Origin of the sequence: Pyxidicoccus sp. MSG2, assembly GCF_026626705.1 — a bacterium.
Lineage (GTDB): Bacteria > Myxococcota > Myxococcia > Myxococcales > Myxococcaceae > Myxococcus.
Genome location: NZ_JAPNKC010000001.1, coordinates 11,905,001 through 12,135,686 on the forward strand (window position 1 = coordinate 11,905,001; position 230,686 = coordinate 12,135,686).

A 230,686-nucleotide genomic window follows, 5' to 3' on the forward strand; every position below is an offset into this window, starting at 1 on the left:
GGCAATTGTTATCCCGGGACGCAGTCAGTGGGTGATAACGTCCATTGGCAAGAGGGGAATAACCCAGACCGACAGCTAAGGCCCCCAAATCTAGTCTAAGTGAACACTAGAAAGGATGTGGCAGGTCATTGACAACCAGGAGGTTGGCTTAGAAGCAGCCATCCTTTAAAGAAAGCGTAATAGCTCACTGGTCAAGACAGGCCGCGCCGAAAATGTAACGGGGCTCAAGACTAGTGCCGAAGCTTCGGGTCATGCGTAAAGCGCATGGCGGTAGGGGAGCGTCCCAGTTGCAGCGAAGGTCGACTGTAAAGGCGGCTGGAGCGACTGGGAGTGCTGATGCCGAAATGAGTAGCGATAAAGGGGGTGAGAAACCCCCTCGCCGTAAACCCAAGGTTTCCTGGGTCAAGTTAATCTTCCCAGGGTTAGCCGGAACCTAAGCCGAGGCCGAAAGGCGTAGGTGATGGAAAGCAGGTTAATATTCCTGCGCCATCTTGTGAGCGTTGAACTAAGGGAGGACGGAGAAAGCTAGGCGAGCTGACCGGTGGTTGTGTCAGTCTAAAGGCGTAGGGGTGTCGCGTACGATTAAAGGCGCGGCAGCTATCCCCGAGACCCCATGGCGCCCCGTAAGGGGTAAGTCGCTGATGCTCTGCTTCCAAGAAAAGTCCCGTAGGGAGCTCATAGGGTGTCCGTACCGCAAACCGACACAGGTGGGTGAGGAGAAAATCCTAAGGCGCTTGAGAGAACTCTCCTCCAAGGAACTAGGCAAATTTCCACCGTAACTTCGGAAGAAGGTGGGCCTCTGGTAGGTGTAGGCGTACAGCCGAAGCCGAGAGAGGTTGCAGAGAAATGGCGGTAGCGACTGTTTACCAAAAACACAGGACTCTGCGAAGGCGACAAGCCGACGTATAGGGTCTGACTCCTGCCCGGTGCTGGAAGGTTAAGGGGATTCGTCAGCCGCAAGGCGAAGCGATGATCCGAAGCCCCAGTAAACGGCGGCCGTAACTATAACGGTCCTAAGGTAGCGAAATTCCTTGTCGGGTAAGTTCCGACCTGCACGAATGGAGTAACGACTTCCGCGCTGTCTCGGAGAGGGACTCAGCGAAATTGAAATAGCTGTGCCGATGCAGTTTACCCGCAGCAAGACGGAAAGACCCCGTGAACCTTTACTATAACTTGACAGTGACACTAGGGATTGACTGTGTAGGATAGGTGGGAGCCTTTGAAGCCGGGCCGCTAGGTTCGGTGGAGGCAACGGTGAAATACCACCCTGTTGATTTCTGGTGTCTAACCATGTCCCGTCATCCGGGATTGGGACACTGTCTGGTGGGTAGTTTGACTGGGGCGGTCGCCTCCCAAAAAGTAACGGAGGCGCGCGATGGTTCCCTCAGCCCGATTGGAAACCGGGCGGCGAGTGCAATGGCATAAGGGAGCTTGACTGCGAGAGAGACATCTCGAGCAGGTGCGAAAGCAGGTCATAGTGATCCGGTGGTCCTGAATGGAAGGGCCATCGCTCAACGGATAAAAGGTACTCCGGGGATAACAGGCTTATCTCCCCCAAGAGTTCACATCGACGGGGAGGTTTGGCACCTCGATGTCGGCTCATCGCATCCTGGGGCTGGAGCAGGTCCCAAGGGTTTGGCTGTTCGCCAATTAAAGCGGTACGCGAGCTGGGTTCAAAACGTCGTGAGACAGTTTGGTCCCTATCTGCTGTGGGCGTAGGATACTTGAGAGGCTCTGACCTTAGTACGAGAGGACCGGGTTGGAGGCACCGCTGGTGTACCAGTTATCTCGCCAGAGGTATCGCTGGGTAGCCATGTGCCGATTGGATAACCGCTGAAAGCATCTAAGCGGGAAACCGACCTCAAGACCAGGTATCCCGGGCGCAAGCCCCTGAAGACCCGTCGAAGACTACGACGTTGATAGGCCGGGTGTGTAAGCGTGGTAACACGTTGAGCTAACCGGTACTAATGGGTCGAGCGGCTTACTTTCCCCGTTCTCTTCCATGCCTCCTTTTGGGGCGTAAGGGACTCGGGGCCAAGGCCGAGGCTCGAGTGCGAAAGCACTCGCCCGGAAGACGCTTCTAAATAGGCACGGCGAGACTTCTTCTCGCAGAGAATTGAAACTTACCCTTTGTATGCACTGTCGCTTGTTTTCCGGTGGCTATGTCGGAGGGGTCCCACCCGTTCCCATCCCGAACACGGAAGTTAAGCCCTCCAGAGCCGATGGTACTTCGCGGGAAACCGCGCGGGAGAGTAGGTCGCTGCCGGATTCTTTTTGAGAACCCCCGTTGCCCTCGTGGCAACGGGGGTTTTCTTTTTTTGGCGTGTCTGTCTTTCGTGGCGCCACTCGTTCGGTACCAGAAAGACCGGAAAAACCTCCAGGCATTGCGTGGCGCGGCTGTTAGTCTCCCTGCGTCATTGCTGGCCACGCGCCGGAGGTCTTCCATGCCGAAAGTGAAGCTGGGTGGCGGTCTCTCTTCCACACCGTCGATTTCGCGTTCGTCGAGCTCGCCGTCCGTGGGCGGCGCCGAGAAGCGGAAGCGGACCGACGACGTGGGGAGCTCCTCTCCGGCGAAGAAGCCGAAGACGGACGAGGTGCCCAAGGACAACACCACCGAGGCCCGGTTGAAGCGGAAGTTCGTTCGGGATCAGCGGCGACAGGAGTCCGGCAGCGCCGTGGCGTCCCAGAGCGGCACCAGCAGCTTCCGGACCGATGCCGGCAGCCTGATGAAGAAGAACCCGAAGAACGAGGCGAAGACCCAGCTCGACACGCCGTTCGGTCCGGTGAATGCGAGCAAGTTTCCGACTTCGGACCCGGCGTTCAAGATCACCAGCGAGAAGAAGCACTACGGGAAGCAGGCCGTGGGGCACAAGTACTCGGACCTGGTGTCGGGACTGCAGAAGAGCGGCGCCTCCGACAAGGAGATCGCCACGGACCTCCTGAATGCGCTCGAGGGCAAGAAGCCGCAGAAGCTCACCAGCGGGGAGGCGAAGAATGCCGCGGCGAAGCTCTCCGCCATCACCCACGTGTCCGAGCCTCAGCGCGTGCTTGGCTCCGACAAGGCCGCGCGCGGCGTGCTGCGCATGGTGCAGGACGGGAAAATCTCCCTGGACGACGCCTTCAAGGGCGACACGCCCACCTTCCCGATGGCGAAGAACCCGGACTACATGCGCCGCACGGTGAACTACGAGGACAAGAACTACCGGAAGGAGACTCCCAAGCCGACGCAGTTCGACAAGCTTGGCGGGTACATGTCCGACAGCAGTGACGACGAGGGCTGACGTCGCCCTGGCCTGAGCGGCACGGAGAGCCTCACGTTCGCCGACGCCAGGTCCGGCTGCGGCGACGGGAGGACTCCGGGCCTGCACCCGGCCCTCCTCGAGGCCGAGCTCCACGGCGTCAGTCGCGAAGCCTCGCCGCGAGCCGGGTGAAGCGCTTCTGGGTGTCGCCGTTGCGCACCGCGATGCCCAGCGCCTTCTTGCTTCCCACCAACACCACCAGCTTCTTCCCGCGAGTCACGGCGGTATAGAGCAGGTTGCGCTGCAGCAGCGTGAAGTGCTGTGTGTGCAGGGGCAGCACCACGCACGGGTACTCGCTGCCCTGCGACTTGTGCACGCTGGTGGCGTAGGCGAGGACCAGCTCGTCGACGTCCGCCCAGGCGTAGGCCACCGGACGCCCGTCGTAGCGCACCACCAGGGACTGCTCCTCCTTGTCGATGGCCTCCACGCGTCCGATGTCTCCGTTGAAGACGCCGAGCTCGTAGTTGTTGCGCACCTGCATGACCTTGTCGCCCACGCGGAAGGTCCGGTGGCCGCGGGTGAGCTCCTCCCCGGAAGGGTTCAGGTGCTCCTGCAGCGTGGCGTTGAGATTCGCGGTGCCAATGAGGCCCCGGTTCATCGGGACGAGCACCTGCACCTCGTCCACTGGATGCAGCCCGAAGCGGCGGGGAATGCGCTCCTTCACCAGCGTCTTCACCGTCTCGAGGATGGCCTCCGGCGCCTCCTTCTCCACGAAGTAGAAGTCGGCCAGCGCGTCCGCGGGTGGGACCTGGGGAAGCTCTCCCTGGTTGATGCGGTGGGCGTTGGTGATGATGAGGCTCGCCTGGGCCTGGCGGAAGATGTGCTTCAGGCGCACCACCGGCACGTGCCCGGAGGCGATGATGTCCTGGAGCACGCTGCCCGGCCCCACGCTCGGGAGCTGGTCCACGTCCCCCACGAGCAGCAGCTGGCAGTGGGGCGGCAGCGCCTTCAGGACGTTGAGCATCAGGACAGTGTCCACCATGGACACCTCGTCGAGCACCAGCACGTCGGCTTCGAGCGGGTTGTTGCGATCTCTCAGGAAGCCGTGGGTGCGCGGGTTGTATTCGAGCAGCCGGTGGATGGTCTCCGCCTCACGTCCAGTCGCCTCGCCCATCCGCTTGGCCGCGCGTCCGGTGGGCGCCGAGAGCAGGAGCTTGCGGCCCTTCTTCTCCAGGATGGAGAGGATGGCGTTGACCAGCGTCGTCTTCCCGGTGCCCGGGCCGCCGGTGATGACCAACACCTTGGCCACCATCGCCTGGCGCACCGCTTCTTTCTGCTCGGGGGCGAGCGACAGTCCGTGGCTGGCTTCGAACCAGGCAATCGCCCGCTCTACGTCCACTTCCAGGGGACGCGTGGGCCAGGCGGCGAGCGCCTTGAGGAGGTTCGCGACGCCGACCTCCGAGACGTGCAGCGCCTTCAGGTACACCGCCTCAACGGCGTCCTCGGGACGGGGGTGGGCGAGGGCGCTGGCCCCCTCCACGGCGAGGTACTCGGCGGCGGCGAGCCGGGTAATGGCCGCCTCCACGAGCTCGGGCGTTACCTCCAGCATCTCCACCGTGCGCGTGGTGAGCTTGTCGCGCGGCGCGTAGAGGTGGCCTTCCTCGGAGAACTCTCGGAGCACGTGCAGCACCCCGGCCTCGGCGCGCTTGGGCGAGTGGGTGGGGACTCCCAGCGACTGGGCGATGCGGTCCGCAGTGCGAAAGCCAATGCCATACACGTCGATGGCCAGCCGGTACGGGTTGTCCTGCACCACGGGAATCGCCTGGGCGCCGTACTGCTTGTAGACCTTCACCGCGAAGCTGGCCGGCACTTCGTGCGACTGGAGGAAGACCATCACCTGGCGGATGTCGCGCTGTTCAGCCCACGTCTCGACGAGGAGCTTGCGGCGCTTCTCTCCGAAGCCCTTCACCTCGGCCAGCCGCTCGGGCTTCGAGTCGATGATGTCCAGCGTCTCGAGGCCGAAGTGCGCCACCAGGCGCTTGGCCATGGCCGGGCCCACGCCCTTCACCAGGCCGCTGCCCAGGTACTTCTCGATGCCCACCAGCGTCGCGGGCTTCACCGTGCCGTAGGAGACGACTCGGAACTGCTCCCCGTACTTCCTGTCCTGCACCCACTCGCCGGTGAGGCGCAGGGACTCCCCCGGCTGGGCGCCCAGGAGGTTGCCCACCGCGGTGATGGGGTCCTTGCGGCCATGGACCACCACCCGGACCACGCTCCAGGCGGCCTCCTCGTTGGTGTAGGTGATGCGCTCGAGGCTCCCCTCCAGCACAGTGGTGGGGCGCGGCGGTGCGCCGAGCTCACGGGCCGCCGGGGCCCCGTCCCGGACGGAGGGCAGGGCGCCGCCCGCCACGTCAGCGGTGTAGACCGGAGGAGGACGGGAGGCGGACATGTGGCCCCTGAAAATAACAGGGCATCCGACCCCTGCCGATGCGGCAAACGTCATCCAGTGCCGCGCGTGGCTGCCTGCCCGCCTCTCGGGCTCGTCGCCTCAGGCGTGTGACTCCCACTCAGGTCCAGGTCGCTCGCCGTCTGCCGCCCGGAATGGGGGCCGTGCCTCAAGGAGGCGCTACGCCCGCCGCCCGCCTGTCAGGCACCAGGTGACGTGAGCGGGGAGGGCGGACTGCGCGGGAAGCGCCGCCTCACCCCGGCCCGGAGTTCGCGAGCTGCTGGAGGTAGGCACGGAACATGTCCGCCAGCGCACCGGCACGTGCCTCAACGTCCTGCTCGGTGCGGTCCTCCTCCGAGAGCCGCTTCCCCATGGTGCTGAGTGTCATCATGACCATGTCACCCGCGAGCACCCGCTTCTCGTCCGGTACCGTGGGGAGCACCTCGCGCATGAAGGCCTGCACGACGCGCGTACCGTACACGCGTGGCTCCCGCGCCTCGGGTTCCTCGCGATAGCGCGGCGCCGCTTCGTCGAGCGCCATCCGCACCCGGGCCTCCTCGCACTCGGACCGGATGAAGGCGTGTACGAACTCACGCAGTCGCTCTAGCGGAGGCTGCGCCGAGTCCTCAAGGATTCCGCGCAGCAGCTCACCGGTCTGCCGCCACTCGTCGGCTTGCAAGCGGAAGAGGATGGCCGCCTTGTTCGGGAAGTATTGATACAGCGACCCGATGCTGATTCCCGCCTTCTCCGCGACGCGAATGGTGGTGAAGCGGTCCGCGCCTTCACGCGCCAGAACCTGAACAGCGGCGGCGAGGATGTCGGCGACGAGCTGCTCGGAGCGGGCCTGCCGGGGCTTCTTTCGCGAGGAAATGCGTGGGGTTGGGCGGGCCGTCACGAGGTGCCTCGGGAACGCGAATAGGAAACACGAGCAATCAATCGTACTCCTCGGTGCGGCGCAAGGACGCGCCCTCCACCTGATTGGGATTGCTCAATGAATACACTTTCCACCGCACCCCTCGCCCCGCTGCTCCATCATCTGTTCACCCAGGCGGAACAGGCCTCGGGTGCGAGCATCCAGGTCTTCGCCCAGATGCCGGACGAGGAGCGAACCCGGCTGCGGTCGACCAGGACCGACTACCTGAAGTTCTACGCGATGCTGAAGGACGACGCGCTCGCCGTCTCCCGCGAGACGGGCACGCTGCTCTACATGCTGGCGCGCTCGTGCCGCGCACGGACCATCGTGGAGTTCGGCACCTCGTTCGGCATCTCCACGCTGCACCTGGCTGCGGCGCTCCGAGACAACGGCGGCGGCCGGCTGATTACGAGCGAGTTCGAGCCGTCGAAGGTCGCCCGCGCACGGGAGAACCTCGCGGCGGGAGGGCTCGCGGACCTCGTGGAGCTTCGCGAGGGCGACGCGCTCCAGACGCTCGCCTCGGGCCTGCCGGAGCAGGTCGACCTGTTGCTGCTCGACGGCGCCAAGGGCCTCTATCCGGACATCCTCGCGCTCGTCGAGGGCCGCCTGCGGCCGGGGGCGTGGGTTCTCGCCGACAATGCGGACTGGAGCCCGGAGTACCTGGAGCGCGTCCGCTCGCCCCGGCACGGCTATCTGTCGGTGCCGTTCGCGAGCGAGGTGGAGCTGTCGATGCGGCTCGGGTGAGCCGCGTCCGGCCGGGCGGAAGGGGCGCGGGCTGACAGGGGCAGAGTGTCAGCGCCGGGGCTTCTGCTGCCCCGCGTTCGTCGCCTCGGCGGTGAGGCACATCACGGAGTACAGGTTCATGGTGTAGACGCTGTTCTCCGGCTCCAGGTCCGCGGCCTTCTGGAACAGCGCGGTGGCGCGCTCGTAGTCGCGGTGATGGTTCAGGAGGATCAACCCCATTCGGTTGTAGAGCGGCGCGGGCTTGGGCAGCAGGCCGATGCTCCGGTCCAGCAGGTCCAACGCCTCCGCCATTCGCCCCTCCTTCTCCAGTTTGACGACGCGCTGGAGCACCTGCTCGCTGGAATCCTCGGCGCGAGGCAGGGCGGACGCGGTCGCCGTCCGCGCCGGAGGAGGACGCGCCGCCCCCGGCGTCACGGCCGGCATGGCTGCCGGAGCGCGCGTCGCCGAGGCCATCGGCGCCGTCGCCCGGGCCGGAGCTGGAGCCGGAGGCGCGGGCTTCGCTTCACCCAGCGGATCCGCCACCGGCGCCTGCGCGGACGCCAGCGTGCCCACCAGCTTCGTCACCCCGCGCTCCGACAGCGACTCGAAGATGGCGCGCAGCTCCAGCTCCGTCACCTGCGCGATGAGCGCCATCTCCTCCAACGACGTCCGCCCGTCCACGAACGACAGCAGGTACGCCTCGAACGGGCTGAGCGGTCGGTTCATGATGTCCATCCCGACCGCGATGACCGGCCGCACCGCCGGCCCCTTCGTGTTCGCCTGGGCCTGCGCCTGGAACGACACCACGCGCGTCGCCTCCTCCTGCGACGGCCGGGGCACACCGCGCACCCCCGTCTGCTCGGGCTTCGTGAGCAGCGCGCGCACCAGCGACACGTTGTCCCGGGGCGGCAGGTCGTCCACGCCGCGCACCAGCAGGAGCTCACAGCGCGCGCACTGGAAGTCTCCCGGCCGGCTCGACGCGCCACAGTGCGGACACGTCTGGTCGTCCGGCGGGTGCTCGAAGGCCTGCGCGTCCGCGTAGTAGTGCTTGCGGATGGCGGCCCGGATGGACCGGCGCACCGCGATGAACGGCAGCACCTGCGCCACGCCCACCGCCCTGGCGATCTCCTCCAGCGCTCGCTGCCGTTGCGGCTCCGCGATGGCCACGTAGAGCGTGTCCTGCGCGAGGCGCAGCGGCACGAAGTCGAAGCCCTCCGCCAGCCGCACCGGCACTCGCTCCAGCACCGCGGGCTCCACCTTGGCCTGCGCCAGCTTCTCCGTGGACACGAAGCGCGTCTTCAGCTCCTGCGCCAGCACGCGCAGCACCGGCGTCTCGTCCACGCCCAGCCGCACCAAGCACTCGCCCAGCTTCTGCCCCGTCTCCTGCTGCCGCGCGAGCGCCCGGGACAACAGCTCCGGCGTCAACACTCCATCCAGGACCAGCTGCTCACCAAGCTTGCGCGCCATGCCGTGATTCAAGGACGTCCCGGCCCACGCCGTCCACCGCCCACTCTCGAAAACGCCCGTTTCCCCTGTGGATTGCCGGGCTCTCAATGGCGAGGAGTACGGGACTCGAGCCCGTACTCCCACGGCACGACGCGCCTCACCCCGGCGTGAACCAGAGTACCGACAGCGGGGGCAGGGTGATCGCCGCGGAAGCCGGCTGACCGTCCCAACCCGTGGGCTCGGTGTGGATCTGCCCCATGTTCCCCTGATTCGAGCCGCCGTACTCGCCGGCGTCCGAGTTGAGGATCTCCACGTAGCTTCCGTGCAGCGGGAAGCCCACGCGGAAGCCCTCGTGCACCGTGGGGGACAGGTTGGCGATGCACACCACGTGGCGCCCCGGCTGGCGCGAGCGCCGCACGAAGGCCAGCACGTTCACCGCCGCCGAGTCCGGCTGCAGCCACTGGAAGCCCACCGGCTCACTGTCCGCGTCGTGCAGCGCGGGCAGTTCCTTGTAGAGCCGGTTCAGCGAGGCCATCAGCTTCATGATGCCCTCGTGCCCCGGGTCGTGCGTCAGGTGCCAGTCCAGGCTCTTGTCGTGGTTCCACTCCGCCGGCTGGCCGAACTCGCCGCCCATGAAGATCAGCTTCTTTCCGGGGTGCGCCCACATCCACGCGAAGAGCGCACGCAAGTTGGCGCGCTTCTGCCACGGGTCTCCCGGCATGCGCCCGTACAGGCTGCCCTTGCCGTGCACCACCTCGTCATGGCTCAGCGGGAGCATGAAGTGCTCGCTGAACGCATACAGCAGGCCGAAGGTGAGCTGGTTGTGGTGGTACTGCCGGTAGATGGGGTCCTTCGAGAAGTACGACAGCGTGTCGTGCATCCAGCCCATGTTCCACTTGAAGTGGAAGCCCAGGCCGCCCTCGCTCACCGGGTGGCTCACCTTGGGCCAGGCCGTGGACTCCTCCGCAATCACGACGACGCCCGGGTACTTGCGGCGCACCGTCTCGTTCAGCTCGCGCAGGAACTGGATGGCCTCTTCATTCTCGCGGCCCCCCCAGCGGTTGGGAATCCACTCGCCCTGCTTGCGGCTGTAGTCGAGGTAGAGCATGGACGCGACCGCGTCCACGCGCAGTCCGTCGATGTGGTACTCCTCGATCCAGAACAGCGCGTTGGCGATGAGGAAGTTGCGCACCTCGTTGCGGCCGAAGTTGAAGACCAGCGTGCCCCAGTCCGGCTGTGCGCCCTTGCGCGGGTCCGCGTGCTCGTACAGCGACGTCCCGTCGAACTGCCCCAGCGCATGCACGTCCCGCGGGAAGTGACCGGGCACCCAGTCCACCAGAACGCCGATGCCCTCCTGGTGCAGGTGGTCCACCAGGTAGCGGAAGTCATCCGGATGGCCGAAGCGCGCCGTGGGCGCGTAGTAGCCGCTCACCTGGTACCCCCAGGAGCCTCCGTAGGGGTGCTCCGACACGGGCAGCAGTTCCACGTGCGTGAAGCCCAGGTACTTCACGTACTCGGCCAGCGCAGGGGCCAGCTCGCGGTACGTCATGGGCCGGTCGCCGTCCTCCACCACGCGGCGCCAGCTGCCCAGGTGCACCTCGTAGACGCTCCAAGGCTGGTGCGTCACGTCCTGCTTCTGCTTGCGCGACTCGAGCCACTCCGCGTCCGCCCAGCGGTAGCGGTCCAGGTCGTGCACCACCGACGCGGTGGCCGGCGGCACCTCCGCCCGGAAGGCGAACGGGTCCGACTTCAGCACGCGCGTGCCCCCATGGCCGGGGCGAATCTCGAACTTGTAGCGCGCGCCGTCGCCCACCTCGGGGACGAACAGCTCCCAGATGCCCGACGCGCCCATGCGCCGCATGGCATGCAGCCGGCCGTCCCAGCCGTTGAAGTCACCCACCACCGACACACCGGCCGCCGTGGGCGCCCACACCGCGAAGGACACACCCCGCACTCCGTTGTGGTGGATGAGATGCGCGCCCATCTGCTCCCAGAGGCGCTCGTGCTTGCCCTCGCCCGCGTAGTACAGGTCCATCTCCCCCAGCGTGGGGAGGAAGCTGTAGGGATCTCTCAGCTTGAAGACCTTCTTGCCGGGGTACTCCACTTCCAGCAGGTAGGTGAAGGGCTGCTCCTTGCCATTCACGCGCGCCTCGAAGACGCCACCCATCCGGTGCGTCATCGCGATGCGGCCGCCCGTCTCGGGCACCACGTTGATGGCTACGGCGTCCGGCCGGAAGGCACGAATCACCACGCCGTCGCCATCCGGATGGATGCCCAGGATGGAGTGCGGCTCCGGGTGTCTCAGCTCGATGACACGCTGAAGCTCCGCGTCGACCTGGGCCTTGTCGGCTGGCTTCCTCACTTGGAATCCTCCATGCGCAAGAGGGCCTGGACGGGGATTCGCACCCAGTCCGGCCGGTTCTGCAGCTCATACCGTACTTCATAGAGGAGCTTTTCCAGCTCGAACGCCCGCAGCATCACGTCGAACGTGGCGTCGTCCGTCGGCAGGTACTTCGCCCCGCGCGTGGCCTTGCGGTAGCCCTCCAGGAAGGCCGCGCGGCTGGGACCCACACGGCCGCGCGGCTCGCCGCCCTCCAGCGCCACCGTGGCCTCCGCGTAGTCGAACGAGCGAATCATCCCCGCCACGTCGCGCAGCGCGCTGTACTTCTCCCGGCGTGCCGTGAAGCTCCGCGCGGGCTCGCCCTCGAAGTCGAAGATGAGCCACTGGTCCCTGGCCCGCAGCACCTGGCCCAGGTGCAGGTCCCCATGGATGCGAATCTTCTGCCCCGAGGGCGCCACGTGCGCCAGCCGCTTCGCGTACTCGATGAGCGAATCGCGCCGGCCCTCCAGGTCCGGGTTCAGCCGGGCCGCATCCGCCAGTGTCACGCCCAGCTCGCCCACGATGGAGGCGCTCCAGCGCTGCAGGTCCTCCTGGAGGAGCGGCTCGGGGGCGAAGGCCGGCTCGTCCGCGGAGGCCGAGGCGAAGGCATTGTGCAGCTCGCCCAGGCGCACACCCAGCTCGCGCATCTCCCCGAGGAAGCGCTCGCCCAGCGCCCGCTCCTGGCGCAGCCGGTCCAGCGTGTACTTCCACCCGTCTGTCGCGTCCGGCACGAAGCGGTGGGCCACCGCCACGGTGGCGCCCGCCGCGCCCTCCAGGTGCAGCGCCCCCAGCAGCGTGGGCGTGGCCCGGAAGGACGTCTTCGTGGCGAGGAAGCGGCCCACCTCGTGCTCCGGGCTCACTCCCGCCTCGAGCTTGCGGATGATCTTGAGGATGACCTGCTCGCCCAGCACGACGGAGGTGTTGCTCTGCTCCACCATCAGCCGACGCACCGTCAGCGGAGAGGGAAGGGCCATCAGCGTCTCGGGCCCGCCTATCCATTCCCCCACCAGTCGGCCGGAGGCGGAGCTGATACCGCCGCCCTCGCGCATGACCTTGAAGAGGGCGCGCAGGCACTCGTCGTCCTCGAGCGCGTCGCGCACGCCCTCCGCGGTGGGTTTCACCGGCAGCAGGTAGCGCTCCGGGCTGCCCAGCTCGTACACCACCTCCACCACGGCGAGGGTGAAGGAGCAGGGCCCGAGCTCCATGGCCGCGTGGTCCACCACGCTCACATGCTTGATGGGCCACGCCTTGCCGCTGAACCAGCGCTGGTGCTTGAGGTACTCCGGCAGCTTCGTCAGGTCGAGGGTCGTCACGGCAGGCTCCTCCCCGCGGACGGCTTGTCCAGCCGGAACCACAGGAACATGAAGGGACCGAGGGAGAGCTGGTAGGGCAGGGTGCTGATGCGGGGGAAGGGCGTCTCGCCGATGAGCTCCACCGGCACCTGCCCTTCGTACTCGCGCAGGTCCAGCACGGCCGGCTGCGCGAAGCGGGACAGGTTGCACACCACCATCACCGTCGTGCCCTCGTACTCGCGCACGAAGGACAGCACCTTGCGGTTCTCCGTCGGCAGGAAGCGCAGGGTGCCCAGCGCGAAGACGGGGTAGCGCTGGCGGATGCGAATCATCCGCTTCACCCAGTGCAGGAGGCTGGACTTCACGCGCTCCTGCGCCTCCACGTTGATGGACTGGTAGCCGTAGACCGCGTCGGCGATGACGGGGGCGTACAGGCGCGCGTAGTCCGCGCGGCTGAAGCCCGCGTTGCGGTCGCTCGTCCACTGCATGGGCGTGCGCACGCCGTTGCGGTCGCCGAGGTAGATGTTGTCGCCCATGCCTATCTCGTCCCCGTAGTACATGACGGGTGTGCCGGGCAGGGTGAAGAGCAGGCTGTGCATCAGCTCGATGCGCCGACGGCCGTTGTCCATCAGCGGGGCGAGACGGCGGCGGATGCCCAGGTTGATGCGCATCCGCGGGTCCGTGGCGTACTCCCGGTACATGTAGTCCCGGTCCTCGTCCGTCACCATCTCCAGCGTCAACTCGTCGTGGTTGCGCAGGAAGATGGCCCACTGGCAGTTGTTCGGGATGTCCGGCGTCTGCTGCATGATTTCCACGATGGGCGTCCGGTCCTCCTTGCGGATGCCCATGAAGAGGCGGGGCATCACCGGGAAGTGGAAGCCCATGTGGAACTCGTCGCCGTCGCCGAAGTAGACGCGCACGTCGGCGGGCCACTGGTTGGCCTCCGCGAGCAGCATCTTTCCCTGGTACTCGGAATCAATCGTCTTGCGCAGCTTCTTGAGGAAGGCGTGCGTCTCCGGGAGGTTCTCGCAGTTGGTGCCCTCGCGCTCAAAGAGGTAGGGCACGGCGTCGCAGCGGAACCCGTCCACGCCCATGTTCAGCCAGAAGCGCATGACGTCCAGCATGGCTTCCTGCACTTCGGGGTTGTCGTAGTTGAGGTCCGGCTGGTGGCTGAAGAAGCGGTGCCAGAAGTACTGCTTGGCCACCGGATCCCACGTCCAGTTGGAGCGCTCGGTGTCGACGAAGATGATGCGGGTGCCCTTGTAGATTTCGTCCGAGTCGCTCCAGACGTACCAGTCGCGCTTGGGGCTCTTCGGGTCGCTGCGCGCCTCCTGGAACCAGGGGTGCTGGTCGCTGGTGTGGTTGACGACCAGCTCGGTGATGAGACGGATGCCGCGCTTGTGGGCCTCGTCCACCAGCCGCTGGAAGTCCGCGAGCGTGCCGTAGTCCGGGTGGATGCCGTAGTAGTCCGCGATGTCGTAGCCGTCATCGCGGAGCGGCGAGGGGTAGTGCGGCAGCAGCCACAGGCAGTCCACGCCCAGATCTTGAAGGTACGGCAGCTTTTCAATCAGGCCCGGGATGTCCCCGTGGCCGTCGCCGTTGGAGTCGTGGAATGCGCGGAGGTGCAGCTCGTAGATGAGGGCCTTCTTGTACCAGAGGGGATCCAGTTCCATACGCCTCTCGGGTGTCACTCGTAGTAGTCGAACGCGTGCTCGGTGCGGCGGAAGCGGTACACGGCCCACACGGCCGCGGGTTGCTCGGGCGTGAGGCGTACCTGCACGTCAGGGCCCTGCCAGAGGGAGCGCTGGTCCGACATCAGCTCGTGCACCTGGTACGTCTCCTCCGGCTTCGCGCCCAGCCACTCCATGGGCACGTGCAGCAGCGCCTCCTGCGGCGTGTACGGGTCCAGGCTCACCGCCATGAGCACCGTGCTCAGCCCGTCCGGAGAGCGCTTGCCGTAGAAGAGGATGCGCTCGTTGTCCGACTCGAAGAACTCGAGCGTGTCGTAGTGGCGCAGCGCGAGCTGGGTGCTGCGCGCGGTGTTGAGGCGCGCAATCCAGTCCTTGATGTTGCCGGGCCGGTCCAGATCCCACGCGACGAGCTGGTACTTCTCCGAGTCGAGGTACTCCTCCTTGCCCGGCAGAGGCCGGCCCTCGCCCAGTTCGAAGCCGCAGTACATGCCCCACACGGAGGAGAGGGTGGCCGCCAGCGCCGCGCGGAGGCGGAAGGCGCCGGGCCCGGCGTTCTGCAGAATCTCCGGGAGGATGTCCGGCGTGTTGGGCCAGAAGTTGCCGCGGAAGTAGTCCGACACCGGCGGGTGCGTGAGCTCCTCCAGATACTCCTGGATCTCCTCCTTGAAGTTGCGCCAGGTGAAGTAGGTGTACGACTGGCCAAAGCCCACCTTGGCCAGGGCCTTCATCACCTTCGGACGGGTGAAGGCCTCGGCGAGGAAGATGACGTCCGGGTAGACGTCCTGGACGCGGCGGATGAGCCACTCCCAGAACTGGGTGGGCTTGGTGTGCGGGTTGTCCACGCGGAACGTCCGCACGCCCTGCTTCACCCAGTGGACGACGACGGATTCCAGCTCGGCCCAGAGCGCTTCACGGGCCGGCCCCATCCAGTCGAAGTTGACGATGTCCTCGTAGCGCTTGGGCGGGTTCTCCGCCGTCTTGATGGTGCCGTCCGGGCGTTTCTGGAACCACTCCGGATGCTCCTTCACGTACGGGTGGTCCGGCGAGCACTGGAAGGCGATGTCCAGCGCCACCTCGATGCCGTGCGCCTGGGCCGCGTCCACGAAGTGGCGGAAGTCCTCCAGCGTGCCGAGCTTCGGATGCACCGCCTTGTGGCCACCCTCCGTGGCGCCGATGGCCCAGGGGCTGCCCACGTCGTCCGGGCCCGCCTTGAGGCTGTTGTTCTTCCCCTTGCGCGCGGTGCGGCCAATGGGGTGGATGGGCGGCAGGTAGATGACGTCGAAGCCGAGGCGCTGGATGTACGGCAGCCACTCCTCGGCGTCCTTGAAGGTGCCGTGCGTCTTCCCGTCGCGCTTCGCGGAGCGGGGAAAGAACTCGTACCAGGCGCCGAAGCGCGCCTTCTCCCGGTCCGCGAACACCTCCAGCACCTTGTCGTAGCGCTTCGCCAGCGTGCGGTCCGGGTACGTGGAGGCGATGGTGGCCAGCTCGGGCGCGAGCGCCACGGCGATGAGCTCCGGCTCGGCGGGGCCGCGCAGGCGGGCGGCGGCCTCGGCCAGCACCCGCGCGTCGCCCTCGCTGGCGGGCCGGGCCCGGGCGGCGGCGGACTCCAGCAGCGCGGCGCCCTCCAGGAGCTCGCTCTTCACGTCCCGGCCGGCGTCCACCTTGCGCTTCAGCTCGGACGCCCAGGTGCGGAAGAGATCCGGCCAGGCTTCAATCGTGTATTGATAGCGGCCGTTGTGGGCGAGGGGGAAGTCGGCCTCCCAGAGGTCATTGCCCAGAAAGCGCATGGGCACCTCCTGCCAGTCCGTCACTTGTGACCTGGGCGTGACCTGTTTCCAGCGGACGACTGCGACGAGGACGTCGTGGCCCTCCTTGAAGACGTCGGCCTTGACGGTGAGGCGCTCTCCGGCGACGCGTTTGACGGCATGCCGGCCCGCGTCCAGCTCGGGTCGGACTCCCTCGATGAACACGCTTCCGATTCGTTCGGTCATAAAGGCTGTCGGCCCTTATAGGGCTGGGGTTCGGTCTGTCCGGGCGGCGTTTTCACGGGCAGCGTTGATGCAGGACGGCTTCCGCGCCGGCCGCGTTGGCTCGTCAACGTTAGGAACGGGATTGCCAGCCGCCCACCGTGTTACTTGAAGCTGGGATCCGCACCGCTGGTTGCGGTATCCGGGAACTACATGGCGCCTTCCCCTCCCACTGTCCCCCGAGCAAGCGACCCGGCGGCTGACAGGGCCCTCCTCCAGCAGGTGGCCCTGGGCAGCGGCGCGGCGATGCGGGAGGTGTACGCGCGCTGTAGCGCGAGGGCCTTCGCCGTCACGCTGCGGCTGCTGCCCTCCCGCGCCGACGCGGAGGAGGTGCTGCAGGAGACCTTCCTCGACGTGTGGAAGCGCGCGCGCGACTTCGACCCCGAGCGCGGCGGACTGGAGACGTGGGTGACGACCATCGCCCGGACGCGCGCCATCGACCGGCTGCGCTCCATGGGCACGGCGTCACGGGTGGCGGAGGGTGCCAGTCACCAGCCGCCTCCGGTGAGCGCTTCTCCGCCCGCGCCGGACGAGGCGAGCGCCCTGGGACAGAACCGCAAGCGGGTGCTGGCGGCGCTGAAGCAGCTCCCGGCCGAGCAGCGCGAGGTGGTGGAGCTTGCCTATTTCGAGGGGCTCTCCCAGCGCGAGATCGCCGAGCGCACCGGAGACCCGCTCGGCACCGTGAAGACGCGGGCGCGGCTGGCGCTGGAGAAGCTGGGCGACCTGCTCCGAGAGCTGGCGCCAGACGTGTAGGCTCCCGTCGCTCACCACGCCTGCATGCCCGGACCTCCGGCAGCCAGCGGGTCCATGACTACCCCTCGGTTTCTCAGCGGATAGAGTTGCAGCGCCCGGGGGCAACGTCACTCGGGTTGCAACTGTCATTTCCTTGACTGTCACTGGAAGTCTTCACGGTCCTATGGAAATACTGCGCCGCCGCCTTTCAGCGACGGCGGGAGTCGTCGGGGCATGCCAGCGAGCTCAATCGTGGTGGGGACGGACCTGGTTCAGGTCTCCGCGGTGGCGGCCTCGGTCCAGCGCTTCGGGCAACGTTACCTGGAGCGGCTGTTCACCCCGGACGAGTTGGCCTACTGCCTGCGTGACGCGCACGCCGCGCCGGAGCGCCTCGCGGCGCGCTTCGCGGCGAAGGAAGCCACCCTCAAGGTGCTGCGCGTCCACGAGGTCCCCGTGCCGTGGCGCACCATCGAGGTGGTGCGCGCGCCGGAGGGCTTCTGTGAATTGGCCTTGCACGCCGAGGCACGCAGCGTCGCGGACGCCCGGGGCCTCTTTGGTTTCTCCGTCAGTCTGACCCACGAGGCGGAGTACGCCTCCGCGGTCGTCATTGCCCAGCAATCACACTCAAAGCACGCCCATGATTGAAAACATCCGCAACATCCTCAAAGAGCACGCGCGCCTGTCGTCGGACATCTCCACCCTGTCGGACACGGCGGACCTGTACCAGGCCGGCATGACGTCCCACGCGAGCGTGAATGTCATGCTCGCGCTGGAGGCGAGCTTCGACGTGGAGTTCCCCGACCGCATGCTGAAGCGCACCGTCTTCCAGAGCGTCTCGGCCATCCGCGAGGCCGTCGAAGAACTCACGGCGGGAAAGTGAAGCCATGACCACCGCCGCGCCTCAGGGCGAGGGCTCCACGCCGGCCGCGAGCCCGCTGGAGACCGTCACACGCATTGCCTCGCAGGTGGCCCGCGTCCATGCGGACGCAGTGGACCGCGAGAGCCGCTTCCCCGTGGAGGCGATTGACGCGCTGAAGCGCGCGCGGATGCTCGGACTGCTCGTCCCCGCCACGCTCGGGGGGCCGGAGCTCGGGCTCGACCAGGTGGCCGCCATGTGCGAGGCCCTGGCCCAGCACTGTGCCTCCACCGCCATGGTCTTCGCCATGCACCACATCCAGGTGGCGTGCCTGGTGCGGCATGGCCTGACGTCTCCGCTGCTGCGCACCTACCTCACGGAGTTGAACGAGCGGCAGTTGCTCATCGCCTCCGTCACGTCCGAGGTGGGCGTGGGCGGGGAGATGCGCGCCAGCGTGACTTCCGTGGAGCAGCGTGACGGGCGCTTCAGCCTGGACAAGGACGCCACCACCATCTCCTACGGCGAGCACGCGGACGACCTGCTGGCCACCGCGCGCCGCTCGCCGGACGCGCCCCGCAACGACCAGTCCATGGTGCTGCTGCGCAAGGCGGACTTCACCCTGGAGCGCACCAGCAACTGGGACACGCTGGGCATGCGCGGCACGTGCAGCCCGGGCTTCAAGGTCCGCTCCACCGGCCCCGCCGAGCAGGTACTCCCCGTGCCCTTCGCGGACATCGCGAGCCAGACGATGGTTCCGGTGTCCCACGTCCTCTGGGGCGGCGTGTGGCTGGGCATTGCCGCCGGAGCGGTGAGCCGGGCGCGCGCCTTCGTGCGCCAGCAGGCCCGCGCCAAGCCGGGCACCGTGCCGCCCACCGCGTCGCGCCTCGCGGAGGTGCACAGCCTCCTGCAGACGATGCGCGCCAGCGTGCACGAGGTGTCCGCCGACGCCGGCCGCCGCATGGCCGCGGGAGACCCGGAGGCGCTGTCCTCCATCGGCTTCTCGCTGAAGATGAACAACCTGAAGGTGTCCGCCTCCACGCTCGTCGTGGACATCGTCCACCGCGCGCTGCTCATCTGCGGCATCCAGGGCTACAAGAACGACTCGCCATTCTCCCTTGGCCGGCACCTGCGCGACGCGCACTCCGCGGCGTTGATGATTGGCAACGACCGCATCCTCGCCACCAACGCGTCGCTGCTGCTGGTCCTCAAGGACGACTGACGGCCGCGTCTGATTGATTGCGCGCCCCGTCCGGCTTCGGGGCGCATGGCATCCCTTCGCTTTCCTCCGGAGACTCTTCCGTGACAGACATTTCAGCCCAGGACTTCCACGACGCGCTCGTCGCACACAAGCTCATCATCCCCGTCGGCGTGCCCGGCGCGTTCGGCCGCGGCCCCGTGTTCGAGGACGTGCTGCGCCGCTTCGGCGACCTCGTCAGCGAGGCCGCCAAGGGCGACGTCGCGGAGCACATGCTCTTTCCGCCCATCATCGACCGGCGCGTGTTCGAGAAGAGTGACTACCTCGAGTCCTTCCCCCAGCTCGCGGGCACCATCTTCAGCTTCAGCGGCAACGACGCGCAGCACCGGGAGATGATGAACTGCGTCCACGAGCACAAGCCGTGGGCGCAGTACCAGTCGATGACGGACGTGGTGCTCGCACCGGCGGCCTGCTACCCCATCTACCCGCAGCTCACCGGCACGCTGCCGGAGGACGGGCGGCTGGTGGACGTGCAGAACTGGGTGTTCCGCCATGAGCCCTCGCCCGAGCCCACGCGCATGCAGTCCTTCCGCATCCGGGAGATGGTGCGCGCCGGCCGGCCGGAGCAGGTGGCGGACTGGCGGGACATGTGGCTGGAGCGCGGGCTGACGCTGCTGCGTCGCCTGGGCCTGCCCGCCGAGCCGGAGACGGCGTCGGACCCGTTCTTCGGCCGCGGCGGCCGCATGCTCGCTGCGAACCAGCGGATGCAGAAGCTGAAGTTCGAGGTGGTGGTGCCGGTGCTGTCCGCCGCGAAGCCCACCGCCGTCTGCTCGTTCAACTACCACCAGGACCACTTCGGCCTGTTGTTCGACATCAAGACGGCGGACGGGCAGGTCGCCCACACCGCGTGCCTGGGCTTCGGCCTGGAGCGCGTCACCATGGCCCTGTTCCGCGTCCACGGCTACGTGACCGCCGAGTGGCCGGCCGAAGTCCGCAAGGTGCTCTGGCCATGAGCACCACCTCCGTCCTCGGGCTCGACCCCAGCGCCTACGTCAAGAACACCCTCCACGCCGAGGGCGCGGCGTGGGTGGAGAAGAACTGCTACGTCGACGTGTGGATTGAAGTGCTCCACGCGCAGAAGCTCAACCCGCTGCCGCTGCTGGCGTTCACCGTCGCGCTCGACTTCGTGGGCGACCAGTGGACGTTCTACAAGCCGTCACACGATGACCTGAACACGCTCTACGGCCTGGAGGTGCAGGAGCTGAACGTCTTCAAGCCCCTCGCCGAGCACGCCGTGACACACCTGTCCGCGGGGCGGCTGGTGCTCACCGAGGCGGATGCGTTCTTCCTTCCGGATACGGCGGGCACCGACTACGGCCGGCAGCACACGAAGACGACGATTGCGCTGGAGACGCTCGACGTGGAGGGCCGGAAGCTGGGTTACTTCCACAACACCGGCTACTACACGCTGGAGGGCGCGGACTTCGACGCCGTCTTCCGGAGCGCGGGGACGTGGGACCCGCACATCCTCCCGCTGTTCGCGGAGTGGGTGGGGTTGGAGCGGCTGGAGCGGCACTCCGAGGACGTGCTGCGCGAGCGCTCTCGCGCGCTGCTGGCCCGTTACCTGCGCCGCCGGCCCCTTGCGAATCCGTGCGGCCGCTTCGCGCGCCAGTTCGCCTCGGACCTGGACGGGCTGCGCTCGAAGGGCATCGACGCGTACCACATCTATGCCTTCGCCACGCTGCGGCAGCTCGGCTCCAACTTCGAGCTGGCGGCGGCGTACCTGCGCTGGCTGGATGGCGCGGCGAATGGCGAGCTGACTCGCGCGGGGGCGGAGCTGGAGTCCATCTCCTCGGCGGCGAAGACGCTCATCCTCAAGGGTGCGCGCTCGGTGGCGGCGAAGAAGCCCGCGGACTTCAGCGAGCTGCTGGGGACCATGGAGTCGGGCTGGCAGCGTGGCATGGACCTGCTCATGCAGGTCGTGGGCTGAAGGACTCCGGCGGAACGCCGGGGGAGAGGGGACATGGGGCGCATTCGCAACGTCAGCTCGCACCGGGTGACGCCGCTCGAGACGGGCTGGCAGGCCGTGGCCGTGGAACCCGGGGCGGTGGACCATCCGTCCCGCCTCGCGGAGCGGACGCTGGCGTGGCTGCCCGCGCTCGTTCCCGGCACCGCGGCGTCGCTGCTGCGCGCGGCCGGGCCGTTCGACATCGACCGGCCTCCGCCCCTGGACACCCGGGACTGGTGGTACCGCACCGACGTGGCGCTGCCTCCGGCCGAGGGCGGGGCCGTGTTCCTCCGCTTCGACGGCCTGGCCACGCTCGCGGAGGTGTGGCTGGACGATGAGCCCGTGCTGCGCTCGGACAACATGTTCCTCGCGCACACGGTGGACGTCACGCGGTGGGCCGGTGGGACTCGCAGGCTGGCCCTGCGGTTCCGCTCGCTCGCGGCGGCGCTGCAGGAGCGACGGGCGCGGCCACGCTGGAAGACGCGACTGGTGGATGCTCCGCACCTGCGCTGGTTCCGCACCACGCTGCTCGGACATATCCCCGGGTGGTGTCCTCCTGTTCCTCCCGTGGGGCCCTGGCGGCCCGTGAGCGTGGAGCACCACGTGGGGATCTCCGTCGAGCAGGCGGACCTGCGTGCTTCGGTGGTGGGCGAGGGGGGCTCCGTCACGGTGGACCTGCGCGTTCGGACTTGGAGCCCGGTGCGGGGGGCGACGGTGCGGGTGGGGGAGGGCAGTGCGGCGCTGGCCTGCGAGGCCGTGGGTGAGGGCGTGTGGCGCCTGCGCGGCGAGGCTCGACTGGGTTCCGTGGAGCGGTGGTGGCCGCACACGCATGGGGAGCCCCGGCTGTACCCCGTGCAGGTGGACGTGACGCTGGAGGGCGGTGCTTCGCTGTCGCTCGACGCGGGCCGCGTGGGCTTCCGCACGGTGGAGTTGTCCACGGCGGACGGAGGCTTCGCGCTGTCCGTCAACGGCGTGCCTGTCTTCTGCCGGGGCGCGTGCTGGACGCCGCTGGATGTGGTGTCGCTCGGCGGGACGGAGAAGGACTACGCGGAGGCTTTGGACCTGGCGCGCTCGGCGGGCATGAACATGCTCCGCGTGGGCGGGACGATGGTCTACGAGGACGACCGCTTCTACGAGGCGTGCGACGCCCGGGGCATCCTCGTATGGCAGGACTTCATGTTCGCCAACATGGACTACCCGGCCGAGGACGCGGCCTTCACCGCCAACGTGCGGCGCGAGGCCGAGCAGTTCCTGTCCCGCGTGCAGGGCAGTCCCTCGCTGACCGTGCTGTGTGGCAACAGCGAGGCCGAGCAGCAGGCGGCGATGATGGGCCTGGCCCCCGCCGTGTGGACCGGCCCGCTCTTCGAGAAGGTGCTGCCCGAGGCCGGCGCAGCGCTGCGCCCGGACGTGCCCTACTGGCGCTCGTCCCCGAGCGGCGGCGCGATGCCCTTCCATACGCGCACCGGGGTGACGCACTACTACGGCGTCGGCGCGTACCTGCGCCCGATGGAGGATGCGCGCCGCGCGGGCGTTCGCTTCGCTTCCGAGTGCCTGGCCTTCGCCAACGTGCCCGAGGACTCCACCATCGAGCGTACGCTGGCCGATGGCGAGGCTGCCGCGCACCACCCGAAGTGGAAGGCGCGCGTCCCGAGAGACCCTGGCGCGGGGTGGGACTTCGAGGACGTGCGCGACCACTACGTCGGCGTGCTGTTCGGAGTGGAGCCCGCGCGTCTGCGCTACTCGGACCTGGCGCGCTACCTGGCGCTCGGGCGCGTGACCTCCAGCGAGGTAATGCGCGCCACCCTGGCCGAGTTCCGGCGTCCCGGCTCCACCTGTCACGGTGCGCTCGTCTGGTTCTTCCGTGACTTGTGGCCCGGTGCGGGCTGGGGCGTGGTGGACTCGACGGGGCTTCCCAAGGCCGCGTACTACGGCTTGAAGCGCGCCTCGGGGAACGTCCTGCTCTCGCTGTCGGACGAGGGACTCGACGGGCTCGACCTGAACGTGACGAACGACTCGGGCTCGGCGCTGGATGCGGAGCTGGAGGTCGCCTTCTACCGGGACGGTGAGGTGGTGGTTGCTCGCGGCCGCGCGCCGGCCATTGTTCCGGCCCGGGGTTCCGTGCGGCTGTCCGCCGAGGCGATGGCGGGCCACTTCATGGACTCGACGTATGCGTACCGCTTCGGGCCGCCGGGACATGAACTGGCGGTGGCCTCGCTGTTCGAGCGGAGCTCGGGCCGCCTGTTGCAGCGCGCGTTCCACTTCGCGCACGCGGCCATGGCGGCGCGGCGCGGGGACGTGGGCCTGGAGGCGGTGGCCTTCCCGGGCGCGGATGGCAGCCACACCGTGCGCCTGCGCGCGAAGCGGTTCGTCCAGGCCGCCTCCTTCGAGACTCCCGGCCACGTGCCGGAGGACAACTACTTCCACCTGGCACCTGGCGACGAGCGAACCGTGGTGCTGCGGCCGCGTCCGTCCGCCCGTGCGTTCCGTGGCTTCGTCCACGCGCTGAACGCCGCCACACCGGTGCGCATCGAGCTGGCCCCCGCCGAGGCGGCCGGCCCCCGAGAGGGTTCTCAGTCATGAGCGTCAACGTCGCGCGGCAGGTGGTACCGGTGGTTCCGGAGGTCGGTGCCGCGGAGCCCGTCCTGCCCCAGGCCATCGCCTTCGGTCCCGAAGAGCGCCGCCTCTTCGGCTGGTATCACGCCCCGCGCGGGACTCCGCGCCGCATGGGTGTCGTGCTGTGCAACCCGCTGGGCTACGAGGCCATGCCGGCCCACCGCACGTATCGCCACCTGGCGGCACGGCTGGCCGAAGCGGGCTTCGCCGTGCTCCGGTTCGACTACGACGGCACGGGGGATTCGAGCGGCTACGACGACGAGCCGGGCCGCGTCGCCGCGTGGCTCGCGAGCATCGGTACCGCTATCGACGAGGTGAAGCGGCGCTCGGGGACGGCGCAGGTGTGCCTGTTCGGGCTGCGGCTGGGAGGACTCTTCGCGCTCACCACGGCCTCGGCTCGCGAAGACGTAGGCGCCTTGATGCTGTGGGCCACTCCGGCCACGGGCCGCGCGTACGTGCGCGAGCTGCGCGCCTTCCGGCAGATCAAGGAGAAGGACTCCGTCGGACCTCCGCGTGAGGCTCCGACGCCGGGTGAGGAGATTGCCGGCTACCTGCTGCTGCCCGAGACGGCGGATGGTTTGTCGGGCCTGCGTCCTCTGGAGACTCCGACGCGCGCGGTGCGGCAGGCGCTGCTCATCGGGCGTGATGACCTGCCCGGTGCGGAGGCGCAGATTTCGAAGCACCTCACGGCCTGTGGCGTGAGTGTGTCCGCTCCCACGGTTCCTGGTTACTCCGCCGCGATGCGGGACGCGGAGTTCACCGAGTTGCCGGAGGCCGCGCTCGGCACGCTGGTGGACTGGCTGCGCCGTGCGGATGATTCCTCCGAGGGGCCCGCGCTTGCCGGGAAGGCGACCTCCGCTGGCGCTGCCGCATCCGAGAGTGTCCTGGTCTGCCTGGCGCATGGTGGGGCACAGGTGCGGGAGCGGGCAGTGCGGTACGGGCGGGAAGGGCGGTTGTTCGGCATCGTCGCGGAGTCAGCTTCCGACGCGCCTTCGAGCGACCGGGTGGGTGTGCTGTTCGTCTCCGTGGGAGCCAATCACCGCACCGGGCCCAACCGGATGCACGTGACGCTGTCTCGCGAGCTGGCGTCTCGGGGCTTCGTGGCGATGCGGCTCGACATCGCTGGCGTCGGTGACAGCCCGGCCGCTCCGGGGGAGCGGGAGCACCCGCTCTACTCGAAGGCCTCCGTCCGCGACATCCAGGAGGCGATGGACTGGCTGGGCAACGCGTATGGGCTGCGGCGCTACGTGGTCGCCTCGCTGTGCTCCGGCGCCTTCCTCACGTTCCACGCGAGCGTCCAGGACGAGCGCGTCGCGGGACAGGTCCTCATCAACCCGCAGACGTTCGTCTGGCGGGCCGGTGACTCGCTCGTCATCAAGCAGCGTGAGCAGCGGCCCGCCTACGAGACGTCCTTCAAGTCCACGCGGTTCTACCGGACCGCCGTGCTCCGCAAGGAGACGTGGCGGCGGCTCCTGCGAGGGGAAATCCAGGTGCGGCGCATCGCCCGGGAGCTGCTCTCGCGGGCCGTGAAGCGCGCCCAGACGCTGCCGCTCCCAGGTCCGCTCCAGGGCGCCGAGCAGCGCGAACACCTGGCCGTCCGCCGCTCCTTCTCCGCGCTCGTGGACCGTGGCGTGCAGTCACTGCTCGTCTACAGCGCCAACGACGGCGGCCTGGACGTCATCGAGCGCTACCTGGGGCCTCGCGCGCGCAGGCTCGCGAACAAGCCCAACTTCCGCATGGAGATCGTGGACGGCCCCGACCACACCTTCACGCCGCTCTGGTCCCAGGCCTATCTGGGCACGCTCATCCTGGAGTTCGTCACCACGCACTTCGGCTGACGCTCACGAGCGCGGCGCCAGGGCGTGGTCGAAGAAGGCACCCACCCGGGAGAGGTACGCCTCTCCGCCCGCGTCAGCGTAGTGGCCGTGCCCCGCGCCCGGCACGAGCAGCAAGTCGCGGGGCTCGCCCGACAGCGCATGGAGCCGCTCCGCCATGGCGGGCGGCACGGCCCGGTCCGCCGTGCCGGCGATGAAGAGCACCGGCCTTGGCGACAGGCGGGGCACGAAGTCCTCGTTGTGAAGCTCATCCAGGGCCAGCCCCGCGTCCCGGTTGGCGGCGATGGCCGGCAGGTACGTAATCGGCCCCCACGCTCGGAACTCGTAGCGGAGCTGGTCCTCCAGGCGGGTGAACGCGCCGGCCAACGCCACGGCCGCGACGCGCTTGTCGTCCGCCGCCACGCGCGCCGCCACGGCACAGCCCATGGAGAAGCCGAAGACGCCAATGCGCGAGGCGTCCACCTCGGGTTGATGCGTGAGGAAGTCGAGCGCGCTCTCCAGCGCGGCCCGATGCTCGGCGCCCCAGGTGGGTGGCCCGCGGCTCTCTCCATGGCCCGGCATGTCGATGAGCAGCGCTCCATGTCCGCGCCGCGCCAGTTCCTCCGCTTCTCGCACCAGGTCGAGCCGCGTCGACGGTGAGCCGTGCACGAAGACGATGGCCGAGCCACGCGTGGGCGGTACGTACCAGCCACGGACCTCCAGCCCCTGTGGCGTCTTCAGGGTGACGTCGCGCAGTCGCAGGGCCCGCAGGGCTTCAGGCACCGGGGCGGACGAGGGAGCGGGGCGCAGCACGGCCGCCTGGTAGCGATACGTTCGGAAGGCCTTGAGCCCGAGGACTCCCGCCACCGCGAGCAGCACCACCCCGAGTCCCCACATGGACCTTCTCATTCGCATGAAGCCGTCCGTCGGCGTGATTGCCCGGTGACCATAGCCGTGGGCCCTCAAGGATTCCTTAAGGTCTTTCCACGAGAACCCTCCTCACGCCCGAAAGCCACGGGCGGAACTGAACCGGCACTCAGGAGGGCCAGGATGAACAACGACGCCAAGAAGAACCTCATTGCGGAGGTCGTGACACGCCGGAAGGTGCTGCGCGGCATGGGCATGGCGCTGGCGGCCCTGCCGCTCGCCCGGCTCGTCATGGCGTGCGGCGAGGGGACGGACGGACCGGAGGGCGACACCGGCACCGACGCGAGCACGGACACGACGGCCGACTCCGGCACGGGTGCCGACGCGGGCACCGGCTCCGCCGGGAATTGGGCCACCGGTGGAACCGCCGCGATGACGGCGGCCGCCTCGTATCCCGACCCGTTCTCCTCGGGCATCGGCACGGCGTGCACCCTCACGTGCGCGGCCACGCTGGGCCCCTGCTATGCGACCACTGTCGACCGCAAGGACATCAGCGAGGGCCATGACGGGCTGCCCGTGCGGCTCGCGCTCCTCGTGGTGGACGAGGCCTGCAAGCCGGTGCCGGGCGCCTCCGTCGACATCTGGCATGCCGCTCCCGAGGGGCTCTACTCGGGTGAGGATGCGAGCGACTTCTGCACCTCGGGGGATGCCACGGCGCGGGCCGCGCGGTGGTTCCGCGGCGTGCAGACGACGGATGCGAACGGCCGGGTGGACTTCGATACCTGCTTCCCCGGCTGGTACAGCAGCCGCACCATCCACATCCACTTCACCATCCGCGTCAACGGCAACGAGTACGTCACGTCGCAGCTCTTCTTCGAGGACTCCCTCGACGACGAGATCGTCAACACCCAGCCGCTCTACAATGCGCGCGGCGCACGGGACACGACCAACAGCGACGACACCGTCATCTCCGCGGACTCGGTGGCCGACTACGTGTTCCAGACCGAGCGCATGGCGGATGGCGCGATGCTGGCCTGGAAGACCCTGGTCATCCGCTCGTCGCTCGACACGGCGCAGTGCCAGGTGCCCGGTGGCAGCGGTGGACCGGGTGGCCCGGGCGGGGATGGCGGTATGGGCCCGCCCCCCGGCTGGGATGGCGGCATGCCGCCTCCGCCTCCCGGTGGAGGGTGAGCGGTGAGCACATCCGTCACTCGCGCCGCCGCGTGACTTGATTCCCGGGGGCGACGTGCGTACTGGCCGGAAGTGGAGTTCAACACCGGTCGCGCGCACGGCGCCCCGGCGCGAGTGAGGAGACACGGGTCATGGGGGAGCGCATCCTGCTCGTCGAGGACGACGCACAGCTCGGCGCGCAGATTGTCGAGCACCTGCGCGGCGCGGGCTTCGAGCCCACGTGGTGGCGGGAGGGCCGGCTGCTGACCCCCGAGGGCCTGCCCGAGGTGAGCCTCGTGGTGCTCGACCTGATGCTGCCCGGCACCTACGGCCTGGACATGCTCAAGGCCCTCCGGACCTTCTCCGAGGTGCCCGTCCTCATCCTGAGCGCGCGCAACGACACCCTCGACAAGGTGCGGGCGCTGAAGCTTGGCGCGGACGACTACATGACCAAGCCCTTCTGGCCGGAGGAGCTCATCGAGCGGGTGCGCGCGCGCCTTCGCCGGCCGTCGCTCCAGAAGGCGGACGCCGTCGTCGAGTTGGGGCCGCTGCGCGTGGACCTCCAGGCCCACGAGGTGTCCCTGCACGGGCAGCCCGTGGAGTTGACGCGCGTGGAGTTCGCGCTGCTCGCGGCGCTGGCCCGGCGTCCCCGCGAGGCGGTGACGCGTCAGTGGCTGGTGGAGCACGTGCTGGACCCGGAGCGCGAGGGCACCGAGCGGACGCTGGACGTCCACGTGTCGCGGCTGCGGCGGAAGTTGGGGGCGCAGCACGGGGTGGAAACGGTGTGGGGTGTGGGCTACCGGCTGGTTCCGGGGGATGGCACTTGAAGCTGCGACTGCGCCTGGCGCTGACGGTGGTGGCGGTGACGGTTCCCGTCGTCGCGGGACTGAGCCTGGCCCAGCGCTCGCTGCGGCTGCGGAGTCAGGAGGAGGTGCTCGAAGCCTCCACGCTCGCGCAGATGCAGGCGGGGGAGCGGGAGCGCTGCGAGGCCGCTCCCGGGTCGTGGACGGTGCGCAGGGGGCCGCCTCCGCGTGAGCCATCCCGGCCACCCGGTGGGCCCGAGGGAGGTGGGAGGGCTCCAGCGCGTGAGCCTCCTTCCGAGAATGGTCCGGGAGGGCCCTCCGGGCAGCGGCCTCGTCCGGACCTGGGTCCGCCCCCCGACTTCGGACCGGGGCGCTCCGGGCGGCCGCCGCCCGCCTTCGCTCACTTTCCCTATGACGACCGGTTTGTCTCCAGCAACCCGTCCGCCCCCATCATCTCCGAGGATGTCCAGCAGGCGGTCCGCTCGGGAGAGAGCGCGGTCGTCCGCCGCTCGACGCGAGAGGGGCGCGCCGTCCTGGAGGTGCTGCTGCGCATGCCCTGGGAGGGCGGGCCCTGTGCCTATGTCCTCGCGCGGCGTGTGGAAGGTCCGGGCGCACCGACCGAGGGCGTACCGCCCCCCGAAGTGCTGCTCGTGCCACTGCTCGCCGTCGTGGCCGTGGTGGTGGCGGTGGGGCCCGTCGTCCGGCGCGTCCGACAGCTCACCGGAGAGGTGCGGGCCTCCGCCGTCAGTCGCTACCAGCAGCCCGTCTCCGTGCGCGGCAACGACGAGGTCGCCGAACTGGCGCGGGCCTTCCAGGAGGCTCGCGCGGAAATCCAGAGCCAGTTGTCGCAGCAGGAGGCTCGCGAGCAGGCGCTGCGGGACTTTCTCGCCAACACCATGCACGACGTGATGACGCCGCTCACCGTGCTCCAGGGGCACCTGTCTACCCTTCAGCAGCGCACCGGGCGCGGAGAGACCTCGGAATCGACGGTGCTGGCATCCGCGATGGGGGAAGCCCACTACATCGCCTCGCTGGTGCACAACCTGGCGGCGGCCGCGCGGCTCGAGGCCGGGGCGCCGCAGGTCCAGCGCGCTCCGGTGGACCTGAACGCCGTCATCGCCCGCGTCATCGCTCGGCACCAGCCCATCGCGCGGCAGCGGCGCATCTCCCTGGAGAGCGGCGTGCCCGAGGCCCCCGTCTGGGTGAGTGGCGACGTCACACTCATCGAGCAGGCGGTGAGCAACGTCGTCTTCAACGGCATCCACCACGGCCACGAGGACGGGCACGTGGCGGTGGTGCTGGAGAGCCCGCGCCAGGGCCGCTTCCACCTGCGCGTCATCGACGACGGGCCGGGCATCCCCGAGGAGGAGCGCTCACGGTTGCTGGAGCGCAGCTTCCGGGGCAATGCCGCGCGGACACGGGGCCTCGAAGGGCAGGGGCTGGGCCTGCACATCACCCACCATGTCGCGCAGGTCCATGGGTGGACACTGTCACTGTTGCCATCGGAGTACGGCGGGCTGGAAGTGGGTTTGGAGGGCGAGGTATCGGGCGGGTAGTCTCGGCGGGATGCGCGGAGTCTTCCTCGTCGTGGCGTTGCTGTTCGTCGGGCCTTCGAACACCCAGGCCGCCGAGGAGGTTGACGCGCCCGCCCGGTACACCCAGGCCGACGAGGGCCAGGTTCGCATCTCGGGCATCACGGGTCGCAACCTGCAGCGGCGGAAGCACCTGCGCGGTCCCTGGACGCCCTACTTCGAGCAGACCATCACGGTGGACAACCGCCTGGACCTGGAGTTGCTCCGCGTGAAGCTCGATGTGGGCTACGAGCGGCCGGACTCGTCGGTGCGCTGGGTGCGGCGCGAAAGATCCTGGCTTCTGTTCAACGCGCGCGGGCCGACCCCGGTGACGCTCAACTACGACCCTCCCATGCCGGAACTCGAAGCGCATCCGACCGCGGTCCTGGTGAGCTACCGGCTGGCAGCGAGCGGCGCCAGGACTCCGGGCTTCACCCGCGCACTGTTCCTGCTGTCCAACTCCAAGGGGGCCGTGGACCTGGCCGTGGCGGCGGAAGAGCTCTCCGCGCTCGGTCCGGATGCGACGCTCCTCCGTGAGGAGGTGCGCAAGTGGGTGGCCGGTGGGCCGCTGGGGATTGCCGATGCCTTCGGCCAGGGCATCACCCCGCTGTACGCCCTGCGCCTGCTGGGCCGCGTGGGGACCGGTGAAGACGTCCCGCTGCTGCTCTCCGTGCTGAAGGCCGAGAAGGACTACGCGTGGTACCTGCCTTCGCTCGAGGAACTGCGCGCACGCCTTCCCGACCACCCGATGACGAACCTGTTCGCCTCGGGCGCGAAGCTGGAGCGCATCGTGGAGGACGCGGTTATGGACCTCCAGCCCGCGCTGGCCGTCCCTGCGCTCGTGGCCGTGGCGTACCAGGAGGGGCCCCACCGGAACGTGGCACGGGGCTTTTTGCGCAAGTGGAAACCAGAGGAGCTCGTGGACCTGCTGCGCGGTCCCGGCGCGGTGGACGCTCTGCGAGTGCTCTGCGCGAGCCGCGCTCCGGACGCGGTGCCGATCGTCTTGAGGCTGGGGGTGACGGGCGTGGACGGCGTGGACCTGAAGGCGTGCCTGTCCGCGATGCCGGAGAAGGAAACGAATGCCGCGCTGGTGGGAGCACTGGGTGAGGAGCTCGGGTCGCTGGAGGACACGGTGCTCTCCCTGCTGGCGGCCCGCGGTGGTGCGGTGCGGGCGCCGCTGCGGGCCCGGGCCTCGAAGCTGGAGTTGAAGGAGGCCGCCGCGGACTCGGGGGCGCTGGCGCGCGCCATCCATGCGCGGCTGCGCTCCGAGCGCGTGGGGGCCCTTCAGGAGACGTTGGACGCGGTGGACGGTGCGCTGAGCGAGCAGCAGTTCGACACGGCGCTGACCCTCCTGGAAAAGGCCGCGACGGATGCTCAAGGCCGCGAGCACCATGCGAAGCTGGCCGTGGCCCATGCACGGGTGGCGCAGGCGGCCGCAAGGGCACGCGACGTGGCAGGGGTGGACAAGGCGCTCGAACGCATCGCGGTGCCGGGAGCCGGTCGCGAGCATGAGGCCGGGCTGGAGCCGGAGCTGACGGAGGTGGCTCGGGCCCTCATGTCCCAGTGGAAGGACGGGCGTATGGACCGTCTGGACTCGCAGCTCGAGCGGGTCGAGGCGCGGGTGAAGGCCACGACCCGTCCCGAGCTTGCCCGTATCTACATGGATGCGATCGGAGACGGACGCGGGGGCTGGGAACGGGCGGTCTATGCGAAGCGGGCGCTCGCGCTGGATTCGAGCAACGTCGCCGCACGGCAGTACGTCGAGGAGTACGAGCGCGAAGAGGCCCGCGAGGAATGGCTCTGGTCCCTTGCCAAGACTGGCGGAGGGCTCCTGGCCGTGGGCCTGTTCATGTGGTTCATCGTCTCCAAGCTGAGCGCGGCAACGGCGTGAGGGCTCGGGAGGCCCGAGCCCTCTGGAGGCTGTATCAGCCCCCCGTCTGTCGGCTGGAGCGACGGCGGGACTGGATGGCGGTGAGGCCCATCCACATCCCGAGCAGCAGCAGCGGGGAACCGCCGCCGGTGCCTGCGCCGCAGCCACAGCCCGAGGCGGTCTCGTCGCCCGGCGCGTCGGGGGTTCCCGCGTCGGCGTTGCCGGATCCCGTGCCTGCGTCCGGAACCTGGGTGCCGGCGTCGTTGCCCGGCGTGCTGCCGGCGTCTTCGTTACCGGTGCCCGCATCGGTGTCACCCGGGCCGGCGTCCGTGTTACCGGGGCCGGCGTCGGTGTCACCCGTGCCGGCGTCCGTGTTGCTGCCGCCCGCATCCGGCGCCGAGCCCGCGTCCTCGTGACTGGAGCCCGCATCCGTGCCACCTGAGCCAGCGTCCGGTGCCGACCCCGCGTCCGTGTCGCCGCCACCCGCATCCGGTGCCGGTCCCGCATCCACGTCGCCGGGCCCCGCGTCGGACTCGCCGGTGCCACCGTCCGCGGACGACCCGGAATCGGGCGCGGAGCCGCCATCCTGGTCGCCCGGCCCCGCGTCCTGCGGCTCGGGAGCGCTCACGACCTGCACGACCACCGCCGAGGTGTTCGGCTCGAAGCGCGGGTCACCCGAGTACGCCGCAGTGATGCCGTGCTCCCCTGGGGTCAGCGTCGCGGTGGTGTGGCTTGCCGCGCCCTGCGCGTTGACAGGGACGGTCGCGAGCGCAGTCGTCCCATCCAGGAAGGTCATGCTCCCGCCCGGCGTGCCAGCCGCCGGCGGCGCCGCGCCCACCAGCGCGATGAAGGTCACTGCCTGGCCGCTGTCCGAGTGAAGCAGGGAAGAGCTCAGCGCGACCTGCGATGCGCCGCGCTTGACCGTGACGGAGGCCGCATTCGACATGCTTCCGCGGAAGACGCCGCCGCCCTCGTAGTTCGCGGCCACCGAGTACTCACCCGGCTCGGGGAGCGCCGTGCGGAGGCTGGCCCTGCCTGCCGCGTCGAGCGTCAGCAAGACCTCCAGCCCAGGCTCGTCCGCGTCGCTCGACTGGATCAAGACCTGTCCCGAGGGCGTCTGCTCCACCGCGGTCTCGGGCCGCACCTCCACCTGGATGTCCACCGGTTGCCCATAGACGCTGGTTGCCGGCGACACGGTGATGACCGTCTGCGTCTGCACGAAGGTGACGACCTGCGTGAACACGGCGGACGTGGCCGACTGGAACCCGTCGTCTCCCGAGTACGTCGCAGTCACCGCGTAGGTGCCCATGGGCAGGCCGCTCACGACGATGGAGGCCTCGCCCTGTGCGCTCAGCGCCGAGGTCCCCAGCTCCTGCGTGACGCCACCCGCGACGGCCTGGAAGCTGACGCTGCCCGACGGGGGACGCGGAGCAGGCCCGCTGTGCTGCACCACCGCGGTGAATGTGATGGGCAGTCCCACCGGACGCATCGCGCCGTCCGAGCCGAGGAAGACCTCGGTCGCCGCCCGGTTGACGGTGTGCGTGGCCTGGTCGGACGAGGGGATGAACGGCGACTGCGGCGAGAACAAGGCATGGAGCACATGCGCTCCCGCCCGCAGCGTCGAGATGGAGAAGGAGGCGTGCCCGGAGTCGTCCACCGGCGTGGAGCCCAGCACCGTGTCACCGCTCAGGAAGACGACATCACCCCTCGCGGGCCCCGTGTCCGGTGCCGCCCGCATCACGGTGGCCTCGAGCGTCACCTGCTCGCCGTAGGCAGTAGCGCTTCCCGGCGTGACGGTCAGTGTCGTCGTCGTCTGCTCCCCCGTCTCGAGGATGACGGGCACCGAGCGGCTGAAATTGTAGATGCCGTGGTAATCGGCGCTGAGGGCGGCCGTTCCACTGGGGAAGGTCGGGACAGTCAGCGTCGCCACGCCGCCCGGCCCCACGGACACGGTGTCCAGCTCTTCGCCCTCCACCCTGAACGTCACGAACCCCGTGGGAACGCCCACTCCCTCCGTCACCGTGACCCGGGCCGTGAGCGTCACGGGCTCGTCCAGGCGCGACGGATTCGGCGAGACGGTGAGCGTGGTGGCGGTCGGCGCGGCGACGTGGATCACGAGCACGTGGTTCCAGCTGAAGTACGTGAATTCGATCTCCTGGCCTGGCGCGGGCACGGTGATGGGGATGTTGGCCCCGTCGCGCTCACCGTTCAGGCCGTAGTTCTCCTCCCAGCTCTCGTGGTGGGCGATCTTCAGCTCGTAGGTGTTGGCGGGGAGGGACGGGATGCGCAGTGCCTGCTCGCCGTCCCCGTCGATGTCCTTCAGCCACGTGAGCATGCACGCCGGGTCCCAATCTCCGGGGCATCCCAGCTCGGACTGCAACGAGCCCGCGAGCACGGCGATGGGCGTGAGCGTGGAGTTGGTGACCCAGTGGGTGACCGGGTCGTAGTAGAACTTCACGCCGATGAAGTCCTCGGTGTGGCTGAAGAGGAGGTTGTCGCCATCGCGCCGGGCATTGGCTCCGTAGTTCTCCTCCCACGAGCCGTTGAGGGCGACCTTGAACTCCTGGGGACCTCCCGGGACGGTGTAGAGCCGGCGCCAGACGCCGTCCACCGCGTTGCGCTCCAGCGACGTGCTGCTGCAGGCCGGGTCCCAGTCTCCGGGACAGCCGAGCTCGGACTGGAAGGTGCCGACGATGGTGACCGACGTCGGCTCGGCCTGGGCATGGGCTCGCGCGCAGAGCAGGGTGAGCAGCACGGCGCATGCCCGGATGGACACCGGAGCGGTGAAACGGAATGGATGCATGGGGGACGACCCGGAACGCAAAGGGCGAAGGGCCGCACCTTAACGCGAACGCCATTTCATTCGCGGCGGGGCCCGGATGACCCGGGACCTCGGACGCGGAACGTCAGGAGAAGCGGGCCATGAACGCGGCGAGGAGGGGGCCTCCTGCGCGGGCCTCGGCGGGGGACTTCGGGCCACCCTCGGTGAGCCGGCCGAGGAGTTCCTCCAGCGCGGGCTTCATCGCATCGAAGGCGGCGGTGGCGTCGGCGGCGTTGTCGAAGAAGCGGTGGTGGAGCAGCCAGCCCGCCACGGAGCAGGTGAGGGCGTGGAAGGAGCGCGAGTCATCCACCTCGTAGGTGAGGCGCACCTGCCCGGCGAGGTCCTCGTCGCGGGCAATCGTGCCGCCCTGCGAGCCCGCCCACCCGAGCGAGCCTCCGTCTTCATACGGCTTCCACTCCGCGTCCACCGGTCCACCTCGCGCAAGGGCCTGGGGCGGCATCTTGCTCGAATCCACTTCATAAAACCCTCCGGCTCCGGGGGCGCTGATGGCTTCACCATGGACGTTCCAGGGACAGGCGGAGGGCAGCGCGGCCAAGGGGTACTGGGAGCGCGTGAATGAGCGGCGGGAGCGCGAGGTGCAGACGCTCGCAAGCCTCACCGGCTGGTCCCATGCGGCCATCCGCGAGCGGATGGGGAAGGATGCTCCGAAGGCCAATGAGCCGCGCTGGTGTGGAAGTGATGGGGTTGCACGCCGCGCGGGTGCTCCCCAGGTTTGTCACAGGTTCCCCTGGCTGACGACGTACCGGAGGGGGGCAGGCCCTTCGTGACGCAGTCCTCACCGCGACCGGCCTGGTCGAGTCGAGACGTGGGGTGCGCGTCATGCCAGCCGAACCGTCCAGCACTCTTCACGACAGCGAAGTTCCCGAACGCGAGGCTGAGAGGGACGGGGAACCGGGCAGGGGACCGGTGTGGGGACGCCTGTCTCCCCTGGCGCTGGGCGTGGTCGCAGGGAACCTGCTTGGTGGTGCGCTGTCGTTCGGATACCTCGCGCTCAGGGGCAAGGGAGCACGGGCCGGTGGTGAGCCGCGACGTAACGAGGGCAGGAGGGGACGAGCGCCCGCCGGTTCGCGGCGCGTCGACTCCGCCGCCGTCTCGCGACGGGGAAAGGGCGGCGCCAGGGCACACCGGTCCGCAACGGAGAGCGCCGCACAGTCACGACTCATCGGTAGCCGAGACGGTCGGAAGCGCTCGCTCATCCTCGTGGGTGGCGGCATGCGCGTCGCGTGGCAGGCCGGCGCGATTCGGGCCCTCACGGACGCAGGCGTCGTCTTCCAGCACGCGGATGGCACGTCGAGCGGCATCCTCAACCTGGCCATGCTGCTCGCCGGCCAGTCGCCCCAGGAAATCTGCCATCGGTGGCGGACGCTCGCCGTGAAGGACTTCCTCACCTTCGCCGCGCCCCGGAAGCCGGTGGACCTGCTCGACGTGGAGGCCCTGGGAGATGCCGGCGCGCTCGTGCAGCGCGTCCTGCCCCACCTGGGCGTGGACGCGGCCGCCGTCCGTGCCAGCAAGGTCCTCGACGGCACCTTCAACGTCTGCGACTTCGCCCGCAAGGTGAACGAGGTCATCCCGCACACGCGTGTGGACACGGACCTGCTGGTGGCCGGCGTCTCGCCGCCCATCCTCATGCCTCCGGTGAACCGGGACGGCACACTCTACACCGACTCGCTGTGGATCCAGGACGGCAACCTGATGGAGGCCGTGCGCCGGGGCGCGGACGTCATCTGGGTGCTGTGGTGCATCGGCAACACGCCGCGCTACGGCCGCGGGCTCCTCCAGCAGTACGCCCACCTCATGGAATTGAGCGCCAACGGCGCCCTCTTCGAGCAGCTCGAGCGCGTTCGCGAAATCAACGAGCGCATCCTCGCGGGCGAAGAGGTGATGGGCCACCGTCGCCCCATCGCCGTCCACCTCGTGAAGCCCGAGCGTCCGCTCCCGCTCGACACGGACCTCTACGATGGGCGCGTCACCGCCGCCTCCCTCATCGACATGGGCTATTCGGACACGTGGCGCTACCTCACCGTGCGCGGTGAGCAGGGCCTGCCGCTCACCCCCGAGATGACGCTGACCACCGAGCCCGCCGCCGACCTGACCTTCCGTGAGTCATTGACCGGCCCCTTCGCCCTCGGCCCCACGGACCCGATGGCCGGCGCCCTCCATCCCGACGCCCGGCCCCTCACCATCCACCTCACCATCGCCGTGGACGACATGGACGCGTTCGTCAGCGACGTGCGCCACACCGCGAGGCTGGTGGCCCGGCTCGATTACGCGCCCTTCGGCGAGGATGTCCCCGTGCGGCAGGGGAGCTTCAACATCTTCCAGTCCCGCGAGGACCCGCGCATCCGGCTGATGAACTACGGCCTGCGCTTCGCACACGAGGGACGCGAGTACTTCCTCGAAGGCACCCGCGCCATCCGCTACACCGGCGCTTCCCTGTGGAGGGACACCACCCGGCTCCACTGCCAGCTCCACGAGGGCCCGGATGCCCGGGGGCCCGTGGTGGGCGCCGGAATGCTGACGCTCGGCGCGGGCCAGATTCTCGAGCTCATCTCCAGCATGCACCCGGCCCGCCGGGGAAGCGCGGGGCTGTCCGCCATGGCCCGCTTCGGGCGCTTCTTCCTCGGGCCGTTGTGGGACCGCTACGCGCCGCTCGCGAGACCGGGCCTCGCTCGCGAGCTGGCCATGGAAACCCAGGGGATGGCAGCTCCGCCGCCCCTGGCGTGAGGAGGAGCCGGGCAGCCCGACGCAGGCCACCACGGCGGCGTCACGGCGTCAGGCTCCCCACTCGACCTCAGCGGAGGCGCACCATGTCCGAGACCCTGAACGCCGATGTGAAAGCCATTCCAGGCAGGGGCCCCGCGCCCCAGCCCGCCGCTCCGCCCGGGCGGAAGATGGTGTGCTGGTTCGACCCGGGCGTGCTCGCGAAGGCGGGCGTGAAGTCGCTCCTGTCGGCGACCATTGGCAAGCAGGCCGACCGCCGGCTGCTGGACGCGGTGGCCTCTCCGCAGCCGTACTTCTTCGACTTCACCGTGGACGACGCCGGCCGCCCGAGGGACGAGCTGTGGCTGGACTACGTGGCCGACCTGGGTGACGGCTGGGACAGCACGTATGCCGTGGCCCTCGCCGTCACGCGGCCGGAGCTGTCCCTCAAGGACCCCACCGGCACCACGCACGCAACACAGGGAGGCGACGTGCTCGTCTTCGGCGGCGACGAGGTGTACCCCACCGCGAGCGTGGACGAGTACCAGGCCCGCACGGTGCGCCCCTACGAGGCCGCGATGTTCCACGGCCGCCAGCCGCCGCACCTGTTCGCCGTGCCCGGCAATCATGACTGGTACGACGGGCTGGTGTCCTTCCTGCGCCTGTTCTGCCAGGGCCGGCAGTCCAAGGCCTGGCGCACGCATCAGCGGCGCAGCTACTTCGCGCTCAAGCTGCCTCGAGGGTGGTGGCTGCTGGGCACGGACATGCAACTGGAGTCGGACGTGGACGCCGCGCAGGTGGAGTTCTTCGAGAACGTGGCGAAGAAGATGGGCGATGGCGACCGCGTCATCCTCTGCAACGCGGAGCCCGAGTGGATCTACCAGCAGGTGAAGCCCCATGCCGGCCGCGAGTTCCTCGACAACAACATCGCCTTCCTCGAGGAGACAGTGCTCGGGAAGAAGGTGAGCGTCTTCCTCGCGGGAGACCTGCACCACTACCGGCGCCATGAGAACGAGGAGGGGCGACAGAAGATTGTCGCGGGCGGTGGCGGCGCCTTCCTGCACCCCACGCACCTGCCTCGCGTGGACTCACGGCCGGACGGCTACGTCCTCCAGGAGAGCTTCCCCACCCGCGAGGTGTCCCAGCGCCTGACGTGGCGCAACCTGGGTTTCCTCGGCCACAACCCGTGGTTCGGCGTGTTCACCGGCATCCTCTACGCGCTGCTCGGTTGGGGGCTCGCGGCGAGACTGAATGGCACCGGGACGTCCAACTCGTTCATCTCGGTGCTGTCAGGGGCCATCGACTACAGCGGCTCGATGCTGATGGCCGCGCTGCTGGTGGTGGGGATGGTGGGCTTCGCGGATGGGCGCCGGGGCCCCTGGTGGCGGAGACTGGCCGGAGGGCTCCATGGCGTCGCACATCTGTTGGCGGCCCTGCTGCTGACGTGGGCCGCGTCCGCGCTGTCGGGGGTGTTGGTGAACGGCGGTGACAGCCTGCGTCGAGACGTGTGCAGTGGGCTCCTGCTGTTCGCCGGGGGCTTCGCCGTCGGGCCCACACTGATGGGGGTGTACCTGCTCATCTCCCTCAATGTGTTCGGGTGTCACCCCAACGAGGCGTTCTCGTCGCTGGCCATTCCGGATTGGAAGAACTTCCTCCGGCTGAAGATAGACAGGGAGGGGCAACTGACCCTGTACCCGGTGGGCATCCGGCGCGTGCCCCGGGCGTGGAAGGCCGGCGACACGGTGCGCGAGCCGGAGTGGGTGGCGGACCCGAAGGACGGCGGGGCCACGGCGCCGGAGTTGATAGAGAAGCCCATCGTCGTGGGGCGGACGAAGGCCCCACCCACGAAGGTAGGGAAGGGGAGGACGCAACACTCGCGCGCGGGAGCGTTTGTGCCTGGGGACGCAACGTCCTAACCTGCCTGGTCCATGAAGGCCCTCCTCTTCTCCCTGTTCCTGCTGGGCTCGGCGCCGGAAGGAAGCGCGCCAGCCCTTCCTCCCGAAGCGCTCGCGGCGCCGCCCGTCGCGGACGACTCGCCCACCGCATGGGCGTGCAACATCGACACCCTGCGCGCGGGCAAGGAGTGCGTCTTCGAGGCCGACCTGTCCTCCAGCGCCCCCAGCGACAGTCAGGACACAGCCAATCGCAAGCTCCTCCAGGACGTCGCGAAGGCGATGTGCGCGGAGGCCGTGAGCACCATCCGCGAGGGCCGCCCGGACGCGACGCTCACCGCCCTGTGCGAGCGTCGCTACACCACCGCCGTGGACCAGTGCGGCCTGGACGGCACCGCGCCCGTCGTGGACGCGAAGGGCCGCTTCGCTCCGAGCGCCCGCGACTGCTACCGCGCCCTGTCCGCCGTGCTGCAGGACGTGCAGTTCATGGCCACGGTGGCCTCGCCGTGCTGCGAGTGCGCCGCGCGCGCGGGCTGCCCCGGCACCGGCGACCGCTGCTACTCGGACGTCTCCCAGCAGCTCGCCCCGCCGGCGACGCTCGCGTGTCTCAGCGACCGCTGCTCGGACGCGTGCTCCATGGTGCTGCCGCCTTCGTCGGGCTCACGCTCCGCGCCCACGGTCCGGGAGCACGGCCGCTCCACCCAGTCTGGCTCCGCCTCGCTCTAGGAGTTCCTTCCATGCTCCGCCATCCCTGGATGCTCCCCACCTGGGCCCTGCTGGGCTCTCTCTCCGCCGGTTGCGGTGCTTCGCATTCGCACGTCACGTGGACGGAGCCGCCGCCCCGACAGGAAGCCATCGTCGAGCGGCCTCCCGCCGCGCCCGCCGAGCCGCCCGCGCCCAGCGCCGTGGCGGACCCGAAGGCCTTCGCCGCGCGCTACCCGAACCCCGCCCTGTGCGAGGCCGCCGCGCGCCGGGTCCAGGCCGAGTCGCGCGACGAGGGCTGGGCCGCGCTCAAGGCGTGCATCGAGAACACCCCCTTCACGCAGCTCAATGCGCTGCTCGGCCGTGCCTGGGCGGAGGACCTGCGCGTGCGGCCCGAGGGCGCGGCGCTCATCGCCCGCGTGGTGGCCCAGCGCGGCGGCAGCGTGACGGGTGAATTGCAGACCCTCCAGGATCGGCGGATTCCCATCTTCTCGCTGTCGTCCGCCATGGACCGGCCGGACACGTACAAGGGCCGCTATGTGCTGCTGCGCGCCCGCGTCGCGGATCAGCGCTCGGAAGGCGAGCGCCCCACGGTGTGGCTGGTGGAGCAGACGCTCACCTCGGTCGAGACGAATGCGCCGGTGGGCTACAGCGAGCGCTCCGACATGCTGTCCTCGTACTCTGGCGACCTGGACGGGCAGACGCAGCTCTCGGGGCCGGGGCGCATCGGCGGCACGGTGACGTCGCGCCAGCGCGAGGAGCGCACCGTCACGCGGAAGCACTACGACAACATCTCCGACGAGACGGGGCGCGAGGCGCTCGGGCGGCTGCCGCACGCGGACCCCTTCCTGGAGAACCGCCGCGACTACGTCATCCTCGCCCGCTTCGACGGCATGCGCGTCACCTCCGGCGGCACCGATGGGGACGAAGAGGCGCCGCGCATCCCCGTGCTGACCATCGTCAGCTACTACCCGCCGCATCCGCTCGTCGTCTACTGAGTCAAGACGCGCTGGCGTGACCTGGGATTGAACCGGGGCGGGACGAAAAAAACGAGGCGCCGGGGAGCACGCCCCGACGCCTCGTCTGGGTCGGCCCCGCGCCGACCCAACTGCACTGTTGACGCTCGCTCGCGCTAGTCCGGCTGCGCGTCGGTGAGCGTGAAGGCCTGCGTGAGGTCCTTGCCGGACCCCAGCTCCACCGTCACCGGCGCATCCGGCGAGGTGTTGAAGGTGACGCCCGCGGGCCCCGCGATGCTCAGCGAGAAGGTGCCCGGGATGAGGAACTTGAAGCTCGCCTCGAAGGTGCCGTTGCCGTCGCTGTCGGCCAGCGCCAGCTCCTCGCGGCTGCCCGCGGCGTTGATCATCACCGCGCGGAAGTCGCCCAGGGTGACCTGGTGGCCGTCCACCACCGGCAGCGACACGCCGGCGCCCTTCGCCAGCGTCACGTTGATGCTGCCGGACGCCGTGACTTCGGCGGACTTGATGACCGGGCTCATCACCCAGCGGCCGGAGCCACCCGCCTCCTTGCCGAAGCTCTGCGCGACGTCGAAGTCCACCAGGAGGATCTTCTGCTCACCCTCGATGCTCAGCTTCTCGGTGAACTTCACCTTGAGGCCGGAGCTGCCGTAGCTCGGCATGTGGAGGGCGCCGGAGACCTCGGCCCCCTCGGGCAGCTCGGCGTAGTCGTTGGAGGAGGCGAAGATGGACGTGGAGCCGTCCGCGTTCTTCACCTCGATGTAGCCGCCGGTGATGACGAAGCGGATCTCGGAGTAGTCACCGTTGGGGACCACCGCGTCGGACACCAGCTCCGACGTCTTGTTGGCCAGGTCCAGCAGGCTCACCGTGACGGGCTCGTCGAGCAGCACCACGCGGCCGCCCTTGTCGCCGTTGGACTTCCCGATGACGTCGTCGTCGTTGCTGTCGTCGTCGCCGCCACCGCCCTGCAGGTAGATCTCGGAGATGGTGACGACCGCGGTCTTGAGGTTGTCGCCCGGAGCGTCGGTCATCAGCACAGTGACCTTGCCCTCACCGCCGCCACAGCCCACCAGGGGCAGCAGCGTGACGGCCAGGAGGGTAGCGAAGCTCGAGCGAAGGTGTGAAATCCGAGGCATGGGTCGATGGGCTCCAGCGGGGCTCTGGGATTGCGAGCCCTTTCGGGTGAAATTGACCCGCCGGAGCGACAAACGGCCACGGCCCTTCACTCATGGATTCTGGAAGTGGAGGGTTCAGGATGACTGTAGAAATACAGGCGTCACTCAAGAGCCAGGCGTCCAACCCGCGAAGGGGAGCACGGGCGAGGTGAAGAGCACGTCCTGGGGGAACACGGCCGCGGGCTCCACGCTGGCCTCCACTGCCGCCCTCGAGTCCAGCCACCGGCACGCCTGGGGGAAGCGCGTCAGCTCCTGGAAGCACTCCGGGTTGAGCGCCACGCGCAGCACATAGTCCTTCGCCTCGGCGAGCTGCTCCGCCGTCGGGTGCGCGTCCACCACGGGGACGCCGCGCTCGCGCAACTCCGCCTTGAGTGAGCCCAGCTCGGACGGGACGAAGGGGGCCGCGCCGGGCGGCAGCAGCACCAGGTGCGGGCGCGTCAGCGCTCCGATGCGAGGCGCTCCTGCGCGGCCGTCCGAGCCCAGCACCGGGGGGAGCCCCAGCGGCACCGCGCGCCCGGTCGTATCCACGGTGGCGAAGAGGTAGAGGGGCGCCTCGTCCACCACGCCGTTGCGCTCCGCCTTCGTGTTCCAGGTGAAGGCCCGCGTGCCGAAGTCGAGGTACGTCACGCGCCGTCCCCGCAACCAGACCTCGCCCCTGCCGGGGGCGCCCACGCTGTCACCGGAGAGCGGGCGCAGCGGCGTCACTCCGCCTTCCGCCATGGCTGGCATCACGTCGGCCGGCGCAAGCGGTGCGAGCAGCCCGCCTCCCCGGTACATGGGCAGTCCCGAGGAGTAGAGGTCCACGGCGCTGCGGTAGCGGTCCGGTGGCGTGCCCTGGGGGACGACGACGTACGTCACCTCCCAGAAGGGGCTGTAGAAGACGCTGTCCTCGCCGATGTCCACCAGCGGCAGCGCGCCCGCCAGCCGGTGCACGTCCGCCGGCCGCGCCGGGTCGTAATCGGTGACGAGCACGTACCAGGGCTGCACCCAGACCTCTGGCATGTGCTCCCAGACCTCGAGCACGGCGAGGGCCACGGGCCGCCCCTCGCGGAAGGCGGGGAGGACGTTGAAGCCGTCCTGGCCCTGGTCCTGGAGCCGCTCCAGGCGGTGGTAGGGCGGCGACCACTGCGGCAGCGGCCGCCCGCGAGGCGTGACGGGCTCACCGACGGCGAGGGCGGCGAGTCCCTCCGGGAGCGGGCGATGGGCGGCCGCATCGTCTCGAAGGTGCCGCAGCGTCCAGATGCGAGGGACGGGGCCCGCCGGAGCGTCATCCCTGGCGCGGTCGCCGCAGGCGGTGGACAGGAGCGCGGTGAGCAGTGGCAGCGCCGCGAGGATGGGTCGAGAAGAGGGAGGGTGCATGGCAGCCCCCGAACGCTGTGCACGGGGGCCGCGCCCTCAAGGCGTACAGCCCTGGCGGGCGAGCCAACCTCCGTCCGTCGCGTGTCGGGCCTCCCCGCGGTCTCACGGGAGTGCGGACCGGAGGACCGCGAACGACGGCGCCTGCCAGGGCGTGAGACCCGAGGGATGTGGCCGTGCTGGCTGCACGATGGAAGTGCCCGGGCGTGTGAACACGTGGACTGACGCGGGTGGCTGCTCGTCACTGCGTGACTACCTCTGGGGCGCCCGGACAGCTTGGTTGTCCTTGCGTGCACCTTCCGGTGTTCCCCATCCCCGAGGGAGAAGATTCCATGTCACCCCCGAATCCCATCAGCATCAGGCATCCGTATGTCGTCGCACCGAACTCCTGGCCCAGACTGCTCACCGTCTGTGTCCTCGCCCTCATGGCCTGCGGTCCGTCCGAGGACGTGCCGGAAGTCGAGGCCACACAGACGCTCCGCCAGGCGGTGGACCGCACGTCCATCGACCCGGCACGTCAGTTGTTCGTCACCGACGCGAGCGTGGTGGATGACGCGCGCTTCACGAAGTGGGACCCCCGGAAGGTGAACAGCGCGCCCGACGGCGGATGGAGCTTCGGACGACTCATCGACAACATGCTGCCGGACGCGTTGTATGGGCTGAGGGGTCGCGACAAGGACTGGGCGCGGTCGATGTTCGTGCTGCACTGGCTGCGCACGTGGGAGCATGAGCAGCTCATCAATGGCCAGCGCGTCCCGGCACGCCCGGCCATCCGCTCGCTCGTCATCGACCCGTGGCGCGCGGCCAGCGGCTGCATCGGCGCGGACTTCCAATGCGTGCTCGACTTCGGCAAGGCGCCCTTCCGGCTGCTGGCCATCGTCTACCGCCCGGACCTGCGGCGCCTGCCCTCCGTGGGAGAACCGGGCCGCGCGGGCGAGGGACGCTTCGTGTTCGGCGTGCTCGGCCCCAACGGCGAGCGCAAGCCCTTCACCGTCATCTTCGAGTACGCGCTGCCCATCATCGGCAAGCCGGACATCCTCATCTGGGCGAAGCGCTTCCATGCGCTCGGGCAGGAGCCTTTCGGCCCGAAGTACAATGAGAAGCTGTTCGAGGCGACGCGCAGGTTCACCCGGCGGGATGCCGCGCGCAGGCGGCAGAACGGCAGCGCACTGCTCCAGGTGCGCACCAACGAGGTGCCCCTGTCGCCGGCCTCCCCGCAGGAGTGGGAGATGCGGGAGTTCGTCCTGGGCCCCTCGGGCCTCCTGACGCCGGACACGGTGAAGCAGGAGGTGGACGCGGCCCTCAACGGCACGCAGACGCTGGGGGACTGGGCCGCCCGGAACGCGAGCGCCATCCTCGCGGGCACGCACGACGTGCCCGCCAGGTGGCGGGGCGCACCCTTCCGCGCCGGTGCGGCGCCGGTACCCCAGAACAGCCTCTGGCAGGTGCCCGGGGTGACGGAGGAGGTGCGCCACGCCTTCGCACAGGCCACGTGCAGCGGGTGTCACAAGGCAGAGACGGGAACGAACTTCCTCCACGTGCGCACGCGTGAAGTGGGCGCGGCCTCATCGGTGTCCGCCTTCCTCGCCCAGGAGCTGGCCCTGGACGGGCCCCGCGTGACGGACTTCGCCGAGCTCCTCAACACGCAAGACCTGGCCCGGGTGAAGGAGGGCAGGCGCCAGGAGCACAGTCAGGAGTAGGCGCGCGACTGGACCTAGGCCGACGTGTCCAGCCCGTGCTTGCGCAGCAGCTTGCGCAGGTAGACGCGGTCGATGCCGGCCTCGCGCGACGCGCGGGACACGTTGCCCTCGCAGCGCTCCAGGAGGGTGCGCAGGTAGTCCCGCTCGAAGCCCTCGATGAGCCGCTCCTTGGCCTCCTTGAAGGGGAGGTCCAGGGCCATGGGCACCGTGTTCTCCGGGTCATCGTCCACCGCCACCGCGCGCGGGGGCACGTCGGGGATGTCCGGCAGCGCCTCCTCGCCGAGGTTGACGACGCGGTCCACCACGTTGCGCAGCTCGCGCACGTTGCCCGGCCACGGGTACTGCGCGAGCAGCGCGCGCGTCTGGTCCGACAGCGCGCTGGGCGGGCGGCCCATGCGCGTCAGCACCGTGTCGATGAGCAGCGGGATGTCCTCCGGGTGCTCACGCAACGGGGGCAGCACGACGCGCAGCACCGCGAGCCGGTGGAACAGGTCTCCTCGGAACGCGCCGTTCTTCACCGCGCCCTCGAGGTCCTGGTGCGTGGCCGCCACCACCCGCACGTTGACGGTGCGGTAGTCATTGGCGCCCACGCGCTTCACCTGCCGGCGCTCCAGCGCGCGCAGCAGGCGCGGCTGCACTTCCAGCGGCAGCTCGCCCACCTCGTCGAGGAAGAGGGTGCCGCCGTGCGCGCGCTCGAAGGCGCCCGCGCGGTCCGTGTTGGCGCCGGTGAAGGCGCCCTTCACGTGGCCGAACAGCTCGCTCTCCAGCAGCTGCGGGGCGATGCCCGCCAGGTCGGCGATGACGAAGGGCCCCTTGCTCCGGGGGCTGTGCGCGTGGATGGCCTCCGCGCACAGCTCCTTGCCCGTGCCCGTCTCGCCCTGGATGAGCACGTCGGACTCACCGGCGGCCAGTCGCTCCAGCAGCGTGAAGATTTCGCGCATGCGCCGGCTGTTGCCCACCAGCCCGCCGAAGCTGCCGCGCGTGGACAGGGGCATGGCGCGTGCCTTCTCGCCCTCCGGCACCAGCTTCAGCTCGGTGGTGCCCAGGGTGAGGACCGCGCCGGGGCGGACCTCCAGCTCGGAGAAGCGCATGCCCTCGCAGAAGGAGCCATTGCGCGAGCCCGGGTCCACCGCGCGTACGCCGTCATCCCTCACTTCGAGGATGAGGTGCTGGCGCGAGACGGCCCGGTCCGGGAGCACGATGTCCGCCGTCGCCTCGGCGCCGATGCGGTAGCGCCCCGGCAACAGCGGATAGGCCTTGCCGGCATCCGGCCCCGTCAGCACCGCCAGACGCATGCGGACGCGAGGAATGCGGATGGCCGGAAGGGCATCGGTTCGAACCAGCTCGTCCCCGTCCTCGTCTCCCAGACTTGCCACGGCGCGCAACATAGCACGGGGTTGGCCCGGTGCAGCGTCTGGGATTCCCCGGATTTGGGGTAAGGTCGCCTCCCGCAATGGCCTTGCAACCCGGCGACAGGTTCGGCCGATACGAGCTGGTGTCGTGGCTCGGTCGTGGGGGAATGGCGGAGACGTGGCGCGCCCGGCTGGTGGGCGACGCTGGCGTCACCAGGCCCGTCCTCATCAAGAAGGTGTTGCCGGAGTTCTCGGACGACGAGGCCTTCATCTCCATGTTCATCAGCGAGGCGCGCATCTCCGCCACGCTGTCGCACGGCAACGTGGCCCAGGTCTTCGACTTCGGTCAGGTGGACGGGGACTACTTCCTGGCCATGGAGTTCGTGGACGGGCAGCCGCTGCACCGCGTCCTCAAACGCGCGGCCAGGAGCGGCCTGCCGGCGCTGCCTGTGCCCCTGGCGACATTCATTGCCCTGGAGATATGCCGGGGGCTGCACTACGCGCACACGCGCGCGGACGAGAAGGGCGCCCCGCTGGGCATCGTCCACCGGGACATCTCTCCCGACAACGTGCTCGTCGGCTACGAAGGCCAGGTCAAGATTGTCGACTTCGGCATCGCCAAGGCGCGCTCACTGCGCACCTTCGATACCGAGCCGGGAGTGGTGAAGGGCAAGTACCTCTACTTCTCGCCGGAGCAGGCGCGGGGCAAGCAGGTGGATGCGCGCACGGATGTCTGGGCCACCGGCCTGGTGCTGTACGAGTTGCTGTGCGGCCAGCGCCCCGTCACCGGGCCCCCGCAGACGGTGATGATGCGGATGGCGAGCGGCGACTTCCCCTCTCCGAAGGAGCTGCGCAAGGACTTGCCCTCGGAGCTCGACGAAATCGTCATGCGCGCGTTGTCGGTGAAGCTCGCCGGGCGCTTCGAGTCCAGCCACGCCTTCGGCGATGCCCTGGCCGGGTTCCTCTACAACTTCGCGCCCCGGTTCTCGTCCATGAACCTGGCGCACCTGGTCCGCGCGCTGTTCCGGGAGGAGCTGGCGAAGGAGGGACGGGAGCTGGCGGTGCCTCCCGCGTTCATGGAGGAACTGGCCGCCTGGCGGAATACCGCACCGACAGCCGCGACTGCCCGGGAGAGCCCCGCGCCCGGCCTCTCGCCGAGCCTCTCGCGTGGCATTCTCATCGCCGGAGGCGCCGTCGTCCTGACACTGGGGGCGGTCGCCGTTCTGCCGCACGCCTGGGACGGTGATTCTCCCGTCGAGCATGAGCCGTCGTCTCTTCAGCCACAGTGGCCAACGAACTCAGACGGGACTCCCGCGCCCGGAGCTCCGCACGAATTGGCGAAAGGTGCCCCGATAGAACTCCGCTTGAACGCCCAGCGGGATGTGATCCTGGTGCCGCGAAGTCTCGTCGCCTTCTCGGGGTTGGCACCTACCCTGAACTATGGAGTCTCGGAGATTTCTGACGCTTCCAGTCCAGAGCCGAAGTGGCTCCATGCGCCTTCTGCGTCCAACGTGGCTCCCATCTTCTACGTGCTTTCGGGAGCGTCGGTGTCTGGCGATGCCGAGCTGGGAGAGGTTACCCGCGATGTCCTCGGCTTCCAGGGCGCCTCGGCCATTTCCTTCTTCACGCTGGGCTCAGCCTCCCAGGGCCAGGCTTCCGTGCGGGACATCCAGCTCGTGAGCTCGCTGGTTGGCTCGGAGAAGGAGTTCGTCTTCCGTCCGGAAGCGATGACGGCGTCCGTGGCGAAGGCCGCCCTGCTCGAGGGGCTGAGCGAGTCGGCCATGTATTCCTTGACGCTGACACCCGTGGGGGAGGGGGCCTTCGTCCATGGGTTGAAACGGAGCCCCGTGCGCCGGGTCGCCTGTGTCCAGTGGGCTCCTCCCGGACTGACAGCAGGGCAAGCCGAGGGCTGGTCCGTGGCGTTCCTCCTGGAACAGGGCACAGAGGTGTTCATCGAGGGGATTGATGCGCTGAGGTGCGGATTCGTCGACGATGACCCCTCGGACAATCAGGGCCACATGCTGGTCCGCGCCACTCCAATCGACGACGTCCAGAATGGAGCTCGGCAGACCCCCTTGCGCGGCCAGATTGCGGAAGCCAGCCTCATGGTCGCGCGCGCCAGGGAGCAGTTGAATGAGGCGGCGCTCACGAGGAACTATTGGGAAGCACTCCAAACCGCCGAACGCTGCCTGCGTCTGGTTCCCGACCATGCCGACTGCCTGATGTTTTCCGGCACCAGCCTGGCCCGAATGGGGCGTGGTGACGAGGCGGCCGTCCGGTACCGGCGCTTCGTCGAGAGACATCCGAACCATCCGAAGGCCGAGCAGGTACGCCACATTCTTCAGGCCTACGACCAGTCACAGCTCCCCTGATCCGTCCGGGGCAGGTCTTTGCCCGCGGGTAGAGAACAGGAAGTAATCCCATTCGCCGCAGGTGGGGGGCTTAGCAACCCCCCCGTCAGAGCGGTACCGTACGCCCGCCATGGCAAGTGAGCAGGGGAAACATTTCGGCCGGTATGAGCTTCAGGCTCGCATCGGTCGAGGGGGAATGGCGGAGACGTGGCGCGCCCGGCTGATGGGCGCCGCCGGCGTCACCAAGTCCGTGCTCATCAAGAAGGTGTTGCCGGAGTTCTCCGGGGACGAGGCCTTCATCTCCATGTTCATCAGCGAGGCGCGCATCTCCGCCACGCTGTCGCACGGCAACGTGGCCCAGGTCTTCGACTTCGGCCAGGTGGACGGGGACTACTTCCTGGCCATGGAGTTCGTGGACGGCCAGCCGCTCCACCGCATCCTGAAGCGGGCGCTGCGCTCCGAGTTCACCTGCCTGCCCGTTCCGGTCGCCACCTTCATCGCCCTGGAGATGTGCCGGGGGCTGCACTACGCGCACACGCGCACGGATGAGAAGGGCGCTCCGCTGGGCATCGTCCACCGGGACATCTCTCCCGACAACGTGCTCATCAGCTACGAGGGCCAGGTCAAGATCGTCGACTTCGGCATCGCCAAGGCGCGCTCGCTGCGCAGCTTCGACACGGCGCCGGGCGTGGTGAAGGGGAAGTACCTGTTCTTCTCGCCGGAGCAGGCGCGGGGCGAAGAGGTGGATGCACGCACCGACGTCTGGGCGACCGGCGTGGTGCTCTACCTGCTGGTCTGCGGGCGGCTGCCGCTGGAGGGGCCCGAGTACGCGGTGATGCACGACCTGGTCAGCCGGCAGGCGCTGCCGCGGGCGCGCGACGTCCGGCCGGACGTGCCTTCCGCACTGGACGCCATCCTCCACAAGGCGCTCGCGATGAAGAAGGAGGACCGCTTCGAGTCCGCCCACGCCCTGGGCGACGCGCTGGCCGGCTTCCTCTACACGTCCTCGCCCCGCTTCTCCGCCATGTCCGTCGCGTACCTGCTGCGCGAGCTGTTCCGCCCGGACATGAGCCAGGAGGGCCGGGACACGAAGGTGCCACCCGCGTTCGTGGAGGAGCTGTCCGTCTGGCGCAAGGCGCCGCCCGTGCCCCGGCCCACGGAGCCGGCAACGGCGCTGCTGACCGAGGAGATCCGGACCCTCGAGACCGACGCGAGCGCGCCGCGGGACGCCTCGGAGCCGGAGCAGGCGGACGACGACAACACGCCCGAGGGCGGCATCCTCCAGGACGGCATCGGCCTGTCGACGGCGGTGGGCGGCGTGGCCGTGCTCGCCGTCCTGGCCTTGCTGTGGGTGACCTTCATCCGGCTCAAGGCCGACTGGGCGGAGCAGGAGGAGGCGCCGCCTCCCGGGCCGCCGCCCTCGTTCCGGCCCGTTTCTCCGCCCTCGCGGATGGCCGGGGTCCCGGCGCCGAAGACCTCCAACAAGGCGGAGCCAGACGTGCCGGCCTCCGCGGCCTGGCCGGTGGAGTCCTTCCAGCTGGAGGCCCGGCGACACCTGTTCCAGGTCTCCAGCGGGCGCGCCGCCCTGGGGACGCTGGACTCCGGGGCGGACTGGCGCATCGTGGAGACCACCGTCGTCCCGACCGCGGACCGTGGCAAGGCGCAGCCCGCGCTCTTCTTCCTCCTCACGGGGCCGGGCGTGGACGCCGCCGCGGCGGTGGGCCCCGTGTCCCGCAAGCCCGAGGTCCTCCGTGGCGCGTCCGGGCTGATGCTCTTCACCCTGGGCCCTCCAAACCCGGCGAACCTGCTCGGGCGCACCGTGTCCCTCACCAACCTGCGGACCGACGAGGTCCAGAAGCTCGTCCTCCATCCGGAGTGGATGACGGCCGCGGTGGACCGCGCCTTCACCCTGTCGGGCCTGCTTCCGGAAGAGAGCTACCGGCTGACGCTGGAGCCGGTGGGTGAGGGCGCCTTCAGCCGGGGACGCGAGCGCGGCCCGGTGCTCACGGTGGCCTGCATGCAGCGGGAGCGGCCCGAGGACCAGCCTCCTGAGCGCGCCTCGCGCTTCCTCCTGTCCCAGGGCGAGGAGGTGCGCATCAGCGGGATGCGCGGCCTGTCCTGCGGCTTCGTCGACGACGACCCCTCCGACAACACGGGCGCGATGCGCGTCCTCATCGAGAAGACCCGGCCGCTGTCCGAGCGGGGGCCCGCGGTGGTCCGGCAGGCGGTGACCCGGAGCTCCGGCACGCAGCGGCTGGAGAAGCGGGCGGCGCCGGAGGCATTCCCGGAGCCGGCCACCCGCGGCACGGCCCCGGTGAGTGGCGCAGGGGAGGCCCTGGAGTCGGCGCGCGCCCTCCTCAAGGCGGGGAAGCTCGAAGCCGCGCGGACGCGGGCCCGCCAGTGCGTGGCCCAGGCCCCCCAGGATGCCGAGTGCTACCTGATGCTGGGCACCGTCGAGGCCCGGCGCGGCAACCAGGAGCAGGGCGCGAAGCACTACCAGCGCTTCCTGGAGCTCGCGCCGGGGGACCACCCCCAGGCCAGCAAGGTCCTCCGCATCCTCCAGGAGTACGAGGCCCGGTAGGCCCCCCTTCCAGGCCACGACGCACTGAGTCAGACCCTTCGCCCCCCGGGGCTTGGAAAAGCGAGCGGGGCTCCCGTAGAAAGGTGCTCGCATGACGCCCTTCCGCTTCCCCCGCGCCCTGGCGATTCCGGCGCTGCTCGTCGCCGCCGCGTGCGGTGACTCCGAAGATTCCATCCCCGTCCGGACCTGCGAGGTGACGCTGACCTATGCCCCGCAGCAGTCCGTGCAGGGCACCGTGTCCGTCATTGGCGAGTGGGATGGCTTCTCGTCCACCGGCCCGCTGAAACTGCAGGACCGCGGTGACGGCGTCTTCACGGCGCGCCTGGAGGGGCTGGAGCCGCGCGACTACGGCTACCGCTTCCAGCTGGGGGAGAAGCAGTTGATGGACCCCCAGAACCCGTACACCCGCTGGGTGCGCGCGGAGGAGTACTCGAAGCTCACCGTGCCGGACTGCCGGCAGCCGGCGCTGGAGCTGCGGCGCTTCGTGGTGAAGGAGGACGGCAAGCTGGAGGTGGAGGTCGCCTACCTGGACGGGACGGACGAGGCCGGCCCCGCGAAGGAGGGGGTTTCCATCTCCCTGGACGGCGTGGAGAAGCCCGACGCGTTCGACCGGAGCACCGGCATCTTCCGCCTCGACGACGTCGCCCCCGTGGGCAAGCACCACGTGAAGGTGACGGCGAAGGACGCCCAGGGTCGCGAGGCCACGCCGCTCTATCTGCCCTTCTGGACGGAGGCGAAGAAGTTCCGCTGGGAGTCGGGGCTGATGTACTTCGCCTTCACGGACCGCTTCAACAACGCCCGGGCGGACAACGACGGGCCGGTGGCGGACGTGGACCCCATCGCCAACTACCAGGGCGGTGACTTCGCCGGCATCACCGAGAAGCTCGAGGCGGGCTACTTCAGCGAGCTCGGCGTGAAGACGCTGTGGATCTCCCCCGTGGACCAGAACCCGGAGGGGCGGTTCGTCGGCACCGGCGGCAAGTACTACGCGGGCTACCACGGGTACTGGCCGTCCAAGCCGCGCACCACCCAGCACCGCTTCGGCTCGCTGGAGGAATTGCGCGCGCTCACCGCCGCGGCCCACGCGAAGGGCATCCGCGTCATCGCGGACCTGGTGCTCAACCACGTGCACCAGGAGCACCCGTACTGGATCCAGCACCACGGCGACGGCTGGTTCAACACGTCCGCCAGCTGCGTGTGCGGCACCCAGGACTGCGACTGGGAGGAGAAGCGCCTCACCTGCAAGTTCACCAACTACCTGCCGGACTTCAACTGGCGCTCGTCGGACATGGTGGACCAGTTCGTCGACGACACGCTCTGGTGGCTGGAGGCGGCGGACTTCGACGGCTTCCGCATGGACGCCGTGAAGCACATGGACCAGGTGGCGGGGCGCACGCTGCGCGGGCGGCTGAAGGAAATCACCGCCATGACGGGCACCGAGTTCTACCTCGTGGGGGAGACCTTCGTCGGTGAGGACGGCCGCTCGCAGATTGCCCGCTACATCAGCCCTCGCGAGCTGGACGGCCAGTTCGACTTCCCCCTGTACTGGCCCATCCGCCGCGCCTTCGCGGACGGCGAGCCGCTGAGCGTCGTGGACACGGCCGTGCGCGCCAACGAGGTCTTCTACGCGCCGGGCACGATCAACTCGCCCTTCCTGGGCAACCATGACGTGGCGCGCTTCATGTCCCAGGCGGCGAAGCAGCTCGACGGCGCGGGGGGAGACCCGTTCAGCAACTCCCGCCCGCCGGCCACGATTACGGACCCGGCCGCCTTCGAGAAGGCGAAGTACGCCTTCACCTTCCTGCTCACCCAGCCGGGCGTGCCGCTCGTGTACTACGGCGACGAGATGGGAATGCCGGGCGCGGGCGACCCGGACAACCGGCGGATGATGCGCTTCGGCACCGTGCTGGAGCCCATGGAGCAGGAGCTGCTGGCGCTGGTCCAGAAGCTGGGCCAGGCGCGGGCCGCGAATGAGGCGCTGCAGACGGGTGCCCGTCACACGCTGCGCGTGGAGAGCGACCTCTACATCTTCCAGCGGAGCCTTCCGGACGGGCGGGGCGCCATCGTGGTCATCAACCGCGGCACCGTGCTGCGGCCGCCGCTGGAGATTGACCTGGTGGCCGGCCTGGCGGCGGGGAAGGGGACGTATGCGGACATCTTCAGCGGCCGCGAGCTGACGCTCGAGGGGACCGCGACAGTCGTGGAGCTGCCGCCTCGCAGCGTCTCCGTGTACGTGCCGAAGGTGGTTCCCCAGCCGTAGGGCCGGGCGGGTGCTTGTCGGGGCCGGCCGGTGGGAGGGGAGGTCGTCCCTTCCTCCGGCGGCTGGCTACGGCTGCTGCGGCTGCTGGCTCTTCCCGTGCTTGTAGAAGAGCACGAGGGTGTAGCAGTGGAACTCGTTGTCGGACGACTGACAGACGACGCGGTCGACAATCTCCAGATCCGCGTTGCTCTTCAGCCAACGGGTGACGTTCTCACCCAGCTCCTCGCGCTCCTTCGCCTTGGTGGCGGAGAAGACCTTCACGCCCGTGAACATCGCCTGCCACTCCTTGTGCGGTACTGACAAAGGACAATAGGGGGTTATGGCACGTGATTTCCAGAGGTGTCAAAAACCCGGCTTCCCGGACGCTCGGATATTGATCCAGCCAGTGCGGGGGTTTGCAGGGCGGGGCGCGTGCCTAGATTGCCCGAGTCGCACCTGGTGTGACTGGGGCGCTCGGGGCAGGGGCCGCGAGTGATGGCGGCGGTGGGGAAGGGGGAAGGCCCGTGGACATGAAGACCAAGAAGGACCTCGCGGTAGACTTCATCAATACGATTCGCACGATGGAGCCAACCGCGCTCAACGCGCTGATCGTCAAGGAGGCGGGCGAGGAATTGGCCCAGTTCTTCCTGAACTACAGCGCGAATCTCATCTCCAAGGACCCGTCGCGGGTGCTGGAGAACACGTCCTCGCTGATGCTGATGGGGTACCTCATCCGCACCTACGAGGAGAAGAACACGCAGGCCCGGCAGGGGACCTTCCAGTCCTACGCCTTCGCCTGAGGGGCTCGGGGCGGGCGCGGCAGGCTCGACAGGCCCGGGTGTGGCCTGTTAGGGAGCGGCGCCCATGCTCATCGACCTGCACGCCCATTCCTACCTGTCCAAGGGTTGCGAGCTGGACCCTCGCAACGTGCTGGAACGGGCCGCGCTGTTCGGCCTGGACGGGGTGGCCTTCACGGAGACGAACACCCAGGACGGCTGTGATGAGCTGTTCGACCTGGGCGCGAAGGCGAAGCTGAAGGTCTTCGTCGGGCTGGAGCTGGTGACGGACCGCGGCCAGTACCTCTGCTTCTTCCCGAAGCCGGAGCTGGCCCCGGAGCCCGTGCAGCTGTGGGGCAGCAACCGCGAGAAGCCGTGGAGCGCCGCCGAGTGTCTGCCCAAGGTGAAGTCCCTGGGGGCCGCCATCGTCGCCGCGCGCCCGTATGACAGGGACTCGCAGAACCCGGCCATGGACTTCATCCGCTCGCTCAACGTGCTGAGCGCGGTGGAGGGCTACAACGCCCGGGTGAAGCAGACCGCCAATGACCTGGCCGTGGAGGCCGCCGAGGCGCTGAAGCTCCCGTGCACCGGGGGCAGCGATGCGCGCGGCTCGCTGGACGAGGTGGGCCGGGGCGCCACCTTCTTCAAGCGCGACATCAAGACGCAGGCGGAGCTGGTGGCGGAGCTGCTCAAGGGCGAGTTCTGGCCCGTCATGGCCGGCGAGCTGCCGCGCCTCACCCGGCCCGGCGAGGCCCAGGCCGCGCGCAAGTCGGGCGGCGGGGGCCGGGGCGGCAAGCAGCGCCGCCGCCGGTAGTCACCGTCACGGGAAGAGCGGCTTGCCGGCCTCCTCGGCGCGGGCGAGCCGGCCGTCGGTGAGGAAGGCCTTGCGGCGGCCACCCGGGTACGTCCACTCCTCGTTCTTCGATGAGCCCTCGAGCGTGCGGAGCACCCGCTCCGGCGGGCCCCACGCCATTCGCACCGCGTCCATGGACATGTTGGGCACCAGCCGCTTCTCGCGGACGGCCTCCTTCACGGCCGGGGGCAGGGCGTCCAGTTGCGCCGTCAGCTCGCGGGGCGCGAGGTACTTCTCCAGCTCCGTGCGGAAGTCCTCCGGGCGCTCCAGGTTCGGCGGCAGCACCAGCACCAGCGGCGGGGCCGTTGGCGCGGCGCCTTCTTCCGCGAGGTACACCCACGGCCAGGTGCGCGGGGTGTAGAGGACGCGCTCCGCCACCACCCACGAGGTGGGGAACTCCACCTTGGTGATGCGCAGCTTCGTGCCGGCGGGGAGGATGCGCTCCACCGCGCCAGGGTTGATGGGCTTGCCCTTCGAGTCGTCCAGCAGGCGCACGTCCTCGGGCGCGTAGGGCGTGAGGAGGTGCTTGGACGCGTCACCGAAGAAGGGGGTGACGTGGCTGGAGACGCGCAGGTACTGCACCGCCTCGGGGCCACTGAGGGCGCTGTTCAGCGAGGTGCGCGCCTCGGGGGGCATCCGGGTGTAGGAGCCACAGCCCGTGGCGAGCGCGGTGAGGAGGAGGACGGCGAGGGAGGACAGTCGGAATCGGTTGAGCGGCATGGCACCTCCGCGAGGACACGAGCGCGGGAGGGGGCCTGCTTAGCTCAGCGAGCGGCCTGCGTCAGCGGGGACGGCGCCAGCTCCTCGCGCTTGCTGCCACCCCGGCAGCCGCGCTGGGGAGGGCAGACGGGGCCCCGGCCCAGGGGATCCGCGACGAGGAGGAACCGGCCAAGCCCGCGCGCATCCGTCAGCTCCGGGTGACCACACAGAGCGCAGTTGCGGGGAGGACGCTTCGAAGGGGGGAAGGGCACGGGACGCAAGTGTGCGCCGCTCCCGTGCCCGGGGCGAATTTTCCGCCTCCCCGCGACTCCTACTTCTTGTCGCCGGAGGCCGCCGCGGGCGCGGGCGCCGGGGTGCTGCTCGCGGACGACGAAGACGACGAAGACGACGAGGAGTCGCTCGACGACGCGCTGCTGCCCGACGAGGAGCTGGAGGAGGAGCTGCCCGAAGAGCCGCTCGACGACGAGCCGCCGTCCTTCTTGGTGGAGCTGTACAGGTCCGAGTACCAGCCGCCGCCCTTCAGGACGAAGCTGGAGCGGCTGACGACCTTGGACAGGGAGCCCTCGGCGCCGCACGCGGTGCACGCGGCCGGGGTCGGGTCCGAGATCTTCTGCAGCACGTCGATGGTCTTTCCACAGCTCTGGCAGGCGTATTCGTAGATGGGCATGGGTGTCAGTGCCTCGTCAGGGTGTTGAAGGGGTGGCGTTGGCGAGGAGCCGCTTGCGCAGCCCATCCGCCAGGCCCAGGCGCTCGAAGGCGCGGAAGACGAGCTCGGCGGGCGCGCCGTGCTTGCGGCCCACGGCATCCGCCAGTCCGTGCAGCTCGGTGGCCTCGGGGAACTCGTCGGCCACCAGTCGCTCCAGCTCCTTGCGGAGCGAGTCGGAGAACTTCCGCTGGATGCCCAGGTCCGTGAGGTACTTCTCGCGGCCGAGCAGGTCCAACCGGTGCGTCAGGTGCGAGGTGGCCAGGGCCTCGCGGCGGAAGCGCTCGCGCAGGGCCTCCACCTCGTCGCCGATGCCGAGCACGGAGATGAGCCGCTGCAGCTCGGACGGGCTCAGCCCCAGGGACCAGCCCACGCGGCCAGCGGCCCCGCGCTGATCCGAGTACGCGGCCAGCACCTGGTTCTTCTCCTTCTCCGTGAAGGACTCCAGCAGCCCGTGGTCCTTGAGCACGTTCTCCACGTCCACCAGCGTCAGCTCACCGCGCGAGCCGTTGTAGCGCTGGGACAGGTTGCGCAGCAGTGCGAAGCGGTGCTCGGCACCCTCCAGGGCGCCCTCCACCGCCGGCTTCGTGCTCAGGCGCGTCAGCTCCATGAAGGACGCCCGGGGCGCCTCCACGCGGGTGAAGCGGCCCCGGGGACGGGGCAGGTCCCGCCGCAGGAAGCCCAGGTCCTCACCGTCCTCGGGGGGCAGGGTGTCGGCGTCGGTGGCGTCGGCCTCGGGGGTGGCGCGCTTGCGCGGGGCGATGCGCTCCTGGACGGCGGCCTCCTGCTTCGCGGCCTTGCCCGCCTTCTTGCCGGCCTTGCCGTCGCCCTCCTCGGCGGCGGACGCGGGCGGCGTGGCGAAGACGGGCACGTTGGGCGCGGGGGCGGGCGGAGGCGTCTTCTCCTCGCGCACGTAGGCCAGCTCCCGGGCCACGTCGTAGAAGCCGCACGCCTGCCGCTGGGCGGCCAGGGCGGGGGCGGTGCCGCGGAGGATGTCCACGACGGCGAAGGGGCCGAGCGGGGAAGCCTCGGGCTCTCCATCCGTCAGGGTGCGGACGCGGAAGTCATCGTCCTCGGCCAGGAGGGCGAGCGCTTCTCGGACCTCCGGGGCGGGGGCCGGCGACTTCGCGCGCCTGCAGAAATCCGAGACGGCAACCGCCACGGGGGTGGGTACGTCGTCGGGCTGTCGTCTTCTCTGCCAGGGGCTGGTCATGGAAAGTCGCCGAAAAATGCTCGTTTACGAGGGCGGATGCCTCTATCTTCGCCGCCAGACGGGTGTCAATGAGCCAGTCCGACTCCAATCTAAACAGCTACCGGCGAGTGCAAGCCGGAGGGACGGCCGGCCGGGGGCGCGGGCGCTCCCTGACTTTACCCGCCGGACGTTGCGAGCCGGGGCTGACGGGGATATCTCGCCCCCGCGTTCGGAGACCAACAGTCTTCCATGACGGTTTCTTCGACAGCGGGGAACGTTTCGTTGCGGAATGGAGCGGGTCGCGGCGGCCCCGTGGACCGGTTACAACAGGAGCGGAGGGCGGGCTGGGTCGGCCCCCTACCAAGGGAGCACGATGCACGCGCGGACCCGCGGGGCGTTTGAAGGAACCGACATGAGCCACAGCCACCACAGCCATGAGCAGGATGAGTCGAAGGATGAAGTGCTCGCCCGCTACATGGCGCAGCACGGGCTGAAGAGCACCCGGCAGCGCAGCCTCATCATCGACACCTTCTTCGCCGTCGGTGGCCACCTGTCGGTGGAGGAGCTGTGGAACAAGGTGCGCGAGCAGGACACGAAGGTGTCCGTGGCCACCGTGTACCGCACCATGAAGCTGCTCAACGAGTGCGGCCTGGCCCACGCGCGCAACTTCGGCGACGGGCAGACGCGCTACGAGGCGGCGGCAGGCCGTGAGCACCACGACCACCTCATCTGCACCCGGTGCGGCACCATCGTCGAGTTCGAGAACGACCGCATCGAGGCGATGCAGGACGCGGTGGCGCGCAAGCACGGCTTCAAGGTGACGTCGCACAAGATGGAGCTGTACGGGCTGTGCAAGGACTGCCAGCGCGCCGCGGGCGTGGCTCCGACGACGGCGGCATGAAGACGGCCGCGCGAGTCCGGGTGTGCGCGGCCCTGCTGGTGCTGATGTTGGCCGGCTGCCGCGGCTCGAGGCCGGTGGATGCGGGGCCCGCCTTCCTGTACGCGCTGGCCCTCCCGTCGGTGGGGCCCACGCGGCACGATGCGCGCGGCCTGAGCGGCAAGGTGGTGCTCGTCTCCTTCTTCGCGACCTGGTGCTTCCCGTGCCTCGCGGAGATGCCCACGCTGGAGGCCCTGCAGAAGGACTACGGCGCGAAGGGCTTCCAGGTGGTGTCGGTGGGCATGGACCTGGAGGGCGAGAAGGTGCTCCAGCCCTTCGCGGACCACTACGCGCTCCGCTACCCGGTCCTGGTGGCGAACGACACCCTGCGAGAGGGCCAGACGGCGTTCGGCCACATCCGCGCGCTGCCCACCACCGTGCTGTTGGATCGCCGGGGCCGTGCCGTGGCCGGGTGGCAGGGCGTGGAAGGCCACGCGGACGTGGCAAAGGCCATCGAGAAGCTGCTCGCCGAGGAGTGACCGCTCCGCCTCACCCCGGGCGGAGCGGGCAGGGCGACCGCGCTACTCCTGCAACAGCGTCACGGAGAGCTCCGGGTCGCTGGCGATGTCCGCCTCGGTGAAGCGCATGTCCACCCACTGCTTGCGGGAGAACAGCCACGTCTGGTCCGCGAAGTACGGCGAGGCCGGGCTGCTGGACTGCGAGTAGGCCAGCACGGAGCGGCCCACCGGGCCGGTGTCCGTGAAGGACACCGCCATCACGAAGCTGGTGCCGAGGAAGGGCACGTAGGTGTAGTCCGGCAGGAGCCGGCCGCCCATCGCGTTGAAGCAACCCTCCGGGTCACCGCAGCCGTGGTACGGAATGCGCGCCTCGTTCCGGTGCACGCGCTGCACCGCGCCGAGCGTCACGTCCAGGGGGAGCCCGCGAGCTTGCATCACCTGCACCGCGCCGCCCAGCGCCTGCACCACCTGCGGGTGCAGGGTGTTGAGGCCGCGCGGGGTGTTCACCGGGTCCGTGGGCAGGAAGGGCACGAGGTACGGGCCGCCCGTCACGGGCACGATGCGGGAGATGAACTGGCGCCACAGCAGGCCGCCCGCGCTGTCCAGGTCACCGCGCAGGTTCCACTTCTCCAGCACCGGGCACGCCGCGCGCACGTCCACCAGTCGCCCGTCCTTCGCGAGGATGAACGGGTTGCGGCGGCACATGGCCACGGCGCTGTCGCGCAGCAGCTCGCCCGAGAAGTTCCAGTTGTTGAAGGCCACCGTCTGGAGCTGGTCCAGCGTGAAGCGCTGGCCCTCCAGCCCGTCCGTGCCGGCCAGGCGCCCCTGCACCATCTTCAGCCCCACGCGGGTGCGCAGGCTGCGCGCGGTGTTCTCGGCGCCGATGATGCGGTCATACCCCGTGAGCGGCTGCGCCGGGTTGGACAGCCAGTAGCTGTCGTTGGAGTTCGTCACATAGTCCTGGCGCACCAGGTGCGGCATCCGGCCGGGGCCGAACATGCCCGGCTCCACCGCGTCCGCGTCCGAGCCCCACTCGCAGTCCGCGCGGGTGCCGTCCAGCACCGGGAGCCCTGCGGACTGGTACACGAGCAGCGCCACCGGGGAGAGCACGCAGCGCGCCACCATTTCATCCGTGACGTGCGGGACGACGGCGGAGTCCGCGTAGAACGCACGGCCCTGGTCGTCCGCCGCCACCGTGTTCACCCAGGGGATGCCCTGCCAGTAGTCCTGTGCCTGCCGCAGCGCGTCCACGCTGCCGGCCCTGTTCATGGCGAGGAACTGATCCAACACGCGGAAGTTCGTCGCATTGACGTCGCGGAACGCGTAGCCGGTGAGCGCGTTCCACGTCATGTACCCGGCCGGGTAGTCGAACATCGGCCCGAAGCGCGTCCAGTAGAACGTGTGCGTCCGCGGCTCCAGCGTCCCGTCCGCCTTGCGCGCGAGCACGGTGGTGGGGCGCGGCGTCATCTGCTGGAGCTGGCCATTGTAGAGGTACGTCGTCGGGCTGCCCGGCACGAGCTTCAGCTCGTACGGGGTGAAGCGGAAGCCCGTGGACACCGTATGGCTCCACGCCACGTGCGCGTTGTGGCCGATGAGCACCGCCGGCACCCCGAGCAGGCTGGCCCCGCTCACGTCGAGCTGTCCCGGCAGCGTGAGGTGGACCTGGTAGAAGCGCTCGGAGCCCTCCCACGGGAAGTGGGGGTTGCCCAGCACCATGCCGTTGCCGTTGCGGGTGCCCTCGCGGCCCAGGCCGATGGCGTTGCTGCCCATGCCCAGGTCCGTCGCCTTCGGAATCGCGCCGGCGGGGAGCACGTCGGGCAGGGTGAGGGGCACGGGTAGAGCGCCATCCGGCAGTGGCCCGGGCGGCTGCGCGTCGACGATGGACGTGAGGAACGCGCCGGAGCTGGCCAGCAGGCTGAGCTGGTAGTAGCGCCGGAAGAGGTCCAGCTCGGTGAGGGGACGGACCCAGGCCGCGCCCCGGCACCTCGGGTCCGGTAGCGCGTCGACACCCGTCTCGCGCAGGTAGCGGTTGTAGCCGGCGACATAGCCCCGGACCAGCTCGCGCATCTCCACCGACGGGCCACGCGGCGGCGCCTGGGCCACCAGTGCCTCCACCGTGCCCGCGTCGTTGATGGACTGGTAGAAGAAGTCGCTCTTGAGGTTGGGGATGTCGCCGACCAGCGTGGCGGGGTACGTCGCGTCCGGCCCGAAGTACCGGGAGCGCTGCGCGCTGACGGTGACGACGACCTGCGCCAGTTCGCAGAGGTTGTCCTGTGCGAAGGCGTAGCCGTACCCGTAGCCGAGGCCGGCGTAGTCCTGGGCCAGCACGTGGGGAATGCCGTGCGACGTCCTGCGGACCGTGGCGGAGAGCCCACCCGTCGCGGCCAGCTTCACCGCGGGCAGGGACGGGGCGTGCGCGGCGGCCTCGGGGCTCCCGGTGTCACAGGCCGTGGCTAGCAACAGCAGGGCCAACGGCGCCAGGCGGGCGCCTCGTTTCGAAGCAGGGATGGGGTTCATGATGGCGCTCCAGGATGGGTGCGAGACCTCGGGGTCTCCGTGGCCCCAGCCTCGGGCGCACGGGCGTCCACGTCTCCAGGGACAGGTTGTGCGGGAGGGGGCCGGCTGGATCGCGCGGCTGCTACATGCCTGGAGCGGTTTTCTTGCGGGGCAGGGGGTCGCTGGTACCTTCGGCGCGTTCATGACGGCGAGGCAAAAGTTCCTGGTGGTGGCGGTGGGTGTGGCGGGGGCCTTGAGCCTGCTGTCGGTGGCGGACGCCAAGGGCTTCCGCCGCTACATGTCGCTGCGCCAGGACGTCGACTCGCTGCACGAGCGCAACCGCAGCCTGGCCGAGCAGAACGAGGCCCTGCGGGAGGAAATCAACGCCCTGCGCAAGGACCCGTCCGCCCTGGAGCGGTCCGTGCGCGAGGAGCTCGGCTACGTGAAGCCGGGCGAGATGGTCTTCCACCTGGAGTCCCCATGACGTCGCTGACCGCGTTTCCGTCTCCCGGAAGGTTGCTGCGTCACGCCGTGAGGGCCATCCCCGCGGCCGCGGCGCTCGCCACGTTCATCCACCTGGCGCGCGGAGGCTTTCGCGGGCTCCACACGCTGGAGTGGACCGAGGCGGCCCTGGTGGGCTTCCTCCTGGTGGGCATTGCCCTGGCCGCGTGGCGCCGTGCCATGCGTGGCGCCGTGGGCGCCGTCATCGACCTGCGCGACGACCTGGACCTGGGCGGCGGGCTCATCGCCGCGGCCTTCATCGTCGTGGCCATCGGCGGCGGGGAGCTGTTCCCGATTGTCTACCTGCTGATGGCCTTCCTGGTGGCGTTCCTGCCGCGCAACGCGGGGCTGACGCTGCTGGGTGTGGCGCTGGTGTTCGACGCGCTGGTGACGCTCGCCGGGCACGTGCCGAACTGGTCTGGCTTCGCCACGCACGCGGCCTTCCTGGCGCTGTTCTCCGGGCTCTACCACCTGGTGCTGGCGGCGCGGATGGCCGCGGCGCGCCGGGCGGAGAGCGACGCGGTGCAGAAGCGCATCCGCGAAGTGGAGGAGCGCGCGCGCACCTTCCGCCTCGTGTCCTCCGGCACGCAGGACAGCTTCAGCGGCATGAGCAGCGACGAGAAGTGGCTCGTCGCCTCCGTGAAGGAGATCGAGGGCGCGGTGCATGCGGCGCTCGAAATCGCCGAGACGGGCCTGCGCACGCACACCTGCGCGGCGTTCCTGCTCACCTCGGATGACCGGAGCCTCAAGCTGTACGACTGCCGCTCGGGCTCCGAGCGCGTGCAGCGCGAGCGCTTCTCCGCCGGCGAGGGCATCATCGGCGGCGTGCTCAAGCGCCGGGCGCCGGTGCGGATGAACTCGCCGCAGGGGCTCAAGGGCGTGACGCACTACGAGGGCAGCGCGCCCACGGTGCAGGCGCTGCTCGCCGTCCCCATCCTCGAGGGCAGCGGCCTGGTCCGCGGCGTGCTGGTGGCGGACCGCGTGGCCAACGAGCCCTTCAGCGACCAGGACGAGAAGCTGCTGTCCATCATCGCCGGCGAGGTGCTGCGCTCCATCGAGGTGGAGCGGGTGATGAGCTACATCCGCAAGACGCGCGACGAGAAGGACCGGTTCTTCCGCGCGATTGAGGAGCTGAACCGCGCGGGCAGCCCGGACCAGGTCTTCGTCGCCGTGCTGGAGAGCACCCGGCACCTGGCGGGGCTGGACTTCTGCGCGGTGACGCTGGTGTCCGAGGTGGACGGCAAGCGGATGCACCGCGTGGTGCGCATGTCCGGTGTCACGGCCCAGGGCCAGGCGCTGGAGGGCCAGTCCTTCCCGGACAACAACGGGCTCGTCGCCAACGTGGTGCGCTACGGCGCGCCGCTGCCGGGCCGGGACATCAAGGCGATGGACCGGCAGATCATCTTCGACGACGAGACGCAGATTCGGGGCTTGGGCGCGCTGAAGATCTTCCCGCTGGTGGCGGGGGACCGCATCCTCGGCACGCTCGTCGCGGGCTCGCGCAAGAAGGCCGCGTTCGAGCAGGACGTGCTGCGGATGATCGAGGTCATCGCCATCCAGGCCGCCCAGGCGGTGCTGCGCGCGCAGCTCTACGAGCAGATGGAGCGGATGGCCACCACGGACGGCCTCACCGGCCTGTTCAACCACCGCACCTTCCAGACGAAGGCGGACGAAATCCTCGCGCAGGCGCGGCGCTACCAGCGCAAGTGCTCGGTCGTCCTCACCGACGTGGACCACTTCAAGAGCGTCAACGACACCTACGGCCACCCCACGGGAGACCAGGTGCTCAAGGGCGTGGCGCGCATCATCAAGTCGCTGGCGCGCGACACGGACATCGTCGCCCGCTACGGCGGCGAGGAGTTCGTCATCGTCATGCCGGAGACGGATGCCAAGGGCGCCTACACCATCTCCGAGCGCATCCGCGAGGCGGTGAAGGCCGAGGTCTTCCAGACCGAGATGGGCCCGCTGAAGATCACCATGTCGCTGGGCATCGCCACCTTCCCCGACAACGGGATGGAGAAGCAGCAGCTCATCGACCTCGCCGACCAGTGCCTGTACCACTCCAAGCGCAATGGCCGGAACCAGTCCGTCACCGTCGCGCAGATGCAGGGCGGCCGGAAGCTCCAGGTGGCGGACGCTTCCTGATTCCGGGCGCGGATGTCGCGCCGCCGTGCCACGCCAGGGGAAAAGTGCGCGGCATGCGGAATGGCGTCCATCGGCCCGCGACGCGGTGGCACTTTGACCTGGACTGTCTCCGGGGCTCGGCTATCCCGAGCACACCCGCAAGGCACCTCGCCCGGCGGGCATCCCCCCGGAGGAAGTCCATGAAGCGTCTCACCCTCCCGTCGTTCCTCCTGAGCAGCGCCCTGTTCGTCGCGTGTGGCCCCGCCCCCCAGCCCACGCAGCAGCCCGAGCCCACCACCACCGAGCAGTCCGTCACCAACATCGAACTGGTGGAGACGGCGCTGGACGCGCAGCTCGCCGCCACCGCCGCGCAGGTGGGCGCGGACGTGCACGCGCTGGAAATCAACGAGCCCGTCACCGGCACGGTGAGCCCGGCTGACGCGGCACCGCTCGCGATCGAGCTGGTGAGCGACTCGCGGATGCCCTGGCAGTACGGCGCCACGCTGACGCGCGCGCAGGTCCGCGCGCAGATTGGCACCACGCTCGCCAACGACATCGAGCGGTACATCAACACCGGCGAGAGCTACACGGCCGTGGTGTACGGCTGGAGCCGCGAGACGCAGCCGGACTACTGCTCCACCGGTCACTTCTACACACTCGTCTTCAACCAGGCGCGCTTCGTGATGACCGTGGAGGTCAACGGCGGCAACGAGTGCTGAGCTGACGCGAAGGGGCCCATCACGGAGACACGTGTCTCCGTGACGGGCCCCGATTGGGTCAGCTCGAGTGCGGGAAGTCACTCGGCGCTGAACCCGAAACGGCCACCGCGTGCAGCCCGGGTGGCCGTTTCCCCGTGCTCCGCTACAGCGACTGCAGGAACTTGAGCAGCGCGGCGCGGTTCGCGGCGCTCATGCCGGAGAAGGCGTTCTTCGCGTTCTGCGCCTCACCGCCGTGCCAGAGGATGGCCTCGGTGAGGTTGCGGGCGCGGCCGTCGTGCAGGTAGGCCTCGCCGCCGCTGACGCCCGCCGTCAGGCCGATGCCCCACAGTGGGGGCGTGCGCCACTCGGAGCCCGTGGCCTGGCCCTCGCCGAGGTTGTCGGCCAGGCCCGAGCCCATGTCGTGCAGCAGCAGGTCCGTGTATGCGTGGATGGTCTGGCTGCGCAGCTCCGCGTTCGGGTGGTACTGGCTGGTGGTCAGCGTGGCCGTGTGGCACTTCGCGCAACCCGCGCTGGCGAACAGCGTCTCGCCGCTCAGGGCGGTGGCGTCGCGGTAGTCGCGGCGCGACGGGACTCCGAGCAGCGCGATGTAGCGCGTGAGCTTGTCCAGGTCCGCCGCGGCCAGCTCCGTGCTGGTGCCCGAGCAGCCCGACTGCTGCGGGCCGCAGTCCATGGCCGTGAAGACGGGCGAGGTGACGCCCATGTCATTCACGAGGGCGTCCGCCACCTGGTGCTTCAGCTTCGCCGCGCCGGCCTTCCAGCCGAAGCGGCCCAGCCGCGTCGCGCCCGTCTCCGGATCACGCACCGTCTGCATCTTCCCGGAGATGCCGTCCCCGTTGCTGTCGTTCGGGTCCGCCAGCGCGGCGATGGCGCTCTCCGGCACCGCCTCCAGCAGGCCCATGCCCACCAGCTGCGGCGTGACGCGGGCGGAGTAGTTGGTGGGGATGACATTCGTGAAGCTGTAGGTCGGCTTGCGCAGCTGGTACGCGGTGCCGTCGCCGAACGTGCCGCTGCTGTTGGTCCACCCGGAGATGCGGACGTCCGCCTCGGGAGTGCCGCTGGTGCGGCGGGGCTGCAGGCGGAAGCCGAGGAAGGCGTCCGCGCCGCCGCTGGCGTTGCCCACCTTGACCACGTAGTTGCCCAGCGTGGTGTTGACGGCGGGCGGCAGGCCGCGGCCGTTCTGCACGTGGCAGGAGATGCAGGACGTCGAGACGAAGTTGGGGCCCAGCTTGTTCGCCTGTGCGGTGTACACGGGGTTGGGCTGCTCGGAGTGGCTGCCGTCCCCGAAGTTCGTGTGGTGCAGGCGGCGGCCATCCACGAAGGGCTGCGCATTCACCGGGGCCATGTTCATCGCCATCTGCAGGAACCGGTTGTCCGGCTCGTTGGACATGGGCTGGTTCTGCGTCGTCGCGCCGCCGCTCAGGCCGGCCGCCGGCATGGGGAACGAGTCCTCCTGCGCGCCGGACACCTCGAACGGGGCGATGCCGCCGGTGCCGACGATGTAGAGCATGGCCGTGGAGTAGTAGTTGAACCGGCCTTCCACCGGTGCCCGAAGGAAGACACCAATCTCGATTTCCATCCGATCTCCGATGCGGATGGCGCGGCCTTCCTTCGCGTTGAAGTTCACGCTGGCCGTGTAGAGGTAGTCGTTGACGGTGGTGAAGTCCGCGTTGTGGAAGTACTCGGCCACGGTGTTGAGGCCACGGAAGAACGCGCGGAAGTCCGGGCTGTCGTACGGGTAGATGGTGCGGAGGTTGACGACGATACGGCTGCCGCCCTTGGCGACCTCGTCGATGATTTCGACGTTGTGCGTGCGGTTCTGGAAGTAGAACTGCAGGTAGTGGTCGTAGGCCTGGTACTCGTCCTCGCGCGCGTGGCGATCACGGACGCGGTCACCGACGCGGGTGATGATGGCCGTGGAGGTGTTCTCCACCGTGGCCGGCTCCAGCGCCGTGGTGTTGTCGAAGAGGGGGACGATGTTCCCCGTCGGAGGAGGCTGGCCGGCGTCCGTTGGCGGAGGTTGGCCGGCGTCTGGCGTGCCCGAGTCCACGGGTGGAGGTTGCGTGCCGCCGTGCGTATACCGCGCCCACGCGGTGTCCTTGGCACAGTTGCAGGACACGTCCCAGTACGTGAACGAGTAGTCGATGAAGTCGCCCGCGACGAGCCCCGTCACCGTGTACTCGTTGCGGCCGTTGATGATGGCCATCCGGTAGTTGAGCTGCCCTCCATTGTTCTTGATGAGGTGGATGTCCGCCCACGACGTGGTGTCGACGTAGAAGATGGCGGAGGAGCCAGACTGCGTGGCGCCGTAGGTTGCCGCGAATGAGTCAAACGCCAGAAGGGCGGTGACGAGAACCACCACTGCAAGTCCTGCTGTTCTGTTGCGCATGGTTTTCTCCCAGCGAGCCACTTCGGACGGAGGGGGTGGGTGACATTCTTCACCATCCGAAGGAAGTCTAGACTTAGGGCAGGTGGATTAGAATTCCTATAAATTTCGGTAAGCAGGTCTGCCCCTGTCGGGTGTGCGACTGCCCCGCGGGGCTTGATGCGGAGCGTCATCTGCGCATGACGGAGGCGTTGCCACGGGCGCGGTGTCGGGCAGGATGGGCGGCCTCGAATGGCTCCGATTCCGCTCGCGGTGACGACCAGCACGAAGGTGGACGCGGCCCAGATTCGCGAGGCCCGCGCCGTGGCGTCGCGCTGGGGGCTGCCGTTCCTTCCCCGTCGTTCGAAGGAAGGCATCGCCCCGTGGCTCGGGGTGAAGACGGACGCATTGCTGGTGGTGGGCGGTGACGGCGTGACGCTGTGGGACGCGGAGGGCTCGTTCGCCTTCCACGCGGGCATGGCCCACCTGCGCCGCATGCGCCTGCGCGAGGGCGAGCCGGATGCCTTCGTGCGTGTGGCGGAGCTGAAGCCCGGGGACTCGGTGCTGGACTGCACGCTGGGGCTGGCGCAGGACGCGCTGGTGGCTGCGCTGGCGGTGGGACCAACGGGGCGCGTGGTGGGACTGGAGAAGAGCCTGGCGCTGGGCGTGGTGGCCGGGGAGGGGCTGCGCCGCTACGAGCTGGGGCCGGACTCGGGGCCCATCGAGGTGCGGCACGCGGATGCGCGCGAGTATCTGAAGACACTGCCGTCCGGCGCGTTCGACGTCGTCTTCTTCGACCCGATGTTCGCGAAGCCGAAGAAGGCGCAGCCCGCGTTCGAGGTGCTGCGCCGCTTCGCCGAGCACGCGCCGCTGACGCCGGAGACGCTGGCGGAAGGGCGCCGGGTGGCGCGGCGCTGGGTGGTGGTGAAGGGGGCGAAGTACTCGGATGACCTGAAGAAGCTCGGGCTCGCGGAGGAGCCGGGCTCGCGCTTCACGGACGTCGTCTGGGGACGGCTGGGGCCGGTGGCGGTTCCGTAGGGGTTTCCTGCCTGGAGGTGGTGGATGCGGCGCATTGCACGGGCGTGGTGCGTGCTGGGCCTGCTGATGGGGGGACCGGCGGCCGCGCTCGCCCCGAAGGAGGAGAAGATGGCGGACGAGAAGAAGGCGCCTGCGGAGGCACGTGTGCGGGCACGGGAGCTCGGGGTGGCGCCGGGCATCTTCACGCCGGGGCCGCACAACGGCCTCACCGACGTGGCCGGCGTGCGGGTGGGGCACACCACGCTGATGGCCGGCGACTCGGTGCGCACGGGCGTCACGGCCATCCTCCCGCACGGAGGGAACCTGTTCCGCGAGCGGGTGCCGGCCGCCATCCACGTGGCGAATGGCTTCGGCAAGCTGCTCGGCAGCACGCAGGTGAACGAGCTGGGAGAGCTGGAGTCTCCCGTGCTGCTCACCTGCACGCTGTGCGTCTGGCGCGTGGCGGATGCGCTGGTGGGCTGGATGCTGGAGCAGCCCGGCATGGAGGACGTGCGCTCCATCAACCCGGTGGTGGGCGAGACGAACGACGGGCGGCTCAACGCCATCCGCACGCGGCCGGTGGGTGAGAAGGAGGTGCGGGCCGCGCTCGCGCAGGCGTCCACGGGGCCGGTGGTGGAGGGCAGCGTGGGGGCGGGGACCGGGACGGTGGCCTTCGGGTGGAAGGGAGGCATCGGCACGTCGTCGCGCGTGCTGCCGAAGAAGCTGGGCGGCTACACCGTGGGTGTGCTGGTGCAGTCCAACTTCGGAGGCGTGTTGCAGGTGCTGGGCGCGCCGGTGGGCAGGGCGCTGGGGCGCTACGCGTTCCAAAAGGATGTGGAGGAGCGAGGGGACGGGTCGATCATGATTGTCGTCGCCACGGACGCGCCGCTGGAGCACCGGAATCTCAGGAGACTGGCGGAGCGCGCCACGCTGGGGCTGGGACGCACGGGGTCCTCGGCGTCGAATGGCTCCGGGGACTACGTCATCGCGTTCTCCACGGCGGACTCGGTGCGCCGGGCCTTCAACGCCGAGCGGCTGACGGCGGAGACGCTGGGCAACGACGCGCTGTCGCCGCTGTTCCAGGCGGTGGTGGAGGCGACGGAGGAGGCCATCTACAATTCGCTCTTCATGGCCAGCACGGTGAGCGGGAATGGCCAGAAGGTGGAAGCGATTCCCCTGTCGAGCGTGCGCGAGGTGCTGCGCCGGCATGGAATCGGGCAGGCCGGGAGACCCTGAGGCACGAGCACTCGGAGGCGCGCATGCACGTCTATCTGAACGGGGAGTTCCTCCCGCTGGAGCAGGCCCGGGTGTCGGTGGAGGACCGGGGCTTCCTCTTCGGGGACGGGGTGTACGAGGTGACGCGGGTGCTCCCGAGCGGCCTGTTCGCGGAGACCGAGCACTGGGATCGGCTGCAGCGGGGCATCAAGGAGCTGACGCTGCCGACGCCGGAGGGCTTCAACAAGGCGCAGGTGCGCGGCATCAGCGAGCACCTGCTGGAGGCCAACGGGCTGAAGGGGCGACAGGCGACGGTGTACCTGCAGCTCACCCGGGGCGCCGCGCCACGCAACCATGCGTTTCCGCCCGCGGGGACTCCGCCCACGCTCTACCTGTCCGCCTCGCCGTTCCAGGTGCCGTGGACGCAGCGGAAGGAAGGCGTGAGCGCGCTGATGCTGCCGGACCTGCGCTGGGCGCGGTGCGACTTGAAGACGGTCAACCTGCTGCCGAACATCATGGCCAAGCAGCAGGCACGAGATGCCGGCGTGTACGAAGCCGTGCTGGTGCGCGACAACGTCATCACCGAGGGCGCCTCGACGAGCGTGTTCATCGTGATGGACGGCGTGCTCCACACGCACCCGAAGAACCAGCGCATCCTTCCCGGCGTCACCCGGGACCACGTGCTGGCGCTGGCTTGCGAGCTGGGGATGACGGTGAAGGAGCAGCCGGTGGCGGTGAATGACCGGGGTCGCTTCCAGGAGGTGTTCCTCGCCGGTACAACGACGGACGTGCAGCCCGTGGTGACGTTGAACGGGGCGAAGGTGGGGGAGGGGACGCCGGGGCCGCTAACGCTTGCGCTGCAGCGGGCGCTGCTCCAGCGGATGGGGCTGGAGGCGCCTCCAGAGCTCGGGCTCTAGGGATAGACCGCACCGCCGGGGCCTGGGGACCACAGGAGTCCCAGGTCCAGGGGAACAGCCTCGAAGGGGGCCTCGCGAATCACCGTGTTCCCGCCGTACAGGGCCGTCCGCACCCAGCCGTTCTCTCCGCGTCCGTACACTTCCAGGGTGCGGCGCACGGGGTCGATGAGCCAGGCGTGCTGCACACCCTCGCGGTGGTACACGGGCATCTTGCGCACCCGGTCCAGCGTTCGCGTTGAAGGGGACACCACCTCGCACAGCCAGTCCGGCGCGGCGGTGAGCCAGGGCGTCTTCGGGTCTGTCGGCTCCGGAACCCGCTCGCGTCGCCACCCGGCCATGTCAGGGACCAGGACGTTGGGCTCGAAGTGCAGCTCGGGCCCGTGCAGGAACCACCAGTCTCCCGGGCCGGTCGGTGTCATATCGAACCGTAGGGCCAGCAGTGCGCTCAGGCTTGAAATGACACGCAGGTGCCCGACCGCGGGACGGGGTGAGGCGTACAGCTCACCCGCGACGATCTCCCCCACCCATCCCGGCGGAAGAGCCTCGATGTCCTCGTAGGAAACCGGCATCTTCCCCTTGTCCTGCCCCATGCGCACGCCTCCCGGAGAGACAACCTGACAGGTTGACCGTATGGCACCCGATTCATTGGGGAGTCAACCTGCCAGGGCGGGAGTCTACAGAGGGGTCTGACATTCACTGCCGGCGCGACTACAGGCCCATGCAATTCGCGTAATACGTCACGCTGCCGGGCCAGTCGCTGAAGATGCCGATGACGCCGACGTGGCGGGCGAGCACGTCGAGCGCGACGTACATGTCCCCGTCGTTGTCAATCGCAGGGGCCACGGACTGGTAGTAGAAGCCGCCGCCCGTCTTCAGGGGGCCGGCGCGCTCGAAGGACCAGGTGATGATGTCCAGGCCCGCGGCCCGAGCGGCCTTCGCGTACGCCGACGGGACGATCTTCCCCGCCGAATCCAGCGTGAGGAGCACGTAGATGGGCGGCGCGATGATCTTCACTCCGGAGTCGACCAGCGCGTCCATGCTGGGAACCCAGGTGGTCGGGTTGTTCGGGTCGAAGATGGTGCCCGGAATTTCGTAGCGGCCGTCCAGGTACACGCCCTGCTTGCCGAAGCGGGGCTCGTGCTCGATCCAGTAGAGCACGTCGTTCAGGTCGAACGACTGCGGCCAGACGTCGCTCGGGTCGACGCGCGCCTGCTTGTACTCGTTGATCATCTGCTGGGCGTACTGCTGCTGCGTGTACTCACCCTGGAACGGCATGGGCACGCTGGGGGCCTTGAGCTCCGGGGTGAACTTCACGTCGAGCTTCTTGAAGAGCTCGATGCTCTCCTTGTGGGAGAGGACGGTGCCGCAGGTGGAGTACAGGTCCGTGCGCCAGTTGGCCGTTCCCCCGAGGTACTGGGCCACGGTGGTCGCGGCCGGGTTGGACGCGTCCATCTTCCCGCAGAGCTGCTTGAACTCGGCGAGGGTGATGTCGCTGGTGCAGCAGAGCGCCGAGGCCGCGCGGCCCGTGGTGGGGTTCGCCGGCTGGAAGGGCTGTGTGCACTTCGCCGCCAGCGCGGGGATGGCGAGGATGTTGGTGGTGGTGTGCAGGTCACACTGCGAATGGCGGCACACGAGCTGCCGGTCCTTCGTGAAGGTGACGTCGCACTCGAGGATTCCAGCGCCCATGCGGGCCGCGGCCTCGTAGGACTCCTTGGTGTGCTCGGGGAACTGGAGCGGGGCGCCGCGGTGGGCGATGGAGAACTCGGTCTTGTAGAACGGGCCCTCGGAGCACTGCTGGAGCTTCCGCTTGAGGGGGCTCTCGTCCATGTCCTCGACGAGGTAGTAGGGGCGAGGGCCCACTTGGACGTTGAGACGGCGCGGGGGCTTGAGCTCGTTGTCCCTGGCGGACACGACGGAAGGGGAGGCGAGGCACGCGGTGAGGGTTACTGCGGCGAGGGTCATCAGTCTCGTCGGAGTCATGAGGCGCACGGCTCCTTGCGGGAGTTCGGGGTCGAAAAGCGCGCGCACCTTGCACGTCCTCATCGGGTCCGTTGCGTCAAGACTCAGCCACGATTCGTGAGCGGCGCTCCGTAGGCGCCATCCGCGATGCCGTCACGGTTTCGTGCCATCTACCAGGGCCAACGGGAACAGGGCTCGGTGGTGGATGTTCGGGTAATACGCCGCGAGGTGGAGAGCTCCGCCCACGCTTACCCAGGCCCGTCTGGCCGGAGCGTCCTGCGCTCTCAACCAGGCGTCCGCTGCTTCGCGCGTCTCGAAGGATGCCACGGCAACGGGGGGCTCCTTCTCCACGAGTTCCTCAAGGTACCACTGAAGAGCGCGGTTGCGTGGCAGACGGCGCAGGTTCGTTTCGCGATCGTGGACGACGTGATGATACCCGTTGCCGATGAGCACGTCGGCGGGGTCTGGGGGATTGGGGTGGCTCGCAAGCCAGGCTTCCGCCTCCTCCCGTGTGCCGAACGAGGCCACGACGTAGGGAGGAGCGTCCGCTTCTGCATGCTCCCGAAAGTCGGCGAACGCTTCCAACTGGCCGGTTGCATCGATGTAGCGAATCGCGTCGAGGATGGCCTGGCTCTGTGCCTCCTCCTCCGGGAGCTCAGGCTCAGCGCGCACCTGCTCGAAGAAGCGGCTCGTTTTCTCCATGAGGCCTCGGAGTTCCGATGGGCCGCCTCGAGGAGTCACGCCGAGAGAGTCGAGCCGCTTGAAGAAGTCTTCAAAGGGGTACCGCTGCCCAGTGGCAGAGATGAAATCCAGGGCGTCACGTGCGAGGAGCAGGATTCGAGCCTGATCGCGTGGCGGGTTTTGACTCCAACGCCTCCCAATCACCGGGTGTGCTTCCGCGAGCGCAGCGAGGTTCGTCATGGCGCCACCGCAGGCGTGGAGTGGGGCTCGGAGGATACCAGCAAGACGGCCGGTGCGAGGACCAGGGCTGTGCCACCGCTCCCTGCAACGACGACAACGAACGCGACGCCCGCGATGACGACGACAGTGCCCACCACGAGCTCGCGGCGGTGCTGCTTCAGCCAGTCCACCGCGCTGTCGACGGCGGGGAAGCGGACCCGAAGCTTGGCGGCTTCGGCCGCCTCCTTGAGCCTGCTGCAATCCAGAAATGCCGGCCTGCACCTGGCGATACAGATTTCCTTTTTGGAACCCGCGCTTGCGTGAGTCCAGTTGCGACCCTTCAAGCTGGCCTTGCACATCGCTTCGCATGAATCCTGCTCTGCTTCACAGTCACGGTTGAAGGATGCGAGAGCGACAGGTCCATCGAGATGCCCGTTGCTCGGGAGGGCCGGGGAGGATGACGCAAATTCACTCAAGGGACGCCAGGCATGGGACACCTGACCGTCCCGCGCTTCCTGAATGACGAGCACTTGGCGGGACGGCTCCGTGGAACTCGACGCGCCGGGCGACGTGCGCCCGGTGGTGCCACAAGAAGTCAGCAACAGGGCGAGGCTTGACGCCACAATCCAGCGTGGCACGACACGGAGGTCCATGCTGACCACCGTACGCATGCGCAGAGAACTGCGTCGACGTATTCCGTATCCGTGGAGTCTTCCTGGAACTCAGTCCTTCCCCGCGCCCTTCGGCGGGCCCTCGCCGCCCATGGGCGACAGCGCCGCGGACAGTGCACCGGCCTGCTCGTGCGGCATCTTGTCTCGCGGCGAGCGGTAGTACTGCATGGGCGAGTGGTGCAGGAAGTTCGACACGCGGCTCGTGTACAGACAGGCGTACTGCTCCACCTGGTACCCGAAGCGGCTGTTCTCGTTGCCCTCCTTGAACAGCAGCCCCCAATACGGGTTGAAGCCTTCCTCGACGTCCTGCTCCAGCGTGTCCGCGATCTCGTTCGCGTCCTTCAGCGCCCGGCGCATCCGGTCCAGCTCGAACTTCGTCTGCTTCCGAAGCTCCTCCGCCTGTACGCGCTCCGACGGAGACAGCGGCTCGCGCTCCAGCCTGCGCTCCAGCGCGTTCAGCAGCGTCTTGTGGTGGTTCACCTCGTCATCCAGACGCTCGCGCACCACCTCCACCTGCGACAGTGTCCCAATCTCCTCCTGCCGCGAGTCCGTGTAGGTGATCTCGTCTTCAATCTCCTGCACCACCATGCACGTGCGCCACAGCGACGACTTCTTCGACTTCAGGATGTCGCCGTAGATGTGGTCACCCACGTAGAGGATGTTCTCCCCGCGGTACCCCGTCAGCTCCTCGAACCGCGCCAGGTTGCCGCCCGAGTACACCTTTCCCCGGTCCAACGAGCTCGCCTCGCCGATGACGCGGCCTTCCTCGGTGGTCGCGTCCAGCTCCAGGAACGGACGCCCCTCCGTGAAGAACCCCGGCTTGCCCGCCGCCGTCACCACCACGTCGAAGTAGTTCCGCCAGCTCGGATACTCCGCCAGCTGCCCGTCCAGCAGGTACTTCATCACCGCGTCCGTGTAGTCCCACGCCGAGTTCGTCAGCAGGAACAGCCGCTTCCCACCCGAGCGCAGCTTGTGCAACGCCGGCCCCAGCTCCGGGTCCAGGAACACGTAGCGACCCAGATCCTTGCGCACCTCGAACTTCAGCGAGTTGTCCCGGTGGATCGTATCGATGGCCTCGCGGATGTCGTCGTACAGCTTCCCGTAGTCCACCCGCTGCCCGAGCGACTCCATCAGCTCGATGATGCCCGCGAACAGGCACGTCTCCGGCAACGCGAAGAGCGTGTCGTTCCACGCGAACTGCGGGTTGCGCAGCCGCACCCGCTTGTTGCGGTACAGCTCGCGCCACACCTCGGGCTTCAGCGGGCGCAAGCCGTGGTACGCACGCCCCACGTGACCGAAACGGTCCATCTTCAGGATGTTTCCGTTGACGCGGTCCACCGCCAGCCCGCGCATCACGAAGTGGTGGTCGTAGAGCAGGCCGCCCACCATCGGCGGGTAGCCGTACTCCGTCACCAGCTTCGCCAGCGTCATGTCGAACGAGAGCTGCTCCAGCCGGCGCATGTGGTAGATGGCCAGCGTGTAGTCCATGTCGAAGCCAATGAGCTCCACGCTCGACATGCGCAGGTTGCGGTTGACGAACACCTCGCGCGCTCGCGGCACCACGTCCCGCCGCTCACGTGGCAGCGTGAGCAGCCGGGTGAGCCCCTCGTCGGCCAGCAGCTCGTGGGCGCGCCGAGAGGCGCTCGCCGCCCGAGCCTGGTTGAGTGGAGAACGAAAACTCCCGTGTAGCGGGTCCTGCACGGGCCCGCCCGGGATGGGTCGGAAGGGAGAGAGAGTCTGGGGCACGGGACATCAACACATACCACGCGCGTGTCCCCTCGGCTCGTCCTTGCCGGTCCAGAGAGAGCGTGGCACGCTCACCTTCTGCAATGCGCTCGCCCGCCCGACGCCAGCCCTCGGAGAGTCCCGAGGAGGTCCATGCGCGCCTGTCCGCCCGGATCTCCGCGCTCGAAGACCGCGTGCGACTCCTGGAGGCCCGGCTCCGCGTGAGCACCCGCGCGCCCACGCCCGCCGTCCGGCTGGCCTCCAGGCGGGCCGACGAGCCGTCGCGTCCCGCCTCCGCCCGCGCGCGGCCTCGCTGCCCCGGCTGTACCCTGGAGCTCCCCAAGGGACGGCGCGGTGAGTCGTGCGTCTGGTGCGGCTTCGTCTTCTCCGCCGTGTCCCGGCGCCGCCCGACACGAAAGAAGCGATGAGCGCCACCTACAGACTGACGGGCCGCATCGAGGCCGGCGAGCTCGCGGAGCTGTACGAGGGCCTCTCGCTCCCCTCGACCGAGGTGGTGGTGAAGCTCTTCCACCCCAAGACGTCCGACCCCGCCTACGCGCTGGACCTCGCGGAGACGACGCGGCTGCTCCAGTCCGTGCGCCACCCCGGCATCCTCCACGTGGTGGACATCGGCGTCGTGCGCCAGCGGCTCGCCGTCGTGCGCGAGGACGTGGAGGGCTTCACGCTCGGCACCGCGCTGCAGCGGCTCCACACGAAGGAAGTGGTGCTGCCTCCCGCGGTGGCGCTCCACATCGTCATCCAGTTGCTCGAAGCCGTGCAGCAGGCCCATGAGGCCGGCGTCCTCCATGGCGCCCTCACGCCGGGCAACGTGGTGCTGGCGCGCGACGGCACGCCCGCGGTGTGCGACTTCGGCGCGCTGCGCGCCCTCATGGCGGTGCCGCAGTTGCGCCGCTCGTTCGCCAACCGGGGCCGCGGCACGTACCGCTCGCCCGAGGTGACGCGCGGCGAGGCCCACACCGAGCAGTCCGATGTCTACTCCCTGGGCGCCATCGCCTACGAGTTGCTCACGCAGCGCGAGCCCGTGGTGGCGGGGGGCGGGGGCGTGTCCACGCGCCGCAGCGAGGCGCTGCCTCCGCCCAGCCGGTTGGACCGGCGCATCAACTCGCGGTTGGACTCGCTCATCCTCCGCGCCCTGGAGGCGACTCCCCAGCGGCGCTTCCGCTCGTGCGGCGAGTTCGCCTCGTCCCTGCGCAACTTCCTCTCCGCGAGCGGCGGCCTGCCGAGCGTGGACGACGTGCGCCGGTTCGTGGTCGAGCTGTTCCCCAACGAGGTGAGCCTCGCCGGCACCGTGGGGCCCGCGCCGTTCAAGGAGACGTTCACCCTGGAGCCCATCTCCGGCGCGGAGATGGACGACCTCCACGCCGAGGAGCCCGAGGCCTCCATCATCCAGCGCACGCCCTTCAGCCGCTCGCTCTCCGAGACGGAGGCCGGCGCGGATACCCAGGAGTCCGCCGAGCCCGCCTTCGAGGCGTACCGCCCGGAGGACTACGAGCCGGACCTGGCCGCGCCATCCCTCACGCGCACCCGCGCACCCGAAGCCTCCGCGCAGCGAGAGGCTCCGGTGGGGGAGGGCGAGACGACGGGGCCGGGACAGGCGGGTCCTCTGGAGCGCGGCTGGGAGGCCCCGCCGGGCGCCGCGCCGGCCAAGCCGCGTCGGCAACTGGTGCCCCAGGGCGGGGCCAACGGGCAGCAGTCCACCCGCGTCGGCGCTCGCAACCCGCGCATGCGGATGGTGGAGGACTTCTCCGGGCCCAGCCCTTCCGAGGACGACGAGGAGCTGTCCGTCTCCGTCTCGACGTCCGGCCGCCGCAACGCCCGGCCGCGCCGCCCGGCCGCTGAGCGCGCTTCCCGTTCTTCGCTGCCCGAGCCGTTTCCCGCTTCGGCGCGCCCGGAGGCAAGGTCGCGGGACGACATCCCCATGCCGCCGCCGTCGGATCCCCACTCCCCGAGGCTGCTCACGGATGAGATGGACCTGTCCGGCGCCACGAAGCGGCGCGGGAAGATGGTGGCCATCGCCGGCGCACTGGCCCTGGTGGGGCTCATCAGCTTCGCCATCGCCGCGTGGCGTCTCGGGGGACAGCCCGAGGAGGGCGGTCCCCCCATCCGAGCCCCGGACCTTTCGGCCCAGGTGCCGGAAGCCCAGGGGCCGACGGAGCCCATTCCGGTGCCCCGGCCTCCGCCCCCGCCGGAGCCCGTGAAGGTGGAGGAGCCTGTTCGCCAGGCCGCGCAGGACACGGCCCCGGCGGAGGACGAAGACACCTCCGAGGCGAAGCTCCCGCCGAAGTCCCAGCGCGCGTACGTCACCATCACCACCAACGGCCCCGCGCGGGTGTACATCGACGGGGAGCGGGTGGGCCGGACCACGCCCCTGTCCCGCTTCCCCCTCAAGGCGGGCACGCGGCTCATCCGGCTGGTGTCCATCGCCACGGGCGAGGCGCAGGATTCGGAACTGCGCTTCACCCGCGGGCAGCATCGCAAGCTGGTGGTGAACTTCGTCAATACTCCGAGAAGGTGACTCCATGGACCGGACCCGCATCTTCGTCGTCGAGGACCAGCCGCAGCTCCTGAAGAACCTGGTCAAGGTGCTGGGCACCTTTCCCGAGCTGGAGGTGGTGGGCACCTCGCAGGAGGGTGAGGCCGCGGTGGAGGCCATCCTCGAGGTGCGGCCGCAGCTCGTGCTGTTGGACCTGGAGCTGCCGGGCATCAACGGCATCCAGGTGACGCAGCGGGTGAAGCGCCGCGCGCCCGACGTGGAGATCCTCATCCTCACGTCCTTCGACGACGAGCAGAAGGTGTACGAGGCCATCCAGGCCGGTGCGTCCGGCTACCTCGTCAAGCGCGTGGGGCCGGAGAAGATCCGCTCCGGCATCCAGGAGGTGATGTTGGGCGGCACCGTGCTGGAGCCCATCATCGCCCGCCGCTTCTGGAACTACTTCCAGTCCGTCCAGGCGAAGCCGGCCTCGCCGGAGAAGAAGGCGGACAACCCCTGGGTCCTCACGCCCACGGAGTTCGAGGTGCTGCGCTATGTTGCCAAGGGCCTGTCCAACGCAGAGGTGGGGCAGGTGATGACGCTGGAGCGGCGCACCGTGCGCACCCACCTGTCACATATCTACCGGAAGATGGGCGTCAACTCTCACGTGGAAGCCGTCGTGATGGCTCTGCGCGCGGGCGTCGTGGATCTATAGCCGCGCTCTATGTACGGTGGGGGCCTATGCGCAAGGCTTCCAAAGTCAATGCCCCCGCTCGCGCGGCGGATCCCGCCCTCGAGTCCCTGTTCGAAGTGCACGAGGCCACGCTGCCCAACGGCCTCCAGGTGCGGTTGCTGGCCAACCACCAGGCCCCGGTGGTCAGCCTCTACACCTTCTTCCAGGTCGGCAGCCGCAACGAGCGGCCCGGCATCACCGGCATCAGCCACCTGTTCGAGCACATGATGTTCAACGGGGCGAAGAAGTACGGCCCCAAGATGTTCGACAAGACGCTGGAGTCCAGCGGCGGCCGCTCCAACGCGTACACGTCCAATGACATGACGGTGTACTACGACGACTTCGCCGCCGACTCGCTGGAGACGGTGTTGGACCTGGAGTCGGACCGGATGCGCTCGCTGCGCATCTCCCAGGACACGCTGACCAGCGAGCGCGAGGTGGTGAAGGAGGAGCGCCGCGTCCGCGTGGACAACGACATCGCGGGCATCATGGACGAGGAATTGGGCACGCTCGTCTACAAGGCGCACCCGTACCGCTGGCCCGTCATCGGCTGGATGGCGGACATCGAGAACATCACCCGCGAGGACTGCCAGGAGTACTTCCGCACGTACTACGCCCCCAACAACGCGGTGCTCTACATCGTGGGGGACATCGACCCGAAGAAGACGCTGGCCCTGGTGCGCAAGTACTACGGGAACATCCCCCGAGGCCCCGCGCCCGCGAAGGTGCTCAACGCGGAGCCGGAGCAGAAGGGCGAGCGCCGCGCCCTGGTGCGCCACCCCGCGCAGTCGCCCGCGCTGATGCTCGGCTTCCGCGGCCCCTCCGCGCGCGAGGACGACACCTTCACCCTGGACGTGGCGCAGTACGTGCTGACGAAGGGGGAGGGGAGCCGGCTGGTGCGCTCGCTGGTGTACGAGCAGAAGCTGTGCGTCTCCATCATGCTCGACTGGAGCTGGCGCATCGACCCGGGCACCATCCTCTTCTACCTGGAGCTGAAGCCGGACTCCGACCCGCAGAAGGTGGAGGCCGCGCTGTACGCGGAGCTGGAGAAGCTGGCCCGCGAAGGCATCACCGACCGCGAGCTGCAGAAGGCGCAGAACAACCTGCGCGCGGACCACATGCGCGAGCTGGCCACCAACAATGGCCGCGCCCACGCGCTGGGCCACTACGAGGCGCTGCTCGGTGATTGGCGCCGCCTGCTCACGTTGCCCAATGCCTACTCGTCCATCACCAACGACATGGTGAAGGCCGCCGCCGCGAAGTACTTCGCCCCCGAGCGCCGCTCCGTGGTGACGCTGCTGCCCGCCCCCTCCGAGGCCTGAGCCTGGACCGGAAAAAGAAAGCCCCAACCCCCATGGCCTCTCGCAAGAGTTCCTCCCTGAAGACCTCCGTGAAGTCCACCGTCGCCCGCGCCGTGAAGGCGCCCGCCCGGGCCCTCAAGCGCGCCACGCGCAAGGCACCGGCCTCCGGGCGGACGGCCTCGCCTCGCAAGGCGGCGAAGGCGTCCACCGGCGCGCTGAAGCTGCCCACGCTGCACGAGAGCACGACGTCCAGCGGGCTGAAGGTGATTGCCGCCGAGCGCGGCCCGCTGCCGCTGGTGTCCATGCGGCTGGTGCTGCGCGCCGGCAGCGCCACCGACCCCGACGGCAAGCACGGCCTGGCGGACTTCACCGCCCGGCTGCTGCGCCGGGGCACCCGCCGCCTCACCGCCCAGGCCATCGACGAGACGGTGGAGTTCGTCGGCGCCAGCCTGGGCGTGGGCGTGGGCGAGGACACGATGTCCATCGCCCTCACCACGCCGGCCGAGCACTTCGCCCAGATGCTGGGCGTGCTGGGCCAACTGGTGCGCGAGCCCACCTTCCCGCAGTCCGAGGTGGACGACGCGCGCGAGCGCGCCCTGGCCCAGTTCTCCAACGATCTGGACGACCCGTCCGTCATCGCCGACCGGGCGATGGTGCGCGCGCTCTGGGGCGACCATCCGTACGGGCATGACGTGGGCGGCTCGTCGCGCACGGTGCGCACCTTCACCCGCGACGACGTGGTGCGCTTCCACCAGGCGCGCGTGGGCCCGAAGGTGGCCATGCTCGTCGTGGTGGGCGCGGTGAAGCCGGAGCGCGTGGCCGCTGCGGCGGAAGAGGCCTTCGTCGGCTGGACGGGCGGGCCGGACGCGCCGCCCACCGTGCCGCCGCTGAAGCGCATTCCCCAGGCCGGGCGTGTGCTGCTGGTGGACAAGCCGGACCAGACGCAGTCCCAGGTGCGCCTGGGCGGCCCTGGCTTCCGCATGGGGCACGAGGACTACTTCCCCGCCACGGCGATGAACATCGCCCTGGGCGGCGGCTTCACGTCGCGGCTGATGAACGAGATTCGCGTCAACCGCGGCCTCACCTACGGCGTCAGTTCCTGGTTCGACGCGATGAACGCCGGCGGCGTCTTCGCGCTCTCCACCTTCACGAAGACGGCCTCCACGCGCGAAATCATCGACGTGGCACTGGGGGAGATTCGCAGCGTCCGCGAGAAGGGGCTCAAGCCGAAGGAACTGGCGGACGCGCAGGCGTACCTCGCCGGCCTCTACCCGCTGCGCACGGAGACCAACGAGTCCATCGCCGGCAGCATCGCCGACACGCGCATCCATGGGCTGGGCGATGACTGGGTGGAGAAGTTCCGCGACCGCCTGCGCGCGGTGACGCCGAAGCAGGTGTCCACGGTGGCGAAGAAGTACTGCCTGGCGGAGTCGCCCGCCGTGGTGGTGCTCGGCCGCGCGGAAGAGGTGAAGAAGCACCTCAAGGGCCTGGGCCCCATCACCGTGGTGCCCGCGTCGGAGTACGAGTGACGGACGCCCGCATCCTCTTCGAGGGCGGGGGCGTGCTCGTGGTGGACAAGCCGCCCGGGGTGCCGGTCATCCCCGGGCGTGACGGTGGGCACTCGCTGCGAGACGCGCTCGAATCGCAGCGGGGCCAGAAGGTGTTCGTGGTGCACCGGCTGGACAGGGACACGTCCGGTGTCCTCGTCTTCGCGCTGGATGCGGCGGTGCACCGCGCCCTCTCCGTGGCCTTCGAGTCCGGCAAGGTGCGCAAGCGCTACCTGGCGCTGGTGGAGGGCCGGGTAGAGGCGCCGCGCCTGGTGGACGCGCCGCTGGTGGCCGCTCGCAAGGGCCGCATGCGCGTGGCCCGGCCGGGAGAGACGGACGCCAAGGCCTCGCGCACGCGGGTGCGGCCGGTGGAGATCTTCGAGCGCGCGTCGCTGGTGGAGGCCGAGCCCCTCACCGGGCGCACCCACCAGATTCGCGTCCACTTGTTATCCCTGGGGCACCCGCTGCTCATGGACCACCAGTACGGCCGCGACGCGCCGCTGACGGAGAAGGACCTGGGCGGGGAAGGGGACGCGGTGGTGCTCGCGCGGACGCCGCTGCACGCGGCGCGCGTGGAGTGGCCCGAGTTGCCCGGTGTGGAGGCTCGCGCGGTGGAGGCGCCGCTGCCCGGGGACATGCAGCGCGCCCGGGAGTTGCTGCGCCGCGCGGCGGCTACTTCACCTTGAAGCCGTTGCTGGTGCCCTGGGAGCCGTAGGCATCCGTCACCGTGAGCTTTACGTTGCCGCCTTGCGCGTCCACGGTGACGAGCTGCACGCACAGCCCGTAGTCGAACGGGCCCAGCTTGAGGGGGCTCACGCCGCCGTTCTGCTTGTTGACGGTCAGCTCCACGCTGTCCTGGAAGTGCGCGGCGCGCGGCCCCATGGCGTGGACGGTGACGAGGAAGGGGACGCCGCGCTCCTGGTCTCCCAGCTCGTCCAGCTCGAAGCCGGTGATGTCTCCCGGGAGAATGGGATCGTCGGGGCCGGGGCCGTCGGGCACCTTCACCCCCGCGTCCAGGGACGTGCCGCCGTCCTCCGGCGAGCCTCCGTCCAGCTCGGAGAGGGGGCCCGCATCCTCGCCATCGGGTATGTCCACCGTTCCCGCGTCGGTGACCTGCCGGCCGTCGTCCCAGGGGATGAGGCGAAGGACGGAGGACCGCGTCGACTCGCGCCCGTCGGACAGGGCGACGCGGACGTCGTAGCTGCCCATGTCGAGCACTTCAGGCACGCCAACGGTCAGGGTGCCGTCCTGCTCCACCCACTGCACCGCGGCCTCCTCGGAGCCAATCCACACCCGCGCGGCGTCGGTGCGCACCTGCTCCTCGCCGTAGTCCACGCGGACGGGAATCACCGCGTCGAGCGATACCCGGACGGGGCTGCGCAGCTCGACGGGGACCTCCCGGGGCACTGCGACCTGATTGGGGGTGACGGAGAGGATGTCCGGGGCGGGCAACGACGTGCTGGAGTCGCAGGCGTAGAAGAGGGCGGCGACGAGCAGCGCGGTGGCCCGGCCCAGGCTCATGGGTCGAACCTCACGCCGAGGAGTCCGCTCAGTCCGCCGAGCTGCGCGTCCAGCCAGGGCGTGCGCGCGGGCGCCCACGCCCCACGGGCTTCGGCCAGCGCGCTCCAGCGCCCGAGTCGGTACGCCCCCTGTAAAGAGAGGAACCCCATCCCCGCCAGCTTGCTCTCTTTCAGGTCTTCCTGGAAGTCGCTGCGGAGCTGGTGCTGGAAAGGCAGCACTCCGCCCCCTGCTCGCCCGTACAGGGAGAAGGCGGCGCGCTGGAAGATGACCCCGCGCACCGAGGCGAGCACCGGCACCGCCAGCACCCGCGAGCGCACCACGCCCAGCGAGTCCACACGCCCGTCGAAGGTGGCGCTTCGCAGGCCCGCCTCGAGCTCGGCGGCGAAGCGTCCCCCCCACCAGGGCGGCGACAGGGAGATGCCCACCGCGCCCGCGGGCCCCGTGTTCGCCCCGCTCGCGATGGCTCCACCCACGAGCACGAAGACGGAGGGCCGCCATGGCCCAGCCATCCTGGGCGCGGGCGTTGGCGTTTCGGGCCGTGGTTCCGGAGCGGGAGGAGGCACCACCACCGGCACGCGCGTCACCTCCGCAACCGCGCGCGCCCGGTCCTCGTGCCCCTTGCGGCGCACCGTCACGGTGACGGCGGTGGCGTCCTGCGCAGGCGTGACCCGGTAGCGCAGCGGCGCGCCTTCCACGGCGGACGGTGTCTCGCCGACGGAGGGCACCACGGGGGCGTCCGTGCGGCGGCCTTCATCATCGGACAACGTGGCGCCCTCAACGGACAGTTCCAGCGCGTCCGCGCGCAGGCCCTCCTCACCGTCCACGAGCAGCCAGCCGCCCTCGCGGACGGGGAGGGGAGACGGCGCGAGGGCCGCGATGAGTGGCACCTCCTGCGGCGGGTCCAGGGGAATGGTGGCGCGCGTGCGCAGCGTCTCCCGCGTGGCCAGCACGCTCGCGGAGCGGACACCGGGAGGCACCTCCACCGGCACGCGGGCCCGGCCGCGGTCATCCGCCTGCACGGGGCCGAAGCGCGTGTCGCCCACTTCCACCACGACGCTGGCTCCTGCCGCGGTGGACACGTCCAGCTGCGTCTTGCCCAGCAGCGGAATGCGGACGGCCGCCCACTCCAGGGGCTTCGCCGCGGAAGCCTCCGCGCCGCCCTCCAGCCAGAAGGCGAGCACCGCCACCAGCGGGTAGCGCACGGACGGAGGCGTCCACTCGAAGGCGCGCACCTCGCCGCCTTCCATCCGCTCTTGGGCGAAGGTGCCGGAGGAGGCGGCGCCGCGCACGGGGCCGGAGCCCGCGGGGACGCGCACCACCACCGTCACCCGTGTGTCCTGGCCCAGCACCACCCGTGCCGGCGTCCAGGACACCGTCACTCCGGGTGGGGCCGCCCACGCGAGCGGGGCGGCGAGGAGCAGCAGGAGGAGGGGGAGGGGACGCATGCTCACGGAACGTGGCATCGACTTCACCCCTCCTTCCCAGCTCGGTCAACCCTCGGAGGAGACCGGGGGCTCACCCTCGGCCGGGGGCTCGGTTCCCTGGGGAGGCTGGGGCTTGTCCGCCGGGCCGGTGGACCGGGCGTTGGGCGGGCTGAAGGCGGGCTTCTCCGTGGGGGCGCCGCCGCGGCCGTGCACCAGCGTCTTGGTGTCGGTGCGGAAGGTGATGTCCACCTTGTCGCCGCGCACCGCCGTCACGAAGCCCGTACCGAACGTCGGATGCTGGATGACCTGGTCCACCTGGTACGTGTCCTTCGGGCTGTACTTCGGCGCGTTGGCCACGTCCTTGCCGGCCAGCTGCTCCTCGAAGGAGATGATGACCTTCTCCGCCTTGGCGGCCGCCGCCGTCGCGGCCCGGGCCGCGCGCGCGGTGCTGCTGCCGGACGCGGACGGCCGGTCCGTGACGCCCGGAGCCGCGCGGTACACGTGGTCCCCGCCACAGGTGTTGCAGCGCACCCGCGCAATCTTTGGCCCCACCATCGCGAGGATGGTGTGCGCCAGGGTGAGCTTGCAGCGGGTGCACTGAGCGTCCACCTCGCCGCCGACCTTTTGAGTTGCCATGTTCGTTTGTTTCTCGACCCGGACTGGAGATGCCGGGCGTGTGATTGAAGATTAAGGGGCGCGGAACATAAACGCTTCGCTCCGACAGGAGGAAGTGACTTCGACGCCCGCCTCCTCTCCTGCTCCGGAGTCATCACTTCGCTTGTGCCCACCGGCCGGTCAGTTAAGAGTAGGTTCCACACCGCAATGACCACGCAGACCCCCAGCAGCCCGAACCGCGAGCCCGGATTCCTCCATCAGTCCGTGGCCAGCTTCGGCAAGGGCCTCATCGACGTCGTCAGCACCCTCGGGGGCGTGGCGACCCTGGGGTTGGACGTGTTCCGGTGGGCCGTCCGGCCTCCGTTCCGGCTGACCAACCTCTTCGCACAGCTGGACTTCGTGGGGGTGGGCTCCATCTTCATCGTGGGCCTGACGGGCACCTTCACCGGCATGGTGTTCGCCCTCCAGACGTCCACCGCCTTCGCGCTCTTCGACGCGGAGAGCCTCGTGGGCCCCACGGTGGCCCTGACGCTCACCCGCGAGCTGGCCGCCGTGTTCTCCGCGCTGATGGTGACGATGCGCGCCGGCTCCGCCATGTGCACCGAGCTGGGCACCATGCGCGTCACCGAGCAGGTGGACGCCCTGGAGACCATGGCCGTCAACCCGGTGCAGTACCTGCTCGTCCCCCGGGTGCTGGCCGGACTCTTCATGGTGCCGGCGCTCACCATGCTCTTCAACACCACGGGTATGGCGGGTTCCTACCTCGTGGCGGTCGGAGCGCTGGGCATCTCCCCCGGTACCTTCCTGTCACGCACGCAGCAGTGGCTGGCGCCCGCGGACATCTACGAGGGCCTGGTGAAGGGGGCCGTGTTCGGCCTCGCCGTGGCGCTCATCTGCTGCTTCAAGGGCTACAACGCGTCCGGCGGCGCGAAGGGCGTGGGCCAGGCCACGACCGAGGCCATGGTGTCCAGCGCGCTGTCCATCTTCATCCTCGACTTCATCCTCGGCCTCATGTGGCACTGATGGCGGCGCAAGAGTCCACCCGCGCGGGCTCCGGCCCCGCCGCGTCCACGACGCCGATGATTGAAGTCGTGGACCTGCACAAGACCTTCGGCGAGACGAAGGTCCTCACCGGCATCAACCTCAAGGTGCCCGCCGGGAGCACGTGCGTCATCCTCGGCGGCTCCGGCTCCGGCAAGACGGTGCTGATGAAGCACATGATCGGCCTGCTCAAGCCGGACAGCGGCAAGGTCATCATCGACGGGGATGACATCGTCCCCATGGGCGTTCGAGGCCTGCAGCAGGTCCGCAACAAGTTCGGCATGGTGTTCCAGGCCGCGGCCCTCTTCGACTCGATGTCGGTGTTCGAGAACGTGGCCTTCCCCCTGCGCGAGCACACGAAGGACTCCGAGGACGTCATCCACCAGAAGGTCCGCGCGCGGTTGGACTTGATGGGCCTCAAGCCGGCGGTGGAGGACAAGTTCCCCGCGGACCTGTCCGGCGGCATGCGCAAGCGCGTGGGCCTGGCGCGCGCCACCATCCTGGGTCCGAAGATCGTCCTCTACGACGAGCCCACCACCGGCCTGGATCCCATCACCACCGACTACGTGGACGACATGATCCTGGCCGCGCAGAAGGGGCTGGGCGTCACCAGCGTGGTCATCAGCCACGACATCGCCTCCGCCTTCAACGTGGCGGACCAGATCGCCTTCCTCTCCAAGGGCGTCATCGTGGAGAACGGGCCTCCGGATCAGGTCCGCGAGTCCCAGCATCCCGCGGTGAAGGTCTTCCTCCAGACCTGGTTCGGAAAGAACTGAGCCGGGGTTCAGGTGGGAGGGCGGGGTGCCCCTGCGGAAAAGGTGGCACTCCGGATGCAAAACGTTAGAGTCGCGCCCGGCCGGTAGCCCTCGGAGTCACATCAGGTGAAGAAGCTCGTCACGCCCTTCCGTGTTGGCCTCCTGGTCATCGCCGCGGGTGCCTTTCTCGTCACCTTCGTCCTGTTCGCCCGCAAGGGAGGCCTGAGCGACAGAGAGTCCATCGTCGTCTGGGCCTACTTCCGCGACGCCTCGGGCCTCGCTGTGCGCGGCCGGGTGCAGATCGCCGGCATCCCCGTTGGAGAGATCGACGCGATCACGCTGGAGGGCACGCGCGCCAAGGTGTTCCTGCGGATCCGCAAGGACGTGGACCTGCGCGAGGACGCCGTCGTCACCAAGCGCTCGGAGTCGTTGCTCGGTGACTACCTCCTGGACCTCAACCCCGGCACGGAGAACGCGCCGGTCATGGAGGACAACGGGCAGATCCGCCGCGTCATCGACACCGCCGGCATGGAGGCCGTGTTCGAGTCGCTGTCGCAGATCACCGCCGACATCCAGCAGGTGACGGGCTCGCTGCGCGAGGTGCTGGGCGGGGAGAAGGGCCAGGGCTCGCTTCAGCGGATCGTGGAGAACCTGGTGCGCCTGTCGGACTCGGTGGACGCCACGGTGCGCCGCAACGCGGACCGGCTGGACATCATCGTCGGCAACGTGGAGGGCATCTCCGAGGACGTGCGCAGCATCACCCAGAGCAACTCCGCGGACGTGACACGCATCGTCGACAACATCGAGATGATCACCCGCGACGTGCGCGAGGTGCTCGCGAGCGTGAAGAACATCGTCGGCACCGGCGAGGGCGACGTGAAGGAGACCGTCGCCAGCCTGAAGGAGACGCTCAACAAGCTGGACGGCACGCTGGGCAACCTCGAGGAGATCACCCGCAAGGTGAAGGACGGGGAGGGCGCCGCGGGCGTGCTGCTGGCCGACGAGAGCGTGGGCCGCGAGGTGCGCGAGACGGTGCAGGACGTGGCCCGCTTCGCCGCCAAGCTCACCGACCTCCAGACGGAGGTGGGCATCCAGTCCACCTACCTGGCCGCCCAGGGCCGCTCGAAGAACCTGCTGTCGCTGCGGCTCATCCCCAAGCCGGACAAGTACTACCTGCTGGAGCTGGTGGACGACCCGCGCGGCACCGTGTCCACGCAGGTGGTGCAGACCAACCCGCCCTCCGAAGGCGATCCCGTCATCCAGACGCAGAAGGTGACGAAGGAGAGCCTGAAGATCAGCGCCCAGTTCGCCAAGCGCTGGTACTTCACCACCCTGCGCGTGGGCCTCATCGAGTCCACCGGCGGCGTGGGCGGCGACCTGCACTTCTTCGAGGACGCGCTGACACTGAAGCTGGACGCCTTCAACTTCGCGGCGGACGAGCTGCGCTACCCCCGGCTGCGCGCCACCCTGCGGGCCCAGGCCTTCGACCACCTCTTCGTGGTGGCGGGCATGGACGACATCCTCAACGCCCAGCAGAGAGACCTGACGACGCAGCGGCTGATCGCCGGCCGGGACTTCTTCGTCGGTGGTGGCCTCTTCTTCACCGACGACGACCTGAAGGCCATCCTCACCGCCACGGGCGTGCCGACGCCTTGAGCCTCCGGCGAAGTACGCCGTTGTCGCTCCGGGCCGCCGCCCTCCGTCCGTTCGACTCTTGACGGAAGGCGGGAAAACACGTACCCGGCTACGGCACGGGGTTCCCGGGGAGCGCCGTGCACTACACAGGCCTTCCCAGGAAGCTCCATGTCTCTGCTCGTTGTCGGCTCCGTCGCTCTGGACTCCGTGGAAACCCCCTTCGGCCAGAAGGAGGACATCCTCGGCGGCTCGGCCACCTACTTCTCCACGTCGGCCTCGTTCTTCACCCCGGCACGCGTGGTGGCGGTAGTGGGGGAGGACTTCCCCGAGGCGCACCTCAACTTCCTGCGCGGCCGGGGCATCGACCTGGAGGGGCTCACCCGCGAGTCCGGCCGCACGTTCCGCTGGAAGGGCCGCTACGGCTACGAGCTGAACGAGGCGCAGACGCTGGACACCCAGCTCAACGTCTTCCAGGCCTTCTCCCCGAAGCTGCCGGAGGCGTACCGGGACACGCCGTACGTCTTTCTCGGCAACATCCACCCGGAGCTGCAGGCGCAGGTGCTGGACCAGGTGCGCGCCCCGAAGCTGGTGGCCGCGGACACGATGAACTTCTGGATCAACGGCAGCCGCGCGGCGCTGCTCAAGACGCTCAAGCGCGTCAACCTGCTCTTCGTCAACGACGCCGAGGCCCGGCAGCTGGCGGGGGAGCACAACGTGGTGAAGGCGGCCCGGGCCATCCTCGGCATGGGCCCCCAGCGCGTGGTCATCAAGCGCGGCGAGTACGGCGCGCTCCTCTTCGACCACGGCCACATCTTCGCCTGCCCGGCCTTCCCGCTGGCCGAGGTGTTCGACCCCACCGGCGCGGGTGACACCTTCGCGGGCGGCTTCATGGGCGCGCTCGCCACCTCGTCGGGCAACCTGGACGCGGGGGTGCTCCGCCGCGCCATGGTGATGGGCAGCGTCATGGCCTCCTTCACCGTGGAGAAGTTCAGCCTGGAGCGGCTGCGCGAAGTCACGCGGCCGGAGATCCACGCCCGCTTCGCCGAGTTCCGGCAGCTCACCCACTTCGACGACCTGGGTCCTCTGGAGCGCTGATCCGCGAGCCTCGGGGTAGGGGCTGCTCCCACCCCGCGAACTTGACGGTGGATTCATGCCGTCCTTAGGCTGTGGTTCTGGGTGCCGGAAGAAGGAAGCGGGTTGAGCGAGAACCGAAAGCACACGCGGATCCCCACCCAGCTGCGGTGCTGGTGCGAGGGCGATAACGTCACGCTCTACGCGCGCATCACCAACCTGAGCGAGGGAGGCCTCTTCCTCCGGACGAGCACCCCCCTGGCTCGCGGCGCCCGAGCCGTTGTCCGCCTGACGCCTGGGGGGGATCCGGCGATCCACGCCCAGGCCACGGTGGTATGGCTGCGGGAGGAAGAGGAGCGGGCCTTCCCGCCCGGCATGGGGTTGCGCTTCGAGTCGCTCGACGGCGAAACCCTGGGACGGCTCCGGCAGATGATCTCTCAGCAGAAGCAGAACCAGGTGAAGGTCGGCTGGGCCGGCTGAGCCTGACCCGGTCCCCCACCGAGGCCCCCCATGCGTATCGCGGTCATCTCCGACATCCACTCCAACATCGAGGCGCTCACCGAGGTGCTCCGCGCCGCCGAGCACCAGAAGGTGGACCGCTTCGTCTCGCTGGGGGACATCGTCGGGTATGGGGCCTCGCCCAACCCGTGCTGTGACCTGGTGCGCTCGGTGGCGGAGGTGACGCTGCTGGGCAACCACGACGCGGCGGTGGCGGGGCGGATGGACTACTCGTACTACTACGACGCCGCCCGGCACGCGCTCGACTGGTCCGCCAATGTCCTCACGGACGAGAACATGGCCTGGCTGCGCAGCCTCCCGTACACGTACCGCATCGGCGACGTGGGCTTCTGCCACGGCTCGCCCATCGACCCGAAGGCGTACGAGTACATCTTCGCGCTGGAGCAGGCGCGGGAGCTGACGCCCTACGTGGCCGAATTGCCCGAGGTGACGTTCATCGGCCACAGCCACCTGTGCCGCGCCTTCGCCATTGGCAATGGCGAGGTGAACGACGTGGTGGCCCAGAAGTTCGGCATCCGGAAGGGCTACAAGTACATCATCTCCGTGGGCAGCGTGGGCCAGCCGCGCGACTACGACAACCGGGCCTGCTTCGTCATCTGCGACACCGACGCGCGCACGGTGGAGTACGTCCGCGTGGAGTACGACATCGAGACGTCCGCCCAGAAGATCTTCGACGCGGACCTGGCGCTCAACTTCGGCAAGCGCCTGTTCCTCGGGGTGTGACGCGGCGGTACACAAAAGTCGGCACAGGCGCGGGGAAATGACATAAACCCGTGTTGTGCGTACCCCCGTCCTTCGAGTGTCCCTCCGGCCCCTCGCGGGCATCGCTTCCGTCGTCCTGCTCGTGCTGGCGCCCCTGGCGTGCAAGCGCGACTCGGGCCCCTCCGCCGACTACGAGGAGGCTGCCCGCCGCTTCCGCACGCTGTACGCGCAGAAGCTGGATGCCGCCTACCTGGACCCGCAGATTGGCGAGATTGAAGCGCAGCTGCAGCGCGTCCCGGCGGACAGCCTGGACGCCCAGGGCGCTCGCGAGTTGCTCCAGCGCATCCAGGACGGCCGCACCCGCATGCAGGCGGAGGCGAGCGCCACGGACAAGGCCATCGCCACCGCGCGCGAGGTGCCCGCTGGCACGTCCATGCCCACGCTCACCCCTCCGGAGCCCCCGGGCAAGGCCGAGCCCCCGGATGCCGGGCCTCCGGACGCCGGGCTGAGTGGTCCCCAGGCGGGCACCCCCGCGTCCGAGCTGGTGTCGGGCTTCCGGGGCTGCTTCCAGCGCGGGTCGCCGCTCGAGGTGGAGGGGCGGGGAATGCGGGAGACGTGGGCGCTGGCCGACCGCACGTCCTGCCGCCTGGAGTACCCCGGGCATGTGGACTCGCTGCTCCTCGTCGAACAGGGACGGGTGCTGACGCTGTTACCCAAGAGCGCCGTCCGAACCGTGACAGTCACCGCCGATGGTGGCCCGGTGACGCAGCCCGCGGCGGACGCCGGACGTTAAGACTCCAGGCCTTTTCGCAGTACGGGGCCGTCAGGCGCGGCGGGCCCCTTTCGACTCCTTTTGGGAGCGTTGAGCCGATGAACGAACAGACCTTCATGAAGTTGATGCAGTTGTTGCCCAAGTCGGCGCTCTCCACCGTGGTGGGCATGGCCACGCGCCTGCCCGCTCCGGCGCCGGTCCACCGCATGGCGATGCGCGCCTTCGCCAAGGCGTACAACGTGGACATGGAGGAGGCCGAGCACGAGCTCGAGCGCTACCCCACCTTCGCCGAGTTCTTCACCCGCGGCCTGAAGCCGGGCCTGCGCCCCATCGACCCGGGCGAGAAGGTGGTGGTGTCCCCGGTGGACGGCCGCGTGTCCCAGGTGGGTTACTCGGACCAGGGCCGGTGCCTGCAGGCCAAGGGCATCGAGTACACGGTGGACGAGCTGCTGGGTGACGCGAAGGCCGCGAAGCCCTTCCACGGCGGCGCCTGGACGACCATCTACCTGTCCCCGCGCGACTACCACCGCATCCACGCGCCGCTGGGCGGCACGATTACGGGCTACGCGTACATCCCCGGCGAGTTCTGGCCCGTGAATCCCGCGTCGGTGAAGAACAAGCAGTCCCTGTTCTGCGTCAACGAGCGGCTCGTCACGTACCTGGACACGGTGGCGGGGAAGTGTGCCGTGGTGAAGGTGGGCGCCACCTGCGTGTCGCGCATCAAGGCGTCGTACGACGAGGTGCTCACGCACTCGGGCCAGCCCGGCAAGGTGCACACGTACGAGTCGGGCTTCAAGGTGGAGAAGGGCGGCGAATTGGGCCGCTTCGAAATGGGCTCCACCGTCATCCTCCTGTTCGAGCCCAAGCGCGTCATCTGGGACGACAGCCTCAAGGAGGAAGCGGTGGTGCGGCTGGGCAAGCGCATTGGAGTGATCACGTGAGCCAGAAGATCTCCGGCGTGAAGGGCATGAACGATCTCCTCCCCGGGGAGATCGAGATCTGGCAGCACGTGGAGGGCACGGCGCGCGAGCTGTTCGGCCGGTTCGGCTACGGGGAGATCCGCACGCCCATGGTGGAGGACACCGCGCTCTTCGTGCGCAGCGTGGGCGAAGAGACGGACATCGTCGGCAAGGAGATGTACACGTTCCTCGACAAGGGCGAGCGCAGCCTGTCGCTCCGTCCCGAGGGCACCGCGCCCGCGGCGCGCGCATACATCGAGCACGCCATCAGCAACCAGGAGCCCGTCACCCGCTGGTTCTACATGGGGCCCATGTTCCGCTACGAGCGGATGAAGACGGGCCGCTACCGCCAGTTCTATCAAATCGGCGCGGAGGCCTACGGCGCGAAGGAGGCCGCCCAGGACGCAGAGATGATGGACATGGTGGTCCAGTTCCTGAACGCGCTGGACCTGAAGGACGTGTCCCTCAACCTCAACTCCCTGGGGGACGAGGCGTGCCGGCCCGCGTACCACTCGAAGCTGGTGGAGTACCTGAAGGCGCACCGCGAGGAGTTGTGCGGTGACTGCCAGCGGCGCATGGAGACCAACCCGCTGCGGGTGCTCGACTGCAAGAACGAGAAGTGCCAGGCCGTCGCCGCGGCGGGGCCCAACGTGCTCGAGTTCCTGTGCGAGCCGTGCCGCGCGCACTTCGATGATTTGCAGCGCAAGCTGACGGCGCTGGGCATCAAGTACGTCGTCAATCCGCGCATGGTGCGCGGCCTGGACTACTACACGCGCACCGTCTTCGAGTTCATCGCCTCGCACCCCGCGCTGGGCACCGCCAGCACCGTGGGCGGCGGCGGCCGGTACGACAAGATGATGAAGGGCCTGGGCGGGCCGGACGTGCCCGCCGTGGGCTTCGCCATGGGCCTGGACCGGCTGGTGCTGCTGCTCAAGGAGAGCGGCCGCAAGTACACCGCCGCGCCGGACCTGTTCGTGGCCGTGGCGGACGAGGGCTCGCAGGACGTGGCCTTCACGCTGGCCAGCCGCCTGCGCCGCGAGGGGCTGCGCGTGGACTTCGACACGCGCGGAGGCAGCCTCAAGAGCCAGATGAAGCGCGCGGACAAGAGCGGCGCGCGCTTCACCCTCGTGCTGGGCGAGGCCGAACGCACCAGCGGCCAGGCGAAGCTGAAGCCCATGGCCGGTGGTGACGCCATCCCCGTGTCCCTGGACAGTGTGGCGGAGACCATCCGCCGCGCCCGGCAGGACGCCCAGCCGGCGGGCTCCGCCTGAGACTCCAGGCACTTCCGATGCCTCCCGCTCCCTGTCGAGCGGGCGGGCGGCATCCGGAAGGCCCGGGACTCCCGTAAGAGTCGCGAAGAGCGAGCAGGCGTGTAACCCCTGGGAAAGTCAGGGGGAGTGGCGCCGGGTGTACTCGCCGTGACAGTGCGGGTGCGGTAGACTGCGCTTCCGTCCATGCAGCCAGAATCTTCCCATTCCACCGTGCCATCGGCGCTGCGCTGGATCCCCGTGCGAGGGGACAGCATGTGGCCGTCGTTGCGCTCGGGGGACCTGGCGGGTGTGGAGCCGCTGGCTCGCGAGCCGCGTCCCGGTGAGGTGGTGCTGGCGCGGTTCGATCATGCGCTGGTGCTTCACCGGGTGAAGCGGTGTGACGCGGGAGTGCTCGCGCTGCGCGGGGACAACTCGCCGGCGGAGGATCCGCCGCTGCCGCCGTCGCGCGTGCTTGGGCTGGTGCGGCGGGTGCAGCGCAGCGGCGTGGTGCTGGAGGCGGGTTGGGATTCGGGCCCGTCGCGGCTGGGGCGCTGGCGGGTGGCGGTGAAGTGGCGCCTGGCGGCGCTATTGGGGCGGGGAGGGCGCTCATGAGCGCGGGCTTCGGTGAGGACCGCGTTCCCCGGCCGCGCGAGGGCGTGTCCGGGCAGCGGTTCGGCTCGGACTACATCGTGCTGGACGCGGAGGGGCGCACGCTGCGCGGGCTGAACCCGACGGCGATTCGCGTCTGGGAGCTCTGCGACGGAAAGCGCACCGCGCGCGCCGTGGCGGAGCAGGTGGCCGGAGAATTCAAGGCGGACGCGCGGCAGGTCCTCACGGACACGCTGCGGTTCCTGACGGAACTGGCCCGGTTGGGCCTCATTGACGAGCTTCAGGAGGTACGGTGATGCGAGCGCGCACGGCGTTCCTCGCGGCGGCGTTGTGCCTGTCCGCGTGCACGGAGGGGGTGTCCCCCCTCGCCCTGGTGGGTCGGGGAGACACGGAGGAGCAACCCCCGGGTTCCCTCCCCGCCACGGACGTCCTGGCGGACGGGCCGGAGAGCGCGCGGCAGCCTCCGCCGCAGGAGATTGAACCCGCGCCCGCGGTGATTCCGGTGACGGGCAGCGCGGCCGTCGTGGGCCTGGAAGAGGGCTCCCGGGGCCTGTCGTCCGTTCCCCAGGTGGACGTGGACCTGACGGTGAATGGCGTGCGCGGACGCGGCACGGTGGAGGTGGAGTTCGTGTCGCCGGCAGGCCACCCCTACGAGCGGCGCTCGTCGGTGGTGGAGGCGCAGCCGGACGTGGCGCGCACGGTGCGCTTCTCGCTGCCGGTGGCCGGTACCACCGTGGCCACCACGGGCATGAGCGGGACGTGGCAGGTGCGCTTCTTCCTCGACGGCGAGCCGCTGACCTCGGCCGCCTTCACCCTGGAGCCGTGACGTGAGGCCCGCCGCCATGAAGCCCTTCAACGCCCGCCTCGCGGTGCTCCTTGCGTTCCTGGTGCCGACCCTCGCCGCGGCGCAGGCGCGATCGTGGACCGCCACCGCCATGCCTGGTCCGGGCGACACCGCCGCGCGGGTGGTGATGGACGAGGCCTCCGTGCTGACCATCCGCGTGGTCAACACCGCGAACAACAACTCACGCCGGCTGTCCCTGCTCTCCTTCATCCTCCCCACCGGCTACACCCTGCTGGACACCGATCCGCCCCCGGGTTGGGAGCTCACGGACCTGGACGTCCCGAGCCGGCGCATCATGTTCACGTCGACGGTCGGCTCGTGCGCGAACGGCGACTACGGTCTGCCCCAGGGAGGGACTGTCACCTTCACCATCCGGGTCATTGCGCCCGCGGGTGCCGCGGATGTTGCCGCGGACCGGTTCGTGACGGGCAACACGAACACCTACGGCAGGGATCACTGCGACAACACCCTCTTCACCGCGAACCTGACCGCGGCGGCGTGGACCCGCTCGGGCCTGTACACCCAGGCCGCCATCCGTCCGCCCGCGCTGGGCGTCGGTGGGGAGACGGAGGCCCGCATCGTCGTCGAGAACCGCACCACGGCGACGCAGACCGGCGTCACCGCCGTGGGGCCGTCCACCGGCTCCATCACGTTCAACGTGCTGAGCCTGGATCCCAACCCGTTCCAGGTGAACATCCCCGTGCGGAACGCGGGGGTCCTCGTGGCGCGCGTGCAGCCGACCTCGGCAGGCGCGACGGAGGCCCAGGTCCAGGCCGTCAACGCCGCCAACACCACCACCTCGCAGGTGGCGGGGACGTCGATGCTGAACGTGGCCCCGATGGCGGCCGCGCTCGACGTGGACGCCGTGGACGCCTTCAGCGGTGACACGGTGCGGGTGCGGATGACGGTGACCAACACGTCCACCACCGACTCGCTCGTGGACGTGCGGCCGCGGAATCTGGTCACCCAGGGCTCGGCCACCTTCGCGGCCCTGTCGGGTCCCACCCCGGCCAGCGTGAGCCGGCTCGCGCCGGGGACGTCCGCGCACTTCGTCTGGACCTACCAGGTCACCGGCGCCGAGCGTGCGAGCTACAGCTTCCGGGCCCAGGCGGATGCGACCCGGAATGGCACCGCCGTGGCGGGTGACCTCGTGGACTCGGCGCAGGGGAGCATCGTCCGGCATCGCGTGCGCATCAGCCCGGCCGCCCTGGCGGGCAACGCCACCACGCAGACCGTCACGTACACGGTGCAGAATCGCGGGACGCAGCCCATCACCGCGGTGCAGCTGCTGAGGCCCGCGGCCAACTACTTCACCTGGTCCAGCACGCCGAACGTCACCGGCTGGTCGTCGAACCGCAACGCCACCACTGGCATCATCGTCTGGACGCCCACGGGCGCGGGCATCCCCGTGGGTGGGGAGCGGGCGTTCTCCGTGGTGTATTCGAACTTCGGCTCCGGCACGTCGCTCACCGGGCCCACGGCGTTCCGCCACCGCATCCATGTGGTGGACAACGGGCAGCTGCCGCCCAAGCGCATCGAGGCGCCGGTAACGTTGCTGACCGGCACCGCGCCGGAGGTGGAGCGCCTCACGGCGGTGGCTCGCGATGCCAGCGTGACGCTGACCTGGGACAACCCCGCGCTGCACAACGGTGTCCTGGTGCTGCGCGCGGCAGGCGCGGCGCCGAACACCGCGCCCGTGCAGGGCCGGAGCTACGCGGTGGGGGCAACCTTGGGCAACGCCACCGTCGTCTACACGGATGCGTTCAGCACGGCCTCCACCTTCACGGACTCCACCGTCGCCAACGACACCACGTACTACTACCGCGTGTACAACGCGGATGACGTGCGCTGGTACTCGGCGGGCAACCGGCCCACGTCGGCGGCGCTGGTGGCCACGCCCCGGGCGCGGCTGACCAACGCGCCGCTGTGGTGCTACTCGGTGGGCCTGGACGCGCGGCAGCAGCCCATCACCGAGCTGGGCGTGGGCATCTTCAGCTCCTTCAACAACTCCGTGGTGGCGAGCACCACGCAGGTGAGCAACCCGGCCCAGGACGGCGCCGAGCGCTGGAGGCCGCTGCCCCTGTCGGGCCTCATCGGCAGCCGCTTCCCCGTGGTGCCGCTGCGTGGCCTGACCGGCCAGTACATCCTGGTGGGAGACCAGGCCGGCGTCGCCTACGCCATCAACGCCACCACCGGCCAGGTGCTGTGGCGGTGGGACAACGGCGGCACGCCCATCGGCACCATCCAGTCGTTCCCCGTCACGCAGCTCCATGACTTCGCCAATGCGGCGTTCCAGGCCGCGCACCCTGGCAGGGACCTGGTGTTCTTCGCCACGCGGCTGGCGAACCCGGCGCAGAACCGTGTGGTGGCGCTCAATGCCGCCACGGGCGCGGTGGTGTGGACGTACCAGCCCGGAGACCTGGGCATGGTCAGCGGCGGCATGGTGGTGGACTACACGACCAATCGCCTCTTCATCGGCATGAAGACGCACGCGGGCTCCACGGACACGCTGCGCGTCCTCAACACGCTGGCCACCGGCCCCACCGCGCAGGAAGTCGCGCGGCTGCCCGCCGGTGACATCGACGTGAGCCTGGTGCGCAACGCGGTGAGCAACCTCATCTTCGCGACGGACAGCGACGGCACCGTGCACGCAGTGAGCGTGAGCACGCTGCAGCCGGCGTGGAACCTGACCATCGCCTCGCGCCCGGCGCCGAGCACTCCTGCCTTCACCAGCTTCGTGCGCCCTCAGGGCGCGGGCTTCGTGGCCAGCCTCGCCGCGGGCCAGGTGGCGTTCTACGACACGACGAACGTCACCGTCGCGCCGACGCTGAAGTGGAGCACGCCCATCGCGTCTCCATCCGGCACGTTCTCCTTCAACCGCAACGCGGTGGCCCGTGTGTACGTGGGCAGCTCGGATGGGAAGGTGCACCAGCTCGAGCTGACCAATGGCGCGGATTCGCAGCAGGTCTCGATTGGCGGGGCGCAGCGCATCGGCACTCCGACGGTCGACACCACCGTGAGCCGCCTGCACGTGGGCTCGGAAGATGGCCGCATCTGCGCTTTCCCGGTACCCTTCCCGTGAGAAAAGAGCCTTCCTCCATGACGGCCCGGAACCCTGACATGAACGCCTCGCAGGCCCCTGCCACCGAGGCGCGCCCGAAGTACGAGGCGCCCGCAATCCTCTGGGAGCAACCCTTCGTGGCGCTGGCGCAGATCTCCCAGTGCAACATCCCGGGCGAATCGGAGTGCACGCCCTGAGTACCTCGGGAACCGGCCTGCCCGGTCCCGATGGCTCCGGCAGTCCTGACGACGCTCCACGGTCCACCGGCGTGCACCTGCGCATCGCTGGGTGGACGGTGGCGGTGGAGGTGGCTGACGCGGGCCTTCGCGGCTCGCTGCGGCGGCTGTTCTCCCGGTTCCTCGTCTCCGTGGAAGAAGGCGGCGCGGTGGCCCGGCTGGAGGTGATCTCGCCCGAGGTGGTGAGGCCCGCGCCCGCCACCCGGGAGCTTCCCCGGGTTCAGCGCGCTCCGGAGGGCTCGCTGCAGTTGGAGGGCGAGGACTACTCCGCGACGCTCGCAGCGGATGGCCTGCGCGCTACGGTGGTGGGGCAGGGACGCTTTCCCGTGGAGACGGTGCTGAAGGTGATGCTCGCGGGGGCGCTCGCCCGGCGCGGGGGCCTGCTGGTGCATGGCGTGGCCGTGGCACACATGGGGCGGGCCGCGTTGTTCGTGGGTCACTCGGGGGCGGGGAAGAGCACCCTGGGGGCTCTGTGGACGGAGACGGGTGGGGAATTGCTCTCCGATGAGCTGGTGGCCGTGTGGCCGGAGCTGGGGACAGGGCGCGCTGCGTGGCGGGTTGCGGGGACGCCCTGGAACACAGGTGTCCCAGTGGAGGCCATGTTGAAGGCGGTGGGCACGCTGGCCTGGGACACGGGCTCGCGGTGGGAGTCGCAGCCGGCGGGTGAAGTAGGGCGCATGTTGCTGCTCAATGCGCTGTTGCCCGAGGCCACCGCGGCCGGGCGGGGCGGACTGTTGGCCTCGGCGGGAAGACTGCTGTCGGAAGTGGCCCCGGTGCGGCTGGTGTTCGCGCGGAATGAGTCTGCTACGGCGGTGGTCCGTGGCGCGCTGGAGGCGGCGAGTCATGGGTGAGGGCGTGGAGGGCAGGCCGCTGCTGACGGTGATTGCCGGCCCCACCGCGTCTGGGAAGACGGCGCTCGCCATCGAGCTGGCACGCCGGGCGGGCGGAGAGGTTGTCAGCGCCGACTCGCAGCAGGTGTACCGGCACTTCGACATCGGCACCGCGAAGCCCTCGGCCGAAGAGCTGGCCTCGGTGCCGCACCACGTGTTGTCCGTGGTGGATCCGCTGGAGTCCTTCTCCGCCGCCGAGTACCAGCGGCGCGCGGATGCGGTCATCTCCGAGATTGCCGGGCGGGGAAGGCCCGTGTTCGTCGTGGGCGGCACGGGGCTGTACCTGCGCGTGCTGCTGCACGGCGTGGTGGACGCGCCCGGGGCGCTGCCGGAATTGAGAGCGGAGCTGGAAGCACTGGCCGCCGCCGAGGGTCGCGAGGCCGTGCATCGCCGACTGGCGGTGGTGGACCCGGAGACTGCGGCGAAGCTGCCCCCTCAGGACCTGGTCCGTGTGGTCCGCGCGCTGGAGATCCACGCGCAGACGGGCGTGCCCGCGTCGGAGTTCCGCAGGGCACATGCATTCTCCGCGGACCGGTATCCCTTCCGGCTCTACGTGCTGGACCCGCCGCGAGAGGCGCTCTACGAGCGCATCAACGCGCGCACGGAGGCGATGTTCTCCGGAGGGCTCGTGGAGGAGACGCGCGAGCTGATGGCGCGGGGCTACGCCGACGCGGCCCCCATGCGCAGCGTGGGCTACGTGCAGGCGCGTGCGGTGGTGGAAGGGCGGATGACCGTGGCGGAGGCCATCCACGACACGGCGCAGGAGACGCGCCGCTACGCCAAGCGCCAGCTCACGTGGTTCCGCAAGGAGCCCGGAGCGGTGTTCGTGCAGCCGCCATACGAGTCCCTGCTCGAACGCTCTCGCGAGAACCGAGGCCTTCCGGGGTAGGGCAGGGGAGCAACGGAGCGGGAAGGGCGCGCATTGTCCCCACCGTCCCGCGCTCCCATGTTCGCGGTTGGACGAGCCCCGGCCCCCGGGCGCCGACGTGCCGCCACTGGACGGCCTCCCGGCCTCCTGGCCGCCAGGGTGCTCACAACGCGGGAGCGGACGTCATGGCTATCACCATCGAGCGCAATCAGGAGTCGGCCCCAACCGACAGGCCGAAGGTCACCTCGTCCATCTGGGGTGGCCCCTTCATCCTCGGCCTCCTACTGACGGCCCTCGGCATCGTCGCTCTGGGTACCGCCTTCCTCACCAGTCTGGTCACCGCCATCTTCTTCGGGGCGATGCTGGCCATCGAGGGCGTCGCGGAGATCGTCTCCGCATTCCGCGTCCGCAAGTCCGGTGGGCCGTTCGTGCTCTACCTGCTGGGCGGCGTCCTCTCCATCGTGGTGGGACTGTTCGTCCTCGTGTACCCCGGCGCGGGGCTGGCCGCGCTGACGCTCCTGCTCGCCGGCTACTTCTTCGCCAGCGGCCTCTTCCACGCCATCACCTCTGTCGTGGACCGCTACCCCCGGTGGGGCTGGGACTTCTTCTACGGCGCCGTCTCCGTCTTCCTCGGCGTCGTGGTCATGTCCCAGTGGCCCATCTCCGCCGTGTGGCTGGTGGGCACCATGGTGGGCATCGGCATCCTCGTCCGGGGCGTCGCCCTCATGGCCGGCTCGCTGAACCTTCGCCGCTCACTGCGCGAAGTCACGGCGTAGTCAGGACGCGTAGCGGTCCGAGCCCAGGGCCTCCTCGCTCACCGTGGGCCGGGCATCCGGCTCCATCGGCACGTGGCCGGTGAGCAGGCGCAGCAGCCGCTCGGGGTCCACGGGCTTGGGCAGGAAGGCCTCGGCCCCCGCGTCCAGTGCCCGCTGGCGCACGTGCGGCCGGTTGAGCCCGCTCATCACCACCACCCGCGTGTTGCGCGTGAGCGGGTGCTGCTTCAGCCCCTCCGCGAGCCGCAGGCCGTCCACCCAGTGCAGCACCACATCCAGCAGAATCGCCGTGGGCGGCCGCCGCGCCACCGCGCAGAACAGCGCCAGTTCATCCGCGAACGACACCACCTTCGCGCCGGTGCTCTCCAGGAGCGCGGTCAGCGCCTCGCGCGCGTCCGGGTCGTCGTCCACCACGTAGTAGAGGTCGGGCTCCAGCTCGGGCACCACGGTGGGCACCGGCTCCATCGTCGTGCGCATCCACGAGCCCACCACCTCGCGCAGGCCCGCCCAGCGCGCCGCGCCCAGCAGGGCCGTGGGCGTGGGCGCGCTCATCCCCAGCACTCCGCCGCCGTACACCCCGCCCATGCCGCGCCGGCCCTTCGCCGCGATGAAGGCCGCCGGCGCCCGCCGTCCCGCGCGGCGCAGCCAGGTGATGGAGCGCGCGCCCGCCGCCGCGTCCTCCATCAGCTCGCCCAGTCCCTCGCGCACGTACCGGCGCTCCAGCGCGGACGCGTCCAGCCCGCCGTCCAGCAGCGCCACCGCCGCGCGGCTGCACGAGGCCAGCGTCTCCGACAGGCCCACCTGCAGCGGGTGGCCGAAGGCCGCGGGGCCCACCACCACCTGGCCCGGCGCCACCAGCGTCCGGCCCGGCCCGTAGGGCAGCCGCGTCGTCTCCAGCGCCGCCAGCTCGAAGCCTTCCTCCACCAGCCCGTCCCGCGCCGCCATCATCAGCACCTGGCACAGGTCCGCTGGCGTCACCGCGGGGCCGAAGGCCAGCGCGTACACCGAGCTCGCCCCGGGCAGCAGGAACAGCGCGTCCACCGTGGGCAGCGGCGCAATCCACAGCCGTGCCAGCGGCGCCAGCTCCAGGCGGGGCGACGCGTGCCGCAGCCGCGCCTGCACCGCCGCCACCGTGGGCGCCGGGCGGAAGCCCTTGAAGAACGCGTCCCCCATCAGCGGCCCCGCGCCCGTGGCCAGCGCCACCGCGTGGAAGCGGTCTCCGCTGCCCTGCGCGCGCACCACCAGCGGCCCCGCGCCCCGCACCGACGCGGGCGCGTCCGGCGCCGGAGCCTGCCGCTCCACCTTCTCCACGTGGCGCGAGACGAAGCGCGCGCCCTGGGCGCTCGCCGCCGTGGCCATCACGTCCCGCACCTGCTCCAGCCCGCCCTGTCCCTGTGGCCAGCCGTCCACCACCCACAGCCCACCCGAGGCCGCGGGGAGCAGCTCACGGCGGCCCTCGGCGATGATTTCCACGCCGCGCAGTTCGTGCGCGCGCCACTCGGTGGGGATGCGGCAGCCCAGGGCCGCCAGGCGTGAGCGGCACTCCGGAGTGAGCACCGCCGGGGGCGCCGTGCGCTCCGCCGTCCCGCCTGCGTACACCCGCACGTCCAGCGTCAGCCCGCGCGCCCGCCCGTTGAAGAGGAGCGAGGCCGCCAGCCCCGCGCCGGCGATGCCGCCTCCGACGATTGCCACCCTCGAACCGCTCGCCAGCCTGTTGCCCTGCATAGCCTCGCCCCTCGCTGCCCCGCCGTTGCCTGCCTCGCCCGAGCTGCTCTTTCAGTGCCGCTGCACCGGCGGGGAGATCACCGGCCGGCCGAACACCACCACCCGATCCCGCCCCTCACGCTTCGCCTCGTAGAGGGCCGCGTCCGCCGCCTTCATCAGCGCGTCCGGATCCTCCTTCGGCCCTTCCAACGTATGGTCGGCGATGCCCACGCTCACGCTCAGCCCGAAGGGGGCAGGGCGGCCGTCGCTCTTCTGCACGCCCACGGTGCGCAGCCCGGCGCGGATGCGCTCGGCGAACACGGCCGCCTCCAGCGCCGTCTGGTGCGGCAGCAGCGCCACGAACTCGTCGCCGCCGAAGCGGGCCGCGAAGTCGGACTCGCGCAGGTTGCCCTTGAGCTGCGACGCCAGCGCGAAGATGGCGCGGTTGCCCACGTCGTGCCCCATGCCGTCGTTGATGGCCTTCAGGTGGTCCAGGTCGATGACCACCACGCTCAGCGAATACTGGTAGCGGTGCGCCCGGCGGAACTCCTCCTCCAGCCGCACCGTCAGCGCGCGGAAGTTGGCCAGCCCGGTGAGCGCGTCCGTCTGCGCGAGGATTTGAAGCCGCCGCTGCTGTTCGCTCTGGCGCAGCGCCCGGTCGATGCGCGCCAGCAACTCACGCGCGCTCGCCGGCTTGTGGATGAAGTCCACCGCGCCCATTTCCAGACACCGCTCCAGCGTCGCCTCGTCCGCGTCGCCGGTGAGGAAGATGACCGGCACGGCCTCCGTGCGCGCGTCGCGCTGGAGTGCCTCCAACACCATCAGCCCGTCGCCGCTGGGAAGGAAGCGGTCCAGGAGGACGAGGTCCGGTCGGTGCTCACGCGCCAGCTCCAGGCCCGCGTCCGCATCCTGCGCCGCGAGCACGTCGAAGCGGGCGGCGAGCAGGTCCATGAGGCTTTCACGAACTCCCGCGTCGTCCTCGATGATGAGGAGGAGAGAGCGCCCCGAGGTACGGCCACGCCGTTCCATGCACCACTCCGCTTCGCTCGCCTGCTGCGAAATGGCAGGCCGAAAGTCTCGGGTGCCACGCCCGTCCGAGTGCTCCCAACGCCCCAGCGCCCCACGCGCATCCGCCGCCACCCGGTCCTGCAAGCACCCGCCGACTCCCGCAACCTTCACCCGAGACCTCCGGCTGCCAAGCCCGTATGCCGCCGCGCCGCGGGCCCACTTCCCGCCAGCGCGCGCACGGCCCTGGAGCAAGCAGCATGCCCCGCGCCATTACAGGCTCGTCACAGTGATTTCAGGTGGTTGCGTGCCCTCTCCGTCGCCCCGTTTTAACGGGTCGGAAGACGTTCCAGCATCGTCTTGAAGGGCCCGGTAGGAATTGCCGTACGCGGGCGGACGGTCGCCCGCCCCGCGCAGGGCGATCAGCGTCGCGTATTGAACTGCATCCGACGGCCGCCACCCATGGGGGGCATCATCGGAGGGGCCTCGAGCCCGAACTGCCACCACATGGGCTCATAGGGCTTCATCTTCAGGCGCTTGTCGTTCTGCAGCTGCGCGAGGCTCCCCTTGAGCTTCTCGTCCTTGGGGTTCTCCTCCACGCCGCGCGCGAGCACGCGGAGCGCGTCGTCCTTCTCCTTGTTCTGCAGGAGGCACCAGGCGTACACGGCCCAGACGATGGACTCCTTCTTGCCGCTCTTCACGGCGGCCTCGAAGGAGGCCTTCATCGCCGGGAAGTCCTTGCGCTGGTAGTACAGGGCGCCCTGCATGGCCTTGGCCATGTAGTTGCGCGCGCTGGCCTTGTCGAAGTGCGCCTTGGCCCCGTCCAGGTCCTTCACCATGTACTTCAGCATGCCGATCTGGGCGTGGATCTCCGGGCCGACGAGGAACTGCCACTTGTCGTAGACGAGCCCCTGCTCGAGCGTCTTCACCGCCCGGTCCACCCGCCCCTGTGCATCCTTCTGGCTGGTGGGCTGCGACTGGAGGTCCTGTTGGACCACCGTCATCAGGGCCTGGATTCGGCCGGCCACCCGGCGGGCGAGCAGGACGAAGGTGCCGATGAGGGCGATGATCCCGGGAACGAGGCCGGCCCAGAGGGAGAAGCCCGCGAGCTTCACCAGGAGCGCGACGACAATCCCCACGGCGAGGGAAATGAGAAGGTTGTACATGCGGGGCCCCTCTTAGCGATGTGCGTGCGGCACCGCAATCTTCGGATGCACAAGGACGCGGGTCGCGGTATACGTCTGGTCGTTCCTGCAACAAGCGGCCCTCTGTCGAAATTGGTAGACGAGGCGGACTCAAAATCCGCTGCGGCTGACCCCGCGTCCCGGTTCGAGTCCGGGGAGGGCCATAATCCGAAAGGGCGGACCGGCGGGGGTGACCATGCCGGCCCGGCCCGGGTCCGAGTAGGACCGGCAGCTGTCAGGCCTGGCGGAGGCTCCCCGCAATGAAGGTGCTGCTGGTCGAGGACGACGCGAGCCTCCGGGAAGGCATGGGCGAGATCATCGCCGAGCTGGCCGAGGTGCGTGAGGTCGGGACCGAGACCGAGGCGCTGGAGGCGCTGCGCGCGGAGCGGTTCGACCTGGTCATCACCGACCTGCGCATCGCCGGCCACGAGCAGGGCGGGCGGACGGTGCTGGAGGCCGCCCGGCGCGGTCAGCAGGCGGTGGCCATCGTCAGCGCCGCCGCTCCCGACGAGGTCTCCCGGACGCTGCGTCCCCACCAGCCGGACGCGGTGCTGGTGAAGCCCTTCCAACTGGACGACATCGTCACCCTGGTGGAGCGCTTCCTCGCCCTGCGGCGCCAGGCGGAGCAGGTGGCCACCGCCGGGGCTCCTGCTTCGGAAGGCGCCTGGACGGAAGCCGGGCCCGGGGTCCGCACGGCGGCGACGGGCCCGGAGGCGGACGCGGCCTGGATGCGCGTGGCGGCCGGCGGCGCCTTCACCTGGCGACCGGGCGCGAAGGGCAGCGAGGGCGTGCTGCTCGTGGAGGGGGACCTGGAGGTGGCTGGCGAGCGGCACACCGCGCCCCGGTACTTCTTCGTGGGGGCCAGTCAGGCGCCCGAGGTCCACTCCCGCGAGGGGTGCCTCGCCATCACCCTGGCGCTGAAAGGTTAGAGGCGCTCCTTCGTGGATTCCGTGTGGCCTTCGACACCGCTGGACGCGGCCCGCCTCGGGCGTCCGTCGCGCAGCGCCGCCACCGCGGCCATCCAGGCGCACATCAAGGTGCTCCGGGGCGAGCCGCTGAAGGCCGCGCTCGCGGAGGCCCTGCGCGAAGCGGATGGCCTCGGTGGGCAGGAGCGGCGCTTCACGGCCTTCGCCGTGCGCGAGTTGTCCCGGCACCAGCGGCTCTTGGACCTGGCGGCGCGCCTGCTCGGCCACAGCATGGGCAAGGTGGGGCTGACGGAGGACCAGGCGGTGGTGCGCTACGCCCTCTGGCGGCGCATCTTCTGCGGCGAGGGCTGGAAGCGCATCGGCCCCGAGGTGCGGCTGCCCGGCCCCGTGCGCCCCCGCACCATCAAGGACGACCTGCTCCAGGAAGTGGTCGAGTCCCCGCTGCCGGAAGCTCCGCTGCCGGACTCATCGGCGGAGTGGCTGGCGGTGCGTTACTCGTTCCCCACCTGGTTCGTGGTGCGACTGGCGGAGGTGTACCCGGCGGACGTGCTGGAGGGGCTGCTGTCCTCGCTGGACGAGGAGCCCGCGCTGCACTTCCGCGTGCGGCCTCCCGGCACGCGCGACGCGGTGCTGGCGGCGCTGGCGGAGGAGGGCGTCGTCGCGGAGCCCGTGGCGGCGGCCCCGGACGCGGTGCGCGTGGTGGACGCCAGCCACCGCATCTTCGAGACGAAGGTGATGAAGACCGGGAAGCTCCAGGTCCAGGACGTGGGCAGCCAGCTCATCTCCGAACTGTGCCGGCCCGTGGGCGGCTCGCTGGCGGGACTCACCGTCGCGGACGTGTGCGCGGGGGCGGGCGGTAAGACGCTGGCGCTGGCGGACTTCGTGGGCCCTTCTGGCCGCGTGCTGGCGGGAGACCGCTCGCGGCGCCGGCTGGCCGAGGCGCGCGAGCGGGTGAGCCGACTCTCGCTGCGCCAGGTCGCCTTCCCGCACCCCCTGCCGCTGTCGGACGCGGACGTGTTGCTCATCGACGCGCCGTGCAGCGGCACGGGCTCGCTGGCGCGCGAGCCGGACCAGAAGTGGAAGCTCACCGCGGCGGAGATCTCCAAGTACCAGACCACCCAGTCCGGCCTCCTGGATGAAATCGCCGCGCAGGCGAAGCCCGGGGCGCTCATCGTCTACGCCACCTGCTCGGTGATGCCGGAGGAGGACGAGTCGGTGGTGGAGGCCTTCCTGGCGAAGCACCCGGACTTCACGCTGGAGCCGGTGGGAGACGTGCTGGGAGCGGAACGGGCGGCGCTGGCGGCCCAGGGGCCGTACCTCAAGGCGCTGCCCCCGCGCGTGCCCGGAGGCGGCTTCTTCGCGGCGCGCCTTCGCAAGGCGGCGCGCAGTTGACAGCCCGCGAGCCCACACGCTACGCAACTGTTGGAATTCTCAAGGGGTGACCACGTGGCGGCCGACCCGAAGCAGTCCGAGGTGGTGAAGCAGATCAACGAGGCGTTCCAGGCGGCCCAGGCCCGGCTGGCCCAGCTTCGCGAAGCGGTGGAGCGCAACACGGACCTGGCTCGCGCCAACGCGAAGACCACCGTGCTGAAGGATCAGAAGGAGCGCGCGCTGAAGGAGCTGGGCGAGGTCGTCTGGCGCCAGGTGCAGAAGGGCAGGCTGGAGCTGCCCGCCGGCTTCGCGTCCGTCCTCAAGGCCGTGGAAGCCGCCGAGCAGGCGGCCGAGGCCCACACCCGCGAGTTGACCGACATCCTCCGGGAAGGAGATGAAGTCGCTGAGCGGTTGAAGGGTGGAAAAAACGCCACGAAGCCACAAACAATTGTGGCCAACGGCGGGAAGAAGCGGTAGAAGGCACCCACTTTCGACGTCGGGCCGCTTCCCACAGCGGCCCAGCAGCAAAAGACGGGGCTATAGCTCAGCTGGGAGAGCGCTTGAATGGCATTCAAGAGGTCATCGGTTCGATCCCGATTAGCTCCACTCTGAAATGAAAAGGCCCGCCCGGGAAACCAGGCGGGCCTTTTTGTTTTCCGGCGCAACACCGTGGCTCGCTATCGGGCTCGTGCGCGTCGTGGCACCCCGGCTGGGGCCGAATGAGAAAGGCCCGCCAGGGGAGACCTGACGGGCCTTCGGACCTCCAGCGCGGTGAGCCCGCGTGAGGCCTACGCCTTGCCGGCGAAGATGTTCATCACGTCCTTGAGCAGCTTCACGGACTCGCCGTGCGGACGCTGGAAGGCGTTGCGGCCCATGATGGAGCCGAAGCCGCCGCCCGCGTTGATCTGCTTGATCTCCTCCAGCAGGGCCGGGGTGTCCTTGGCCTCGCCGCCCGAGAAGATGACGATGCGCTTGCCGTTGAACGCGGAGCGCACCACCTCGCGCACGCGGTCGGCCATCGTCTTGGTGGAGATGCCGGCCTTCTCGAAGGCCTTCTTCGCCTCGGGCTGCTCGAGGTGGTCCTGCGGCGGCTTCACCTTGATGATGTGCGCGCCGAGCTGGGCGCTGATCTGCGCCGCGTATGCAATCACGTCGATGCCCGTCTCACCCTCCTTGGACATGTTGCCGCGGGGGTAGGCCCAGACGACGGTGGGCAGGCCGTAGGACTTGCCCTCGGCGATGATCTCGCGGAGCGCCTCGTACTGCTCGTTGCGTGCGCCGGAGCCCGGATAGATCGTGTAGCCCACCGCGACGCAGCCCAGACGGACGGCGTCCTTCACCGAGGCCGTCACCGCGGACATCGGGTTGGGGACCTTGGCCAGCGAGTCGGAGTTGTTGAGCTTGAGGAGGAGGGGAATCTCGCCCGCGAACTTGCCGGCGATGGCCTCCAGGAAGCCCAGCGGCGCCGCGTACGCGTTGCAGCCCGAGTCGATGGCGAGCTGCGCGTGGTACTCGGGGTCATAGCCGGCGGGGTTCGGACCGAACGAGCGCGCGGGACCGTGCTCGAAGCCCTGATCCACCGGGAGGATGACGAACTTGCCCGTCCCGGCGAGCGTGCCGGTGTTCATGAGGCGGGCCAGGTTGGTCAACGTGCCGGGGCTGTCGGACGTGTACCAGGACAGGATCTGCTTGACGCGATCGGTATAGGCCATGTGTGGGGGTCCTCGGTATGCGGGCCCTTCGGCCCGACTCGGGAACGGTCGCAATCTGCTGCATACGTCACGTCCAACCAACTCATTTTCTCGCCCGAGTGTCAGCGGCGCTACGCGAGCCCGCGGATTCGCCCCCCGGCAGGACGGCCACCGCGCCGCCAGGGCAGGGCTTCCGAGGGGCGCCGGACGGTGGAAATGGGACGAACATGGTCGGTGACGGCGCCTCGTGGAACGAAGATGCTGCGCCGTCGCGGGTAACTCGGATATGGGGCCCGCACGAGGCGGGAGCAATGCGCAGACACCTGGATCGAGGCGTGACAGTGGCGCTGGTGCTGGCGGCCGGACTCTCGGCGGCACAGCTCACCCCCGGGCAGACGGGACCGGGAGGCAGTCCGTCTTCCACCCCCGGCACGGGCACGACCTCGACTCCTGGCACCTCCGGGACGGGGACCTCCGGGACGGGCACCTCTGGGACGACGACTCCCGGGACGACTCCTGGAACGGGTACCTCCGCCACGCCCTCGCCGGGCTCGGAGACCACGGGCGGCAACATTCCCTCGCCCAGGACGAGCACCGGGACTCCCAACCTGCCACCCGGACCTCCCACGATTGCCCCGAACACGGTGGACTCTCCGACGGCCATCCCTTCGGGCACGAAGACCGTGTCACCCGCGCCGGTGCGTGAGCCCGGGCAGGAGGCGCAGCAGGCCACCGAGGCCGTGAGCGAGGCTCCCGACTCGCAAGGGGCCGCCGCCGGTCGGGCGCCGCTGACGCTGGCGCAGTTGGTGGAGAAGGCGCGGGCCACGGACTCGCGGGTGGAGGAGGCCACCGCGGAGCTGCGCAAGTTCCAGGCGCTCTACCAGCAGGCGAAGTGGGCCTGGTTCCCCAAGTTCGAGATCACCCTGGGCGTGGGTGGCCCCGTGCCCGAGGCCCGCAATGATGGCCTGGGCGGACCGCCCACCACCGAGGCATCCTTCGAAGGCGACCTCAACTTCGGTCGCGTGGGCTTGACGGCCTTCTCCACGGGCAACGCGGTGCTGCCGATCTTCACCTTCGGCAAGCTGGGCGCGCTGCAGAAGGCGGGCTCCCAGGGGCCCGTGGTGGGCGAGGCGCTGCGCGAGCGCGCCCGCGACGAGGCGGGCTTCCAGGCCGCGCAGGCGTACTTCGGCTACCAGCTCGCGCGCTCCGGCCTGCAGCAGATTGATGACGTGTCGAAGCGGCTGGAGGACGCCGCCGAGCGCATCGACGCGCTGCTGAAGGAGGAGTCGTCGCAGGTGTCCCAGGTGGACACGTACAAGGTCCGCTTCTTCCGGCAGCTCGTGGAGGCGCGCAAGGCGGAGGCGCGGCAGGGCCGCGAGCTCGCGCTGGCCGCCATCCGCCTGCTGGCCAATGCGCCCGAAGGCGCGCCGGTGGCGGTGGTGGAAGAGGACCTCGCGCTCGACGAGGCAGTGGAGCCGCCCTCGCTGGAGCGCGCGCTCCAGCTCGCCGAGCAGTACCGTCCGGAAATCACCGCCATCGCCGCGGGCATCATCGCGCGCGAGTCGGAGGTCTTCATCCGCGAGCGCAGCTACTTCCCGGACCTGGGGCTCGCGGGCTTCTACGACGTCCGCTTCACCACCAGCGCCACGCGCCAGCGCAACCCCTTCGCGTATGACGCGTACAACGAGCGCACCGTGGGACTGGGCCTGGTGATGCGCGGCACCTTCGACATCCCCATCAAGGACGCGCAGCTCGAGCAGGCGAAAGCGGAGCTGGACAAGCTGCGCGCCCAGGAGAAGCAGATCCACGCCGGCATCCGCCTCGAGGTGACGAAGGTGCACGGCGAGTTGGTGGCCGCCTGGGCCCGCGCGAAGGCCTTCGGCGATGCGGAGAAGAGCGCCCGCCGCTGGGTGACGGCCGCCTTCGCCGCGTTCGACCTGGGCACGGGTGAGACGCGGGACCTGGTGGATGCATTCACCGCCTACGCCCAGGCCTCCGGCGACAAGTCGAAGAGCTGGCATGACGTCCGGCTCGGCATGGCCGCCCTGAACCGCGTCACCGGGACACCGCCCGCACCGGGTGAATAACCCGGCCCGTGCAGCTGTCCTTTCTAGCGTCCTCCACCACGGAGCCGAAAAACACATGATTGCATCCCTGCTCGCCGCCACCCTGCTTGCCGCCGCGCCTGCCGGCCCGCTCTCGGTCGTCAAATCCGGGAATGCAGACGTGCAGAAGGCCGCCAACGCGCCTGGCGCCACCGTCGACTCGCTCGCCACCGTCGTCGAGAAGTTCGTCGACTTCGAGGAGCTGGCGAAGCGTGCGCTGGGCGACAAGACGTGGACGTCGCTCACGCCCCCGCAGCGCAAGGAGTTCACCGAGACGATGACGGGCCTCCTGCGCGCCTCCTACGCCCAGAAGGCCATTGGCCAGGCCAAGGCGGAGGTGAAGTACGTGAAGGAGGATGTCCAGGGCAACGAGGGGACGGTCCACACCATCCTCACGCTGAAGAAGGACAACATCCCCATCGAGTACCGGCTCTACCGCCCCGACGCGAAGAAGGAGTGGCGCATCTACGACGTCATCACCGACGAGGTGTCGCTCGTGGACACGTACAAGGGCCAGTTCCGCAAGCTGCTCACCGACAAGGGCTTCGACGGCCTGCTCACCACCCTGAAGAGCAAGCGGGCGCAGTTGGAGAAGGAGAACGCCGGCAAGTCCGCCAAGGGCGGCGCGAACTAGCCCGCGAGTCGAAGGGGAAGCAAGCCGAGGCCGGGTGTCCCTCCCAGGAGGGGCCCCGGCCTTCGTTCGTTCAGCGGTGGGGCTTTTAGAGCCCGCTGGCCAGCTGGTACGTGGCCAGGGTGCCCGCCATGCCCTGTGCCAGGGGGATGCTGGGCGCGAAGCCCAGCTCGCTGCGCGCGCGCTCGGTGGTGCACGTCCACGCGGGGCACGTCATCTCCCGGACCTTGTCCCGGTTGAGGATGGGCACGGTGCCCTTCAGCCGGGCCATGAGCTCCGAGCCCAGGCCAATCAGGTAGCCGATGACGTCCGGCACCGGCACCACCGTGGGCCGGCCACGCCCCAGGGCCCCGGCCAGCGCCCCGCAGACGTCCTCCCACGTGTACTCGCGGCCGTCGGACACGGTGTAGACACCACGCGCCAGGTCGTCCCTGGCCATCGTGGGGCCACGCTCGGCGGCCGCCAGCAGCGCGGTGCACAGGTCATCCACGTGGATGAGCGAGTAGCGCTTGGGCCCGAAGCCGCTCTTGATGGCCAGGCCCTTGCGCGCCATGGGCAACATGGAGGGGATGAACTCGGTGTCGCCCGGCCCGTAGACAATCGGCGGCCGGACGATGACACAGGGCACGCGGTCCACGTACTCGCGTACCGCCTCCTCGCCGCCCAGCTTGCTGCGGCCGTAGATGGAGACGGGCGCCGGAGCGTCCTCCTCGCGCCGCGGGCGGTCCGGGGTGGACGGGCCGGCGGCGGCCAGGGACGAGCAGTAGACGAGCCGGGGAGGGCGGGGCAGGGCGGCCATGGCCTCCACCACGCGGCGGGTGCCGTTGGCGTTGCCCTCGAAGTAGCTGGCGGGCGCACGGGCCTTGGTGACGCCCGCGAGGTGCAGCACGCAGTCGACGTCGCGCACCGCCTCCACGAGGCCCTCGCCCGTGGTCAGGTCGCCCATGGCGAAGCGGGCGCCCATGGCCTCCAGGGGGCCTCGCTTCGAGCTGGGCCGCACCAGCGCGGTGAGGGTGTCCCCCCGCTCGATGATGCGGCGCGCGAGCCGCTGGCCGATGAAGCCGGTGCCACCGGTGAGCAGGAAGTGCAAGGCGGGACTCCGTGAGGGATTACAGCGCGCGCTGATAGACGCGATACGTCTTCGAGCGCTGGGCGCCCATGGACTCGATGGCGCGGTTGACGAGGTGGTTGTCCTCCAGAGTCCAGGAGATCTCCCCACCCACGTAGCCCAGCTGCTTCGCCGTGCGCAGCGTGTCCAGGTACAGGATGGCGTCCAGGCCGCGGCGCCGGTAGCCCTCCTTGATGCCGAGGATGATGAGGCGCAGCCGGTTGATGCGCCGCGAGGCCAGCAGCAGCTTCGCCAGGCCGATGGGCAGGCCGAAGTGCGTGAGCCGCCCGCCGGCCGCCTTGATGGCCTGGTTCGCGTCGGGGACGGTGAGCGCGAAGGCCACCGGCTCGCCCTTCACCTCGGCCATCAGCGCCAGCTCCGGCCGGACGATGGCCTTCAGGTCCTTGGCCAGGTGGTCGAACTCGGCGTCGGTGAAGGGGACGAAGCCCCAGTTCTTCTCCCAGGCGGAGTTGTAGATGTCGCGGATGCGCTTCACCTCCGCGTCCATGTCCTTCATGTTCACCGGGCGCACGGTGACGCCCTCGCGCACGCGGAGCTTCTCGGCGATGCGCACCACCTTCTCCGGAGGCTGCGCGGAGGAGGACAGCTCGAAGGCGTACAGGTCCTTCGCCTTGGTGAGGCCGCACGCCTCCAGCAGCGCCGCGTAGTAGGGCGGGTTGTGCGGCATCATGATGGCCGGGGGCGTGTCGAAGCCTTCAATCAGCAGGCCCCAGTCCTGGTTGGACGAGACGTTGGCCGGCCCGAGCATGGCGTTCATGCCCCGCTCGCGCAGCCACGCCGCCGCCGCGTCCAGCAGCGCCCGGGTGATGCCCGCGTCATTCACACACTCGAAGAGGCCGAAGAAGCCCTCCTTCGTGCCGTGGACCTCCATGTGGCGCGGGTTGCGGATGGCGGCGATGCGGCCCACCAACTCGCTGCCGCGCCGCGCGAGGAACAGCTCCACCTCGCCGTACTGGAAGAAGGGGTTCTTCTTCGGGTCCAGGAAGTCCTTGCGCTCCATCTCCAGCGGCATCACCCAGTTCGGGTCGCTCTTGTAGATGCCGTAGGGGAAGCGGATGAACTGCATCTTCTCCGCCGAGCCACGCACGGGAGTCACCTGCACGTCCGAGGGCAGGGGCGGGAGCGAAGGAGTCGCGGGCGAAGAAGGCTCGGCGGGGAGGGCCATGGGTGCTCTAGTTCCTGTCTTCGGACTGCGTGCCGTTGGTGCCGTTGCGCATGAAGAAGTGAGCGCCCTTCTCCAGCAGGAGGCCCGGCAGCTCGCCCCGCTTCTCCCACAGCTTCATGGGGGCGTTGCCCAGCTTGCGCAGGTCATCCGGCTGCAGGTTGGCGGCGCGCCAGGTGAGCTGCTCCACCGCGTCGAAGAGCTTGCCGGCCACCTCGCGCGAGGACATGCGCGACAGCTGCTCCAGCGTGAGGCCGCCCTTGTCCGCGAGCAGGCCCGCGGAGCCGGCCGCCCACGTCTCGCTGGCCTTGTTGTGCAGCACGCGGGTGCCCGGCCGGGCGATCTTCACCGGCTCGTACACCGTGGGGCGCGTCTCCGGAATCACGTTCAGCTTGCGGCCGATGGTCTCGAAGGTGTCCAGCACGCGGTCCAGCTGCGCGTCCGTGTGCGTGGCCATGTACGAGGTGCGGATGAGCGCGTGGCCCGCCTCCACCGCCGGCGGAATCACCGGGTTGGCGAAGACGCCCGCCTCGTGCAGCGCGCGCCAGAAGCGGAAGCACTTCACCTGGTCGCCGATGTGCACCGGCACCACCGGCGTCACCGACACGCCCGTGTCGAAGCCCATGGCGCGGAAGCCGTTGTGCATCTTCTCCGCGATGTCCAGCAGCCGCTCGCGGCGCTGCGGCTCGGCCTCGATGATCTCCAGCGCCTTGAGCGCCGCGGCGATGGAGGCCGGCGTCATGGACGCGGAGAAGATGACCGAGCGCGCCTTGTGGCGGATGTAGTTGATGACCTCGAAGGGGCCCGCGAGCACGCCGCCCAGCGACGCGAAGCTCTTGGAGAACGTCCCCATCACGAGGTCCGTCTCCTTCTCCAGGCCGAAGTACTCGGAGGTGCCGCGGCCCTTGTCGCCCAGCACGCCCATGGAGTGGGCGTCATCCGTCATCACGCGGGCGTTGTAGTGCTTCGCCAGCTCCACGATGCGGGGCAGGTTGCAGATGTCGCCCTCCATGGAGAAGACGCCGTCGGTGACGATGATCTTGCCCGCGTTGGGCTCCGCCTGGGCCAGCAGCTGCTCCAGGTGGTCCATGTCGTTGTGGCGGAACTTGCGCTCGGTGGCGAAGGACAGGCGGATGCCGTCCACCAGCGACGCGTGGTTCTGCCGGTCGCTGAAGACGATGTCGTGCCGGCCGAGGATGGACGCCAGCGCCAGGTTCGTCTGGAAGCCGGTGGAGATGACGATGGCGGCCTCGCGGTTGAGGAACTTCGCCAGCTTCGCCTCCAGCTCCTCGTGCAGCGCCAGCGTGCCGTTGAGCAGGCGCGAGCCGGAGCACGTGGTGCCAAACTTCTCCACCGCCTTGATGGCGGCTTCCTTCACGCGCGGATCCGCGGAGAGGCCCAGGTAGTTGTTGGACCCCACCATGACGACCCGCCGTCCCTCGATCTCGACCTCGGTGGCGCCGTGCGACGCTTCGATGGCTCGGAAGTACGGGTAGAGGCCCGTGGCCTTCGCGATGCGGTAGTCCTTCCAGTTACTGCACTTGTCGAAGACGTCGCTCATGGGTGGTCTTTCTTGAAGCTGCGTCGGGAGGGTGGATCCTCTTGGGGGGACTGCGGATCTCCGGCCGCCAGCCCATGCAGGGCTCGTTCCGACATCGGAAATCTGCGTCCAGCGACCTCCCACGGGGGACGCGGGGCCGTGAATAAAGAGGGTTAGCGGCAGTGTCAAGGCGCGGACTGTTGCTCGGGTCTCGTGCAAGGGCTCCTTACCGGACCCATGGCTTGACAGCACCGTGACTTTGATGGCACGCCGCCGCGACACGAGCGTTGTCCAGTGGATACTGGAAACCACCGTGTGAAGATGGCTGCACGCCCGCCGGAGGGCCTCCGGAGGCCTGGAAGACTTCGTCCAGGCCTGTTGTTTGCGGGGGCTATTGACTGGCTGGGAATTTGCTTTCCCCGGCCTTCATCGAGGAGTGACGGTGGCCAGGTCGCTGCGACAGCGGTGGTTCGAGGGATTCATCCAGGCGGCCGTGTCCCGTCCGTGGCAGGTGCTGCTCGTCTTCGCGCTCCTGGCCGTCGGCGGTATGGCGCTGGCGTCGCGGTTGGAGTTCCGGGGGTCGTTCGTGGAGCTGCTCCCCCAGGGCGCCCGCGAAGTCCAAGACCTGACACGCGTGTCACAGAAGGCGGGCGGGGACGGGTACCTCGTGGTCCTGGCGAAGGGGGACACCCCCGAGCGGCTGAGGGCCTACGCGGCGGAGCTGAAGGGCCGTTTGGAGGCGCTCCCGGAGGTCCGCTACGTCGAGCACAGCTATGACGTGGACTTCTTCCGCCGACACGGTCTGCTGCTGCTTCCGGCCGAGAAACTGGCGGAGCTGCGCAAGGACCTCGAGGCCCGGGTGCGCTACGAGCGCCAGCAGGCCAACCCCTTCTACATCGACCTGGGAGCCACGCCTCCGCCCGCGGACTTCGAGGAGATCTCCAAGAAGTACACGCCCAACGCGCCCATGAAGGAGTACCTGGCGAACGCGGACGGCACCGAGGTCTACCTGATGCTCAAGCCGTCGGGGACGGCGGGGGACCTGGACTTCGCGCGGCGCTTCGTGGAGCTGGCCATGGGCACTGGCCGCACGCTCGCGGCGGAGCGCTACCCCGCGGTGAAGCTGGAGGCGACGGGCAACTTCCAGAACCGCATCGAAGAGGACGCGGTGATGCGCAGTGACTTGTCGCGCGCCGGCATCCTCTCCGCCCTGATTGCCGTGGGCCTCATCCTGCTGGCTACCCGGCGCATCGCCGCGCTGGCCGTGGTGGGCCTTCCCGTGGTGGTGGGCATCCTGCTCACGTTCGGCTTCGCGCAGGTCTTCATCGGCCACCTCAATGTGGTGACGGGCTTCCTCGTCGCCATCCTCATCGGCCTGGGCATCGAGTACGGCGTGCACCTGTGCATGCGGTACTGGGAGGAGCGCGAGCACCTCTCCGCGCGTGAGGCGCTGACGGCGGCGGTGGGCGGCACCTTCAGCGGGGCCGTCACCTCGGCGCTGACCAACGCGGCGGCGTTCTTCGTGCTGCTGCTGGCGCAGTTCCACGCCTTCAACCAGTTCGGCCTGCTGGCCGGCATGGGCGTGCTGCTGGCGGTGCTGGCGGCGTACGCCATGGGCCCCTCGCTGCTGGCCATCGCGGAGCGGCTGCGCCCCGCGCGCAAGGACGCGCCGGTGGCCGTGGCGTCGACGGATGCGCCTGCCGCGGCCGCCTCGGCGGTGGCTCCGATGGCGGCGAAGCCGGAGCGCGAGTGGAAGCGCTGGCCCACGTCGGTCATCGCGGGCATCGCCCTGGCGGTGGTGGCCTTCGCGGGCTTCTCCGTGGCCATTGCTCCGAAGCTGGGCTTCGAGACGGACATGCGCAAGCTGAAGGGTGACTCGCCGGCCTCGCGTCTGGACGACCACGTCACCGAGCAGCTCGGCCAGCCGCTCAACCCGGCCATCTTCCTGGTGGACGACGTGAAGCAGGCCGCGCAGGTGGAGGCCATCATCGCGGAGGTGAAGCGCAAGAATGGCGCGGACTCCGTGTTCCTGCGCACCACGTCCCTCAACGACCTGGTGCCGCATGACCTGCAGCGCCGCGAGGCGGAGATCGCCGGCATCCGCACGCTGCTCCACGGGCTTCCCGAGTCGGCGCGCGAGGATGTGCGGCTGAAGGACTTCACGCAGATGCTGGAGTCGAAGCCGTACGGGCTGGACTCGCTGCCGGTGGAGGTCCGCCGCCGCTTCGAGGCCACGGACGGCAAGGGCACGTTCCTGCTGCTGTTCCCCTCGGTGTCCAACTACGACACGGACGACCTGAAGCGCTGGGCGGCGCAGATCGACCAGGTGGTGGAGGGCACGAAGGCGCGCGGCATCGACATGGCGGTGCTGGACAGCAACCGCATCGCCGCGCGCATCTTCGCGCTGGTTCGCGGGGACGGTCCGCTCATCCTCTGGTCCGCGGCCGGCGTGGTGTTCTTCGTCATCCTGCTCAGCCTTCGCAGCTTCAAGCGCGCGCTGCTCGTCACCGGGCCGCTGTTCCTGGGCATGACGTGCCTGGCGGGCGGCATGTACCTCTTCGACGTGCAGCTCAACTTCATCAACGCGGTGGTGCTGCCGAACCTGCTTGCCATCGCCGTGGACAACTCGGTGCACCTGTTCCACCGGTACGAGGAAGAGGGGCCCGGCTCGCTCGGCAAGGTGGTGCGGCACACGGGGCTGGCGGCCGTGGTGGCCACGCTGTCGAACGCGGCGGGCTACGGAGCGCTGCTCATCGCCAACCACCAGGGGCTGCGCAGCATCGGACAGATTGCGCTGCTCGGGGTCGTGTGCACCTTCCTGGGGACCACGGTCTTCTTCCCCGCGATGCTCGCCTTGCTGGAGCGGTGGAAGGCGCGGAAGACCGCCGCGGTGGGGGAGGGTGCCCTCGTGCGGAGCCTCGAGCTCGGGATGCCTGGCGTCGGCAATGAGTCGCCGGGGGAGCGGAAGTCGGCGTGAGCTCCGGAACCTCCCATCATCGTCGCGGCCTGCTCGCGCGGAATCACGACCGCGAGGTGCAGGTGCACCTCACCTCGGTCGACCTCGTCGTCCTGGTCGCCTGCTCACTGGGCGCGCTGGTGCTCATGGGCCCGGGGCGCTGGGCGCCGGGCGCGCTGCGAAACGCCGGTCTGTTCGCCCTCATGGCCGCCGGCCCGCTGGTGCTCCGCACGCTGGAGGCCTCCTTTCCGAAGCAGCGGTGGCTCACCACGGCGGCGGACTGGTGGCTGTTGCCGGTGGCGGTGCTGACGCACGGCTGGCTGTCGCCGGTGGTGGACACGCTCAACCCCATCCTGAAGGACGCGCAGCTGGTCGCCGCCGACCAGAAACTGTTCGGCTTCCAGGCGGCGGTGGAGCTGGCGCACCGCGTCCCGCCGTGGCTCAACGACATCCTCCTCATCTGCTACTACGGCCACTTCGTCTGGCCGCTGGTGCTGGGCGTGGCGCTGTACCGGCGGGCGCGCGGCGTCTCCTCGGACTTCAGCGAGTACCTCACCGGGCTGGGGATGTTGTTCCTGTTCAACTACGCGGCGTACGCGCTGGTGCCCGCGGTGGGGCCGCGCTACTTCCTCATCGGCTCGTTCGACGGGCCGCTGCAGGGCGCGATGCTGACGCCGGTGCTGGACTCGCTGATGCGCGCGCCGAGGTACGCCCGGGACTGCTTCCCCTCGGGCCACACCGGCACCACGCTGCTGGTGCTCTTCTACGCGTGGCGGTTCCACCGGCCGCTGTTCTGGATCATGCTGGGGCCGGGCATCGGCCTCGTCATCGCCACCCTGGCCGGGCGCTTCCACTACGCCACGGACCTGGTGTGCGCGGTCCCCCTGGTGATGGTGGTGGCGGGGCTGGCCCTGGGCCTTTGCCGCGCCGCCCGCCAGCGTGAAGGCGAGAGGGCCGCGCGTTCCGTCCCCGTGGACGCTATCGTACGGCCCTGAGAGCCGGCCGGCCCCCGCGTCGCACCCAAACCCCCATCAGGGCCCGGCCATGAGGAGCCTCCTTCCATGTCCCGGCCCGCGTTCGCGCAGCGAGTCACCCGCTTCGGCACCACCGTCTTCTCCGAGTTCAGTGCGCTGGCCGCGAAGCACGGCGCCGTCAACCTGGGGCAGGGGTTTCCGGACTTCGACGGGCCGGACGCCGTCAAGGAGGCCGCGCAGAAGGCCATCCGCGACGGCGTGAATCAGTACGCCATGGGCATGGGCGCGAAGGACCTCCGCGTCGCCATCGCCGAGCACGCCGCGCGCTTCTACGGCCAGCAGGTGGACCCGGACACCATGGTGACGGTGACGAGCGGCGCCACCGAGGCCATCCTCGACGTGATGCTGGGCCTGGTGGACCCGGGCGACGAGGTGGTGGCCTTCGAGCCGTTCTACGACTCGTACGACGCCAACATCACCTTCGTGGGTGCCACCGCGCGCTACGTGCCGCTGCGCCCGCCGGACGCGTCCCACGCGGAGTGGTGGTTCGACCGGGACGAGGTGCGCGCCGCCTTCAGCCCGCGCACGCGGCTGCTCATCCTCAACTCGCCGCACAACCCCACCGGGAAGGTGTTCACCCGCGAGGAGTTCGAGTTCCTCGGCGGGCTGTGCGCCGAGCACGACACGAAGATCCTCTCGGACGAGGTGTACGAGCACATCGTCTTCGCGCCGGCGAAGCACCTGCGCCCGGCCACGCTACCGGGGCTCGCTGAGCGCACCGTCACGGTAAGCAGCGGAGGCAAGACGTTCAGCCTCACCGGGTGGAAGGTGGGCTGGGTCATCGCGCCGCCGCCGCTGCGGGATGCCGTGCAGCGGGCACACCAGTTCGTGACGTTCGCCACGGCATCGCCGCTGCAGGCGGCCATGGCGGCGGCGCTGCGGCTGCCGGACGCGTACTACGCGGAGCTGGCGGCGACGTACGCGGCGAAGCGGGAGCGGCTGCTCGGCGGCCTGCGCGAGGCGGGGCTGACGGCCTTCGCGCCGCAGGGCAGCTACTTCATCCTCGCGGACATCGCGAAGTACGGCTTCGCGGATGACATCGCCTTCTGCCGCCACCTCGTGTCCGAGGTCGGCGTGGCCGGCATTCCGCCGAGCGTCTTCTACAGCCCCGAGCACCGCCACCTGGGCCAGGGCATGGCGCGCTTCGCCTTCTGCAAGACGGACGCGGTGCTGGACGAGGCAGTACGGCGCCTGCGCGCGAAGCTGGCGCCGAAGCGCTGAAAGAGACGGTGCGGCGTCAGCGCTCCAAGCTGACGCCGAGCCAGGCCGTGGTGCCGCCTGCGTGCGAAGCTGGTGCTGCGGCGCTGCGCAACGGCATCAACGCCGCGGGCCTTGCGAGGGGAGGGGACGGGAACACCCCTCCGCCCCGCCACGGTCCGGCGCGCTACATGTTGCGCCGGTACTGGCCGCCCACCTCGTACAACGCGCGGGAGAGCTGACCCAGCGTGCACACCTTGCACGCGTCCATCAGCGCGGCGAACACGTTGCCGTTGTCCAGCGCGGCGCGGCGCACGGCCTCCAGCGCCTGGGGCGCCGTCGCCGCGTTGCGCTTCCAGAACGCGTCACGCGCGGTGATGGAGTAGTCCTTCTCCTCCTTCGTCGCGCGAATCACCTCCGGAGGGGTGATGGTGGGCGAGCCCTTCGGGTCCAGGAAGGTGTTCACCCCGACGATGGGCAGCGTCCCGTCGTGCTTCAGCGTCTCGTAGTAGAGCGACTCCTCTTGAATCTTCGAGCGCTGGTACATGCGCTCCATGGCACCCAGCACGCCGCCGCGCTCGGAGATGGCGCGGAACTCCGCCAGCACCGCCGCCTCCACCAGGTCCGTCAGCTCTTCGATGATGAACGCACCCTGGTTGGGGTTCTCGTTCTTCGACAGGCCGAACTCCTTGTTGATGACCAACTGGATGGCGAGGGCCCGCCGCACGCTCTCCTCGGTGGGCGTGGTAATCGCCTCGTCATACGCGTTGGTGTGCAGGGAGTTGCAGTTGTCATTCAGTGCCAGCAGCGCCTGCAGCGTGGTGCGGATGTCGTTGAACGCGATCTCCTGCGCGTGCAGCGAACGGCCGGACGTCTGGATGTGGTACTTCAGCTTCTGCGAGCGGTCATTGCCGCCGTACTTGTCCCGGATGGCCTTGGCCCAGATGCGCCGCGCCACGCGCCCGAGCACCGCGTACTCGGGGTCCATGCCGTTGGAGAAGAAGAACGACAGGTTGGGCGCGAAGTCGTCGATGTGCATCCCTCGCGAAAGGTAGTACTCGACGAAGGTGAAGCCGTTGGCCAGCGTGAAGGCGAGCTGGGAGATGGGGTTCGCCCCGGCCTCCGCGATGTGGTAGCCGGAGATGCTCACCGAGTAGAAGTTCCGCACCTTCTGGTCGATGAAGTACTGCTGGATGTCGCCCATGACGCGCAGGGCGAACTCGGTGGAGAAGATGCAGGTGTTCTGCGCCTGGTCCTCCTTGAGGATGTCCGCCTGCACCGTGCCGCGCACCTGCTGGAGCGTCTTCGCGCGGATCTTCTCGTAGACGTCCTTCGGCAACACCTCGTCGCCGGACACGCCCAGGAGCAGCAGGCCCAGCCCGTCATTGCCCGCGGGCAACTCGCCCTGGTAGCGCGGGCGGGGCACGCCGCGCTCGCGGTAGATCGCGTCGATCTTCTTCTCCACCGCGTCCACCTGGCCCTGCTCGCGAATCCACTTCTCGCACTGCTGGTCCACGGCGGCGTTGAGGAAGAAGCCCAACAGCATGGGCGCCGGGCCGTTGATGGTCATCGACACCGACGTGGACGGGTCCGCCAGGTCGAAGCCCGAGTAGAGCTTCTTCGCGTCGTCCACGTTCGCAATCGACACGCCCGAGTTGCCCACCTTGCCGTAGATGTCCGGCCGGTGGTCCGGGTCCTCGCCGTACAGCGTCACCGAGTCGAACGCGGTGGACAGGCGCTTCGCCGGCAGGCCGCGCGACACGTAGTGGAAGCGCTTGTTGGTGCGCTCCGGGCCGCCCTCGCCCGCGAACATGCGCGCGGGGTCCTCGCCCTCGCGCTTGAGCGGGAAGACGCCCGAGGTGAACGGGAAGGCGCCCGGCGCGTTCTCCCGCAGCAGCCACGTGAGGATGTCACCCCAGTCCTCGTAGCGGGGCAGGGCAATCTTCGGGATGCGCAGGTGCGAGAGGGACTCGGTGTACAGGTCCAGCTCGATGACCTTGTCGCGCACCTGGTACTGGTACTTCGCCGCCGCGTAGCGCCGCTTCGTCGCCGGCCACTCCGCCAGCAGGCGTCGGCAGTCCGGGTGCAGGCGGCCCTCCAGGTCCTGGTACAGCGCCACCAGTTCGCTCAGGTACGCGGGCTCGCCCTCCACGCGCTCCGTCACCTGCACCACGTCGGAGGCGTCCTTCGGCTCGACGATCTCCAGGTGCTTCTTGCCCACGTTGGCGCGCAGGGCCTGGATGGTGCCGTGGAGCTGGTACATGCGCCGGGCGATGGCGGCCTGCGCGCGCACGAAGCCGTCGTAGGACTCGCAGGCCTCGACGATCTCCGCGAGGTAGCGGGTGCGCTCGGGCGGGATGATCCACTTCTTCTCGCTCATGCCGGGCGTGAGTGCGAAGTGGGACTGGAGCGGCGCGCCGGTCTTCTTCACCACCGCGTCCATGATGGCGCGGTAGAGCTGATTCATGCCCGGGTCGTTGAACTGCGAGGCAATGGTGCCGTGCACGGGCACCGCGTCGTCGGACACGTTGAAGGCGATGTGGTTGCGCTTCCACTGCTTGCGCACGTCGCGCAGCGCGTCCAACGAGCCTCGCTTGTCGAACTTGTTGATGGCGATGACGTCCGCGAAGTCGAGCATGTCGATCTTCTCGAGCTGCGTCGCCGCGCCGTACTCGGCCGTCATCACGTAGAGCGACACGTCCGAGTGCTCGGTGATTTCGGTGTCCGACTGCCCGATGCCGGACGTCTCCACGATGATGAGGTCGAAGCCCGCCGCCTTGCAGACCTCGATGGAGTGGGCCACGTGCCGCGAAAGGGCGAGGTTGCTCTGCCGCGTGGCCATCGAGCGCATGTACACGCGCGAGTTGTCGATGGCGTTCATGCGGATGCGGTCACCCAGGAGCGCGCCGCCGGACTTGCGCTTGGACGGGTCCACGGAGAGCACGGCGAGCGTCTTGTCCGGGAAGTCCGCCAGGAAGCGGCGCACCAGCTCGTCCACGAGGCTGGACTTGCCCGCGCCGCCGGTGCCGGTGATGCCGAGCACGGGCACCCGGGGGGCGTCCACGTGGGCCTCCGCCATGGCCTTGCGCAGCTCCTCACCCGCGTCCGCGAAGTTCTCCGCGATGGTGATGAGCGACGCGATGCGGTCCGGCTGGCGGGGCAGGGGCCGGGCCACCAGCGGCTGGAAGTCCGCGGGGCGCTTCTCGAAGTCGCACTTGGAGATGAGGTCGTCGATCATCCCCTGCAGGCCCATGGCCCGGCCGTCGTCCGGCGAGTAGATGCGCGTGACGCCGTACTTGTGGAGCTCGTCGATCTCCGTGGGGAGGATGGTGCCGCCACCGCCGCCGAACACCTTGATGTTCGCGCCGCGCTGACGGAGCAGGTCGATCATGTACTTGAAGAACTCGACGTGCCCGCCCTGGTAGGAGGTGATGGCGATGCCCTGGGCGTCCTCCTGGATGGCGCAGTCGACGATCTCCGCCACGGAGCGGTTGTGGCCCAGGTGGATGACCTCGGCACCCGACGCCTGCATGAGGCGGCGCATGACGTTGATGGCCGCGTCATGGCCGTCGAACAGGCTGGCGGCCGTGACGATGCGGACGTGGTGGCTGGGCTTGTAGGGCTGCGGAGGGGTCGGCGTGGTCGGCTGGGCGTGTCGCACGCGCGTACACTAAAAGTGCGGTGCGGGACCGGCAAGCGATTGAAGTTGCGCGTGCTCGCCGTACGACGCGGGCCGTCAGGCCGGCATTCGTGGCAGGAAGGCGCCTAGCACCCGCAGTGCGGCGGAGGTCGGCGTCGCACGGCCTTCGCGCACATCTGTTTCCAGCGAGGGCACGAGGGCGGACACCTCGGGGTGCGCCCGCAGGGCCGCCCGCAGGCCGTCCTGCACCATGGCCCACATCCAGCCCACCTGCTGCTCCTGGCGGCGGCGCGCCAACTCACCCGACGCGACGCGCCGGGAGACGCGCTCCACGACGGAGTCCCACAGCTTCTCGATGCCGGTGCCCTCCAGCGCGCTGCACGTGGTGACGACCGGCTCCGCGCCCGGCCGCATGAGGTGCAGGGCGGCGCGGTACTCGGCGCGGGCCCGCTCGGCGCGGGGCGCGTTGTCGCCGTCCGCCTTGTTGATGGCGACCATGTCCGCGACTTCGAGGATGCCGCGCTTGATGCCCTGTAATTCGTCGCCCGCGCCCGCGAGCATCAGCACCAGGTAGAAGTCGACCAACTCGGAGACCACCGTCTCCGACTGGCCCACGCCCACCGTCTCCACCAGCACCACGTCGAAGCCCGCGGCCTCGCACAGCAGGAGCGTCTCGCGAGTCTTGCGCGCCACACCGCCGAGCGTCCCGCTGGACGGGCTGGGGCGGATGTACGCCGCGCTCTCGCGCGACAGGCGGGCCATGCGCGTCTTGTCACCCAGGATGCTGCCGCCGGAGATGCTGCTCGACGGGTCGATGGCGAGCACCGCCACGCGGTGGCCCTTGCCCACGAGGTGCATGCCCAGCGCGTCGATGAAGGTGCTCTTGCCCGCGCCCGGCACGCCGCTGATGCCCACGCGCTGGCTGTTCCCCGTGTGGGGCAGCAGGTGCGTGAGCACCTCCTGCGCGAGCGCCGCGTGACGCGGGTGCTCGCTCTCCACCAGGGTGATGGCGCGCGCGAGCACGGCGCGGTCTCCGGCGCGGACGCCGTCCACGTAGGTGGCCGCGGGCAGCAGCTTCACGCCGCCTCCAGCTCGGCGGCGAGCTTGTCGAGCAGCTCCAGGGCCGCCTTCGCGATGACGGTGCCAGGGCCGAAGATGGCGGCGGCGCCCGCGGCGCGCAGCGCATCGTAGTCCTGGGGCGGAATCACGCCGCCCACCACCACCATGATGTCCTCGCGACCCAGCTTCGCCAGGGCCTGCTTCAGCTCCGGCACCAGCGTGAGATGTCCCGCGGCGAGCGAGCTGGCGCCCACGATGTGGACGTCGTTCTCCACCGCCTGGCGCGCGGACTCGTCGGGCGTCTGGAAGAGGGGACCGATGTCCACGTCGAAGCCCAGGTCTGCGAAGGCGGTGGCGATGACCTTCTGGCCGCGGTCATGCCCGTCCTGCCCCATCTTCGCGATGAGGATGCGAGGCCGGCGGCCGAAGCGCGCCAGGAAGGCATCCGCCTTCGCCCGCGCCTCGGCGATGCCGCTCGCGGAGCCTGCCTCGGCCGAGTACACCCCGGAGATGGTTCGCACGGTGGCCTCGTAGCGCCCGTAGACCTTCTCGAGCGCGTCGCTGATTTCTCCCACGGTGGCCTTGGCGCGCGCCGCGTCGATGGCGAGCGCCAGGAGGTTGCCCTCGTTGCGCCGGCCCGCCTCGGTGAGCGCGTCCAGGCGGCGGCGGACGTCGTCCGCGTTGCGCTCGGCGCGCAGCTCGCGCAGGCGGGCCACCTGGGACTCGCGCACCGCGGAGTTGTCCACCTTGAGGATGTCGATGCGGTCCTCACGCTCGGGCGGGTACTTGTTCACGCCGATGATGGCCTGGCGCCCGGAGTCGATGCGCGCTTGCGTGCGCGCCGCGGCCTCTTCGATGCGCAGCTTGGGCAGGCCGGCTTCAATCGCCTTCGTCATGCCGCCCAGCGCTTCCACTTCCTGGATGTGCGCCCAGGCCTTGTGCGCCAGCTCGTGGGTGAGGCGCTCCACGTAGTAGCTGCCGCCCCACGGGTCGATGACGCGCGTCGTTCCGCTTTCCAGTTGCAGGTACAACTGGGTGTTGCGAGCGATGCGCGCGCTGAAGTCGGTGGGCAGGGCAATCGCCTCGTCCAGCGAGTTGGTGTGGAGGCTCTGCGTGTGGCCCTGGGTGGCGGCCATGGCCTCCACGCAGGTGCGCACGACGTTGTTGTAGACGTCCTGCGCGGTGAGGCTCCAGCCAGACGTCTGGCAGTGCGTGCGCAGCGCCAGGCTCTTGTCGCTCTTGGGCTTGAAGTCCTTGAGGAGCCGGGCCCACAGGAGGCGGGCCGCGCGCAGCTTGGCCACCTCCATGAAGAAGTTCATCCCGATGGCCCAGAAGAACGACAGGCGGGGCGCGAACGCGTCCACGTCCAGGCCGGCGGCGAGTCCCGCGCGCACGTACTCCACACCGTCTGCGAGCGTGTAGCCCAGCTCCAGGTCCTGGGACGCGCCGGCCTCCTGCATGTGGTAGCCGCTGATGCTGATGCTGTTGAAGCGCGGCATCCGCTCCGCCGTGAAGCGGAAGATGTCCCCGATGATGCGCATCGAGGGACCGGGCGGATAGATGTACGTGTTGCGGACCATGAACTCCTTGAGGATGTCGTTCTGGATGGTCCCGCTGAGTTGCTCGGGGCGCACGCCCTGTTCCTCGGCCGCCACGACGTAGAGCGCGAGCACGGGGAGGACGGCGCCGTTCATCGTCATGGACACGGACATCTGGTCGAGCGGAATCCGGTCGAACAGGATGCGCATGTCCTTGATGGAGTCGATGGCCACGCCCGCCATGCCCACGTCGCCGGAGACGCGCGGGTGGTCGCTGTCGTAGCCCCGGTGCGTGGCGAGGTCGAACGCGATGGACAGGCCCTTCTGACCGGCCGCGAGGTTGCGGCGGTAGAAGGCGTTGGAGGCCTCGGCGGTGGAGAACCCGGCGTACTGGCGCACCGTCCACGGCTGCTGCACGTACATCGTGGCGTACGGGCCGCGCACGAAGGGCGGCAGGCCGGGCAGCGAGCCCAGGTGCGCCACGCCCTCCAAATCCTCCGGGGCGTAGACGGGCTTGACGGGGATGCCCTCGGGTGTGTCCCAGCGCTCGGCGGCGCGGGTGGCGTCGCTCGCGTGGCTGCGCTGCGTGTCGCGCACGGCGGGGGCGGGCTGCGTCTCTGGGGCGTCGAAGGCGACGCGGGAGAAGTCCGGAACGTTGGAGCGCATCAGGCCACCACTCCGAGCTGCTGGTGCAGCGTCTTCAGGAGCTGGAACAGGTCCGCTCCCGCGTAGATGAAGAAGTCCACGCCGGCCGCGCGGAAGGCGGCCTCGTGGTCACCGGGACGGCCCGCCACGACGACGGTGCGCGCGCCCCGGGCCTTGAGGGCCTGGGTGAGCGCGGGTACCTGGTCCGGGTACAACGTGTCCGGGCCGGAGATGACCGCGAGCAGGGTGCCCGTCTTCGCGAACGCCTCCGCGGCGTGGGCCGCGTCCGTGAAGTCGCGGTGCTCGTCGGTCTCGATGCCACCCACGGCCAGCGCGTTGGTGGTCCACATCGAGCGCGTGGTGTGCTCCGCCACCGTGCCCAGGCTCGCCAGGAAGGCGCGCGGGCGCATGCCGTACAGGGCGAGGTGCCGGTCGCTGGCGTCGCGCAGCGACTCGAACGCCTCGGCCATGCGAACGGGACGCAGCGGCGCGAAGCCGCCTTCGGCCTTCACGGGCGTGGGATGCGGCTCGCGCTGGACGGGGGCCTCGCTCAGATGGGGGAATTCGCTGACGCCCACCATGGGCAGTCGCCGGCTGCGCACGGCCTTGTCGCGCGCCGCGACTGTCTCGGCGAGCACGCGGGCCACGTCACCCTCGACGAGCGCGCGCGTCATGCCGCCCAGGGACTCGATGCGCTGCAGCTCCGTCCACGCCGCACGGGCCACTTCGCCGGTGAGCTGTTCCAGGTAGTAGCTGCCGCCGGCGGGGTCCGCGACGCGGTTGAGGCTGGACTCGTCGCGCAGGATGAGCTGCGTGTTGCGCGCAATCCGCCGGCTCTGCTCGTCCGGCGTGCCCAGGGGCTCGTCGAAGGGAGAGGTGCTCACGCTGTCCGCGCCCGCGACGACGGCGGCGAAGGACTCCGCGGTGGCGCGCAGGATGTTCACCCACGGGTCGCGCTTCGCCTTGGTGCCGGTGGCGGTGCGCGCGTGCAGCGACATCGCCTGGGTCTCGGGCGGACCACCGGAGGCGGCGACGACCTTGGACCAGAGCAGCCGCGCCGCGCGCAGCCGGGCAATCTCCGGGAAGAACTGCCCGCCCACCGACAGCGCGAACTGCACCGAGCGCGCCGCGTCCGCGGGGGACACGCCCGCGCGCTCCAGCTCGCGCAGGTACTCCACGCCGGTGGCGATGGTCCATGCCAGTTCCTGCACGGGCGTGGCGCCAGCGTCCGCCCAGGCACGCGAGGACACCAGCAGCGCGCGCAGGCCCGGCGCTTCCTTCAGCAGCGACGTCACCAGCGGCGCGGCCTTCGCGAGCGTCCCGGCCACGTCCACCTTCGCCGTGCCCGCGCGGGCCATGGCGCCGATGGGGTCGATGCCCAGGCTGCCGCTCAGCGCCTTGCGCGGAACACGCAGCGCGTCCGCGACCTGGAGCAGGAGGGACGCGGGAGCGAGCACGTCACGCGCCGGCTCCAGGTGCACGGGCGTGCGCTCCAGCGGGACGTGCGCGAGGAGCCGCCGCAGCGAGTCCGCGTCCTTCACGTCGATGCCGTGCGGCGCATCCAGCAGCAGCCAGACGCCCTGGCCGCCGCGCTCCAGATCATTGCGGAGCACCTCGGCGGTGGAGGACACATCGGGGCCGGCGTACTCCTGGCACACCGTCCAGCCGCCCTCCGTGTGGCCGAGCGGCTGCGTGCCGCGCACATAGGGGGCCACGCCCGGAGGCTCCGTGGGGACGGGAGCATCCTGGGGCGTGTAGAGCGGCTGGAGGGACAGGCCACCTTCCAGGCTCGATTGGAGGGACGTGAAGGGCTTGCCCTTCAGGTCCTTCTCGACGAGCCGGCGCCACGCGTCGAGCGACGGGGGCGGGAAGTCCTTGTCGGAGGGGGGAGGCACTTGCGACATGCTGCGTCCTCGCGGAGAGATGAGGCGCCATGCCCCGGAGGGCAGCACCGTGTCCATCCCATAGGCGCAATGCCCGTCCGGGGCAATGGGTCTGATGCCGCCACCGTGTCCAACGTCCAGGGAGTGGGAGCAGGGGGCATGGAACCCCGCGCGCGAACAGGGCGCCGTATCCTTTCCAGGTGGCCTCACTCCCAATGAGGTAGGAGCCACACGCCCGTGTCCTTCTTCGGAGAGCTCTACCTTCGCAGCACGCTGCCCTTCCTCTCGGAGGCCGTCACGGCCCGGGAAGTGGAGTACCTCGCTCACGCCTTCGCGGACGTGCCGGGCCCCGCCCCGGTGGTGGACCTGGGCTGCGGCCATGGCCGCCACGCGGCGCGGCTCAATGCCAGTGGCACCCTGGCCGGTCGCGTCATCGGTCTGGAATTAGACGCGCTGTCGCTTTCCATGCGGCGGCCGGGGTTTCCCGCGGTGCAGGGCGACCTCCGGGCACTGCCGTTCCAGGAGGCTTCAGTGGCCGGGGCCTACGCCTGGTACTCGACACTCTTCGCCTTCACGGATGAGGAGCACGTGCACATCCTGCGCGAGGTGGCGCGGGTGCTGCGGCCGGGAGGGAGGCTGGTGTTCCAGACGGTGCCGTACGAGCGATTGGTGGAGTCACCGGCGGCGGCGTTCCAGCAGACGCTGCCGGACGGAAGCATCTTGGAAGAGCAGAGCCGGTTCGACGCGGTTACGGGTAGGGACGAGGGACAGCGGACGCTCACCCTACCGACCGGTCGGCGTCTCACCGCGTCATATGCCATCCGCTACTATCCCCTTGCGGAACTGACACGTCTGTTGGAAAGCACGGGGTTTTCCAGGGCCTGGGTGCACGGTGGGCTGGACGGTGGGCCACCGACATCGCGGTCGACCGATTTGATTGTGGGAGCAGCGCTTCGAAAGCGCTGAGCTCGTCCAGTGGATCCGAACCAGAATTCCCGAGCGCATACAGGCTGGCTGGGCCAGCTCCCGAAGCGGGTCGACGTCTACGAGGTCGGCCCCCGGGATGGCCTGCAGAACGAGCTGCGCACGCTGCCCACGCGGGACAAGGCGCGGCTCATCGACGCGCTGGTCTCCGCGGGCGAGAAGCGCATCGAGGTGACGTCGTTCGTGTCACCCAAGTGGATTCCGCAGCTCGCGGACGCGGAGGAGTTGCTGCGCCTCGTGGGGCGGCGGGAGGGCGTGGTGTTCTCCGCGCTCGTGCCCAACCTCAAGGGACTGGAGCGCGCGAAGGACGCGGGCCTGGAGGAGGCAGCGGTCTTCATCTCCGCGTCCGAGGCGCACTCGAAGAAGAACATCAACAAGAGCATCGCCGAGGCCCTGGCGGGCGCGCGCGAGGTGACGGCGGCGGCGCTCGCGGCGGGCATGCGCGTGCGCGGCTACCTGTCCACCGTGTGGGGCTGCCCGTATGAGGGACATGTCCCGGTGGAGCGGGTGGTGGACATCTGCCGCCAGCTCGTGGACGCGGGCCTGTATCAGCTCAGCCTGGGGGACACGATTGGCGTGGGGACGCCGAGGCAGACCGAGGGAATCCTCGAGGCGCTGCTGAAGCACATCCCCGTGGAGAAGCTCGCGCTGCACATGCACGACACGCGCGGCACCGCGCTGGCGAATGCGCTGGTGGGACTGTCCGCGGGCGTGACGACGTTCGACGCGAGCATCGGTGGACTGGGTGGGTGCCCCTACGCTCCGGGCGCGGCGGGCAACCTGGCCACCGAGGACGCCGTGTTCATGCTGCACGGCATGGGCGTGGAGACGGGCATCAACCTGGACCGGCTGGTGGAGGCCGGGGAGATTGCCCAGGAGCTCATCGGCCGGAAGCTGGCCGGCAAGTACCTGCAGGCTGCGCTCGGTGAGCGGGAGAAGAAGGCGTCCCGTCGCGTACAGAGCGCGCAGACCTGAGCGCGCAACTCACGGGTTGAACACAATGAGGGCGGCACCGGAAAGGTCTCCGAGCCGCCCTCGATTTGCGGCTCTGCCGTTGGGTCTTCCTGAGTAGGCTCATTTCGAATGAGCCCGCCTCCTCGGTTCCGCAGCCTCGTGCTTCTGGTTCAAGCCTGCGTCCTGCTTTCCTGTGGCAGCAGTGTCCGTTCCGCACTTCTGCCTGCGCCCGAGGAGCTCTCCAGTCTGGCCCTGGTCATCGAGGAACGGGCCGATGGCCAGATAGTTCACTCCTGGCGACCCGCAGCCGAGTTCGAGGATGCGCTGCGGAGCCTGCCGACCTACGGCCGTCGGAGTGCGCCCTCAAGGCCCATCGTCCTTGCCAGTAGCCGCCGTCGAGACTGTGACCAGGAACTGATCGAATGCCACCGGAACTGCATGCGGCGCAAGCTCCCGGCTCCTCACAACTACATCCCACGTGGGCACCCCAGGCATGATCAGATTTGCCGTGACAATTGCCGGCCCGCCTACGCGGACTGCGTGGAGGCAACGGGCGCCCGGGCGCTGCGGTTTCCTGCGGTGAATGGTGCGGTTGAGTGGCTGAAAGAACATCGAACAGAACTTCTCGTGGGAACCGGAGTCGTCATCGCAGGGGTGGCCTTCGTCGTCGTTTCCGCGGGAGCAGGGCTGCTCGTACTCGCCCCTCTGGCCCTGATGGCCTCGGCGGACAGCATGGATGCGCCGCTGTGTGGTGGAGGTGAGCATGAATCGTGACGACCTGGACAGGCGCGTGGGCGCCCTCCGCAAGGCCCAGGAACTGCTCAGCGCCTTTCCAGAGGTCGCGGAGGCCCTCGCGCCTGCCTTGCACGCCTCCTATTTCCTGCTCGATGGTCATGGGCACAACTTCGAGGACTACCTCGCGGCCTTCAGGGGCACCTCACTTCCATTTCTCGGAACGTTCTCCAGCCGGGCGGAGTTCGACGCCTGGCTGAAGACGCACTTCGTGCCTCCACCACGAGGCGCTTTGCAGATAGTGGGTGAGCGGTATTCCCTTGGCTACGCCCGCTCAAGTGGCCAACCCCTATTGTTCCGGGTCCCTCCTGTCGAGGCCTTGAGAAGGCCAAGCGGAACAGAGGGGCAGGAGCAGCTATGGCACGCGCTCGATCGTGCGCGGGCCGTGCTCGGTTCATCATCTGCGGACGTCGAGGGACTGCACTCTGCCGCGCTGGCCCTGCACTTCATCCACGAGGCTGGCTGCGGACGCGAGTTCGCACATTTCCTGGCGCACCTCGACGAGCACCTGCCTCCCCTCCGATCGTTCGCCACGCGCGAAGCAGCGGAAGCCTGGTTGATGAGCCATCCGAGTCCTCCGGATGGCGCATGCGTTCAGGTAGGGGACGAGCAATTCACAGTGGGGTACTGGCCCCGGAGCGGGCTCCGGAGCCTGCTGCGCTACCCCACGGACGAAGCGCTTGACGAAGTGGTGGAGGACGAAGGCCGCTGAACGGCCCTACAACTCGCCAAGCATGGAGGACAGCTTCTCCTGCAACCCCAGGTGCGCAGCGGCCGTCTCGAGCATCCGCCGCTCCTTGCGGTCGATGCGGCCGTCCACCATCGCAATCTCCACGATGTTGCGGAGGATGAGCTCGGCCTCCGGAGAGCCGCGCGGCACCAGCCGGTCAAAGAGCTGCGTGCCCGCACCCAACGCCATCTCCACGTTGGACCACTCCACGCCCCAGCGCTCCGAACACAGCTTCAGCAGCTTGCGCTCACTCGACGTCACCTCGCCGTCGGCCGCGGCGATGGCCGCCATCATGTAGAGCAGTCGCTGACGCTCCTGCACGTCCATGACGACGTCGGCGCCAGGGGAGGGCACTCGCTCCCTGTCTCTCTCGGTGGCCACGGCCTTGCGGAGCACGTTGGCCTGGTACCGCTGGTCCTGCTCCACGTTCCACGCCTCGTAGGGCAGGGCGGACGCGAGCACCCAGTCCCGCTCGCCGGTGCCCAACTGCGTGTTGCAGAAGTCGCACGTAGTGGCGGCGCTGTCGGTGAGCGTCGCGTTGCAGTTGGGGCAGCGGTCCGTAGACATGCCGTTGTCGGCGTTCGTCTGTGCGCCGTGCCTGCGCACCAGCGAGAAGACGAAGCGCTGTGGCACGGTGGGAAGCCTCGGAGGCTTCTCATTCAGCGGGCCCACGCCCATGCGCGCGCTCCAGCGCACGTCCACGTGCGCCACGTCGTACCCCTGAGGGTTCACCTGCAAGGAGGTGACATCCGCCGCGCCCACCGCGCACTCCAGGAAGACACGGCGCCGGCCCTTGCGGCGCAGGTCCTCCAGCTCCGAGCCCAACCGCTGCACGGCCTCCGTGTTGGCCACCTTCGACAGGGTCTTCGCGTCCCCACGGCTCTGCGAGTCAATCCACTTCCAGAACAGCAGCGACGCGCGGTCCTCCAGAATCTCCAGGTTGAGCGCGGGGTCCGCCTCGCGCGCCTCGCGCAGGCCGTCCACCGTCTTGTGGTAGCGCACGTGCTCCACGCCCTGCGTGATCTCCGACAGCGTCCAGTCGTAGTTACCGGAGTTCACCACCGCGTTGCAGTACTCGCACTTGTTCGCCGCGCCGCCGGCGAACGGCGCGCCGCAGTTGGGGCACTTGCCCTGGTACAGGTCCTCGCCTGGCTTCGTCTGCACGCCGGGCTTGCGCACGAAGGTCCACACCTCGGTGAAGGACTCGTTGGGCGCCTTGCGCGCCGCGTCCGTGGCCTGCGCGTCGGTGAACGAGGCGGGCACGTCCGTGTCGCGCATCCGCGCCTGGACGCGAAGCTGGATGCTGTCGAACCACTGACTCTGCGTGAGGCCGATGAGCTGGAGGTCCAGCACCTGGATGTCGGTAATCGCATCGCGCACGCCCTGGGACTCCAGGAGCTTGAGCTGCACGTTGAAGCGCTGCCACGTGGCGTCCGAGAGGAAGGGCCGCACCGGCGTCATGTCCCGCAGGAACCACGCCTTCTGCAGCTCCATGAAGAGCCACCGCGTCTTGTCGAGCACGGCTTGCAGCTCGAAGGCGGGGTCCTTCAGCTTGAGGGCATTCACCCACCCCTGCACGTCCCGTTGGCCCACCTGCGTGCGCCGGTCCGCGTCGCGCTGGTCCAGGGCGCGCCGGGTCGTGGCGTCCGGGTGCAGGTTTCGCTTGTAGAACCACCAGATGCCGAACCCGATGGCGAGCAGCGGCAGCATCACCTTGGGGTAGCGGAAGACGAGCGAGAACAGCTCGTAGATGAGCCAGAGGGGGATGCCCCCGTCGCCCCCGCCCCCATCGTCGCGCGAGGAGGGACGGGTGTAGTGCTCGCCACCGCCGCCCCGGGCCAGGGCCAGCAGGGGAGCAAGCAGGGCCACCAGGGCGAGCGCGGACGGCAGCCAGGGGGCCCACCGGTAGAGACGACGAGGCGCGAAGCGCAGGGACATGCGTCCAATGCTAACCGTTTCCGCCTTGCCAGACCCGGCTTCCCGCCGCACTCTGCCGCGTCCCAGGCGGCCCGCCGGACGGGCCCGGGGAGGGGAGCGCACATGCCGGAATTCAAGGTCGACGCACGGGGTGCCATCGAGATCTGGACCATCGACGGCGAGGGCCGCCGCAACGCCATCAGCCGGGCCATGCTGAAGGAGCTGGGCGACCTGGTCGCCCGCGTGTCCTCGAACCGCCAGGTGCGCGCCGTCATCATCACCGGCGCGGGCGACAAGGCCTTCTGCGCGGGCGCGGACCTCAAGGAGCGCGCCACCATGGCCGAGGACGACGTCCGCGCCTTCCTCGACGGGCTGCGCCGCACCTTCCGCGCGATTGAAAAGAGCGACTGTGTCTTCATCGCCGCCGTCAACGGCGCGGCCTTTGGCGGCGGCACCGAGCTGGCGCTGGCGTGCGACCTCCGCGTCGCCGCTCCCGCCGCGGAAATGGGGCTGACGGAGACGCGGCTGGGCATCATCCCTGGCGGTGGCGGGACGCAGCGGCTGTCCCGGCTCATCGGCGTGGGCCGGGCGAAGGATCTCATCCTCACCGCGCGCAGCGTCAACGCGGCCGAGGCCTTCAGCATCGGCATGGTCAACCGGCTCGCTCCGGAGGGGCACCTGCTGGAGGTGGCCTTCGGGCTGGCGGAGTCGGTGGTGAAGAACGCGCCGCTCGCCGTGGGCACGGCCAAGCACGCCATCGACGAGGGCACCGGCCTGGAGCTGGACGACGCGCTCGCGCTGGAGCTGCGCAAGTACGAGGAGATCCTCAAGACGGAGGACCGGCTCGAGGGCCTGCGCGCCTTCGCGGAGAAGCGCGCGCCCGTCTACAAGGGCCGGTAGTCCGGACTGAAGGTGCCCCCCGGAAACACACCGGGGGCGGCGGCCTGGATGAACCAGACCGCGCCCCCGGAGGACTTCCGTCAGGTCATGGACCGGAAGGCCGGGCGCCTCAGGCGCTGGCGGTCTTCTCGGGGCCGACGTTGACGCCCTGCTTGTTCATGTAGCCGATGGCCCGGTCCTTCACCGTGGTGCGCAGCTCCGTGCCCGTCTTCGGGGCGAGGAGCAGCGCCGCCACGCCACCCGCGGCCACGCCGAGGATGAAGACGCCCAGGCCCCCCAGGCCCAGCGTCGCGGGCTTGCGGGTGGTCAACCCCACCAGATTCAGGACGTCGTCCGGGTCGAAGTCGTCCCACCTGTTCCTGGCGGCGCGGGGAAGCTCGTCGATCAGCTTGTGAGCCATCCACTTGCGGTACAGGTCGCTCTTGGCCAACCCCTTCGCCATCCACTTGCCTCTCTTCGCTGCGAACATGCGTCCCTCCTGGGCCAGATGATTGCGGAGGCGCGTGTCGCTCGCGTGTACGCCCCCGTTGAGGCTCCAAGGTAGGCAGGGGGCGCTTCCGTGGCACCCCCCGAGCCCCCTCGTTCACACACTGCGTCGTAAGCTGGACGTCACGACGCGCCGCACCCTCGGAGAGAAGGCAGCCAGGCGGAAACCTTTCTGCTATGTGGCCCGGGCCATGTCCCAAGACTCGAAGCTGCTGGAGAAGATCGCGCAGGTGGAGAAGGGTGGCGCGCAGAAGTACCACGCGAAGAACACGGAGGCGGGCAAGCTGTTCGCCCGTGAGCGCATCCGCCTGCTGGTGGATGAGGGCTCCTTCGTGGAGGACGCGAAGCTCGCCAACAACCTGGACCCCGAGCTGCCCTCGGATGGCGTCGTCATCGGCCTGGGCAAGGTCGCCGGTCGCACCGTGGCCATCATGGCCAACGACTCCACGGTGAAGGCCGGAAGCTGGGGCGCCCGCACGGTGGAGAAGATCCTCCGCATCCAGGAGACGGCCCGCTCGCTGCGCTGCCCGCTCTTCTACCTGGTGGACTCCGCCGGTGCGCGCATCACCGACCAGGTGGAGATGTTCCCCGGCCGTCGTGGCGCCGGCCGCATCTTCTACAACGAAGTGCACATGTCCGGCTTCGTGCCGCAGGTGTGTCTGCTCTTCGGGCCCTCCGCCGCGGGCGGCGCGTACATCCCCGCCTTCTGCGACCTGGTCATCATGGTGGATGGCAACGCCTCCATGTACCTGGGCAGCCCCCGCATGGCGGAGATGGTGATTGGCGAGAAGGTGACGCTCGAGGAGATGGGCGGCGCGAAGATGCACTGCTCCATCTCCGGCGTCGGCGACGTGCTGGTGAAGACGGAGCAGGAGGCCATCGCCGCGGCGAAGAAGTACATCGGCTTCTTCCCGGAGAACTTCAGCCAGCGCGCGCCCGTGGCCCCCGCGATTGCACCCCTGGCCAGTGGCAAGCGCGTGGACGAAATCGTCCCCGCGGACCAGAACAAGCCCTTCGACATGCATGCGCTCATCAAGGAGCTCATCGACGAGGACAGCTGGTTCGAGGTGAAGAAGCTCTTCGCGCAGGAGCTCATCACCGGCCTCGCCCGCATCGACGGCATGCCCGTGGGCATCGTCGCCAACCAGCCCAAGTACAAGGGCGGCGTGCTGTTCGTGGACAGCGCGGACAAGGCGGCGCGCTTCATCTGGCTGTGTGATGCATTCAACATCCCGCTGCTCTACCTGGCGGACGTGCCGGGCTTCATGATCGGCACCAAGGTGGAGCGGGCCGGCATCATCCGCGCCGGCGCGAAGATGATTTCCGCCGTGTCCGAGGCCAGCGTCCCGAAGATCTGCGTGGTGGTCCGCAAGGCCTACGGCGCCGGCCTGTACGCCATGAGCGGTCCCGGCTTCGCGCCGGACGCCACCCTGGCGCTGCCCGGGGCGATGATCGCCGTCATGGGCCCGGAGGCGGCGGTGAACGCCGTCTACTACAACAAGATTCAGGAGCTGCCCGAGGCGGACCGCCCGGCCTACGTCCAGAAGCTGCGCGACGAGTACAAGGCCGACGTGGACATCTACAAGCTGGCCAGCGAGCTGATCATCGACGAGATCGTCCCCGGTGACAGCCTGCGTCAGGAGCTGACCCAGCGTTATCGGCTGTACGCCCAGCGCCACCAGCCCCGTGCCGAGAAGAAGCACGGTGTCTATCCCGTCTGAGTAGAAAACCTGCTCCCTTCTCAAGCCCCCGGCCTGCGCTGGGGCGCTCTGCTATAGATCCTGCCGACACCATGGATTTCGAACTTCCTGAAAGCCACCGCGCCCTCCAATCCTCCCTCCGGGACTTCTGCGAGCGCCGGGTGAAGCCGTACGCCCGCGACTGGGACAAGGACGAGAAGTTCCCGATGGAGGTCGTCCGGGAGCTGGGCCAGCTGGGCGTGCTGGGCATGCTGGTCACCGAGGAGTACGGCGGGGCGGCCATGGACTCTCTCGCCGTGGCGGTCGCCGTGGAGGAGCTCGCCCGCTACGACGGCTCGCTCGCGCTCACGGTGGCCAGCCACAACGGCCTGGGCACCAGCCACCTGCGCATCTTCGGCACCGACGCCCAGCGCAAGAAGTTCCTGCCGAAGCTCGCCACCGGTGAGTACCTCGGCGCGTGGGGCCTGACGGAGCCCGGCTCCGGCTCGGACGCCTCCGGCATGAAGACGACCGCGGTGCGCAAGGGCAACAACTGGGTGCTCAACGGCACCAAGATGTTCATCACCCAGGGCACCGTCGGCGACGTCTTCGTGGTGCTGGCGGTGTCGTCCCCGGACAAGAAGCAGAAGGGCGTCACGGCTTTCCTGCTGGAGAAGGGAATGCCGGGGTTCAGCCAGCGCGCCATCCACGGCAAGCTGGGCATGCGCTCGTCGGACACGGCGGAGCTGGTGATGGAGAACGTGGAGGTTCCCGACTCGGCCCGCGTGGGCGAGGTGGACCACGGCTTCATCGACACCATGAAGATCCTCGACCGCGGCCGCATCACCATCGGCGCGCTGGCGGTGGGCCTGGGGCGGGGCGCCCTGGAGGAGTCCATCCGCTACTCGCGCGAGCGCACCGCGTTCGGCCAGCCCATCAGCGAGTTCCAGGGCCTGCGCTGGATGATGGCGGACATGAAGACGGAGATGGACGCGGCGCGCCTCCTGGTGCACCGCGCGGCCCGCCTGGCGGACGAGGGCAAGCCGTACTCGAAGGAAGCCTCCATGGCGAAGCTCTTCGCCTCCGAGGCGGCCATGCGCGCCTGCAACAAGGCGGTGCAGATCCACGGCGGCTACGGCTACACCCGCGAGTTCCCCGTCGAGCGCTACCTCCGCGACGCCAAGCTGTGTGAAATCGGCGAGGGCACGAGCGAGATCCAGCGCACCATCATCGCCCGCGAGATCTTCAAAGGGGCGTGATGGACACCGCTCGACTGGAGGGACTCGGGCTGCAAGTGCGGGAGGACGCGGCCGGCACCGAGGCGGTGCTGGACCTGGAGTCCTCCCCGCTGGTGAATCCCGTCACCCGGGCCTTCATCCCCGAGGTGACCTTCCAGGTGATGGGGGATCGGCTCATCCCCATTGCCCCGGCGGCGGTGGTGGGGCTCGCCCCCATCCTGGTGGGGGCCCTCAGCGACGTTTCGGACATCGAGGCGCTGCTGGCGGACGCGTTCAACGAGCACATCTTCCACGTCCAGCGGCGCTCGGCGGAGCTCCAGGTGCTGGGGCTCGCCCCGCGCGTGGACCCGGAGACGCTGGAGCTGTCCACCGAGGTGGCCGACGGCGACCTGACCGTCATGCTGGTGGCCGACCGGTTGGGCAACTTCCGGGTGGCCCGGGTGCTGCGCGGCGGTGAAGAGGTGCGCACCGCGAGCGGCCACACGCTGGAGCTGTCGGAGTTCCGGGAGCGGGTCGCGCTGACGGGCTACCTCTCCGCGCTGTTCGGCGAGCCGGCGTCCCGGCCCCAGCCCGTCCCGGTAGGCGCCGGGCTGGTGCGCTTCGCGGACATCGTGGAGAAGTTCGGTGCGGAGGCGCTGGTACCTCCGAGGAGCAGCCTGGAGCTGCTGGCACAGCTCGAGGTCAAGGGCCGTCCCTACCGCTTCGCCGCCGCGAGGGTGGCGGGGCGCACGTTCCGGGGGCTGCTGGCGGGGGCCCGGGGCAAGGTGTGGGCGGGACGGTTCGAGCTGGATGAATTTCCAGGCATCGTCCAGATGGTGGCGGACCTGCTGAAGGTCCCCCCCGAGGCCGTGAGGCTGGTGGGGCCGGACACGCCACAGGAGTGAACGACGTTGAGTGGTTCCGAGAAACCCGGCCTCACCGAGCGCGTGCAGCTCCTCGAGTCCCGCCTGGGAGTGTCCATCTCCCGGCAGGACCTGGCGATTGAAGCGCTCACCCACAAGACGTACGTGAACGAGAACCCGGACCTGCGCCTGAAGGACAACCAGCGCCTGGAGTTCTTCGGCGACGCGGTGGTGAACCTCGCCGTCGCCGACCGGCTCTGGCGGCGCTACCCGGACGTGCCGGAGGGCTTCCTCACCAAGGTCCGCGCCCGCCTCGTGCACGAGGAGGGGCTGGCCCTGGTGGCGCGGCGGATTCCCCTGGGAGACCTGCTGCTGCTGGGCCGGGGGGAGGACAAGTATAAGGGGCGCGAGAAGAACTCGCTCCTGGCGGACGCCATGGAGGCCGTCTTCGGCGCCGTGTACCTCAGCTCGGGCATGGAGCCGGTGCTCCAGTTGGTGGACCGCTTCTTCGCGGAGCTCATCGACGAGGCCGCCGGCAGCCTGGACAAGGACTACAAGACGGCGCTGGGCCAGGTCATCCACGAGCGGCTGAAGATGCCCCCGCGGTACCGGGTGGTGTCGGAGTCCGGCCCGGAACACTCGAAGATCTTCGAGGTGGAGGTCCTCATCGGCGACGAGCCCTTCGCGCGCGCCACGGGGCGCAGCAAGAAGGAGGCGGAGCAGGCGGCGGCCCGGGTGACGCTGGACATGCTCCCGCAGCGGCTGCCGGCGAGCGGCGCCCCGTCCCCGGCGCCGGCCTGCGAGCCCCGGGCGCAGGGGGAGGAGCCCTCCGGACAGGTTCCGGCTGAAACGTCAGGGGGCGACACCCCGGCGTGAAACCGCTTGGACGGGGGAGGGGTGGCGCATAAGGTGCCGCCGAATGCGACCCTCCCCCCTCCGAATGACGCTCGCGCTGGTGGCCTGCCTGCTGGCGGGTACCGCCTCGGCCGCCGCTGCCGCCTCCGGCAAGTGGACGAAGAAGGTCGAGTCCGGCAAGGACCTCTACGCCACGCTGAAGACGAGCCAGGGCGACATCGTCGTCCGCCTCTTCTCCAAGGACGCCCCCAAGACGGTGGCCAACTTCGTGGGCCTGGCCTCCGGCGAGAAGGAGTGGAGGGACCCCAGGACGGGGGACAAGTCGAAGAAGCCGCTGTACGACGGCACGGTGTTCCACCGCGTCATCCCCGACTTCATGATTCAGGGCGGAGACCCCTCGGGCACCGGCATGGGCGACCCGGGCTACCGCTTCGAGGACGAGTTCCAGAGCGGCCGTACCTTCGACAAGGTCGGCCTGCTGGCCATGGCCAACGCGGGGCCGAACAGCAACGGCAGCCAGTTCTTCATCACCACCAGCATGCCCACGTACCTGAACAACAAGCACACCATCTTCGGTGAGGTGCTGAGCGGCTACGACGTGGTGACGAAGATTGGCGGCGTGCCCCGCGACGGCCGGGACAAGCCCCAGACGCCGGTGGTCATCAACCGGGTGGTGCTGAGCGACAAGGCGCCCCCGGGCGTGAAGGCCCCGGCACCGGCGCCGAAGAAGGCGCTGGAGAAGACTCCGGAGAAGGCTCCGGGCGCGACGCCGGCTTCGCCGAAGCAGTAACGCCGCGGCACGCGGGACAGTGGACCTGACACGGGCCCGTCCATCCGGCCGGGCCCCACAGACGGGAGGGCAGCATGGGAATGATGGACGAGGCCCAGGCGGGCAAGGACCTTTACGCCACCTTCGACACCACGCAGGGGAAGATCGTCGCGCGCCTGTTCGCGAAGGACGCGCCGAAGACGGTGGCGAGCTTCGTGGGCCTGGCGACGGGCGAGCTGGAGTTCCAGGACCCCCAGTCGGGTGAGAAGACGAAGAAGGCGTACTACGACGGCATCGTCTTCCACCGCGTGATTCCGGGCTTCATGATTCAGGGCGGAGACCCGACGGGCACCGGCCGCGGTGGCCCGGGCTTCAACGTCCCGGACGAGTACCAGAGCGGCCGCACCTTCGACAAAGTGGGCCTGCTGGCCACGGCCAACATCGGCCGTCCCAACACCAACGGCAGCCAGTTCTTCATCACCACGTCCAAGCCGACGTACCTCAACAACAAGCACACCATCTTCGGTGAGGTGCTGAGCGGCTACGACGTGGTGGAGAAGATCGCCGGCGTGCCGCGCGACGGGAGCGACCGCCCCCGGACGGATGTGCGCATCAACAAGCTGACCATCTCGACGACCCAGCCGTAGGCCGCCCGCCTGCCGCCCGTCCGTGCTTGAAGGGCCGGGCGGCGGGGCTGTTATAGGGCGCTGTCAGACGTTCCTTTTTCGGGGCTCCCTTTCAGGGACTCCCAGATCACCTCCGAAGCAATGGCCTCCCCCAAGACACATCGCAGCGGCTTCGCCGCGCTCATCGGGCGCCCCAACGTGGGCAAGAGCACGCTGCTCAATGCACTGACTGGCGAGAAGATCGCCATCGTCTCGCCCAAGCCTCAAACGACTCGCAACCGCATCCTCGGCGTGGTGACGCGCCCCGAGGGGCAGGTGGCGTTCCTCGACACGCCCGGCATCCACCAGGCCAAGGGTGAGCTCAACCGGTACATGGTGGAAGTCGCCCTCAGTGCGGCCGAGGAAGTGGACCTGGTCCTCTTCCTCATCGAGCCGCCCGCGGGCGAGAAGCTCGAGGTGAGCCCGGGCAACCGCACCATCCTCGAGCGGCTGCAGAAGGTGGGCAAGCCGACCTTCCTCGTCATCAACAAGATCGACTCCATCCCCAAGGCGATGCTGCTGCCGCTCATCGACCTGTACCGCAACGAGTTCCCCTTCGCGGAGGTGGTGCCCATCTCCGCGCGGGAGAAGGACGGCGTGGAGCGGCTCTTCGACGCGGTGCTCGGCCACATGCCGGAAGGGGAGAACGTCTTCGACGACGACATGCTCACCGACCAGCAGGAGCGCGTGCTGGTGGCCGAGTACATCCGCGAGCAGGTGCTGCGCCACTGCCGCCAGGAAATCCCCTATTCCACCGCCGTATTGGTGGACATCTTCGACGAGTCCGAGCGGGAGCCCCGGCCGGGCACTCCGCCGAACCAGCTGGGCGGGCTCATCCGCATCGCGGCGTCCATCTACGTGGAGCGCGACAGCCAGAAGGCCATCATCATTGGCAAGCAGGGGCAGATGCTGAAGACCATTGGCACGGACGCTCGCAAGTCCGTGCAACGCCTGCTGGGCGCGCACGTGTACCTGGACCTCCGGGTACGCGTGGAGCCGCGCTGGAGCGAGCGCCCCGAAGGCCTCAAGAAGCTGGGATACGACTGAGATGAAGCCCCTGGTTGCAATTGTCGGACGCCCCAACGTGGGCAAGAGCACGCTGTTCAACCGCCTCGTCGGCAAGCGCCTCGCGCTGGTCGAGGACATGCCCGGTGTGACGAGGGATCGCCACTACCACGACGCCGAGTGGGAGGGCCGCACCTTCACCTTCATCGACACGGGCGGCTTCGTCCCCGGCGACAAGGACTCGCTGCTCCAGCAGGTGCGAGAGCAGGCCCAGCTCGCGGTGGAGGAGTGCAACGTCATCATCTTCGTCGTCGACGCACGTGAGGGAATCACTCCCGCGGACGACGCGGTGGCGAAGTACCTGCGCAAGAGCGGCAAGCCGGTGGTGGTGGCCGCCAACAAGCTGGACAACACCACCGGGCCGATGCAGGCGCTGGCCGCCGAGTTCTACAAGCTGGGCCTGGGCGAGGTGCAGCCCATGTCCGCCGAGCACGGCCTGGGCGTGCAGGGCCTCTTCGACGAGGTGGTGGCGAAGCTGCCCCCCAAGGAGGAGGACGAGGACGCCGAGGCCCCGCCGGACGACGGCGTCATCCGCGTGTCCATCATCGGCCGGCCCAACGTGGGCAAGAGCACCCTGGTCAACTCCATCCTCAAGCAGAAGCGGGTGGTGGCCAGCGAGATTCCCGGCACCACCAGAGACCCGGTGGACTCGCCGCTGACCTACAAGGGCGAGCAGCTCATCCTCACGGACACCGCGGGCATCCGGCGCAAGAAGACGATTGCCCACCGGGTGGAGCAGTTCTCCGTCATCTCCGCGCTGAAGGTGATGGAGCGCAGCGACGTGGCGGTGCTGCTGATGGACGCCACGGAGCCGGCGGTGGACCAGGACGCGAAGCTGGCGGGCCTGGCGGAGGAGCGCGGCCGGGCGCTGGTCATCGTCATCAACAAGTGGGACCTGGTGGGCGCGGACCAGCGCCGGCAGGAGACCTACCGCGAATCGCTCAAGTACTCGCTCAAGTTCGTGGGCTATGCGCCCATCCTCTTCACCTCGGCCCTGACGGGCTCGAAGGTGGAGAAGGTGGTGGACGTGGCGGTGGAGCTGGCCAAGCAGTTCCGGTTCCGGGCGCCCACCCCGCAGCTCAACCGGCTGCTGGAGCACATGGTGGACAACCACCCGGCGCCCATCGTCCGGGGCAAGCCCCTGCGGCTGTACTACATCTCCCAGGTCACCACGGCGCCGCCGACCTTCGCGATCACGACGAATGCCCCCGCAGGCGTCCCGGACATGTACAAGCGGTACATCACCAACCAGCTCCGCAAGACGTTCGACCTGCGGGTGCCCATCCGCCTCATCTTCCGGGAGCGTCCCGGGCAGGCCAAGCGGCAGGCCCGCAAGAAGCCGCACCTTCAAGGGAAGAGCTGAAGCGTCAGTGCGTTGACACTCGCGGCGCGCGCTCCGTACAGTGCGCCGCTCTTTCACACTCTGCCAGGGTAGAGCAGCGTCGTATCTAGAGAGGTTGCCAGACGTGGCCGGAACCAAGACCGAGAAGATTCGCCAGAAGGAGCTTCGCGCGCCGGACACCTTCCAGAAGGTCGGTGTCGAGGCCAGTGACTGGCTGGCTCAGCGGCAGAAGATGATCGGCATCGCCGCGGGCGTGCTGATCCTCGGCGGCCTGGGCGTGGCCATCGCCAGCCAGGTGTCCAAGAGCGGCGAGGAGAAGGCCGCCCAGGCGCTGGGCCAGGCGCTCGCCGTCCTGGAGCGGCCGGTGGAGGGCGTGGAGCCCCCGCAGCCCGGTGACACCGAGCCCGCCTTCAAGAGCCTGAAGGAGCGGGACGAGGCGCTGGTGACGGCCCTCACCGACTTCCGCAAGGCGCACGGCGGGACGCGCTCCGCGACGACGGCGGAGCTCACGCTGGGCAAGGCGCAGTTCCGGCTCGGCAACTACCCGGCGGCGCAGGAGGCCTTCGCGGCCTTCCTGAAGGACGCCCCGGCGAACGAGCCGCTGCGCGCCGGTGCGCTCGAGGGTCAGGGCTACGCCCAGGAGGCCCAGCAGAAGTACGACGACGCCATCAAGTCCTTCGACCAGATGGAGGCGGCGGGCGGCGGCGAGTACCTCACCGGCATGGGCGCGTACCACAAGGCGCGCATGCTCATCCTCCAGAACAAGAAGGAGGAGGCGGCGCAGGTGCTCTCGAAGATCTCCACGGACCACCCGAACACCGCGGCGGCGCGGCAGGCCAGCGAGCGGCTGGCGGTGCTCGCCTCGGAGGGCGTGAAGGTTCCGCCCCCGGCGCCTCCGGCGGCGCCGACCACGGGTCAGGACGCGGGGTAGCACGGACTTTATGAAGGAGCGGCTCGTGAGCTGGAAGCGTTGGCTGGGTGGCGCCGCGGTCGCGGGGCTTCTGGGAGGCTGCAGCACGGCGCCGCTCTATACGAATCCGGAGCTGCCCCGGCCCGCGTCGTTCCGGCCGGTGGACTACTTCTCGGTGAACTGGTGGGCCTCGCTGGCCCCGCCCACGCGGCTGGAGTTCTCGCCGCGTGAGGTGGCGTCCCCGGCCTATGACGCGGACAACAAGCACGTCATCGCGCTCACGCGGGACGGCTATGTCCGCGCGGTGGGGCCGGACGGCAAGGTGAAGTGGTCCTTCCGCACGGCCGTCCGCTTCAGCGCGGGCGCCCGGGTGAGCGAGGGCGTCGTCTACGTGCCCGGCGGTGACGGCGTGCTGTACGCGCTGGACTCGGCCACGGGCGACGTGAAGTGGAAGTACGCCTCGGGCGAGTCGCTGGCGACGGTGCCGGTGCTGGCGGATGGCCTGGTGCTGGTGGCCTCGGAGAGCGACACGCTCTTCGCGGTGAAGGCCGCGGACGGGGTGTGGGCCTGGCAGTACCGGAGAGACCCACCGTCCGGCTTCACCATCCGCGGCGCGTCCACGCCGCTGGTGCACGAGGGCACCGTCTACGTCGGCTTCTCCGACGGCTTCCTGGTGGCGCTGAGCATCTCGGATGGCAGTGCCACGTGGGAGAAGTCGTTGTCCGGCGCGGGCACCCAGTTCCTGGACGTGGACACGCAGCCGGTGATGAACGAGGCCGGGCTGCTCTTCGTGGCCTCGTACAAGAACGGCATCTTCGCCCTCGAGGCGGAGACGGGCGACATGGTGTGGAACACCACCGTGGGCGGCGTCACGTCGCTGCTGACGCGGGGGCAGATGCTCTTCGCGTCGGGTGACGGCCGGGTGGACGGCTACCTGGCGGACAGCGGGAAGCTGCTGTGGTCGCTGCCCCTGGGGGAACGGGCGGCGTTCGCTCCGGTGTTCGCCCAGGGAATGCTGCTCGTGCCCATCCAGCGCTCGCTGCTGTTCCTGGACCCGAAGACGGGCAGGTCCCGTTTGGCGTGGAACCCGGGGGACGGCATCAGCGCGACGCCCTTCGTCCGGGGCAAGCAGGTGTTCGTGCTGTCCAACAACGGCTTCCTGTACGCCCTGGACGTGAACGGGTTTCGCGGGTGACGGTGGTGGCGACCAGGACGGTCCGCGTCGTCGCGGCACTGATTCCGAGGCCCGAGGACGGCAACCGGTTCCTGGTGCAGCAGCGGCTCCCCGGCGGAAGCCGGGCCCTGCTGTGGGAGTTCCCCGGCGGCAAGGTGGAGCCGGGGGAGTCGGACGAGGCCGCCCTGGCCCGCGAGTGCCGTGAAGAGCTGGACGTGGAGCTCTCCGTGGGCCGGCGGCTGTGGGAAGGCCGGCACACGTACCCGGACCTCACGGTGGAATTGGTGCTCTATGCCGCCCGGATGGTGACGGGCGAGCCGAAGCCGTTGGGCGCCCACAGGCTGGCGTTCCACACGCCGGCGGAAATGCAGGCTCTGCCGTTCTGCGAGGCGGACATCCCGCTGCTGGACGACCTGGTGGCGGGAAGGCTGGGCTCGCTCGATTGATGCTGCAGCGGACCTTCCAGCACATCCCCGGAGTGGGGCCCTGGCGGGAGAAGGACCTGTGGTCCCGAGGCATCCGGACCTGGGACGACTTCCCGGCGGCCGGCACCGGGGTGGCCATCAGCAAGAAGACGGACGACGTCGCCCGCGCGCGCATCGCGGAAGCCCGTGAGGCGCTGGAGCGCGGGGACTTGCGCAAGCTGGCGGAGCTGCTGCCGCCCCGGGAGCACTGGCGGCTGTACCCGACGTTCCAGGACGACGCCGTCTACTTCGACATCGAGACGGACGGGAAGGACGCGCAGGCGCCCACGGTGGTGAGCCTGTTCGACTCACGCGGGCTGCACGTGTTCATCCAGGGCCGCAACATGGACGCACTGCCAGAGGCGATGGCGGAGCGGCGGCTGTGGGTGACGTTCAATGGCTCGTGCTTCGACGTGCCGGTGCTGCGGGACTACTTCGGGCCGGGGCGCTTCCCGGTGCCGGACGCGCACATCGACCTGCGCTTCGTCACGCGGCGGCTGGGCATTGGCGGCGGGCTGAAGGAAATCGAGGGGAAGATTGGCGCCGAGCGGCCGCAGCACCTGAAGGGCGTCAACGGGTACGACGCGGTGCTGCTGTGGCGGGCGTACCTGCGCCGGGGAGACGTGGAGGCACTGCGGTTCCTCGTCGAGTACAACCTCTACGATTCGTTCCAGCTCCGGACGCTGATGGACTTCTCGTACAACCGCGGCGCGGACGAGCTGAACCAGGACGTGCCCCGGGTGCCGGTGTTCGACCGCGGCGACGTGCTGTACGACGTGAGCAAGATCATCCTGGACCTGGGGCCCACCGAGCGGGACTTGCAGACGCTCGCGAGGGTGCGGGCCATGGAGCAGGATTCCTGAGCGGGTAGGGTGTTGGGCTCGTTCGAGGGTGCCGCTTCTTCGCTCCCGACGAAGTAAAGAGCCCGCATGCGCACCCGCTTGCGTCCCTTCGCATCCCTCGTCGTCCTCGCCGCGCTCAGCGCCGCCGCCCAGTCCCCCACGTCCCCGCTGGGCCCCGTGTCGCCCACCACCGGACTGGTGCTGCGGGACGAGGTGGTGCGCGCCCTCATCCAGGAGAGCTCCGGCGACCGCATCCACGACAACGTGCAGCGGATCTCCCTCCTCGCCCGGGACACCCAGGGGGGCTACGCCGAGGCAGCCGGGTGGATGAAGGCCGCCGCCGAGGCCGCGGGACTTCAGGAAGTGCGCCTGGAGGCGATGAAGGACGGCCCCCAGTGGCGCGCCAGCCATGGCGAGCTGTGGGTGGCCAGTCCCCACCGGCACAAGGTCACCTCCTACGCCGACCTGCCCATGTCCCTGCCGGCGGGCAGCGGCAGCTTCGAGGGCACGGGCCTGGAATTGGTCGACGTGGGCACCGGCATGCAGGACGCGGACTACGTAGGCAGGGAATTGAAGGGCAAGGTGGTCATCACCCGCGGCCCTCCGGGTTTCGCCGTGCGCAAGGCGGTGGGCGAGCGCGGCGCCGTGGGCGTGATCTCGTCCTACACGACGCCGCCCTGGAATGCCCCCCACCGCATGGACGGCGACTTCCCGGACCAGGTGGGCTGGGCGCGCGTCTCATCGGCGCTGCTGCCGCCGGGCACACCGTTGCCCTTCGTGTTCATGGTCTCGGACCGCCAGGGGCGCGAGCTGCGCGCTCAGCTGCAGACGGGCCCGGTGAAGGTGGACGTGAGCGTCGCCACCGAGACCTTCGAGGGGCACTACAGCATCGTCAGCGGCGTCATCCCCGGCACCCGCGCCGGAGAGGAGGTCGTCCTCACCGCCCACCTGGACCACTACAAGCCCGGGGCCGACGACAATGCCTCGGGGGCGGCCACCCTGCTGGAGATGGTGCGCACCTACACCACGCTCATCCGCCGTGGCGTGCTGCCGCCACCGGTGCGCACCGTTCGCGTGCTGTGGCTGCCGGAGTTCGATGGCACCCGGGACTGGTTCTCCCACCACGCCGATGACCCGGTGCGGCGGGTGGCCAACTTCAACTTCGACATGCTCGGCGCGAGCCTGACCCGCACGCACTCGCGCTTCATGGCGACCTACACGCCGGACTGGAACGCCAGCTTCGTGAACGCTGTCTCCGAGTCCACGGTGGACTTCATGAACCGCTTCAACGGTGTGGCCTACCCGCCGCGAAAGGACTTCCGCATCGGCTCCGTCACCGGCTCTCAGGACCCGCTGGACGTCCACATGGAGCGCTACAGCCGAGGGTCGGACCACCAGCTCTTCAACGACCACGGCATCCCGGGCGTGGCCTTCTCCACCTGGCCCGACGACGGCTACCACACCAGCGGCGACCGGCCGGAGAACGTGGACCCCACCCAGCTGCACCGCGCCGCCTTCGCGGGCCTGGCCTCGGTCACCGTCGCCGCCTGGGCCGAGGGCACGGGCGCGCTGGAGCTGGCGCGCCTGGTGTCGGTGCACGGCGTTCGGCGCGTGGCGGAGGACGAGTTCAGCGCCCGCCGCGACCTGGCCTCGGTCCCCGCCGCGGAGCTGCCCGGCGCCTACCGCCTGGCCCGCGCCGTGGTGCGCGCCGGCTACCAACGCGAGCGCGAGGCCCTGCGCTCCTGCCTTCCCCTGGGGGCGCCCGCCGCGCCGGTGCAGGCCATGGCCAAAGCGCTCGAGGCCACCGAGGCCCAGGCACTGAAGCGCCTGGAGGCGGACGGCAAGGCGCGCGGCGCGTCCCTGCGGGAGCCCACCCCCACCGAGGCCGAACGCCGGGCACGGGCCTTCATCCCGCGCCGCGTGAAGGGACAGGAGCTGGCCTCCTTCGACGAGGTGGCGGGCAAGGCCAGCCCCGAGGCCCAGCCCCGGGTGGCCGCTGTGCAGGCCGTCATGACCGCCGCGACCACCGCCCTGCGGGAGCGCGGGGAGGACGAGCTGCGCTTCTACCAACTGCCCGATGCCATCTTGAGTTACGCCGACGGCAGGCGCTCCGTGGAGGACATCCGCGAGGCGGCCTATGCCGAGTACGGCCACGCCTTCCCCGTGGAGGCGCTCCTGGACCTGTTCGGGTTGATGGAGCAGGGCGGAATCATGACGCGTGCCCGCTGAGGGCACCCCCACAGCCCGAACACGTTGAGCTACGACGGGCTCGAAGACGCTCGCGATGTGCAGTGCCCGCCATCGCGGGCCCGGTCCGGTGGAATGCGCCGGGGGCCCGTTTGTAGGTTCTGGGGCCCACGACGGAGGAATGCATGAGCGACCCGATGAATCCGACGCCCGCAGGAACCTCGCCGACGCCGCCCTCGGAGCCTCCACGGGGCTCCCGGGCGAAGACGCTGGCCGTCGTCCTCCTGCTGGGCGGTCTGGCCCTGGTGGCCTCGTACTACGGACTCCGGCGGCAGATTCGCGCGCCCGAGGTGGTCAGCGCGCCCGTGGTTGACGCGGGGCCCGCAGCGCCGCCGGTGGAAGAAGTGTCGCTGCCGGAGAGCGATGGTCGCGTCCGGGATTTGATGGGCCGGCTTTCGACCGAGCCCGAGTTCGCGAAGTGGCTCCAGGAGAAGGACCTGGTCCGGCGCTTCACGGCGGCGGTGAACAACGTGGCCGAGGGCGCCAGCCCGCGGATGGTCCTGGGGTTCCTCGCTCCGGCCGGTGGTTTCGCGGTCTCCCAGGTCGACAGGGCGACGACGGTCATCGACCCGAAGAGCTACGGGCGCTACGACACGGTGGCCCGGGTGTTCGGCTCGCTGGACGCGCAGGCCGCGGGCAGCGTGTACCGGGAGCTGAAGCCGCTGATTGACCAGGCCCACCGGGAGATCGCGCCGCCGGGCCAGCCTTTCGACAGGACGTTCAGCCAGGCCATCCAGCACCTGCTGGTGGTTCCGGTGCAGGAAGGGCCCGTGGAGGTGAAGCCGCAGGGCGCCCTCTACGCGTATGCCTCGCCGGAGCTGGAAGGCCTGAGCCGGGCCCAGAAGCACCTGCTGCGCATGGGGCCGGAGAACATGCGGACCATCCAGGCGAAGCTGCGCGAGCTGCAGAGTGCGCTGGGCCTGCCTCCGATGGCGGAGCGCTGAACGGCGGATTGCTGGCAGGGCGCCCAGGAACATTCCTGGAGGGAGCCCGGACGCGTCAAAGAACATTCTTTCGGGCAAAAGAACATTCTCCGGACCTGGAAGGGCGTCAAAGAACATTCTTTTGGGTTCATGGGCGCAGGAAGAACATTCCTGGTGCCAGGAGCCGCACGGCCGGGCTACTTGCGTTTCTTCTTCTTGGCCGGCGGAGGCGGAGGTGCCGGCTTTTCCTTTTCGCCAGCGACCTGGAACGGGGCCCGGAGTTCTTCGACGTCGCGGCCCAGGGCGTCGGTGAAGCCCGAGCCGGTCTGGGCGTCGACGACCAGCGTGTACTCGAAGCCCGTCTTCAGGGGCTGCGGCAGGTTGATGCGGTACACGAGCCCGGCATCGGATTCCTCGACGTCATCATCGGAGACCATGGCGCGCTCGGCCTCGTCGAAGAGCCGGACCCGGTAGTTCCGGAGGCCCACCGAGCTGCGCAATTCGAGCGCCGACGTGGGCTCGATCAGCGGCTTTTCATCCGGCGCGAGGGAGATCTCGGCCAGGCCTGCATCCGGGGACTGGTAGGTCAGCGAGAACCGGGCGGGCGGAGGCGCCGAGGGGACCTGGGCGGCCTCGGTGGTGCCGGCATCGGACGTCGCCGCCGGCTTGTCGGGGCAGCCAGCCAGCACGAGGGCGCCGCAGCAGGTGACGGCAGCCAGGCCGAATCGAAGGAAGCGCATGGGCCGGTCACGGTATGCGCGTGAGCGGGCTCCGGAAAGCACGGAGTGCCGTGCAGGCAGGCGAGCCTCAGGCGAAGTGCCGGGCGTGGAACACGGCGGGCCAGAGGGCCGGGAACAGGCTCCAGAACGCGCCCGAACACCCCTGGTCTCCCTCTGTCGGAACGTCTGATAACATGCGTTATGTAAACTAAGCGCATGGGCAACCTGGGGTTCCAAATCCCGTGCTCCAGGCCGACTCCACGGGCCTTCCCCCGCCTCCAGAACCTCCGGAACGGAGCCGGCTCCGAGCCCCCGGTTCCGTCTCGCGAGCCGCTGCCAGCCGCCTACCGCTTCACCTTGTAGCGGGCCCACAGCAGGTCGCCCTTGCGCCGCTCCACGGACAGCAGCTTGAGGTTCCGCGCCGGGCCCCTGCCAGCCTTCGCATCGAACAGCGACGGCGTTCCCACGCCCCCGTCCGCGACCGGCGCGAACAGGATGCTCAGTTCATCGACCAGGTCGGCGGCCAGGAACGAGCCGTTGATCTTCCCTCCGCCCTCGAGGAGCAGCGTCTTGATGCCGAACTCCTTCCGGAGCTTCTGGAGCACCCTCGGCAGGCTCAGGCGCTCCTTGCCGCCGAACACGTACGAGACGCCACGCGCCTGCAGGAACGCCAGGTAGTCATCCGATACCGCCTCGGTCAGCACCGTGATGACGTGCTCCTCGTCAATCGACGCCGACTTCCAGGTGAGCTTGCCGGACGGGTCCAGTGCAATCGCGTAGGACTCCGCGTCCCTGCGCGCGATGAAGTCCGTCCGAGGAATCGGCTGCCCGCCCTTGCGCCTGGGGACCTTCGACTTCCCAGCGTACGGCTCCATGGAGACCCGGCCGATGATCCACCCATCCGCGTCGAAGATCTCGGCCGTCTGCTCATATTCGGCGTACGCGGCCTTCGGCAGCTCCCAGCCCTTCACCACGATGCGCCCGTCCACCGAGGGCACCATGTGGCAGATCACATAGGGTCGCTTCGTCATCTCCATCTCGCTGTCCTCCGGTTGAGTGGCCTTCCCAGGTCCGGACACGCTGATCCCAGAACCGACGCACGACGCACCGCACCAGCCCCGTCAGGTTGCTTGTCCGCGCCCTGCCAGCACGCCGTATCGCGACTTTACCGGTCCGTCTCGGCTGTTACTTCCCGGGCCCGGAATTCGCAGTGTGACTGCGCAATTACCGAGGGAAACCGACGTAGCGCCTCTGTGCGGCGGCGTGGAATCGAATGACCGCTCGCCTGTTCCGTGCGCCGGGAATTATTCCCGGCTTTTTACCGGCTTGACCCAGCCAGGGGGTTCCCGCAGAACGCGGCCGTCCCCCCGGTTCTGGAAAGGACCTGTTCATGAAGCGCTTGTTCGTGATTGCCACCCTCCTTGGTGCGGCGCCCGCGCTGGCCGACGAGGGAATGTGGACCTACAACAACTTCCCCGCCGCGAAGGTGAAGGAGAAGTTCGGCTTCGAGCCGACGCAGCAGTGGCTCGACAAGGTGCGCCTGTCCTCGGCGCGGCTCGCGGGGGGCTGCTCGGCCAGCTTCGTGTCCCCGGACGGCCTGGTGATGACCAACCACCACTGTGCCCGCGGCTGCATCGAGCAGCTCTCCACGGCGAAGAAGGACTACATCGCCAACGGCTTCTACGCGAAGACGCAGGCCGAGGAGAAGCAGTGCCCGGCCATGGAGATCAACCAGCTGGAGAGCATCACCGACGTCACCGAGACGCTGAACAAGGCCACCCAGGGCCTGTCCGGCAAGCAGTACGCGGACACCCTCAAGGGGAAGATGTCCGAGCTGGAGCAGACCTGTTCCGCCGGTGACGCCAAGGTGCGCTGCGACGTCGTCACGCTGTACCAGGGCGGCAAGTACAACCTGTACAAGTACCGCCGCTTCCAGGACGTGCGCCTGGTGATGGCCCCCGAGCACGCCATCGCCTTCTTCGGCGGCGACCCGGACAACTTCGAGTTCCCCCGCTACGACCTGGACATGTCCTTCGTGCGCGTCTACCAGGACGGCAAGCCGGCCAACACCAAGGACACGTACTTCAAGTGGTCCGAGCACGGCGCCAAGGAGGGTGAGCTCACCTTCGTGTCCGGCAACCCCGGCCGCACCTCGCGCGGGCTGACCATCGCCGAGCTGGAGCTGCAGCGTGACGTCGTCCTGCCCAAGACGCTCATGTTCCTCTCCGAGATGCGCGGCCTGGTGACGGAGTTCCAGAGGCGCGGCCCCGAGCAGAAGCGCATCTCCAACAACATGCTGTTCGGCGTGGAGAACGGCCTCAAGGCCAGCAAGGGCCGGCACGAGGCGCTGCTGGACAAGAAGTTCTTCGCGCAGAAGGTCGCCGCGGAGCAGGACCTGCGCAAGAAGGTCGACGCCAACCCGGAGATGAAGAAGAAGTACGGCGCGGCGTGGGACGAGATCGCCAAGGCCCAGGAGCAGCTCGCCAACATCCGCAAGGAGCTGGGCTTCATGGAGCAGGGCCAGGGCCTGTCCTCCACGACGTTCCAGATTGCCCGCACGCTGCTGCGCGCCTCCGAGGAGCTTCCCAAGGACAACGGCCAGCGCCTGCGTGAGTTCAGCCAGGCCGGCCTGCCCGCCCTCAAGGCCCAGCTGCTCAGCCCCGCTCCCATCTACCCGGACCTGGAGATTGCCCGCCTCACCTTCGGCCTCACCAAGATGCGCGAGGAGCTGGGCGCCGACCACCCGTTCGTGAAGAAGGTGCTCGGCAAGGAGTCCCCGGAGACGCTGGCCACCCGCGTGGTCAAGGGCAGCAAGCTGCGTGACGTGAAGGCGCGCCAGGCCCTGTTCGACGGTGGCAAGGCCGCCGTGGACGCCTCCAAGGACCCGATGATCGAGCTGGCGAAGCTGGTGGACCCGGATGCCCGCGCGGTTCGCAAGAACTACGAGGAGAACATCGAGGCCGTCGTCCGCAAGAACAGCGAGCTCATCGCCAAGGCGAAGTTCGAGGTCTACGGCACCAACCAGTACCCCGACGCCACCTTCAGCCCGCGCCTGTCCTACGGCTCGGTGAAGGGCTACATGGAGGACGGCAAGCAGGTGGCGCCCATCACCCAGATGGCCGGCACCTTCGAGCGCCACACCGGTGAGGACCCGTTCGCCCTGCCGCAGTCCTGGCTGAAGTCCCAGAAGATCCTGACCGGCACGACGGGCATGAACTTCGTCACCACCAACGACATCATCGGCGGCAACTCCGGCTCGCCCATGATCAACAAGGACGGCGAGATCGTCGGCCTCGTGTTCGACGGCAACATCCAGTCGCTCGGTGGCGAGTACGGCTTCGACGAGAACGTGAACCGCACGGTGGCCGTCCACAGCGACGCCATCATCGAGGCGCTGCAGAAGGTCTACGGCGCCACCCGCGTCCTCGAGGAGCTGCGCCCCGGCAGCACCAAGGTGCCGCCCGTGAAGACCAACCCGGCGGGGTGATTCCCACCGCCGCTTGAGAGGGGCCCGGGACAACACTCCCGGGCCCTGAAGCAAGAAGAGGCTGCCCGGAGCGAAACCGGGCAGCCTCTTTGCTTGTGCGCCCTACCCTCGCCCTACTGCCCGCTCACTCCCACTCAATCGTCGCGGGCGGCTTGGAGGAGATGTCGTAGGCGACGCGGTTGATGCCGCGCACCTCGTTGGTGATGCGCGTGGAGATGCGCTCCAGGACGGGGAACGGCAGCCGGGCCCAGTCCGCCGTCATGCCGTCCACGCTGGTGACGGCGCGGAGCACGCAGGTGGACTCGTAGGTGCGCTCGTCGCCCATGACGCCCACGCTCTGCACGGGCAGCAGCACGGCGAAGGCCTGCCAGACTTCCTTGTAGAGGCCGGCGGCGCGAATCTCCTCCTGGACGATGGCGTCCGCGCGCCGCACCAGGTCCAGCCGGGCCTCCGTGACTTCGCCGAGCACGCGGATGGCCAGGCCCGGGCCGGGGAACGGCTGGCGGGACACCATCTCGTCCGGCAGCCCCAGCTCGCGGCCCAGGGCGCGGACCTCGTCCTTGAACAGCTCGCGCAGCGGCTCCACCAGCTTGAGCTTCATCGTCTCCGGCAGGCCGCCCACGTTGTGGTGGCTCTTGATGGTGACGGACGGGCCCTTGTACGAGACGGACTCGATGACGTCCGGGTAGAGCGTGCCCTGCGCGAGGAACTCCGCGTCCTGGATGTCGCGGGACGCCTCCTCGAACACGGCGATGAACTCGCGGCCGATGATCTTCCGCTTCTTCTCCGGGTCCGTGACGCCGGCGAGCTTCTCCAGGAAGCGGGCCCGCGCATCCACCGTCTTCAGGGGCACGTGGAAGCGGTCCACGAAGAGCGCCTCCACCTGGGCGCGCTCGCCCTGCCGCAACACCCCGTTGTCCACGAAGATGCACTGCAGGCGCGGGCCGATGGCCCGGTGCAGCAGCAGCGCCGCCACGGAGCTGTCCACGCCGCCCGACAGCGCGCAGATGACCCGGCCGTGCTCACCGACCTGGCGGCGGATGGTCTCCACCGCCTCGTCGATGAAGCCCTTCATCGTCCACGAGCCCGTCACCTTGCAGTCGGTGAACAGGAAGGCGCGCAGCATCGCCTTGCCCTGCGGCGTGTGGACCACCTCCGGGTGGAACTGGAAGCCGTAGAAGGGCTTGCTCGCATGGGCGGTGGCGGCGAACGGCGAGTTGCCGCTCCGGCCGATGGCCTCGAAGCCGGCGGGTAGCTCGTCCACCCGGTCGCCGTGGCTCATCCACACCTGCACCCGGTCGCCCACGTTGAACTCGGCGAAGGGGCCGCGGCGGGCGAGCACCTCCACCTCCGCGTTGCCGAACTCCCGGTGGGCGCCCCGGTCGATGCGGCCGCCGAGCAGCTTGGCGATGAGCTGGAGGCCGTAGCAGATGCCCAGCACGGGCACCCCTGCCTCGAAGACGAACGGGTCACAGCGCGGGGAACCGGGCGCTTCCACGGACGCCGGCCCTCCGGAGAGGATGATGCCGCGCGGAGCGAAGCGGCGGATGTCCTCCGCCGGGAGGTCCGGGCGGTGGATCTCACAATACACACCCAGCTCCCGGACGCGCCGGGCGATGAGCTGCGTGTACTGACTCCCGAAATCGAGGATCAGGATCTTCTCGGCGTGCAGGTCCACCGGGGGTCTCCAAGGGGGCGTCGTTGACGGCTGGGGGCCCTTATCGCTACAAACTTCGGGAAATCAACGCCCAAGTACCTTCAATTGTTCGAGGTCTGGATGCTCCGCCGCCTGTCCGCCCCTACTGCTGTGACGCTGCTCCTCCTGTCCGCCTCCGGTTGCGTGAAGGAGATCACCTCGGACGAGCGGTTGGACCGCGAGACCCAGAACCTGGCGGTGAAGGACACGCCCGGTGCCGCCGAGCTCCAGAAGCTCACCTGTGACGACACCACCGACGCGCTCGGCAAGGCGCGCAACGTGAATCGTCCGGAGACGGACCGTCTGGTGGACTACATCGAGCTGTACTCCTCGCTCCGCAAGCGCACCACCACCTTCGAGGAGGCGATGAGCCGCAACCCGGACCTGAGCTACCGCGAGGGCAGCCAGCAGCTCGTCAACGCCAAGGACACCTGCATCCAGCAGACCGCCGACGTGCGCGTGGAGTTCGAGACCTACATCCGCGAGCTGGTGGACGTGCCCACCGTCCAGGAAATCAAGGGCGGCAACACCGTCACCATCGCCCGGCTCGACTTCAACACCCTGCGCCAGGCGATTGAGACGCTGGAGCCGGACGACAAGGACTCGCTGCTCACGCGCGTGGCCAACGCGGAGAAGAAGGTGGCCCCCGCGTCGGCGCCCGCCTCCGAGGAGCCCGCCACGACGACGGGTGGCCGCAAGCGGGGCAAGTAGTCCGCGAGCCCGCTTTCGTTCCAACAAAAAGGGCCCCGCCGTGTGGCGTGGGCCCTTTTTCGTTCCGCCACTTGAGCCGCGAGGGCCGCCCGGGAATGGGGCACCCTCGTGGCCCGGGGCCGCGCTACTCCACGCGGTAGTTCGGGGCCTCTTCCGTGATGATGACGTCGTGCACGTGGCTCTCCTTGAGCCCGGCGGACGTGATTCGCACGAAGGTGGCCTGGGTGCGCAGCTGGTCGATGGTGCCGCAGCCCACGTAGCCCATGCCGCTGCGGATGCCGCCCAGCATCTGGTGGACGTTCATGGCCAGCGTGCCCTTGTAGGGGACGCGGCCTTCGATGCCCTCGGGCACCAGCTTCACGGCCTCCACGTCCGCCTGGAAGTAGCGGTCCTTCGCGCCCTGCTTCATGGCCCCCATGCTGCCCATGCCGCGGTAGCTCTTGTAGCTGCGGCCCTGGTACAGGATGACGTCGCCGGGGGCCTCCTCGGTGCCGGCGAAGAGCGAGCCGATCATCACCGTGCTGGCCCCCGCGGCGAGCGCCTTGACGATGTCGCCCGAGTACTTGATGCCGCCGTCGGAGATGATGGGGATGCCGTGCTTCTCCGCCTCGCGGACGCAGTCGTCCACCGCGGTGATCTGCGGCACACCCACGCCAGCCACCACGCGGGTGGTGCAGATGGAGCCGGGGCCGATGCCCACCTTCACCGCGTCCACACCCGCCTGGATGAGCGCGTGGGTGGCCTCGGCGGTGGCCACGTTGCCGGCGATGAGGTCGAACCCGCGGAAGTTCTTCCGCGTGTCACGCACGCCCTCCAACACGCCCTTGGAGTGTCCGTGCGCGGTGTCCACGACGATGACGTCCACACCGGCCTTGATGAGCGCGTCGAGCCGGGCCTCGCGGTCCGCGGACACGCCCACGGCGGCGGCGCACAGCAGGCGCCCCTTGGCGTCCTTGGCCGCGTTCGGGTTGGTGCGGCGCTTCTCGATGTCCTTGATGGTGATGAGGCCCTTGAGCTCGAAGTCCTCGTTGACGATGAGGAGCTTCTCGATGCGGTGCTCGTGCAGCAGCTTCTGGGCATCTTCCTGGCTGATGCCCTCGCGGCCGGTGACGAGCTTGCGCGTCATCATCGCCTCCACCTTCTGGGTGAAGTTGGTCTCGAAGCGCACGTCACGGCTGGTGACGATGCCCACCAGGCGCCGGCCCTTGACCACGGGGATGCCGGACACGCCGTGCTGGCGCATCAGCTCCAGCGCGCGGCCCAGCGGAGCCTCGGGGTCGATGGTGACGGGGTCCACCACCATGCCGCTCTCGAACTTCTTGACCTTGAGCACCTCGAGCGCCTGTTGCTCGGGCGTCATGTTCTTGTGGATGACGCCAATCCCGCCCTCCTGGGCCATGGCGATGGCGGTACGGGACTCCGTTACCGTGTCCATGGCGGCGGACAGCAGGGGGATGTTCAGGCGGATGTTGCGGGTGAGCCGGGTCGTCAGGTCGACGTCCTTGGGGACGACCGAGCTCTCGGCCGGAACCAGCAGGACGTCATCGAAGGTGAGGGCGAGCCGGATATCGGGGTTCAGCATGAGCGGCGCTCCCGGGGCTTGAAATACCCGCCGGGCACCAGCGCCTGCGGGTGCGGTTCCATACGAGGTACGCTGTCGGTGCGCAACACGGAAGGGTTGTCTTTTTGACGCCCGTTCCCTCGGAGTTCGGGCGATAATCAGTAGGGTTTTCCCCCTCTTCGTCTCAGGAACCCGCTTTGACGGAATCGAATCAGGCAGCGGTCGGGCTGGTCGTGAAGCTGCCCTTCGCGACGCCCGAAGAGTTCCTGGCGAAGTACGGAAACAATGTCACCCGCGGCGGCATCTACCTGCGCGCCCGCGCGGTGAAGCCGCCGGGCACCGTCGTCACGCTCGACCTGAAGCTGGCGAGCGGAGAGCGGATCATCTTCGCCTCCGCCGTCGTCCACTTCGTCACCGGTCAGGGCGGTCAGGGCGTCACGGGCATGGGCCTGCGCTTCCTGAACGTGGATCCGCACACCCGGCGCTTCCTGGACTCGGCCGTCGTGGCGATGCCGCACGCCCAGTCGAACGTACCGCCCGTGCCCCATGGCGTGGGAGCGGCCGACTACACCGTCCCACCTCCGACGGCCGCTCCGGTTGCCGCTCCCTCCCCTGCCCCGGCTCCCGCCGCACCGGCGGGCGCATCCCCGGCGCCCGTCCCGGCTCCGGGCGATGGGGCTGTGGCCGGAACGCCGGCCGCGAGTCCCGTCATGATGACGGACTCCGCGCTGGAGCTGAACACGGAGGAGCCCAAGCGGACGGGGCTCGTCATCGGCATCGACCTGGGGACGACGAACTCCTGCGCGGCCTATGTGCGCAAGGGGAAGCCCGGAGTGCTGCCCAGCCGCGAGGGCCACAACACGGTGCCCTCCATCATCGCCGTCAACACGCGCGGCAAGCTGGTCGTGGGCCACCCCGCCAAGGGGCAGATGCTCACCAACCCGCGGCAGACGGTGTACGGCGCGAAGCGACTGGTGGGCCGGGCCTATGCGTCGCCCGTCGTCGAGCACATCAAGGACCGCTTCCACTACGAGATCAGCCCCGGGGAGAACGGCGACGCGGGCGTGAAGCTGGGAGATCGCGTCTACACGCTCCAGCAGATCTCCGCGCTCATCCTCCGCGAGGTGCGCGAGGTGGCGCAGAACCAGCTCGGGCAGCCGGTGTCCCGCGCGGTCATCACCGTCCCCGCGTACTACAACGACAACCAGCGCCACGCGGTGCGCGAGGCCGGCAAGCTGGCCGGCCTGTACGTGGAGCGCATCCTCAACGAGCCCACCGCGGCGGCGCTGGCGTACGGCTACGGGCGCAAGCTGAACCAGCGCGTGCTGGTGTACGACCTGGGCGGCGGCACGTTCGACGCGTCCGTGCTGGAGCTGAACGACAACGTCTACGAGGTCATCTCCACCGGCGGCGACACGTTCCTCGGCGGGCTCGACTTCGACAACGCCATCGTCGCGTTCCTCCTGGAGGAGTTCCAGAAGAAGACGGGCCGCCCCTTCCAGGGTGACCGCGTGGCCATGCAGCGCATCAACGACGCGGCCGAGCGCGCCAAGTGCGCCCTCTCCGAGCGCACGGAGATGCGGGTGCACGTGGCCTTCGTGACGATGATCGACGACAAGCCGTATGACCTCGACGTCACGCTGACGCGCTCGAAGCTCATCGAGCTGACCGAGGGGCTCGTCGACCGCACCGTCCAGGTCTGCGACGAGGTGCTCAAGGCGAAGGGGCTGGGGCCCAAGGACGTGGACGAGGTCATCCTCGTCGGTGGGCAGAGCCGCTTCCCGCTGGTGCACGAGAAGATCACGAAGTTCTTCGGCAAGCCGCCCAGCAAGGGCGTGCACCCGGACGAGGCCGTGGCCCTGGGCGCGGCGCTGCTGGCGCACAGCCTGGGACAGCTCGAGGGCGTGGTGCTCATCGACGTGCTGCCCATGGCCATTGGCGTGGGGCTGCCGGGCGGGCGCTTCAAGCCGGTGATGGACCGCAACACGTCCCTGCCGTCGACCAAGAGCTACACCCTCACGACCCACCGCGACGAGCAGACGGAGCTGGAGCTCACGGTGTTCCAGGGCGACTCGGACAAGGCGGCGGCCAACGAGTACCTGGGCACGCTGAAGCTCGCGGGACTGCCGAAGCGGCCGCGCGGCGCGGTGCAGGTCTCCGTCACCTTCGAGGTGAACAACGAGTCGCTGCTGAAGGTAACGGCGCGTGAGGGCTCCACCGGCCGCGAGGTGTCGAGCACCTTCTCCACGCGCGACACACCGGAGTCCGTGAAGGCGAAGCTGTCGCGGCTCGAAACGGACAGCGCTCCCGCGGCCTCGCCCCATGCCGGTGCGGTGGCCACCGGTCCCTCGGCTCCCGTGAAGCCCGTGGCCGCCGCGACGAACAACGTCGTGTCCGCGGCACCTGCCGCGCCGAAGCACACGCCCGCACGCGGAACCACCCAGGCGCCGTCGCCCTCACACGCGACGCCAGCCGTTGTTCCAGCGCCGAAACAGAAGGGCATCATGGGCTGGCTCAAGGGGCTGTTCGGAAGGGTCTGAGCGCAGGCTCGCCTGCTCGCCCAGTAGCGGTGCTCCGTGCTCGTGTAAATCCAGAGCCGGAGTAACACTGCGAACTCTCTGTCCAATCTTCAAACGTTGGCGCGGCCTGATATGAGGCGCCCCGTCGACCCCCCGGACGGAAGAGCGCTGCCCCCATGCCCTCGCACCCCCCCCGAACCCTCAACGACGTCCTGTTTCATCGCGCTTCGGAGACGAAGGCCCACGAGCGCCAGTACACGTTTCTCGGCGACTCCGACGGTGAAGAAGTCTCGCTGAGCGCACTCGAGTTGCACGAGCGCGCGCGTCGCATCGCCGCCGTGTTGCAGGCGCGCGGGGCCGTGGGGCAGCGTGTATTGCTTTTGTATCCGCCGGGGCTCGACTACGTCGCGGGCTTCTTCGGATGTCTCTATGCCGGCGCGGTGGCGGTGCCTGCGTATCCGCCGGACCCGGTGCGGCTGGAGCGTACGCTTCCCCGGCTGCGCGCCATCATCCAGGACGCGGAGGCCACGGTGGTGCTCACCACCTCCGGCATCCTCGCGCTCGCGGACTTCGTCTTCGAGCAGGCGCCTGACTTCCGCGCGCTGCAGTGGCTGGCCACGGATGAATTGCCCGTGGGCGGAGAGGCCACGTATCGCGAGGCGGACGTGGGCCCGGACTCGCTGGCGTTCCTCCAGTACACGTCCGGCTCCACGGGCACGCCGAAGGGCGTGATGCTGTCTCACGCCAACCTGCTGCACAACCTGGGGCTCATCGCCAACGCCTTCCAGGTGCGCGAGAACAGCACGGGCGTCATCTGGCTGCCGCCGTACCACGACATGGGCCTCATCGGCGGCATCCTCCAGCCGCTGTATGCGGGCTTCCCCGTCGCGCTCATGTCGCCCATGTCCTTCCTCCAGCGCCCCATGCGCTGGCTGGAGGCCGTGTCCCGCTTCAAGGGCAGCATCAGCGGTGGGCCGAACTTCGCCTTCGAGCTGTGCGCGCGACGCGCGACGCCGGAGGAAGTCCAGGCGTTGGACTTGAGCTCGTGGGAGGTGGCGTTCTGCGGCGCCGAGCCCATCCGTGCCGCGACGTTGGAGCGCTTCGCCGAGGTGTTCGCCCCCAGCGGCTTCCGCCGCGAGGCCTTCTACCCGTGCTACGGCCTGGCCGAGGGCACCCTCATCGTCACCGGTGAGGAGAAGGGCCGCGTCCCGCGCGTGCACCCGCTGGAGGACGCCGCGCTCACGCGGGGCCGGGCCGTGCGCGCGGAAGCCGGAGCGGCGGGGACACGGGCGCATGTCGGCTGTGGCCTGACGCTGGCCGAGCAGCGCCTGCTGGTGGTGGACCCCGAGTCTCGCGTGCCGTGTTCCCCGGGCACCGTGGGGGAGATCTGGGTGTCCGGTGGAAGCGTCGCGCGGGGCTACTGGCGCAAGCCGGAGCTGAGCGTGGAGACGTTCCAGGCCGTCCCCGTGGGCGCGGAGGACGGGCCGAAGTACCTGCGCACGGGCGACCTGGGGCTGCTGCTGGAGGACGGCCAGCTCATCGTCACGGGCCGGCGCAAGGACCTCATCATCCTGCGCGGACGGAACCTGTACCCGCAGGACGTGGAGGCCGTGGTGGAGCGCGCGCACAAGCGCGTGCGGCCGGGCGGCGTGGCGGCCTTCTCCATGGAGACGCCCGCGGGCGAGGCGCTCGCGGTGGTGGCGGAGGTGGGCCGGGAGCTGGCCGAGGCCGCGGACCCGTCCGTGCTGGAGGCAGTCGCGGACACGGTGCGGCAGGCGATTGCGCGCGAGCTGGAGGTGCAGCCGCACACGATTGCGCTGCTGCCTCCGGGCGCCGTGCCCAAGACCTCGAGCGGGAAGATCCAGCGCTTCGCCAGCCGCGCGGCGCTCGTGTCGGGTGAGCTGTCCGTACTGTGGCGGACCGATGCGACGGTGTCACAGCCCGCCGCTGCTTCGTCCGAGACGCAGGCGGCTTCCGCGAATGCACGTGGGGACGATGCTTCCTCCACGCAGGCCGCGCCGGCAATCGTGGAGCTCGAAGCGGCGCTGCGCGAGGAGCTCGTCGCGGTGCTCGGACCGGACGCTGCGCGGCACGACGCAGACGCGCCGCTCACGCGGCTCGGCATGGACTCGCTCGCCGCCGCGGACCTCCAGGGGCGCATCGAGAAGCGGCTGGGCCTGCGTGTCTCCGCCGCCGCCCTGCTCCAGGACCTGAGCCTGAGAGGACTCGCGGCGTCGCTCTCGCGCGGTGCCGGTGCTCCGTTGTTGCCGCCCCTCCGCCGTCGCCAGGACGGAACCGGCGCCATCCCCGCGTCGTTCGCCCAGCAGCGGCTGTGGTTCATCCAGCAGCTCGAGCCGGGCTCCACCGCGTACCACATCCCCCTGGCCCTCTCGCTGCGCGGCCCGCTGGACGTCACCGCGCTGGAGCGGGCACTGACGGAACTGGTGCGGCGTCACGAGGTGCTACGCACCACCTTCAGCTCCCATAACGGAGAGCTGGTTCAGCACGTCCACCCGCCGGCCCCCATGCCGCTGCCCCAGGTGGACGTGACGGACCAGCCTCCCGAGGCACGCCAGTTCGTGCTCGACAAGCAGGGCGGCCTCGACGGGCGGCAGTCGATGGACATGTCCACCGGCCCGCTGTGGCGCTGCTCGCTGCTGCGCTTCGCGCCGGAGGACCACGTCCTCATCGTCTCTGTCCACCACCTCATCGCGGATGGCTGGTCCGTGGGCCTGCTGGTGCGCGAATTGGCCGCCCTGCACGCCGCCTTCGCCGAAGGCCGCCCCTCTCCCCTGCCCGAGCCCGAGCTCCAGTACGCGGACTTCTCCGCGTGGCAGCGCGCCCACCTCACCCCGAAGGCCCTGGGCAGCGAGCTGACGTGGTGGCGCCAGGCCCTCGCGGACGCGCCGTCGCTGCTGGCGCTTCCCACCGACAGGCCCCGGCCTCCTCGGCTGTCCTTCCACGGTGCCCGTCGCTCCCGCCTGCTGCCCGCGTCGCTGATGACGAAGCTGCACGCGCTGGGCCGGCGCGAGGGCGCCACGCCGTTCATGTGCGTGGTGTCCGCGCTGTCCACCGTGCTGCACCGCTGGAGCGGCCAGTCCGACTTCGTGCTCGGCTCGGCCATCTCCGGCCGTGACGTCCCGGGCATCCGCTCGCTGGTGGGTGACTGCACCAACTTCGTCCCGCTGCGCGTGCGCCTGCCGTACGAGGCCACGGTGACGGGCCTGCTCGCGGCGGTGAAGGCGAGCACGCTGGGGGCGCTGACGCACGGCCACTGCCCGTTCGACCACGTGCTCGCGGCGGTGCAGCCCGGCTCGCAGCGGCGCGAGCTGTACAACATCGCCTTCGTCCTCGACGACTACGACATCCCGCACGACCTGCCCGCGGGCAACGGGCTGACGGTGGACGTGTCGCTGCTGGACAACCGCACCACCGAGCTGGACCTGACCTTCGAGGCCGCGCACGGGCCGAACGGCCTGCTCATCGGCTGCAAGTACGCCACGGACCTCTTCGACGCGGAGACCATCGACCGGCTGCTGGGCCACCTGGAGGTGGTCATCGGCGGCATGGTGGAGGCCCCGTCCCAGCGCCTCACCGAGCTGCCCCTGATGCCGGAGGCCGAGCGCCAGCAAGTGCTGCACGCGTGGAACCCGCGCGTGGACGCGCCTCGCGACGGCACCCTGGTGGAGCGCTTCGAGGCGCAGGTGGACCGCACGCCGGACGCCATCGCCGTCACCTTCGAGGCGAAGCACCTCACGTACCGGGAGCTGGACGCGCGCGCCAACAAGCTGGCCCATGTCCTGCTCCGCCACGGCGTGGGCCCGGACGTGCTCGTGGGCGTGTGCCTGGAGCGTGGCCTGGACCTCGTCGTCACGCTGCTGGGCATCCTCAAGGCCGGCGGCGCGTACCTGCCCATCGACCCGTCGTACCCGCGCGAGCAGCTCGCCTTCATGTTGGAGGACGCCCAGGCCCCCGTCCTGGTGACGCAGTCCTCGCTGGAGGACCGCGTGCCCGCGTCCGGTGACGCCGCCGTGGTGCGCATCGAGGCGGTGTTCGAGACCGGCACCAGCGCCCCCCGTCCGCCCCGGTGCAACGCGCCGACGGACCTGGCCTACGTCATCTACACCTCGGGCTCCACCGGCCGCCCCAAGGGCTGCATGGTGCAGCACGACAACGTGGTGCGCCTCTTCACGGCCACGGACCATTGGTTCTCGTTCGGCCCGCAGGATGTGTGGACGCTGTTCCACTCGTACGCGTTCGACTTCTCCGTCTGGGAGTTGTGGGGCGCGCTGCTCCACGGCGGCCGGCTGGTGGTGGTGCCCTACTGGGTGAGCCGCTCGCCCGAGGCCTTCCACAAGCTGCTGGCCGACGAGGCCGTCACCGTCCTCAACCAGACGCCCACCGCCTTCCGCCAGCTCATCCACGCCGAAGAGCAGGTCGCGGCGATGGGCGAGGTGCCGGCCCTGGCCCTGCGCTACGTCATCTTCGGCGGCGAGGCGCTGGACCTGGCCGCGCTGCGCCCGTGGTTCGAGCGGCATGGCGACGAGCGTCCGACGCTCGTCAACATGTACGGCATCACCGAAACGACGGTGCACGTAACATACCGACCGGTGCGGATGGCGGACCTGGACCGCCCGTGGTCCAGCGTCATCGGCTGCCCCATCCCGGACCTGCAGATCTATCTGCTGGACTCGTCCGGCCAGCCGGTGCCGGTGGGTGTGCCCGGAGAGATTCACGTCGGCGGGTACGGTGTGGCGCGAGGCTACCTGCACCGCTCCGAGCTGACCGCCGCGCGCTTCGTGGACGACCGCTTCGGGCCGGTGCCCGGACGCAAGCTGTACCGCGCGGGAGACCTGGCGCGGCGCCTGCCGTCGGGTGACCTGGAGTACCTGGGCCGCATCGACAACCAGGTGAAGATCCGCGGCTTCCGCATCGAGCTGGGGGAAATCGAATCCACGCTCAACACCTGGCCGTCCTTGCGCGACGCGGTGGTGATGGCGCGCGAGGACTCGCCCGGCGACAAGCGGCTGGCGGCGTACCTGGTGCTCGGGGACCTGAAGGACGCGGGCCCGGTGGACCAGACGTCGCAGTGGAAGGCCGTCTACGACGAGACGTACACGGAGGGCTCGCGCAGCGAGGACCCGACGTTCGACATCTCTGGATGGAACGACAGCTACACGGGGGACGCGCTGCCGGCCGCGCAGATGCGTGAGTGGGTGGACACCACCGTGCGGCAGATTCTCGCGCTGAAGCCCCGGCGCATCCTGGAGCTGGGCTGCGGCACCGGCCTGCTCCTGTACCGGCTGGCCCCGCGCTGCGAGGCGTACTGGGGCATCGACTTCGCGAAGCCGGCGCTGGACCGCATCGAGCGCCAGCGTGAGCGCCTGGGCGAGTCGCTCGCCTCTGTGAAGCTGCTGCACCGCTCGGTGGACGACCTCACCGGAATCGAGCCGGGCTCGTTCGACACCGTCATCTGCAACTCGGTGCTCCAGTACTTCCCCAGCGGGGACTACCTGCTCCAGGTGATTCGCGGCGCCGTGAAGGCGGTGCGCCCTGGCGGCCGCATCTTCCTGGGCGACGTGCGCAACCTGGCGCTGCTGAACGCCTTCCGCGCGTCCATCCGCCTGCACCGCGCGCCGTCGAACCTGTCCTCCGCGCAGCTCCTGTACCGCGTGCAGCGCGACGTGCTGGCCGAGGAGGAGCTGGTCGTCTCCCCCTCGTTCTTCACCGCGCTCGTGCAGCAGGTTCCGGGCATCTCCCGCGTGGAGGTGCTGCCCAAGCACGCCCGCTATGACAACGAGCTGAGCCGCTTCCGCTACGAGGTCATCCTCCACGTGGGCGGCGCCACGAGCGCGTCCGTCCAGCCCGAGTGGGTGGACGGCAGCGGCTTCACCCTGGAGGCGCTGCGCGAGCGGCTGGAGTCGAAGCCCGCGATGCTCGCCGTGCGGCGGCTGCCGAACGCGCGCATCCTGGATGATGCGCGCCTCGTCGACCTGCTGACGGGCTCCGGCCGGCCGCCCACCGTGGCCGCGCTGCGTGAAGTGCTCCGCGACTGGCCGGGTCCGCGCGGCGTGGAGCCGGAGGACCTGTACGCGCTCGGAGGGGCGCTCGGGTACGAGGTGCGGGTGAGCTGGGCGTCCGCATACGCCGACGGCTCGGTGGACGTGGTGTTCGCGCGTCCGGGTGAAGGCGCGGCAGTGGATCTGATGCCGGAGGCTCGAGAGCCGGCCGTGGCGCTGGAGCGGCTGGCGAACGACCCGCTGCGCGGGGCCCGGAGCGCCCGCGAGGTCGCGCGCATCCGGCAGGCACTGGTGGAGAAGTTGCCGCCGCACATGGTGCCCTCCGCGTTCGTCGTGCTGCCGTCCCTGCCGCTGACTCCCAGCGGCAAGGTGAATCGGGGCGCACTGCCCGCGCCCGAGGCGGACCGGCTCGTCATCGAGGACGAGTACGTCGCCCCGCGGACGCCCGCCGAGGAGGCCGTGGCCCGCATCTTCACCGAGGTGCTCGGCCAGACGCGCGTGGGCGCGAATGACGACTTCTTCGCCCTCGGTGGGCACTCGCTGCTGGCCACCCAGGTGGTGACGCGGCTGCGCGCGCAGCTCGGGGTGGAGCTGTCCCTGCGTGCCGTTTTCGAGGCGCCCTCCGTGGCCCGCCTCGCCGAGCGCGTCCAGGCGATGCAAGGCTCGTCGGCCCGCGTCTCCGCCGAGGCCCCGCCCCTGGAGCGGCTGCCGCGCGCGTCCGCTTCCGAGGACACGCTGGCGGTGTCGTTCGCGCAGCAGCGGCTGTGGTTCCTGGAGCAGCTCCAGCCGGGACAGGCCGCGTACAACATCCCCGTGGCCCTGAGGTTGTCGGGCGCGCTGAGGGTGGACGTGCTGCGTCGCACCTTCGCGGAGGTGGTCCGCCGTCACGAGGCGCTGCGCACCACTTTCGTCTCCCGCGACGGCCAGCCCATGCAGCACCTCCATGCGGCTCCGGCCGAGTGGACCCTACCCGTGGAGGACCTGAGCGCGCTGGAGCCCTCCGTGCGCGAGGCCGCCGTGCAGCGGCGCATGCGCGAGGAGGCGCACCGCGCCTTCGACCTGGAGCACGGCCCGCTGCTGCGCACGGTGCTGCTGCGCTCGGGGGCGGACGAGCACGTGCTGGTCCTGAACATGCACCACATCGTCTCGGACGGCTGGTCCATGGGCGTGCTGGTGCGCGAGGTGGCCGCCCTGTACGAGGCGCTGGCGCAGGGCCGCGAGACAGTGTTGCCCGCGCTGCCGGTGCAGTACGCGGACTACGCGGCCTGGCAGCGGCGGGTGCTGGAGGGTGAGGCGCTCGCGACGCAGTTGGAGTGGTGGCGCGCGCGCGTGCGGAACGTACCGGCGCTGGAGCTGCCGACCGACTCCGTGCGCCCGGCCGTGCGCTCCCTGCGCGGTGCGACGCACTTCTTCACGGTGCCTCCGGCGCTGGTGGCCTCGCTCGACAAGGTGGGACAGGGCCACGGTGCCACGCTGTTCATGGTGCTGATGGCCGGGTGGCAGACGCTGCTGGCGCGCTACTCGGGACAGACGGACTTCTGCGTGGGCACGCCCGTGGCGCACCGCACGCGGCCGGAGCTGGAAGGGCTCATCGGCTTCTTCGTCAACACACTGGCGCTGCGCTGCAACCTCGCCGGGGACCCGGCCTTCACGGGGCTGCTGGCCCGCGTGCGCGAGGAGTCCCTGGGCGCCTTCGCCCACCAGGACGTGCCCTTCGACCGCCTCGTGGAGGCGCTGGGCGGTGAGCGGGACCTGTCCCGCACGGCGCTCTTCCAATCCCTCTTCGTGCTCCAGAACGCGCCCATCCAGCCGCCGTCGCTGCCGGGCATGCGGGTGGAGCTGCTGCCGAGCGCCACGGAGACGTCCAAGTTCGACGTGACGCTGTCGCTCATGGAGCGCGATGGGGCCCTGGAGGGCCAGCTCGAATACAGCCTGGACCTCTTCACGCCGGACACCGCGCGGCGCATGGCGGAGCACTTCCAGCGCCTGCTGCGGGGCATCGCCGAGGACGCGCAGCGGCGGCTCAGCGAGCTGCCGCTGATGGGCGAGGCCGAGCGCCAGCAGGTCCTCGTCACCTGGAACGACACGCGCACGGACTTCCCGTCCGACGCCACCGTGCACCAGCGCTTCACCGAGCAGGCCCGGCGCACTCCAGACGCCGTGGCCGTATGCTTCGGGGACAGCACCCTCACCTACGCCGAGCTGGACTCACGCTCGAACCAGCTCGCGCGATATCTGATGTCGCTGGGCCTGGGGACGGAGCCGCGCATCGGCGTGTGCGCCACCCGGAGCCTCGAGCTGGTGGTGGGGCTGCTGGGCATCCTGAAGGCGGGCGGCTGCTACGTGCCGCTCGACCCTTCGTTGCCAGCGAAGCGCCTCGCGTTCATGTTCGAGGACGCGGGCCTCTCCGCGGTCCTCACGCAGCAGGCGCTGGTGCCCGTGCTGCCCGAGCGCTCCTCGCGGCCCGTGGTGTGCCTGGACTCCGAGTGGATGCTCGTGGCGCATCTGCCCGCGCATGACGTGGCGCCGTTGGCCCTCACGGACAGCCTCGCGTACGTCACGTACACCTCCGGCTCGACGGGTCTGCCCAAGGGCGTCGCGATTCCGCACCGGGGCGTGCTGCGCCTGCTGTTCGGCGCGGACTTCGCTCGGTTCGGACCGGAGGAGGTCATCCTCCAGTTCTCGCCGCTGACCTTCGACCCGTCCACGATGGAGATCTGGGGCGCGTTGCTGCACGGCGGGCGGCTGGTCCTCGCTCCGCCCTCCACGCCCGACGTGACGGAATTGGCGCGGCTCATCACCCTGCATGGGGTGACGGCCCTCCTCACCTCGACGGCCCTCTTCGACCTGATGCAGCAGCACCAGCCGCAAGCGTTGGCCCGGGTGAAGCAGCTCGTCGCCGGTGGCGACGTGATGCCCGTGCCCCGCGCTCGGGCGCGACTGGCTGCGGGAGGCACGCTCGTCAACGCCTACGGCCCCACGGAGAGCACCACCATCACCACGGCCCACCGGCTGTCTCCCGGCGATGCCGTGGGTGATGCCGTCTCCATCGGCGGGCCCATCGCGAACACGCAGGTCTACGTGCTCGACGAGGCGCTGCGCCCCGTGCCCGTGGGCGTCCCCGGCGAGCTGTTCATCAGCGGCGACGGCCTGGCTCGCGGCTACCTGGGCCGCCCCGCGCTCACCGCCGAGCGCTTCCTACCCCACCCGTTCTGCTCCATCCCGGGCTCGCGGCTGTACCGCTCGGGAGACCGCGTGCGCTGGCTTCAGGACGGCACGTTGGAGTTCCTCGGCCGCATCGACTCGCAGGTGAAGGTTCGCGGCTACCGCATCGAGCTGGGCGAAATCGAAGCCGCCCTGCGCGCGCATACCAACATCAGCGAGGTCGCGGTCGTGGTCCGCGAGGACGTGCCTGGCGACAAGCGCCTGGTGGCCTACGTCGTGCCTGCGGACGCGGACCTCGCGAGCCTGCGCGAATTCCTCCGCGCGCGCCTGCCCGAGTACATGGTGCCGTCGGCCTTCGTGCCGCTCGCGGCCCTGCCCCTGTCGTCCCACGGCAAGGTGGACCGCAAGGCCCTCCCCGCGCCGGCCGCTTCGGGTGCTTCTCCTTCGGCGGACTTCACCGAGCCCCAATCGCCTCGGGAGCAGCAGCTCGCCGCGCTGTTCCGCGAAGTGCTCGGCCAGACGCGCGTGGGCCTGCACGACGACTTCTTCCTCCTCGGTGGGCACTCGCTGCTGGCCACCCAGGTGGTGACACGGCTGCGCGCGCAGCTCGGCGTGGAGTTGCCCCTCCGTGCGTTCTTCGAGGCTCCCACCGTGGCCCGCCTCGCGGCGCGCATCGACGCGGCGAAGCCCGGGGCCGCGCTGCCGCCCCTGGAACGGGTGTCCCGCTCGGCCGGTGATTCGCTGGAGGTCTCATACGCGCAGCAGCGGCTCTGGTTCATGGAGCAGCTCCAGCCGGGACAGGCCGCCTTCCACATGCCGGCCGCGCTCAGCCTGCGCGGGGCCCTGAGGGTGGACGTGCTGCGTCGCACCTTCGCGGAGGTGGTCCGCCGTCACGAGGCGCTGCGCACCACCTTCGCCACGCGTGACGGCCGGCCCGTGCAGGTCGTCCATGCGGCTTCTGCCGAGTGGACCCTGCCCGTGGAGGACCTGAGCGCGCTGGATCCCTCCGCGCGCGAGGCCGCCGTGCAGCAGCGCATGAGCGAGGAGGCGCACCGCGCCTTCGACCTGGAGCACGGCTCGCTGCTGCACACGGTGTTGCTGCGCTCCGGCGCGGACGATCACGTGCTGGTGCTGTGCATGCACCACCTCGTGTCGGACGGCTGGTCCATGGGCGTGCTGGTGCGCGAGGTGGCGGCGCTGTACGGCGCGCTGGCGCAGGACCGCGAGGCGGTGCTGCCCCCGCTGCCGGTGCAGTACGCGGACTACGCGGCGTGGGAGCGGCGCTCGCTGGAGGGTGACGCGCTGGCGCCGCAACTGGAGTGGTGGCGTGCCCACCTCCAGGACGCTCCGATGCTGGAGCTGCCCACGGACCACGCGCGGCCCGCGTCGCGGAGCCTGCGCGGCGGCACGCACTTCTTCAGCCTCCCGGCGGGACTGATTGCCGGACTGGAGAACGTGGGCCGGACGCAGAACGCCACGCTGTTCATGGTGTTGATGGCCGGGTGGCAGGCGCTGCTGGCGCGCTACTCGGGACAGCGGGACTTCTGCGTCGGCACCTCGGTGGGCCACCGCGAGCGGCCCGAGCTGGAAGACCTCATCGGCTTCTTCGTCAACCCGGTGGCGCTGCGCTGCAAGCTCGACGGGGACCCGACCTTCGCCAGCCTCGTCGGCCGCGTCCGCGAGGAGTCCCTGGGCGCCTTCGCCCACCAGGACGTGCCCTTCGACCGCCTCGTGGAATCGCTGGGCGGGGAGCGGGACCTGTCCCGCACGCCGCTCTTCCAGACGCTCTTCGTCCTCCTCAACACGCCGCTGGAGGCGCCCTCGCTGCCGGGCCTCGACGTGCGCGTCCTTCCGCTCGCCACGGAGACGTCCCGGTATGACCTGACGCTCGCGATGACGGAGCGCGGGGGCGTGCTGGAAGGCCAGCTCGAGTACAGCCTGGACCTCTTCACGCCGGACACCGCCCGGCGCATGGTGGAGCACCTCCGCGTGCTCCTGGAGGCCGTGGCCCAGGGCGCCGCCGAGCAGCGTCTCAGCGAGCTGCCGCTCATGGACGAGCGTGAGCGACACCAGGTCCTCGTGGCCTGGAACGACACCCGCGCCGAGTACCCGGCGGATGCCACGGTTCACTCCCTCTTCACCGAGCAGGCCCGGCGCACTCCCGAGGCCGTGGCCGTCGAGCATGAGGGCCGCACCCTCTCCTACGCCGAGCTGGACGCGCGCTCGAACCAGCTCGCGCACCACCTCCGCTCGCTCGGCATCGGCGCCGAGTCTCGCGTGGGCGTCTGCCTGCACCGGAGCCTGGAGCTGGTGGTGGGCGTGCTGGGCATCCTCAAGGTCGGCGGCGCCTACGTGCCGCTCGACCCGTCGTACCCGGCGCAGCGCCTGTCGTTCATGTTCGAGGACTCGGGCGTCGCCGCGGTGCTCACCCAGCAGTCGCTGGAGGACGAGCTGCCCGCGGGCTCGCAGCCCCTCGTGTGCCTGGACTCGGAGTGGGAGCGGATTGCCCGCCAGCCCACGCACCCGGTGGACATCACCGTGGGCCCGGAGCACCTCGCGTACGTCACGTACACCTCCGGCTCGACGGGCACGCCCAAGGGCGTCGCCATTCCGCACCGGGGTGTGGTGCGCCTGCTCATCGGCTCGCGCTTCGTGAACCTGGGGCCCGACGAAGTCGTACTCCAGCTCGCGCCGCTGGCCTTCGACGCGTCCACCCTGGAGCTGTGGGGCGCGCTGCTGCATGGCGCGCGGCTGGTGCTCTACCCGCAGGGGACTCCGGACCTGGCGGAGCTGGGACAGGCGCTCGTGCGCCATGGGGTCTCGGTGCTGTGGCTGACCGCGGCCCTGTTCGACCAGATGCAGCAGCACCAGCCGGAGGCACTGGGCCGCGTGCCGCAGCTCCTCGCAGGGGGCGACGTGCTGCCGGTGCCGCGCGTGCGCGAGCGGCTGGCGCGGGGACAGTCCATCATCAACGGCTACGGCCCCACCGAGGGCACCACCTTCACCGCGACGCATCGACTGTCGCCCGGTGATGCCGTGGGTGACTCCGTCTCCATCGGCCGGCCCATCGCCAACACGCGGGCGTACGTCCTGGACGAGGCACTGCGCCCCGCGCCCGTGGGCGTGCCGGGGGAGCTGTTCATCGGCGGCGACGGCCTGGCCCGGGGCTACCTGGGCCACTCCGCGCTCACCGCCGAGCGCTTCGTGCCGAATCCGTTCTCGACGACTCCGGGCGCGCGGCTGTACCGCTCCGGAGACCGGGTGCGGTGGCTCGCGGATGGGACGCTCCAGTTCCTGGGCCGCGTGGACTTCCAGGTGAAGGTGCGTGGCTTCCGCATCGAGCTGGGTGAGGTCGAGGCCGCGCTGCGTCTGCACTCCGCCGTGGCCGAGGCCACCGCCGTGGTGCGTGAGGACGTGCCCGGTGACAAGCGGCTCGTCGCGTACGTGACGCCCGCGGACGTGGACACCGGCGCGCTGCGCGAGCACCTGCGCCGGTACCTGCCGGAGTACATGGTGCCCTCCGCGTTCGTCGCGCTGGCGTCGCTCCCCCTGTCGCCCAACGGCAAGGTGGACCGCCGCGCGCTCCCCGCGCCGGACCTGTCGCCCGTGGACTCCGAGTCCACGGACATGAGCTCCCTGCCCCTCCTCCAGCAGCAGCTCGCGGCCCTGTACCGCGAGGTGCTCCGCGTGGAGCGCGTGGGCCCGCACGACGACTTCTTCGAGCTGGGCGGCCACTCGCTGCTGGCAACGCAGTTGGTGACGCGGGTCCGCGCGCAGTTCGGCGTGGAATTGCCCCTGCGCACCCTGTTCGAGGCGCCCACGCTCGCGCAGCTCGCGGAGCGCATCGAGGCGCTCCTCCTGCAAGCGTCCCGCGCGGAGATGCCGCCGCTGCTGCCGGTGCCGCGCGACGGCGCACTGCCGCTCTCCTTCGCACAGCAGCGCCTGTGGTTCCTGGAGCAGCTCCAGCCGGGACAGGCCGTCTACAACGTCCCGGTCGCCCTGCGGCTGACCGGCGCGCTGGACGTGGAGGTGCTGCGAGGCACCTTCGCGGAAGTCGTCCGCCGTCACGAGGTGCTTCGCACCACGTTCGCCACGCGTGACGACCAGCCCGTGCAGGTCATCAATCCCGCGCCCGCGCGGTGGGCCCTGCCGGTGGAGGACCTGAGCGCCCTGGACGCGTCCACGCGCGACGCCGCCCTGCGCAAGCGCATGGCCGAAGAGGCCCACCACCCGTTCGACCTCACCACCGGCCCGCTGCTGCGCACGGTGCTGGTGCGCACGGGTGACGCGGAGCACGTGCTCCTGCTGTGCATGCACCACATCGTCTCGGACGGCTGGTCCATGGGCGTGCTGGTGCGCGAAGTCGCCGCCGTCTACGCGGCCCTTCAGGAGGGCCAGCCCTCTCCGCTGTCCGCGCTGCCGGTGCAGTACGCGGACTTCGCCACGTGGCAGCGGCGCTGGGTTCAGTCCGAGGGCATCCAGGCCCAGCTCGACGCCCTCAAGTCGCGCCTCCAGGGCGTCCCCTCCCTGGAGCTGCCCGCCGACTCAGGCCGGCCGGTGACGCGCACGCTGCGCGGCGCCAGCCACTTCTTCACGCTGCCGGAGGAGCTCATCCACGCGCTGGAGAAGGTGGCCCGTGAGCAGGGCGCCACCCTCTTCATGGTGATGCTGGCCGCCTACGAGACGCTGCTGTCTCGCTACTCCAGCCAGGAGGACTTCGCCGTGGGCAGCCCCATCGCCCACCGCACCCGGTCCGAGCTGGAGCCGCTCATCGGCTTCTTCGTCAACACCATGGTGCTGCGCACGCGCCTGGACGGCGACCCGACCTTCGCGGAGCTGGTGGATCGCGTCCGCGAGTCCGCGCTGGCCGCGTACGTCCACCAGGACGTGCCCTTCGACCGGCTGGTGGAGGCGCTCGGGGGTGAGCGCACCGAAGGCCGCGCGCCGCTCTTCAACGTGATGTTCGCCCTGCAGAACGCGCCCATGCAGACGCCGTCGCTGCCGGGCGTGCAGGTGGACCTCATGCGGAGCGTCACGGACACCGCGCGCTTCGACCTGAGCCTCTCGCTCATGGAGCGCGGCGGGGCCCTGGAAGGCGCGCTCGAGTACAGCCTGGACCTCTTCTCCCCGGCCACCGCCGAGCGGCTGGCCCGGCACTTCCGCGTCCTGCTGGAGGCCGTGGTCCGCGACGCGAAGGTCCGCGTCAGCCGCCTGCCGCTGATGGACGAGGCCGAGCGCCACCAGGTGCTGGTCGCGTGGAACACGACGCCGCCCGCGGCCTTCGGGCCGGAGTCCATCCCGTCCCTCTTCGAGTCCCACGCCCGGCGCGCGCCCGGCGCGGTGGCCGTGGAGCACGAAGGCCGCACCCTCACGTACGGCGAGCTGGACGCACGCGCGAATCAGCTCGCGCGGCACCTGCTGTCCCTGGGGCTGACGCCCGAGGCGCGCGTGGCCCTGTGCATGGAGCGCGGGCCCGAGCTGCTCGTGGGCATGCTGGGCATCCTCAAGGCCGGCGGCTGCTACGTGCCGTTGGACCCCGCGTATCCCCGCCAGCGCCTGGCCTTCATGCTCCAGGACTCGGGCGCCGCCGCCGTGGTGGCGCAGCAGTCGGCACTGGCGTCGCTGCCCGAGCACGGGCGGCCCACGGTGTGCCTGGACTCGGAGTGGCCGGTCATCTCCCGCCAACCGTCGAATGCGCTGTCCGGCGTGTCCGTCCTGCCGGGACAGCTCGCGTACGTCCTCTACACCTCGGGCTCCACCGGCACGCCGAAGGGCGCGGGTGTGGAGCAGGCCTCTGTCGTCAACCTCGTCCGGGACACGAACTACATCCGCCTGACGCCGGAGGACTGCATCGCCCAGGTGGCCACGCCGTCGTTCGACGCGTCGACCTTCGAGCTCTGGGGCGCGCTGCTCAACGGGGCGAGACTGTCCATCATCCCGCGCGACGTCACGCTGTCCCCGCCCCAGTTCGCGAAGAAGCTTCGCGAGGTGGGGGCCACCACCGTCCTGCTCACCTCGGCCCTCTTCAACGAGGTGGCCCGTCAGCAGCCCGGTGCCTTCAACCCGCTGCGCAACGTCCTCTTCGGCGGTGACGCGGGAGACCCGCGCGCCGTGCGCGCCGTGGTGGGCGCGGGCTTCCGCGGCCAGGTGGTGAACTACTACGGCCCCACCGAGGCCACCGTCGCCGCCGCCACGCACAACTCCGCGGGGCTCACGGCGGAGGCGGTGTCCGTCCCGATTGGCCGGCCCCTCTCCCGGGCGCGCGTGTACGTGCTCGACAGGAGCGGCGAGCCCGTGCCCACGGGCGTCATCGGCGAGCTGTTCATCGGCGGCGAGGGCGTGGGCCGTGGCTACCCCGGCCACCCCGCCCTCACGGCCGAGCGCTTCATCCCCGACCCGTTCAGCACCACGCCGGGCGCGCGGCTGTACCGCTCGGGCGACCGCGCGCGCTGGCTGGCGGACGGGACGCTCGACTTCGCCGGCCGCGTGGACGCGCAGGTGAAGATTCGCGGCTTCCGCATCGAGCCGGGCGAGGTGGAGTCCGCCCTCAAGGCCCATCCCTCCGTGCGCGAGGTGCTGGTGCTGGTGCGCGAGGACGTGCCCGGTGACAAGCGGCTCGTGGCCTACGTCACGGGCACGCCCGCTCCCGACGCGGCCACGCTGAAGTCCTTCCTGTCGGAGCGGCTGCCCGCGCACCTGGTGCCGTCCGCCTTCGTCGCGCTCACCGCCCTGCCCCTCACGCCCAACGGCAAGCTGGACCGCAAGGCCCTGCCGGCACCGGACAGCGCTCCGGCTTCCACGGCCGCGCCCGCCGTCCCCGAGCGCCTCACTCCGTTCCAGCAGCGCGTCGCCAGCCTCTTCCGCGAGCTGCTCCGCGTGGAGCGCGTGGGCCTGCACGATGACTTCTTCGCCCTGGGTGGCCACTCGCTCCTGGCGACGCAGCTCATCTCCCGCCTGCGGTCCACCTTCCAGGTGGAGTTGCCCCTGCGCGCCCTCTTCGGCGCGCCCACCGTGGCGCGCGTCACGGAGTTCGTGGAGGAGCAGTTCCTCGTCCGCACCGAGGAGCCGAAGACACCACCGCTGCGGCCCGTGCCTCGCGACGGAGAGCTGCCGCTGTCCTTCTCCCAGCAGCGCCTGTGGGTGCTCGACCAGCTCCAGCCCGGGAGCACGAACTACAACATGGTGGGCGCGCTCCGGCTGGACGGCACGCTGGACACCGAGGCGCTGCGCCGCGCGCTGGAGCACCTGGTCGGCCGCCACGAGGCCCTCCGCGCGACGTTCGCGATGAAGGAAGGCCAGCCCGTCCAGGTCCTCCACCCGCACGCCGCCTGGACGCTGCCCGTCACGGACCTGGAAGCCACGCCCGCGGAGTCGCGCGAGGCCGAGGCCCTGCGGCTCTCCACCGAGGAGGCCAGCCGGCCCTTCGACCTGGGAGCGGGTCCGCTGCTGCGCACGCGGCTGTTGCGGCTGGACGCGGAGCACCACGTCCTGCTGCTCGTCATGCACCACATCGTGTCGGACGGGTGGTCCATCGCGGTCATGATTCGCGAGGTGGCCGCGGGCTACGAGGCGTTCGCCTCCGGCAAGGCGCCCATGCTGCCGTCGCTGCCGGTGCAGTACGCGGACTTCGCCGCGTGGCAGCGTGGGTGGCTGCAGGGCGACGTGCTCGCGCGTGAAGTCGCCTGGTGGAAGGAGCAGCTCGCCGGGGCGCCGCAGGTCCTGGAGCTGCCCACGGACAAGGTCCGGCCCGCCGTGCGCACCCCGCGCGGCGCGCTGCTGCCCGTCCACCTCCCCCGCGAGCTGGTGGTGCGCCTGCTCACCCTCGCACGCCAGGAGGGCACCACGCCCTTCATGGCGCTGCTGGCCGCGTGGCAGGTGCTGCTGTCGCGCTACAGCCGGCAGGAGGAGCTGCTCGTCGGCTCGCCCATCGCCGGCCGCCGTCAGGGCGAGCTGGAGGGGCTGGTCGGCTTCTTCGTCAACACGCTGGTGCTGCGCGGCCGCGTGCGCCCGGAGGACTCGTTCCGCGCGCTGCTCGGCCAGGTGCGGGACACCACCCTGGCCGCCTTCGAGCACCAGGACCTGCCCTTCGAGAAGCTCGTCGAGGAGCTGAACGTCCCGCGCGACATGAGTCGCAACCCGCTGGTGCAGGTCATCTTCGCCCTGCAGAACGCGCCCACCGAGGAGCTGCGGGTGCCGGGCCTCACGATGCGCCCGCTGGAGGTGGACAACGCCACCGCCCGGTTCGACCTGGGCCTCATGCTCGCCGAGGCGCCCGACGGGCTGCGCGGCGTCATCGAGTACAGCACCGACCTGTTCGAGACCTCCACGGTGGCCCGGCTCGCCGGCCACCTGCGCACGCTGCTGGAGGCCGCCGTCTCCACGCCGGACCGGGCGCTGGCCACCCTGCCCCTCCTCACGCCCGAGGAGCGCCAGCAGGTCGTCATCGGCTGGAACGACACCACCCGGCCGTACCCCGCTGTCACCATCCCCGAGGCCTTCTCGCGGCAGGCCGCATTGCGTCCGGACGCCATCGCCCTGGAGTACGGAGACCAGCGCCTCACGTACGCGCAGTTCGAAGCACGGGCCAACCGGCTGGCGCACCTGCTGCGCTCGTACGGCGTGGGCCCGGACACACGCGTCGCGGTGAGCCAGGATCGCGGCATCGAGCTCATGGTCTCCCTGCTGGCCATCCTCAAGGCGGGCGGCGCGTACGTCCCGTTGGACCCCGCGTACCCGGCACAGCGGCTCGGCTTCATGCTGGAGGACGCGCAGCCCCGGCTGCTGATCACCTCGCGCGCTCTACGCGCACAGCTCCACCTGCCGGATGAGTCGCTGCCCTGCCTCTTCGCCGAGGAACTGGCGCTGGAGTCGCAGCCGGCCACGCCGCTCCCGTCGGAAATCAGCCCGCGCCACGTCGCGTACGTCATCTTCACGTCCGGCAGCACGGGCCGGCCGAAGGGCGTGGCCGTGCCACATTGCGGCGTCCTGCGGCTCGTCCACAGTGAGCCCTATCTCGGCTTCGGCCGGCGGGGGGACACGGGTCTTCTCCTGGCGCCCATCTCCTTCGACGGCTCCGTCCTGGAGATGTGGGTCCCGTTGCTGCACGGCAACCCACTCGCCATCTTCCCCGCGAAGGCCCTGCCTGGTGATCTGGACACGCTGGGCCAGGTGGTGGAGCGCCACGGCGTCACCTTCCTGCACACGTCCGCGGGCCTGTTCTCCCAACTCGCGGAGCACCGGCCGGACATCCTCCGCCGGCTGAAGGCCATCCACTCGGGCGGAGACGTGCTCTCCGTGCCGCATGCCCGCGGTGCGTTGGAGTCGGTGGGCACCCCCGTCACCAACGGCTACGGCCCCACCGAGGTCTCCGTCATCTCCACGTGCTTCACGCTGGAGCGGCCCGAGCAGGTGGGCACGTCCGTCTCCATCGGCGCACCGCTTGCCAACACGCACGTGTACGTGGTGGACGCGCGCCAGCAGCCGGTGCCCGTGGGCGTGCCGGGTGAGCTGCTCCTCGGAGGCGACGGCCTGGCCCAGGGCTATGTCTCGCGCCCGGACCTCACCGCCGAGCGCTTCATCCCGGACCCGTTCTCCACCACGCCCGGCGAGCGCCTCTACCGCACGGGTGACCTCGTCCGCTGGCGTCCCGACGGGCTGTTGGAGTTCCTCGGCCGCATCGACCACCAGGTGAAGGTGCGGGGCTTCCGCATCGAGCTGTCCGAGGTGGAGGCTGCCCTGCGCGCCCTCCCCGCCGTCTACGAGGCCGCCGTGGTGGTCCGCGAGGACGTGTCCGGCGACAAGCGGCTGGTGGCGTACGCCATGCCCCGCGAGGGCCAGTCGCTCGACGCGGGCACGCTCCGCACGGAGCTGCGCCAGCGGCTGCCCGAGTACATGGTGCCGTCCATCTTCGTGACGCTGCCCGTGCTGCCGCTCAACCCCAGTGGCAAGGTGGACCGCAAGGCGCTGCCCGCGCCGGACGCCGCGTCCACCGGCCGCCTGGGCCGCTTCGTGGAGCCCTCCAACCCGCTGGAGCAGCAGATTGCCGCGCTCTACGCGCGGGAGCTGGGCGCCGACCGGGTCGGCGTGCACGACCACCTCTTCGAGGAGCTGGGCGGCACGTCGCTGTCCGTGGTCCGCATCGCCGCGCGCCTGCGCGAAGAGCTGAAGCGCGAGCTGCCCGTGGTGTGGCTCTTCGAGCACCCCACCGTCCATGACCTCGCCGCCCGCATGGAGCGCGAGGCCGCGGGCACGGCCACCCAGGAGCCCGCACCCGGCCACCGCCCGCGTGACACCCGTCCGTCCGAGAGGGGCTCGGGCTCCATTGCCATCATCGGCATGGCCGGCCGCTTCCCCGGCGCCGGCTCCGTGCAGGAGTTCTGGCGCAACCTGCGCGAGGGCATCGAGTCCGTCTCACGCTTCTCCGCCGACGAGCTGGAGCACATGCCGGGTCTGCCCGACGGCATGGAGCTGTGGCAGCACCCCAACTTCGTCCCCGCGGCCGGCGTGCTGGAAGACGTGGACAAGTTCGACCATGCCTTCTTCGACATGTCCCTGCGCGAGGCGCAGTGGATGGACCCGCAGCAGCGCCTCTTCCTCCAGTGCGCGTGGGGCGCGCTGGAAGACGCGGGCATCGACCCGGAGCGCTTCCCGGGGGCCATCTCCCTCTACGCGGGCGCCACCGACTCCGGCTACACGGACGCGGTGCGTTCGACGGTGCCGTTGGACGGAGCCGCCATCTTCGAGCTGTACGGCACCGCGACGCACGAGAGCCTGGCCACGAAGACGTCCTTCAAGCTGGGGCTCACCGGTGAGAGCACGCTCGTCTACACCGCATGCTCCACGGGCCTCGTGGCCGTGCACCACGCCTGCCAGAACCTGCTGGCGGGGCTGTCCGACGTGGCGCTGGCGGGCGCGACGCGCATCACCGTGCCGCAGCGCACGGGCTACGTGTACCAGGAGGGGATGATCTTCTCCCCGGACGGGCACTGCCGCGCGTTCGACGAGAAGGGCCAGGGCACCATCTCCGGCAACGGCGTGGCCTCCGTGGTCCTCAAGCGGCTGGAGGACGCGGAGCGCGACGGTGACGCCATCTACGCCGTCATCCGCGCCACGGCGACGAACAACGACGGCCGCCACAAGTCCGGCTTCACCGCGCCCAGCGTGCAGGGCCAGTCCGCCGTCATCACCCAGGCGATGAAGCGGGCCGGCGTGGAGCCGAAGGACATCGGCTACGTGGAGACGCACGGCACCGCGACTCCGCTCGGGGACCCGATTGAAGTGGCCGCGCTCCAGCGTGCGTACGGGCTGGGGGCGGACCGCCGCGGCACCATCCCGCTGGCCTCGCTGAAGACCAACGTCGGGCACATGGACACGGTGGCGGGCCTCGCGGGCCTCATGAAGGTCGCGCTGTCGCTGCACCACGGAGAGGTTCCGCCGAGCCTGCACTTCGAGCGTCCCAACCCGCAGATCGACTTCGACTCCGGTCCCTTCTTCGTCAACACATCCCTGCGGTCGTGGCCGAGGGGCGAGGCCCCGCGACGCGCGGCGGTCAGCTCCTTCGGCATCGGTGGCACCAACGCCCACGCCGTGCTCGAGGAATCCCCCATGTCCCACAGCGGCTCCACCTCGCGGACCCACCACGTCGTCACGCTGTCGGCGCGCACTCCCGAGGCGCTGGAGGCGGCGTCGAAGCAGCTCGCCACGCACGCGGAGGCCAGCGCTTCGGACCTGTCGATTGCCGACGTGGCCTTCACGCACGCCGTGGGCCGCAAGGTCTTCGAGCACCGCCGTGCCGTCGTCGCGACGGACGCGGCGGACCTGGCGAAGCAGCTCCGCAAGCCGTACACGGCGGTGAAGGTGAAGGATGAGGCGGCGCGTCGGCGTCGCGTGGCCCTCGTCTTCCCGGGACAGGGTGCCCAGCAGCCAGGCATGGGCCGCGAGCTGTACGCGGCCGAGCCCGCCTTCCGCGCGCACGTGGACGCGTGCCTCGCGCTGCTGGAGGAGTCGCTGCGCGCCCGCGTGCGCGCGCTGCTCCAGGCGGCTCCGGGGCAGCAGGATGCGGAGACGGCGGCACTGCTCGCGGACACGCGCGTGGCCCTGCCCGCGCTGTTCTCCGTGGAGTACTCGCTGGCGCGGATGTGGATGGACTGGGGCCTGAAGCCCCACGCCGTGCTGGGACACAGCTTCGGCGAGTACGCCGCCGCCTGCGTGGCCGGCGCGCTGCCGCTGGAGGACGCGCTGAAGCTGGCGGTGGCTCGCGGTGAGCTGATGCACCGCATGCCTCCGGGGGCGATGCTCGCGGTGGCGATGTCCGAGTCGCAGGTGCTGCCCCTGCTGTCCGGGCGGTTGGAGATGGCGGCGATCAACTCGCCGGACCGGTGCGTCGTCGCCGGACCGGTGGACGAGGTGGAACGGCTCCAGGAGGACCTGAAGCGCCGGGACGTGGGCGCGGTGCGCATGCCCGCGCCGCACGCGTTCCACTCCGCGGACGTGGAGCCGCTGATGCCGGAATTGGAGCGCGTGGTGGCGTCGCTGCGCCGCGCGGAGCCGACGGTGCGCTACGCGTCCAGCGTCACGGGGGCGTGGGCGAAGCCGGGAACCCTGGCCGAGCCGCGCTACTGGGCGGACCAGATGCGCCAGCCCGTGCGCTTCAGTGAGGCCGTGGGGGCCCTGCTGGAGGAAGGCTGCAGCGTGGTGCTGGAAGTGGGGCCCGCGCAGGACCTCACGCCGCTGGTGCGCGCGTGCCTGGGGCAGGACCGCGAGCGGGTGAAGGCGCTGGCCACGCTGCGGCGCGGCGGCACCACGACGGAGCTCTCGGGCCTGATGCAGGCCGTGGGCGAGCTGTGGACGCAGGGCGTGGAGGTGGACTGGTCCGCCTTCTATGCGCACGAGCAGCGCCGGAAGCTGCACCTGCCGACGTACCCGTTCCAGGAGAAGCGCTGTTGGGTGGACGCGAAGCCCGGACAGGCGACTGGGAGCGGGACGTTCGCCCCGATGCCGCCTCGGGCTCCGGCTCCGGTGGAACAGGTCCCCGTGCCCGCACAGGGCACCATGGTGGTGACGCCCGCGGGGCAGGCTTCGGCTCCCGTCTTCGCGCCGCCGCCGTCGGCGCCCCCGGCCTCCGCTCCCGTACCGGCGGCGGTGCCCGTGTTCGCCTCCCCCGCGGTGACGACGGGACGCGTGGCCGCCACGCCCTCCGGTCAGGTCGCGGCGCCCGGACTCATTCCGCCGCCGGTGATTCCGGCGCCCGTCCTGCCCTCCGCCACGCAGGCTCCGGCGCTCCCGCCCGTCCGCGCGCCGGCCACCACGCAGCCCCTGGTGGCGTCGCTCCCGGTGCCAGCCCCGGCCGTATCGCCCGCCGCCCCCGCGCGGACCCCAGCCGTTCCCGAAGCCACCCCGGGCGTGCCCGTCCGCGAGGACGCACCGCGCGGTGACATCGAGGAGCGCCTCGCCGCCCTGTGGCGGGAGCGGCTCGGCCTGGAGTTCGTGGGCCGCGACGACAACTTCCTGGAGATCGGCGGCAACTCGCTGATGGCGGCCCAGCTCCTCAACCAGATGCGCGAGGCCTTCGGCGTCCAGCTCCCGCTGGCCGCACTCTTCGAGGCCCCCACCGTGGCCGGCATCGCCGAGCGCATCGAGCCGCTGCTGCGCCAGGCCCCTGCCGTGGAGCAGACCCGCGAGCTGCCCCTGGTGCCGCTGCCGCGCACCCAGGAGCTGCCCCTGTCCTTCGTGCAGGAGCGTGTCTGGCGCCTGGAGCAGCACCTGCCCGGCCTCTCCGCGTACACCATTCCCTTCGTCCTGCGCCTCGAAGGCTTCGTGGACGTGGACACCCTCCAGCGGAGCGTCCAGGAAATCGTCAACCGTCACGAGGCGCTGCGCACCACCTACGACGTGGTGGACGGCCGCCCCGTGCAGCGCTTCCACCCGCACGTGCACATCCCGCTCGACGTGGTGGAGCTGACCGGCTCCGCGGAGCACCGCGAGTCGGAGGCCATGCGCATCGCCCGCGAGGAGTCCGCGCGCCCGTTCGACCTGGTGAAGGGCCCCGTCATCCGGACGGTGCTGCTCAAGCAGGACGCGCAGGTCTACATCCTGGTGGGCGCCATCCACCACGTGGTCTGCGACACGCTGTCCGTGGCCATCTTCGTCCACGAGCTGGGCCAACTCTACGGCGCGTTCCGTCAGGGCCGGCCGTCGCCGCTGCCGCCGCTGCCCGTGCAGTACGCGGACTTCGGCGCGTGGCAGCGCCGCACCATCGCCGAGCACCTGATGCCGGACCAGGAGCAGTGGTGGCGCAACCGCCTCGCCGGCATGCCGCGCCGACTGGACATGCCCACGGACCACTCCCGGCCCGCGAGCTGTCCGCTCACGTCGGTGCGCTTGAATGTCGAATTCCCGTCCGCGCTCGCCCGCGAGGTGGGCGCGTTCGGCAAGCGCGAGGGCTTCACCTCGTACATGACGGTGCTGGCCGCGTGGCAGACGCTGCTGCACCGCTACAGCGGGCAGACGGACATCATCGTCGGCACGCCCATCGCCAACCGCACGCGTCCGGAGCTGCTGGGGCTCATCGGCTACGTGGCCCACTCGGCGGCGTTCCGCACCAGCTTCGCGGGCGACCCGACCTTCCGCGAGCTGCTCGGCCGCGTGAAGAGTGAGGTGTCGGACGCGCAGTCCCGGCCGGACGTGCCCTTCGAGTACCTCGTCGAAGAACTCATCCCCGGCAAGGACATTGGCCAGGGCCGGATGGCGGACACCGTCTTCGTGTACCACTCCAGTGTCGGCAATGGCGCGGCGGCGCTGGAGCTGACCGGCGTGCGCGGCTCGCTGGTGGAGGTGCCCAACGCCCCCGTGCAGTGGGGCGCCACGTTGTCCGACCTGACGCTCGTCCTCTCCGAGGAGGGCGGCCGCATCCACGGCGCGCTCGAGTACGCCACCGAGCTGTACGACGAGCCCACTGCGCGGCGCATGGTGGAGCACCTCCAGGTCATGATGGCCGCCGCCCTCGCCCGGCCGGATGAGCTCATCTCGCGCCTGCCCCTGGTGACGGAAGCCGAGCGGCGCACGTGGCCCCTGCCCCGCCCCGCCTCCGTGTCCGCCTCCGTGCCCGCGCTGCTCGCGGAGCGCGCGCGCCGGAGCCCGCAAGCAGTGGCCGCGAGCCAGGGCGACACGTCGTGGACCTGGGCGGAGCTGTCCGCCCGTGCGAGCCGCGTGGCCGCGCGCCTGCGGGCGCTCGGAGTGCGTCCGGGGGACCCGATCGCGGTGTGCCTGGAGCCCTCGCCCGCGAAGCTCGCCGTCCTCTGGGGTGTGCTGGAGGCCGGCGGCGCCACGGTGACCCTTGGCGCCACCGACCTGGGTGGACTCGCCGTCTACGCTCCGGAGGGCGCCACCGCGCCGGTGCTCGTCACCTGGCGCGGGATCACCACCTCCGCGAAGCTGGATGCCACGCGCACGGTGTACGTGGGGGAGACCCTGGAGGTCGCCTCCGCGCCTGTGACGCTGGACGTCCAGGCCGACACGCTGGCGTGGCTGCTGCCGGTGGGCGCGGGCAGGCCCGCGTGGGCGCTGAACCACCAGTCACTGGCGGAGCTGTTCGACGCGATGGACGGCCGGCTGCGCCCCACCGAGGGAGGCACCTGGCTGGCGGCGGCCGAGTCCACGACGGACCGTCCGGAGCTGGAGTCGCTATGGGCCCTCTCGCGCGGCATGCGCGTGGCCTTCCCGTCGCAGCGGATGGCCGCGCAGTTGGTGCGCCTGAATGGCGGCGGGCCGCGCACCCAGGCGATGGACCTGAGCCTCATCTACTTCGCCAACGATGAGGACACGCTCGCGGGCCCCAAGTACGAGCTGCTCGTCGAGGGCGCGAAGTTCGCGGATGCCCACGGCTTCTCCGCCGTGTGGACGCCCGAGCGGCACTTCCACTCCTTCGGCGGCCTGTACCCGCAGCCCGCCGTCGTGGCGGCGGCCCTGTCCACGGTGACGCGCAACCTGCGCCTGCGCTCGGGCAGCGTCGTGCTGCCGCTGCACGACCCGATGCTCATCGCCGAGCAGTGGTCCGTGGTGGACAACCTCTCCAACGGCCGCGTGGGCCTGTCGGTGGCCACGGGCTGGCACGTGCAGGACTTCTCCTTCAACCCGTCCGCCTACGAGGACCGGCGCAACGTCCTGCTGCGCAACCTGGAGACGCTGCGCGCCATCTGGCGCGGCGAGAAGCAGCGGCGCAAGGGCGGCGGCGGAGTCACCGTCGAAGTGGCCCTGCGGCCGAAGCCGGTGCAGAAGGAGCTGCCGGTGTGGCTCACCGCCACCTCCAGCCCGGAGACCTTCCGGATGGCGGGCGAGCTGGGCGCGGGCGTCCTCACGGGCCTGCTGGCGCACTCGCTGGAGGAGATGAAGCCGAAGGTGGCGCTGTACCGCGAGGCATGGCGCCGCAACGGCCACCCGGGCCGGGGCCACATCACCTGCATGGTCCACACCTTCATCGGTGAGGACTACCAGGAGGTGCTGCGCACGGTGCGCAAGCCGCTGCTCAGCTACTTCCGCGGCTCGGCGGACATCGTCGCCAGCCTGCTCGCGGCCCAGGGGCACCAGGGGGAAATCGACAAGGTCTCCGAGGAGGACATCAACGCCATCCTGGAGCACTCCTTCGAGAACTACGCGAAGGTCACCGGCCTCATCGGCACGGTGGAAAGCGGCCTGCAGCGGATGCGCGACATGCGCGAGGCCGACGTCGACGAGGTGGCCTGCCTCATCGACTTCGGCGTGGAGACGCCGGTGGTGCTGGACGGCCTGCGCCACCTCGCCGCGCTGCGCGAGCGGATGGAGGCCGAGGCCACCGTCCGCCAGGAGCAGGTGCTGGTGGAGAGCAGCCAGGGCGTGGGCGAGCTGCTGGAGCTGGCGCGTCAGTCAGGCACTGTCGTTCTGCACACCTCCGCGCGGCTGGCCCGCACGCTGACGGAGCTGCCGAAGGCCCGTGAGTCGCTGGCCCCGGTGGGCGCGCTGGTCCTCGAAGGCGCGTCGGCGGAGCTGGCCACCGCGCTGCACCAGAGCGCGGGCGTGGAGGTGTTGCTGGCGGGTGGCGCGGTGGAAGGCGCCCTGCTGCCGAAGGCCCCGGGCGAGCGCGTGCCCGCGGGCCTCCAGGTCTGGGTGCTGGACGAGGCGGGCCTGCCCGTGCCCACAGGCGTCGTGGGTGAGCTGGCGCTGGAAGGCGCGGGCCTGCCTCGCGGCCTCTGGCGCGCAGCCGAGGAGGAGCGCCGCCGGCTGGTGCCCCACCCCACGGGTGCGACCCGTCGCATCTACCGCACGGGTCGGCACGTCCGCCTCCGCGCGGATGGCCGTGTGGAGTCCGTGAGCATGCCCGCCGCGAAGGCGCCCGTGGCTCCCGCGCCTGGCAAGGCCCCCACTGCTCCGGCACCCAAGGCTCCGGTGGCACCGAAGGCCCCGGCGCCTCGCGCGGTCTCGGCGCAGGCCATCCCGCGCGTGCCGCGAGATCGTCCGCTGCCGCTCTCCTTCGTGCAGCAGCGGTTCTGGTACCTCCAGCAGTTGGAGCCGACCAGCGTGGCCTACAACAACGCGTCCAACTTCCGCCTCACGGGCGCGCTGGACACGGCGGCGCTCCAGGCGGCGCTGGACGAACTGGTCCGCCGGCACGAGGTGCTGCGGACCACGTACTCGCTCGCGGACAACGGCACCGCGGTGCAGATCATCCAGCCGGGGGGCAGCCTGCCCATGCCGGTGGAAGACGTGCACGGCGCCACGCCCGAGGAGCTCGAGGCGGCACTGATTCGCCGCTGCCAGGAGCACGCCGGCCTTCCCTTCGACCTGGAGAAGGGACCGGTGGTGCGCGCGCTGCTGTTGCGCGCGGGGCCCGAGCACCACGTGCTCAGCCTCATCCTCCACCACGCCGTCTCGGACGCGTGGTGCAACATGGTGCTCGCGCGCGAGATGACCATCCTCTACGCCTGCTTCGGCGCGGGCCTTCCGTCGCCGCTGCCCGAGCTCCCCGTGCAGTACGCGGACTACGCGGTGTGGCAGCGCCAGTACCTGGAAGGCGCGGTGCTGGAGGAGCAGCTCCGCTGGTGGAAGGACCAGCTCTTCGGGGTGCCGGCGCTGGAGCTGCCCACGGACCGTCCTCGGCCCGCGGTGCAGTCGTACGCGGGCGGCCTCCATACCTTCGAGTGGCCACGTGAGCTGTCCGATCCGCTGCTCGCGCTGGGTCGTCGCGAGGGCGCCACGTCGTTCATGGTGATGATGGCGCTCTACCAGTTGCTGCTGGGGCGCTACTCGGGCCAGGACGACTTCGCGATTGGCACGCCCATCGCCGGCCGCTCCCAGCCGGAGGTGGAAGGGCTCATCGGATGCTTCCTCAACACGCTTGCCTTCCGCACGCGGCTCTCCGGGGCTCCGACGTTCCGCGAGCTGCTGGGCCGCGTGAAGCAGCAGGCACTGGGCGCCTATACGCGCCAGGACGCGCCCTTCGAGCGGCTGATGGAGCTGCTCCAGTTGCCGAGAGACCTGAGCCGCACGCCGGTGTTCCAGGTCATCCTCAACGTGCTCAACACGCCGGAGCCGGATGCGACGCCGCAGTCGCTCCAGATCGGCCAGGTGGTGGTGCCCGCGAGCACCGCCAAGTTCGACCTGGGCCTGGAGGTCTGGGAGCACCGCGGTGGAATGACGGTGCGCTTCGAGTACTCCACGAGCCTCTTCGACCGCGCCACCGTGGAGCGCATGGCCGAGCACCTCACCGGGCTGGCCCGCGCCGTCGTCGCCTCGCCCGACCTGTCGCTGCCGCTCCTGCCGCTGCTGACGGAGGCGGAACGGGAGCAGGTGCTGGTGGAGTGGAACGCCACCGCGTCGGACTACCCGCGCGAGGCGTGCATCCACCACCTGTTCGAGCAGCAGGCCACGCTACACCCGGACGCGGTGGCGCTGGAGTTCGGCGACGAGAAGCTCACCTACGCGCAGCTCGACACGCGGGCCAACCAGATGGCTCACCTGCTGTGGCTACACGGCGTGGGGCCGGATGCGCTGGTGGCCGTGTGCCTGGAGCGCTCGGTGGAGCTCATCGTCTCGCTGCTGGCCATCCTCAAGGCTGGCGGCGCGTACCTGCCGCTGGACGCCTCGTATCCGGCGCAGCGGTTGGCCTTCATGCTGGAGGACGCGCCGCCCAGGCTGCTGATCACGACGCAGGCACTGCGCAAGGGCCTGCCCGTTGCGGAGTCGGTGCCGTGCCTCTTCGTGGAAGAGCTGCCCCTGGCAGCCCTGCCGCGCACGCGGCCGGTGTCCGGTGCCACGTCCCGCCATCTGGCGTACGTGGACTTCACCTCCGGCAGCACGGGCCGTCCCAAGGGCGTGGCCGTCGAGCACCGCGGCGTCATGCGCCTGTTGCACGGCGCTCGTTATGCGCACCTGGGGCCCGAGGAGACCTTCCTCCTCATCGCCCCCATCTCCTTCGACGCCTCCACCCTGGAAGTCTGGGGCCCGCTGCTCTTCGGCGGTCGCCTCGTCGTCTTCCCCGCCCAGTCCCCCAGTGACCTGGAGCTGCTGAGCACCGTGCTCACGCGCCACTCCGTCACCACCCTGCACCTCACCGCAGGTCTCTTCTCCCAGGTGGTGGACTTCAAGCCCGACTGCCTCAAGGGCGTTCGCCAGTTGCTCACCGGTGGCGACGTCGTGAGTGCGCCCCACGTGCGCCGGGTGGTGGAAGGAATGTTCATTCCGGTGACGGCCTGCTACGGCCCCACCGAGTCCACCCTCTTCACCTCCACCTGGCGGATGACGGACGCCTCGCAGGTGGGCAGCGCCATCCCCATCGGCCGGCCCATTGCCAATACCCAGGTGTACGTGCTGGACGAGCACTTCCAGCCCGTGCCCCCCGGCATCCCCGGAGAGCTGTTCATCGGCGGCGACGGCCTGGCGCGCGGCTACCTCTCGCGGCCGGAGCTGACAGCGGAGCGCTTCATTCCCAACCCCTTCAGCGCCGTGGCTGGAGAGCGCCTCTACCGCACCGGCGACAAGGCGCGCTGGCGGGCGGACGGAGTGCTGGAGTTCCTCGGCCGCATCGACACGCAGGTGAAGGTGCGTGGCTACCGGATTGAGTTGGCGGAGGTGGAAGCCGCACTGCTGACGCACCCAGGGGTGCGCGAGGCAGTGGCGGTGGTGCGCCAGGACACTCCGGGCGACAAGCGCCTCGTCGCGTACGTCACCGGTGACGCAGGCCCGCTCGACTCGACGGAACTGCGCGCGTACGTGCAGGAGCGGCTGCCCGAGTACATGGTGCCCTCCGCGGTGGTGCACCTGGGCACCCTGCCCCTCACGTCCAACGGCAAGGTGGACCGCAAGGCCCTGCCCGCGCCGGACGTCGCCGTCGCCCAGCGTGGCCGGTACATCGCCCCGCGCACGCCGAATGAGCAGACCCTCGCGGACCTCTTCGCGCAGCTCCTCGGAGTCAGCCGCGTGGGCACGCAGGACAGCTTCTTCGAGCTGGGTGGCCACTCGCTGCTGGCCACGCAGTTGGTCGCCCGTGTGCGCACCACCTTCGGCATGGAGTTGCCCCTGCGCGCCCTATTCGAGGCGCCCACGGTGGCCGCCCTCGCCGCGCGCCTGGACTCGCGGCAGCCGGCCTCCTCGGGCTCGCGGGCAGTGCCGCCGCTGACCCGGGCGGACCGGTCCTCGCGGCTGCCCCTGTCCTTCGCACAGCAGCGGCTGTGGTTCATCGGTCAGCTCGGCGCCGGGGCCAGCGCGTACAACATCCCCATGCCGATGACGCTGGAGGGCACGCTCGACGTGGCCGCGCTCCAGCAGGGCTTCGACGAGCTGGTGCGCCGCCACGAAGCGCTGCGCACCACCTTCAGCGCGGAGTCGGGTGAGCCCTTCCAGGTCATCCACCCCGCCACCTCGCTGCCCATCGAGTCCGTGGACCTGATGCGGCTGGCCGATGCCTCGCTGCGGCAGACGGAGGCCGTGCGCCTCGCCACCGAGGAGGCGCGCCGTCCGTTCGACCTGGTCAACGGCCCGCTGGTCCGCGCGCTCCTGCTGAAGGTGGAGGAGACCCGTCACCTGCTGGTGCTGAACCTGCACCACATCATCTCGGACGGCTGGTCCACCGGGGTGCTCGTGCGCGAGATGGCCGCCCTGTACGCGGCCTTCAGCCAGGGCCAGCCCTCGCCCCTGCCCGAGCTGCCGGTGCAGTACGCCGACCACGCCGTCTGGCAGCGCGGCTGGCTCCAGGGCGAGGTGCTCGACGAGCAGCTCGACTACTGGCGGAAGCAACTCACGGGCGCACCTGCGCACCTGGAGCTGCCCACGGACAAGCCGCGCCCGCCGCGTCAGTCCTTCCAGGGCGCGCCCATGCCGCTCAACCTCTCGCGCGAGCTGAGCGAGGCGGTGGAGGCCCTGGCGAAGCGCGAGGGCGCCACTCCCTTCATGCTCCTGCTCTCGGCCTTCCAGGTGCTGCTGGCGCGCTACTCGGGACAGGACGACATCTCCGTCGGCTCGCCCATCGCCGCCCGCCGCCACGCCGAGTCCGAGGCGCTGATCGGCTTCTTCGCGAACACGCTGGTGCTGCGCACGCGGCTGCAATCCGGAGCCACGTTCCGCGAGCTGCTGGCCCAGGTGCGCGACACCACGCTCGGTGCGTACGAGCACCAGGACGTGCCCTTCGAGAAGCTGGTGGAGGACCTGCAGCCGGCGCGTGACCTCAGCCGCACGCCGCTCTTCCAGGTCATCTTCGCCCTCCAGAACGCGCCGATGCCGGAGCTGTCCCTGCCCGGCATGTCGATGCGCTCGATGGAGCCGGAGCATGGGCTCATCCGCTTCGACCTGGAGCTGTCCTTCCACCGCACCGGGGACGGCTTCCACGGCGGCTTCAACTACGACACCGCGCTGTTCGAGCGCACCACCATTGCCGGCATGGCCGAGCACCTTCGCGTGCTGCTGGAGGCCGCCGTCGCGTCGCCGGACCTGCCGCTGTCCAGGCTGCCTCTGCTCACCCGCGAGGAGCGCCACCAGGTGCTGTCCGCCTGGAACGACACCACGGTGGACTTCCCGCGAGACACGCCCGTGCACGTGCTCTTCGCGAAGCAGGCGTCCCGCACGCCCGGCGCCGTGGCCCTGGCCCAGGGCTCGCGAACCCTCACGTACGGCGAGTTGGACGCGCGGTCGAATCAGCTCGCGCACCACCTGCGCACGCTGGGCGTGGGCCCGGGCGCCCGCGTCGGCCTGTGCGTGGAGCGCTCGGCGGAGCTGGTCATCGGAATCCTCGGCATCCTCAAGGCTGGCGCGGCGTACGTGCCGGTGGATGCCCACCATCCGGCGGAGCGCATCACCTGGATGCTGCGCGAGGCCGGCGCCAACGTGGTCCTCACGCAGCAGTCCCTGGTGGACGGACTGCGTGACGTCGGCGGCTCGCGCGTCCTGCTCGACGCGGAATGGAACGCCATTGCCTCCCGGCCCGCCACCGCGCCGGACGTGTCGGTGAGCGGCGAGGCCCTCGCGTACGTGATGTTCACCTCGGGAAGCACGGGCCGCCCCAAGGGCGTCTGCGTGCCCCACCGGGGCGTGGTGCGCCTGGTCCAGGGCAGCCGCTTCATGCGCTTCGGGCCCGAGGAGGTCATCCTCCAGCTCGCGCCCGCGGCGTTCGATGCGTCGACCCTGGAGCTGTGGGGCGCGCTGCTGCACGGCGCGCGGCTGGTGCTCGCTCCGGCCGGGGCTCTTGCCCTGGAGGACCTCGCGGCCCTGCTCGTGCGCGAGCGCATCAGCACGCTGTGGCTGACGGCGGCCCTCTTCGAGCAGATGGCGCTGAACCAGGGCGAGTCCCTGGCGAAGGTGCGTCAGGTGCTCGCGGGCGGTGACGTGCTGCCCGTGCAGCGGGTGCGCGAGCACCTCGCGCGGCTGTCCCCGAACGCCGTGCTCATCAACGGCTACGGCCCCACGGAGAACACCACCTTCTCCGCCACGCACGCCCTGCGCGCGACGGACGACGTGGGCCGCTCGGTGCCCATCGGCCGGCCGCTGTCCAACTCCACCGCGTACGTGCTGGATGCCTCCCTCCAGCCGGTGCCGCCGGGAGTGCCCGGCGAGCTGTACGTGGGCGGAGACGGCCTGGCCTGGGGCTACCTCAACCGCGCGGACCTGACGGCCGAGCGCTTCATTCCCCACCCCTTCGCCACCACGCCCGGCGCGCGGCTGTACCGCACCGGAGACCAGGTGCGCTGGCGCGCGGACGGCACGCTCGAGTTCCTGGGCCGCGCCGACTTCCAGGTGAAGGTGCGTGGCTTCCGCATCGAGCTGGGAGAAATCGAAACCGTCCTCCGTCAGTTCACCGGCCTCCAGGAGGCCGTGGTGCTGGCCCGCGAGGACGTGCCCGGCGACAAGCGCCTGGTGGCGTACGTGGTGCCCTCCACTCCGGGCCTGGACCCGGAGGCCCTGCGCGCCTTCGTCCAGCGGCAGCTCCCCGAGTACATGGTGCCGTCCGCCTTCGTGGAGCTGGGCACCCTCCCCCTCAACGCCAACGGCAAGGTGGACCGCAAGGCGCTCCCCGCACCGGAGGCCCCGGCCACCGCCGAGGGCCAGTTCGTGGCGCCGCGCGACGAGCTGGAGACGCGGCTCGCCGCCATCTGGGCGGAGGTGCTCCGCGTGGAGAAGGTCGGCATCAACGACGACTTCTTCCGGCTGGGTGGCCACTCGCTGCTGGCCACCCAGGTGGTGTCACGCATCCGCGCTTCGCTGGACGTGGAGCTTCCGCTGAGTGAGCTGTTCTCGGCGCCCACCGTGGCGGGCCTCGCGGCACGTCTCGCCTCCGCCCGAGGCACGCGTGCTCCGACCCTCGCCCGCGCGGCGCGCACGCGGGACGTGCCCCTGTCGTTCGCGCAGCAGCGGCTCTGGTTCATCGACCAGCTCCACCCGGGCAACTCGCTCTACAACGTGCCGCTCGCGTTGCGACTGGACGGCGTGCTGGACGAGACCGCGCTCCAGCGCAGCTTCGAGGAGCTGGTGCGCCGTCACGAGTCGCTGCGCACCACCTTCCGCACCGATGCGGGCCAGCCCGTGCAGGAGATCCGCCAGACGCTGTTCGTGCCGCTCCAGCGGGTGAACCTGTCGAAGATCGCCGAGGAAGACCTCCGGCAGGCCGAGGCGATGCGCCTGGCGACCGAGGAGTCCCGCCGTCCCTTCGACCTGAGCCGCGGCCCGCTGCTGCGCACGCTGCTGCTGAAGCTGGGTGCGCGCGAGCACGTGCTGGTGATCCACATGCACCACATCGTCTCCGACGGCTGGTCCATGGGCGTGCTCGTGCGCGAGATGACCGCGAGCTACGAGGCCTTCCGCCGGGGCCTGCCCTCGCCCCTGCCGGAGCTGCCGCTGCAGTACGCGGACTACGCCGTCTGGCAGCGCGAGTGGCTGCAAGGGGCGACGCTGGAGGCCCAGCTCGCGTGGTGGAAGGAGCAGCTCGGCGGCGCGCCCCATGCGCTGGACATGCCGACCGACAAGGCGCGTCCGGCCGTCTTCTCGCACAAGGGCACGACGCTGCCGGTGCGGCTGCCGCTCGGCCTCACACAGAAGGTGGAGGCCATGGCCCAGCGCGAGGGCGTGACGCCCTTCATGTTGCTGCTGGCCGTGTTCCAGACGTTGCTGCACCGCTACTCGGGGCAGGACGACCTGCTGGTGGGCTCGCCCATCGCCAACCGCAACCAGGGCGCAACGGAGGGGCTCATCGGCTTCTTCGTGAACACGCTGGTGCTGCGCGCGCGCTTCACCCCGGCGCTTACCTTCCGCGAGCTGCTCGCGCAGGTGCGGGACACCACCCTGGGCGCCTTCGAGCACCAGGCCGTGCCCTTCGAGAAGCTGGTGGAGGAGCTGCAGCCCGAGCGTGACACGAGCCGCACGCCGCTGTTCCAGGCGATGTTCGCCATGCAGAACGCCCCGGTGCCGGAGCTGGTGCTGCCGGAGCTGTCCGTGCGCCAGGCGGACGTCGAGGACGCCGACGTGGCCCTGTACGAGTGGAGCCTGGACCTGTTCCGGCCTCCGGAGGGCTTCGTCGGAGCGCTGAACTACAGCACCGACCTGTTCGAGGCCTCCACCGCCACGCGCTTCTTCGAGCACTTCCGCCAGTTGCTGGAGGGTGTGCTCGCGCGGCCGGATGCCCGGGTGGATGGGCTGCCCCTGCTCGAGTCCGGTGAGCGCCATCGACTGCTGGTGGAGTGGAACGGCGTGCGCGAGGAGCTGCCCCGTGACGCTCGCATCCACGCGCTGTTCGAGGCGCAGGTCGCGCGGACGCCGGATGCTCCGGCCGTGACGGCCGGCGCCACGACGGTGACGTACCGGGAGCTGGATGCGCGGGCGAACCGGCTGGCGCACCAGCTGCGGCAGCTCGGCGTGGGGCTGGAGACGCGGGTCGCCGTGTGCGTGGAGCGCTCGGTGGAGCTGATGGCCGCGTTGCTCGGCGTGCTGAAGGCGGGCGGAGCTTACGTGCCGTTGGATCCGGAGTACCCGGCGGAGCGGCTGGCCTTCATGCTGGAGGACAGCGGCGCGCGAGTGGTGGTGTCGCGCGGTGCGCTCAAGGCGAAGCTCGGCGAAGCCGTCGGACGTGTCTGGGTGGACGTGGACGCGGTTCCGGACACGGCCGACGTGCCTGTCACGGGCGCCCAGGTGCCTCCCGAGGCGGCGGCGTACGTGCTCTACACGTCGGGCTCGACGGGACAGCCGAAGGGCGTGGTGGTGCAGCACCGCTCGCTGGTGAACTTCACCCTCGCGGCGCACCGGACCTTCCCGGTGGATCCGGGCGACCGCGTGCTCCAGTTCGCCTCCATCAGCTGGGACACCAGCGCGGAGGAGATCTACCCGTGCCTCACGCGCGGCGGGACGCTGGTGCTTCGCACGCCGGACATGCTCGACGTGCCGGAAGCCTTCCTCGCGAAGGTGGAGGCGGCGGGCGTCACGCAGCTCAACCTGCCCACGGCCTTCTGGCACGAAGTCACGGCCAGCCTGGACGCGGGCAAGGCGCGGCTGCCGGCGGGCCTCAAGTGGGTGGTGATTGGCGGCGAGCGCGCGGTGCCCGAACGCGTGGCGCAGTGGCGCCAGCGCGTGGGCAGCTCGGTGCCGCTGCTGAACACGTACGGGCTCACGGAGGTGACGGCGGTGGCCACCTCTGTGGACCTGGCGTGCGCGTCCGAACCCGTGCAGGACGGGCGTGAGGTCTCCATCGGCCGGCCGCTGACGAACGTGCTGCTGTACGTGCTGGACCCGGACCTCGTGCCGGTGCCAACGGGCGTCATCGGTGAGCTGTTCATCGGCGGCGAGGGCGTGGCGCGCGGCTACCACGGGCGCCCGGACCTGACGGCGGAGCGCTTCGTCCCGAGTCCCTTCGGCAACGGAGAGCGGCTGTACCGCACGGGAGACCAGGCTCGCTGGAGGCGTGACGGGGGCCTGGAGTACCTGGGCCGTGGCGACACGCAGGTGAAGGTGCGGGGCATCCGCATCGAGCCAGGCGAAATCGAGGCCGCGCTCCTGGCGCAGGCATCGGTGCGCGACGTGGTGGTGCACCTGCGTGAGGACGTGCCCGGCGACAAGCGCTTGGTGGCGTACGTGATTGCCTCCGAGGATGTCGACTCGCTGGACGTCACGGGCCTGCGGGCCGAACTGCGCAAGCACCTGCCCGAGTACATGGTGCCGGCGGCCTTCGTGGCGCTCACCGCCCTGCCGCTCACGCCGAACGGCAAGGTGGACCGGAAGGCCCTGCCCGCACCGGAGGCCTCGCAGCTCCAGTCCTCGGCGGCCCACGAGCCGCCCGCGACGCCGGTGGAGGCTCGACTGGCGGAGCTGTGGAAGGAGCTGCTGCGTGTGTCCGTGGTGGGCCGGCGGGAGAGCTTCTTCGATCTGGGAGGCCACTCCCTGCTGGCCACGCAGCTCGTGGCGCGCATTCGCGCCGCCTTCAACGTGGACCTGAGCCTTCGCAGCCTCTTCGATGCGCCCACCGTGGCAGCCCTCGCCGAGCGCATCCAGTCCGCCACGGCGGGCAGCGAGCTCCCGGCGCTGACACGCACGGGCGGCGAGGGCCCGCTGCCGCTGTCCTTCTCGCAGCAGCGTCTGTGGTTCCTGGACCAGCTCCAGCCCGGCAGTGCGCTCTACAACATGCCGTCGGCCCTGCGGCTGTCGGGGACGCTGGAGCCGTCCGCGTTCCAGCTCGCCATCAACGAGCTGGTGCGCCGGCACGATTCGCTGCGCACGACGTTCCACTCCGAGGCCGGTGAGCCCTTCCAGCGCATCCACCCGGCCACGGCGCTGAAGGTGGAGGCGGTGGACCTGTCAGGCCTGCCGGATGAGGCCTACCGTCAGTCCGAAGCGGTGCGGCACGCGAGCGAGGACGCGCAGCGGCCCTTCGACCTGGCCACGGGTCCCCTGCTCCGCGTCACCCTGCTGAAGCTGGAGCCCGCCGAGCACGTGCTGCTCCTGTGCATGCACCACATCGTCTCCGACGGCTGGTCCATGGGCGTGCTGGTGCGCGAGGTGGTCACGCTGTACGAAGCGTTCCGCCGCGACCAGCCCTCTCCCCTGCCCGAGCTGCCGATGCAGTACGCGGACTTCGCCGTCTGGCAGCGCGGCTGGCTGCGGGACGCGATGCTGAAGGCCCAGCTCGGCTGGTGGAGAGAGCAGCTCGAAGGCGCGCCGCCCGCGCTGGAGCTGCCCACCGACAAGCCCAGGCCGGCGACGCTCACGCACCGGGGCTCGATGGTCCCCGTGCACCTGTCGCCCGCGCTCAGCCAGGCGCTGGAGTCCCTGGCCCAGCGCGAGGGCGTCACGCCCTACATGCTCCTGCTGGCCGCCTTCCAGACGCTGCTGCGGCGGTACTCGGGACAGGACGACGTGCTGGTGGGCTCGCCCATCGCGGGCCGGCGTCACGCGCAGACGGAGGGCCTCATCGGCTTCTTCGTCAATACGCTGGTGCTGCGTGCGCGCTTCGCTCCGGCGCTCACCTTCCGTGAGTTGCTGGCACAGGTACGCAACACCACCCTGGGCGCGTACGAGCACCAGGACATCCCGTTCGAGAAACTGGTCGAGGAACTGCAGCCCGCGCGAGACCTGGGCCGCACGCCGCTGTTCCAGGCGTTCTTCGTCCTGCAGAACACCCCGATGGCGGAGCTGTCGCTGCCGGAACTGACGCTGCGAAACGTGGACGTGGAGGCAACGGCCAGCCGCTTCGAGCTGGAGCTCAGCCTCACGCGCACGCCGGCTGGCTACCAGGGCGCGCTGATCTTCAACACGGACCTGTTCGAGCGCCGCACGGCGGCCCGCCTGGTCGACCACCTGCGCTTGTTGCTGGAAGGCGCCCTGGCTCGGCCTGAGCAGGCCCTGTCGGCGCTGCCGCTGCTGACGGAGGGAGAGCGGGAGCAGGTGCTGGTGGAGTGGAACGCCACCGCGTCGGACTACCCGCGCGAGGCGTGCATCCACCACCTGTTCGAGCAGCAGGCCACGCTGCGCCCGGACGCGGTGGCGCTGGAGTTCGGCGACGAGAAGCTCACCTACGCGCAGCTCGACACGCGGGCCAACCAGCTTGCACACCTGTTGAAGCTGCATGGCGTGGGGCCGGATGTGCTGGTGGCCGTGTGCCTGGAGCGCTCGGTGGAGCTCATCGTCTCGCTGCTGGCCATCCTCAAGGCCGGTGGCGCGTACCTGCCGCTGGACGCCTCGTACCCGGCGCAGCGGTTGGCCTTCATGCTGGAGGATGCGCCGCCCAGGCTGGTGCTCACTTCGAGGGCTCTGCGTTCCAGCTCGAGCATGCCGGAGTCGGTGTCGTGCCTCTTCGTGGAGGAATTGCCGCTGGACGCCCTGCCGCGCACGCGGCCGGTGTCCGGCGTCACGTCTCGCCACCTGGCGTACGTGGACTTCACCTCCGGCAGCACCGGCCGTCCCAAGGGTGTGGCCGTCGAGCACCGCGGCGTCATGCGCCTCTTGCACGGCGCTCGTTATGCGCACCTGGGGCCAGAGGAAACCTTCCTCCTCATCGCCCCCATCTCCTTCGACGCCTCCACCCTGGAAGTCTGGGGCCCGCTGCTCTTCGGCGGTCGCCTCGTCGTCTTCCCCGCCCAGTCCCCCAGTGACCTGGAGCTGCTGAGCACCGTGCTCACGCGCCACTCCGTCACCACCCTGCACCTCACCGCCGGCCTCTTCTCCCAGGTGGTGGACTTCAAGCCCGACTGCCTCAAGGGCGTTCGCCAGTTGCTCACCGGTGGCGACGTCGTGAGTGCGCCCCACGTGCGCCGGGTGGTGGAAGGAATGTTCATTCCGGTGACGGCCTGCTACGGCCCCACCGAGTCCACCCTCTTCACCTCCACCTGGCGGATGACGGAAGCCTCGCAGGTGGGCAGCGCCATCCCCATTGGCCGGCCCATCGCCAACACCCAGGTGTACGTGCTGGACGAGCACTTCCAGCCCGTGCCCCCTGGCATCCCCGGAGAGCTGTTCATCGGCGGCGACGGCCTGGCGCGCGGCTACCTGTCCCGGCCGGAGCTGACGGCGGAGCGCTTCATCCCCAACCCCTTCAGCGCCGTGGCCGGAGAGCGCCTCTACCGCACCGGCGACAAGGCACGCTGGCGCGCGGACGGCGTGCTGGAGTTCCTCGGCCGCATCGACACGCAGGTGAAGGTGCGTGGCTACCGGATTGAGTTGGCGGAAGTGGAAGCCGCGCTGCTGACGCACCCAGGGGTGCGCGAGGCGGTGGCGGTGGTGCGACACGACACTCCGGGCGACAAGCGCCTCGTCGCATACGTCACCGGCGATGCGAGTCCGACAGAGCTGCGCGCGTACGTGCAGGAGCGACTGCCCGAGTACATGGTTCCCTCCGCGGTGGTGCACCTGGACACCCTGCCCCTCACGTCCAACGGCAAGATGGACCGCAAGGCCCTGCCCGTCCCGGACGCCTCGGCGGCCTTGACGAAGCAGTACGTGGCGCCTCGCACAGCCAGGGAGGAGATGCTGGCCGGTCTCTTCTCGCAGCTCCTCGGCACGGCGCGGGTCGGTGTGAACGACAGCTTCTTCGAGCTGGGCGGCCACTCCCTGCTGGCCACGCAGTTGGTGGCCCGCATCCAAGCCACCTTCAACGTCGAGCTGCCCCTGCGTGCCCTCTTCGAGGCCCCCACCGTGGCGGCCCTCGCGGAGCGCATCGGCACCACCACGACGAGCACCCGCATGCCGCCGCTGGTCCGGGCTCGCACGGAAGGCCGCGTCCCACTGTCCTTCGCGCAGCAGCGCCTCTGGTTCCTGGATCAGCTCCAGCCGGGGCAGGCGCTCTACAACATGCCCTCCGCGCTACGCCTCACGGGCACCCTGGAGCGGGCCGCCTTCGAGCGCACCTTCGCGGAGCTGGTGCGCCGCCACGAGTCGCTGCGCACCACCTTCCACTCCGAGGGCGGTGAGCCCTACCAGGTCATCCACCCCGCCACGTCGAGCCCGCACCCGTTCGTGGACCTGAGCACGCTTCCTCCCGAGCAGCGTCAGTCCGAGGCCCTGCGAATCGCCACCGAGGACGCGCAGCGGCCGTTCGACCTGTCCACGGGCCCGCTCCTGCGCGTCACGCTGCTGCGGCTGGAGCCGACCGAGCACGTGCTGCTCCTGTGCATGCACCACAGCATCTCCGACGGCTGGTCCATGGGCGTCCTCGTTCGTGAGGTCGCCGTCATGTACGAGGCCTTCCGTCGCGGAGCGCCCTCGCCGCTGCCCGAGCTGCCGGTGCAGTACACCGACTACTCCGTCTGGCAGCGCACGTGGCTGCGCGGCGAGACGCTGCAGGCCCAGCTCGGCTGGTGGAGGGAGCAGCTCGGCGGTGCACCGCACGCGCTGGACCTGCCCACCGACAAGCCCAGGCCGGCGACGCTCACGCACCGGGGCGCGGCCGTGCCCCTGCACCTGCCATCCGCGCTCTCCCAGCGCGTGGAGGCCCTGGCCCAGAGCGAGGGCGCCACGCCCTACATGCTGCTGCTGGCGGCCTTCCAGGCGCTGTTGCACCGGCACTCGGGACAGGACGACGTGCTGGTGGGCTCGCCCATCGCGGGCCGGCGCCATGCTCAAACGGAGGGCCTCATCGGCTTCTTCGTCAATACGCTGGTGCTGCGCGCCCGCTTCGCCCCGTCGCTCAGCTTCCGCCAGTTGCTCGCCCAGGTGCGCAACACCACGCTGGGCGCGTACGAGCACCAGGACATCCCGTTCGAGCGGCTCGTCGAGGAGCTCCAGCCCGCGCGAGACCTGGGCCGCACGCCGCTCTTTCAGGCCCTGTTCGTCCTGCAGAACACTCCGGAGTCGGAGGTGTCCCTGCCCGAGCTGACGCTGCGAAGCCTGGAGGTGACTCCGGACACCACGAAGTTCGAGCTCAACCTCGGACTGACTCCGACGCCCGAGGGCTACCGTGGAGGCCTGTCCTACGCCACGGACCTGTTCACGCATGCCACGGCGGTGCAACTGACGGCCCATTTCCAGCTCCTGCTGGAGGGCGTGGTGGCGTCGCCGGACACCGCGCTGTCCGAGCTGCCCCTGCTGACCGCGGACGAGCGCCAGCGGGTCCTGGTGGAATGGAACGGCGCGCGGGCCGACTTCCCGCGCGACGCGTGCCTGCACCAGCTCTTCGAGCAGCAGGTGGCCCGGACCCCTGACGCACCCGCGGTGGTCATGGGGGAGGAGGCGCTGTCCTTCCGTCAGCTCGATGCGAAGGCCAACCAGCTCGCCCACCTGTTGCGCTCGCTGGGCGTCGGCCCGGAGGTGCCCGTGGCGTTCTGCCTGGAGCGCTCCCCCGAGGCCCTCGTCACCGTCCTCGGCATCCTCAAGGCCGGCGGCGCCTTCGTGCCCATCGACCCGACGGCTCCGGCCCCACGCAGGAGCTTGATACTCGACGACTGCGGGGCGCCCATCCTCATCACCCGTCAGGCCATGGCCGACGCCTGGCGGCCCGAGGTCCGTCAGGTGCTGTGCCTGGACACGCTCCAGGCGCGGCTCGCGTCACTGCCGGACGAAGGCCCGCCGGGGCTCGCGAGCGCGGAGCATCTGGCCTACGTCATCTACACGTCGGGCTCCACGGGCACGCCCAAGGGAGTGATGGTGCGGCACCGCTCGGTGCTCCACCTGCACCGGGCGCTGGCGCTGTCCGTCCACGCGGGCCAGCCCGCGGGACTGCGGGTGAGCCTCAACGCTCCGCTCTTCTTCGATGCCTCCATCAAACAGCTCATCCAGTGGGTGGACGGACACTGCCTGTGCATCGTGCCGGAGGAGACGCGGCTGGACCCCGGGGCCATGCTGGAATGGCTGGAGACCCAGCGGGTGGACGTGCTGGACTGCACGCCGTCGCTGCTGAAGCTGCTGCTGCAAGCGGGCCTGCTGGAGCGCACGCACGTGCCCGGGCTGTTGCTGCCCGGAGGCGAGGCGCTCGACGAGGCCACCTGGAAGCAGCTCGCGAGCACCGAGCGCACCCGGGCCTTCAACGTGTACGGCCCCACCGAGTGCACCGTGGACGCGACCACCTGGAGCATCCAGCACTCGCCGGTCGACGTGCCCGTCATCGGCCGGCCGCTGGCGAACGTGAGGGCCCATGTCCTGGACGCGCACCTGCGGCTGGTGCCACCGGGCGTGCCCGGAGAGCTGTATCTCGCGGGAGAGGGGCTGGCGCGCGGCTACCTGGGCCGGCCCGACCTCACCGCCGAGCGCTTCATCCCCGACGCGTTCAGCACCGAGCCGGGAGCACGCCTGTATCGCACCGGAGACAAGGCGCGCTGGAGACATGACGGCACGCTGGAGTACCTCGGCCGCCTGGACTTCCAGGTGAAGGTGCGCGGCTACCGCCTGGAGCTGGGGGAAATCGAGTCCGCCCTGCGCACGCACCCCGCGGTGAAGGACGCGTTGGTGCTGGCGCGAGAGGACGTGCCCGGCGACAAGCGCCTGGTGGCGTACGTGGTGGAGGCGCCGTCCTCCGAGTCGACCTCGCAGGCCCTGCGAGCCTGGCTGCAGGAGCGCCTGCCCGAGTACATGGTGCCCATGGCCTTCGTGCCCCTGGCCTCGCTGCCGCTGACGGCGAACGGCAAGGTGGACCGCAAGGCCCTGCCCGCGCCGCGCACCAGTGACTCGCCCACCGCGGCCCACGTGCCGCCGAGGGATGCGCTGGAGCTGCTGCTGGCCCGCGCGTGGGAGAAGGTGCTGGGTGTGCAGCCGGTGGGCGTGCGCGGCAACTTCTTCGAGCTGGGAGGCCACTCGCTGCTGGCCGTGCGCCTCATGGCCGCCATGCGCGAGGCCACGGGCCGACAGCTCCCGCTGGCCGCGCTGTTCCGGGCTCCCACGGTGGAGCAGCTCGCGACGCTGCTGCGCGGTGGAGACGCGGGGACGTTCTCACCGCTCGTGCCCTTCGGTGCGCCTGGGACGGGCACCGCGGCGCCGTTCTTCTGCGTCCACCCGGTCGGCGGCAACGTGCTCGCCTACGCCGAGCTGGCGCGGCTGATCGGAACGGAACGTCCGTTCTACGGCCTGCAGGCGCGGGGGCTGGACGGCAGTGCTCCGCTTGGCACGGTGGAGGAGATGGCCGCCGGGTACGTGACGGCGCTGCGCTCGGTGCAGCCGTCCGGGCCGTATCACCTGGGCGGCTGGTCGATGGGCGGCGTCATCGCCTACGAGATGGCGCGGCAGCTCCGGGCGAGCGGCGAGCAGGTGGCGCTGCTGGCGTTGATCGACTCCTACGTCCCGGCGGTGACGGTGGCGACGGAGCCAGAGCCGGACCGCGTGCAGCTGGCGTTCATGTTCGCGCGCGACTTGATGGGCGCGTCGCTCGCGGACCTGCCGCTGGACCTGGAGGGGCTCGTGGGACTGGAGCCGGACGCGGTGCTGGAGCGGCTGCTGCAAGCAGCGGCCAGCGCGGGCGCCCTGCCCCCGGGCATGGATGCCGAGCACCTGGGCGCACTGTTCCGCGTGTTCGAGGCCAACCTGCTCGCATCGCGGCGCTACCAGGCCCCGGCCTCCGAGGGCCGCGTGGTGTTGTTCAAGGCGAAAGACAACGCGGAGGGACTGCCGGAGGACGGCGGCTGGTCCGCGCTGGTGGGCGAAGCGCTGGAGCGCCACCTGCTGCCGGGCGACCACTACGGCCTGCTGCGGCAGCCGGGGGTCAGCATGCTGGCGGAGCGGCTGCGTGAGGCCTTGAAGGACGCGAAGTAGAAGTCCGGTTCCGGATGTCGCCGCTCCAGGAGGCGCTGGAGCGGCGACACCGGCTCACCACAGCGTGATGAGTACCTCCACTCCGAGGGAACTCTCCTTGAAGACCTTGGGCCACCCGGCACTCAGCGTCCTGTCGTGTTGCTTGAACAGGGCCACGGGCACCGTCAGCCGGAGTCCCACCATCTCCATGAGGTCCAGCCCCAACCGCAGTTCCGGGAGTTGGAGGGCCGCTTCGTGCGGCGAGCTCAGGTAGCTGCCAGAGAAGCCGGCTCCCGCGCGCCATCGGAGATAGGGACCTCGATCGAGCCACGACAACTCTCCGTCGAAGCCATCCAGGTCAGAGACCCAGTCCACGTATCCGCCAAGCGAGAACCAGCGCACCCGGGTCTCATTGGGAACGATCTGGTCCATGTCCCGCACACCGAAAGCGGACGCCCAGACTCCCATCCTCCACTCACTCCGGTTGTACGCACCGCTCTCACGTCCATCCTCGAACGCCGCGAGCGGTTCTTCCCAGCCGAGTCCCAGGCCCCGCTGACGGCTGAGCTGAAGGGTGATGGCGCCAGTGGGGTGCGTATACGTCAGCCACTCGTCGAGGAACGCTGCGCCGACAGGTCGCATGACCACCCGCATGCCCCCCTGCTGCTTGCTGACCATGTCGTGGAACGCGTGTCCGAGCCGCTCACGAACCGGCATCAGGTCATTCCGGGTGCCAGTCGCCACAGCTCCATTGAAGACGCCGCTGCTGTAGCGGTAGTGCGCTTCACCAAGCGCCTTGAGGAGCGCGTCGACGTCGTCCTCCTCAAGTTTTCGGAGCAATGCAGCCCGCGATAGCTCTTTGGCAGCTGTACGCAGCCTCCCAAGCTCGACCAGTTCCTCGGTGCCTCTACATGCGCCATACACGACACACCGGAAGCCAGGAGAAGACACATCGAGCACCTCCGCGACCCGGTCTGCACGGTCCTGTAACGACTCATTCTCGATGGGGGGCACCAGGAGCTCGACTGCCCGCGTCGTAGAGAACTGAGTCGCCAGGAACCAGATGGCGTCCGACATCCCGCGGAAGAAATCATGCTCGCGAAAGCGTCGGTCGAAGAAGCCCATCATGGCGAAGCGGAACTCGGAAGGAAGCACCGACGTACGACGCGGAATCTTGATGCGTCCGGACAATTTCGGCTCGTGCTCCAACGTGTCGAGGACCACGCTGTCCTGCGCCCCGGACATGAGGTTGCCCGCGTACTGGAAGTAGGTCTCAGCCAGTGGGCTGTTGGACTCTGGCTTCCGGTGCCAGGGCTTTCGCAAACGCAGAGAAGCGAAGTCCTGGTCCATGTAGACGATGGGGAAACGACTGGAGTCGAAAACGAATCGCTGTTTTTCGCTCGGGTCGGCCCTCGAGTGCGACTCCTTCTCGTTCCAGCGCATGCCCAGTCGCACTGCCAGGTCGAGTGGGTTGTTGTTGAGGAAGCCGCCGTCCACCAGCTTCAAGGAATCGGGATCCTCCCAGTTCTCCTCGTTGAAGAACGACGCATTGAGCTTTACGGGTGGAAACGCGAAGGGGAAGGAGCCAGAGGCTTGTGGGGCGAGCAGGAGGTTCTCAACCGAAACCTCCTGCCCCCCATCTTCCCTGGGCCGCGTTCCCAGCGCCGGATAGTAGCGTTGCTCATCCACGTCCACCGCGATGAACGGCCACGTGGCACTCTTGGCCCCTTGTAGGAATGGAAGCCGCGCTGCGAGCTTCCCTCTTCCGTGGGTCATCACCTGGACAGCGAGCTTCTCCGTTACGCGCGTGAGGTGGGCCCTGGACTCAGGCCCTCCTTCTCCAAAGGGAACCGCGCGCCCACTCAGGTTCGTCACGGTGACGCCAAAGGCGAAGGTGCAGTCCTTGCGAAACTCCGTCTCCTTCGCTTTCACCTGGATGCGTTGGAGTGTTTCCCGCATGTATGACCCGCTGAAGAGGTGGTCGGTCCTGGCTGGATCCTCGAGTGGGAGCAATCCATCGAGGTCGAGCCTCTTGATCCAGATCTCCCAGAACAGGCTCTCCTCAGGCGACCACCGAGGCTGAGCAAAAGCCTCATCGCATGACGCGAGCCCCCCCAGGAGAGCATTCACGGCGCCGGCTGAAGCGCCCGTCCATACACGGGGGGAAGGATCCCCCAACTGGGCGTCCGCTCCCTTCTGCCGCGCAAGACTCCAGAATCTCACGAGGGTGGAGATGAACCCTGCCTGATATGCGCCGAGGCTGATGCCTCCGCTGACGACGACGACCGGCGGGCTCCGCTTCGTCTTGTCGGCCAGGACACGCGCGACGTCCGGGTCTTGGACATCCTGGGGCGGGAACTCCTCGATGCGAGCACTCGCACTGGCACCATCGACTGAAGGCCCGGCATCGGGCAGCTCAGCACCGAGCGTCTTCTCATCGGGTACTACGTCGGCGGTGTATTCCTGAGCGAAGCCGGTAAGCGAGAACAGCAAGACCGCGCACGCGCAAAGACTGGATCTGGGCATCAGCAATGACCCCGAGAAGCGCCCCTGGTTGGAGCAGCGCGAAGCCTTGCATTGCCTGCCGGAATCCAGCAACCCGCCAGGGCTCGCAAGAACAGGCGACACCGTGCTGTCGTTCAGGCCATTGCCGCGGTGGCGGGCTACTTCGAGGTCCGTGCAGAGGGAGTCGCCGATGCACCGAGGAAGCGGATGACCTCCTCCAGCAACAGGGCACGGCCCCGCTCCGGCCGGTCCAGGTGCACGAAGTGCGTGGCCCCGGGCAGCTCGACGGCCTTCACCTCCGCAGCGCGCTCCAGGTGCTCCTGCATGCGTGTCACGTCCTCGGGCCGGCTCCAGAAGTCCTTCTCGGAGCGGAGGATGAGGACGCGCGCGGTGATGGAGGCCGCGTCCCAGAGCTGCCGTCCGGTGGCCAGGTAGAAGCTGTCCTCCAGCGCGCCCGACGGCGCACGGAACGCGGGCGGCGTGCGCGAGCCCGACAGTGGATCGCTCGCGAGCGCCTCACGTTGAATGGCCTCGGCCACCTCCGGTGCGCGCCACTGCGCCTTGTCCTCGGTGGGGATGCTCCGGTCCCACACTCCGAGCAGCGAAGCCGCCGTGTTCCACCGGTACGCCTCCAGACCCTCGGCATTGAAGTGGCCGGGCCGCTTCGGGTCCTCGAAGTCCGTGCCGCGCCCGAGCATCCTGTGCTCCGCGCTCCCGGCGTACAGTGAGTTGAGGACGATGAGGTGGCTGACCTGCTCCGGGTAGAGGCTCGCGTACATGCCCGCCCAGTGGCCACCGGTGGCCCAGCCGAGAATCGCGACCTGCGCCTTCCGCGTGCGCTTCTTCACGAAGCCCACCACCGCCTGCACGTCGCGGACGACCTCGTGAGAGCTCACGAGCGGCCTACCCGACGCGGGCACGCTCATGGCCTTCGGTCGCGTGGAGCCACCGTAGCCCCGTGCATCCATGACGTAGACGGTGAACCCCGCGCGCGCGAGGTCCGCCGCAAGCGAGCCTCCCTCGACAGACAGGTCGAACGAGGCGCGCCCCGGGACTCGCGCGCCGTGGAGGCGGATGACGGGCGGCAGCGCCGGGGCCTTCGTCGTGGTGTCACGCACCTCGCGGACGGAGAGCGTCACCCCCGGCTCTCCGGGCACGCGCAGCTCCGCGCGTGACACCTCGGCCCGGGCGTTGCCCGCGAGCAGTGCTCCCATCAGGAGCAGGTTCCGAATGACGTGATGAACGCGCACCGCGGCCTCCCTTTCAGGACGGTCCGCGGATACTGACAGAAGGCGCCGCGAGGCTACGTCTTCTGCAGCGCTCCGCGCACGGGCTCGGACGCAACCCCCTTCTCGGGGCCCGAGGCCGCCGAGGTGACTTCCTTGAACAGGGGCTCGTTCTTGCCGGTGGCGGAATTGCGCGGGGACGAGGCCACCGGCTCCTGGACACGGGCCGCGACGGCCACGGCCTGTAACGCCGGGGTGACCGGGGCCGCCTTGCGGCGACGGCGGTACAGCACGTACGCCGCGACACCCGCGAGCAGCACGCCCATGACGACGTACTGGCCTTCCTTGAACTTGTCGATGAGGGTGTCGAGCTCGCTGCCGAAGTGGAAGCCGAGCCACACGAAGACGGGCGCGGACAGGAGCGCCGCGAGCCCGTCCCAGAAGATGAACCGCCAGTAGGACATGCCCACGGAGCCGGCGGTGAAGTACGTCACCGCGCGCACGCCGGGCATGAACCGGGCGATGCAGACGATCTTCTGCCCGTGTTTGGCGAACAGCCCTTCCACCTTGGCGCGCTTCTCGGCCGTGACGATGCGCGCGAAGAAACCCCCGCTGGCGCCCTCGTTGCGGCCCAGCTTCCCGCCCAGCCGGCGGCCGGCGAGGAAGATGAGGCTGTCACCCGCGAGGATGCCGGCGAAGCCCACCGCCATCATCACCGGCAGGCTGGCGGCGCCCTTGTGCGCCAGGAAGCCACCGAGGATGAGCGAGATGTCCTCGGGAAGCGGAATGCCCAGACCGCAGGCCACCAGGATGCTGAAGACGGTGGCATAGGCGACGAAGCCCTGTGCGTCGCCAAGCATGTGGGTGAGGAGTTCTTGCACGCGTTGTCCCGTCCGTTCACTTCCGGTGGGCCTGCCCGGGGTTTACCCGGTTCAGCCCATCCAGCGCCCAGGCATCAACCGGGCGCGGGTCGTCAAAACTCCGGGCCAGGGCCTTCAAACCGAAGTACCCCTGGCGGCCAGCCGCCTCGTAGGCCGCTTCCTGGGCGCCCGTGGCCATCAGCGCCAGCGCCCGGCTCAGCAAAGCCACCCCGAACTCCCCTACCGTCGCCTCCCCCACCCCTGCTGCGCGGGCCTCGCGGAGTGCCACCGCGCCGCCCGTCCACCTGCTCTCCAAGCGTGCACCCATCCGGGACGAAAGCACTCCCCGGGCGAACTCCCTGACGAAAGGCTCCATCTCCGGCCGCCGGGTGGCAGGTCCCACCACCAATACCCACCCGCGCCCCGTCTCCACCCTCCGGATGCTGCCTTCCGCGTCGAGCAGATTAACCACCACCTCCAGAGGCGGCTTGCCTTCTGGCAGGCCCAGGAGTCGTGCCGCCTGTTGAAGCGGCGCATCCAACAGAGGCAGCCAGGCGCGCTGTTCCGCACGGTACAGGTCCAGCGTCTCCGCCCGGAGCGCCGCCACCGGCCACTCGGCCTCCGCGCGGGCCAGCAGCGCTTCCAGCCCGTCCAGCCCGCGGGCCGTTCCGGAAGCCTGGGGCCCACCCAAGAGCCGGGCCAGGTAGTCCTCCACCGGCACGGGATGCGCGTCGAAGAAGGCCTGGGCCTGCGCCACCACCACCGGGGAGGCCGCCACCAGCGCGTCACGCACGCGCGTGCGGGCCGGGCCGTAGCGGTAGGCGGGCACCGGGTGCTCGCGGTAGCGCGGGCCGGCGTCGTAGCCCAGGCGGTTCAGCAGGGCGAACAGGGTGAAGACGCGGCCATCGGCCCTGACCTCGACGCCGCCAGCCGAGTACACGCTGGAGAACCAGTCCTCCGCCCCGGGCGCCTGCGCGAGCGCGGGCCCGGAAGCCCCGAGCAGGACGAAGATGACCAGGAGGGGGACACGCATGGGCGTGCCCCCGACGCTAGCACGGGGCCGTCAGGCGGCCGGGGCCTTTCCGACGAGCGTGCGCAGCATGTCCCGGTTGTCGCGCGCCTTCTGGCCGAAGTGGGCGACGATGCCCATCAACAGCTTCACGCACGCCTGCGGCTTGGAGGCCAACAGCTTCTGGAAATCCGAGGCGCGAATCTCAAGAGCCGAGACGTCCGTGGCGGCGGTGGCAGTGCACAGCCGCTCGCCCTTCTGGACCAGGGCCAGCTCCCCCAGGGGCTCGCCCGCGCCCACCTCGCCGAGGAGCACGTCGTCGCCCGAGGCGCTCTTCGCGCTCAGCCGCACGGTGCCCTCGCCGACGATGAGGAGTGACTCCCCCGTCTTGCCCTCGGTGAAGAGGGCGGTGCCCTTGGGGAACGCCCGGGGCACCGCGACGCCGGCGAAGATCTGGATGCCGGTGTCGGTGAAGCCCTTGAAGATGGGGCACGCCTTGAGGGTGGTCGCGGGCACTAAAGCCATGCGGAAATTCCTAACACGGGGCGCACGGGCCCGCGAGTCAGCGGCTCGCGCGGTGCTCGGCGGCGAGGTGGACGTAGTGCAGGGCGGAGAGCTGGAGGAACTCCCGCTCGGCGTCGGTAATCGGCCGCTTCACCTTGCCTGGAGAGCCAACGACCAGCGAGCCCGGGGGCACTTTCGTCCCGGGAGTCAGCAGCGCCCCGGCGCCGATGATGCACTCGTCCCCCACCTCGACGCCGTCCATGAGGATGGCGCCCATGCCCACCAGCACGCGGTTGCCCACGATGCAGCCGTGGAGGATGACCCGGTGGCCCACCGTGACGTCGTCGCCCACGTGGGTGGGGTGCTGCTCGGAGGTGACGTGGACCATGGTGAGGTCCTGGATGTTGGTGCGCTTGCCAATGCGGATGGGATTCACGTCCCCGCGCAGCACGGCGTTGAACCAGACGGAGGAGTCCTCGCCCAGCTCCACGTCGCCCACCACCTGGGCCGAGTCCTCCACGAAGCAGCTCGGGTGCACGCGGGGGGTGACCCCGCGGAACGGCCTCAACGCCATGACGTCACCTCGGTTGGGACGCGATCGGGCGGGACTGGGAACTGGAAGCTACGCCTCGGCGACGACGTGGAACGGCGAGGCAGCCGGAGCCAGGGGCAGCGGCTCCACGGTGGGCAGGGACAGCACGGAGAGCTGCTGGCCGGAGAGCGCGTTGGGCGTGGAGCGCTCCACCTTCACCTTCACCAGGGCGCCGGTGGGGGCATCCCCGTCGAAGTTGACGGTGCGGTTCTCCGGCGTGCGGCCGAAGCGCTTGGTGGCGTCGTAGCGCGAATGGCCCTCGACGAGCACCTCCACCTCCGAGCCCACCAGCGCCGCGGTGACTTCCGTGCTGATGCGCCGCTGCAGCTTCTGCAGGCGCTCCAGCCGGGCAATCTTCACCTCGTGCGGCACGGGGCCCCACTCGTTCTCCCGCAGGGCGGCGCCCGTCTTGGGGCGCGGGCTGAAGACGAAGGAGAACTGGTTGTCGTAGCGGACCTGCTCGGTCAGCTTCATCGTCATCTCGAACTCCTCCTCGGTCTCCCCGGGGAAGCCCACGATGATGTCGGTGGTGACGGCGATGCCCGGCCGCGCGGCGCGCAGCTTCTCCAGCCGCTCCAGGTACTGCACCACGGTGTAGTCGCGGCGCATCATCTTCAGGACGCGGTCGCTGCCGCACTGCACGGGCAGGTGGAAGTGCGGGGCAATCTTGGGCTGCGTGCGGAACGCTTCGATCAGCTCGTCGGACAGGTCGTGCGGGTGGCTGGTGGTGAAGCGCACGCGCTCGATGCCGGGAACCTCCGCGGTGCGCAGCAGCAACTGCGCGAAGGAGATGCCGCCCGCGTACGAGTTCACGTTCTGCCCGATGAGCGTCACCTCGCGCACGCCGACCTTCGCCAGGTCGTTGACCTCGAGGAGGACCTCCGGGAACGCCCGGCTGACTTCCCGGCCGCGGGTGTGGGGCACCACGCAGAACGAGCAGACGTTGTCGCAGCCCTTCATCACCGTGACGAACTCGGTGACCTTGCCGCGGGAGGTCTCCGGGTCGGCGCGCGGGAAGACGTACTCCTCGGAGTGGACGAAGGCGGCCTCCACCACGCGCGCGCGGTCCTCGGACACGCGGCCGATGATGTCCGGCAGCTTGGCGATGTTGTCGGGGCCGAAGACGAAGTCCAGGTACGGCACCTTCTTGAGGAGCTTGTCCTTCTCCTGCTGCGCGACGCAGCCGCCCACGCCGATGAGCGCGCCCCGGCTGGCCTTCACCGGCTTGTAGCGGCCGAGCGCGGACAGCATCTTGTCCTCCGCCTTCTCGCGGATGGCGCAGGTGTTGAGGATGATGAGGTCCGCGTTCTCGGGCACCGGAGTCGGCTCGTAGGACATCTTCGCCAGCACCTCGCTCATGCGGAGCGAGTCGTTGACGTTCATCTGGCAGCCGAAGGTGTGGATGAAGTAGCGCTTCATGTCAGAACCCTGAGGAAGAACGTGCCCTTATGCGATGCCCGGGCGCGGAATGCAACCTGACGCACGGCCCGATTCATCCCCGACTGAGCAGGCGCGTCATCCGGGTGTGCAGCTCCACCAATTCCGTCTCCCTGGCACGCAGGAGGGCCAGGGTCTCCGGACCGAAGCGCCGGCCCAGGGCCTCGGTGGCGCGCTCCTGCTTCGTCAGCTCCTCGCGAAGCCGGGTGCGCAGGTCCTCCACGTCGGGGGTGTTGGCGCCCTCCACCTGGCGGAGCTTGTCCTGGAGCTTCAGGGCGGCCCAGCGCCGGCCGCAGAAGGAGCGCAGCATGGAGGTGAGCTGCTCCGCCGCCTTGGAGTCCAGCCCGGAGACGCGCAGCGCCTCCGTGTGGGCCCGGCCGAGCGCGTCCGTCCCCTGCCCTGCCTCGGCGTGGGACAGGTAGGCCTGCTGGTAGCGGACCAGGGAGTCGAGCAGGGCGCCGTCCACCGGCCGGTACGCCATGCGGAGGGTGCGGTCATCGGCGGCGTCCAGGTTGGTGGAGCGCTCGAAGTTCCGGACATCCTGAAAGCCAGCGTCGTCGAAGAGGGAAGGTGCCATGGATTGCTCTCGCATCTAACAGCCCGGAGCGCCGGGTTGTAGCGACTCCGACCGGGGCCGTCGTGTCTGGAGGCAGGCGGTCGTTGTACCCTGGATAAATGGGAAATCGCGCTTGGAACCTGAAGCAGGGCCGCGGCTGTGGATCACCCGGTAGCCGCGGTGCAGGCGCGCACCTCACGCCGGAGCATCGTCAAGGCAGGTTGGCCAGATCATCCGTGAAGAACGCATCCAGCAGCGTGGGGGCGGGGTCCGTGCTGAGGTAGTTGAGCTGCCCGATACGAAGGCCCGGTAGCGGCACTGTCGCCAGCGACAGCGGAAATGGCCGGCAGTTCAGCACGCGCTCCGTATGGCGAGCCAACAGGTCCGCCTGGGCCTTGCCCACATTCCGAGGCTCCAGGCTCAGTATGGGGCGGGAGGTACGGCCCGTGGGGTATCGCGTCTGGGTCGTCACGTAGACGATGTACAGAGGCGCGAGGACGCTCACGGCAACGGCCCACCGGGTCACCTGCCTGTTCCCGTCCGGCTGCGGTTCCTCTTTGTAGAGCTGACAGCGAAGGCACGCGGACACGAAGGGTTGAGTTCCTCCGCCAAGGGCATGCTCTGGGTGGGTTGCCCGAAGGTCCTCGACGAAGGCCCCCCACTCCTTCCAATCGAGCGCCGTCTTCCACGCGTCGATGAAGCGCTGGTGCTCAGGCGTGCGGTGATGCGCGGGGATGGACTCGCTTGCGTCATCCTCCTCGGGAGGAAACCCTCGTGGGTAGAACTGCCCGGCCCAATCAACGAGTGTCTCTTGTGTCAGGTCGCTCATCGCCTGGAATCCATCGGGGTATCGAAGCGCACGGTTTCGATCCCCGGGGTGCGGCACTCCGAAACCCGGGCACCGGCAATCTCATCCTTGAGCAGTCGCTCGTAGCGCCTTCTGAACTGGATGCAGTGTACGGCAATCATCTCCCCCGGCCGCGCCGCAGCCAGTACCCATTGGGCGGCCTGATTTGCGAGCTCCGCCGAGAGCCACCGAGCCTCCATCAGGGGAATATCCCCTTGCTGGCCATTGCGCAGGGGCAGTCCCACTTCGAACTTGCAGACATCGGTGGCCCCCGAGTCGCCCTCGGTGACGCGCGCGTTGATGCAGACGGCTCTCCATCCATCAGGCAGCGCTCTGCTGTCCGCTTCGACCACCGTCGTGAACCGGAAATGCTCCGGGGAGATGCGTCCCGCGACGGAATTGCTCCCATGGGCACATCCATATAGCCCTGTTGCCATCCATAGGACGGCCACGAGTCGAGCCAGGTGCGTCCACCGTGGGCGCGGCGAATTCTGCATCCGTCACGCCGGCACGAGCTGGTCCGCGATGCGGGCCAGGTCCGACACGGACGTAACGACCACGGCCTGGTGGCAGTGCTTCTCGTACGTGAGCATCTCGCTGTCGCCGATGCCCCAGTTGCCGCGCTCCTCGGGGCAGATCCACAGGAGGCGCTTCGCCTTGCGGCGCAGGTCCTTCAGCGCCCACGCGTTGTTCGCGTTGTAGTTGTTCCGCCCGTCGCCAATCACCATCACCGTGGTGCGGCGGGTGATGCTGCCCAGGTGGTCTCGCGTGAAGTCCGCCAGCGCGCGCCCGTAGTTCGAGTTCGCGCTCAGCGACACCGTCTTGCCCGCGGTGGCCATGTCGATGGCCTCGTCGACGTCCAGGTCCTTGAAGTACTGCGTCACTTCACCCACGTCGGACACGAAGACGAACGAGCGCACGCGCACGAACAAGGACTGCAGCGTGTGCATGAACAGCAACATCATCCGTGACGCGTTCCGCACCGAGTCGGACACGTCGCACAGGACGACCAGCTCCGGGCGCTCCGGCCGGCGACGCCGGAACTGAGGCACCATGGGCACCCCGCCCCACGGCATGTTGCGGCGCAGGGTGCGGCGCACGTTCAGCGCGCCCCTCCGGTGTGAGCGCTGCTTGCGGATGAGCCGGCTGCGCAGCTTCTCCGCGAGTGTCCGCACGGCGGACTCCATCTGGTCCACCTCCGCCTGCGTCAATAGATGCAATGGCTTGTCCTGCACCGTGTCCGTGCGGCGGCGGATGCGAGCCTCGGCCTGGCGCTTCACCTCCTGGCGCGCGGCCTCTTCAATCTTCCGCATCGCGGCCGCGACATGCCGGGACACAATCTCCACGCCCTCGGGAGCCAGGCCGCGCGCACGCAGCTCATCCTCCAGGGACTTCATGTCGGAGCGGGCCTTCTCCATGCCCGCGCCGGCCAGCAATCGCCGAGAGAAGAAGCCGGCCTGGAGCGGGCTCTCCAATTGCGACAGGTCCAACTGGAGCGACGCCATCCGGAAGATCTGCGCCAGCCGCGCCCGGTCTCCCTCGAGGATGGCCTGCGCCAGCGGAGACATCTCCGGCAGCAGCTGCGCCATCTGGATGATGACCATCTTCAGCAGGTCGCCCTCCAGGTAGCCCTCTTCCTTGAGCTGGTCCGCCAGCGACTTGTCGATGCCCTCGAACGTCTTCGCCGCGCCGGAGAAGTAGAAGTCGAACGCGCGGTTGAACGTGTCCACGTCCAGCTCGCGCTTCACCAGCGTGGTGCGGAGCACGGAGCGGAACACGCCCCGTTCCTTCAGCCCCACCTCGGCGGTGGCGCGCAGGGCGTCCTGGACCTCGGACGTACTGACGCGCACGCCGTTCTGGCGGAGCACTTCGGCGAACTCGACGATGCGGGCATCCACCCAACCATCATGTCCGGGCCCGGCTCCGGCGCAATCCGGAATGAGGCAGGCGTGAGCAGGCGGTCGCTTCCCCTCCTGGTACACGCGGTGTAATCACTAAAATTCCTTGAGATGCAGATTAAGCGGGTATCGCTCCACTCTGGAGTGGCGCTCCACCCCGGAAGCAGCCCGCGCAACCCGAGAAGCCGAATACGTACTTTCAGTGCGGGTTGCCCTTCAAGCCTTCCGCTCGAAGGACATGACGGCTTCCACGTGGTGCGTCTGGGGGAACATGTCCACCACCTGGAGGGCCAGGGGCTTGTAGCCCGCCTCGACCAGCCCCGCCGCGTCGCGGGCGAGGGAGGCTGGATCGCACGCCACGTAGACCACCCGGCGCACGCCCAGGGCCGTCATCCACTTCGCCAGCCCGGGCGCTCCGGTGCGCGGCGGGTCCGCCAGGCACACGTCGAACTTCCGCCCTTCCGACACCAGCCCATCGCACGCCTTGCGCGCGTCGCCCTGGATGAAGCGCACGTTCCCCACCCCACCCTCGCGCGCGCTGCGCTGGGCCAACTCCACGCCCACGGGTGAGGACTCCACGCCCAGCACGGACGCGGAACCGGCCGCCAACGGGAAGGTGAAATTGCCATTCCCCGAGTACAGCTCCAGCACGGAGTCGCCGTCCCGCGCCGCCAGCTCGTACACGGCCGCCGTGACGAGCCCCACGTTGGCCTCGGCATGCGCCTGCGCGAAGGCATCCGGCCGCAGGTACAGGGGCACCTCTGGCCGCAGCGGCGAGTACGAGCGCAGCACCGGCTTCCCCAGCACGCGCGGCGAGCCCTCCTTCGGCACCAGCACCGCGCCCTCCAGCCGCAGTGCTCGCACCGCCGCCTCCGCCGCCTCCACGTGCCGCGCCGTCACCGGCCCTGTCAGATTCACAGCGAAGGCGGCCTTGTCGCCCTCGGCCAGCAGGAGCACCTCCTCGGTGTCCTTCGCCAGCGGCTTGAGCAGCGGAGCCAGCTTCCCCGGCAGCTCCCTCAACACGGGCGTCAGCGCCCCGCACTCCGTCACGGGGACGCGCTCATGGCTCCGCCGCCCGAAGTACCCCAGCGTCCCCTTCCCCGTCGGGTGCAGCACCGCGCGGCGCCGGTAGCTCCAATCCCGGGGCGCCACCAGCAGCGGCCGCACGGTGAAGGACGTCCTCGACAGATGGCCCAGGTGCTCCAGGGTGGAGAGGACGATCTCCTGCTTCGCGGCCCGCTGCGCCGGCTCGGCCAGCCCCAGCCAGTCACAGCCGCCACATTCGCCAGCATAGGGGCACTGCGGCTCGCGCCGGTCCGGCCCGGGCGTCACCACCTGCCGCAAGAGCCCTCGGAGCACACGCCCCTGCACCTCCAGGTGCACGCGCACGGTGTCGCCGGGGAAGGCGCCTGGGATGAACACGGTGCGCCCCTGCCAGGAGGCCACGCCCTCGCCGAGCTGGCCCAGGCGCTCAATCTTCAATTCAACGGGAGTCTCAGGTAACGGCTGCATTCAGGGGCTCGGTGGGCGGCGCCCTGGACCGAGCGCCACCTGTCACTTCCGGGTAACCACGGCCGGCTCGTCCGGGGGGAACTCCGTGCGCAGGCGCTCCACGAACTCCCCGATGCGCGACCGCTTCTCATCGTCAACGTCCACGAACTCCACCGCCATCCCCGGCGACTGATTCGCCGCGTGCGAGCCCGGGGCATTGGTGCGCGTCACCCGGCCCTTCAGCTCCACCGGGAAGTGCGCGCCGGGCAGCGTCACCAGCAGGCGCACCACCGTGTCCACCGGCAGCGGCTTGTCGGTGTTGATGTACAGGCCCCCGCGCGACAGGTTCACCGCCCAGTCCGTCACGAACCCGGCCACGCTGCTGTAGGCCACGGGCAGCTCGTACTCGACGCGCGGCGCGCGGTCACTGGGGTTGGACTTCTGCGAAGTGTCGGCCATGGATGGAGTCCCCCGCGGGCTCGTAACCTCAACCCGCGGGGCGCCACCCTAGCCCCGTGCGCTCAGAATTTCATCTCGCGCACGTCCGGAGCGACCTTCAGCGTCGGCTCCGTCAGCTTCCGCACCTGCTCCACCGTCACGCCGGGGGCCACCTCGCGCAGCACCAACCCCTCGGGCGTCACGTCGATGTACGCGTGGTCCGAGACGATGTGGTGCACGCACTTGAGGCCCGTCAGCGGCAGCGAGCACTTCTTGAGGATCTTCGGCTGGCCATCCTTGTTGGCGTGCTCCATGGCCACGTAGATGCGCCTGGCACCCACCGCGAGGTCCATGGCGCCGCCCATCCCCTTCACCATCTTCCCGGGGATCATCCAGTTGGCCAGGTCACCCTCTTCGCTGACCTCCATGGCGCCCAGGACGGCCATGTCGATGTGGCCGCCGCGGATCATCCCGAACGACAGCGCGGAGTCGAAGAACGACGCGCCCTTCACCGTCGTCACCGTCTCCTTGCCGGCGTTGATGAGGTCCGGGTCCTCGGTCCCCTCGACGGGGTACGGGCCGATGCCGAGCAGGCCGTTCTCCGACTGGAGCACTACCTCCACGCCGGCCGGGATGTAGTTGGAGACGAGCGTGGGGATGCCGATGCCCAGGTTGACGTAGAAGCCGTCCTTCAGCTCCTGGGCGATGCGCATCGCAATCTGTTCACGAGTCAGTGGCATGGGCTCCTCACGCCTGCTTGCGGACGGTGCGCCGCTCGATCCACTTCTTGAGGTTCTTCGCCTGGACGATGCGGTGCACGAAGATGCTCGGGAGGTGCACCATGTCCGGGTCCAGCTCGCCCGGCTGCACGATGTGCTCCACCTCGACGATGGTCGTCTTCGCGGCCATGCACATCATGGGCGAGAAGTTCCGCGCGGTCTTGTTGAACACCAGGTTGCCCCAGGTGTCCGCCTTCCACGCGTGGATGATGGCGAAGTCCGCCTTCAGCGGCTTCTCCAGGACGTGGAGCCGGCCGTCGATCATCCGCGTCTCCTTGCCCTCGGCCACCTGCGTCCCGGCGCCCGTGGGGGTGAAGAAGCCGCCGATGCCGCAGCCGCCGGCGCGGATGCGCTCGGCCAGGGTGCCCTGCGGATTCAGCTCCACCTCCAGCTCGCCGGAGAGGAACTGCCGCTCGAACTCCTTGTTCTCACCCACGTAGCTGGACACCATCTTCTTCACCTGCTTGTTCTGAAGAAGGATGCCGAGCCCGAGCTCGGTGGTGCCGCAGTTGTTGGCGATGATGGTGAGGTGCTTCACGCCCTTGCGATGAAGCGCCTCGATGAGATTCTCAGGGTTGCCGCACAGGCCGAAGCCGCCGCTCATGAGCGTGCAGCCATCCGGGATGTCGGCGACCGCCTCGTCCGCGTTCGCGTAGACCTTGTTCATCCGCCCTCCCGATACGGAAACGGGGTGAAGGCCGGAAAGGCCCCCACCCCGCCCCTCTTCCCCGAAGGGAAGAGGGAGATTACCTCTCCACCATCAGCGCGATGCCCTCGCCGCCGCCGATGCACAGCGACGCGACGCCCCGCTTCTTGCCCAGGTCCTTCATCGTGTGCAGCAGCGTCACCAGCACGCGCGCGCCCGAGGCGCCAATCGGGTGGCCGAGCACCACCGCGCCGCCGCGCACGTTCACCTTCGACGGATCCAACCCGAGGATGCGGTTGTTGGCCAGCGACACCACCGCGAACGCCTCGTTGATCTCCCACAGGTCCACGTCACCCGCGGCGAGGCTCTTCTTCTTCAGCAGCTTGTTGATGGCGTCCGCCGGAGCAATCGTGAACTCCACCGGCTTGCGAGCGGCCTGGTCGTAGCCGGTGATCCGGCCCAGGATGGTGCGGCCCTCCGCCTTGGCGCGCTCCTCGCTCATCAGCACCAGCGCCGCGGCGCCGTCGTTGATGGAGGACGCGTTGGCGGCCGTCACCGTGCCGTCCTTCTTGAAGACGGGCTTGAGGCCCGGAATCTTGTCCGGCTTCGCGTTGCGGGGACCCTCGTCATCAGTGACGGTGACGACGTCCTCCGGCTTCTTGCCGGGGATCTGCACCGGGACGATCTCCGCCGTGAAGAGGCCTTCCTTCTGGGCCTGGATGGCGCGGCGGGTGGACTCGAGCGCGAACTCGTCCTGCTGCGCGCGGCTGATGCCCTGCGAGGTGGAGCACTCCTCCGCGCACAGGCCCATGTGGACGTTGCCGTACACGTCCCAGAGGCCGTCGTGGATCATCGCGTCCTTGAACTCCACGTTGCCCATGCGGGCGCCGCCGCGCATGGTGTGGCTGAGGTAGGGCGCGTTGCTCATGGACTCCATGCCGCCAGCGACGACGACGTCCACGTCACCCAGGGCAATGGCCTGCGCGCCCGCGATGACGGCCTTCAGGCCGGAGCCACAGACCTTGTTCAGCGTGGTGGCGGGAACCGTCTCTGGGATTCCAGCGAAGATGGTCGCCTGGCGGGCGGGCGCCTGGCCCACACCGGCCTGGAGCACGCAGCCCATCACCACTTCCTGGACGGCCTCCGGCTTCACGCCAGCGCGCTCGAGCGCCGCCTTGATGGCGACCGCGCCCAGCTGCGGGGCCGTCAGCTTGGACAGCGCGCCCTGGAAGGAGCCGATGGGAGTACGGGCCGCGCCCACGATGACGACTTCACGAGCCATGAAAACTGCCTCCGTTCGAGGATGACCGAATGACCTTCGGTAACAGCGACGAGGGCCCTTATCACCGGGCACTCCCTGGAGTTCAAGCGTCCTCGCTCGGGCTCCAGACGGGAGCGTCCACTGTGCATGGCGCACCGCGACATCCGTCGTAACCCCTTGACTGGACAGGGGTCAGGCTCCGGACGGGAGGCCCGGGCCCCGCCCGACCGGTCGGACGGCGACACGTCCTTCACGGAGTCACCCGGTGACAGGTGGCCCGGGGCCCGCGGGCAGTGAGGCCGCACGCCCGAAAGCCCCGCCCGGAAGGGCCGCGCGGACAGGCGGTCAGCACCGGGACGCGCACCATCACACCCGCCGGGGCGCCTCACCGTCCTGCGTGACCCCGAGGTGGTGACGTGCCGGAACGCTCAGGCGCACCGGGCACCCACCGCCTCCCATCCGAGGAGCATGCCACCATGCAGCGACCTGTCCGTTCCCTTTCCCACGCCGCCCTGCTCGCGGCGCTCTGCCTGCTGACGAGCGTTTCCTCCGCCCTGGCCGCGCCTCGCTGGGGCTCGTTCAAGAAGGACCAGTGCACGGCAGCGGGGCTCCGACAGCATTCCTCCGTCCTCCACGACATCCAGGGCTCCTGGGAGGAGGCCTGCTTCAAGACGGGCGCCACCATCGAAGGCCACACCTTCGCGCAGCCGGCCCGCTGCAAGAACGCCACCTTCAACATGTGGGGCGAGTTCGACGTCCCGGACGAAAGCTGCATGCCCCACTGGGGAGACTTCAAGGCCGACCACTGCGTCGGCGTGGGCCTGAAGCAGTACTCCGCCGTCCTCTGGAACATCAAGGACTTCTCCTGGGAGGACGCGTGCATGACGATGCCCGCGCAGATCAACGGCGTGCAGTACGAGCACCCCACGCGGTGCCGGCACAGCGGCCTCAACATGTGGGGCGAGTTCGACGTCCCGGATACGTCCTGCGGCCCCGCCCCCATCCCCTGAGCCGCCGCGCGAGGAAACGAGGCCAACTGCCATGAACAGCCACACCCGTCACTTCACGCGACTGCTCCCGCTCCTGCTCGTCCTGGGGACCGCGAGCCTGGCCTGGGCGGACACCCCGGTGCGCATCGTCACCTGGAATGTCCATCCGCGCAGCATCGCCGGGGAGACTCCCGAGGGCCGGATGAACCGCCTGCTCACCTTCGCCGCAGGCCAGGGCGTCGACATCATCGCCTTCCAGGAGGTGCCCCGCTCGCTCCTCAACACCCCGGCCCGGCTGGACCCGCTGATGGCCGCGGCGACGCAGGCGGGGTTCGAGGTCGCCGCCCTGCCGGGCGAATACCCGAACACGCCGGGCCGGACCCCCACGTCCAACATCCACAACGCATACATGGTGCTCTACAACCCCAACGTCGTCACGCCCGCCAACGTCGCACCCGGGACGGATCCGGCGATGACCTTCTTCCGTCCCGAGCTCTTCACCCAGGGCCCCCTCAACCAGGCACGGCCTCCGGCGACGCTCACCTTCGACGTGCGGCACGCGGATGGAGGCACGTCGCCCCTGCACCTGCTCACCTGGCACAACGAAGCGGGCTCGCTGGCCGCCGGGCACGTGCGGCAACTGGAGGGCGCCATCCAGAATCATCTGGCGACGCAGCAGGGTAACTGGGTCGTCGTGGGAGACTTCAATGTCGCGGACTCGACCGCGGAGATGCAGGACCTGGACGCGGATTACCACCTGCTCACCCACGACGAGAACGGCATCGACCACATCCTGTCCAATGCCACCATCACCAACGTCGTCAACGACGACGCGGCCCATCCCATCGACCCCCGGTTCAGGAGCGATGGGCGCCATCTGGCCCTGTTCGGTGAGCTGAACATCCCCCGCGGGTCCCAGTAGCTTCCGCGGGCGCGGACGGTGTCAGCCGTCCGCGCCCGCGACATGGGAACGGCCGGGCTCCCATGGCAGGAAGCCCGGCCGCCTCGCAATCACGTGCTGGATGCCTCGGGACTACTACCGCAGCCCGGCCGCGTACTCGCGCAGCATCTGCGGGACGCCGGAGGTCGTCCCGTCGAAGCGGAAGTACGCGTCGAAGTCCCAGTCGAGCGGGCGCGGCTCGTTGCGCAGGTAGCCGTGCCCGGCAATCCACAGGCACTGGGTGTCCGCCGGGCGCCCCTCCATGTCACGCAGGTCGCTCAGGATGTAGTTCACCGCGTTGATGTCGCTCTGGGCCACGGGGTTGCCGCCCTCGGTGGCCAGCGAGTTGAACCCGCGCCCGAGGATGCCTCCCGCGGTGTTGCGGAACCACTCGCTGTAGATGGCGCCGCCGCCCTGCTCTCCCACGTCATACGGGTGCGTGGCGATGAAGGCGTTGCGGAAGAGCTGGCCGCCGTACCGGTTGTCGTTGAACCACTTCAGGTTCCACATCATGTCCGAGAAGAAGTTGTAGATGGCGTTGCGGCCGGCCGCGTCGTACGCCGGCTTGTACTCCATGGGCGGAGTCCCCACCGCCATGCGCCGGCCGGCGCCCTCCAGGCCGTTGATGCCGTTCATCACGAAGGCCACCTTCTCCGCGTAGGCCCAGCGGTTGGTGACGGCGGGCGGACGCGTGGGCTCGTTGTCGATCTGCACGATGCGCACGCCCATGTCGTAGAGCGCACTGGCGGCGCTGACGTGCCGGTCGAGGATGTACTGCGGCGCGTTGTCGAACGACTGGCCAAAGTCCCAGACGAGCCGGACCACCGGGGTGATGCCCTCCTGGTGCATGCGCTGGATGGTGGGGTTCATCGCCCACGGGTCATTCACGTTCACCAGGATCACCGAGAAGCCCACGCCCATCTGCTTCACGCGGCGCAGGACGTCCCGCTCGCGCGCGTCGTTGTAGCTGCCCTGCGCCGGCCCCCAGTGCAGGCCCAGGCGGCTGCCCACCCAGATGCCGGAGATGACCTGGAAGCCGTTGTAGACGCTCCGGCCGATGACGTTGCGGCACGGCACCGTGTAGTTGTTGGCACGCGTGAGGATCTGCGCCATCTCCGCGCGAGACACGAAGCGCTCCGGGCAGAAGTTGGGCCTGTCGCCGTTGCGGCCGCAGCCGGGGATGTACTCGGCGGCGTTCTCCACCCAGCCGCCCGCCCAGTAGCCGCCGGGCACGTCGGCGTAGATGCCGCGCATGCCCGGCTGGCCGAAGACGCCGCGCAGGCGCTGGGTGAACACCGCCATCTGCGCGCGAGTCACCGGGTCCTCGGGACAGTAGTAGCCGCTGCCACAGCCGGTGGTGATGCCGTCGTCAGCGGCCTTCTTGATCCACTTCGCGGCCCAGTAGCTCGGAGGCACGTCCGTGTAGACGTTGCTCGTCGGGTTGGGCAGCGTGTTGTCGATGTTGGGGCCGTACTTCGCGCGCATGAGGAACACGGCCATCTCCGCCCGCGTGACGTTGCGGGTGGGACAGAAGCTGGTAGCGGAGCAGCCCTTCGTCACACCCGACGCGGCCAGCGCTTGAATCTCCGTCCAGGCCTCGTTGTTGGCGGCGACGTCGTCGAAGTAGACGCAGGCGCCGTTCTGCGTCGCCGCTCCCTCCACGGCGCCGACTTCCTCCTGGGGCTGTGACGGCTGCGACGATTCCGACGGGCCACAGCCGGCGACGGCCAGCATGGCGAGCACGCACACTGCATTGCGAATCATGGACTTCCTCCTTCGGGGGAATGGCACATGGGAAAAGTTCGATTCAGAAGCGGCTGACGGAGTCGCCGACGACTTCCCAGTCGGTCCACGCCTCGCTGCTCGCGGACACCTGGCGGCGCATGTGCAGCACGCCGTTGTTGCCGAGGATGAAGACGACGCCGCGCCCGTCCGCGTAGCGCCCGGCGGCCGGGTTGGACGCGGTGACGCCGCCCAGGTCCACCCAGTTGGACCACGCGCCGCTGGTGTAGAGGCGGCGGGTGTAGAGCGCGCCCGCCGTGCCCCGGACGAACACGTCTAGCGAGCCGTCGGTGTTCACCCCCACGGCCGCGTCCGAGGTGATGGGCCCACCGAGGGACAACCAGCTCCCCCAGCTTCCATTGGCCGCGGTCTGGGCGCCGTAGAACAGCTCGTCGTTGTTCAGGCCGCGCACGAAGAGGAACACGCGCCCGTCCGCGTGGCGCCGGGCCACCGTCTCCGCGTGGAGCTCCCCCGCCAGGCTGCTCCACCCGCCCCAGCTCCCGTTGGGAGCGCCCTGCGTGCGGCGCAGCACGTTGCGGCCCAGGCCCCGGCCGTACATTTCCAGCCGGCCGTCCTGCCAGGCCGCCAGCGTGGGCCGGTTGGAGATGGCGCCCCCGCCCAGCAGCGTCCAGTTGCCGAACCCGCTGTTCGCCGCCGTCTGCGAGCGGACGTAGACCTCACCGCTGTTGCCCCGTGTGGCGAACGTCAGGCGCCCATCCAGGTTGGACGCCACCGCCGGGTCCAGGTTGGTGCGGCCGCCCAGGCCACTCCAGCCGCTCCAGCCACCGGAGGCCTGGTTGATGACCCACAAATCCTTGCTCGGCCCGCGCACGAAGAGGGACAGGCGCCCGTCCTGGTTGCGCCCCACCACCGGGTTGCCCGCGAGCTGTCCGCCCAGGCTGCTCCAGCCGCTGAAGCCTCCATTCGGCACGCCCTGCGCCGAGCGGTAGATGGCTCCGTCGCGGCCCTTCATGAACACCTCCAGGCGGCCATCGGAGTTCGTCCCCACGCCCGGCGTGGGCGCGGCCTGGATGAGCAGGTTGTGGATGGGCCGGTGGAAGAACGCGAAGCCCGTGTAGACGCGGAAGTACGCGCCGTTCATCGAGGACGAGTTGTCGTAGACGTAGAACGCCCCGTCCGCGCCTCGGCCGCCGAAGATGGCGCCGTGCCACTGGTCTCCCCACGCATGGCCCTGGTGGGTGGACAGCACGTCACCGGGGACCAGCTCGTTCCAGTCGGTGATGGCCTCCCAGTCCGCGCTCGGGTAGTCCGCCACGGGCAGCCCGCCCGAGACGCCGAGCCAACGCGCGCGGTTGTACGCGTTGGGGGAGTAGTCCTCCGGGTGCGTGCCGCCGTCCGCGAGCAGCGCGTTCCACACCTGTCGGACGAAGCCGTAGCAGTCCTGGACCCCGTCGAAGATATAGGGCCGGTTCTGCGCCATGATGCCGCTGGCGCGCTCCATCACCTTGCGCTGCAGGCCCACGCCGGAGTTGCCGTACTGGCCCGACAGCCGCGAGAGATTGGACTGGAGCGCCGCCGATACGGCCTGCCGCTGCTGGCCCGCCGGCGCCGCCGCTGGAATCTCCGGTTCCACCTCGGGCCCACAGGCGGCGAGCAGCCCCGCCACCAGGGCCAGGACACACGTCTGGCTCCACATGCCGCGTCTCATGTGCTTCACCTCGTCCGGTTCGGTTGACGCGAACGAGGTACCGCGCGGTATGCGGGAATCGAAGGGTTGGCGGATTAAATCGGGTTAGAAGTCCGTCCCCGGCGCGTCGAGGTACTCGAAGCCCTCGGGCACCTTCAGGAGGTAGCCGGTGTCGTCGAACTCCACGGACAGGGGGCTGCCGGCGAGCAGCTCGCGCAGGTAGCGCACGTTGACGCGCAGCGCGTTGTCGTGGCGCAGCGGGTCATACCCGGCGGACCAGATGGCGACGGCCAGTTCCTCCTTCGTCAGCACGATGCCCGGCCGCGAAGCGAGCGCGTACAGCAGGCGGCGCAGCACCGGCCGGCGACGGAGGGACACCTGCCGGCCGCCGAGGCTCAGCACGTGGCCGCGTGCGTCCAGCAGGGCCTGGTAGCGCACCGGGGCGAGCCGCTCGAACAGGGCGGGCACCACTTCCGGGTCCACCCTGCCCTCGGCGGCGACACGTCCGGCCTCGGCCAGCGCGCGAGCGGACTCCTCGCCCCGCCCCTCCCGCCGCGCGGCCACCGCCAGCGCCAGGTGACCCAGGGCGCGATCCAGCGCGAAGTCCGGCGTGGCGGGAGGCCGGGCCTCCTCCAGCAGGACGTGCAGGCGCCTCGAGTCCCCCTGCCGCGCGGCATCCAGCGCCGCCAGGGCCCGCGCGCGAAAGGACGTGGCCCGGCCGGTGGCGGGCGGCGCTCCCGCCTCCCATTGCCCCACGAGGTCCGCCTTCCGGGCCCGCTCGACGAAGCGCAGCCCCGCCTCCATCGCCGCCCCGCGCATGCCCTGCTCGGCGTCCGCGAGCGCCTCCCGCCCTTCCCGCACCCGCCCCAGCTCCACCAGCCACCCGCCAATCCACGCCCGCGTCCACAGCGCCCACAGCACCTCGCCGCCCCGTGCGAGCGCGTCCAGCACCGCGCGCAGCTCGGCCAGGGCGCGCAGCCGCTCGCCGCGCTCGAAGTGGAGCACGGCCTTCGACGCGCGCAGGTACATGCGCATGCGCACGTCCTCGCCCCGCTTCACCGCCGCCTCGGCGACAGCCTGCATCTGCTCGGCCTCGTCGAGCTGGCCCAGGGTGGCCAGCAGCACCATGGCGAAGGCGGGCGCCAGCACCGCGCCGCGGAAGGTGGCGGGCGCCTCCTGGAAGATGGCCAGGGCCGTGCGCATCGGCTCCTCGGCCTCCTCGGGGCGCCCGTCCAGCCACAGGGTGAAGGCCGTGCAGAACCACAGGAAGCCCCGCTCGAAGCCGGGGTACTTGCTCCGGGCATACGCCAGCCGCTCGCGCGCCGTCTCCCCTCCGCCCAGGTACGTCCCCGTCAGCGCCAGCCCCAGGCCCGCGCGCAGGCGCAGGGCCGGCGGTGCCTCGCCGGGCGCGGACGAGAGCACCTCCTGCATCGCCACCGCCGCCACGTCGAGCCGCGCCGTCAGCATGGCCAGGTGCCCATAGGCGAGCTTCAGCTCGAAGCGGGGCGACACGCCCGACTCCACGAGCCCGTGCAGCTCCTCGTACGCCCGCCGCACCTCCAGCAGCCTCGCCAGCGTCCGCGAGCGGAGGATGCGGACCTCGGGGGTCCTCCGCACGGGAGGAATCGCCTCTAGCGCGCGCAGCAGCTCCGCCGTGGCCCCGTCGCGCACCCACTGCGCGGCCGTCTCCGCCAGCACGCCGCCCGCCTCTTCGTGGCGCCCCAGGGCCCGCAGGTGCCGGCACAGCTCCGCCACCCGCGCCACCGGCTCCAGCTCCGCCTCGCGCAGCAGCGACGCCAGCGCCTCGTGCAGCTCGCGCCGCTCCGCTTCCCCGAGCGCCGCGGTGACGGCCTCGCGGAACAGGTCGTGGAGCGAGCAGCCCCCGGCCCCGTCCAACGACACCACCATGCGTGTCACCAGCCGCCGCAGCACCGGGCGGCCGTCCGGCGCGGGCAGCAGCTTCAGCAGCGCGGCGGTGGGCAGCGGCACGCTCGCCAGTGCCAGCGCCCCGGCCAGCCGCCGCTCGGGCGCGGACAGCTGCGCCACGGAGCGGGCAATGGGGTCCTCCTCGGACAGGTCACCGGCGTGCCCACGGCGCAGGAGGAAGGGGTTGCCCCGGAAGCGCGCCCACGCCAGCTCGAAGCCCGTGGACGGGCCGTACAGCTCGTCCAGCGATGTCCACAACAGCCGCGCGCCCGACTCGTCCAGGCCGTCCAGCCGCAGCTCCAGCCGGTCCGGCGCATCCGGGCCCAGCACATTCAGCTCCCGGGACGTGGCCACCAGCCTCCCGGTGCGCAGCTGGCCCGCGAGCTGGTGGAAGAAGAGCGCGGGTCCTCCGGGGCCCAGCCGGTGCACATCGTCGATGAGCAGCAACGCCGACGCGGCGTCCAGCCGCTCCGCCAGTTCCGCCACGCGCTCGGCCTCGGGCGTGGACGCTGGCACCGCGTCCCGCGCGAGCTGGTGCAGCGCCCGGTCCACCACCACGCCGGCCGGCTCGTCCTCCTCCACGCGGTGGTAGATGACGGGGTGCGGCCACCGTGCCGCCAGCGCGTACGCGAGCGTGGACTTGCCCACGCCGGCCACCCCGAAGACGAGCGCGGAGCGGACGCGGTCGAGCATGGACCGGAGCCGCTCCAGCTCCGCGTCGCGCCCGAGGAACAGCGTCGGTGGTGAGGGGACACGCACGGGGGCCCAGCTTACGGGCGTAGGAGGTCCCCAAGGCAACGGCCGGCCCCGGGCCGCGTCAAGCCATGGCACGCCCAAACGGCAACGGCCGGGCCCCCTTTCGGGAACCCGGCCGTCTTGCGCCGTGTGGCGCGTGCCGCTGAACGACTACTTCTTCAGCTTGCTCGCCATCACGTCGCCGAGGCGCGCCTTGGAGCCTTCCGCCTGCTTGCGGAGGTACTCGCGGTAGTCCTCGCCCTCGCCGATCAGCGCCTTCATCGACAGCGCCACCTTCCGGTCCGGGGTGTTGATGTCGATGATCTTCACCTCGACATCCTGACCCTCGTTCACCACGTCACGCGGGTTCTCGACACGCTCCTCCTTCAGCTCGGAGACGTGGACGAGGCCCTCGATGCCCGGCTCGATCTCCACGAACGCGCCGAAGTCGGTGACCTTGGTGACCTTGCCCTTCACGCGGCTGCCCACGGGCAGGCGCTCGGACAGCGTCTCCCAGGGGTCCGGCTGGAGCTGCTTGATGCCGAGGCTGAAGCGCTCGTTCTCGACGTCGATGTTGAGCACCACCGCCTCGACCTCGTCGCCCTTCTTGAACATCTCGCCCGGGTGCTTGATGCGCACCGTCCAGGAGATGTCCGAGACGTGCACCAGGCCGTCCACGCCCTCCTCGACGCCGACGAACACGCCGAAGTCGGTGACGTTGCGGATCTGACCCTTGATGACGGAGCCGATCGGGTACTTGTCCTCGAGCAGCGTCCAGGGGTTCTGCTCGATCTGCTTCATGCCCAGCGCGATGCGCTTGGCCTTCGGATCGATGTCCAGGACGACGGCCTCCACCTCCTGGCCGACCTCCAGGATCTTGGACGGGTGCTTGAGGCGCTTGGTCCAGGACATCTCGGACACGTGCACCAGACCCTCGACGCCCTGCTCGATCTCGATGAACGCGCCGTAGTCCGTGATGCTGACGACCTTGCCCTTGACGCGCGTGCCGACCGGGTACTTCTCGTCGGCGCGG

Annotated in this window: 151 protein-coding genes, 2 tRNA genes and 2 rRNA genes (2 of these 155 cut by a window edge); 91 read left to right on the top strand and 64 right to left on the bottom strand. The window is 69.8% G+C overall.

Features of this window, described 5'->3' with window-relative positions; all coding sequences use genetic code 11:
* From OV427_RS45460 to OV427_RS45470, 3 genes are all read left to right on the top strand, one after another.
* A 23S ribosomal RNA gene (locus OV427_RS45460) occupies positions 1-1,989 on the top strand; it begins 975 nt to the left of the window's first position.
* A gap of 163 nt (positions 1,990-2,152) precedes the next feature.
* A 5S ribosomal RNA gene (gene rrf / locus OV427_RS45465) occupies positions 2,153-2,269 on the top strand.
* 175 nt (positions 2,270-2,444) lie between these two features.
* The gene (locus OV427_RS45470; RefSeq protein ID WP_267862493.1) at positions 2,445-3,281 is read left to right on the top strand and encodes a hypothetical protein; all 837 of its coding nucleotides are present in this window, start codon (positions 2,445-2,447) and stop codon (positions 3,279-3,281) included.
* Positions 3,282-3,399: 118 nt separating this feature from the next.
* Here the strand turns inward: OV427_RS45470 and OV427_RS45475 are convergent, their stop codons facing one another.
* Both OV427_RS45475 and OV427_RS45480 read right to left on the bottom strand, forming a co-directional pair.
* Complete coding sequence (locus OV427_RS45475; RefSeq protein WP_267862494.1) at positions 3,400-5,688, bottom strand: ATP-dependent RecD-like DNA helicase; 2,289 nt, start codon at positions 5,686-5,688, stop codon at positions 3,400-3,402.
* A 250-nt stretch (positions 5,689-5,938) separates the two neighbouring features.
* Positions 5,939-6,580: a TetR family transcriptional regulator gene (locus OV427_RS45480; RefSeq protein WP_267862495.1), complete on the bottom strand. Its 642-nt coding sequence runs from the start codon at positions 6,578-6,580 to the stop codon at positions 5,939-5,941.
* A gap of 96 nt (positions 6,581-6,676) precedes the next feature.
* On the opposite strand from OV427_RS45480, the gene OV427_RS45485 reads away from it, so the two are divergent.
* On the top strand, positions 6,677-7,342 hold the full coding sequence (locus OV427_RS45485; protein WP_267862496.1) for an O-methyltransferase: 666 nt from the start codon (positions 6,677-6,679) through the stop codon (positions 7,340-7,342).
* A gap of 48 nt (positions 7,343-7,390) precedes the next feature.
* Here the strand turns inward: OV427_RS45485 and OV427_RS45490 are convergent, their stop codons facing one another.
* The 5 genes from OV427_RS45490 to OV427_RS45510 all read right to left on the bottom strand — a co-directional run bounded on the left by OV427_RS45490 (position 7,391) and on the right by OV427_RS45510 (position 16,121).
* Positions 7,391-8,788 carry a general secretion pathway protein GspE gene (locus OV427_RS45490; RefSeq protein ID WP_267862497.1) on the bottom strand — a complete coding sequence of 466 codons (1,398 nt, stop codon included), beginning with the start codon at positions 8,786-8,788 and terminating at the stop codon, positions 7,391-7,393.
* 136 nt (positions 8,789-8,924) lie between these two features.
* Positions 8,925-11,129 (bottom strand): 1,4-alpha-glucan branching protein GlgB, encoded by a 2,205-nt coding sequence (gene glgB / locus OV427_RS45495; protein ID WP_267862498.1) that lies wholly within the window; start codon positions 11,127-11,129, stop codon positions 8,925-8,927.
* Complete coding sequence (locus OV427_RS45500) at positions 11,126-12,460, bottom strand: phosphotransferase (protein WP_267862499.1); 1,335 nt, start codon at positions 12,458-12,460, stop codon at positions 11,126-11,128. The genes glgB and OV427_RS45500 overlap by 4 nt, the downstream gene beginning before the upstream one ends.
* Positions 12,457-14,112, bottom strand: a complete 1,656-nt coding sequence (gene treS, locus OV427_RS45505; RefSeq protein WP_267862500.1) for a maltose alpha-D-glucosyltransferase — start codon at positions 14,110-14,112, stop codon at positions 12,457-12,459. Before treS ends, OV427_RS45500 begins: the two co-directional genes overlap by 4 nt.
* Positions 14,113-14,126: 14 nt before the next feature.
* Complete coding sequence (locus OV427_RS45510) at positions 14,127-16,121, bottom strand: alpha-1,4-glucan--maltose-1-phosphate maltosyltransferase (protein WP_267862501.1); 1,995 nt, start codon at positions 16,119-16,121, stop codon at positions 14,127-14,129.
* A 189-nt stretch (positions 16,122-16,310) separates the two neighbouring features.
* Between OV427_RS45510 and OV427_RS45515 the strand changes: the two genes are divergently transcribed.
* From OV427_RS45515 to OV427_RS45550, 8 genes are all read left to right on the top strand, one after another.
* Positions 16,311-16,910, top strand: a complete 600-nt coding sequence (locus OV427_RS45515; protein ID WP_267862502.1) for a sigma-70 family RNA polymerase sigma factor — start codon at positions 16,311-16,313, stop codon at positions 16,908-16,910.
* A gap of 213 nt (positions 16,911-17,123) precedes the next feature.
* On the top strand, positions 17,124-17,534 hold the full coding sequence (gene acpS / locus OV427_RS45520) for a holo-ACP synthase (protein ID WP_267862503.1): 411 nt from the start codon (positions 17,124-17,126) through the stop codon (positions 17,532-17,534).
* Complete coding sequence (locus OV427_RS45525) at positions 17,527-17,769, top strand: acyl carrier protein (RefSeq protein WP_267862504.1); 243 nt, start codon at positions 17,527-17,529, stop codon at positions 17,767-17,769. The genes acpS and OV427_RS45525 overlap by 8 nt, the downstream gene beginning before the upstream one ends.
* A 4-nt stretch (positions 17,770-17,773) precedes the next feature.
* Positions 17,774-18,964 (top strand): acyl-CoA dehydrogenase family protein, encoded by a 1,191-nt coding sequence (locus tag OV427_RS45530; protein ID WP_267862505.1) that lies wholly within the window; start codon positions 17,774-17,776, stop codon positions 18,962-18,964.
* An 80-nt stretch (positions 18,965-19,044) separates the two neighbouring features.
* Entirely contained in the window at positions 19,045-19,953 is a 909-nt protein-coding gene (locus OV427_RS45535) for an amino acid--[acyl-carrier-protein] ligase (RefSeq protein ID WP_267862506.1), read from the top strand.
* Positions 19,950-20,930: a DUF1839 family protein gene (locus OV427_RS45540; RefSeq protein ID WP_267862507.1), complete on the top strand. Its 981-nt coding sequence runs from the start codon at positions 19,950-19,952 to the stop codon at positions 20,928-20,930. The genes OV427_RS45535 and OV427_RS45540 overlap by 4 nt, the downstream gene beginning before the upstream one ends.
* Positions 20,931-20,963: 33 nt before the next feature.
* On the top strand, positions 20,964-23,528 hold the full coding sequence (locus tag OV427_RS45545) for a glycoside hydrolase family 2 protein (RefSeq protein WP_267862508.1): 2,565 nt from the start codon (positions 20,964-20,966) through the stop codon (positions 23,526-23,528).
* Entirely contained in the window at positions 23,525-25,399 is a 1,875-nt protein-coding gene (locus OV427_RS45550; protein ID WP_267862509.1) for an alpha/beta fold hydrolase, read from the top strand. Before OV427_RS45545 ends, OV427_RS45550 begins: the two co-directional genes overlap by 4 nt.
* 3 nt (positions 25,400-25,402) lie before the next feature.
* On the opposite strand, the gene OV427_RS45555 is transcribed toward OV427_RS45550, so the two are convergent.
* The gene (locus tag OV427_RS45555) at positions 25,403-26,272 is read right to left on the bottom strand and encodes an alpha/beta hydrolase (protein ID WP_267862510.1); all 870 of its coding nucleotides are present in this window, start codon (positions 26,270-26,272) and stop codon (positions 25,403-25,405) included.
* Between the two features lie 153 nt (positions 26,273-26,425).
* Here OV427_RS45555 and OV427_RS45560 point away from each other — a divergent pair, with 153 nt between their 5' ends.
* From OV427_RS45560 to OV427_RS45575, 4 genes are all read left to right on the top strand, one after another.
* On the top strand, positions 26,426-27,433 hold the full coding sequence (locus OV427_RS45560; protein ID WP_267862511.1) for a protocatechuate 3,4-dioxygenase: 1,008 nt from the start codon (positions 26,426-26,428) through the stop codon (positions 27,431-27,433).
* A gap of 131 nt (positions 27,434-27,564) precedes the next feature.
* A complete protein-coding gene (locus OV427_RS45565; RefSeq protein WP_267862512.1) occupies positions 27,565-28,239 on the top strand; it encodes a response regulator transcription factor in 675 nt (224 codons plus the stop codon).
* Positions 28,236-29,771 (top strand): sensor histidine kinase, encoded by a 1,536-nt coding sequence (locus tag OV427_RS45570; RefSeq protein WP_267862513.1) that lies wholly within the window; start codon positions 28,236-28,238, stop codon positions 29,769-29,771. Before OV427_RS45565 ends, OV427_RS45570 begins: the two co-directional genes overlap by 4 nt.
* Positions 29,772-29,781: 10 nt before the next feature.
* On the top strand, positions 29,782-31,677 hold the full coding sequence (locus OV427_RS45575; RefSeq protein ID WP_267862514.1) for a hypothetical protein: 1,896 nt from the start codon (positions 29,782-29,784) through the stop codon (positions 31,675-31,677).
* Positions 31,678-31,711: 34 nt separating this feature from the next.
* Here the strand turns inward: OV427_RS45575 and OV427_RS45580 are convergent, their stop codons facing one another.
* Positions 31,712-34,459, bottom strand: coding sequence for an Ig-like domain repeat protein (locus OV427_RS45580; protein WP_267862515.1), 2,748 nt, complete (start codon positions 34,457-34,459; stop codon positions 31,712-31,714).
* 103 nt (positions 34,460-34,562) lie between these two features.
* Positions 34,563-34,952: a hypothetical protein gene (locus tag OV427_RS45585; protein WP_267862516.1), complete on the bottom strand. Its 390-nt coding sequence runs from the start codon at positions 34,950-34,952 to the stop codon at positions 34,563-34,565.
* Between the two features lie 31 nt (positions 34,953-34,983).
* Between OV427_RS45585 and OV427_RS45590 the strand changes: the two genes are divergently transcribed.
* The 5 genes from OV427_RS45590 (at position 34,984) to OV427_RS45610 (ending at position 40,790) form a co-directional block, all read left to right on the top strand.
* Entirely contained in the window at positions 34,984-35,265 is a 282-nt protein-coding gene (locus OV427_RS45590) for a hypothetical protein (protein ID WP_267862517.1), read from the top strand.
* 52 nt (positions 35,266-35,317) lie between these two features.
* On the top strand, positions 35,318-37,222 hold the full coding sequence (locus OV427_RS45595; RefSeq protein ID WP_267862518.1) for a patatin-like phospholipase family protein: 1,905 nt from the start codon (positions 35,318-35,320) through the stop codon (positions 37,220-37,222).
* A gap of 83 nt (positions 37,223-37,305) precedes the next feature.
* Positions 37,306-39,114, top strand: a complete 1,809-nt coding sequence (locus OV427_RS45600) for a metallophosphoesterase family protein (RefSeq protein WP_267862519.1) — start codon at positions 37,306-37,308, stop codon at positions 39,112-39,114.
* A 12-nt stretch (positions 39,115-39,126) separates the two neighbouring features.
* Positions 39,127-39,816, top strand: a complete 690-nt coding sequence (locus OV427_RS45605) for a hypothetical protein (protein WP_267862520.1) — start codon at positions 39,127-39,129, stop codon at positions 39,814-39,816.
* An 11-nt stretch (positions 39,817-39,827) separates the two neighbouring features.
* Positions 39,828-40,790, top strand: a complete 963-nt coding sequence (locus OV427_RS45610) for a hypothetical protein (RefSeq protein ID WP_267862521.1) — start codon at positions 39,828-39,830, stop codon at positions 40,788-40,790.
* 134 nt (positions 40,791-40,924) lie between these two features.
* Here OV427_RS45610 and OV427_RS45615 read toward each other — a convergent pair whose 3' ends face one another.
* Together OV427_RS45615 and OV427_RS45620 are read right to left on the bottom strand one after the other, a co-directional pair.
* A complete protein-coding gene (locus OV427_RS45615; protein WP_267862522.1) occupies positions 40,925-41,902 on the bottom strand; it encodes a DUF4382 domain-containing protein in 978 nt (325 codons plus the stop codon).
* A 144-nt stretch (positions 41,903-42,046) separates the two neighbouring features.
* The gene (locus tag OV427_RS45620; RefSeq protein ID WP_267862523.1) at positions 42,047-43,300 is read right to left on the bottom strand and encodes a hypothetical protein; all 1,254 of its coding nucleotides are present in this window, start codon (positions 43,298-43,300) and stop codon (positions 42,047-42,049) included.
* Between the two features lie 329 nt (positions 43,301-43,629).
* Here OV427_RS45620 and OV427_RS45625 point away from each other — a divergent pair, with 329 nt between their 5' ends.
* Positions 43,630-44,997, top strand: coding sequence for a hypothetical protein (locus tag OV427_RS45625; RefSeq protein WP_267862524.1), 1,368 nt, complete (start codon positions 43,630-43,632; stop codon positions 44,995-44,997).
* A gap of 14 nt (positions 44,998-45,011) precedes the next feature.
* Here OV427_RS45625 and OV427_RS45630 read toward each other — a convergent pair whose 3' ends face one another.
* Entirely contained in the window at positions 45,012-46,385 is a 1,374-nt protein-coding gene (locus tag OV427_RS45630; protein ID WP_267862525.1) for a sigma 54-interacting transcriptional regulator, read from the bottom strand.
* Between the two features lie 65 nt (positions 46,386-46,450).
* Between OV427_RS45630 and OV427_RS45635 the strand changes: the two genes are divergently transcribed.
* The 3 genes from OV427_RS45635 to OV427_RS45645 all read left to right on the top strand — a co-directional run bounded on the left by OV427_RS45635 (position 46,451) and on the right by OV427_RS45645 (position 53,541).
* The gene (locus OV427_RS45635; protein ID WP_267862526.1) at positions 46,451-48,721 is read left to right on the top strand and encodes a serine/threonine-protein kinase; all 2,271 of its coding nucleotides are present in this window, start codon (positions 46,451-46,453) and stop codon (positions 48,719-48,721) included.
* A 109-nt stretch (positions 48,722-48,830) separates the two neighbouring features.
* Positions 48,831-51,281, top strand: coding sequence for a serine/threonine-protein kinase (locus OV427_RS50670; protein ID WP_324290036.1), 2,451 nt, complete (start codon positions 48,831-48,833; stop codon positions 51,279-51,281).
* 91 nt (positions 51,282-51,372) lie between these two features.
* Positions 51,373-53,541, top strand: a complete 2,169-nt coding sequence (locus tag OV427_RS45645; protein WP_267862527.1) for an alpha-amylase family glycosyl hydrolase — start codon at positions 51,373-51,375, stop codon at positions 53,539-53,541.
* Between the two features lie 66 nt (positions 53,542-53,607).
* Here the strand turns inward: OV427_RS45645 and OV427_RS45650 are convergent, their stop codons facing one another.
* Positions 53,608-53,814: a hypothetical protein gene (locus tag OV427_RS45650; RefSeq protein ID WP_163996430.1), complete on the bottom strand. Its 207-nt coding sequence runs from the start codon at positions 53,812-53,814 to the stop codon at positions 53,608-53,610.
* A 230-nt stretch (positions 53,815-54,044) separates the two neighbouring features.
* Between OV427_RS45650 and OV427_RS45655 the strand changes: the two genes are divergently transcribed.
* Together OV427_RS45655 and OV427_RS45660 are read left to right on the top strand one after the other, a co-directional pair.
* A complete protein-coding gene (locus tag OV427_RS45655; RefSeq protein WP_206727828.1) occupies positions 54,045-54,320 on the top strand; it encodes a hypothetical protein in 276 nt (91 codons plus the stop codon).
* 64 nt (positions 54,321-54,384) lie between these two features.
* Positions 54,385-55,110, top strand: a complete 726-nt coding sequence (locus OV427_RS45660) for a PHP domain-containing protein (RefSeq protein WP_267862528.1) — start codon at positions 54,385-54,387, stop codon at positions 55,108-55,110.
* A gap of 6 nt (positions 55,111-55,116) precedes the next feature.
* On the opposite strand, the gene OV427_RS45665 is transcribed toward OV427_RS45660, so the two are convergent.
* From OV427_RS45665 to OV427_RS45675, 3 genes are all read right to left on the bottom strand, one after another.
* Complete coding sequence (locus OV427_RS45665; RefSeq protein ID WP_267862529.1) at positions 55,117-55,869, bottom strand: hypothetical protein; 753 nt, start codon at positions 55,867-55,869, stop codon at positions 55,117-55,119.
* A 310-nt stretch (positions 55,870-56,179) separates the two neighbouring features.
* The gene (locus OV427_RS45670; protein ID WP_267862530.1) at positions 56,180-56,536 is read right to left on the bottom strand and encodes an FmdB family zinc ribbon protein; all 357 of its coding nucleotides are present in this window, start codon (positions 56,534-56,536) and stop codon (positions 56,180-56,182) included.
* Positions 56,537-56,552: 16 nt separating this feature from the next.
* Positions 56,553-57,785 (bottom strand): hypothetical protein, encoded by a 1,233-nt coding sequence (locus OV427_RS45675; RefSeq protein WP_267862531.1) that lies wholly within the window; start codon positions 57,783-57,785, stop codon positions 56,553-56,555.
* Between the two features lie 391 nt (positions 57,786-58,176).
* Here OV427_RS45675 and OV427_RS45680 point away from each other — a divergent pair, with 391 nt between their 5' ends.
* Both OV427_RS45680 and OV427_RS45685 read left to right on the top strand, forming a co-directional pair.
* Entirely contained in the window at positions 58,177-58,665 is a 489-nt protein-coding gene (locus tag OV427_RS45680; protein WP_267862532.1) for a Fur family transcriptional regulator, read from the top strand.
* Positions 58,662-59,180, top strand: coding sequence for a TlpA family protein disulfide reductase (locus tag OV427_RS45685; protein ID WP_267862533.1), 519 nt, complete (start codon positions 58,662-58,664; stop codon positions 59,178-59,180). The genes OV427_RS45680 and OV427_RS45685 overlap by 4 nt, the downstream gene beginning before the upstream one ends.
* A gap of 42 nt (positions 59,181-59,222) precedes the next feature.
* Here OV427_RS45685 and OV427_RS45690 read toward each other — a convergent pair whose 3' ends face one another.
* Positions 59,223-61,676: a penicillin acylase family protein gene (locus OV427_RS45690; protein WP_267862534.1), complete on the bottom strand. Its 2,454-nt coding sequence runs from the start codon at positions 61,674-61,676 to the stop codon at positions 59,223-59,225.
* A 181-nt stretch (positions 61,677-61,857) separates the two neighbouring features.
* Here OV427_RS45690 and OV427_RS45695 point away from each other — a divergent pair, with 181 nt between their 5' ends.
* The 3 genes from OV427_RS45695 (at position 61,858) to OV427_RS45705 (ending at position 64,999) form a co-directional block, all read left to right on the top strand.
* Positions 61,858-62,139: an FtsB family cell division protein gene (locus OV427_RS45695; RefSeq protein ID WP_267862535.1), complete on the top strand. Its 282-nt coding sequence runs from the start codon at positions 61,858-61,860 to the stop codon at positions 62,137-62,139.
* Positions 62,136-64,301 (top strand): diguanylate cyclase, encoded by a 2,166-nt coding sequence (locus tag OV427_RS45700; RefSeq protein ID WP_267862536.1) that lies wholly within the window; start codon positions 62,136-62,138, stop codon positions 64,299-64,301. The genes OV427_RS45695 and OV427_RS45700 overlap by 4 nt, the downstream gene beginning before the upstream one ends.
* Positions 64,302-64,480: 179 nt before the next feature.
* Entirely contained in the window at positions 64,481-64,999 is a 519-nt protein-coding gene (locus OV427_RS45705) for a hypothetical protein (RefSeq protein ID WP_267862537.1), read from the top strand.
* A gap of 142 nt (positions 65,000-65,141) precedes the next feature.
* Here the strand turns inward: OV427_RS45705 and OV427_RS45710 are convergent, their stop codons facing one another.
* Positions 65,142-67,385: a di-heme oxidoredictase family protein gene (locus tag OV427_RS45710; protein WP_267862538.1), complete on the bottom strand. Its 2,244-nt coding sequence runs from the start codon at positions 67,383-67,385 to the stop codon at positions 65,142-65,144.
* Positions 67,386-67,613: 228 nt separating this feature from the next.
* Between OV427_RS45710 and OV427_RS45715 the strand changes: the two genes are divergently transcribed.
* Genes OV427_RS45715 through OV427_RS45725 form a run of 3 tightly spaced genes read left to right on the top strand, consistent with a single transcriptional unit; the run spans position 67,614 to position 70,510 of the window.
* Positions 67,614-68,399, top strand: a complete 786-nt coding sequence (locus tag OV427_RS45715; RefSeq protein ID WP_267862539.1) for a class I SAM-dependent methyltransferase — start codon at positions 67,614-67,616, stop codon at positions 68,397-68,399.
* A gap of 24 nt (positions 68,400-68,423) precedes the next feature.
* Positions 68,424-69,614, top strand: coding sequence for a P1 family peptidase (locus OV427_RS45720; RefSeq protein ID WP_267862540.1), 1,191 nt, complete (start codon positions 68,424-68,426; stop codon positions 69,612-69,614).
* A gap of 23 nt (positions 69,615-69,637) precedes the next feature.
* Positions 69,638-70,510 carry an aminotransferase class IV gene (locus tag OV427_RS45725; RefSeq protein WP_267862541.1) on the top strand — a complete coding sequence of 291 codons (873 nt, stop codon included), beginning with the start codon at positions 69,638-69,640 and terminating at the stop codon, positions 70,508-70,510.
* Here the strand turns inward: OV427_RS45725 and OV427_RS45730 are convergent.
* The 5 genes from OV427_RS45730 to OV427_RS45750 form a co-directional block, all read right to left on the bottom strand.
* Positions 70,507-71,100 (bottom strand): Uma2 family endonuclease, encoded by a 594-nt coding sequence (locus tag OV427_RS45730; protein ID WP_267862542.1) that lies wholly within the window; start codon positions 71,098-71,100, stop codon positions 70,507-70,509. The two genes, OV427_RS45725 and OV427_RS45730, sit on opposite strands and share 4 nt — an antisense overlap.
* Before the next feature lie 118 nt (positions 71,101-71,218).
* A complete protein-coding gene (locus tag OV427_RS45735) occupies positions 71,219-72,490 on the bottom strand; it encodes a glycerophosphodiester phosphodiesterase family protein (protein WP_267862543.1) in 1,272 nt (423 codons plus the stop codon).
* 132 nt (positions 72,491-72,622) lie between these two features.
* Entirely contained in the window at positions 72,623-73,390 is a 768-nt protein-coding gene (locus tag OV427_RS45740) for a hypothetical protein (protein WP_267862544.1), read from the bottom strand.
* Positions 73,387-73,899: a hypothetical protein gene (locus tag OV427_RS45745; protein ID WP_267862545.1), complete on the bottom strand. Its 513-nt coding sequence runs from the start codon at positions 73,897-73,899 to the stop codon at positions 73,387-73,389. Before OV427_RS45745 ends, OV427_RS45740 begins: the two co-directional genes overlap by 4 nt.
* 192 nt (positions 73,900-74,091) lie before the next feature.
* Positions 74,092-75,786 (bottom strand): HAD-IG family 5'-nucleotidase, encoded by a 1,695-nt coding sequence (locus tag OV427_RS45750; protein ID WP_267862546.1) that lies wholly within the window; start codon positions 75,784-75,786, stop codon positions 74,092-74,094.
* A gap of 403 nt (positions 75,787-76,189) precedes the next feature.
* Between OV427_RS45750 and OV427_RS45755 the strand changes: the two genes are divergently transcribed.
* Genes OV427_RS45755 through OV427_RS45775 form a run of 5 tightly spaced genes read left to right on the top strand, consistent with a single transcriptional unit; the run spans position 76,190 to position 82,523 of the window.
* Entirely contained in the window at positions 76,190-78,301 is a 2,112-nt protein-coding gene (locus tag OV427_RS45755; RefSeq protein WP_267862547.1) for a serine/threonine-protein kinase, read from the top strand.
* A 4-nt stretch (positions 78,302-78,305) separates the two neighbouring features.
* Entirely contained in the window at positions 78,306-78,971 is a 666-nt protein-coding gene (locus OV427_RS45760; protein ID WP_267862548.1) for a response regulator, read from the top strand.
* 26 nt (positions 78,972-78,997) lie between these two features.
* Positions 78,998-80,311 (top strand): M16 family metallopeptidase, encoded by a 1,314-nt coding sequence (locus OV427_RS45765; protein WP_267862549.1) that lies wholly within the window; start codon positions 78,998-79,000, stop codon positions 80,309-80,311.
* Between the two features lie 32 nt (positions 80,312-80,343).
* Positions 80,344-81,819 carry a M16 family metallopeptidase gene (locus tag OV427_RS45770; RefSeq protein ID WP_267862550.1) on the top strand — a complete coding sequence of 492 codons (1,476 nt, stop codon included), beginning with the start codon at positions 80,344-80,346 and terminating at the stop codon, positions 81,817-81,819.
* A complete protein-coding gene (locus OV427_RS45775) occupies positions 81,816-82,523 on the top strand; it encodes an RluA family pseudouridine synthase (protein WP_267862551.1) in 708 nt (235 codons plus the stop codon). Before OV427_RS45770 ends, OV427_RS45775 begins: the two co-directional genes overlap by 4 nt.
* Here OV427_RS45775 and OV427_RS45780 read toward each other — a convergent pair.
* Genes OV427_RS45780 through OV427_RS45790 form a run of 3 tightly spaced genes read right to left on the bottom strand, consistent with a single transcriptional unit; the run spans position 82,510 to position 85,418 of the window.
* On the bottom strand, positions 82,510-83,358 hold the full coding sequence (locus OV427_RS45780) for a hypothetical protein (protein ID WP_267862552.1): 849 nt from the start codon (positions 83,356-83,358) through the stop codon (positions 82,510-82,512). The two genes, OV427_RS45775 and OV427_RS45780, sit on opposite strands and share 14 nt — an antisense overlap.
* The gene (locus tag OV427_RS45785; RefSeq protein WP_267863585.1) at positions 83,355-84,803 is read right to left on the bottom strand and encodes a hypothetical protein; all 1,449 of its coding nucleotides are present in this window, start codon (positions 84,801-84,803) and stop codon (positions 83,355-83,357) included. Before OV427_RS45785 ends, OV427_RS45780 begins: the two co-directional genes overlap by 4 nt.
* A 45-nt stretch (positions 84,804-84,848) precedes the next feature.
* Positions 84,849-85,418, bottom strand: coding sequence for a hypothetical protein (locus OV427_RS45790; RefSeq protein ID WP_267862553.1), 570 nt, complete (start codon positions 85,416-85,418; stop codon positions 84,849-84,851).
* Positions 85,419-85,604: 186 nt separating this feature from the next.
* Between OV427_RS45790 and OV427_RS45795 the strand changes: the two genes are divergently transcribed.
* The 17 genes from OV427_RS45795 (at position 85,605) to OV427_RS45875 (ending at position 101,385) form a co-directional block, all read left to right on the top strand.
* Positions 85,605-86,420 (top strand): MlaE family ABC transporter permease, encoded by an 816-nt coding sequence (locus OV427_RS45795; protein ID WP_267862554.1) that lies wholly within the window; start codon positions 85,605-85,607, stop codon positions 86,418-86,420.
* Between the two features lie 56 nt (positions 86,421-86,476).
* A complete protein-coding gene (locus OV427_RS45800) occupies positions 86,477-87,214 on the top strand; it encodes an ABC transporter ATP-binding protein (protein WP_267863586.1) in 738 nt (245 codons plus the stop codon).
* A 105-nt stretch (positions 87,215-87,319) separates the two neighbouring features.
* Positions 87,320-88,849, top strand: coding sequence for an MlaD family protein (locus OV427_RS45805; RefSeq protein ID WP_267862555.1), 1,530 nt, complete (start codon positions 87,320-87,322; stop codon positions 88,847-88,849).
* Between the two features lie 147 nt (positions 88,850-88,996).
* Entirely contained in the window at positions 88,997-89,923 is a 927-nt protein-coding gene (locus OV427_RS45810) for a PfkB family carbohydrate kinase (RefSeq protein ID WP_267862556.1), read from the top strand.
* 102 nt (positions 89,924-90,025) lie between these two features.
* The gene (locus OV427_RS45815) at positions 90,026-90,379 is read left to right on the top strand and encodes a TIGR02266 family protein (RefSeq protein WP_267862557.1); all 354 of its coding nucleotides are present in this window, start codon (positions 90,026-90,028) and stop codon (positions 90,377-90,379) included.
* 30 nt (positions 90,380-90,409) lie between these two features.
* The gene (locus tag OV427_RS45820; protein WP_163996458.1) at positions 90,410-91,141 is read left to right on the top strand and encodes a metallophosphoesterase family protein; all 732 of its coding nucleotides are present in this window, start codon (positions 90,410-90,412) and stop codon (positions 91,139-91,141) included.
* A 76-nt stretch (positions 91,142-91,217) separates the two neighbouring features.
* Positions 91,218-91,913, top strand: coding sequence for a hypothetical protein (locus tag OV427_RS45825; RefSeq protein WP_267862558.1), 696 nt, complete (start codon positions 91,218-91,220; stop codon positions 91,911-91,913).
* 77 nt (positions 91,914-91,990) lie between these two features.
* Entirely contained in the window at positions 91,991-92,833 is an 843-nt protein-coding gene (gene asd / locus OV427_RS45830; RefSeq protein ID WP_267862559.1) for an archaetidylserine decarboxylase, read from the top strand.
* 26 nt (positions 92,834-92,859) lie between these two features.
* Positions 92,860-94,122, top strand: a complete 1,263-nt coding sequence (gene hisS / locus OV427_RS45835) for a histidine--tRNA ligase (RefSeq protein ID WP_324290081.1) — start codon at positions 92,860-92,862, stop codon at positions 94,120-94,122.
* Between the two features lie 183 nt (positions 94,123-94,305).
* On the top strand, positions 94,306-94,713 hold the full coding sequence (locus tag OV427_RS45840; protein ID WP_267862561.1) for a S24 family peptidase: 408 nt from the start codon (positions 94,306-94,308) through the stop codon (positions 94,711-94,713).
* A complete protein-coding gene (locus OV427_RS45845) occupies positions 94,710-95,006 on the top strand; it encodes a PqqD family protein (protein WP_267862562.1) in 297 nt (98 codons plus the stop codon). Before OV427_RS45840 ends, OV427_RS45845 begins: the two co-directional genes overlap by 4 nt.
* The gene (locus OV427_RS45850; protein WP_267862563.1) at positions 95,006-95,536 is read left to right on the top strand and encodes a hypothetical protein; all 531 of its coding nucleotides are present in this window, start codon (positions 95,006-95,008) and stop codon (positions 95,534-95,536) included. Before OV427_RS45845 ends, OV427_RS45850 begins: the two co-directional genes overlap by 1 nt.
* 16 nt (positions 95,537-95,552) lie before the next feature.
* Entirely contained in the window at positions 95,553-98,636 is a 3,084-nt protein-coding gene (locus OV427_RS45855) for a PQQ-binding-like beta-propeller repeat protein (RefSeq protein WP_267862564.1), read from the top strand.
* A gap of 17 nt (positions 98,637-98,653) precedes the next feature.
* On the top strand, positions 98,654-98,812 hold the full coding sequence (locus OV427_RS45860; RefSeq protein WP_163996395.1) for a hypothetical protein: 159 nt from the start codon (positions 98,654-98,656) through the stop codon (positions 98,810-98,812).
* Positions 98,800-99,702 (top strand): hypothetical protein, encoded by a 903-nt coding sequence (locus OV427_RS45865; RefSeq protein WP_267862565.1) that lies wholly within the window; start codon positions 98,800-98,802, stop codon positions 99,700-99,702. The genes OV427_RS45860 and OV427_RS45865 overlap by 13 nt, the downstream gene beginning before the upstream one ends.
* The gene (miaA, locus tag OV427_RS45870; RefSeq protein ID WP_267862566.1) at positions 99,695-100,630 is read left to right on the top strand and encodes a tRNA (adenosine(37)-N6)-dimethylallyltransferase MiaA; all 936 of its coding nucleotides are present in this window, start codon (positions 99,695-99,697) and stop codon (positions 100,628-100,630) included. Before OV427_RS45865 ends, miaA begins: the two co-directional genes overlap by 8 nt.
* A 164-nt stretch (positions 100,631-100,794) precedes the next feature.
* Positions 100,795-101,385 (top strand): HdeD family acid-resistance protein, encoded by a 591-nt coding sequence (locus OV427_RS45875; RefSeq protein ID WP_267862567.1) that lies wholly within the window; start codon positions 100,795-100,797, stop codon positions 101,383-101,385.
* Here the strand turns inward: OV427_RS45875 and OV427_RS45880 are convergent, their stop codons facing one another.
* The 3 genes from OV427_RS45880 to OV427_RS45890 all read right to left on the bottom strand — a co-directional run bounded on the left by OV427_RS45880 (position 101,386) and on the right by OV427_RS45890 (position 105,257).
* The gene (locus OV427_RS45880) at positions 101,386-103,107 is read right to left on the bottom strand and encodes a response regulator (protein ID WP_267862568.1); all 1,722 of its coding nucleotides are present in this window, start codon (positions 103,105-103,107) and stop codon (positions 101,386-101,388) included.
* Positions 103,108-103,158: 51 nt separating this feature from the next.
* Complete coding sequence (locus OV427_RS45885) at positions 103,159-104,115, bottom strand: diguanylate cyclase (RefSeq protein WP_267862569.1); 957 nt, start codon at positions 104,113-104,115, stop codon at positions 103,159-103,161.
* Positions 104,116-104,513: 398 nt separating this feature from the next.
* A complete protein-coding gene (locus OV427_RS45890; protein ID WP_267862570.1) occupies positions 104,514-105,257 on the bottom strand; it encodes a tetratricopeptide repeat protein in 744 nt (247 codons plus the stop codon).
* 96 nt (positions 105,258-105,353) lie between these two features.
* Between OV427_RS45890 and OV427_RS45895 the strand changes: the two genes are divergently transcribed.
* From OV427_RS45895 to OV427_RS45915, 5 genes are all read left to right on the top strand, one after another.
* Positions 105,354-105,439: transfer RNA gene (locus tag OV427_RS45895), tRNA-Leu, on the top strand.
* A gap of 96 nt (positions 105,440-105,535) precedes the next feature.
* Complete coding sequence (locus OV427_RS45900) at positions 105,536-106,204, top strand: response regulator (RefSeq protein WP_267862571.1); 669 nt, start codon at positions 105,536-105,538, stop codon at positions 106,202-106,204.
* Positions 106,205-106,312: 108 nt separating this feature from the next.
* Entirely contained in the window at positions 106,313-107,593 is a 1,281-nt protein-coding gene (locus tag OV427_RS45905; protein WP_420718387.1) for an RsmB/NOP family class I SAM-dependent RNA methyltransferase, read from the top strand.
* A 54-nt stretch (positions 107,594-107,647) separates the two neighbouring features.
* Positions 107,648-108,049, top strand: a complete 402-nt coding sequence (locus tag OV427_RS45910; protein WP_267862573.1) for a hypothetical protein — start codon at positions 107,648-107,650, stop codon at positions 108,047-108,049.
* Between the two features lie 56 nt (positions 108,050-108,105).
* Positions 108,106-108,178 (top strand) — tRNA-Ala (locus OV427_RS45915).
* 182 nt (positions 108,179-108,360) lie between these two features.
* On the opposite strand, the gene OV427_RS45920 is transcribed toward OV427_RS45915, so the two are convergent.
* Positions 108,361-109,284, bottom strand: coding sequence for a class I fructose-bisphosphate aldolase (locus tag OV427_RS45920; protein ID WP_267862574.1), 924 nt, complete (start codon positions 109,282-109,284; stop codon positions 108,361-108,363).
* Between the two features lie 290 nt (positions 109,285-109,574).
* On the opposite strand from OV427_RS45920, the gene OV427_RS45925 reads away from it, so the two are divergent.
* Together OV427_RS45925 and OV427_RS45930 are read left to right on the top strand one after the other, a co-directional pair.
* Positions 109,575-111,350 carry a TolC family protein gene (locus tag OV427_RS45925; protein WP_267862575.1) on the top strand — a complete coding sequence of 592 codons (1,776 nt, stop codon included), beginning with the start codon at positions 109,575-109,577 and terminating at the stop codon, positions 111,348-111,350.
* A gap of 55 nt (positions 111,351-111,405) precedes the next feature.
* On the top strand, positions 111,406-112,002 hold the full coding sequence (locus OV427_RS45930; protein ID WP_267862576.1) for an MlaC/ttg2D family ABC transporter substrate-binding protein: 597 nt from the start codon (positions 111,406-111,408) through the stop codon (positions 112,000-112,002).
* Between the two features lie 85 nt (positions 112,003-112,087).
* Here the strand turns inward: OV427_RS45930 and OV427_RS45935 are convergent, their stop codons facing one another.
* Genes OV427_RS45935 through OV427_RS45945 form a run of 3 tightly spaced genes read right to left on the bottom strand, consistent with a single transcriptional unit; the run spans position 112,088 to position 115,851 of the window.
* Positions 112,088-113,089, bottom strand: coding sequence for an NAD-dependent epimerase/dehydratase family protein (locus OV427_RS45935; protein ID WP_267862577.1), 1,002 nt, complete (start codon positions 113,087-113,089; stop codon positions 112,088-112,090).
* 19 nt (positions 113,090-113,108) lie between these two features.
* Positions 113,109-114,293: a GNAT family N-acetyltransferase gene (locus OV427_RS45940; protein ID WP_267862578.1), complete on the bottom strand. Its 1,185-nt coding sequence runs from the start codon at positions 114,291-114,293 to the stop codon at positions 113,109-113,111.
* A 7-nt stretch (positions 114,294-114,300) separates the two neighbouring features.
* Entirely contained in the window at positions 114,301-115,851 is a 1,551-nt protein-coding gene (locus OV427_RS45945) for an aminotransferase class I/II-fold pyridoxal phosphate-dependent enzyme (RefSeq protein ID WP_267862579.1), read from the bottom strand.
* A gap of 421 nt (positions 115,852-116,272) precedes the next feature.
* Here OV427_RS45945 and OV427_RS45950 point away from each other — a divergent pair, with 421 nt between their 5' ends.
* The 3 genes from OV427_RS45950 (at position 116,273) to OV427_RS45960 (ending at position 121,041) form a co-directional block, all read left to right on the top strand.
* Positions 116,273-118,807, top strand: coding sequence for an efflux RND transporter permease subunit (locus OV427_RS45950; RefSeq protein ID WP_267862580.1), 2,535 nt, complete (start codon positions 116,273-116,275; stop codon positions 118,805-118,807).
* Positions 118,804-119,781, top strand: a complete 978-nt coding sequence (locus OV427_RS45955) for a phosphatase PAP2 family protein (RefSeq protein WP_267862581.1) — start codon at positions 118,804-118,806, stop codon at positions 119,779-119,781. Before OV427_RS45950 ends, OV427_RS45955 begins: the two co-directional genes overlap by 4 nt.
* A gap of 66 nt (positions 119,782-119,847) precedes the next feature.
* Positions 119,848-121,041, top strand: coding sequence for an aminotransferase class I/II-fold pyridoxal phosphate-dependent enzyme (locus OV427_RS45960; RefSeq protein WP_267862582.1), 1,194 nt, complete (start codon positions 119,848-119,850; stop codon positions 121,039-121,041).
* 163 nt (positions 121,042-121,204) lie between these two features.
* On the opposite strand, the gene OV427_RS45965 is transcribed toward OV427_RS45960, so the two are convergent.
* The 4 genes from OV427_RS45965 to OV427_RS45980 form a co-directional block, all read right to left on the bottom strand.
* The gene (locus OV427_RS45965) at positions 121,205-124,678 is read right to left on the bottom strand and encodes a methylmalonyl-CoA mutase family protein (RefSeq protein WP_267862583.1); all 3,474 of its coding nucleotides are present in this window, start codon (positions 124,676-124,678) and stop codon (positions 121,205-121,207) included.
* A 75-nt stretch (positions 124,679-124,753) separates the two neighbouring features.
* Positions 124,754-125,737, bottom strand: a complete 984-nt coding sequence (meaB, locus tag OV427_RS45970) for a methylmalonyl Co-A mutase-associated GTPase MeaB (RefSeq protein WP_267862584.1) — start codon at positions 125,735-125,737, stop codon at positions 124,754-124,756.
* Positions 125,734-127,920 (bottom strand): methylmalonyl-CoA mutase, encoded by a 2,187-nt coding sequence (gene scpA / locus OV427_RS45975; RefSeq protein WP_267862585.1) that lies wholly within the window; start codon positions 127,918-127,920, stop codon positions 125,734-125,736. The genes meaB and scpA overlap by 4 nt, the downstream gene beginning before the upstream one ends.
* Entirely contained in the window at positions 127,920-129,803 is a 1,884-nt protein-coding gene (locus OV427_RS45980; RefSeq protein ID WP_267862586.1) for a methylmalonyl-CoA mutase family protein, read from the bottom strand. The genes scpA and OV427_RS45980 overlap by 1 nt, the downstream gene beginning before the upstream one ends.
* Positions 129,804-130,019: 216 nt before the next feature.
* Between OV427_RS45980 and OV427_RS45985 the strand changes: the two genes are divergently transcribed.
* The 3 genes from OV427_RS45985 to OV427_RS45995 all read left to right on the top strand — a co-directional run bounded on the left by OV427_RS45985 (position 130,020) and on the right by OV427_RS45995 (position 133,224).
* A complete protein-coding gene (locus OV427_RS45985; protein WP_267862587.1) occupies positions 130,020-130,748 on the top strand; it encodes a class I SAM-dependent methyltransferase in 729 nt (242 codons plus the stop codon).
* 9 nt (positions 130,749-130,757) lie between these two features.
* Positions 130,758-131,741, top strand: coding sequence for a hydroxymethylglutaryl-CoA lyase (locus tag OV427_RS45990; RefSeq protein WP_267862588.1), 984 nt, complete (start codon positions 130,758-130,760; stop codon positions 131,739-131,741).
* 742 nt (positions 131,742-132,483) lie between these two features.
* Positions 132,484-133,224 carry a hypothetical protein gene (locus tag OV427_RS45995; protein WP_267862589.1) on the top strand — a complete coding sequence of 247 codons (741 nt, stop codon included), beginning with the start codon at positions 132,484-132,486 and terminating at the stop codon, positions 133,222-133,224.
* Between the two features lie 6 nt (positions 133,225-133,230).
* On the opposite strand, the gene OV427_RS46000 is transcribed toward OV427_RS45995, so the two are convergent.
* Positions 133,231-135,180, bottom strand: a complete 1,950-nt coding sequence (locus OV427_RS46000; RefSeq protein WP_267862590.1) for a TIM44-like domain-containing protein — start codon at positions 135,178-135,180, stop codon at positions 133,231-133,233.
* Between the two features lie 102 nt (positions 135,181-135,282).
* Between OV427_RS46000 and OV427_RS46005 the strand changes: the two genes are divergently transcribed.
* Entirely contained in the window at positions 135,283-136,059 is a 777-nt protein-coding gene (locus OV427_RS46005) for an enoyl-CoA hydratase-related protein (protein WP_267862591.1), read from the top strand.
* Positions 136,060-136,168: 109 nt separating this feature from the next.
* Here the strand turns inward: OV427_RS46005 and OV427_RS46010 are convergent, their stop codons facing one another.
* Entirely contained in the window at positions 136,169-136,528 is a 360-nt protein-coding gene (locus OV427_RS46010) for a YtxH domain-containing protein (protein ID WP_267862592.1), read from the bottom strand.
* A gap of 208 nt (positions 136,529-136,736) precedes the next feature.
* On the opposite strand from OV427_RS46010, the gene OV427_RS46015 reads away from it, so the two are divergent.
* The 14 genes from OV427_RS46015 to OV427_RS46080 all read left to right on the top strand — a co-directional run bounded on the left by OV427_RS46015 (position 136,737) and on the right by OV427_RS46080 (position 151,581).
* Complete coding sequence (locus OV427_RS46015) at positions 136,737-138,266, top strand: acyl-CoA carboxylase subunit beta (protein ID WP_267862593.1); 1,530 nt, start codon at positions 136,737-136,739, stop codon at positions 138,264-138,266.
* 71 nt (positions 138,267-138,337) lie between these two features.
* Entirely contained in the window at positions 138,338-139,483 is a 1,146-nt protein-coding gene (locus OV427_RS46020; RefSeq protein WP_267862594.1) for an acyl-CoA dehydrogenase family protein, read from the top strand.
* Positions 139,483-140,346 (top strand): hypothetical protein, encoded by an 864-nt coding sequence (locus tag OV427_RS46025; protein ID WP_267862595.1) that lies wholly within the window; start codon positions 139,483-139,485, stop codon positions 140,344-140,346. The genes OV427_RS46020 and OV427_RS46025 overlap by 1 nt, the downstream gene beginning before the upstream one ends.
* 6 nt (positions 140,347-140,352) lie before the next feature.
* A complete protein-coding gene (rnc, locus tag OV427_RS46030) occupies positions 140,353-141,180 on the top strand; it encodes a ribonuclease III (RefSeq protein ID WP_324290037.1) in 828 nt (275 codons plus the stop codon).
* Positions 141,181-141,223: 43 nt separating this feature from the next.
* On the top strand, positions 141,224-141,949 hold the full coding sequence (locus tag OV427_RS46035; RefSeq protein ID WP_267862596.1) for a peptidylprolyl isomerase: 726 nt from the start codon (positions 141,224-141,226) through the stop codon (positions 141,947-141,949).
* Positions 141,950-142,023: 74 nt separating this feature from the next.
* A complete protein-coding gene (locus tag OV427_RS46040) occupies positions 142,024-142,575 on the top strand; it encodes a peptidylprolyl isomerase (RefSeq protein WP_267862597.1) in 552 nt (183 codons plus the stop codon).
* Positions 142,576-142,695: 120 nt separating this feature from the next.
* Positions 142,696-143,640, top strand: coding sequence for a GTPase Era (gene era / locus OV427_RS46045; RefSeq protein WP_267862598.1), 945 nt, complete (start codon positions 142,696-142,698; stop codon positions 143,638-143,640).
* Position 143,641: 1 nt separating this feature from the next.
* Positions 143,642-145,021 carry a ribosome biogenesis GTPase Der gene (gene der, locus OV427_RS46050; protein WP_267862599.1) on the top strand — a complete coding sequence of 460 codons (1,380 nt, stop codon included), beginning with the start codon at positions 143,642-143,644 and terminating at the stop codon, positions 145,019-145,021.
* 103 nt (positions 145,022-145,124) lie between these two features.
* Positions 145,125-145,931 (top strand): tetratricopeptide repeat protein, encoded by an 807-nt coding sequence (locus tag OV427_RS46055; RefSeq protein WP_267862600.1) that lies wholly within the window; start codon positions 145,125-145,127, stop codon positions 145,929-145,931.
* Between the two features lie 10 nt (positions 145,932-145,941).
* Positions 145,942-147,105, top strand: a complete 1,164-nt coding sequence (locus OV427_RS46060) for a PQQ-binding-like beta-propeller repeat protein (protein WP_267862601.1) — start codon at positions 145,942-145,944, stop codon at positions 147,103-147,105.
* A complete protein-coding gene (locus tag OV427_RS46065) occupies positions 147,102-147,530 on the top strand; it encodes a (deoxy)nucleoside triphosphate pyrophosphohydrolase (RefSeq protein ID WP_267862602.1) in 429 nt (142 codons plus the stop codon). The genes OV427_RS46060 and OV427_RS46065 overlap by 4 nt, the downstream gene beginning before the upstream one ends.
* Complete coding sequence (locus OV427_RS46070; RefSeq protein ID WP_267862603.1) at positions 147,530-148,411, top strand: ribonuclease H-like domain-containing protein; 882 nt, start codon at positions 147,530-147,532, stop codon at positions 148,409-148,411. The genes OV427_RS46065 and OV427_RS46070 overlap by 1 nt, the downstream gene beginning before the upstream one ends.
* Before the next feature lie 66 nt (positions 148,412-148,477).
* Positions 148,478-150,619: a M28 family peptidase gene (locus OV427_RS46075; protein ID WP_267862604.1), complete on the top strand. Its 2,142-nt coding sequence runs from the start codon at positions 148,478-148,480 to the stop codon at positions 150,617-150,619.
* Positions 150,620-150,762: 143 nt separating this feature from the next.
* Positions 150,763-151,581 carry a DUF3014 domain-containing protein gene (locus OV427_RS46080; protein ID WP_267862605.1) on the top strand — a complete coding sequence of 273 codons (819 nt, stop codon included), beginning with the start codon at positions 150,763-150,765 and terminating at the stop codon, positions 151,579-151,581.
* 176 nt (positions 151,582-151,757) lie between these two features.
* On the opposite strand, the gene OV427_RS46085 is transcribed toward OV427_RS46080, so the two are convergent.
* Positions 151,758-152,300, bottom strand: a complete 543-nt coding sequence (locus OV427_RS46085; protein ID WP_267862606.1) for a hypothetical protein — start codon at positions 152,298-152,300, stop codon at positions 151,758-151,760.
* 323 nt (positions 152,301-152,623) lie between these two features.
* Positions 152,624-153,316 carry a RibD family protein gene (locus OV427_RS46090; RefSeq protein WP_267862607.1) on the bottom strand — a complete coding sequence of 231 codons (693 nt, stop codon included), beginning with the start codon at positions 153,314-153,316 and terminating at the stop codon, positions 152,624-152,626.
* A 353-nt stretch (positions 153,317-153,669) separates the two neighbouring features.
* Here OV427_RS46090 and OV427_RS46095 point away from each other — a divergent pair, with 353 nt between their 5' ends.
* On the top strand, positions 153,670-155,766 hold the full coding sequence (locus OV427_RS46095; RefSeq protein WP_267862608.1) for a S46 family peptidase: 2,097 nt from the start codon (positions 153,670-153,672) through the stop codon (positions 155,764-155,766).
* 124 nt (positions 155,767-155,890) lie between these two features.
* Here the strand turns inward: OV427_RS46095 and guaA are convergent, their stop codons facing one another.
* On the bottom strand, positions 155,891-157,444 hold the full coding sequence (gene guaA, locus OV427_RS46100; RefSeq protein WP_267862609.1) for a glutamine-hydrolyzing GMP synthase: 1,554 nt from the start codon (positions 157,442-157,444) through the stop codon (positions 155,891-155,893).
* A gap of 99 nt (positions 157,445-157,543) precedes the next feature.
* On the opposite strand from guaA, the gene OV427_RS46105 reads away from it, so the two are divergent.
* Positions 157,544-158,173: a hypothetical protein gene (locus OV427_RS46105; RefSeq protein ID WP_267862610.1), complete on the top strand. Its 630-nt coding sequence runs from the start codon at positions 157,544-157,546 to the stop codon at positions 158,171-158,173.
* Positions 158,174-158,297: 124 nt separating this feature from the next.
* Here OV427_RS46105 and guaB read toward each other — a convergent pair whose 3' ends face one another.
* Complete coding sequence (gene guaB / locus OV427_RS46110) at positions 158,298-159,755, bottom strand: IMP dehydrogenase (protein ID WP_267862611.1); 1,458 nt, start codon at positions 159,753-159,755, stop codon at positions 158,298-158,300.
* A gap of 176 nt (positions 159,756-159,931) precedes the next feature.
* On the opposite strand from guaB, the gene OV427_RS46115 reads away from it, so the two are divergent.
* Together OV427_RS46115 and OV427_RS46120 are read left to right on the top strand one after the other, a co-directional pair.
* The gene (locus OV427_RS46115) at positions 159,932-162,274 is read left to right on the top strand and encodes a TIGR02266 family protein (RefSeq protein WP_267862612.1); all 2,343 of its coding nucleotides are present in this window, start codon (positions 159,932-159,934) and stop codon (positions 162,272-162,274) included.
* A gap of 155 nt (positions 162,275-162,429) precedes the next feature.
* Positions 162,430-205,605, top strand: coding sequence for a non-ribosomal peptide synthase/polyketide synthase (locus tag OV427_RS46120; protein WP_267862613.1), 43,176 nt, complete (start codon positions 162,430-162,432; stop codon positions 205,603-205,605).
* A 54-nt stretch (positions 205,606-205,659) separates the two neighbouring features.
* Here the strand turns inward: OV427_RS46120 and OV427_RS46125 are convergent, their stop codons facing one another.
* The 16 genes from OV427_RS46125 to OV427_RS46200 all read right to left on the bottom strand — a co-directional run bounded on the left by OV427_RS46125 (position 205,660) and on the right by OV427_RS46200 (position 221,654).
* Positions 205,660-208,077 (bottom strand): patatin-like phospholipase family protein, encoded by a 2,418-nt coding sequence (locus tag OV427_RS46125; RefSeq protein ID WP_267862614.1) that lies wholly within the window; start codon positions 208,075-208,077, stop codon positions 205,660-205,662.
* Positions 208,078-208,247: 170 nt separating this feature from the next.
* The gene (locus OV427_RS46130; RefSeq protein WP_267862615.1) at positions 208,248-209,303 is read right to left on the bottom strand and encodes an alpha/beta hydrolase; all 1,056 of its coding nucleotides are present in this window, start codon (positions 209,301-209,303) and stop codon (positions 208,248-208,250) included.
* 89 nt (positions 209,304-209,392) lie between these two features.
* Entirely contained in the window at positions 209,393-210,196 is an 804-nt protein-coding gene (locus OV427_RS46135) for a DedA family protein (RefSeq protein WP_267862616.1), read from the bottom strand.
* A 16-nt stretch (positions 210,197-210,212) separates the two neighbouring features.
* Positions 210,213-211,208, bottom strand: a complete 996-nt coding sequence (locus OV427_RS46140) for a hypothetical protein (protein WP_267862617.1) — start codon at positions 211,206-211,208, stop codon at positions 210,213-210,215.
* A gap of 30 nt (positions 211,209-211,238) precedes the next feature.
* Positions 211,239-211,709: a Crp/Fnr family transcriptional regulator gene (locus tag OV427_RS46145; protein WP_267862618.1), complete on the bottom strand. Its 471-nt coding sequence runs from the start codon at positions 211,707-211,709 to the stop codon at positions 211,239-211,241.
* 37 nt (positions 211,710-211,746) lie between these two features.
* On the bottom strand, positions 211,747-212,262 hold the full coding sequence (locus OV427_RS46150; protein ID WP_267862619.1) for a gamma carbonic anhydrase family protein: 516 nt from the start codon (positions 212,260-212,262) through the stop codon (positions 211,747-211,749).
* A 48-nt stretch (positions 212,263-212,310) separates the two neighbouring features.
* Entirely contained in the window at positions 212,311-213,699 is a 1,389-nt protein-coding gene (gene miaB, locus OV427_RS46155) for a tRNA (N6-isopentenyl adenosine(37)-C2)-methylthiotransferase MiaB (RefSeq protein WP_267862620.1), read from the bottom strand.
* Positions 213,700-213,772: 73 nt separating this feature from the next.
* Positions 213,773-214,294 (bottom strand): hypothetical protein, encoded by a 522-nt coding sequence (locus OV427_RS46160; RefSeq protein ID WP_267862621.1) that lies wholly within the window; start codon positions 214,292-214,294, stop codon positions 213,773-213,775.
* 190 nt (positions 214,295-214,484) lie between these two features.
* Positions 214,485-215,102: a hypothetical protein gene (locus tag OV427_RS46165; protein WP_267862622.1), complete on the bottom strand. Its 618-nt coding sequence runs from the start codon at positions 215,100-215,102 to the stop codon at positions 214,485-214,487.
* On the bottom strand, positions 215,099-215,473 hold the full coding sequence (locus OV427_RS46170) for a hypothetical protein (protein ID WP_267862623.1): 375 nt from the start codon (positions 215,471-215,473) through the stop codon (positions 215,099-215,101). Before OV427_RS46170 ends, OV427_RS46165 begins: the two co-directional genes overlap by 4 nt.
* 147 nt (positions 215,474-215,620) lie before the next feature.
* Positions 215,621-217,018 carry a VWA domain-containing protein gene (locus OV427_RS46175; RefSeq protein ID WP_267862624.1) on the bottom strand — a complete coding sequence of 466 codons (1,398 nt, stop codon included), beginning with the start codon at positions 217,016-217,018 and terminating at the stop codon, positions 215,621-215,623.
* Positions 217,019-217,234: 216 nt separating this feature from the next.
* Entirely contained in the window at positions 217,235-218,530 is a 1,296-nt protein-coding gene (locus OV427_RS46180; RefSeq protein WP_267862625.1) for a class I SAM-dependent RNA methyltransferase, read from the bottom strand.
* A 42-nt stretch (positions 218,531-218,572) separates the two neighbouring features.
* Positions 218,573-218,968, bottom strand: coding sequence for a TIGR02266 family protein (locus tag OV427_RS46185; RefSeq protein ID WP_267862626.1), 396 nt, complete (start codon positions 218,966-218,968; stop codon positions 218,573-218,575).
* A gap of 62 nt (positions 218,969-219,030) precedes the next feature.
* Positions 219,031-219,687, bottom strand: a complete 657-nt coding sequence (locus OV427_RS46190; protein WP_267862627.1) for a CoA transferase subunit B — start codon at positions 219,685-219,687, stop codon at positions 219,031-219,033.
* A gap of 7 nt (positions 219,688-219,694) precedes the next feature.
* A complete protein-coding gene (locus tag OV427_RS46195) occupies positions 219,695-220,393 on the bottom strand; it encodes a CoA transferase subunit A (RefSeq protein WP_267862628.1) in 699 nt (232 codons plus the stop codon).
* Between the two features lie 79 nt (positions 220,394-220,472).
* The gene (locus OV427_RS46200) at positions 220,473-221,654 is read right to left on the bottom strand and encodes a thiolase family protein (RefSeq protein ID WP_267862629.1); all 1,182 of its coding nucleotides are present in this window, start codon (positions 221,652-221,654) and stop codon (positions 220,473-220,475) included.
* Positions 221,655-222,109: 455 nt separating this feature from the next.
* Between OV427_RS46200 and OV427_RS46205 the strand changes: the two genes are divergently transcribed.
* Both OV427_RS46205 and OV427_RS46210 read left to right on the top strand, forming a co-directional pair.
* Positions 222,110-222,643, top strand: coding sequence for a hypothetical protein (locus OV427_RS46205; RefSeq protein WP_267862630.1), 534 nt, complete (start codon positions 222,110-222,112; stop codon positions 222,641-222,643).
* A 31-nt stretch (positions 222,644-222,674) separates the two neighbouring features.
* A complete protein-coding gene (locus OV427_RS46210) occupies positions 222,675-223,544 on the top strand; it encodes an endonuclease/exonuclease/phosphatase family protein (protein WP_267862631.1) in 870 nt (289 codons plus the stop codon).
* 114 nt (positions 223,545-223,658) lie between these two features.
* Here the strand turns inward: OV427_RS46210 and OV427_RS46215 are convergent, their stop codons facing one another.
* The 4 genes from OV427_RS46215 to OV427_RS46230 form a co-directional block, all read right to left on the bottom strand.
* Positions 223,659-225,326 carry an S-layer homology domain-containing protein gene (locus tag OV427_RS46215; RefSeq protein WP_267862632.1) on the bottom strand — a complete coding sequence of 556 codons (1,668 nt, stop codon included), beginning with the start codon at positions 225,324-225,326 and terminating at the stop codon, positions 223,659-223,661.
* 43 nt (positions 225,327-225,369) lie between these two features.
* Positions 225,370-227,013 (bottom strand): hypothetical protein, encoded by a 1,644-nt coding sequence (locus OV427_RS46220; protein WP_267862633.1) that lies wholly within the window; start codon positions 227,011-227,013, stop codon positions 225,370-225,372.
* Positions 227,014-227,097: 84 nt separating this feature from the next.
* Positions 227,098-229,677 carry an AAA family ATPase gene (locus tag OV427_RS46225; RefSeq protein ID WP_267862634.1) on the bottom strand — a complete coding sequence of 860 codons (2,580 nt, stop codon included), beginning with the start codon at positions 229,675-229,677 and terminating at the stop codon, positions 227,098-227,100.
* 147 nt (positions 229,678-229,824) lie between these two features.
* Positions 229,825-230,686, bottom strand: the 3' portion of a protein-coding gene (locus tag OV427_RS46230) for a 30S ribosomal protein S1 (RefSeq protein WP_267862635.1). It continues 851 nt past the right edge of the window; 862 of the gene's 1,713 nt are visible here — the last part of the coding sequence; its start codon lies beyond the right edge, outside the window; the stop codon is at positions 229,825-229,827.

Excerpts from the sequence above, each read along its gene's own strand:
- OV427_RS46005 (WP_267862591.1), top strand. The coding sequence starts at position 135,283 with ATGCCGGAATTCAAGGTCGACGCACGGGGTGCCATCGAGATCTGGACC.
- OV427_RS45920 (WP_267862574.1), bottom strand. The coding sequence starts at position 109,284 with ATGGCCTATACCGATCGCGTCAAGCAGATCCTGTCCTGGTACACGTCC.
- OV427_RS46165 (WP_267862622.1), bottom strand. The coding sequence starts at position 215,102 with ATGAGCGACCTGACACAAGAGACACTCGTTGATTGGGCCGGGCAGTTC.
- OV427_RS45960 (WP_267862582.1), top strand. The coding sequence starts at position 119,848 with ATGTCCCGGCCCGCGTTCGCGCAGCGAGTCACCCGCTTCGGCACCACC.
- OV427_RS45885 (WP_267862569.1), bottom strand. The coding sequence starts at position 104,115 with ATGGAACGGCGTGGCCGTACCTCGGGGCGCTCTCTCCTCCTCATCATC.
- OV427_RS45665 (WP_267862529.1), bottom strand. The coding sequence starts at position 55,869 with ATGCCGCTCAACCGATTCCGACTGTCCTCCCTCGCCGTCCTCCTCCTC.
- OV427_RS46195 (WP_267862628.1), bottom strand. The coding sequence starts at position 220,393 with ATGAACAAGGTCTACGCGAACGCGGACGAGGCGGTCGCCGACATCCCG.
- OV427_RS45705 (WP_267862537.1), top strand. The coding sequence starts at position 64,481 with ATGAAGCGTCTCACCCTCCCGTCGTTCCTCCTGAGCAGCGCCCTGTTC.
- OV427_RS45725 (WP_267862541.1), top strand. The coding sequence starts at position 69,638 with ATGCACGTCTATCTGAACGGGGAGTTCCTCCCGCTGGAGCAGGCCCGG.
- OV427_RS45780 (WP_267862552.1), bottom strand. The coding sequence starts at position 83,358 with ATGAGCCTGGGCCGGGCCACCGCGCTGCTCGTCGCCGCCCTCTTCTAC.
- OV427_RS45845 (WP_267862562.1), top strand. The coding sequence starts at position 94,710 with ATGAGCGCGGGCTTCGGTGAGGACCGCGTTCCCCGGCCGCGCGAGGGC.
- OV427_RS45550 (WP_267862509.1), top strand. The coding sequence starts at position 23,525 with ATGAGCGTCAACGTCGCGCGGCAGGTGGTACCGGTGGTTCCGGAGGTC.
- OV427_RS46060 (WP_267862601.1), top strand. The coding sequence starts at position 145,942 with ATGAAGGAGCGGCTCGTGAGCTGGAAGCGTTGGCTGGGTGGCGCCGCG.
- OV427_RS46160 (WP_267862621.1), bottom strand. The coding sequence starts at position 214,294 with ATGGCACCTTCCCTCTTCGACGACGCTGGCTTTCAGGATGTCCGGAAC.
- OV427_RS46140 (WP_267862617.1), bottom strand. The coding sequence starts at position 211,208 with ATGCGTGTCCCCCTCCTGGTCATCTTCGTCCTGCTCGGGGCTTCCGGG.
- OV427_RS46070 (WP_267862603.1), top strand. The coding sequence starts at position 147,530 with ATGCTGCAGCGGACCTTCCAGCACATCCCCGGAGTGGGGCCCTGGCGG.
- OV427_RS45605 (WP_267862520.1), top strand. The coding sequence starts at position 39,127 with ATGAAGGCCCTCCTCTTCTCCCTGTTCCTGCTGGGCTCGGCGCCGGAA.
- OV427_RS46090 (WP_267862607.1), bottom strand. The coding sequence starts at position 153,316 with ATGGAGATGACGAAGCGACCCTATGTGATCTGCCACATGGTGCCCTCG.
- OV427_RS45925 (WP_267862575.1), top strand. The coding sequence starts at position 109,575 with ATGCGCAGACACCTGGATCGAGGCGTGACAGTGGCGCTGGTGCTGGCG.
- OV427_RS45850 (WP_267862563.1), top strand. The coding sequence starts at position 95,006 with ATGCGAGCGCGCACGGCGTTCCTCGCGGCGGCGTTGTGCCTGTCCGCG.
- OV427_RS45890 (WP_267862570.1), bottom strand. The coding sequence starts at position 105,257 with ATGTACAACCTTCTCATTTCCCTCGCCGTGGGGATTGTCGTCGCGCTC.
- OV427_RS45760 (WP_267862548.1), top strand. The coding sequence starts at position 78,306 with ATGGACCGGACCCGCATCTTCGTCGTCGAGGACCAGCCGCAGCTCCTG.
- OV427_RS45630 (WP_267862525.1), bottom strand. The coding sequence starts at position 46,385 with ATGTTGCGCGCCGTGGCAAGTCTGGGAGACGAGGACGGGGACGAGCTG.
- era (WP_267862598.1), top strand. The coding sequence starts at position 142,696 with ATGGCCTCCCCCAAGACACATCGCAGCGGCTTCGCCGCGCTCATCGGG.
- OV427_RS45580 (WP_267862515.1), bottom strand. The coding sequence starts at position 34,459 with ATGCATCCATTCCGTTTCACCGCTCCGGTGTCCATCCGGGCATGCGCC.
- OV427_RS45610 (WP_267862521.1), top strand. The coding sequence starts at position 39,828 with ATGCTCCGCCATCCCTGGATGCTCCCCACCTGGGCCCTGCTGGGCTCT.
- hisS (WP_324290081.1), top strand. The coding sequence starts at position 92,860 with ATGAACGATCTCCTCCCCGGGGAGATCGAGATCTGGCAGCACGTGGAG.
- OV427_RS45790 (WP_267862553.1), bottom strand. The coding sequence starts at position 85,418 with ATGGCAACTCAAAAGGTCGGCGGCGAGGTGGACGCTCAGTGCACCCGC.
- OV427_RS46105 (WP_267862610.1), top strand. The coding sequence starts at position 157,544 with ATGCTCCGCCGCCTGTCCGCCCCTACTGCTGTGACGCTGCTCCTCCTG.
- OV427_RS45735 (WP_267862543.1), bottom strand. The coding sequence starts at position 72,490 with ATGACTCCGACGAGACTGATGACCCTCGCCGCAGTAACCCTCACCGCG.
- OV427_RS45785 (WP_267863585.1), bottom strand. The coding sequence starts at position 84,803 with ATGCGTCCCCTCCCCCTCCTCCTGCTGCTCCTCGCCGCCCCGCTCGCG.
- OV427_RS45900 (WP_267862571.1), top strand. The coding sequence starts at position 105,536 with ATGAAGGTGCTGCTGGTCGAGGACGACGCGAGCCTCCGGGAAGGCATG.
- OV427_RS45680 (WP_267862532.1), top strand. The coding sequence starts at position 58,177 with ATGAGCCACAGCCACCACAGCCATGAGCAGGATGAGTCGAAGGATGAA.
- OV427_RS45670 (WP_267862530.1), bottom strand. The coding sequence starts at position 56,536 with ATGCCCATCTACGAATACGCCTGCCAGAGCTGTGGAAAGACCATCGAC.
- OV427_RS46095 (WP_267862608.1), top strand. The coding sequence starts at position 153,670 with ATGAAGCGCTTGTTCGTGATTGCCACCCTCCTTGGTGCGGCGCCCGCG.
- OV427_RS45620 (WP_267862523.1), bottom strand. The coding sequence starts at position 43,300 with ATGCACCCTCCCTCTTCTCGACCCATCCTCGCGGCGCTGCCACTGCTC.
- OV427_RS45565 (WP_267862512.1), top strand. The coding sequence starts at position 27,565 with ATGGGGGAGCGCATCCTGCTCGTCGAGGACGACGCACAGCTCGGCGCG.
- OV427_RS45595 (WP_267862518.1), top strand. The coding sequence starts at position 35,318 with ATGCCAGCCGAACCGTCCAGCACTCTTCACGACAGCGAAGTTCCCGAA.
- OV427_RS45490 (WP_267862497.1), bottom strand. The coding sequence starts at position 8,788 with ATGGCGCGCAAGCTTGGTGAGCAGCTGGTCCTGGATGGAGTGTTGACG.
- OV427_RS45715 (WP_267862539.1), top strand. The coding sequence starts at position 67,614 with ATGGCTCCGATTCCGCTCGCGGTGACGACCAGCACGAAGGTGGACGCG.
- acpS (WP_267862503.1), top strand. The coding sequence starts at position 17,124 with ATGCCAGCGAGCTCAATCGTGGTGGGGACGGACCTGGTTCAGGTCTCC.
- OV427_RS45740 (WP_267862544.1), bottom strand. The coding sequence starts at position 73,390 with ATGACGAACCTCGCTGCGCTCGCGGAAGCACACCCGGTGATTGGGAGG.
- OV427_RS45685 (WP_267862533.1), top strand. The coding sequence starts at position 58,662 with ATGAAGACGGCCGCGCGAGTCCGGGTGTGCGCGGCCCTGCTGGTGCTG.
- OV427_RS45695 (WP_267862535.1), top strand. The coding sequence starts at position 61,858 with ATGACGGCGAGGCAAAAGTTCCTGGTGGTGGCGGTGGGTGTGGCGGGG.
- OV427_RS46040 (WP_267862597.1), top strand. The coding sequence starts at position 142,024 with ATGGGAATGATGGACGAGGCCCAGGCGGGCAAGGACCTTTACGCCACC.
- OV427_RS45980 (WP_267862586.1), bottom strand. The coding sequence starts at position 129,803 with ATGTCGCAAGTGCCTCCCCCCTCCGACAAGGACTTCCCGCCCCCGTCG.
- OV427_RS46200 (WP_267862629.1), bottom strand. The coding sequence starts at position 221,654 with ATGGCTCGTGAAGTCGTCATCGTGGGCGCGGCCCGTACTCCCATCGGC.
- treS (WP_267862500.1), bottom strand. The coding sequence starts at position 14,112 with ATGGAACTGGATCCCCTCTGGTACAAGAAGGCCCTCATCTACGAGCTG.
- OV427_RS45485 (WP_267862496.1), top strand. The coding sequence starts at position 6,677 with ATGAATACACTTTCCACCGCACCCCTCGCCCCGCTGCTCCATCATCTG.
- OV427_RS46220 (WP_267862633.1), bottom strand. The coding sequence starts at position 227,013 with ATGAGACGCGGCATGTGGAGCCAGACGTGTGTCCTGGCCCTGGTGGCG.
- OV427_RS46080 (WP_267862605.1), top strand. The coding sequence starts at position 150,763 with ATGAGCGACCCGATGAATCCGACGCCCGCAGGAACCTCGCCGACGCCG.
- OV427_RS45590 (WP_267862517.1), top strand. The coding sequence starts at position 34,984 with ATGGCTTCACCATGGACGTTCCAGGGACAGGCGGAGGGCAGCGCGGCC.
- OV427_RS46205 (WP_267862630.1), top strand. The coding sequence starts at position 222,110 with ATGCAGCGACCTGTCCGTTCCCTTTCCCACGCCGCCCTGCTCGCGGCG.
- OV427_RS45765 (WP_267862549.1), top strand. The coding sequence starts at position 78,998 with ATGCGCAAGGCTTCCAAAGTCAATGCCCCCGCTCGCGCGGCGGATCCC.
- OV427_RS50670 (WP_324290036.1), top strand. The coding sequence starts at position 48,831 with ATGGCAAGTGAGCAGGGGAAACATTTCGGCCGGTATGAGCTTCAGGCT.
- OV427_RS45710 (WP_267862538.1), bottom strand. The coding sequence starts at position 67,385 with ATGCGCAACAGAACAGCAGGACTTGCAGTGGTGGTTCTCGTCACCGCC.
- OV427_RS45995 (WP_267862589.1), top strand. The coding sequence starts at position 132,484 with ATGAATCGTGACGACCTGGACAGGCGCGTGGGCGCCCTCCGCAAGGCC.
- OV427_RS45690 (WP_267862534.1), bottom strand. The coding sequence starts at position 61,676 with ATGAACCCCATCCCTGCTTCGAAACGAGGCGCCCGCCTGGCGCCGTTG.
- OV427_RS45940 (WP_267862578.1), bottom strand. The coding sequence starts at position 114,293 with ATGGCCCTCCCCGCCGAGCCTTCTTCGCCCGCGACTCCTTCGCTCCCG.
- OV427_RS45575 (WP_267862514.1), top strand. The coding sequence starts at position 29,782 with ATGCGCGGAGTCTTCCTCGTCGTGGCGTTGCTGTTCGTCGGGCCTTCG.
- OV427_RS45650 (WP_163996430.1), bottom strand. The coding sequence starts at position 53,814 with ATGTTCACGGGCGTGAAGGTCTTCTCCGCCACCAAGGCGAAGGAGCGC.
- OV427_RS45720 (WP_267862540.1), top strand. The coding sequence starts at position 68,424 with ATGCGGCGCATTGCACGGGCGTGGTGCGTGCTGGGCCTGCTGATGGGG.
- OV427_RS46025 (WP_267862595.1), top strand. The coding sequence starts at position 139,483 with ATGGACACCGCTCGACTGGAGGGACTCGGGCTGCAAGTGCGGGAGGAC.
- OV427_RS45470 (WP_267862493.1), top strand. The coding sequence starts at position 2,445 with ATGCCGAAAGTGAAGCTGGGTGGCGGTCTCTCTTCCACACCGTCGATT.
- OV427_RS45840 (WP_267862561.1), top strand. The coding sequence starts at position 94,306 with ATGCAGCCAGAATCTTCCCATTCCACCGTGCCATCGGCGCTGCGCTGG.
- OV427_RS45795 (WP_267862554.1), top strand. The coding sequence starts at position 85,605 with ATGACCACGCAGACCCCCAGCAGCCCGAACCGCGAGCCCGGATTCCTC.
- guaB (WP_267862611.1), bottom strand. The coding sequence starts at position 159,755 with ATGCTGAACCCCGATATCCGGCTCGCCCTCACCTTCGATGACGTCCTG.
- OV427_RS45545 (WP_267862508.1), top strand. The coding sequence starts at position 20,964 with ATGGGGCGCATTCGCAACGTCAGCTCGCACCGGGTGACGCCGCTCGAG.
- OV427_RS45810 (WP_267862556.1), top strand. The coding sequence starts at position 88,997 with ATGTCTCTGCTCGTTGTCGGCTCCGTCGCTCTGGACTCCGTGGAAACC.
- OV427_RS45515 (WP_267862502.1), top strand. The coding sequence starts at position 16,311 with ATGGCGCCTTCCCCTCCCACTGTCCCCCGAGCAAGCGACCCGGCGGCT.
- OV427_RS46075 (WP_267862604.1), top strand. The coding sequence starts at position 148,478 with ATGCGCACCCGCTTGCGTCCCTTCGCATCCCTCGTCGTCCTCGCCGCG.
- OV427_RS45510 (WP_267862501.1), bottom strand. The coding sequence starts at position 16,121 with ATGACCGAACGAATCGGAAGCGTGTTCATCGAGGGAGTCCGACCCGAG.
- OV427_RS45755 (WP_267862547.1), top strand. The coding sequence starts at position 76,190 with ATGAGCGCCACCTACAGACTGACGGGCCGCATCGAGGCCGGCGAGCTC.
- OV427_RS45635 (WP_267862526.1), top strand. The coding sequence starts at position 46,451 with ATGGCCTTGCAACCCGGCGACAGGTTCGGCCGATACGAGCTGGTGTCG.
- OV427_RS46010 (WP_267862592.1), bottom strand. The coding sequence starts at position 136,528 with ATGTTCGCAGCGAAGAGAGGCAAGTGGATGGCGAAGGGGTTGGCCAAG.
- OV427_RS46015 (WP_267862593.1), top strand. The coding sequence starts at position 136,737 with ATGTCCCAAGACTCGAAGCTGCTGGAGAAGATCGCGCAGGTGGAGAAG.
- OV427_RS46130 (WP_267862615.1), bottom strand. The coding sequence starts at position 209,303 with ATGGGAGCACTGCTCGCGGGCAACGCCCGGGCCGAGGTGTCACGCGCG.
- asd (WP_267862559.1), top strand. The coding sequence starts at position 91,991 with ATGAACGAACAGACCTTCATGAAGTTGATGCAGTTGTTGCCCAAGTCG.
- OV427_RS45820 (WP_163996458.1), top strand. The coding sequence starts at position 90,410 with ATGCGTATCGCGGTCATCTCCGACATCCACTCCAACATCGAGGCGCTC.
- OV427_RS45555 (WP_267862510.1), bottom strand. The coding sequence starts at position 26,272 with ATGTGGGGACTCGGGGTGGTGCTGCTCGCGGTGGCGGGAGTCCTCGGG.
- OV427_RS45645 (WP_267862527.1), top strand. The coding sequence starts at position 51,373 with ATGACGCCCTTCCGCTTCCCCCGCGCCCTGGCGATTCCGGCGCTGCTC.
- OV427_RS45880 (WP_267862568.1), bottom strand. The coding sequence starts at position 103,107 with ATGCAGGGCAACAGGCTGGCGAGCGGTTCGAGGGTGGCAATCGTCGGA.
- OV427_RS45930 (WP_267862576.1), top strand. The coding sequence starts at position 111,406 with ATGATTGCATCCCTGCTCGCCGCCACCCTGCTTGCCGCCGCGCCTGCC.
- OV427_RS46020 (WP_267862594.1), top strand. The coding sequence starts at position 138,338 with ATGGATTTCGAACTTCCTGAAAGCCACCGCGCCCTCCAATCCTCCCTC.
- OV427_RS45625 (WP_267862524.1), top strand. The coding sequence starts at position 43,630 with ATGTCACCCCCGAATCCCATCAGCATCAGGCATCCGTATGTCGTCGCA.
- OV427_RS46145 (WP_267862618.1), bottom strand. The coding sequence starts at position 211,709 with ATGGCTTTAGTGCCCGCGACCACCCTCAAGGCGTGCCCCATCTTCAAG.
- OV427_RS45475 (WP_267862494.1), bottom strand. The coding sequence starts at position 5,688 with ATGTCCGCCTCCCGTCCTCCTCCGGTCTACACCGCTGACGTGGCGGGC.
- OV427_RS46210 (WP_267862631.1), top strand. The coding sequence starts at position 222,675 with ATGAACAGCCACACCCGTCACTTCACGCGACTGCTCCCGCTCCTGCTC.
- OV427_RS45660 (WP_267862528.1), top strand. The coding sequence starts at position 54,385 with ATGCTCATCGACCTGCACGCCCATTCCTACCTGTCCAAGGGTTGCGAG.
- OV427_RS45540 (WP_267862507.1), top strand. The coding sequence starts at position 19,950 with ATGAGCACCACCTCCGTCCTCGGGCTCGACCCCAGCGCCTACGTCAAG.
- OV427_RS46190 (WP_267862627.1), bottom strand. The coding sequence starts at position 219,687 with ATGCCACTGACTCGTGAACAGATTGCGATGCGCATCGCCCAGGAGCTG.
- OV427_RS45855 (WP_267862564.1), top strand. The coding sequence starts at position 95,553 with ATGAAGCCCTTCAACGCCCGCCTCGCGGTGCTCCTTGCGTTCCTGGTG.
- OV427_RS45525 (WP_267862504.1), top strand. The coding sequence starts at position 17,527 with ATGATTGAAAACATCCGCAACATCCTCAAAGAGCACGCGCGCCTGTCG.
- OV427_RS45600 (WP_267862519.1), top strand. The coding sequence starts at position 37,306 with ATGTCCGAGACCCTGAACGCCGATGTGAAAGCCATTCCAGGCAGGGGC.
- der (WP_267862599.1), top strand. The coding sequence starts at position 143,642 with ATGAAGCCCCTGGTTGCAATTGTCGGACGCCCCAACGTGGGCAAGAGC.
- miaB (WP_267862620.1), bottom strand. The coding sequence starts at position 213,699 with ATGAAGCGCTACTTCATCCACACCTTCGGCTGCCAGATGAACGTCAAC.
- OV427_RS45860 (WP_163996395.1), top strand. The coding sequence starts at position 98,654 with ATGACGGCCCGGAACCCTGACATGAACGCCTCGCAGGCCCCTGCCACC.
- OV427_RS46035 (WP_267862596.1), top strand. The coding sequence starts at position 141,224 with ATGCGACCCTCCCCCCTCCGAATGACGCTCGCGCTGGTGGCCTGCCTG.
- miaA (WP_267862566.1), top strand. The coding sequence starts at position 99,695 with ATGGGTGAGGGCGTGGAGGGCAGGCCGCTGCTGACGGTGATTGCCGGC.
- OV427_RS46150 (WP_267862619.1), bottom strand. The coding sequence starts at position 212,262 with ATGGCGTTGAGGCCGTTCCGCGGGGTCACCCCCCGCGTGCACCCGAGC.
- OV427_RS46120 (WP_267862613.1), top strand. The coding sequence starts at position 162,430 with ATGCCCTCGCACCCCCCCCGAACCCTCAACGACGTCCTGTTTCATCGC.
- OV427_RS45700 (WP_267862536.1), top strand. The coding sequence starts at position 62,136 with ATGACGTCGCTGACCGCGTTTCCGTCTCCCGGAAGGTTGCTGCGTCAC.
- OV427_RS45945 (WP_267862579.1), bottom strand. The coding sequence starts at position 115,851 with ATGAGCGACGTCTTCGACAAGTGCAGTAACTGGAAGGACTACCGCATC.
- OV427_RS45615 (WP_267862522.1), bottom strand. The coding sequence starts at position 41,902 with ATGCCTCGGATTTCACACCTTCGCTCGAGCTTCGCTACCCTCCTGGCC.
- OV427_RS46180 (WP_267862625.1), bottom strand. The coding sequence starts at position 218,530 with ATGCAGCCGTTACCTGAGACTCCCGTTGAATTGAAGATTGAGCGCCTG.
- OV427_RS46185 (WP_267862626.1), bottom strand. The coding sequence starts at position 218,968 with ATGGCCGACACTTCGCAGAAGTCCAACCCCAGTGACCGCGCGCCGCGC.
- OV427_RS46215 (WP_267862632.1), bottom strand. The coding sequence starts at position 225,326 with ATGATTCGCAATGCAGTGTGCGTGCTCGCCATGCTGGCCGTCGCCGGC.
- OV427_RS45530 (WP_267862505.1), top strand. The coding sequence starts at position 17,774 with ATGACCACCGCCGCGCCTCAGGGCGAGGGCTCCACGCCGGCCGCGAGC.
- scpA (WP_267862585.1), bottom strand. The coding sequence starts at position 127,920 with ATGCGCTCCAACGTTCCGGACTTCTCCCGCGTCGCCTTCGACGCCCCA.
- OV427_RS46000 (WP_267862590.1), bottom strand. The coding sequence starts at position 135,180 with ATGTCCCTGCGCTTCGCGCCTCGTCGTCTCTACCGGTGGGCCCCCTGG.
- OV427_RS45770 (WP_267862550.1), top strand. The coding sequence starts at position 80,344 with ATGGCCTCTCGCAAGAGTTCCTCCCTGAAGACCTCCGTGAAGTCCACC.
- OV427_RS45675 (WP_267862531.1), bottom strand. The coding sequence starts at position 57,785 with ATGACCAGCCCCTGGCAGAGAAGACGACAGCCCGACGACGTACCCACC.
- OV427_RS45730 (WP_267862542.1), bottom strand. The coding sequence starts at position 71,100 with ATGGGGCAGGACAAGGGGAAGATGCCGGTTTCCTACGAGGACATCGAG.
- OV427_RS45800 (WP_267863586.1), top strand. The coding sequence starts at position 86,477 with ATGATTGAAGTCGTGGACCTGCACAAGACCTTCGGCGAGACGAAGGTC.
- OV427_RS46085 (WP_267862606.1), bottom strand. The coding sequence starts at position 152,300 with ATGCGCTTCCTTCGATTCGGCCTGGCTGCCGTCACCTGCTGCGGCGCC.
- OV427_RS45875 (WP_267862567.1), top strand. The coding sequence starts at position 100,795 with ATGGCTATCACCATCGAGCGCAATCAGGAGTCGGCCCCAACCGACAGG.
- OV427_RS45560 (WP_267862511.1), top strand. The coding sequence starts at position 26,426 with ATGAACAACGACGCCAAGAAGAACCTCATTGCGGAGGTCGTGACACGC.